The sequence below is a fragment of the Alteromonas sp. KUL17 genome (genome assembly GCF_006538305.1).
Taxonomy (GTDB): Bacteria; Pseudomonadota; Gammaproteobacteria; order Enterobacterales; family Alteromonadaceae; genus Alteromonas; species Alteromonas macleodii.
Genome location: NZ_BJKJ01000005.1, coordinates 57,672 through 237,167 on the forward strand (window position 1 = coordinate 57,672; position 179,496 = coordinate 237,167).

A 179,496-nucleotide genomic window follows, 5' to 3' on the forward strand; every position below is an offset into this window, starting at 1 on the left:
ACAGAAAACGAACAAATAAAAACAATACGATAGCGTTAATATTAGCATTATTCCCGCTTGGCATTGGCTTCACAATATATGGTATTAATAAAACATCACCAGAATTACTTAATCACCTATCTGAGCGTGAAAACCAATTATTAGAAGTACAACGTTGGGCCGAAGTCCCAGGTAATTGCGTGGCTAGACATGAAACACATGAGTACTTTGACTGTACTATTGGTAGTGTCGATGTTGAGCCAACAATATTGGTTTATGGCGACTCTCATGCACAAATGCATGTTTGGGCTTTACATGAAAAACTTTTGCAACAAGGTACGTCAGCCAGATACCTTACCAAAGGAGGATGCCCTCCGCTATTTGGCGCAGTATTAGAGCAAACAAGCTTGAACCGTGAGGCATGTCTGGAACTTCAAAACAGGTTCAAAAGTGTCTTAGATACATCGCCATTAATTAATACCGCAATTATAAGTGCAAGATGGTCGGTATACGCCGATCAGAAGCTGTTGCAAGATAATGAAAAAAATAACTACAGTGACATTGAGACACAGCTCAGACTTGTTATCAAATATCTTGAGGTCTCTATTGATAAGATAATCATTATGGATAGTTTACCCGAAGCAGCTGCTCCAGCACCAGAACTCATAGTTCGTAACTTACGCGTTGGTAAAGAGTTAAAAAACTTCATTAACCAAGCCTCAAATTTCGAGCTTTTGAGTTCTTTACAAAATGACAAAGTCGAAATCGTTAATTTAGAAAATATACTGTGTCAAAAAAATGGTGTGTGTCCGTTTTTTTTGAATAAGAGTCAAGTGCTATTTGATTCTAACCATTTAACGGTTGAGGCTTCAAAATACGTGTTAGAAAGAAGCTTGTTTTATGGTGCTTCTACCAACTAAATAATCAACGAAAGCGCTCGCATTAAGTTATATTTGCGCAAAAGGAAATTAAATATTGGCAATTTATTATCATTCAGACTTCAGTAAAAAACATGGGCAACGCAACTTTGGCGATGACATTAACCCCTACATTCTTAGAAGATTCTTACCAAAATCAGTTATTGAATCAGAAGATACTTGCGTCGTTGGTATTGGCACATTACTAAACAACGGCCTTCTTGATGAACTTAAGCCCTATAAAAAAGCCATTATATTTTGTTCAGGAGTAGGTTACGGAGAACATGAGCAGTTGATAGGAAACGAAAAACTCATTTTTGCTGGTGTACGTGGTCTCAAATCATGTGAAGCGTTATCACTGCCAAAGGAGTTTGCAAAAACGGATGCTGCCATACTTTTAGCTGATAAGAAAACTAATACTAAAAAGAAATATAAACATACGTTTATACCCCACATCAATACAGATTGGTCTAGCGGCAAGATGATAAAACGAGCTTGCGACGATTTAGGCATCAAATATATTGCCCCTAATGCAGATCTAGAAGAGTTTCTCGATACGATAGACAGATCAGAGAAAGTTATAACTGAAGCAATGCATGGCGCTATTGTTGCCGACACTTTGCGCGTTCCATGGATTCCAGTAAAAATTCACAATGCGCTTGGTTTTAAATGGGAAGATTGGACTAGCTCGATGGAAATTGATTACTCTCCTAATAAATTGACACAGGTATATGATCCAACAACCAGTTCACTATCAAAAATAAAGTCGCGCATCAAACTTTCACTTTTCAAGAGAAAGCTCAAAACATTAGTTGATGGAGTCACCTATCTGAGTTCAGAGCAAGTTTTCGAGCAAAAGCTCGGAGATGTCCTAAAGCTAACTGAGTCAGACCACTTTAAGATCAAATAGTATGAGCCAAAACCTAATTACCTTCGTCATTCCAGTAAGGCATTACCTCAACGCAAAAAATTGGGACCAAATTAAAAATAATTTGTCTCAGACGATAAGATCTATTCAAAACCAGAGAAGCGATAACTGGGATTGTGTAATCGTTGCAAATAGAGGTTCCGACTTGCCAGCAATGCCAAAAGGATTTGAAGCTATATTGGTAGACTTTCCACCCAACCCTTTTTACGAGAAGGATAAACACGATATAGAAAAAGTTCATGATTACGTCAGATTGGATAAAGGTCGACGCATACTCACGGGTATGAAGGCAAGGCCAAATTCAGAGTATTTAATGGTTGTTGATGATGATGACTTTTTAAACTCGTCTCTAGTAGAGTACGTTGAAAAAATAAAGGAGAAAACGGGTGGTACATTAATAAAGGCTATGTTTGGCCAGAAAATAAAAACCTCCTGTATAAATGCTACTTCTTCGACCAATTGTGCGGAACTTCTTTAATCGTTAAAAATGAGTTATATAAAGCTGATTCTGTTTGTATTGACCATGACATCGATATCATCAAGGAAAGGTTTGGAAGTCATTTAATGGTAAAGACTTGGTTAAAGAACTCAAAATGTAGTTTAAAGCCTCTTCCTTTTTTTGGCGCGTTGTATCGGATTGGGAATATTAATGCGCATAGCCAGTCACAGGGTATTTTTAACATGTTTATGCGTCCTCATCTTAAAAGACGAGAATATTGGCAGTTTTTTTTGTCACTTCTGAATGTCAAACCCTGTACTGAAAAAATTAAAAGCGACTTTTCACTTTTCTAACAGCACATCTTTCAATCTAGGTTTATAAGTTTGAATATAGTTAAACGATCTTTATATATATCAAGTGCATCGGAAGTAATAAATAAGATAATTAGCTTTGTATCTGTAGTTGTTTATGCTCGCTTACTTACACCAACAGAGCTAGGTGTATTTGCAATCGCATCTTCAATTATGGTGTTTGCACTTGAAATAAAGTTATTAGGAACAGCATCATACTTGATTAGAGAGACAAAAATTGATGAAAACCGTGTTAGAAGTTCGCTCGGTCTTGCGATAACAATTTCTTGGTCTCTTTCATTTCTACTCATTGTCTTATCCAAATGGCTATCCACTTACTACGAATTGCCGGAACTTAGTACTTTAATATCACTTCTTGCGATAAATTTTTTGTTTTCACCTTTTACAAGTACAATTATTGCTTTGCTATCGAGGGAATTTGCTTTCGAAAAAATCGTATTGATAACACTGCCAAGCAATGCCATAGGCTTCTTGATTACAGTATTTTGTATAGAATTGGGTTATAGCTATTTCTCTTTGGCAATTGGTCAAACAAGTACAGCCTTCATAAGCTTCGTTATAGCGCTATTTGTCAAACCCTCTTTGATGAAATTGATTCCAAGGTTTTCAGGTTTTAGTTCAATTGCCAAAGTTGGTTTTTACACTTCATTTATTAACCTCTTTGGCAGATTAGAATCTGTTTTTGCGGACCTTTTTTTTGGCAAAACTAACGGCCCATTATTCGTGGCGGTTTTCTCAAGAGCATTAGGATTTCATACCTTTGTAAGGGACACTCTGGTCAGCGGTATATCAGGTGTAGTGCTGCCACATTTTTCAAAAAGCTATCGAGAGGGTAAGTCGCCCAAACGAACTTACATTAACTCTAATGTAATGATCACTGGGTTTATCCTCCCCCCTATGATTTGCGCTACGATTTTATCCGAACCCCTTATATTAATTATGTTTGGCGAGCAATGGCTTGAATCTGTTGTTTACGCACAAATTCTCGGCGTGTGGATTAGTGTCAAATCACTATCATTCTTGGTTAATCCAGCCTTAATCATTTTAAAGAAAGAAAAAGTACTTTTTTGGGTAAGAGCCGGCGCTATGCTTTCCCTTTTTATCCTGATAGCAATTTTAAACGATTTAGAGAATGTCAACATTGCTACAGCTTTCGTTAGTTCAGCGGTAATAGAGTTTTTAATGCTTTATACACTTGTAAAGCGAAACATTGGCATCGGTCCTTGGTTTTGTATTAGAAGCATTAGAAAATCTTTATGGCTGGCTATTTGGTGCTCATCTGCGTGCTACTTAACATTCTTCATTTTTAATAGATACGTCAATAATGTGACCTTAATCATATTTGAAGCTTTGGTGTTAGTACCGACTTGGATTTATGCTCTGAATCTACTTTCTCATCCATTGAAAAAGCATCTGCCATCAATACCAAGCATTATCAAGAGAGTTTAAAGGAGCTATACATACATGGTTAATTTTTTCGTAAGTATAGTGATGCCTGTTTATAATAGGGAAAAGTTTTTAGCGCTTGCTATCGAAAGCATTAAACAACAAACACTTACAAACTGGGAACTTATAGTTGTTGATGACGGTTCATCTGACAATTCAGTCCAAACTGCAGAAAACTTACTAGCAGATATAAGTCAAAATACAGAAGTAATTAAACAAGAAAATAAAGGCCCTGGCGCGGCGAGACAGGCAGGCGTTGAAAAAGCTACAGGTCATTATATAGCATTTTACGATAGTGATGATGAGTGGCTTCCAAATCACTTATCAATATTAGTGAGTTACCTCAACACTTATCCCCAGATCGACTGGGTGTATTCGGCATTAACTCGCTTGGACTATGAGACGCGCAATACAATTGCTGACAATTCTTTTTTTGAACACCAGAAACCCAAGCCGTTTCTATCACTGAATACTCGTAAACATGACCTTCTCCATATTTTCGATGATATTAGAACTGCATGCTACTCAATAGAATTTGGAATTGAAGCGTGTTTCCAGTGTAGTGTTATCAAGAAAGATGTGTTTAACTCATTAAAAAATTTCACCTCATCGTATCGGTGAAGACAGAATGTTTATAACAGCCGCGATAAAAAAAGAATTCCAACTAGCTTATGTAAACAAAGTTACTGTTCGATATTACATTCACGACTCAAATATTTCTGATACACATCCCACGGCCGACATAACAGAGAGAGTTTCCAAAAATCTCCAGCTAATAGAATCCTATATCGACACAGCAAAGGCAATTACAAACCTTACAAGAAAAGAACGCTCAATACTAAATGAAAAAATTGCTGATGAACTATTTTGGGGGATAGGTTATAGCATATTTTGGAACAAAGGTTTTAAAGAAGAAGCATTTACCTATTTTTTTAAAGCCCTAAGGTATTACAAACAGAACCTTTCTTACTACAAAACGATTTTCGTTTGCGCAGTTAAGTGGCTACTAAGAATAAAAAAATGAAAAAAATCAATATCCTTTTCGTCCATAGTAGTAGTTCGTTAGCCGGTGGCGAACGAGTTAGTGAATCTCTTTTCAAGGGTTTACAACAACAAGAACGATTTGGCTTGTACCTGCTTCACGCTCCTGAAAATATAGAGTTTAGTGCTTTATCAAAGCGCTACGGAGTAACAACACATGCCTTTGAGTTCAATGATTTAGTAGTCAATAACATCTTAAAGACATTTTCTTCAACTTTAAAGCTTATGTCATTTTTTAAGAAAAATAATATTGATGTGATCCATACGGTAGACCCCGTCGCATACAGGGCTACAGCGATAGCTGCTTATATTTGTAACGTCAAAATTTTATTTCATCATCACTTTCCCTATTCAGAAGATGCATTGCGGTGGTTTTTCAAGCACTTAAAAAAACCCGAGTGTCACGTTTTTTGTTGCGAGTCTATATCGAGACCTAGTAGGACTGGTCTGGAAAATTTCTATAATAATATTCCTATTGAGATTATTCATAATAGTATTGATGTAAATCAGTTTACTTTCACACCAAAAACATTGAATGGAACTCTTCACATTGGCATTGTTGGCAATTTTCAAGAAAGAAAAGGCCATGAGGATTTTATTGAGATTGCGAAAGCATTAGTTGTCAAAGGACATAACTGTGTTTTTGATATCTTTGGTAAAGAGGAGACTGGTTCAGGACGAGAAAAGGTATTGAGAGACAGAATCTCTAATGCAGGGTTAACTGAACATTTTGTTTTTCATGGTTTTGTCGATAACCCAGCCGAAGCTTTAGAAGCTTTGCATTTTCTTGTTTGCACATCAAAAAAAGAAGCATTTCCGATGAATATCCTAGAAGCTATGGCAAAAGGAGTATCAATAGTAAGTACCGATGTAGACGGCATTCCCGAATCAGTAGAGGATAATAAAACAGGACTACTCAATGCCGTTGGCGACGTTGAAAAAGCGGTGAGTAATATTGTGCGTTTAATAGACGAAACTGAACTTCGTGATCGGTTACTGGTTAATGCTCGGCGCAGTGTTGAAGAAAACTTCACACTCGATGTTTTCGTAAACAAGTTCATTACTCAGTACGATAAACTTTTGACGGGTAATGAATAATGCTTTTCAATTCATTCGAATTCATTTTCCTATTTTTGCCGATTACCGTTTTAACGTATTATGTATTGGCTAAACGACTATCAGTTGAAATCGCGCTCGTCTTTCTGCTATTCGCTTCGCTGTATTTTTATGGATATTGGAACCCTGTTTACCTAGTCCTTATCGTCGCATCCATCATTGTTAACTTTTTTTTGGGTCGAAGAATTGGCATCGCTAGCACTACGCGCAAGAAGACTTGGTTAGTTGCGGGCGTCGTATTAAATCTCGGACTTCTCGGCTATTACAAGTACTTCAATTTTTTCATCAGTAACGTTAATGCGGTATTAGATGTTGGTTGGAATACAGAAAAAATCATCCTGCCACTGGCTATTTCGTTTTTTACTTTTCAGCAAATCTCTTATTTGGTCGACGCATACAACGACAAGTGTAAAGAATACAACTTTTTACACTATTCATTATTCGTGTGCTTCTTTCCTCAACTCATCGCCGGGCCAATTGTTCACCACAAAGAGATGTTGCCGCAGTTTTTTCAAAAAGAAAATCTGTCACCAAAGCTGATTAATTTTGCGGTTGGCATTAGTATCTTTGCATTAGGCTTTTTTAAAAAAACGGTTATCGCCGACAGTTTATCGGTGTATGTGAGCCCTACATTCGACACTCAAGACAGCGTTGACCTAATCCAAGCTTGGGGCGCTTCGTTAGCGTATACCTTCCAGTTGTATTTCGATTTCTCCGGCTACTCAGATATGGCCATAGGCTGTGCCAGACTGTTTGGCATTACACTACCCGTTAATTTTTTCTCGCCTTACAAGTCTACCTCTATCGTAGAGTTTTGGCGGCGCTGGCACATCACACTGTCCCGTTTTCTCCGCGACTATTTATATATTGCACTAGGGGGCAATAAAAACGGCTCATTCCAACGCTATAGAAACTTATTTTTAACCATGCTCCTGGGTGGACTTTGGCACGGGGCCGGCTGGACCTTTGTTATTTGGGGAATGCTACATGGTTTCTATTTGGTAATAAATCATGCCTGGAGATGGGTTTTAAAAGCGTTAAACTGGGCACCTAAGTCGCGGGGGTATTTTGCTTTTAGCTGGTTAATTACTTTTGTCGCAGTGGTATTCTCATGGGTTTATTTTCGTGCGCCCTCACTGCAACGAGCAAATGACATCGTACTTGCTATGTTAGGCAAAAATGGTGCAACAATTCCCTCTGGAATTGCTTACAGGTTAGGTAAGATAAGACATGTATTGAACGAGTTGGGCATTGGAGTTGGTGAAGGCAGCGGCAGTTTACTGATGGGTAATACAATTTGGGTGATTTTAGCGGCGTTTATTGCAATCGTACTGCCAAATTCAGCACAAATGTTTAGCAAGCAAAATGGTGTTCTGTTTGAAAAACCTGGTGCGTTCCCAATGCAAAACCCTGCTCTTAACGCTGTGTGGAAACCCTCGCTTTCGTGGAGTATTGGCACAGCATGTTTATTGGCTACCGGAATTCTGACATTGGGTCAGATTTCCGAGTTTCTCTATTTTCAGTTTTAACTACTATGACTATTCATCGCTATGTAACCCTGGTCGCGTTTTTTACACTCATACTGCTGGTAAGTGTTGCAACAATTAATTACTTCATAAACCCCTATCTTGTTTTTACTAGTCCAAGAATAGAGGGTATTAACGCGATTAAAGCAGATATCAGCAACTACATACGGCAGGCAAAAACCTACCATCCACTTAACCAAAAAATAGACACTCTGTTAGTCGGTAATTCTCGCATTGAGATGGGGTTTAACCCAACACATCGCTGCTTGAGTTCAGCAACTTACAATTTGGGAATACCTGGCGCATCGGTAGAAATGCAAGTGGCTTTTGCACTTAATGTGCTGCGACAAAATGACAAAGTAGAACGAGTTATAATGAGCCTGGATTTCACTGACTTCATTCAAGAAAAAGGCCGGTCGCCACGCTCCAATTTTAGTTATGGCGGGCAGGACAGCTTGCTATTTTTTATTGATGGGCAACCCAACCCAGATTACTGGTTTCATCAGTTAAAAGACAAATACATGGCCTTACTCTCACTCGATGTAACTACCAGTAGTATTAAAACTCTGCTTTTGCAGCGAGACTCTTCTGCAAATAGAACTGAACAAGGATTTAACCCAGCGTTAGAGCTTGCGAACAGTACACAAGTAGAAGGTCCACACAGAATCTTCGAACATACAAAAAGTATGCTTAAAGATATCTTACACAACAAAGCATACGAGCCTGTTTCTTTTGAGGCTAATGTCAACTTCAGAGCATTACAGGCCATCATCGACTACACAAAAGCTAACTCAATTAAGTTAACATTGTTTGTTAACCCTTTACATGACTCCTTTTATCAGATAATCGATGAGGCTGAGCTTAACGATGATCTAACTATGTGGAAAACAGATATCAACGCGTTTGTTGCTAAAAATCAACTGGGCGAGCATTTTTATGACTTTGGCAAAATTGAAGGGATAACCGATGAACCCTACCCTACTGCAAAGCAAGTTGAGCCTCTATCATGGTTTTGGGAACCGGCACACTACAATGAAAAATTAGGTGATAAACTCATCCGTTCGATGACTCCGAGATCTTGCAGTGCACTGTAAGCAGCAGCATGATAACCGATAACCTTGTTTAACTGTTTCCGCGAGCGTTTGCTTTGCGGCTTATTCAGCCAGCCTCCATTAAACTGGTCTACATACTCATTTACCACATAGGCCATACTCTTTGACAAAATGCTAGCGTTGTAGTCGAAATCATCATTTTTACTGGCTGAATAGACCGCCAAACGCATTAGTTCGGCCTGCGCCCACCAAACAGGATCTGGAACAATAAGCTTACCGTCGTAATCGCTTCTCGCAGCAAGGCTCCCTACTTGGTCGTTCCAACCTGTTTTCATTGCATAAGTATAAAGGCGATCTGCTACGACTCTAAAATGGCTATCCAAGCCTTAATCCGCGCCTAGATGAAGTAAATAAGCCCTGTTCTTGCATTAGACTGTCTTCAATAAACTGTGCAATAGATTCTATATCTTGCCACACACTCGGGCTTGTCGTTGCATCATGCAAGATCAGTACTGCCTCGAATAAATGCATAAGGGGATTGAGTGACCAAGTATTGTTGATAGCAGGGTTTGACTCAGCCTGCTGCGTCGCTCTGGCAAGCGTTGAACCTATCGAAACCTCGTCAAGCATCCAAGTTTTAAGAGCGGCATCTAAATAGTACTTGTCTTGCGAAACTCTATAAGCATGTGCCATCGCAAAAATAGCGAATGACGTGCTGTACGGTTTAGGTCCGGCCCTTTCACCGGCTTTAGTTCGCGATATACTTGAATGCCAAAATATCTTAGTATCGTTGTACATGGAATCAAGCATTACATCGGCACTCGCCACCATTGCCTGCAAATAACGCCGCTCTTGAGTTATATCGTATCCCTTTGCAAACAAGTAAACTTGCCTGGCTTGGCTGTACAACTCAATAGAGCCGGTAGGCACAACTTGCCATTCGGCATCGAATGTTTGAACCATGTAGTTGTTGTTTTTATCTGCCCAATCGACTCTGGGATCTATTAATTGGAACATCTGCACTTTGGCTAATTCAGGTCTAAGCATTAGACCTTTTTGTTTGCTTGCAGCGTCACACCCAAATAATATAAAGCTGAGCAAGCATAGTATTATAGGTACGAGCAATCTTTGTATCATTTTATTGTTCTAAGCCAGCTTGTGGGCAAATGCTGTAAAACCAATCTTTTTAGCCTAACCAGATGATAATGCTTACTAACAAAGAGGAGTAAGGCAAACAACAAAGTGTACACCAATCCAAACAAAACTAGCTCTATGGCCGATTGAAAGTATTGCCAAAGAGTGACTTGCTCGTTCGGAAACGGCTCACCTGCTAGTAACCAGGCAGGCGCAATAGCGGCACCACTAAACCCTGCTATCACAACGCAATGTAACGCTACAGGCATTAACAATCGCCAATAGCCAGCATATAGCCAAACAAGCAATATCAGCGCCATTGCCAGCCCCGTAATTGACCGCGCCCAAGCCAATTGAATTAAACCATATTCGTGGTTAACCGACCACGCAAGTGCCAGGGCAACTGTGGCAAGAGATAACAAATCGAATGTAAACAAAAGCTGTACCTTGCCCATCGCAATTAAGGCGGCGTCCAGTACCTGAACAATGCACCAGTAAAAGAACAGAATAGACAGCACGGGTAAAAGTTCAGCTGCAAGGCGCCAGCTCTCGCCAAGTAACACATACACAATTGGCTTTGCGTAAAACGCTAGGGCAGTAAGTAAGGGAATGCTGATAGCAAACACTACTAATAACGAAAACGCGACATTATTAAGCAGCTCTGCTTGGTTATCTCTGTCATTTTTAAACACTGTTAGTAGCGGCTCAATAGCCGGGTTTAACAAGTAATGGGCTGGCATCATGGCTAAATCGCGGGCCATATGGTAATTACCCAACATGCTAACATTAAACCATTTGGCTACAACAAAGGTGTCTATTTGTGAGCGCGCATAACCTAGCAAATGCTTTCCTAGCATCCACTGAGAAAACACCCACTGTTTTTTTATGTGTTTAAGGGTAAAGTGTGGCGTGCCTTTTAACACAACAAACGACAACACAAAACCAAATAGTGCAACTAACAAATCGGTAGCCAGAAATGCCCAGTAGTTACCTAAAAGAATCGCAAGTGAAATTAAAACTGGCAAGGCTAACAGCCTTTCCAACAATGAGAGCCAAAATAATGGTTTAAAACGCAACTGCCGTTTTAACAGCATGAATTTATGGCTTTTTAATGCGTGTAGTGGAAGAATAGCTGCACTCATCCTAATGGCGTCAGTTAAATGAACAGCATCAAAAAAGCCTGCTATAAACGGCGCGCTTATAACAATACCGAGTGCAATAGCTACTTTTAGCAACAAGTTTAGCGACCATGCCGTATGTAAATCCAAATGTGTAACGGTACTTTTTTGTATGATGTATTGCTCACTTGCTGCATGAGAAAGAATATCAAACAAGTACAAAGTCATGCTTACAATAGCAACAAAGCCAAAGTCTTCTGGTGCTAGAATACGCGCAACAACAAAGGTGCTGATTAAGCCGAGCGTTTTACCCAGCAGCTTAGCCGCAACCGAAAAAAATGCACTGTTGACTACGCGATTGGCATTAGACATTGACCTGACTCTCCCGCCTGGCCAGTGACGTTGCAGGCCCCATTGCACCAAACAGCATAAAGAAGAACCACATTCCTGTTCGAGCCGAGTCGGTTGGGTCACCGAATATGCCAAACGCGAATTGGCCTGCTAAAAAAGCAGTAAACATCGCGCATGGTAAACTTAGCAGTTGTTCAGATTTGTAAAACCCAATAAATGCTGCAGTGATAAGTGCAAAAATCAACAAGGATCCAACGACACCAAACTGATAAGCAAAACTTAGATAAAGATTTTTAATATGCCATGCTAAATGCTCAAAATCATAATAGTAAAACCAGAAATCGAGTCCTTCAGAGAAATTTCCATTACGCAGTAATTCCTGCCCATATGTGTTTAGTAAAGAGATAGACTCAATGCTAAGTGGAGCACTCCCCGTTGTTGTTTTAATGGTGAGTGCTGCGGGCAAAGAATATAAGCCATCCTTAGTTGCTGTTAATCCAACAATAAATCTGCGGCTTTCGCTCTCTACTGTGATAGGTAATGCTCTTCTCTCGATATTCCCACAACCATGCGCCCAAAACTCGAAAATAATCATATTTCGACGGCATAAACCTACCTCAATATTTACTTCTTCATTCGCCTGATAAGATATTTCTAACAGATAAGCACCTTGCGAATCGGCTTCTAAGCGTTGAGTAAGCATTAAATCTGAACCGGGAACAATCTTTAGTATGCTCTTATCTTTATCAATGGCAAAAGTACCTATTTTTTCGAGCTTAGCAGCGCCCGAGAGGGCATAGTTTGCAGGCATGCTTCCCAAACCATGACCAAAGAATATGTTTAATCCATTCCAGTTTCCACTTTCAATTATACTTTGCCAGTGTGACAACCGAGTATCTAAGTCACGCTCGCTAGTTTCTGCTCGAATATTTATTCTTGCGCCGGAAAATGCGGCAGCCAGAAGTATACTTACAAGCACGAGCACTATGGTTTGTGTTCCAATTCTTCCAACATGCACTGAACGTTTTAACGCTAAATAAAAAAACAAACAAAAGCAACTACACACCCACCGATAGCGCTATGAACATTTGAACTAGACACATTTCCCGCATCAACCCATTGACTATTTTCGAGGCTGTCAATGTTTATGAAAAAGAAAAAAACAGCCCAATTCCTACAATTGCTACTCTCACGACCAGAGGCACTTTTCGATTGCTACCCATGAAAATAGATAGCGAATACATTAGGCCAGCAGATAGCTCCGCATAGTAACCTGCATACTGATGAAGCGTGTAAACAGAGTAAAACAAAAGAGAAAAAGCAATGGCATTCCCAATTGCGAACATCAACAAGGAATTCGTTGCGCTGGTGTAACCTTTGGCTTGCTGCTCAAGCTGCGCTTTTTCTCGAAACCTCTGTATAAAACACATCAAGCATAATATTGTGATGGCAATAAAGCTTGCACCATAAGTCGCACGCGTAAACCCCATTAAAACGCCATACATAACGCCTACCACAGCAGCTAACGCGATAAACCTTAGCCAGTAGCGTTTGAAGAAAAAACAAGCCCCGACAGTAAGAGGAAGTAGAAACAAATACATACCATCAATACTCTCTCCTCCTGTGTGCATACCGCTTATGATACCTGTTGTGCGATAAGCTGAGCTCAAGTTGAAAAAAGTATTAACTTTGGTGTAAATATCTGTGGTAGAGAAAAGTGTTACAAGTACCTGCTTCTCCCACATTATTACTACGAATAGTGTTAAGCCTCCCACTATACTTGCCAAGAATAAGTGCTTATATGCTTCTTTTTCTGACTCAACTCGTTGTTGATTGAAAATCCACGACAAAAGAAGCGCCCAAAGTAGCCCCTTAAAAATGATAAAACCGTTCAAGGGCGTAACATAGAAGTTAGCGTAAACTGGCGAAAAAACATTAAACCAAGAAGTGTCGAAAGACGTTGCAAAGCAAAAAACAACCAACACAGTTGCAATATAAAACTGTTTGGAAACCTTGTACTTGGGTTTTAGCTGAAAGAGAAAGAATGCACCTGTTACCGCGACAAATATGTCTAGCTCGTCAACAATATATCGACCGGTCCATGGCGCAAGATTAATAGCTAGCGTGATAAAAAGAAGCACGTAAAGCCATAAAAATGGCATAAACCGTAATGCAACTAAGTAGCTCACAATAGCGACCACTAAAACAATACTATATGCAGGAAAAGTAAAAACGCCTGCCGTAACAAAAATGAGTAGCAATATCGAAAAGGCGGAAGAAAACACGCTTGTTGAAAAGGTGGAACTAGCTGTCATATTACATAAAACTCCATCTAGTCAGCGTCTAGCAAAAGCTAAGATCATAACTACTGCCCAACTATTTTTTCTAATACGCTACTAATATTTTCCAAGTCAGCATCGTCGATACCGAGTACCCACATTCGTCCACCTCTGTGCTGATTACCAAGTTTGTTCTTTAACTGATGAATCTTCGCTTTTATAGTACTGACATAGTTTTTGCCATCAATTCGATACCACCTAACCACACTCAATCTTTCCCCCTGAGTGGAAACAATATGGTAAACAGTAAATGTAAGGTTTTTCACTTCAATCTGCTCTGCACCTTCAAGCGAAAAGCGTTCCGGGTCAAATAACCTATGCAGGTCACTTACCAGTTCGTTGTCTTTTTCACTAAACCAAGCAGTGTACGCTTTTACGTTGCAATCGAAACCTTGAATATAAGCTTCTTCAAGCGCATCCGGTTTAACAATGATGGGCTCCCAACTTATTCTTGAGCAAATCTCATCATTCATACTAGAAGGCAAAGTAGAGCTTGGCAGGTTCATCGGGGTATCTTCACTTAAAATAGCGTTTTGCCATACAAAAGAGAAGACAATCGCAATGACAGAGACAGCAATTGTGAAAATATTCACATTCCTCGGCACGCCGTCCTTTTCTGCGACAACTCCCTCTTCAATTTGTTGCCTCAACAACTCTCCAATACCCAACAAACACAAAATTACAAACGCAAAGAAGAACCAACCATAAATAAGGTGGTCGGCCCCTGCGGCGTGTTCCATGTCGGTCCAATACGCGATAAGAATAGTGCCATACACACGTATAATATTAGCTAATATGGGGAAAATTAGGGAAATAATGACAAATGCAGCTCTGCGCTTCACTGAAACCAAATTCAGGTAAGCATACAAACTACCTATAACAAAACTAGCAATGAAGAAGCTTACGCCAGAACAGGCCTCGGCTACCAAAAAACGTCCTTGCGGTATTTCTATATACAAGCCACTTCTAAAAAGCGGCACTCCCGTTAAGCGCAATAGCGCTACAGAACCATCAGCCGCAATTTCCTGAAGATAGGGAATAAGTTGCTCGCCCACAGGAATACTAAACAGCATGAATACTAGCGGGAATAGAATTGTTTTAGCTGCTGCCGAACCAATTATTAGCCAAATAAGTGCCGGAAGAAGAGTAAAAGTTGCAGCGTGGAGAAACAATTGAATATCTCCAGCAACTCCAATAACGTAAAGCAACAATGCAGGAATTATAACGATAAGCGCTAGCGAACTTGTTTGTATGGGTTTACTTACTAACTCGAAGCGCTTTAAGTAAATAAGGTAAAAAGCACCCGGTACAATAAAAAAGCCATGATTAAAGATCTCGTTTCCGTACCAAATTTCAACTACGGTAGTAAGCCCCTGCCAGCAAAATACTAACCACAAACCAAACAAAGCAAGGCTTGAAATATAAAACAGTTTATTATTGGCAAAAGAAAAACACGCTAAGCTTTGCTTCATCTCATCTTGCGTTTCGTCATCGTTCATCTGCAATTCCCTGCCCTTTTATTCTTATAAATTTTAAAGGCTTACTTTATGTCGTAAGCATCGCACATGCTTACCCAATTGAAGTCTTTAAGCAGTTTATCTACCTTCCCTTCCATTTTTGACAGATTGATATAGTGACGAACCTTAGATTTCCAGGGCGCGGCTGAAAACTTCGGTTGCTCTGCATCTATTTCCCAAGGATGAAAATAGAAGCTGTATGGAGCACTTTCAGATTGCATGAACTCAGTGATACGGCGTTTAGATAACCAATAAGGATAAAGGCGGAAATAGCCACCACCACCAATTCCAATGTTAGTTCCTTTCTTGCGAACTGTTGGAATCGGAATCTCTATCAGGCCATTGTCACGCTCGTACTTGAAGCGCGGCCATTCTGGAACACCATAGATATCGTGGTTGATTGGATAAGTACTAGACGAATAAACGAAGCCAAGATCTTTTAAAATATCATAAGCCCATGTGTTCGAATCGTTAATAGAAAAACTCGGCGCTCTATAGCCTTTTAAACCCACACCGCCTATATCTTCAAGAATATCTTTACTTTGCTTAATATCATCGTAAAGCTCTTGCTCGGTCATTGTGGTTGCGCGTTGATGCGCTAATCCATGACTCGCCAGCTCATGACCTTCGCTTACTATTCTCTTTATTACATCTGGACAGCGCTGCGCCACCCAGCCAAGAGTAAAAAATGTCGATTTAACATTATTAGCAGCAAACAAATCTATTAGGCGGTTAGTGTTGTCGCCAACACGAAGACTAATACTATCCCAATCTTTCTTATCAACTACTCCTTCGAAGGCAGAAACTTGAAAATAGTCTTCCACATCTACTGTCATAGCATTAAGACGATTATCTAATTTCATAATTATCGTCCTTTGCCAAACAGTACAATTTCAACAGTACGGATAAGTATCAAAATATCTAACAGCAAACTTTGGTGTTTTACGTAATAAAGATCGAACTTAAGCTTTTCCATAGAGTCTTCTACGCTGGCGCCATAAGGGTAATTGAGCTGCGCCCAGCCAGCTAAACCTGGTTTAACGTTATGACGCTGATTGTAATACGGCACTTCGCGTACAAGCTGCTCAACAAACTGCGGTCTCTCTGGACGAGGCCCGATAAACGCCATTTCACCTTTAAACACATTTAAAAGCTGTGGTAATTCGTCAACACGGTATTTTCTAATGAAGTGGCCAATGCGGGTTACACGATCATCATTTTTGCTCGCCCACTTAGCTCCATCTTTCTCCGCGTCAGGTCGCATACTTCTAAATTTAATGATCTTGAAAAGCTTACCGTTCAATCCAACCCGTTCTTGTTTGTAAAAGACCGACACGCCCGTTCTTCTGCCGTCATCTAGATAAATTATTAATGCTGTTGTAAGCATTATTGGCCAGACAAAGAGAAATATGAAAAATGCTAATATCGCATTAAGCGTATAGTCTAACGCATCTCGTAAGTAGTTCTGGCTTTGAAAACCGTTTGAGTAAATAACCCAGCTAGGGTACATCAAATTTACTACAATTTGTCCCGTTTCTCGCTCCATAAAATCTAAAAGCTCGGTAACTTCAATTCCTCTCAGCCTGCAGTCAAAAAGTACTTCTACGGGTAAAGTGCCTCTTCTTTGATCACAAGCAATAACGATTTCTTCAATTTCATTATCTACAATGAATTGCTGAAAACTCTCGTCTATTTTAAGATGAATAATCTTCTCTTTTCGAATTCCGTCTTCGCGATTGTCTCCAGGAATTGGGATGAACCCGATAAGCTCAAAACCAATTCTATCTACATCTCTGCGCATACGCTTTTCAATGATTGAAGCTCTTTCCCCTGCTCCCAGTACCAAAATGCGAACTTTTCCAAGGCCCAGTAGGCCTAACCTATTTGTGAAATACCTAAAAACGACTAGAGTAATAATTATTGAGCATACCGAGGCAGGTAAGAAATAAGAGTCCATGACTAAATCGTCGAAAAAAGCACGGCTCAATACTTCTACTAGAAAATAGCTAAGACCCACGCTTACAAAAATTCGGCGAATAATTCCGCGAAAAGTTTCCCGCAATTTGGCTTCATATAAGCCGACTGACAATGAACAAAGCAATATAGAAACAGTGAGCATTCCCACGTTGATTACGAGTTTTTCAACGGAAACGTTAGGCGACATTCCGATCTGCGTGAGAATAAAATGAGAAATATAGCCCATGTAAGCTATGAGCAACGCTTCTGTAATTACTAGTATATTTGAGCGTTTATTCTGATTGCGCTTGTTTACTGCCACCCCTGGCCCCCTAAAACTGCGGCGTTTTTCCCATCATAAAGGGATTTATTCCAATAGACTACAATTGATGTTGGCATTATAGTGACATTTCCCGTAGGGTAAACGACAAAAGTCATATATTAACCATAATGAGTGTAGGATGATCTCTTATGTTCCGCTTTAGAACGCTAATGACATGCTGTGCCCCCATTTTATTTTTTGGTCTTAATGGTTGTAGTAATACAACGGCATTGCCCGAGGCAACCACACGACCTTCTCTAACTACCGACGTAAATGATTACCAGTACCTGATAGGTCCGGGTGATTCGTTAACTATTTTTGTGTGGCGTAACCCAGAAGTGTCGGGCAATTTCATTGTTCGACCCGATGGCAAGGTTACTACCTCATTGGTTGAAGACATTGATGTAGCAGGTCGCACGCCTACGATGCTTGCCAGAGAGATTGAAGAGCAACTTTCTACTTACATAAACAACCCAAGAGTTACAGTAAGCGTGAATAACTTCACAGGTCCTTTGAGTGAACAGGTACGCGTTATTGGTGAAGCCACAAACCCCAGCGCGGTAAGTTATTCTGAGCACATGACACTGCTTGACTTAATGATAGCCGTTGGCGGGCTTACTGAGTTTGCAGATGGAAACAATGCAAAGCTCGTGAGGGTTGTGAACGGTAAGCAAAAGACCTTCGAAATTAATATAGATGATCTGATTAGAGATGGCGATATCTCAGAAAACGTTGATATGTTGCCTGGTGATATCGTGATTATCCCAGAAGCTTGGTTCTAGTTATTAAGCAGTAAACGGAACAAATAATAAAATGCAGGACTTACAGCAAACGCTAACCCAAATTCTTGACTATGTGAAAGGAGTTTGGATTAAAAAGCGTTACGTAATTATTTTTTCTTGGCTCATATGCCCAATTGGCTTTTTATATGTTGCCAGTCTTCCCGATGTTTATTCTTCGAAAGCGCAGGTATTCGTGGACACTCGCTCGGTATTACAGCCGTTACTTCGCGGGCTAGCGATACAGACGAATCCTGATCAAGAGATACAGATGATGGCTAAAACCTTACTTAGCAGAAGTAATGTAGAGAAAATAGCCAGAGAGAGCGACCTTGATATCACAACGAATACAGAAGATGAATTTGAATCTCTTGTAACATCACTTTCGAAAGAAATAGCGCTATCTTCGACTGGACGAGATAACATTTATAACATTTCGTTTTCCAATAAAGAGCCCACCGTAGCTCAGAGGGTGGTTCAAGAAACCTTAGATTTATTCGTTGAGGGTTCTTTAGGTAACAATCGAAAAGATACCGACACTGCAGGTCGCTTTTTAGACGAACAAATTGCCGAATATGAGTCACGCCTTTCTGAAGCTGAGCAGCGCTTAGCTAATTTTAAACGCCAATACAATGATATATTGCCACTCGCCGGCTCCTACTATTCAAGCCTACAGAGCCTGAACAACGAGCTTGAAGCGACTCGCCTGCAAATAAAACAAACACAACAGCAGGCAGAAACGCTCAAGAAACAAATTAGCGGTGTAAAACGCAACGACAGCTTCGGCGTAACCAACCAAGACGAACCGGTGCTTCGTACTCGCTATGATGAACGGATACGTGCTCTAGAGGAAGAACTCGACAGACTTACGCTGCGCTTCACGGATTTGCATCCCGATGTAGTTGAAACTAAGGCACTGCTAGAAAGTTTAGAAGGTTATAGGGACAAAGAGATAGAGGCGTTTCTTAACGCTGACGAGGGCGATAACAGTCAACCACTGTCAGAACTTAACCGAGAAATTAAACTAGAAGCAAGCCGTTTAGAAAGTCAAATAGCTTCGTTTCAAGTTAAAGAATCAGATTTATTGCGGAAGATTGCTGAACTAGAAAGCAAGGTAGACTTAATTCCTCAAATTGAAGCAGAGTCCTCTTCTTTGAACCGTGAATACGGTGTGACCAAACAGAAATACGAAGAATTGCTTTCTCGCCGTGAATCAGCTGATTTATCTCGAAGAGCTGATGTATCAGCAGAAGACCTTCAATTTAGAATAATAGAGCCTCCGTTATTGCCTAAACGCCCATCAGGCCCTAATCGCCTTATTTTTTATACCGCGGTGCTCGTAATAGGATTTGGCTCTGGAATTGCTATCGCATTTCTAATTAGCCAACTTAATCCAATCTTAATACGACCTAAGCAGTTGCTCAATGTGTCAGATTATCCAATTTGGGGCACAGTTACCCATTTAAACATTGAGCAAATTAACAAAACTAACAGAACTCGACTTATCGTGTTTTTATTCTCGAGCGGCACTATTTTGGCAATGTATGGCGCATTAGTTGCGGCTGAAATTATGAATATAGATTTATTTGGAGGGCTTCTTTAATGAAAAATACAATTGAGAAAGCACTTCAAAAACAAAAAGAAGCGAAAGCAGCAAGTCAAAATAATTCGTCTACAGAAAAGCTTGAAGACGCTAATCATTCAAACGTGCCTGAAGAGTCGAAGGTATCAATTGACAAACCTGCACCCGCGGAGCTTCCTGCTGAAAAAATTGTTGCTGATGAAAAGGAATTTATCAATAAGAAATCTCCACTCGACGAATTTGTTATTGATTTTGCCCGCCTCGATAAGAATGGGCATATTTCGCTTAACGGTGAGAGAAAACAAATTAATGAAGAGTACCGAGAAATAAAGCGTAAGCTTTTAGCAAATGCTTTTGGTTCATTAGCGAAAACCCTTCACAACCCGAACATTATTATGGTTACCAGTAGTCGCCCTTCTGAAGGGAAGACATTCACTGCAACCAACCTGGCAATGAGTATCGCATCAGAGCAGGATAAAACCGTACTGCTAGTGGATGCTGATGTACTTAAGCCTAACGTATTAAATACTTTAGGGTTAGAGCGTCGTAAAGGGCTGATGGAATACTTGACCGGGGACGTTGACGATATTTCAGATGTGCTGTACCCAACCAACATCGATAAGCTGAAAATTATTCCTGCAGGAAAGTCGCACCATTTATCTACCGAATTGCTAGCAAGTCAAAAAATGCATGACACTGTGAATGAATTTGCTAACAGATACCCAGATCGAATAGTTATTTTTGATACGCCTCCTCTCATTGGTATAAACGAGAGTGCTATTCTCGCTAATTTTGCAGGACAAGCGGTTGTTGTCGTTGAAGAGGGCAAAGCAAAAATAGGCGATATTAAAATGTCTGTGGAGCGATTGAACCCAGAAATGGCCATAGGATTTGTAGTGAACAAGTCTGTACATAACGACACCGATGGAAGCGGATATTATGGGTATTATTACTCAGAGCGCAGCGAATAGGCGCGATACAATGCCTAAAAGTAGAATAATAAAGCTGACACTTGTTGCCGCAGCCGTTGCAACCAGTCTACCGGCTTTTGCAAAGCTTAACGTTAATGCTATTGCCACAGCTGAAACAATCTATCAAAGTGTCGATACTGAGGAAAATGGCAACCGTTCACTAACAACAGTGACTGTGGCGCCAAAAGTAAACGCAACTTATCAAACAAGAACATTTCAAGGGTTGTGGTCTGGTACCTACACCCATCTTGAGCGCGATAACGACGATGCGAGCCAGCGCCAAGATTACGCAGAGTACAGCTATTCAGCGCAATGGGTACCTTTTGAAAATCTACTGTCCTTTCAAGCGGCTGGGGCTTTGAATTACCAAAACACTAATTCAGCAAACTTTTTGATAAGTGACTTTATTGCAAACTCCGACAGTTTGGCAAAAACTCGCTCGAATCGACTATCTTCTACGCTCACTTTAGATCAAGGTGACTGGGTAAGAGGACAAGGCACAGCCTCATACTCAGATACAGCATCGGAGCGCTCATTGACTAACAACAATGCGCTTGACAATGACAGTTATCAACTCTCAGGTACTTTACTCAACGGCGATGAAGCCAAGTATTTCATCTGGTCAGTTACAGGTACTTATCAGAATACTGAGAGAGGTCAAGCAAGTGCAGGCGACTTTGAGTCGAGAACCGCTAATGGTTATATAGACACTCGAATTTATGGCAACTGGGCCATTCGTTTAACTTCAAGGCACGAAGCCAACCAGATCTCTGACAGAAATGACACGGGTAGTTTAGTCAGAGAGTTTAATTCATATGGCGCGGGCTTGACCTATCGACAAGCTGAAAATCGTTATATCTCAATTACGGCAAATAAAAGTGATTCCGATATAGAGGATGACGACGGTGAAACATTCGTAGGTGTTGATATGCAATGGGCTTTGAGTACCCGTACTCGCATTGCGGCTACATACGGGCGTCGTTTTTATGGTGAATCGGCATCAGCGAATATTAGCTACAATTCCAAATACTTACGAACCTCGTTCAGCTATTCGGAAGACGTTACAAACACTTCTCGCTTGTTAGCTGATCCAGAGAACTTAGGCGTATTTATTTGCCCAGCTTCATCGACATCCATTGCTGACTGTTTTCAGCCCAATAGCTTAAGTTATACACCCTCCGCGGGAGAGCAATTGGTGCAGCTTACTTCTCAAAATCTAGAGTTTGACGACAACATCATTCTGCGAAAAAGTGCAAATTTTCAAGCAGGTTATGACTTTTCTAGAATTACCCTCGCTTTTTCTTGGAGATATGCCGAAGATGATTACTTAGACGAAGATAGACTAAGACGCACCTACTCATTCGGTACAAACGTAGCCTATAAAATTGGTAGCTATACCAACATAACTAGCAGTATTAACTACGCCAATATCACGGGTCAGGGTTCAGAAGACGTATTTAGAGGCGAAAGCGACAACTGGAATGCATCCATAGGTTTAGAAAGAGAGTTCGGTCGCCGTTTAAAAGCAAGTATTGATGCTAGGTACCTTAAGCAAGAGGGAGATTTGAATACAGGCATATCTCAGTTTGGTAACAACTATACTGACAGACGCTTAAGCGCCTCTATTACCTACACCTATGACTAATTCACTGAATTTTTTCAATATACTGGCTGCAGTTTGTAGGCAGTACTAGTAACCTAAACTCCAAAAAAGCGCCCGATTTTACGTTAGTAAAATGGCGCTTTTTTTGTTTATCAAATGATGGTGGCTACAAAGAAAGTATGACTCTTTATTATCATCACTCTTTCTTATCATCACTCTTAAGTCGGACATACGTTTTGAACTTCTTTTTCATAAGTTTATCGACGTATTGCGTCATTTTCACTTTTTGTGAAATGGCGTCATCTAAAGCATCAACCAATTCAGCTAACATATCTAAGTAGTATTTGGTGTCGCGAATAACATTGCCTTTAGGTGTCATGATAGTTTGGCTTTCAGGGTGGTCAGCAAAGCCCATATGCTCCGTCACTTCCGCGCCCGTTTTATCAGGCTCGAACATCTCTGCTTTTACTTCTTCAATTACTTCGTTTACCGCATCCGCGTCAAAGTTCTCTAGTTCTTCTAAAAAGCCATAAAGCATTACCCTGTCCATTAGGGTATTAATTTTACGAGGAATACCGCGAGAGAACATGTGAATGCGTTCTAACGCTTCGTCATTAAACAGTGCAGACCCGTTCCATCCCGCGTGGTGCAATCGGTACTCAATGTATTCTTTGCACTCTTCCAATGAAAGCGGAGCGAGATGGCAAGACGCCACAATACGTTGCCTAAATTGCTCCATATTCGGTGCGCGTAGAATAGGCTGCAGTTCTTCTTGCCCCAGCAAAAAGCTTTGAATCAACGGTTTGCCGTTCAGCTGAAAGTTACTCAGCATTCTTAGTTCTTCAATGGTCTCTAACGGAAGGTTTTGCGCTTCATCAACCAATAGTAAGGCGCGGCGACCTGCTTTGTTTAGATCGTATAAGAAAATTTCAAGCGCTTTTAAAATATCGGCTTTTGAGCGACCTTCCGTGGGGATATCAAATTTAGACGCAACCATTTTTACCAGTTCGTCTGGCGACAGCTTTGGCGTAACTATTTGAGCTGCCGCAATGTCGTCTTCAATTTCTTCAAGCAAGCTGTTTGCTACGGTAGTTTTCCCGGTTCCAATTCCGCCGGTAATAACAATGAACCCTTCAGCTTGAGAAAGTCCATACTGTAGATAAGACATGGCGCGTTTGTGCCATTTACTTGCGAAGAAAAATTCTGGATCTGGGGTTAACTGAAACGGTTTCGAGTTAAGTCCATAATAACTTTCGTACATGCAATTTACCGTTTTTCCATTAAAAATGTGCGTTCGAAAACATGAGTGCGAACACGTGAATTCGAAACAGCGCGCTTATTCTCGTATATTATGGTAACCAACATCGCGCGATTATCGAAGTAATATATTCACGCCGAGTCCTAAGGGCTGGTTGATCTATGTTGTACAGCAAAGGTCAACAAGCACTAGTTAATTCTGCTAATATAAAGCTACGAGAAATTTCTGTACATTGAATTACATTGGCACAAAGTATACCAGCCAACGCAGGCAATACCCACCAGGGAAGTACAAAAGCTACGTGGTATCTCTACTTAGTTGAAAATAAGCTTGGCCAACTCTACACAGGAATTACCACTAACCCCAAGCGCCGCATAGCGCAACACCGAGGAGAGTTAAAAGGGGGCGCCAAGGCCTTAAAAGGTAAGGCACCACTGACCTTTAAAGCCATATTCGAAATGACTGACAAGTCACATGCCTCAAAGCTTGAATATGAGGTAAAGAGAATGAGCCGCCCTCAAAAAAACGGGATTATTCGTAAAGGGCAACTCAATGAGCTAATGTGTATGAAAACCCAATTTGAAGATTAAGACATTGGGTTGCGTTAGGTTCGTTATCCAGAAAAGAGTATTCCCCTACCCGCCTAAAACACCGTTAATGATCATGGCGTTTCCTATGCTAAGTGTAAACCCAAGTGCAGCTACACCAACGTTATGCTGTTGGTCGACTTCCTGCCGGAAATTCATGCCAAATAAAATAATTTTTTTGCTCGCTAGTACCAAAATATGTAGTGCGATTGCTAAGCCAACACTAACAATCAGCCAACCTGTTATATTGCTCACGTAGCCTGATGGGTTATAAATGAGTAAATTCTTCGCAGCCGACACAATCATAGCAGTTCCAAGTAAATTACCAGTGTGCTCGATAGCGAGTGCTAACTGCCCCTTCTCTAGCGCCCCTTGAAATGAGTCGTTTTGATTATCTCTTGCATATCTAAACTCTAAAATGCGCGTCATAACAAGCAACATGGTCAGAACTACGGTAAAGCCGGTCACAATAGCAATGATTGCGTTTATGTCGCTGCCATCAACCCACACCATAATATTGCGTAAAACAATTGCGCTTGCCACCAAACTAGCCGCATCAACCAGCGCCACGCTCACACTCCTTTCGGCAATCATCGCGTGAGTATCAACTTTATTAAGTACTAGTTTATCGTGAGCGAAGCGCCCGAACTTCACCAATATAATGCCCACAATGCCGAAAGTTACCATTCCAATCGCCGCTTCTTTATAACCCACGCCAATATGACGGCCAACAACCGAGCTCAATACTATGCACAACGACAGCATGCCTCCCGCAATGCTTATCCCAAATGCGAAGTTATCTTTAACACCTAGTTCTTCTGTTACCGAGTATTTCCTAAATGCGCCTGTCAGCCACTTCATAATCATTAGCAGTACTAACGCAATTGCGACATCCATAGCGAGATATATCAGCAGTTCTTGCGTTAGAGGTACTAGTTTTACTAAGGCTTCCACGTTATCTTTGCTCCTTGAACACACAAAGTTCTTCTGATTAGTTTTTGATGTAGTTTCGAAAAATCAGTGATGGCTAATTGAATAGCGTTCATCTAATACAAACTTGTACAACGATGACATCGAACTTGTTCAGATTTATTTTAGTTTGGGCTAAATGACCTGTAGATCACACCCTGGGTTAGCAGGCACTTAACCACATTGAATGCAGAGCTGCACGTTAGCGCACTTAGCAGACCTTGTTTTGAGTACTTGCAATGGCAATTGTGAGTATTCAACCGTAAAACACGAGTGATATCTCATAAGACGCGAGCATTATGCCAACAGACAACGAAAATAGCATGACAAACGTAGAACTTGCCGAAAAATTTTGGCAGCAGTTGTTAACAGCGCCAGCAATTAGCGAAAGTGACAAAGCCGTAATTGAGGCTCATTGTGAAACACTAATGCTCTCCTTCACGCGTTCCTCTTTCTTGGCTGAAACATTGATTCAAAACCCTTCATTTGTTTCTCGCATCGTTGAGCATTATCAACCCCTTGAGAAAAGTGAAACGCTTCAATCTCTTGGCAATACCATGTCATCTGACTATCTCGCAAACCTAGACAATGAATTGCACACCGTTGCTAGCGAAGATGACTTACTGCAAGTGTTGAGGGAATTTAGAAATAAAGAGATGGCGCGGATTACTTTCCTCGACGTTTTGAACAAGCAACCCATCGAAATATCACTTATGCAGGTTTCAGCATTAGCTGATGTACTTATTAACGGTGCGTACCACTGGCTTTATCAACATTTAGCTGCGCGCTATGGAAAACCGCAAAGCCAGAACCAAGACATGCACATGTATATCTTGGGTATGGGGAAATTAGGAGGAAAGGAACTCAACTTTTCTTCTGATATCGATTTAATTTTTACGTACCCGGAAAAAGGCGAAACCCAAGGTGGTCGAAAAAGCGTAGAGCATCAGCAGTTTTTTACCAAACTTGCGCAAAAACTTATTCAAGCATTGAACAAAGTGACTAATGACGGTCAAGTCTACCGCGTTGACATGCGTTTACGCCCCTTCGGCGATTCTGGCCCCCTTGTGATGCATTTCGCGGCACTTGAAGATTATTATCAAGACCAAGGTCGACACTGGGAGCGCTTTGCCATGGTAAAAGCGCGGGTGATTAACGATGATAATTCGCAAGATGTGAAATGGTTAAAGAGTATTTTGCACCCGTTTACCTTCCGTCGTTACTTAGACTTCACCACATTAGATGCCCTTCGTAACATGAAAAAGCTGATCGCCACAGAAATACGCAGACGCAGACTGAGTAACAATATAAAACTCGGCGCAGGTGGCATTCGTGAAGTGGAGTTTTTTGCCCAAAGTTTTCAGTTGATTCACGGAGGACGAGAGCCAGCATTACAAAGTAAGTCGTTACTTCACACGTTAGACGCATTAACTGAACTCGATATAGTCGAACGCGATGTAACGCAACAGCTAAAAAGTGACTATCTATTCCTAAGAAAAGTAGAACACACGCTTCAACAAGCACAAGATCGCCAGACCCAGACTCTTCCTGAGTTACCTTGGCTACAAGCTGCGCTTATTGAAGTCATGGGTTTTGATTCTTACAGTGAATTTTTAGTGCATTTAGATACTGTAATGGCGCGTATTCATGCCCATTTCAACGAGTTAGTAGAAGAGTCTCATGACACGCACTCAGAAGAAGACCAGCTTTTCACTGCCTGCCAAGATGCGTGGCGTCTTGCATTGCAAGAGGATGAGTTTACTGAAACCTTTGGCGAATACCTGTCTGCCAGCGATATTAAAGGCATATATTCTATTCTTGTCGCCTTCAAGGATAAGCAACGCAATTATCGCATAGGCCAAAAAGGTGAAGACACGTTAAATAAATTGCTTCCCGAAATTTTGTATGTGCTCATCAACCAACATCCAAACTACATCCCACAAGTACTCGACCGTTTACTTGGTGTTATAGAAGCGATTACTGGCCGAACCACTTACCTTGACTTACTACTTGAAAATCCGGATGTATTAAAACAGTTAGTAAGGCTATGTGAACGAAGCGACTGGATAGCTCAAGAAATTAAGCGCTTTCCATTACTATTAGACGAACTACTCACGCCGTTATACCTAGGTCAGCAAAATACCGATATCCATACCAGCAAAAAGGAATATCAGTTGGAACTGCGTGAAATCATGCTTCGTATTGAACAAGACGATGTTGAAATGCTTATGGATGGATGGAGGCAGTTCAAACTTTGCCAACAGCTTCGCATAGCCGCCAGCGACATCAGTGAATCACTACCTATAAACAACGTGAGCGATAAGCTTACGGTGCTAGCTGAAGTGATATTGGAGAACGTAGTAGATGCTGCCTGGATGCAAATGCAACAGCGCTATGGCGTTCCAGCACACCTAGAGGGAACTGACAAAGGATTTGCCGTGATCGGCTATGGAAAACTAGGCGGGTATGAATTAGGTTACGGCTCAGACTTAGATTTAGTGTTTTTGCACAATGCCCCTCGCGGCATAAGTACAGACGGTAAGAAGTCTATTGAAGCACAACAGTTTTACATTAAGTTGGCGCAGCGCATCATGCATCTTCTCAATACGAAAACGTTGTTTGGACAATTATACGAAACCGACTTGCGTCTACGCCCTTCTGGCAATGCGGGATTGTTATGTTGCCATATCGATGGTTTCGAAAAATACCAGACGGAAGAAGCATGGACTTGGGAACATCAAGCGCTGGTTCGTGCAAGAGCCATTTGCGGAGACCCACGCCTTTTGAATGACTTCACGCAGGTAAGAAATTCCATACTAACTCGCTCTAGAAACGCTAAAACGTTGGCTGACGATGTGTGCAAAATGCGTTTAAAAATGCGGGAGCACTTGCTTTCAAAGGACAACGACAAGGTAGACTTAAAGCAGTGTGTAGGCGGTATTACCGATATTGAGTTCATGGCTCAATATCTTGTACTCGCTAATGCAAAGTCACAGGCTGCCATGACAGAATATCCTGACAATCTTCGCATTTTTGACGCCGCAGCCAAGAGCAACATTATTGATGTCACCACTGCGCATAAACTGCAAAAGGCGTATTTAAAGCTGCGAGAGCAATACCACCATTTAACGTTAGCAGATACCAAGTACGCAGATCAGAGCGAAGAACTAGATGCCATACGAGAGCAAGTAACCATTCACTGGAATACACTATTTGGCACGTGTAGCGGCTAGGCGGTGAAGCTTAACCTCTAACCAAACGACAGTTGGTGGTGAGAAATTCTGTTTCTTGGGCAGTCACCACCAGCGAGCGTTGCTCTGCACATAAATATGCTTTTACTTGCCCTTCAAAACTACTGTCTATGGCACTGGCAATTTTAGCAAGCGATCCTGCAACCGTGTTGTCCAATTGAAACTGGTGCTTAATAACAAAGTCTTGCTCCAGGTTCCATATCACCTGCATGCCTTCAGCTTGAGCGTATTGCGAAATAGCTTCGCGCAGTGTGTTCCCTTCTTGGAACGTGCGGTATTTGTGTTCGCCGGTCCAATTCTTTGCAACCGGACGTGTTTGGCTAGACATTTGTGCAAGCTTGTTGTCTAAATTAGGATCAACGCCCGCAATATCCAGAACAAAATCTCCCTGCTCATCTTCTGCTGGGTCAGTAGCAGACATACGGAAGTCTCGATAGAACTCACTTAACCCACGTGATACAGACTTTTCTTCCGCTTGCCCTTGCGGAACAGGCTCTTGGTCCTGTGTTTGAAGCATGTAAATGAGTACGCCAGCAATGATCACAAGCACTGCTGCTATGCCAATTTGCTTTGCCCAAAACGATGAACTTGAATAACTTGTCTGTCCCATACCTTACCAATGTGTAGCCACTTTTAATCGAAAATCAGCTTATGCTATGTGTATGAACTTAAGCATAATTCTTCTATTTTAGTCTACCTTTGAACGGAAAGCCTATTATTCTATTTATCTAATTTTCATCGCTAGGTGTTTATTCATACACAGCTATAGTGATTTATACAGCGATTCAGGGTTACTTTCCGGTCTGGTTTTAAATCGCTTGTGCATCCACAAATAGCTTTCTGGCTGTTCTTTAACCGCAGCGTCTACATGTTGATTCAGTAATGTTAGTGCTTCAGCGTCTTCCATATCGCCTAACTGAGAAAGCGGTGGATAGATTTTAATTTTGTAACCGCGTTTGGTGTATTGCGACGTGATGATCATTGGCTCAGAGTGACTACGTCGAATAAACATAAGCGTTGCTGTAGTTGTCGCAGTATCTTTCACCCCACCAAATGGCACAAAGATACTTTGTTTTGGACCATAATCCTGGTCGGGCAAATACAAACAAAGTTCTTTATCGTCAAGTGCAGCAAGTAAGGCTTTTGCGTTGCGCTTATCAATCATGTATTTGTTCGAGCGGTTTCGCCCATGATACTGAAGGTAATCAACGAGAGGGTTGTTGTGTTTGCGATAAAACGCGATGCTTGGACGGAAGAAGCCAATACCTCTACAGGCAAATTCCAGATTCATATTGTGAAGTGCCATACCAAAGACACCTTTGCCATTTGCAAGGGCCGCTTCAACATGCTCAGTGCCTTCAATCTCAATGGCTCGTTTTACGCGCCAGCTAGGCCACCACCATCCCATAGCAGTTTCAAATAGTGCCATGCCCGTACGCCGCACATTTTCTCTGTAAAGCGCCTCTACTTCACTGGCGGAAAGTGTAGGGTTCCAGAGCGTCAAGTTACGCTTTGCGACTTTTGCCCGTTTAGGAACAATCAATGCGATAAGTTTACCGGTACCGCCACCGATAGCGCGTATCACGGGTAAAGGCAACCATGTAATCGTATAAAGAACGAAAACACCTAACCATACAGGCCAAAACTTAGGGCCTAAAAATGCTAGTTTAAATTTAGGAGCTTTAATTGCCGCCGCCAATGTCTGTATCCTTTGAACCGAAGTGGGCGGCATTGTAGCAGAAGGTTTTTGGTGGGGCTAATTGAGACAGACAGCCCACAGTACCCTTGCGATAAATAGAAGCGCTTAAGCAGGGAGAGCCCATACTTGCTTTCTCTGCTTAAGAAACATATTGCTTGTTATCAATACAAACTGAAATCAGGTCACTAATATTCTTTATCGATTTGCTTCAACTTTTTCTCAAACGATTCATATTGTTCTTTTGAGTCATAGTCAAAATGGTATTGATTGTGAAAGCCGAACTGCAACTTCACATTAACGTCTTCAATGTAAAGCGTATAGCCATCGTGATCTGTAAACGCAGTGATCCCATTAAGCTTATACTGTTCATCTTCTTTCGCGCCATGCTGGCGGATCTTGTCGAAAACCTGAAGTAAGAACTTGCTGTCTAATTCGTTTTTCATTGTAAATCCATTGTTGAGAATTTATCTATTTTTACACAATCAAACGATTTTTGGATTTATCTAGGGCCTATATTTAAAACGACTATGCGAGTTAATAACTACAACCTAAAAGTTGTAGCGAAAACCTAAATTTACAATATGCGCAGAAAAATCATCTTTGCCACCAAAGTAGGTGTATTCCACGCGTACCATCGACTGTAAGCCTAAGTAGTAATCAAAGCCTAGCCCAGCTAATCCTGCGATAATTGTGTCATCGTATCCACACACAGCGGCTTCTGGGCCACAGGTATTGCTATCTATCGACGCGTGCTCGATGTCAACGCTTGCCACGCCTAATTTATAATACAGCTCACCTTTCTGGCTACTCGCTTTACCTAGTAACGCCAAATAAGGGCCTTTAGATGAGATTGATTGTTCGTCGTTATCTGTATCAATAAAAGAGATATAGCCACCTTCTACATACCACTGACGGTGAAATTGATAGCCTAAAGCAGCTGAATAGCTAATATCAGACTCATTATCTATTTCAGTATCTATGTTGCCAAAGCCAATGTTTGCCACTGCGTATCCGTTGGCTGATGCTAGTCCAGAAAAACCCAAGCTTGTTATAGCTGAACTTCCAATAAGGAACTTAGCGAAAAATGATGAAAGACGGCGCATTTTAATTACTTCTCCATGTTAAAGAGCGCTCACTATAAAAGACAATGCCTCTGATTAAAACGAACAAACAGAGTTTAGATGAATACAGTTAACTGATAGCTGCACGAAAAAGCGGTTTTATACCAGTCCACATAGATAATTTCCCACACAGCGAGAGGTAAAATGTTCGTAATCGCGGCGTGTTAACGCCGGTATAGTGGTTCTACATCAAGGTGACACAACAACCAGAGCGTTTTTTGACCATTAAATATCAGCAATGTTAATCCCTTGCATCACACTTTCGTATAAAAAAGACGCAGATAGTTTATATAACCACATGATTATTTGATAATTTTTACAAAATTTGATCTTTTTTAAATTAGGTGTAGTATTAACTTAAACAACTGGTCAGATGAGCGGATGAGTTATTATGAGTATCAGAACTAGCTTAAAGAAAGTATTACCCCCAATTTCAATCACAGAGCAAGAAGCCTTAGATGCAGGCGACGTGTGGATTGAATCTTCTATTTATCAGGGTAAGCCTGACATGCAGGCGCTACGCGATATCCCTCAGGCAAAACTGAGCGCAGAAGAACAAGCATTCATGGACGGTCCAGTAACCGAGTTGCTGAACATGATCGATGATTTTGAACTAGGCAACGGCAAGCACATTCCTCAGGACGTTTTAGACTTCCTAGGTAAGAACCGCTTCTTCTCTATGATCATTCCAAAGAAATTTGGTGGTCTTGAGTTCAGCCCGTATGCAAACTCTACAATCGTTGCCACTATCGCAGCGAAAAGCGGTGCAATTGCAGTAACCGTAATGGTTCCTAACTCATTAGGTCCAGGCGAGCTTCTTATGCACTACGGTACGACCGAGCAGCAAGATTACTGGCTACCTCGTCTAGCAGACGGTCGCGATATTCCGTGCTTCGCGCTTACCAGCCCTGAAGCAGGTTCTGACGCAGGTGCTATTCCTGACGCGGCGATCGTGACTAAAGGCGAATTCAACGGTGAAGAAGTGCTTGGTTTACGCGTAAGCTGGGACAAGCGCTACATTACACTTGCACCAATTGCGACCGTACTAGGTCTTGCGTTTAAAGTATTCGATCCAGACCAACTACTTGGCGACAAACTAGAGCTTGGCATTACCTGTGCCCTTCTACCTAAGTCTCACCCAGGTGTTGAACTTGGTAACCGTCACGACCCAATGGGTGTACGCTTCTACAACGGTACTACTCGTGGTCAAGATGTGTTCATTCCTATGGACTTCATCATTGGTGGTCAAAAGAACATTGGTCGTGGTTGGCAGATGCTAGTTAGCTGTCTAGGTGCAGGTCGTGGTATTTCACTTCCAGCAATGGGCGTAGCAACTGCACAATCAGCATTTAAAGGCACGGTTGAGTATTCATTCGTACGTGAGCAGTTTGGTCTTCCAATTGGTCGCTTTGAAGGTATTCAAGAGAAAATGGCAGACATCGCGGGTAAGACGTTCTTACTTGAAGCGATGCGTGTGTTAACAACTGAAGGTCTAGGTCTAGGTGTTAAGCCATCAGTAGTTACCGCTATTGCTAAGTACCACATGACTGAACTAGGTCGTGATGTGATGAACTCTGCTATGGACATCCAAGCAGGTAAAGCGATTCAACGCGGTCCTCAGAATACGTTAGCGGGCGGCTATGCTGCGCTTCCTATCGCGATTACGGTAGAAGGTGCAAACATTCTTACCCGTAACCTGATGATTTTTGGTCAAGGTGCAATGCGTTGTCACCCTTACCTTAAAGACATGGTTGACCTAATCCACAGCAACGAAAATTCTGCGGATGCAGAGTTCAACAAAGTGCTTCGTAAAACAGTTGGCTTCAGCGTTAAAAATGCATTCCGCAGCCTAGGTAAAGGATACCTTCCTTTCCTACGCGAGAGCGAGTCTGCACTACCAGAAGTTCGCAAGTACGAGAAGCGTGTTAACAGCATCTCTGCAAAACTAGCACCACTTGCTGACTTGTCACTTGCGGTACTAGGCGGTGACCTTAAGAAAGCTGAGCTTTTATCAGCACGTCTAGGTGACGTAATGAGCTACCTATACGGTGCAATGGCGGCAATTCGTTTCTACGAGCAGCGCATTGAAGACAGAAAACTTGCGCTACCGTATTTCGAATACGCGATGCAGTGGTCTTTACAACAAGCGGATCAGGCAATTGTTAACTTTATCAACAATTTCCCGAACACGGCGACACGTGGCTTAATGCGTCTTCTTACCAACACCTACACCAACAGTGTTGCGGGTATCAGCGATGACCTAGTGCGTGAGCTTTCTATTGCGTCTATGCAAGACAACAGCGTGAAAGAGCAGCTTACTCACCTTGTTCGCGTTACGCCGGGAGACGGCAATGACATTAACGAGCAAGCGTTTAAAGCGAAGCACGCGGTAGCGCACCTTCTTGGCAAAGTGCAAAAAGCACTTCGCAAAGAGCCTGTAGTGCCGTTCATTTCTTTTGAACATGCACTTAACAAGCTTCAAGAAAAAGGCGTAGTAACGGCTGATGAAGCCGCTAAGCTTCACGACTACAACGAAAAGCGCAAGCTAGCAGTTCGTGTAGACGAATACACGTTCGATATGGAACTTGTTCCAGCGTCTCAAACGCTTAAAGCGATTGATGGCGGTCAAAACGCTGCGTAAACTGTCATAATTGCAGTAACTTGATTAACAAAGCCCCATCCTTGAGATGGGGCTTTTTATTTGCCCGTTAAATTACCTTTCTATTGTTTCGTTCGTACTCTACCCTTAGCTTATCGTGGTTTTCTTAAACAAGGATTTGTAAAGTGAAAACGATGCGCTTTATTGGCATTCAAACCGTTTCAACATTTTTTATTCTCTTTATCTCGTCGCTGCTATTCAATTCAAACGCCAGTGCCCAGCACGATGATACTAACTTCGTCATTGGAGAACTAACTCATCCTCGAGTAAGTAGCTTCTATAAACCCCTAATAGCACGTGCGTACCAAGATATCGGCATTGAGGTTACATTCGAAAAAGTGGGTGGGGAAAGAGGCTTACGGCTGTTGAATGAAGGAATGACAGATGCAGATATTATTCGCTATGACGTAGTGTCTCAGCCTGACAATAACATTGTAATTGTTCCTCCAGCACTGTCTCATGGCGCATCATTTCTATTGTGTATACGAGGAGCTGAGTGCAATAAAAGCATAATTCAACAACCAGATAAGGCAATAGCCGTTACTACCCGATTTTTCTTCAATATACACGCCAAACCTGGCGAGTTAAATGCCAACATCTTTGAATTTGATGACTTTCACCACGTCATAAATTTACTGCTCAACGGGCGATTTGACTACGCTATTTTACCGAGTGACTATTCTGAAGAAGCCATTTTCGAACAATCTGGAATTGAGTATATACCTCTAGTGGAACACGAATTGGTACACGTTATTCATAAGAAACATAGCCATTTAATTGACCAACTTTCTGCAGCAATCGCCAAGCAGCTTCAGCTACTCAAAGCCGCGGAGAGTGAATAAATAAAAAACGCCCGCATCAATTGCGGGCGTTAGTTGAACAATAACTAGTACCTTCGCACCAGATATTTGCTCGTTAGTCGAACATATATTTAAGCGACAGCACTGTAGTACGGCCGTTCAATGGACGTGCTCTGATGTAACTACCAACCTCTGCTGAACCTTCTTCTGACTCAGTGATGATAAATTCATCAGTGGCGTTATTCACATTAAGCGACACAGAAAATTGGTCGTTCACCCAATAAGTGGCAAACAAGTTTACAAGGTTATAACCCTCTTGTTTAAGGTCGTTATTGTCCTGAACATAGTACTCTGTCGAGCCTTGTAGTGAAGCACCAACAGACCATGTATCTGTAACGTACTCAGGGGTAATAGTCCAAATCCAATCTGCTTGGCGGCGTGGAGTATTTCCTTCAAGTGCAGGATTGTTTACGTCTTTACTGATTTCAGCGTCTGTCCACGTTAAGTTACCGGATAGCACGAAATTATCAGTTGCTGTCCAGCGGCCTTCAAGCTCTAAACCTGTTGCTTCATATTCGCGCATAAAGGTTAATCCGCTGGTTACCTCTGCTTGCGTATCTTCAGTAACAGTATCAAACAAGGTTGCGTTAACCATGAGGTCTTTCGTACCGTATTTGTAACCTACCTCGAATTGCTTCGTTGTATCGTAACCCGATGTTGTGCTTGTTAAGCTGCCGTCTGTATTCAATGTACCGCCAATCTGCAGTAAACGATCGGCAATAGCACGGCCACCTTTTGAGTAACGGGCAAAGAATGTCTGACTGGCGCTTAGCAGGTACGAGCCACCGATTGAATAAGACGTATTATTCGCACTGTAATCAACAATTTGAGAAGACGCACCGGCGCGATTTAAGTTGATAACACCACCGCTAATGAAGCCGCTGTTGATTGCTGAAGCATCTTCAATTTGCTCAATAGTTCCGTTACCGTTTAGGTCGAAGTCAGCATTTCCGCCGCAGCATGAGCTGATGAGTTCACCTGAAGCTTCGGTCGTGTCATGACGTACCGATGCATCAATAAGAATGTTATCTGACAATTCAAAACCAACGTTCATGTACGGCGCTTTTGTTACATAATTTAAGTCCCACTCCCACGAAAGGAAGCTTGGTGACAATAAACCGTTTGAAACAAGTTCCACGCCATCGCCATCTGTAATTGTTAGAAGCTGTGAATTGTCACCGTCTAGAGTTTGAATAAATGTCTGCCAGCTTGACCAGCTTGTGGCGATATCCTGGTTTGAGTAGTAATAACCTACTGTGAGGTCGATACCGTTATCAAATTCTTTACGCAAGCTGAAATCGTTGATCATGTTACCCAAATCGTTGATTCGAGTGTCGAACTGAAGGTTTGTAAATACTTGTCCTGTGTACACTTCACCAGCGCCAGGTCCGTTCGCGAGCACAACACTTGTGCTGTCGCAATTCAGCGCATTTCCGTCACCGTCAGTAGCGCCGGCACAAAGTGCAGAAGCGAAATTCGATACATCGCCAGGGCCCGCTGGAAATCCATCAGTAAATGGAGCAATAAAACCACCTGAGATATCTGAAATACGGAACTTGTTTAATAAGAACAAGTTTTCGGCCACTTCGAGGTCAACTTCAACGCCAAATGAGTTTACTTTTGATTCGATGCCATCGCGGACGTCGCGATTCTCTGGGTTACCATAGCTGTCAAAAGTAGAAATGTTTGTGTTGTAAGCTGAGTTTAATGCCTGTGAGCTGGCATCGTAACCAGGTACCGGGCCATATTCACCATCGCCTTTCACCAATACCGGAGAAGGAAGATATGTTGATACTTTGTCATCAAGGTTTTTATAGAAGAAACGGATGTGACCGTTATCTAGCATCTTAGTGATATTGAACTTAACCTGACCGCCTTGGTCGCCATTGTATCCCGTTTCTCGCGGGCCCTCTCCACCACGGGCAAAGCCAGCGATGTGGTAGTAAAGGTCGTCGCTAATTTCACCGCCATAGCGAAAATCTAAACGAAACTCTTCGTAATCGACGCCAAATGACGTTCCAATGGCACCGCCACCTACTTCGCCCGTGTTACTGATCAAGTTAATAACACCGCCTGGCGAGTTACTTGCGAATGTTGACGCTGAACCACCGCGTACTGCTTCCACATTCGCTACTGACCAGTCGTAGCGTAAAAAGTTATCGGCATTGCCAAAGTTAATATCACCATATTCTAAAACAGGTAAACCGTCTTCATGGATTTGCAAGAATTTAGAACCACCCGTCGCAAGTGGAATACCGCGAATAGTAATATTTGCGTTACCGCCTCCGCCTGAAGACTCGGCACGAATACCGGGTAACGCTCGAAATACCTCAGCGGTAGAACGAGGAGCTAGTTTAAGAATATCGTCTTCATCGAATGCACTTACAGAAACACTTGCTTCTTGCATCGTTGCACCACTCGGTGCAGCGGTAACCACAATCTGTTCAAATTTTCCTTTCGGCTTTGCGTCAGCATTAGCTGTTGCTGATTCCTGTGCGATAACCGCTCCTGAAAAAGCGGCGCAAATCGATAGGGTCAAAGCGTTGAGCGTGTGATTTTTGTTCATTTTTTCTCCGGCAATGTGTTGAATTTGTTAAATCCAAGGTAGCCTCTGTCCCTTTAACGTAGGGTGGCGGCAACACAGTTTAAACTTAATCGATTAAGAATTTATAACAAAGAAACAACATTGTAAACATCCTGTGAAGATTTTTTAATCTTGCACTGCGCTTTATTTAACTTTTATATACTAAAGTTTTAGCTATATTCAATGCTTTGCACCACAGATAAGAAGTGAGAATAATATCAATTAAGAGAGCTGCACTTTCCAGTATTTAAAACGAACTGCGAAAAGCATAGACAGACTATAAGCGGGTTGCTTTAGTCGAATTTTAAAATGACCCAGTCATATGTATTATATTTAGCCTATACTACAATCATTTAGTGCACTTAAGTTTGTACGCTTCGCTCTATTCTGTACGACTAAATTTGCTTTTGAAGTAACGCATTAAATTTGAATCACAATGTAATTAAGGCTTTATCCGGTTGAACACGTATCAAGAATCGATATCACAAACTGAAATAGAAAGAGACACCACCGACATGCTAATTGGCAATAGCTTTGTCGGCTTCTTGATGACGATATTTGCCTTTTCTGGCCTGGTATTTTTCTTTGAAAGCGACTCCCCTTCAACATTTGCAAACAAACTACAGATTTGGGGAGTAATGGTGTGCGTCTCACTTCTGAGGCTAATTGATGCATTATATTGGCGCACTAATTTGGCAGGAAAAGCTTATAACCCGCGCCCTGCTTTGATTCGGTTTTCGACCGGGCTTTATGTTACGGGTTGTATTTGGGCGCTTTATTCAGTGCTTTTCTATTCATCCATGGCATCTGTCGAACTAGCAGCGACTATGGTTGTACTCGCCGCGATGTCCGGCGGAGCTGGTACCGTCCTGTCTCCGAACATAAAACTCGTCGGGTTCTACTCTACTGCTCTTCTTGTACCTATGTCGTTATGTGCGTTAATTGATGCTAGCGGGAAATTTTTTATTTTAGGTGTGCTTGGCTTGGTTTTCTGGTTTGGCATTTTCGCCAGTGCTTTTCGCTACCATCGCTTTTTCATCAGTACGTTACACCTTAAAGCTAAGAATAATAGTTTGATGGAACAGATGTGTATTGAGCGTAGTGAAACAGTTAAAGTAAACAAACTACTCATAGCTTCAAACGAAAAGCTCGATGCATCTAACGCCAACCTTGAAGCGGAAGTGGAAAGAAGAACGGCGGATTTATATCGGTTGTCTAACAGAGATCCACTGACAAATTTGCTTAATCGCAATGGCTTTCTCAAGCATCTCAACAATTTGATAGATACTACACGTGCCCTTGATAACTCGCTCGCCCTTCTATTTATCGACTTAGACGGATTCAAGCAAGTTAACGACAGTTTAGGACATAAAGTCGGCGATATTGTCCTTGCCGAAATTGCCAACAGACTTCGTAACTATACGGAAGAAAATCACCTGGGAAGATGGGGAGGAGACGAATTCGTCGCCGTAATTCCTTATGCTAATGTTGATACCGCAAAGGCCGTAGCACACGCTATGCGCAGTGGCGTCACTATTCCCATTATTGCGAACGACAATCAGGTAACGTTAGACGCCACTATCGGCATCGCTATGTTCCCCGTCCATGGCGACAGCGCTGTTGATTTAATTCAGCAGGCCGACCTGACTATGTATGATCAAAAGCGTAAGCAAAGAGGCTCTATTGGCGTATTTAACGAAACGTTGCACAACGAAATAAAGCGAGAGCAGCGCCTTTGTGAACGCTTAAGATTAGCCATTGAAAATAGTGAGTTTACTGTTTTTTATCAACCTATCATTGACGTCACGACAAACTCCTTGTCGTCAGTAGAAGCGCTTTTACGGTGGAACTGCGACGGAGAAAACATCTCTCCTGCGGTGTTTATCCCCCTTGCAGAGCGCAGCGGGCTAATGCCTGAAATAGGTGCGTGGGTATTAAATAGAGCGCTTATCGACCTTTCACATTGGCAGTTCAAACCCGGCCTCGCAATGTCAATAAATGTATCAGTCGCGCAGTTGCTCGATGACAGCTTCTTTAAAGTTTTAGACAATGCCCTCAGCACAACTAAAATTTCGCCAGAACGCCTCTATCTAGAAATAACTGAAAGCGTATTCGCTATTGATAAAGATCTAGTGACTAAGCGAGTGAGCGAACTCGTAGCCCGTGATGTCAAAATATCAATTGATGACTTTGGTACAGGTTATTCATCTTTAAACCGTCTTCAATCTATGCCTTTCAATTTTATTAAAATTGACCGCTCTTTTATACAGAATAGCTCTGAAGAGAGTGATACCATAATAAGAGCAACACTTTTAATGGCTAAAGAGTTTGGCTGTAAAACCATTGCAGAGGGCATCGAAACTGAGCAGCAAAGGCAACACTTGTCCCAGCTTGGAACCGACTATTTGCAAGGCTTTTACTTCGCTAGACCAATGAACGCCAACGACCTTATTTCTTGGTATAACGAAAACTACTAATAACCATGGCTCAACTTTATTTTTATTACTCTGCAATGAACGCAGGGAAGTCTACATCACTCCTCCAATCAGCTTATAACTACCGTGAACGCGGTATGCATTCCGTGATTTATACCGCAGCGCTAGATGATCGGTACGGCGTTGGGAAAGTCACTTCTCGTATCGGCTTACAAGCAGATGCCAAGCTATACGCAAAAGGCGATGATTTGTTTGCCTCAATAAGCAAAGATTGCGAAGCGTTAAAGCCCGACTGCATTTTTATTGACGAAGCACAGTTTTTAACAAAGGCACAAGTAAAGCAGCTAGTAGACGTAGTTGATGAACTTGATGTGCCGGTACTAGCCTACGGCCTGCGTACCGACTTTTTAGGTGAAACCTTTGAAGGCAGTCACTATTTGTTGGCTTGGGCAGATAAACTATCTGAACTAAAAACCGTTTGCCATTGCGGCAAAAAAGCAAGTTTCGTGGTGCGTTTAGACGAAAATGGCAATGCAGTAAAAAATGGTGATCAAGTACAAATTGGCGGCAACGACACCTATGAATCAATGTGTCGCAAGCACTTTAAAGAACTGGTTTGGGACTAAATCCCAACGTCAAGTAACCTAACTAAAATAAGCGGTCACTGAACCTCATATCTGTTGCGGGCTATAGCATTTATTGTCCGCTTCTCATTCTCTCAAAAATTTGCCGCTCCTCCTTCTGCTCTTTGCCAGAGCTCAATCGGCGCTATCCAAACTTTCTCGGTACTAGCTAGAGGTAGCAAGAAAAATCATTAAGCATTCTTGCTAGCCAAATAATAGGCGTTTATGACCTGTATTTGAAAATACCTTTCTTAAACAATTAAGAACACATTTGCGATGAGTAGAACAACTACCATTGTTAAAACGTTGTAAACAGTAAAACCTTTGTTTAACACACTCAGCAAGGTATGACTCATGAAGCACACCAGTACGTTTAAACCTGCGTTAATCGCTATTTCAATTACCGCCGCCCTTAACAGCGGTTCAGTAGTAGCACAAGACACACCAGACGACGAACAAGTAGAAATTATTCAAGTTTCGGGTATTCGAGGCTCTTTAATGCGCGCCCAAGCGGTGAAAATGGACAACGATTCCATTGTTGAGGCCATTTCCGCAGAAGACATCGGTAAGCTTCCAGACTCTTCAATCGCAGAATCACTTGCCCGCTTGCCGGGCCTATCAGGTGAGCGCGTAGGCGGACGAACGTCGGGCATTTCGGTACGTGGCTTCAAAGGAGACTTTACCGGCACCTCGCTGAACGGACGAGAGCTTATCGGTATTGGCGATAACCGTGGCGTAGAGTACGACTTATACCCTGCTGAAATCATGACAGGTGCCACAATTTACAAAACCTCTGACGCGTCGCTTATTGTCCAAGGTATTGGAGGTACAGTAGACTTGCAAACAGTACGCCCTCTAGCAGCCCAGGAAACCCTTACCGTCACTGGGGTCTACGAACTTGGTGGCAACGATTCAGATAATCCAGAGTTCGACAATAGCGGCAACCGTTTTGCCCTTTCCTTTGTAGAAAAGTTTGCAGATGACACGGTAGGTCTCGCACTTGCCATTGCATCAACGGAGTCCCCCAGAAACGAGAGAAAATACGGTGTTTGGGGATATGGTGAGAATGACGATGGTCAGGTGCTTCCGTTTGGTTTAGACACTCAGGCCATTAGCCGCGTTCTAGAACGCGACACGATTTCAGCCATTCTTCAATGGCGTCCCACCGATAGACTAGACATTGTTTTTGATGCGCTAGATATTGATTATTCCGACTCAGGTGTGATTCGCGGTTTCATCGAACCCTTCGCTGCGGCAAATGTAAGCGGTACAGGCATTAACAACTCGGGCACGCAAGTTAACGCGAATCCAGTACTGCGTACAGACCCCGCGCAAAAAGATGGCGAGCTTCAAACCTTCGGTTTAAATATCAAATACGACATAACCGATGAGTGGTCTCTTACTTTAGACGTGGCAGACAGTGAGTCGAACAAACGTGACTTGCGTGGTGAATCATACGCTGGTTTAGCGCGTTCGGGGGCGCTCGGCGAAGGGCAATTAGGTTCACGTCAATTCGAAATGAGCACTGATGGTATTTACTTTACCGGCAGTAGCGGCCTTGATGCATTCTCTGATCCCACCATGTTACAGCTTGCGGGTCCTCAAGTTTGGGGGGCGGTATGGCTAACATTGCCGATCAGTTTACCACCGATATTTTACAGGCAAATGGTCAACCTTACAGCTATTTCAACGCCCAAGATGGCTTCCTGAACTTTGCTGATTTTGAAGAAGAGCTGACCACAATACGTTTTGAGGCAGTTGGTTATATAGATTGGGGAATCTTCAACACTTTTACGGCTGGCGTAAACTATAGCGACCGATACAAAGCAAAAGATAACAAAGGTTTCTTCGCAACTGCATCATCTTATCCATTTTCTGAAGCGATTCCTGAGCAGTATCTGTACAACGGCTTAGCTGACTTAACCTGGGCTGGCATGGGTTACGTTGTAGCCTACGACGGCTTTGCCCCTTACAAAGATGGTGAATATACGCTTAATGATGCAGGGCTTCTAGAGCCTGATCGTTTAGGTGATACCTACACCATTGATGAAGAAGTAACTACATTATACGCCCAGCTAGACTTTGAGACTGAAGTTCAAGGTTTCAATGTAAAAGGTAACGTGGGTGCACAATATGTACAAACGGACCAAAGCTCAACAGGTTTCATTGGTATTGTAGGCCCGAACTTTGCCGTGTGTGACGACGATGGCAACCAAGTGGTTGATGCGGACTGTATTATTACCGATGGCGATGATTACTCTCACTTCCTACCTAGCCTGAACGTAAGTGTCGAACTTAATGAGAATCGCTACCTGCGCTTGGCGGCATCGAAAACCATTAGTCGAGCGCGTATCGACAAAGAAAGCATCGGGCTTTGTTAAGTTTGATCAAAATATTGAGCTGATTGCCTCAGAGAATTCTGAGGCGGCGGTGAGAGAGTTCGGGTCGCCTTGGTCTAAATTTACGGGTAACCCAACCCTTCGTCCGTTAGAAGCCAACAACTTTGACATTTCATTTGAAAACTACTTCGATGAAGAAGGTTATGTCTCAATTGCGCTTTTCTATAAAGATTTGGTTAATTGGACCCGCGACGGCAACCAGCTTATTGATTTCACGAATGACGTGACCAATGACGGTGCTAACTACTTCATCCCTGGATACCATGACAGGATCGTGGACGTTGCTGGTAACTACGGCCCGCAAGACACGCCTTACGAAGTGGGCGATTTAGTAACTCCGCCAGACCAAGGCTTCTATTCATTCTTCGAAGATGGCCTAAAAGGTGAAATGAAAGGGGTTGAGCTAACGGCCAATGTTCCTTTAAGAATGCTCACTGACTCTCTGGATGGATTTGGTATTGCCGCTTCTGCAACAATCCTAGATGCGGAGCTTGAAGATGGAACAGCCATTCCAGGCCAATCAGACAATATGTACAGCATTACAGCGTACTATGAGATGAACGGCTTTGAGATTAGGGTTGCGGCAACCGATCGTTCTGAGTTCCTCACATATCAGCGTGGAGGTTCAAACAAAATTGAGCCAGCAACTCGTAACGCCGTTACCCAAGTCGATGCTCAAATTAGCTACGATTTTGCAGATAGCGGAATTGAGTACTTGGAAGGGCTAAGAGTATCGTTACAAGGCGTCAACCTGACTGATGAGAAAGAAGAAACCATTGATGATGCGGGCATTGTTACGCTCCGCCGCGAGTTTGGTCCTTCTTATATGCTAAACCTCAACTATTCGTTCTATTAAAAGGGACCATCCCTTTTGAACGTACGGAAATAATGGCACGCATCTTTAGATAGTGGATACGTGCCTTGCATTACTGCCATGTAAAGTGTGGCAGTAATGCGCAACTCTGATACTGTTTAATTTCACCCTTCTTTTATTGCAGAGCCTTTAATGACAACACCACACCGAATTGTTATTGCGGGAGGCTGCACAGCAGGTTGGATGGCTGCCAACCTTTTAGCTCACCGCTGGGCTAATCAAGCTGTGACCATCACACTCATAGAATCAGAAGACATTGGCACAATAGGCGTAGGCGAAGGCTCGACACCTACTCTCAAGCGTTTCTTCCAAACTCTTGATATTCCCGAGTATGATTGGATGGAAGAGTGCCAAGCAACGAATAAAGTCAATATCAAGTTCACGGGCTGGAATGGCAATAATTCACACAGCTACTCTCACACCTTTATTAGCCAGCTAGATATTTTTAGTGAACGGGCATTTCACGTTAACGCCTTAACCAGAAGACAGGGCCTCGATGTTGAAACTCGACCTGATAAGTTTCTTATGGCGGGGTATTTGGCAAAGAAAAACCTTGCTCCTCTTCCCTCACATAATTTTCCATTCGATATAGAATACGGCTACCACTTTGACTCTCTAAAACTTGGACGATTCTTACGCGAGCGCGCTAAATCAAAAGGCGTATATCACGTTGTTGGTAATATTGAATCGGTGCATACCTCACCATCTGGCGACATTTCACATCTCGTCTGTCAAGACGGACAAAAACTTGATGGAGACCTATTCATAGATTGCACGGTTTTCTCAGGGCTCCTTCTACAAAAGACGCTAGGCGTACCGTTTAGGGACTTTAGTGACAACCTATTCAATGACTCGGCCGTTGTGTTGCCTACCCCTTCATGCGCTAATTTACCGGTTGAAACCGAATCGGTTGCCATGTAGCGGTTGGCGTTGGCAGATACCGCTTCGTAACCGCACGGGAAACGGATATGTGTATAGTCAGCAGTACCAAGAGAAAGACGCTGCAGAATGTGAATTGCGACGCGCATTGGGGATGGAAAATACCGATGTTGAAGCAAAGCACTTGTCTATGCGTGTAGGTCAATGTGAAAGGCATTGGGAGAAGAATTGTCTTGCACTGGGCTTGTCGCAAGGGTTTATTGAACCTTTAGAAGCAACGGCACTACACCTAGTTCAAACGAGCATCGAGCTTTTCGCGGACAACTATTCTTTCAACGAAACAAGTGCTCAACAGAGACAGGCGTTTAATCAGGAAGTTTCAGAGCGCTTTGAACGCGTCCGAGATTATATCGTGTGTCATTACAAGCTAAACGGGCGCAACGACAGTGACTATTGGAGAGACAACAGAGCTAATATGAAGCTGTCCGAATCACTGCTTAGTTTACTTGATGTGTGGTACAGAAAAGGGGATATCGTTGAGGAAATAAAGCGGCAAGGTATTGGTCGACATTTCAGCACTACGTCATGGCACTGTTTGTTGTCTGGCTATGGTGTATACCCGCCACCGGCACTCAATCAGCCCGCTTCTTTGAAGGAAAGCGGCGATCTTTTTGAAGAAAAGAAACTTGCCGCATTTTTTAATCGCTGCTCGTTAAACTTTGATAAGCAATCTACCTTATTTAACGCGGGCTGAACCTCTTGGCTCAGCCTATACTGTCTCGCCGACTTGCAATTCAAAAGGCAGCGTACTCTTTGCTGTTACTTGATTAAGCAGTGCTTTTGTTGCTTCTACGCCTTTGCCACTGCTGGATTGGCAAACTGTAGTAAGACGCGGGCGCGCACGCTCGGCTTCCCCAATACCATCAAACCCTGTAATTTTCAGCTCTTCCGGTACCTTAATATTCATATCCAAGGCTAAGTGAAGTAGCTCAAGGGCTATAATGTCACTCATACACAAAACCACATTAGGTCTTGGAGAGCTGGTCAGTACTTCTTTGGCAGCCTGTCTTGCAAAGTGTCTGTCACTTTCTGGAAGGTGCCAAATGCGCTCATTGCTTACCGTGATGTTCTTTTCTTCAGCGGCCCTTAAATAACCATCAAGTCGACGGTGAGCAATTGAGCTGTCTACGTCAATCAACGGACTATCGTAAATACGACATGTAGAAGGCGAGTCAATCAGGCGAAGCCCAAAGATTGCCACATTATCACCTTCATTTAACGCATGAGACGCAACGCGATAGGCCGCCTCTTCGTTATCAATATTAATAGATGGCTTGTCTTCGATATCAAAGTCAACGGTGACCACAGGTTTTGGCGACACTGCCAACTCCGCTACCAAGTTGCTGTTGCGCGGTTGTCCGTAACAGATAAAACCATCAACAAAATCTACAACATCAAGAATGCTGTCAGAGTCACCCGCGTAAAGTAACAAATGCTTGCCATTTTCCTGAAGCGCAGAAGAAACACCTTTAATAAAAGTACTCGCGACGGGGTCACTCACCATATATGAAATGCTGTCGGCTAATACTAAAGCCACAATATTTGATGTGCCCTTTCTGAGGATCTGTGCTGCTTTATTGGGGCCGCTGTAACCAATCTTTTTGCACTGCGCTAAAATCTCTTCGCGCTTCGCTTTTGATAATTGGTCTGGGCGGTTAAATGCATTTGAAATAGTTGCCGTTGAAACGCCCAACTGTTCAGCAACGTCTTTTAGGGTAAGTTTTGTTTTATTCATTATTTTTAGCTCTTTTCACGAAACTAACTACCCAGATTTAAAAACAAAAAAGGGTAGCAAGCGTGCGCTCTGACTACCCTCTGACTATATCATTAACTTAAACGTTTAACGCGTGAAATTTAGCGCTAATTCGATGAGTTGTGTAACAAATTGCTCAATGGCTTAATTTTTAGAGATTTTCGCTCTTAGCGCGTACCAAAGATTTTGTCTCCAGCATCCCCCAATCCCGGTAAGATATAGCCTTTCTCATTCAATCTATCATCGATTGCGGCGGTAAAGATATCAACATCAGGGTGTGCTTCAACAACGGCTTTAATGCCTTCAGGCGCAGCAACAAGGAATAGTCCCATTATTCTTCGACAGCCTTTCTTTTTCAGAAGGTCGATTGTTGCAATCAACGTACCGCCTGTTGCCAGCATGGGGTCAACAATCAGTGCGGTACGTTCATCTATGTTTTTTACTACCTTGTCAAAATAGGCAACTGGCTGAAGTGTATCTTCATCACGGTACAAACCGACTACACTAATCTTCGCATTTGGAATAAGTTCCAGTACGCCTTCAAGCATACCTAAGCCAGCACGAAGAATAGGGACAACAGTAATTTTCTTACCTTTAATTTGTCTTACTTCTACCTCATCTCCCGACCAACTTTTAATCGTCGCTCTTTCCGTAGGCAGTGTTCGCGTTGCTTCATAAGTCAGAAGGTTCCCTACTTCAGAGGCAAGCTCGCGAAAGTCTTTGCTGCTAATTTTAGCGTATCGCATAAGCCCTAGTTTGTGCGCAATAAGCGGGTGGGTAATTTCGTGAACGGCCATGTAAGACTCCTTGTAATCGATTTAGCTATATTTTAACCCAGAAGTATTTTAGTTAAAGCGATTAGTCGTAAAAATATGTTTATTCAATGCTTTAAAACGCCACATCAACGCTAGACAGAGTGGATAAATGCTATAACCTAGTGCGTAGGCTATAGCCACAGTTCGTGGCGCAATTCACGATCATGAATGTATAGCGCTCGCTATGAATTGTCTTAGTTACGCGCTAATGAGATCGATTGAGAAAGTTTCAGGAAGTTCAATTTTCTCATAACAGCCGAGTCAAACTTACTATTCAAACCATGTTTATCTATGTCAAAAGGAATTGTTTATGCATTCTTACGCTAAACGTTTTCGCTATTTTACTGTAATCGCACTGAGTTTCTGTGCCCATAATGCCTTTGCACAATGGGAGCAAATCACTCCTGAAAATGAGGTGGTGGTATCAGTACCTGGCGGCGGTGAAAAAACCGTTTACCCATCATGTTCTCTTCCTGCTTTACCGGGACCAGAGGGGTTAGCACCCAACCCATTCTCGTTTTATTTCGAACAAGGAGAAAGTGATAACCTACTTATCTACTTTAATGGTGGCGGCGCCTGCTGGGACAGTGCCACTTGCTTAGCGTCAATGCAGCTTGAGTTTGACGACAACCCGATGTCGCGAGCCGCTTATAACCCATCAGCCGTAATCGAAAATACGCCATTTATTTCAGGCGGAATATTTGAAGATACACAAGAGAACCCTTTTCAAACTTGGTCAAAAGTTTTCATTCCCTACTGTACTGGCGACCTACACTTAGGCTCAAAAGACACGCAGTACGTTGACGAGCTTGGTATCGTTACAGGTCTACCTGGTGCCGAAGTTACTTTAAAGCACCGTGGTCACGACAACGCGCTAGTTGTTATGCAGTGGATTAAAGAAAAACTGAACAACGATGATTTATCACCAAACAAAGTGCTACTCAGTGGAAGCAGTGCGGGCGGTTATGGTGCAACGTTCAACTTCCCCTACTTCCAATCGCTGTTTGGTCGCACAAAGGTTGCCCTCTTCGCTGATGCGTCGCTTGGTGTTATATCCCGAGGCTTTACGCAAACAGTCCTAAACTATCAAGGGCCATGGGGGATAGAAGATACACTACCACGTAATTTCCAATCACTGATTGGCAATTTTAACCATCTAACGCTCAACAAGCAGGTGATGCTGCGATTAGCTTATCAGTACCCTTGGAACCGTTTTGCGCAATATTCAACAGGAACCGACATTGTTCAAATTCAGTTTTCTAAAATCTCTGATCAGGTCTCTAGAGGTAATTTAGACCCAACAACATGGGGTGTAACAGAATCTGATTTAGGCTACATACTTGGCTGGCAGCTTCAGGCTAATGCGTCACTTCATGCGCTGTCAGCTTTCACATGGAATTATCAATTTTACCTTGGTGAAGGCACCTGTCACATGGTGCTAAACGATTTTTGTGAAGATAATGCCTTCCCAGTATCCTCACCTAGCCCATTTTATAATGAGCAGAGTGCGCGGGGTATTTCCTTTAACGAATGGCTACACACGTTTGCTACGTCGCGCCGCTTTAGAGAAAATAGCGCGGCATACTATCACTAGGATACGTAGTGCGAACTTGTATTAAAAAGTAATCAATAACATGGCAAGTCCAACCCAGCAGTGGTTGGATTAGCCATATTTATACCTGCGGTAACACGCCGCGATTACGAACATTTTAAGTCTCGCTGAGTGGGTAATTATCTATGAGGACTGGTATTACAACTAGGATTTGTCGTTCCTTGCTGTGCATTTATGCAGCAACAAATTAACACGCCCTACTACCCTACTTGTAAAGTAGCGCCATCAGGCATAGTTACTTCAATTTTCATGTTCCCGCCAACCGCAGCTAAATATGCAGCCGCACGTTGAAGTGAAACGTCCTGAATACGTTTTGATTCCAACTTACTTACACCAGAAGCTGTGACCGATAACGCCATTGCTACTACTTCCTGTTTAACTCTGTGCTGCTTTCTGATGTCACCTAGTGTGATTTCTTTCATTGTCTTTTACCGAGAATTACGGGCATTAAAAAAGCCCAGATGGTGATACCTTCTGGGCTTTTGCAAAACGTTCTACCTGCAGTGCCCAGAAGCCAATACTTGCCCCTGAACACCGACGGTCAGGTGCAATCAGTAATTAAAATTATAAAAATAACCAGTTGAAACGTTTTGCATGATAATTCTCTTTTCACAATGTGCTTGTACAAACGACCCTGTGCCGCGACTAAGCTAAATGTTGAGGCTTCGGTGCTTTTCAAAAACTCAGCAGCGGCCTTCTGTCACTTATCCTTAACCATACCATGTAGATAAGCAATAGCAATGACTTTCCAAAAAGGAAAGTGCCGAAAGCCAGCTATAAGCGCTTTATTAGGCAAGAAGTGCCTTTAAAAGGCTACGCTATCACCCACCACCGCTTTCTTCAGTGATGCTAGAAAATTGGGGACCTGGTCGTTTCCTTCTTCAGGAGACCAGCTTGCAAAGCCTTTATCACCGGTGACTTCGTAAGGACCCTGTTTAACTTCCATGAAAACTACTGGGCTATGACACACCGTTGCGTGCCAGGTATTAGGAGGAATCTCAATTCCGCTGGTCTCTCCACAAGCCGTTAGCGTTACTCTGTTTTCAACGTCGCCATCGTCGCTGAAAAATAGAATGTCCAACTCGCCCTCTACCACCATGAAGAACTCCCACTTATGAGACTGTACATGTCGATGAGGCCGCACGTAGGAGTCAGGCATCATTGCAATAAACAAACGCTGTACCATGTCGGTATAAGATTTATGTACGTTCAAATTAGCCCGTCGGCGAGGACTTTCCTCAGCCGACTGTTTAAGCGTTTCAAACAACGCTTTATCAAAATACTGAATATTGTCCAACGTCGTTTCCTGATTAATGCTTAGGTATTTTATTAAACCCTATCGCTTTTTCCTTCGAGTGCGCAAGCATCAAAAGTAATCATTTATTTTTCTTCATCCTACGGCTTTGTTCTTGACGCTTCTCTTCTCGTTTTTCTTTCCGATCTTTCTTATCCGGCGTTAACGAGCCTGTTTTGAATTTTGCTTTACGCTTGGCTTTCGCTTCAGCTTTCTTCGCCGCCTCAAGTGCCATTTCTTCTTTTTCGACTTCCAGCATTTCTGGTGTCTCAAGGGTTATTCGCCCCAACTTACCCGACTGCAGTTCTTTAAGCAGGATCTCGCATATTTTATGAAGATTTACGCGACCACCCGCTTGAATTGCTCCACGCGTTTTGGCGGCGGCTTCCAGAAACTCTATTTCAGTATCTGGCAACTCGTCCAGCTTATAGCGCTCCTTCATTACTTCTGGATACGCTTTAATAAGGTAATCTGCCGCAAAAAAACCGACATCGTCGTATTCCATGGCGGTGTTTTTAACAGCACCTGATGAAGCTAACCGGTAAATAGAATGTGGGTTTTCAAGCTTAGGCCACAGTACTCCCGGTGTATCAAACAAGATAATACCGCTGCCTAAATTTATGCGCTGCTGGCTTTTCGTTACAGCTGGCTCGTTGCCTGTTTTAGCAATGATTCGGTCGGCCAAAATATTTATTAGCGTTGATTTGCCAACGTTAGGTATACCTGTGATCATAGCTTTAATTGCTTTAGGCTGACCTTCTTTATACGAACAAATGCTTTTAACCAGCTGCATAATTTGCTTGCTGTTGCCCGGGTTATCGCTAGAGGTCGTAATCGTCTTCACGCCGCGCTCTTTCTCTAAGCTCTCCTGCCAGCGCGCAGTAATTTCTGGGTCTGCCAAATCATACTTATTAAGAATTTTAATACAGGGCTTATCGCCGCGTATTTTTGCAATTTCGGGGTTTTCACTGGAATATGGAATACGCGCGTCAAGCACCTCAATAAGAATGTCTACTTGATTAAGCGACTCTTTAATTTCTTTCAGGGCTTTGTGCATATGCCCAGGGAACCATTGTAATGCCATGGTTAATTCCTATCGTAATCGAGTTGAGGGGCTGAACTTAACGGGTTAATTCATAAGCGCAGATATTCACAGCGCTGGCTAAGTTTAACGAGTCAATCTTACCACTTCCCGCAATGGTATACGCCGTTGCGTTTAGCTTTGATAGTGCGTCAGCAGGCACGCCTCGTGCTTCGTTGCCAAACAGATAACACTGGTAATCACCAAAGGTGTTAGAGGTGATATTGTCACCATTCATATCCAAGAAAGCGAAACGTTCGAACCGCTCGCTTAGGCTCTCAAGCGCCACGTTTAATTCCATGTTTACATGGAAAATAGCCCCCATACTTGAGCGTACAACTTTCGAGTTGTATGGATCTACGCTATTTGGGCTTAGTAATAATGTAAAATCACCAAACCACGCTAGCGTTCTTAGTATGGTGCCTAAGTTGCCAGGGTCTTGAACTTCATACAAATAGATGTACTTTTCGGTACTGGATTTGTTTGCTGAAATGCTGGTTTGTGACCGCTCTGAATATAACGCGGAGTTAGGAAGTGGAACGCGAGCAATAATACCTTGAGGTGACTTAGTATCGCTGAGTTGCTGCATTTGTTGAGACGATACCGTTTCTACCTTCATTTTAGAGGCTGAAAAATCAAGTCTTTCTTTCACCCACGCCTCATAATCAGCTGTCACATAGAGGGTGATATCACCTAATGTACTGCTGTCATGCTGAGCAACATAAATTAACTCTAAAACTAAGTGCTCTCCTTCCACCAAATAGAATCCGAACTGCGTTCTAAATTTCTTTTGATGAAGCTTTTTAACGTCACTTAGTTTCATTTGCACTGCCCTTTTTATAACTTTCGGCGCAAGTGTAAGGTATGAAACCCAAAACGCAAAGCGGCAACGCTTAATAGTGCAGTAAAAAAGGCGTCATATAATTACCAATAGGAGAAGGAATTACCTATCTTTTTTGAACAACAGTAATACTCTCGGGGCTGTTTAGTACCGCTTTAGAGAGGCTTAAAGCATAACCAGGCCCTTCATTTTTTAGGATATGGGAAGGTAAATAAAACGTTTTAGCAGACTCAGCACCATACATTGCCGCGTCTATTCGCCACCAACGCCCATCAAACCAAAACTCATTCCATGCATGCCCAATCGCTTCTACAGTGCTGCCGTCGTCAACTATTATCGTACCAACGACGACTCTGGCTGGGATAGCCAGCGCTCGTGCTAATGCGGCAGAAAGTACCGCGTACTCAGTGCAATCTCCGCTTCTAGATTTCGCAACCGTCGATGCAAAAGAGAAGCTGTGAATATAAGAAGGCTCAGTAATATAGTTTGCAATGAATGCTTCAATCTTCGCGCCTACCTCAGCAGAGTAACTCTCTACTTTTGTTTCTTGAACGCTAGCGTCTATGCCGTCATCCTCTGCTTTTAAACCTTTACCATAATCAGACAAGAAAGCGTCGGTTACTGCTTTAACCGACGCTTCTTCATAGTCAATTACAAACGTATTAGCAAGATATTGAGAGTGTGGGGATTGGGCATCTACCACGGCCATCACATTCTCACTTATCGAAAGCCTTAATACACCATTGTGGTGACCTGCTACTTCTATGCCACGCCACTGGCCTAAAACCGAACTCACTAAGTCGGGGTCGTAAACCTTTACATCAAGCAATATCTCATTACCAAGGGGCAACGATACATTTTCGCTTAACGTTAGAGGAATTACTGCGAACTTAGGCGAGCTTTGCGCATAAACAGTGTTGGAAGCGAAAAGGCTAAGCAATATTGTGATAATAGCGACTTTTTTTCTGACTATTGTATGTTTCATAAGTTATCGAAAGCCGAGTTACAACTCTGTTGGCTTACCAGACACATACATGGGGGAAATGTGGAAATCCATAGGCCCCATTTTCATTTCAGCGTTTTGCATGATAAACGCCTCATCCACTGTATAGTTGACTTTAAAACCTATAACGTCCGCAGTCAGTTTTAGTAAGCCATTTTCAGTGCCATTTTTTTGCAACTCTGTAGCTGTCGCCTGGGTGGGGTCTGTGTCAGCATTCCACATATAATAGGTATCCGACGTTTTATCTGATGCCGCAAGTTTTTGCGTTTCAAGATAGGCGCCAAAGTTTGAAATAAACTCTCCGGTGAAAGCGAGTTCAGAAGAAATTGCCTTCCCTTGAATTTCACCTTCTAACACCCATTTATCGTCTGGCATAGAAACGCCCATCGCAGAACTTAATTCACTATTTTCTACTGCATACTGATAAGCGTTAATTAGCGTACCATCAGCCCGGCTCCAAGAGCGAACGCGAACATCAGTGGAGGCTACCGTGTTTTCGTCGACGGGTAATATTAACGACGTTGTCTCAACAATCTCCACATCGCCGTCGGCATCTTTTATAAACTTTTCCGACACTACTCCCACTAATTCGCCGTGCATTTTCATACCATTAATAGCGTGAAAGAAAGGCTGCGGGTTTGAGGATTTGTCTACGGCATTCACAAAAGAGGCAAACACGTCTTTAAATGTTTCTCGGTAGCCGACTTCATTGTGTAAACACACTTGAAGGCCATTTGCTGTTTCAGCAGACATCCCCTTGAGCAGGCCCGACACGCGCTGTTCAGGCTCACCAAGGTTGTACAGCAAGTTATAGGCGAAAACCGGTATATCACCCATCGTTGACATATCTAAACTAAAATTAAACTGGCTATCGAGCACTTTCTCCTGCGCTTTTGAAATATTGGATACTGCATATTTCATCATGTTCACAAGGGAATTTGCTAAGCCGTCATAGTCTTGAAAAGCCCAGCATTCGACGGGAGACTCTGACCCAATATCAACGGTAAAATACCAATAGTCATCAATTGGTTTAGCATCAGACCACGTACCAATAGCGGTTGCGTTGATAGGAAACGCCGGTAGCGACACTCGGGTGCGAGGCAAGTCCCTCGCCTCTTTCTTCAATGATGTATTAAACCACTCAGGTAGCTGTTCGCTTGTTACATAATCTTTAGCGCTCAAAGGTGAAGCAACAAGACCTGACATTAAGCCGCATACAAGCAAAGAACGTTTCATCATTTTTAATTCCTTTTAACTTTAAGGTTTTTATTTATTAGTTCAGTTTATTCTTCAGCGACAACATAAATTTCACCGTCGTAAATACCTTGGACGGTAAGCTTCTGGCTTGCCAGTGCCTGAAGGTAATCAATATGCGCTTGTTCCACTTTCTGTCCAGGAACAATAAGCGGAATACCAGGCGGATACGGCGTAATTAAACCTGCTGCAGTGCGTCCAACGCTGCTTTGCCATGGAATGGCTTCCCTAGGGCTGAAAAACGCTTTTGACGGAAGGTCGTCTAAATGAATTGGCGGAATGTCTGCCGGTAACGGACTCTTGCTCTTGCGCTTGCTTAGGTTAACGGCGCCATCATCAAGACGTTTTAACGCGTTGTATAGCCTTACAATTTTAGAGCGCATTCCACCTAGCGTAAGCAGTACTAGAATAGTGCTATGAGTGAACTTCTCTATTTCTAAACCGACTTCGTCCATTAAGAAACGATGTATTTCTTGATTAGAGTAATCTAGCGCAGATACGTCAATTAAGATTTTAAGCGGGTCGTGCCCAATGTTATCGCTTTCAAAGTGAGAAAACATATTCGCAAAGTCACTAGGCGAAAGTATTTTAAGTCGCTTGAACTTGGCCATTTGCGATTTGAGTTCGGCAACATTGCTTAGAAGCTCATTAAGGATTTTGTAGCCTTCCATTTCCAGCTGCTGACGACATACATCAAGCGAGGCAATGAGTTGATACTTGGGCGAGGTACTGGTGTGAATTGCAAACACTTCTTTAAAGAAGTCTTTATCGAAATCCGGATCGTTTACATGAATAAAGGATGCTTGCGAGAACGCCGACACCACTTTGTGCGCAGAGTGAGTAATATAGTCTGCCCCAGCGGCGATAGCAGAGTAGTCACGTAATGCAGGGTGGAACAAGGAATACGCAAACCATGCTTCGTCAATGAACACTTTAATGCCGTGCTCATGGGCTAAATTTACCACCTGCTTAAGGTCGGTCAATAACCCATCATAGGTGCAGCCCGTCAAAACGATAAGTTTAGCGTCAGTATTTTCTTCAATAAGCTGCTTAATTTGCGCCATTCTAGGCGGTGAGAAAATACCGTATTCAGGGTTAAATACACTGTCTAAATACACCGGCATGGCTCGCGCCTGAATAATGCCGTAGTGCACTGACTTGTGGCAGTTTCTGTCGGCAATAACTTTGTCGCCCTCACGCAACAGAGTCTGCAAAATAATTTTGTTTGATGTCGAAGAGCCGTTTGTGACGAAATAGGAATGACGAACTTCAAATGTATTCGCAACAGCGGCTTGCGCTTTACCAATAGCGTGAGTGCCATCTGATAGTGAGCCCAGCGAGTCTACGCTTACCGATAAGTCACTAACAAACACGTTACGGCCAAAGAAACGATAAAAATCACTGATATAGGGTGAATTTCTAAAGCTTGCGCCACCACTGTGGCCTGGCGTATGCCACGAGTCGTTAGACTCCACTACATAGTCTTTGTATTCAGTCCAAAACGGCGTTTCATTTCTGTCATCAAAGTCATTGATGATATAACCCAAAATGGACTCTGGGTCTGAAATAATGTCGTTACGATAGAAGAACGATTCAATGCCATTGGCTTGGTTTACAATATCCAACCCTTTTACTGCATCGCCTAAGACATACACGGGGAGTTCAGGGCGAATGCGTTTAATGGCGTCGATAACTCTGGCGTTATTATCAATAACAGCGTTGCGTGCAGACGACTTTTCGCCTGTGGTTTTCTCGTTCGCGCTTTGTGAACTAGCGCTTTCGGCTGCGGGGCTTGTATTTTCATTAAGTACGCCATTTAATGGCACAACGTCTGTCAGCTCTTTAACCTTCGCCACCACATCCCAGCTAAATACCACAGCCTGAATGTCACCGTCTTCACGAACAAATTGTAGTGCCTTTGCAACGGAGTTCGCTTCAAGCAGGCTTATTTCAACGTCACTTCGGTCAAAGTAAGTGATGGTGTTGCCTATACTCGAGGTGATTTGTTCCAATAAATCAACAGCATCTTCTATAACAAGAATTTTTAAATGAGGGCGCATTAACCAACCATGTAATTAATAATGAGCATTTAGCGCTAGGCTAAAACTCATAAAACTAAGAATCAATAAACTAAGAATCTATAAACAAAAACAGTAAAACTAAAAATAGTGTAACTCTGAATTTCACTGGTGTCGTGTAAACTCTTGCTATGTCGTAATAAAAGTGCGTAAACGAATTGGACGAGGGCTAAATCACGCATGCACACACCTTCCCTTCAGAACCAATTCCCACACGCTTATCTCTCAAAATCAACGGAGCACACGAAGAACCTACGAGAATTTCTACACTACGCGAAAAATGTGCTCCCTTCTATTGCATCTGCAAAGAAAAACGCCTGGCCAATACATCATGACCACTGCTTTATGCGAGTAATTTTAGACAATATTGTCGGCTGTGTGTGGTATGAGGTCATTCCCTCGCCGGCCTATAAAAACCTGACCGACGAGCAAGCCAGCGCAGCATTAAACCTGGCTAGACAGATAGCCACTGAGAGTGTCTCGCTTCACGCACTCAACCAACGCTCGAAACAATGGCGCAATAAGCAGCTAAAGTTGGAGTTTTAGTATGACGAAACGAACAACCATTAACGACGCAATTTTAATAGAGGATGGCCAAGACCTAGAGCGAATTGTGAAAGACAAACGTGCGCAACGGCGGACTAATAACGCGAAAGCGCGACGCAGGCAACGTCGATATAAAAAGAAGCTTATTGCAGAACTTCCGCGAATTATTACCGATATTCATAGCACATATCCCGAAGATGAAGCCTAAAGCACTATCATAAAAGAAATCAATTACCTACAATCACTGCTAGAAAGTTGCGCTTAACAGAGCGTAACGTAAATTAATTCCTCCCCAGAAAGTGACAGGACATACCATGGCGTTTAATTTAGCTATTAATAACGATATTGCAGTAATCACCTTTGACGACGGAAAAGTTAACGCCGTAGGCTTTGATCTTATTCAGCAGTTCAACGATGCCTTAGATGAAGCAGAGCAAAACGCAAAAGCGGTTGTATTACACGGCGGTGAAGGCAAGTTTTGCGGAGGGTTTGATTTATCAGTAATGAAAGCCGACGACAAAGCAAAACAACACGAGTTGGTATCAAAAGGCGCGGAGTTAATCGTACGTCTTTATAGCTTCCCACTACCTGTTGTCGTTGCTGCTGAAGGTCACAGCATTGCAATGGGCGCTATTATGCTTTTAGCTGCCGACTTGCGTGTTGGTAAAGACGCAGATACTAAGTATGGGCTTAATGAAACTGCCATTGGTATGGTGCTGCCGCCTTTCGGTATGGAGCTAGCAAAAGCCAGACTAGCGAATACGTCTCAAACTGAAGCATTGCTTTTTTCACGTATTTACCAAGGTAAAGAAGCAGTGAAAGCGGGCTTTATCGACGCTGCGGTGCCTCAAGAGCAGGTTTTAGCAACGGCCATGGGTTATGCAGAAAAGTTGAAGATGTTGCCTAGACAGTCTTTTGCTGAGTCTAAGCTTCAAATGCGTAAAGAGACAATAGCCAAGATGCAAGCCTAGGCCCTAGTTTGTAATAACGCGTTGAGACTTGTTACTTCAACGCGTTGTTTAGAAGTGATTACTTTACAGGGCCAGAACGGCGCTCTATCTCTTCTTTAAGTGCGCTTCTAAGGCCTAGCTCAAAACTTAATTCCGCAAGCACAAATAGTGGTCCTATCGCCAGCCCCATTATGTCGTCGACAAACGCAGGCTTTTTACCCTCATAGTGATGACCAATAAATTGAAGCACCCAACCACCAATAAAAATACCAAGTGAGATAGCAAGCCATGTTCCCACTTCATTCTGTGCGATGGGTTGAGCGAAATAGACCATAGCCCCCGTGATAAGCGTCATCACTATGCCAAGTTTTATATCTAACTTAATGTAGAACGCATTACCTATTGCCCAAACAAAGAGCGCTGGGCTTATGATCATATCTCCAAAAATTGGCGTGCTCACTAGAAACGCAGGCTTACTTAGTAGACAGAAAACCGAGAAAACAATTAGCGGAATACCGACGTAATGGGTGTATATGTTTCTTTGATCTCTGTGGTACTTAGCGTACTCACTCAAGTGCTGTTCTAAATTTTTCATACTGCGTCACCCATAAGTTATATCAAGGTGTTAGTTTACTCCCTTCTTTCGCTTACGAACTGTCGTTTTGACGACAAAGTGGAGGTATAGTGGTGCTCTTCGTGCTATTTGAGCTCAACGATTAAAGATGAACTTAGTTGGCTATCGCGAATCATAGTGAAATTGATTAAAAACAATTGGAGTTTTCATGACTTACAGGAAGTACCTTTGGGCTTTGACAGGTTCTGCGCTTCTTTCTTTAACAGCGTGCAGCTCGGTCTCCTCTCTCTATTCAAATGAAAGTGACGGTAGTGAAAAGCATACCGAAGGCAAACCACTTACGTTAGCGGACAGTCATTGGCAGGTTGAAAGTATAGACCGAGCAGGAATTATCGATTTCAGCCATGTTACGCTTAACGTAAATTCAAACGGCGACACAAGCAGAATCAGCGGTAGTACAGGTTGTAATCAGTTTACTGGAGCGCTTAATGTAGAAGAAGCCGAAACAGTATTTAGTGATGAAAATTCAACTGAACCCTTTTCCACTGATAAGCTCATTCTCACCAAGAAGGCATGTGCGCCCGCACTGATGAATCAAGAACAACGCTTTATCGATATGCTAGCCGCATCGAAAAGTTATTCGATTGTGGAAAACTCTTGGCTGGTGCTTTATGACGGTAATGGTAACGAAATCATTAGAGCGATTGTAGCGCAGTCCTCACAGTCGGCGGCCAATAGAGCAGCAAGCTCAACAAACCTTAATACTGACACGGTGTTGTCTGAACAAACTTCATTGCAAAAACAAGATGTTGTTAGCTCAAACAGCCAAGAGTCGACCAAAACGTATACATGTGAAACGCCTAATGCCAATCTCGCTACATTACGTGTAAATACGCTGGGGCCTGACACATTGGCTTTATCATTAAACAACACCCATCACATTGTGCAGTTATCACGTTCAGCATCGGGGGCAAAATACACCAACAACAAGAACGTAGTGTTTTGGAATAAAGGGGATGTTGCTACCCTATCGATCAACTCAGGTTATTACCATTGTAGTTTAAGCACCTAAAGCGAAATCGACGCTTACTTGTCTGTTTTAGGCTTAGTCTCTACCTTAATATTTACCTCACATGATGAAAGGGCCTAAGCTGCCCTTTTAACTTCTCTTTTCAACAGCATCAAATTGCGAAGAGCAATTGCTTTTAGCCCCGCATGGTTAACCCTTACCTCCAACTCAATTAGTTTCAGTTAAACATTTTCGCACCTTTAATTGGTCAATCAAAAAGGAATTAAGCATGGGGATAGCTAATTCTTTATATATTTAATGTTTACACTTTTACTATTTAAAATCATTTACTTACCAGCAAGCTTCGCAGGTCACTCCTAGCTATTTCGCTTCTGTAACAATGCTCACAAGTTGAAACAATAGTTAGAACACTATACAATTTATTTTTATTGAACAACCAATTAAAATAAAAGCATCAGTAAAAAGACGTGCGACATTACGTCCTAAAACCTTCAATAATGCGTCATTGGCGCAGTAGGTAATGATGTTTTTTACAGGGTGACTTTTACTAAGCGAAAGTGTTCTATTCGAGCAAGATAGCACTTCAATAAAGAAAATAGTTTCAACACTATTCATCATTTTGAAACTATTTCTACGTATTAGGTATTTGTAATAGAAGTTAATTCGCAGTACCCGCAAATTGGCGAAAGTTTTAGTCCTTTTAAAAGTAGGAGTTTATGCATGTCATTACCGACTTATCAGAATTTCATTCACGGCAAGCCGATGGCAAACAAAAGCAAAGAAACCTTTGCTGTAACCAACCCCGCAACCGGTGAGGTAATTTACCACGTAGAAGTGGCTGATGAGTTTATTCAACAAGAAGCAATTAAAAGCGCTAAAGAAGGTTTTTCAGTGTGGTCAGCAATGATGCCAATTGAAAGAACCCGCATTCTTAATAAAGCGGTTGCATTGCTTCGTGAGCGTAATGACGAACTCGCTAAACTTGAAGTACTCGATACCGGTAAGCCTATTCAAGAAGCCGACTGTGTTGATATTGAAACTGGCGCTGATGTCATTGAGTACTATGCCGGCCTAGCTCCTACTCAACTAGGTACCCAGCAACCTGTGGGTGGCGATTTCTTCTACACGCGCAAAGAAGCGCTAGGTATCTGTGCCGGTATTGGCGCATGGAACTACCCTATTCAAATCGCTTGCTGGAAATCAGGCCCTGCCCTTGCCGCAGGTAATGCGTTTATATTTAAGCCGTCAGAAGAAACCCCAATGGGTGCGCTTAAACTGGCTGAAATTCTCACCGAAGCTGGCGTACCTGACGGCGTATTTAATGTGGTGCAAGGCGCAGCACAAGTAGGTCAGTGGCTTACAAACAGCCCTGACATAGAGAAAGTATCGTTTACCGGTGAGGTAGGCACAGGTAAAAAAGTGATGCAAAGCGCCGCTGCGTCGAACTTAAAAGACGTGACAATGGAGCTTGGCGGGAAGTCACCGCTTGTGGTATTCGAAGATGCCGACATTAGCCAAGCTATCAGCGCCGCTATGCTTGGTAATTTCTACACCCAAGGTGAAATCTGCACTAACTGTACCCGTGTTTACGTTCAACGTTCTGTGTATCAAGCCTTTATTGATGAGCTAAAAACCCGTACCGAAAACAATATTGTTATGGGCGACCCGCTTGACCCTAACGTAAACCTGGGCGCACTTATTTCTAAAAAGCACCAAGAACTGGTACTTGGCTATATTGCCAAAGGAAAAGAAGAAGGCGCAACGCTGTTAACCGGTGGTAACGCTGCTTCTCCAGCTTCTGCACCAAATGGCTATTTTGTTGAGCCAACAATTTTCACAGACTGCACTGACGATATGACTATCGTTAAAGAAGAGATCTTCGGGCCAGTAATGAGCGTTTTGGTTTTCGATGATGAAGACGAAGTGATCGCACGGGCGAATGACACTGAGCTAGGTTTAGCCGCCGGTGTATTTAGTAAGGATATCCAGCGCGCGCACCGCGTTATCCATCAGCTTCAAGCCGGTATTTGCTGGATAAATGCATATGGTAACTCTCCGGCTGAAATGCCTGTAGGCGGCTACAAACAGTCTGGCATTGGACGTGAAAACGGCGTTGAAACGCTTAATAGCTACACACAAACCAAGTCGGTTTATGTAGGTATGAGCCAAATTGAGAGCCCGTTTTAAGCCGCGGTAGGAGTACATATGCAGACATTTGATTACATTATTGTTGGAGCAGGTTCTGCTGGCTGTGTGCTAGCGAACCGCTTATCAGAAAACCCAAAGCACAAGGTGTTGCTATTGGAAACCGGTGGCTCAGATAAAAGCATTTTCATCAAGATGCCAACGGCGCTGTCTATTCCTATGAATACCGACAAATACGCGTGGCAATTCAACACTGAAAAAGAGCCCTATTTAAACAACCGTGAAATGCACTGCCCTCGCGGTAAAGTGTTGGGCGGCTCGTCATCCATTAACGGAATGGTATACGTACGTGGCCACGCTAAAGACTTTGATGAATGGGAAGCTCACGGCGCAGAGGGCTGGAATTATCAGGCGTGCCTACCCTATTTCCAAAAAGCTGAAACCTGGTACAAAGGTAACGACGCTTACCGAGGTGGCAATGGTGAACTCGGCGTTAACAACGGTAACGAAATGAAGAACCCGCTCTATACGGCCTTCATTAAAGCCGGCGAACAGGCGGGCTACGACATCACTAGCGATTACAATGGCAAGCAGCAAGAAGGCTTCGGCCCTATGCATATGACCGTGAAAGACGGCGTACGCAGTTCGGCAAGCCGTGAATATCTTGACCCGGTAAAATCGCGTAAGAATTTAACCATAGTGACTGGCGCGCTGGTTACTAAAGTTGTGCTGGAAGATAAAACCGCAAAAGGCGTTGAATATGTAGTTAACGGCAAAACCGAAACTGCCGCCACATCTAACGAAGTGATTTTAAGTGCCGGCTCTATTGGCTCGCCACACATACTGCAACTTTCTGGAATTGGCGACAAAGAGATTCTTGAAAAAGCAGGTGTCGATGTTAAGCACCACCTGCCGGGTGTAGGTCAAAACCTGCAAGATCATTTGGAATTTTATTTCCAGTACAAGTGCAAACAGCCAATTACGTTAAATCGCAAACTGGGCTTAATTTCAAAAGGGTTGATCGGCGCTCGCTGGTTGCTAAACCGTTCTGGGTTAGGCGCTACGAATCACTTTGAATCTTGCGCGTTCATTCGCTCGAAAGCAGATGTGGAGTGGCCTGACATTCAGTACCACTTCTTGCCTGCCGCTATTCGATACGACGGAAAGTCAGCGTTTGATGGCGATGGTTTTCAAGTGCACGTAGGTCACAACAAACCTAAAAGTAGAGGTAGCGTAACCCTTCAGTCGGCTAACCCGACGGTTCCACCTAAAATTTTGTTTAACTATTTGCAGCATCCAGATGATATCGAAGGGTTTAGAGCATGCGTAAGACTTACACGAGAAATCATCGCACAGTCAGCATTCGACGACTTCAGAGACGGCGAAATTCAGCCTGGCGAGCACATTCAAACGGATGAAGAAATAGACGCTTTTGTGCGTGAAGCCGTTGAGAGCGCTTACCATCCATCATGCTCTTGCAAAATGGGGGAAGATGAGATGGCAGTGGTAGATTCTCAAACCAATGTTCATGGCATTGAAGGATTGCGAGTGGTGGATTCTTCTATCTTCCCTACAATTCCAAACGGAAACCTAAATGCGCCAACCATCATGGTGGCGGAAAAGGCGGCAGACATCATTCTGGGTAAACCCGCTTTGCCACCACAAAATGTGCCCGTGGATATTCACCCGCATTGGCAAACAGAGCAACGCTAAATTTTTAGACTATCTCGCACCAGTGTGCTTGTTGTTAAAACAAGCGCACCTTCCACAGTGCCTACATGCCGCCTTTAATATAAGGCTTTAATGTGTAGTTGGGTGGGCTGTTTAATAACGAAAAAAGGAAAAAACATGTTTCATTTTTATCAATATTGGGAGGGTGATAATGACAGTATGGCTTAGTGCAGGCATTATTTTCACTCTACTTTCTGTAGCCTATATTTTGTTTAAATGGGGCAACATGAAAGTGGTCGGCGTAACGCCAGTTAGAACCTTTACCTTTATTGCCATTCTCTTTACCTCAGGTTTGGACGTGGGCCTTATTATGTTCCCGCTCACTGAATTTGCTGGTTATGCTGACATAAGCGCAAGTCCTGAATATGCCTTCACCAATCCGCTCGCCATTGAGTTTGGGTTTTGGGGATTCTTAATTTGGGGATTCTACTTTCTTACTTGTTTTTATTTCTGCGTAATCGAACCGAAAGTAAAGTTCTTCGAGCTTCCCGTTGTTAAGTTCGTAAACAACGTTGTAATCATCGGAACCTGTGCTTTCACGGCGTTTCTATTACTGTCTAACCTTCCGTGGTATTTACCGTCGATAGGCGACGGAGAATCTGTCGTGCCTGCGTTCTACCTGATTGTGTTTGCAGCCATTGCTTTTGCCGTATATTCGAGCACTAGCATTAAATACGTGCGTATTTTAAGCTTAACAACCACATGGGTATTCATCGCCCTCATTGTTGGCATGTGGGCGGCAGCATTTGTATTTGGCGAAAGTGAGATAACGGCTTATTTTACCAACCTAGGTCTTATTGGTGGGTACTTTGCGAACATCGATAACTTCGTATTGCCCATTAATGAGTATCACGAGTTCTATCTATTCTGGTGGTTCAGCTGGAGTATCATGATTGGTCAGTTTACGTCTCGTTTCGTGGGCGGTCTTAAAACTTATCAAGTCATGTTGGCTATGATGGTCATTCCATCTATTCCCATTGCGGCTTGGTTTTCAGTACTGTACCACTATCACAGTGCAGGTATTCCTACTGAGGGGATAACCAATTTAGCCATGGTGTGTGTGGGTGTCGTCTTTGTGATCAACTCACTTGATTCACTGATTAGACTTTATACAGATAATCTAAACATGACCGTTGAACGCATCGGTAAAGGCAATTACATTGCTCTCAATATCGTGGCGCTTTCGCTACTCACGCTGCTGTTCAAACTAGACTTCTTGCAAATTCAGTGGGTGGGTGCGTTAGTTATCGCTATCTTCTTTAGCTGCTTTGCTTTCATTCTAAGTCAGAAGTTTAAATCGGTGACGGCCATCAAAACATCGCCGAAAGAAAACAAAATCGACTTTACCAAGATAGAAAATCTCAACTAATTAAATCAATCACTACTTACCTCATTAACATTGGCCCACTTTGAGCCAATGGGGGTAAGTGTTGCCCGAAACCGGCGTAAAAGCGCATTAACTAGGAAGCGGGCCAAATAAAACAACGATAAAAACAGGTGTTTAACAATGAAAAAATTGAATTCTTTTTTTACATCCACGCATATTTTCACAGTGGCTATTGTCGCAGCGTTATATTCTTCAGCTTCATTCGCTGATTGGAGCGCCAATATCTCTGCGGTTTCAGATTATACCTTCAACGGCGTTAGCCAAACGCAAAACGACCCTGCACTACAAGGCGGTGTTGATAAAGCATTTGATAACGGCACTTATGCAGGCACGTGGGCATCTAATGTAGATTTTGGTGGCGATACAAATCTTGAATGGGATTTTTACGTGGGTCGTTACCAAATGCTAACCGAAACGGTGAGTTTGGACTACGGCATCGCTTATTATTCTTATCACGGTGGCGATGATTCAAGTGATGGCAATTACCCAGAGGTGTATACCAAGTTTGGTTATGCCAGTGACTACGGTAGCTCAGAACTAAACTTCTGGTACACGTGGGATTACTTTGGAACCGGCGCAAAACACGCTATCGCAATGGTAGCTCATACCTTTGAACTCGCACCCAACCATCATTTACGTGCAAGCTTTGACGTATCTAACTCACTAGACAGTGACAAGTGGCTGTGGAATGGTGATGACACCTCTTTCTACCACTACCGTTTGGCTTACCAAACGAGTTATGAAGGGTTCGATTTCGAAATTGCTGCTGAAAACACAAATCTTGATTTTGATACCGCCGATGAGCGCATTGTGTTTGGTGTATCAAAAACCTTCAGCTTCTAAACGTTGAATTGGAAAGTGGTTCTTCAGAACAAGAACCACTTTTCTTAGCAAATGCTATGCGTGCTCGCACTATGCTGCTTCAACTGTACTCGGTCAATTTAACTTAGCGATACGACGGTTAAAAAGTCCACGCAACAAAACGACTCAATTTACTTCCCTGTCCCATATCAATCACTTTACACTGCGCAGCACCGTAATAATCAATACTGGTTTTAATTGGTTTCAAATGGGCACTCTTCGACACCAAGCAGGTGAACCATTCTACATTGTCTTTTACAGAGACACTCTCTTTAACCATGCGCTGAATAAAGGCAAGTTCACCGCCTTCGCACCACAGTTCATTCGCTTGGCCCGCAAAATTTAAGTTTGCGTCCTTACCTTGGTAAGAAGCATTTTGACCTTTTAGCTTAGATGTACGACGCCCAAAACCTTGATCCCGATTATCAGTGAACTTTGCACCACTTCGTTTCTTTTTGTTACGGGTTAAATTAGATGTCTTCCTTTGCGTGCCAGACAGTGCATCTTGCGCAGACTTATGAAACGGAGGATTGCACATAGTAAACGTAAATCGTTCATTTGCTTCAATCACGCCGTTGAAAATACTTGCTCTATTCAATTGTTCACGCACTTGGAACTTATGGGCTAACACACTATTTTTACTAGCAATAGCTTTAGCACTTTTTACTGCGACGTCGTCAACATCACTCCCTACGAACGACCAGTCATAGGATGTAACGCCGATAATAGGATAGATAGCATTTGCGCCCACGCCTATATCAAGCCCACGAACGTTTTGATCTTTCCCCTGTTGACTCTGCTCACCATGCGCACTGCTGCTCGTTGATTTTAATAAATCAGCAATACCGTGGATATAATCTGCTCTCCCAGGTACAGGGGGGCATAAGTAGCCATCAGGAATATCCCAATATTCAAGGCGGTAGTAGTGATGAAGTAAGGCCGCATTAAGCACCTTCACCGCTTTTGGGCTGGTGAAATCTATACTGGTATTGCCGCTTTTAGCACGAACGAGAAAAGACTTGAGCGCTGGGTATGTCTGGCACAGCGTATCCATAGGATAGCCGTTCTTGTGAAGATTTTTTGGGTGCATGAAGCGCTACTTTTTGTGTGAAACTAAGAACTGGGATTGCACGTTTTCATCGAGCAACTGGGCACCGCTACCTTGGGCTGCCACTTTATCGTCGGTATTGTAAAGCCTACAGCGGTCTAATGACAAACACCCACAGCCAATACAGCCTTCTAACGACGTCTTCAAACTGGTCAGCGCCGCAATTTTTGCTTCGATATGCTGATTAAACACCGTGCTTAATTTTGCCCAATCAGCTTGTGTTGGCGTTCTGTTGTCTGGAAGTGTAGACAACAGACTCTTTATCTCAGCAAGGGAATACCCCATATTTTGCGCAATCAAAATAAAGGAAACTCTGCGAATGACTGAGCGAGGAAATGCTCTATTTCCGCCATTTGTGCGCACAGAAGGAATTAGTCCTTCGTTGGCATAATAGCGAATTAATGAAACAGCATTGCCAGTACGTTTAGCAATAAAGCCAATGCTTACCATAGGTTCTGGTGCCATAACGCCCCTTTTCCAATTTCGAAATAACGGTAAAAAACGCTTGATCTAAAGTTAGCTTTAGATATTAAGCTGTTTTTCGTTGATTATCTACACAAGGAAAAACACATGACAACTGCATACTTAGAGCACGCGAATATCACCGTTGAAAACCCAGATGAGCTAGCCAGCTTACTTTGTACGCTATTTGGTTGGAAAGTACGGTGGAGCGGCGGCGCCAAAAATGACGGCTACACGGTGCACGTAGGAAACGATAAAGACTACCTAGCCCTTTACAGACCTAAAATTATCAATGATATAGAAAGCGATTATAAAACCCTCGCCAATATCAACCACATCGGTATTGTTGTGCCTAATTTAGACGAAACAGAGCAGCGGGTTCTGGCACTAAATTTCAATACTTTTAGCCATGGCGATTATGAACCAGGTAGACGCTTTTATTTCATGGCTCAGCAAAACATAGAGATTGAAGTCGTTTCATATAACTAGGGCTATCAAATGATACGCCTAGCTGAACTTTCAAATTTAGTGTTAGATTAACGTTACCCCACTCGTGCGCGTTTTACTTTGTATTGTTGTTTGCTAAGTTTGTTTACTAAAAATGAACGCGCACTGTGGTCATTTTAATAATAGACAGGAAACATGGATGAGAAAGTTACTAGCGGTAAGTTTAGGTTTAGTAATGTTATCCCTATCGGCAAACGCATGGGCGAATAACATTCTTAGTATGAAACAGCGAAGCGAGCTGATTGACAAGATCACCGTTGAACGCTTCAATTCTGTGCTGCCCCAAATTATGGAGCGTGAAGGCATCGACATGTGGGTGTTAATGTCCCGGGAATACAATGAAGATCCCGTTTTAAAAACCATGTTACCTTCTACTTGGATTTCCGCACGACGTCATACCATGTTAGTCATTTATAACCCCGGCAATGGTCAACCGCTAGAACGTTTGGCCGTTGCAAGATATGCGGTAGGGTCACTATTTAAAAAAGCGTGGGATAAGGAAGCACAACCCGACCAGTGGAAGGCATTGAAGCACGTTATCGAAGCCCGGAATCCCGCTAAAATTGCCATTAATACGTCTGATTCATTTGCGCTCGCTGATGGCATGACCTCTACCGAACACGATAAATTTATGGCCGTACTTCCTGAAGCGCTGAAAAGCCGCGTTGTAAGTGGCGAAAGACTCTCAATCGGTTGGCTGGAAACGCGCAGTGACCTTGAAATGCAATATTATCCGGTACTTACTCAAATTGGTCATTCACTGATAGCAACGGCATTTTCAAATGAAGTTATAACCCCTAACGTGACAACTACAGACGATGTGGTGTGGTGGCTGCGTGATCAAACGCGCGCTTTAGGGCTGACCAACTGGTTTCATCCTACTGTCTCAATTCAACGTAAAGACAGTGAAGTCTTCGACCAAATTACCGCGTTTAGCAAGCGTCCTGGTGAAAACATCATTCGGCCGGGCGATCTCATTCATGTCGATTTCGGCATTACTTACCTTCGACTTAATACTGATCAACAGCAGCATGCTTACGTGTTAAAGCCTGGTGAAAAAGACGCGCCAGCTTCACTTAAGGAAGCACTTAAATCTGGAAACCAGTTGCAGGACATTCTGACCGGTAATTTTAAAGTAGGCAGAACAGGTAACACTATTTTGAGTATGTCGCGACAGCAGGCTATCGAACAAGGCATTACGCCCGCTATTTACACCCACCCGCTTGGTTTTCATGGGCACGCGGCAGGTCCAACGATAGGAATGTGGGATGCACAGGAAGGAGTACCAGTTCAAGGTGACTATCCAGTGTTTGCACAGACGGCTTATTCGATAGAACTCAATGCAGCAAGCTTTATTAAAGAGTGGAACAAAGAAATTAGAATTATGCTGGAAGAAGATGCATTTTTTGACGGTCAGTCAGTAACCTATTTAGATGGCAGGCAAACTGAGTTTCATTTGATTCATTCAGATGAAAACCAATAACTATAGGTGGAGCGTTGCGCCTATTTTAAGGCCTAAACGAAATGAAAAAACTGAACGGTGCGGCTAAAGGTTGGTCGATGCGAGAAGACTTACGTAGAATTAAATCAAGCGAAGCGTAAAGTGTCAGGCCTTTCGCCCTTTCAAGCGAAAGGCCATGAAACTGTACTAAATATTAGCAGTAGGTTGCTATCCTAAAACGCAGTCTTATTCAGCAGCAGTGCGAACAACTACGTTCTCTGCGCTGTATTCACGCACAAAGTCAGACATTTCTTTGTGGTTACAAATAATGTTCTCACCTTCCAAACCAAACTTCGCTAATGCCGCTTCTTTACCTACTGAAAGTGCTTCTAAGCAAGCTTGTGACGCAACATCTTGGTTTTTAGCAACAAGTGCTACAGTTTTCGCGTTTTCAGTCGCCTTGTTGTTTTTGTACATGTAAGCAAAAGTGCGAAGTGATTCGCCGTTGCAACGTACAGATGCACTGAACTCTTCTGCGTTAAAACCTTTTGAACGGATAAGACGCAATGCTGGACCAAAACCATCTTCAGCAGCAGTTAAACATGCTTGTGTTTCGATGTTGTCGTTAATTGGCTTTAGTACGACATCTTTTGCGAAAGATTGAGTGGCAGCAACAGATAATGTTAGAGCAATAGCGAAAGTAGACAGTTTCATTTTTGAATTCCTATTTTGTAACTAAATTAGATATCACCTAAGTGATGAATACATTATGAACAATACTTTCAAAAAATAAAGCATTTTTCGTAATTTAATTACATAAACAGCAAAATAAACAGACAGATCACGACAAAACTGAAAGTTATTTACAAAAACAAACATATTTTATATAAAATTTTACATATGAGTCTTTTTAGTTACAGAATGACTTCAGAAGGAATATAAAAAAGCGCGCATGAAATTGCTTTCAGCGCGCTTCGTTTTGTCAATAATAAGAAATCAAGTTGAGTAGCAGAGTAATCTTAAAAGTGTAAACCTATAAAATGAGGTCATGCATCCAATTTAGTGAAGGCAACTGCTGCTCTGGTTGGTAAAAGAGTCGATTTAGTCTACCCAATAAATTAACGGAACGACTGGGATCGTGTGCTTTAACCCTGTGCTCGCTTTCAGTAAGCATGAACTCCCATGGCTGAAGATTGAGTTCGTCTACTTCTTCCTGCCTAACTCCCAGTGATTGCAATGTTGACAAAATTCGCTCCGTTTTACTTTCGGCAATAGGAATAATTTCATTGCCGTATAAATCATCGAGCGGCGCATTGATAGCTTCTAACGTGTGATTTATTGCTGCCCACACTTCATCGTGGTCAAACGCCCAGCCTCGCGGAGCATAGTACCCCTCTATTTCCCACTCAAACTCTGCGTTGCTTACAGCAATAGAGCTTTCTGCTTCAGGAGAATAAGCTAGATCGGGTTTAGCGCCAATGTTGTAGGCGTCTACACTCATGGCGACGCAAATGATCAAATCACCACAATGTTGCTTGTTTGTGTAAAGAGCTTCAAATGCTGCCCGCTTAACCCCCATCCAACCGTGTACTCTTGAGGGTTGTTCAACAAAGTGTCTTACATCATCGGGTAAGTCTTCGCCATAGGCATTGATGAGCAAAGGAAGCGGATTTTGATCTGGCGCTTCATCTGGCATCCACACTTCGTATTCTTGTCGGTTGTCAGCTTTTCCGCGACTTTTAATTCCGAACGACAAATTCACAGGGCGGCAAATACTTCTATCTTCATCCACTTTGTGAAAATACTCAGAACGCATACGTTTAATAAATGGCGCGTCTAGCCCAGCCAACGCTGCCGTTGGGTAGCGATAGCCTATTTCACTATGCTCAACCATATGTAACGTGGGAATAGCCTGTGTCAGCTTATTCTTCAAACCCGACAACGCATGAACTTTAGGCAGTACAATGCTTCTCTCTGGCTCTATGGTAAGCCGACTTCCATCTTCGGTTACGAACTTTGGCGTTTTATGAAATTCATACCCCTTAAACCCCAAGGTATCTACAGCGGCGTTTCGATATTGAGAAAGCTCATTGAAAAGCGCTGTATGATTGCGAATATGCTTAAATAACGGTCTTGATGCGGTCATCTTCTCTCCATTTACGCTACTTCTATTAGAGCTAATTACACTTAGCGTTCTATGCGGCCAAATAATTACTTACCGTCTCATCTTTCTGACTGTTCTCACACAATACATCTATATGTGAAATTTACGCTCAACTGTGTGTAACGTATCTGTAACCCTCTTTTTGAGCTGTTTACCTTTAATCTCGCTTAGTTTTGATTTAAAAAGCGGTGCCAAATTTGTGCGCCAGCATCATCGTACCGTTTTACTAGATTACGATAGCGCTCACGCATTGCTACATCTGCAAGTGGCGATGGCAATAAGGGGTCAAACACCAAGTGGTATAACGCCCTGTCTCCTATCACATAAGATTCTTTGGTTGCTTCTTCAAGGGGTAAAGACGTTAATCGAGCAAGAGATTCCTCTATTTCGATGCATCCGTCTTTATAAAGTGCCCCTAGGTTTAGGTGGCTCCATAATCCCATCGCCCTGCTGTGTGATTTAGTGTCAAAGTCGCTGGCACTAAACACGAGCGCCTTTCTCGATAGACCAAGTGTGTAAAGTTTGTCTCTTACTTCGCCTGCTCCGCCTGAGAAATTGTTCGGTCTGAGGTAAACGTCGTTTGTCAGCTTTCTCATCCCCAAAAGCTTCAGCGCTCGTTCATTATTTCTGAGCTGCTTTTTATCACTTTTAGGAAGCGTGCTGGTTTGAGCGACAACCCAATCGTTTTGCCAGGGTACAAGCCCATCCTCATCCTCTCGCCACTGATGAATTTCCTTTGCAAAACGAATGCCTTTGTCGCCCAGCTTGTAAAAACCGCGTTCAACCAAGGTAATAAGCTGTGCAGACTGTAAACGCGTGAGCGTTACCCGAATGTTATTTTCAGAAATACCAAATAGCGCCCCTACGCGAACAGCTGCGCTGGCATTCATTTGAATATTGTCACGGGAGCCCAATAGCTTTAGCAGTAGCTTTCTTGCATTGGGCTTTTTCTGTTTTTCTAATTGCAAACTCTATTTACTTCTTTGTCTCAGATAGGACGTAATTTTAATTAAAATATAAGTTGGCTTAAGGCCAAACATATACGCATTCATCATTATATAAACACGCGCCGCGCACAAACATTACATGAAATACCAATTTACAACCATTAATGTAATGTTTTAAGGTAGTACTTGGAGATAGTGCTTTAACGTAGCCCTTTAAAGTAAAAGCCCAGTTCAAAGGTACACCTTGTATATTCACCAAGTGGAAATGCCATGACTTCATCAAATCGATTTGTTACGCACGTTGTAGAAAACCAACCCACCATTTCCACGCCCTACAATTTGTGGCGTGATGACACCTTACTGCGCGTATTAGTCGATCAGCATTTGCCATCATCCCACCAGCATGACGAAGGGTTATTAGGCCAGTATGGTCAAATCGCGGGGGATGCACTTATGGCTCACGGAGAGCTTGCTAATAAGAATAAGCCAACTCTCCACACATTCGATCGCTATGGCCGCCGCATTGACGATGTTGAGTTTCATCCCAGCTATCACGCGCTTATGGAAAGTGCGATGCAGCACAATGTACACAACTATTCGTGGAAGCATGAAGGCATTGAAGGCGCACACACCTTCAGGGCAGCGCTAATGTATATGCATTATCAGGCTGAGTCTGGCACGTCTTGCCCGCTGACTATGACCCACGCAGCTATTCCGGCCATGCGGTATGGAAAGCAGCTGCCACCCGTATACCTAGAGAAAACCATTAATGGTGTTTATGATCCTCGTTCCCTGCCAGCTAGTCAGAAACATGGACTGACTATTGGTATGGGGATGACTGAGAAACAAGGCGGGTCGGATGTTAGGCGTAATACCACTACAGCGGTGAAACAGGCTGATGGAAGTTACCATATCGTAGGGCATAAATTCTTTTTCTCAGCCCCCATGTGCGACGCTCATCTTATACTTGCGCAAGCGAAAGGCGGACTAAGCTGTTTTTTACTACCAAGGTTGTTGGAAAATGGTGCACTCAATAACGTGCGAATTCAGCGTTTGAAAGACAAGCTGGGTGACTGGAGCAATGCATCGTCTGAAGTTGAATTTCAGGAAGCCACGGCATATTTGATTGGCGAAGAAGGCCGTGGTGTGCCGGTGATCATAGATATGGTGTCGCTTACGCGGTTAGACTGTATGATTGGCTCATCAGCACTTATGCGACAATCACTGATTCACGCCTTACACCACGTAAGTCATCGCGACGCATTCGGCAAGACCTTAGTCAATCAGCCTTTAATGCAAAATGTGTTGGCAGACCTCACCATTGAATGTGCGGCTGCTACTGCACTCACTATGCGCGTTGCCAAAGCGGTTGATAGTGCATCGAGCAATAATCATGAAGCTGCACTGGCAAGGCTGGCCACCGCCATTGGAAAATACTGGGTTTGTAAACGCACGCCTATGTTTGTTAACGAAGCTCAAGAGTGTTTAGGCGGTATTGGTTACGTTGAAGAGAACCCCATGCCACGATACTATCGCCAAGCGCCTCTGAACTCTATTTGGGAAGGAAGCGGAAACGTACAATGTTTAGATGTACTGCGCGCACTCGCCAAAGAGCCCAATGTTAAAGAGGCTTTGTTTAGTGAGCTTAAAACACAAGCAGGCAAAAACAAGCACTATGATATTCATCTTAGTAAGCTATTTGACGAGCTATCAAACACGCAGAATATGGAAACGCGCAGCCGATATTTAACAGAACAAATGGCGCTAGCGCTACAAGCATGTTCACTTCTTGCTACGTCACTTAATAACGACAACGCCCTTATCGACATCGCCCACACCTTCTGTGAATCAAGGCTTGGCAATGCATGTGGTTTTGCCTTAGGTACATTGCCCGACACCACACCGTTTGAAAAAATTATTGCCTTTGGGCAGGTATCTGTTGAGTAGATGTGCCGCGCTTGATCTTTCAGTTTCTCAGTGAGACATCTGTTCAGTAATGTAACTCGCAAAGTAAAGTAATGCGCAAAAAGCCGACTCTCGACTCATCAGGAACCTCTTTGAACTGATAAACAGATCGCTACTAAGAAAAAAAGCTCTAATCTGTACACAAGATTGAGCTAAATTTCATTTCTAAACCTAAATATTTAGGCCCAAAAGCCGCTAGCCCTCTTTCAGTTTTAAACTCTTTTGGGGCAGGTAAAACGACAATAGCCACATTGCTACCTATCGTTAAATGTGGGTTTGTAACAGGCTCATTTATGTCTAAGTCTAAACAACAAATTAAATCTGGAATGGTGACATCTACCTCACCATTTAAATAGCTTACAAGGTTTTCGTTTTTTACCGCCACCTTGTATCTGTTGTCTTTAAATTCGCCAGTACCATTAACTAAAAACTCACCTATGGTAAACCCGCCCTTGGTGCTAAAGGAAAAGTCGGAAACTTTTCCTTTAAATCTAACTACACCATGACCATGCTTGGCGATCTCTTCAGCTAGATCTAGCTCATCTTCTTTGGCTTTTCTAAAGGCTTTACCTATTACTAATGCCTTGCTTATTGTCCCTTTGATGACCGCATGTTTTACTTCGCTGATAGTTAAGGCATGGTCGATAGCCGCAATGTCGTTTCTGCTAACCATAGAAAGTGCACGGACAATATGCTCTGCTCGTTCATCGTTTTTAATATTTTCACAGATAAAGCACTCGCCAAATTCGTTGGCGGTGATAATGGGGGAAGCATTTAAATCGTTAAAATAGTACGTTGAATGAGTAATTTCTGGAACTGCTCGACCAGCTGGATCTGCGTCAATAATATAACCGTCATGCATAGCTGCGAGATAGAAGGATATGGCGGTGTTTGAACCGCCTAGTTCACAGCAAATAGTGCCAAAATACTTATCACCCGTGTATGACTGCAAACGTTTAAAAGCCGTATCAATTGCAGGCTCTTTATTTTTAGGTAGGCCTTGATAGCGTTCCTCTTCCTCTACACTCATGGGAGAAAGTGCCCCCAGCATGTAGGGTGTGCATACTTTTGCGTTAAGAGGCGCATCATCAATACTCACCATTTTAAATGTCTTGCCTGCTGCAATAGCTCGGTCAATATAGTCAAAACCTTCTTCTAACTCTCCCCCCCCGCCAGTGCCTAAAATCGCACATCCATACAAAATATCTTCAATATCTTCGCGAGTTAACTCCCTTACTTGCATTGTGTTTCCTGTTCGTCTTTTTAAAAAAATGCTTAAGACAAATAATAAAAAGTTGCCTCAATAAAAGTGTTGTTAAAAAGGCTCTTTAAAAGAATAAAATTTTGATTGTGATAGCCTTTTATGTACGATTAATTTTAATGTAGCCATAGAAGTTATTTGTTAGCGCTTTTGCTTGAAAGCTTGATAAGTAAAAAATAGATAAGGCCAGAGACTAATACAGAATCGCATACTTCAATTGTCGTGATAGTGAATACTTGATAATTAACCAGCAGCGATGTAATGAGCCCTGAAAGCCAGGCTAACATTGCTTTGATATTCACTTTACCCTTAGCATTTATGTCGCTGGCTTGGTAAGTTTTTAGGTTGCGTAAAATAAAAAAGTCGACTACGTAAATGGCGACAACGGGCGTAAACACTATGGATAAGCTAAACAGAAAGTCAGTGAAATTATCAAGCAAGTTGAAAGAGGCAACGACAGTTCCTAGTATACCCAAAACAATAATAAGTTTGTCTTTTCTCAAATTAGTTCTGATTGCATTTGCACCCAACGCAGCACTGTATAAGTTAATCACATTGGTAATGAAACTGGCGCTTATAAGCAGAAAAAAAGCAGCAGAGCCTAGACCGAGTGTTATCATGATCGCTAATATGTCGTTACTTGCTACGGCGGTACCGATAAAACCTGATACGCTATACACAAAACTGCTGATACCAAGAAATGGCAGAAAAGAAGCCGTTATGGCGTCCTTTGAACTACGAGCAAATCTCGAAAAGTCTGGCATTAACACTACACTGACAATAAAGCTGCCAACTACTATAGAAACTGACTCTCCAAAACGTAAGCCAGTGAAGTCTGTCGCTACTGTGCTTCCTGATAAAGTATATGTCATGCCTTGATACAGCAAGTATAATAGTACCAGTATCATGATAGGAACTAGGAATAAGGAGGCTTTTTCAATTAAGGTAAACCCTAAAATGGTTGATGAAGTAATAACTAAGCCAATCACTAATTCAATTGACCAAAGCGGAGGGGAGTAATTAAACAGTTGACAAGCTAACTGTTGGAGAGAAGTGCTAAATAAATCTAGATTTACTCCATACCAGCCAAGTAAAGAGAATATAAACAATAAACTGATGAAGTTAGCACCATGCTCACCAAACACATATTTTAAAGTAACACATGATGTATAGCGGTTTTTTCTCCTACAATACCAGCCAATGCCCCCATCAAAGATAATATCAAGCCACCAATAAGAAACGCATAAAAGCTTAGAGTAAAACCAAGAGCATTGCCGACTTCGACCCCCGTAATTAGCCCTGGTACTGAGAATGCTAAGCTACCGTTAATTAGCCCGATACTCAATCCACCCACTGTTGCAGACTCTGGTACTTTACAGGTTGTATAGTCTTCAAATGAGTTTTTCGAGTGTTCTTTTGAATCAGCCATGTTTGCTCTTTTAAAAGGGCTCCGTTAGGAGCCTAGTAGTTTAAATACCTAACGTCTTAGAAACTGAACTTAGCTTCAACTCCTACCATTCTTGGCCTATTAGGCTGTCTAGCAAATTCTGTAACACCGTCACCGAAAAAGAAAATATCTTCAATAGCTCGTTCATCGGTTAGATTTTTAGCAAACAACTGTACTGTCCACCGCTCAGAAATTAGCGAAAAATTTGCATTAACAAAAGCGTATGTGGATGATTCTAAATCAGGAGACTCGATATCAAAATACTTAGGGCCTTCTACAATCACTTCTCCACGTGAATTCAGTGACCAATTTTTTGTTAATTCGATATTATGATTTAGCGTAAACGCATAATTATAGGCAGACACCCAAACTTGAGGCTTACCTTCTAACTCAGGCCGATCAGAAAACTTCTCAATGTCTGAATCTATAACGCCTGCGCTAAATTGCATATCTAAGTTATCAGTTAACGCTAGTGACATTTCCAATTCAATACCTTGAGTCATTACTTCATCGATTGCTAAATTCTCTAATGTGAAGGTATCGACATTAAACTGGGTAATTTGTGCATTTGATTGCTTGATGGCAAACAATGCACCGTTTAATTTTAACTTCTCGTCTAACCAAGATGATTTACCCCCTAGTTCGTAGCTATCAGATGTTTCTTTATCAAAAGCTCTGTCAATACCTTCTGCAGGTTCGTTAAAACCACCACTTCTGAAACCTTTTGAGTAACCGGTGTAAATAAGAAAGTTATTTTGTACCTGGTAGGCTATAGTAATTTTAGGCTGCCACTGAGAAAAGTCTTTTTCAGCGAATGTGTCTGCTTCAAAATTAGGGTCGAATGATTTCCTAGTATCGTGGTCGAAACGTAGCGCCGCCGTCAGTTCTAAATTGCTGGTAAAGTCATAGCTTACATGACCTGCAACCGCCCAAGCTTCACTACTATTTTTGTCTGCAATAGTCAGATAAATTAAATCTTCAGTAAAGTCATTTCCGTTTAATGGAAAATCCCCAATTAAATCATCATAAAAGTTAATCGTGTTGTTTCGTTTTTTATCTTGATAAAAAGTAGAGAAAGCCCAGCGTATCTGCTGATCATTAAATGAAGTCAATCTTGCCTCGAGTGTTATAGATTCAACGTCAAAAAAGCCTTCTGTGCCAAATGGTGCTCGTAAAACAAGGCCGTCGCCATCTTCTTCATATGTCGGATCAGCAGAATAATCGCCATCGTAAAAATGTTCATTTTCTGACTCACTATAAGCTGCAATAACTTTAATAGTGGCAACATCAAATTCATGGCCTAAACTAGCGCTAAGCTCTAAAACATCACGCTGATCATTATTACGGATGTTTTGCGATGTCTTTACACTAAAGTCTTCAAAAGAGTCTTCAGTAACGCCCTGATAATAGGCGAAGCCACCATCGCTATTTGAAACTTTAGCGTTGAGGTCAATCGTTGTATCTTCAAAAACTACAAAATGTAACTTACCAAAAGCACCTGACTCATCAATGTAGTCAGCTTCTTCACCAAGGAAAGTATTATCAATTAAACCATCTGTTGATTTACTATAACCACCGGCGCGAAAGTAGGCAGTATCTTCATCGTTCAATGAACCTGAAAAAACACCATTTAATTCATAAGTATTACCTTCAGCCACAGTTCCTTTAATACTGCCTTCCAACTCTTCATATGGTTTTTTAGTTGTAACAATGATAGCGCCACCAACAGCACCACGCCCATACAGCGCCCCCTGTGCGCCACGCATAACCTCTATACGTTCAATATCAACTAGACCTTGGTTTATAAATTCAAGATCAGAAGCGGTTATACCATCAACAACAAAGGTAAGTGGCGGGTCGCCCACTTGCGGAGTGATTAAACCGCGGATTGTTATGCGTGCTAGGCCTGGTCTAAAGTTGTCTAATGCGCTTAAATTTGGCGTTAAGTTCGCGACATCACGAAAAGATTTTATTCGAGCATTTTCTATATCTTCACTACCAAAAACAGTTACGGAATCTGGAACCGACTGAATTGTTTCAACACGACCACGCGCAGAGACTACAATTTTTTCAACATCATCCGTATCAGTAGCATTAGCTTCGTTTGACTGCACTGACATAGAGAATGGCAAGGCTACCGCGGTTGCTAGTAAACCTGCTATTGAGTTTTTATTCATTATAATCTCCGCTGTAACTCTTTTGGGTTGCTGTTTCTGAATGCTATTTTTTGATTGCCCTTTATTGTGTGTGAAATGTTCGAAATAATATTTTGTAATCGGTTATCTAGCGGGTGATTATTTTTTGAATTGTCACAGAAGGCGACAATTTATATAGCTTAGTGGGAAATAATGTTCGAGAATACTGACAGAGAGATTAATTTACTTAAGCTGTTCAATGAAAAAATCGTTAAAAATAGATAGTTACAATAAGAAAATCTTGGCAACGTTACACCTCGAGGCTGACCTGACAAATGTTGAATTAGCTGAAAAAGTAAATTTGTCGCCAAGTGCTTGCTTCCAAAGAGTAAAATCTCTGAAAGAAGCTGGCTACTTTCGCACTTTTCATGCAGATGTTAATTTGGAGCAAATTTGTGAACATGTGTTGGCATATATAGAGTTCATACTAGAAGATAATAGTGCACCTAGTTGCAGGAGGTTTATTTCGGCTGTTGATGAAATACCTGAAATTATGGACTGTATGAAGCTAACTGGCGATGTTGATTATATCTCTCTATGTTGTTTTCCTGATATTAGCGCTTTAAACAAAGTTTGCGATCATTTATCTGATGATGAAACACTTGGCATTAAGCGAATTCAAACAAGGATCGTACTTGAACGCAGTAAATTCTTCTTGGGCTACCCTCTTGAAAGCTTGAAATGGTACGAGGAACATAATCAAGAAGAATAACTTAATAATTAAATTTCCGCTTTTGGTACAAAAATTAGCAAAACAGTAAGTTAAGCAACCTAAAAAGGGTTAACCGAATACCCTTTTTGTGCCAGGCGCGCGTGGGCTGTCATGGCTGACAAATCCATTTTCACTCCGTCTATCAACGCATTTTTTTCAACGCCATGGGCAGCGGCAGACTGCCCACACACTATTACGTCTACACCTTTCTCCATCAACGCTACAAGTAGCGTTTCGTTTCCATTAGGTAAGCCCTTACGCTCTTTAAAGTTTGCAGTTTTAAGCACTTCTTCTGTGGCAGAGCCGTGAACGACAAGCGCAAGCGAAAGATTTTCCTGCTTAACGCCGTTGGCTACGTGCATATTGATAAACCGTGCCAGCGACTCAAACTTGCGGTTTACCTCACCAGGGCTTGCCGCTTTGGCTACGTCAAACGCAATCTTGAATGTCTGATTTTCAGGAAAGCTTACGCCCTCAACATCAGCATGCTTGCCGAAAGTGTCAAACACAGGGCCATAATCAAAATCTGATTTAGCTGAAACTTGCCCGGCTACTAAGAGTGCTGCTGCAAACCCCAGTGACGCGCTGCCAATCCTTTTTGTGATGCTCATTGCTAATTCCTCGAACTTTAACGCGCAGGTAGCGCTGTTTTATACACTTCAAATGTCATGTCGCTAACATCACTACCCGCATCTTGTATTTTGCTATTGGTATAGTAAAGCGCATTGTTGTAGATACTAAAGGTATCAGCCCAATTCACCACATCACCTTTCACAAGGGTGCGAAGGTCTAGACTTGGCGTAAGGTACTGTACTTCTTGCTTTTCCAGGTCAGCTAAATAAACATTACCTTGATGAAAAATCATGCCATCTGGTGCGCCTGTCGTCGCTACTTTTCGCACTTTTTCTGCCAACACGTCGTTTGACGATTTCTCGATGTCAGATGTGTTGATGGCATACAGCGAATAACCAGACAATGCGTGAAAATATAGTGTGTCGTTTAACGAATCTAGCGCGATCCCGTCAGACTGAACAGGCATAGTAAAGGGTTTGCCCTGAATACTTAACGCATCGACTTCAGCTTTAGTGGTTTTATGGTTATCTAAAATACGATAGCTGGTATTGTCATCAAGGTTATATACCACTAAACCCGCGTGAGCCGAGTCGGTCATATATATGCGATTCGTTTTTTCGTCTACTCGCAAGTCATTAACGTACGAATCAGGATGGTAAGCATCTTCGCTAAGTATCAAGGTTCCTTCTATCTCGTTTGAGGCTAAGTCAACGACAAACAAGCGAGGTGCATCCACTACACCTTTAAACTTAGGATTTCGGGTGTCCAATACATACAGCTTATCCTTGTGCGCAACCACTGACTGCACCGCTAAAAAGCAGTCTTTTCTTACTTCGCTTTGTGCCACACATTCATTTGTTTGGCTATTAGGGTAAGCGACAAATTCTCCAGTGTCGGTAACCTGAGCTACGGAAAAGCGAACGCCGTCACGCCAGTTAGGCGCATTCACAAATACGCGACCATCATTACTTACCGTAACACCGGTAATTTGCGTGCCCTTTATGTCGCCCACTAATTCAACATTCGCGTCTGGTGAATGTTGCGCGATTGCATTTACAGAAAAAAGTGCGGCGACACTGGTGGCAAGTACCCCTTGTTTTATACGCTTTGTATTCATATCCCTTTACCTTTAATTAGTGGCTTCGCTTGTCAGCACACACCACAAAGCGATGCGCATTAACAAAACTGAATGGAATAAAGCATACGGTCTTATTGTGAATGTGGAACACCTTTTAGTGGCTTATCTATGCAGGCTGACGAAAATCAAGCGGTGAAACTTGCTTTACCACTTATGAGATCCAAAACACGCTATGCTCTCGTTTAAGTTAAGAGCTAACAAACTTTACTGAAAATTATGCACAGCAGTATGATGAAAAAACGTGAAACTGGTTTAACGCAAAAGGCAAAGCATTTGAAAACATTGCTACTTTTAACAGCATGCATGGTCGTGCTTGCCGCATGCAGTAGCAGTAAGCCTCAGGTAAATATGGATGAAACACAAAACTTTGCCGATATTAAAACGTTCTATATTCAGCCTCCTCTAAACCCAATCAACGCAACGCTGGCCAATCATCTTTCCTCGGCCATTACCCAGCGCCTCATTGAGAAAGGCCTCACCCCATCTTCAAAGGAGGACGCCGATATCGCGGTGGGATACCTACCTTCCACCACCACTAAAGAGGATGGCACCACCTTGAATCTAGGGCTGGGCACCGGAAGTTACGGTCGCTCTGGCGGCATTTCATTGGGCAGCATTTTTAGCATTCCGGTTGGAGAGCAAACCACGCTTCAACAAGGGCTTCAAATTGACATTGTTAAAGACGGTACATTTGTTTACAGCGCGTCGGGAGCGATAGAGCTGGAGTCGAAAGACAGTATCAGCATTCAAAATAAACTTGATGAACTCGTCATCAAGCTCCTTGAGCAATATCCGTCTAACAGATAGCTCACACCTGTGTCAGCAATAAGAACCGACTTCTTCGCTAGGGACTCGCAAGAGCCCCTACTCCATAAAAACTCTTCATAACGATGAACTTGGCGCTGATTTTGCGTATGAATGCCTATATTAGGTCCCCCACTTTTATGCCCCACGCTATGAAGTGAGCTACACAGAGTCAGAAATGGATACCACATACAGCCACTTGTCATCTTCACCTTCACTATTCAATTACTTGGGCGACACAGCAAATGCCCAAAGCGCACTTCAAGATGTTGTAGAAAAATCCAAGCAGGCTAATGCTCTCGGTGATGCGTTCAGTGCGTTTAATGGTGAACTACAGGGCAATCAAATTGACACATATCTTAAAAAAATAGAAAGCGGCGAGGCCTCACTCAACGGCAACACAATTGCAAACTACCTCGATTTTAATCGGCAAAAGCTTGCCTCGAGATTAAGTGATTTAGCGGCAAAACTTGGTATTTCAGACGATACAAAGCTAACGATGAGTAAAGGCGAGCTGGTGATTGAAAGCAGTCAGGGCGAGCAAGAGCTTGGTAAAACCACGTTGCGCCTACAACAGTACCTAGAAAAGGACACCAACCTTACGTCACTTATTCAACAAACATCTCGTCTGTCTCAGTTCAAAGAATGGGGAGATGCCACGTCATTTGCATCAACACTACAAGAGAAAGGCACTGACGAAGCGACTATCCAGTCATTTTTAAAAGAAGCCCGAACGTCAGTGACGTCTGACAATACGCTGATATTCAATAAAAACGGGTTCGGCTTTTCTTCCGATGGTAAAACTGATGCGCTAATTGATGCATTTGATAAGCAGTAAGGGCAATCTTACAAAGTGAATAAGTCACTATTCATTACCTCCCTCTTACACGAGAGCAGATAAGTACGGAATATCACAAATTAAGAATCACTTTTTCTGTGCGAAATTAGAGGAAGTCGACACGAAATAACGCTATGCTTGGCTGCATGATGAAGTGCAGATTGACATAATGGCAGCGCAACAGCCGCTTACCGTTCAGCAAAACCTTACCATTAGGTTATTGCGCGTATTACGATACAACAAAGCACGTATTGAGCGTGCACTTACGCTCATGCCTGAAAAGCACAGGCCGCTTTTTCATGTGCTTCCCTTTCTTGTACATGTTAACCACGAAGCCCTTCCAGGATATGTGGCCCCACTCACTTCGGGTGAAACCGTTCCATTTGGTATCAACAATTACTCGTTTAGACCTGATGTAGAACAAGCTTTGCAGCGCTGTTTTCCTGCACAGAGTCACTTGTTTTCAGACATTAAGCAAATTTGGCCAAGACAGCGGGCGGTTGATGCACTGGTTTTAATGGGTAGCGTGGGGACTATTGCTCAGGCTGACGACTCAGACTTTGATTTTTGGGTGTGTATTGACGGTAAACGTTTTTCGACGACTGAGCTGACTTTACTTCAACAAAAGCTAACAGCCATTGAAAAATGGGTGGATAACACCTTTGGTATTGAAGTGCATTTCTTTTTATCTGAGATAGATAAAGTTAAGCAAAACGATTTTGGCGTCGCTGAAGGTGAAAGCGCGGGCTCGGCGCAAGCCCTGTTTCTAAAAGCTGAGTTTTACAACACCAATATAGTAGTAGCAGGCAAAGCGCCGTTTTGGTGGCTTACTCCAGAGAAAACAACAAAGAAGCAGTATCAGGCTATTTACAATAGTTTGGAAAAAGGCGGCTCACCAGACGTAGACTGGTTCATGGACTTGGGTCACCTAGAGCGACTAGACGCAAGCGAACTTTTTGGCGCCGCCATCTGGCAATTAGGCAAAGCCATGGACTCGCCATTCAAATCCGTATTAAAAATGGCAAAGCTTGAAGTATACCTTGCCAATATCTCTCACGGACAACCTCTGTGCAACCTTTTGAAAAAGCATGTACACCGCGGTGCTGAAGCTCCAGGGCATGTTGCAGATATCGACCCCTACGCACTCATGTTTGACGAACTCATCGCTCACTACAAAGCCAATGGTCAGGCGGAAGATATTGCTGTATTGCAGCAGTGTTTATATTTGAAATGTGGGTGTACATTGAGCCACCCGCTTGTAGAAGGTGAGCAAGCGAATTTCAAACGTAAAATTATGGCCTCGTATGCAAAACAGTGGGGGTGGAGCCGCAAACTACTTGCCCACTTGGATAACCAACAAGATTGGACATTCAATGAACGTGTACAGCTGAGCCGTCGAATTCACCGCTTTTTATTAAAGTGTTATCGCCGCATCTCCAAAGAGATTAGTCACCATCAACAGGTGATGGATCAAAAAGACATGACCGTTCTGGGTCGCCGATTAAGTACCTATTACGCTAAAAAGCCGGATAAAATTGAGTTTTTGCGACGCGCTTTTGACGAAAGCCTTTACTGTGAAAAGATTACCATTGCTATGCGTCAGCTCAAAAATGGTGATGAAGTATGGTCAGCTTATGCTGGTGATTTACTGAGTAAATCGGGCATTATCGACGATTCGCAAAAAGTTACTCAAGCGGCTAGCGCCATTGCACTGATGGTCTGGCTTGTGTCGAGCAAAATAATAGATACAAACAGTAAGGTTTATCTCGATTACAATTACGGTGAAGTGAGCGAACTAGACTTGAACGATTTGCTTAAGCATTTGTGCAAGTATTTTCCTCCAGTCAAAGTGTCGTCACTACCGCGTAATGACTTGCTGGCGCCAGAACGCATAACCGCATGTTTTGCCATTGTGAACTTCCCCACCCTACGCCAAAAAGCCACGGTAGAGAATGTATCCATTCTTTATACGACGTCTTGGGGTGAAACCTTTTTGAGACACGGCAGCGACGTGCTGGATACGCTGTGGTACGACTTACAAGAAGTAACCCCAAAGCCGCCGTGCTATGTAATGGTGCCACGTGGAAATCAACAAGCACGAATACTCGGCGAGTTCTTAGAAGCTAACGAGCTTAATTTCACCGTTTTATACTGATACGTCCAACGTAACGCTTTCAAAGAAGCGCCAAGCGTAGTACTTCATCTCACACTATCTCTCCGTTTAAAAAATATGCAGAAAAAGCTTGCGCTTTAGAATTACAAGTGTAATCTAAAAACATGGACTACAAATGTAATCAAAATAACAGACGTCGTAATTATGAGTAAAATGTCAGACAAACCCGAAATTTCAAACGCTGAATTTGAAGTACTGGACGTACTGTGGGACGACCATCCTGCCACGTCGAACGAGGTTATTGCGCGACTTAATGACAAAAAAGACTGGCACCAAAAAACCGTCAAAACCTTGTTAGGCCGCTTGGTAAAAAAGAAGTGTTAGGGTTTGAAAAGCAGCAGCGCCAGTATCTTTATTATCCACTGATTGCTAAAGAAGACTATACAAAGAAAGAAACTACAAGTTTTGTTAGCCGACTGTTTAAAGGCAAGATCGCCCCTATGGTCGCCGGTTTTGCAAATCAAAACTCGTTATCTAAACAAGATGTGGACGAGCTCAAAGCCCTTATCAAGAAATGGGAAGAAAACAATGATTGATTGGATTATTGCTCAGCAGGGTATTTTGTCGCTAGCGCTTGTTTTACTCATAGTGTGCGAACACTTTTTCACTAATAAAATTGGGGCTTCGCTTACCTATAAGCTATGGGCGCTGATACCAGCTTGCCTCATAGTCAACAACCTTCCAATGTCGCTGGTTAACATTCCATCGAATAGCTTTGCTCGCTATGTGGTTGGCGTTAAGCCCACATTAGACACCGTTGAGTTCGAAACCTGGTTTACTGTATGGGCAATTGGCGTAAGCGCAATTACAGCCTATGTCTTAGCGCATCATCTTAAAATATGGGCTTCGATAGGAAAGCGCCACGCTATCCACACCAATGCCTACTATTCCAGCAAAGCTACCACACCTATGCTATTTGGTTTTATCTTGCCAAAGGTGCTTATTCCCTTCTCATTTAAAAGTGCATTTTCGATTCAACAACAAGCACTGGTATTAGAGCACGAGAATGTGCATCGCAAACATTACGATCACCTGTGGAACGCGTTAGCGCTGGTTATCGCTATTGTATTTTGGTTCAACCCACTAGTTTGGCTTGCGCTAAAACCCTTCAGAATTAATCAAGAACTGGCTTGTGATCACGCAGTACTGAAAGACAAGACAGACAACGAAAAACTTACCTATGCAAAAGCACTCGTGCAGTGTGCCGAGCATGGTTCAGACGCCCTGCACTTTACACGCGGGCTTTACCCAACCTTTGGAGAAAAAAGGACTATGATCAAACGTTTAAACGCGATAAAGCAACCTATGCGTAACAATAAGGTACTGGCTGCAGGCGTACTTTCAATTGCCGCCATGCTCACCATCAACACGGCTTTAGCCAATGCGCCAGTAGCAGAGACCAAATCTGAAGCTAAGATTAACCAGGCATCGCCGGTTAAACGCGTTCCACCAAGCTATCCAGAAAAAGCAGCACAGCAAAATGTTGAAGGTTTCGTTGCACTCTCCTTCGATATTACTGAAACGGGCGCTACAGATAATGTAAAAGTAGTAAAATCAGTGCCTGCTGGCGTGTTTGATAAAAGCGCAAAAGTTGCCCTGAAACAATGGGAATACAAGCCTCGTATTCAAGGTGGCAAAGGCGTGAGGCAGACCGGCCTTCTGGTGCAGCTAGACTATCAACTCGGAGCCTCTCTTGATACGGCGAGTGTTGAAAAGAATGCTTCCCCTGATGTAGAGCGTATAATCGTTCCACCCAAACAGAGCAAGTAAGCCCCAAAATTATCAGAGTACTAAAAGGAGCGTATCGCTCCTTTTAGTGTTTTGTCTAATTGACTTAGTTCCTGCCTGCTGCACACTACCACTCGATCACCCAAGTCTCTTATAAAATGTAAAGTGCCTTTACAATTTCTATAGAGAATTTACGACCTCACTACGTTAGAATGTGAGCATTCACACACCTGAAAACTTCTAATTTATGGAAGGTTCAAATAGTCGATAGCGCAATTGCTACGGTTATTTTCAATCATGTTACTCCAGATAGGCTTTCGCTGCTGGTGTACAAAAAGGAAATCTATAATGAATCGTATCGTTTTAGCACCTACAGTGCTTGCCCTTACTTTTTTACTACTTGTGCTAATGCCAATATTGATCAGCTTAAAGGTCTGTTAGGCGGTAAGAAAGCGGAATCGACAGTAACTTCCAGTAGCCTAACTGAAATGGCAACCAGCGCAGCATCTAATATCGACTTGGCTAGCTTAGTGAGTTCAGTTGCAGGTAACCTTAACGTGTCTGAAAACCAATCAGAAGGTGGCATAGCGTCAATTATGAACTATGTACAAGGCAACCTTTCAGGCGCTGATTACGCCCAGTTGGCAAGCAGCATTCCAGGTATTGATAGCCTGCTTGAAGATGTTCCCTCTCTTAGTGGTAACTCAGCAGCAAGCTCAAGTTCTTCACTATCAGGCTTACTCAACAAGGCCTCTGAGTACAGCTCTACACTTAAATCGGTAAACGACTTAAAGCAACAATTTGAAGCGCTAGGCCTTTCAACCGATATGATTGCCAGCTTTGTCACTCAAATCAGCTCGTATTTAAATGTAAATGCAGATGAAGAAACACAGGCGTTGTTTAAATCTGGCCTAGGTAATTTGCTAACCGCTCTGTAACCTGTCTAAGGCGTATTAATTCTCTTCTACAATCCAAATTAATACGCTTTAACTTTTTTGCAGGGGCTTTTAGCTTGGTGAAATAGCAACTCCTGTTTATCTTTTTACATTCAAATACACAGCCTAATCGCCTATGCAAAATGCAATGTCTCGGTTTTCTACGAAGCCCAAATGGTTTCGACTATCCACTTATCTTGTTCTCATCTACCTTACTTACGCGCTTCTTATCGGCGTAGTTACGCCTGCGGTGTTAAAGGCAAAGTTACCCAACATAGTAAAAGAAAACATTGGAAGAGATGCTGCTGTTGAAGATATTGCAATCAACCCTTTCTTGCTAAAGATAGAAGTGACTAATTTTGTTATCTATCCAAATATACACTCTTCAAATGAAAGCGAAGATAACGTCGTAATCCAGAACCAAGAAAATCATTTTTTTAGCGTAGGCAATGTTTCGCTGGACGTTGGATTCTGGCAATCACTTTTCACCTTCACTCCTGCCGTTGAATCGCTAACCATAGACGAACCTTTTGTTTCAATTGCACGTTTAAGCGAAAGTGAAGACACACAAATCTTCAACTTCTCTGACATTCTCACCCACATAGAAAAGCGCAATACGAATGTCCCCACCGAGCCTGAAGATGCTAGCGAAGGACAAATTCCCCGAATTACGTTACGTGACTTTGCGCTTAACGAAGGGCGAGTGGTTATTGAAGACAAGGTGACCAACACCCTGCTTGATTACCCAGAACTGAGCGTTGACTTGCAAGATTTGGATACTCACGCTTTGATCAGTTCAAGTGGTGTTGGCAACAAAGACGCTAACCCTAAAAGCGATAAAAGTGAGAGTGCTCAATCAAAAGGTAAGTTAGCGTTCAACCAATATCAATTTAACTTGCTCACCGCAGAGAAAGGTAACATCGCCATTGATGGCGAGTTTCAGCTATCTCCGTTAAAAGTTACGACAGACATAGCGATAAACGATGTAGCGCTTACGCCGCTTTGGTCACTTTCGAAAGATTTGATAGAAGCAGATTTAGTAGACGGCAAGGTTAACTTAAGCTTACATGCTGAAGTTTTTGAACAAGATACAGCCTTCCAGTTTATTCTAGAGCGTGGCGAATTTGCTGTTAACAACCTTGTGTTTAACGCTGGTTCTTCGCCTGCCACAACAGGCACCGCCAAGAGTTCGCAAGAGATCATTGTCATACCCGCGTTTGCCATACACGATATAAACGTAAACGCATTAGAACAGCAAGTTAGTATTGCTGAAGTTGCTTTTGACAACGTTCGAGTGTCGGGCCTATTTGACAAGTCAGGGCTTGATTTACAGCGTCTGTTTACCCCAAAAAGCTCAGCAGCAGATGCTACATCAGCTAACGCTAACCCCAGCGCAGCGCAAGAAGGAAATAGCGCAGCGCATACAAGTAATAGCACAGCGCAAAAGGGAAATAGTGAAACAGAAGATGAGGATGTTTCCAACGTAGCAACCGACAGCACAAATGAACTAGCACATGAGACCTCGTGGTATGTTGAGCTTCACCAATTTGCATTTAATGACGGTAGCATTGATCTTTTAGAGCGTAGCGTAAGTGACGGGACCTACTACCGCATCAGCAACCTCAATATTAAAAGCGGAAAAGTCACTACTGACTTCTCTAAACCTATTTCCTACACCACCAGTTTACATGTCTCTGCCGACCCACAGACGTTTAGCGACACATCCAAAGGTGCACTAAGCAGTAGCGGCAGCGTAGTTATTTCAGAACAAACTGTGCAGGGTAAAGCAGCGATTGAGCAACTGGTGCTAAGTCAGTTCCAGCAGTACGTTTCTCCCCACGCAAATGTGACCCTTGAAGATGGGCTATTTAATTTAAACGTTGAGTTTGATGGGGCATTTATGAACGCCGCTGATAAAGAAAATATCGACTCACTAAACGTTAAGGCGAGCACTAGTATTAATAATTTAAGCGTACTGGATGACGCCAGCTCTCCCCTACTACAGTGGCAGTCCTTAAATGTAGACAACATCGAATTTGACCACGCATCGAACCAGCTAAGCGTAGACAACATTCACCTACAAGCGCCATTTGCACGACTTATTATTGATGAAGCTAAACAGACCAATGTGAGTAAGCTGATTGTCGCTTCATCAGACAAGTCCGCTAACAGTGAAAGTGCCAGCGAAACTGGCAGCGCAACCACGTTGAAAGCATCAAACGCAAACGTGCCTGCGGTCACTAGAGCTGAGCCTTCACAAGCCAACGAATTGGCCATTGCCGTTAACACCATATCAATAGAAAACGGCAAAGCGTATTTTGCTGACCATTCACTAACGCCCAAATTTGCGTCTGCTATAGAAAGTTTAAATGGCAAAGTATTGGGAATTGACTCTCGCTCAACTTCCCCTGCCAATGTGGATATCACCGGAAAGATAGACAACTATGCTCCGGTCAAACTAGCAGGCACTATTCACCCATTAAAAGATGATATAGACCTTGATTTAGATTTTTCAGTCAAAGGCGCCGAACTGACTTCAGTTAACCCCTACTCAGGCACCTACATGGGCTACTACATTGACAAAGGCTTGCTGTCATTGGCTGTGCAATACAAACTAAACGGTAAGGCACTGGAAGGTAAAAATCATGTTGTTATTGACCAATTAACGTTGGGCAAGAAGTCGAACTCTGATCAGGCATTAAGCCTACCGCTTGGCCTTGCTATTGCGTTATTAGAAGACAGAAACGGCGTTATCGATTTGGGTTTGGATGTGTCTGGCGATATCGATAGTCCGGACTTCAGTTTCGGCTCCATTATCCTCAATGCTATTGGCAATATTATTACCAAAGCTGTTATTGCACCCTTTTCGCTACTTGCGAACCTGGTTGGCAGTGACGACGAACTCGACAACGTTGAGTTTGGGTTTGGAGAGCATTCGCTAAATGCGGACGCTCAAGAAAAACTGAATACCCTTGCCAAAGCCCTTAAAAAACGTCCAGGGCTTAGGGTTAATATCGAAGGTACAGTCAACGCCATGTCTGATGCAAGTGCCCTAGCGCAACGTCAGTTGAACACTACACTTTTAACAAGAAGCGGCTATGCTGATGCATCTGCTACTTCCGGCAACGCTAGTACTAACGAAAAATCTCTTGCTGGCGGTGAAAATGAAAGTTCCAACACCCTTGGTAGCGTACAGCGCGACTCAATAAGTGGCAGTAGTATCCCACTGGAAGGCCCGTTAGCCGATGCGCTTTTATCCTACTATGTTGAGGTGTTTACACCTGACCTTAATCAAGAATATGACAACATGGTGGCGCAGCTTTACCCTGAACTCGCAAATTCAGACAATGAACAGAGCCAAAAGAGTGCTGATAACAATAAGGAAGTCATTAACGAAGAAAGTGTAAACCGAGCATTAAGCATTGCCCGATACAACAAACTACGTAACAACATTGATATCCCTGAAAGTGACTTAATCCTTCTGGCTGACGCGCGCAGTAAAGCGGTGAAAGGTTATTTGGCAAATGAAGCTGAAGTTGAAGCGAATCGCCTATTTTTGCTAAATACTCAGCACGACTTACATACCGAATTTAGCGGTGTGGAGTTAACGTTAGAGGCGAAATAATGAATAGTGCAATATTTTTCTTTTTCTTAGTGATTTCTTCAAATTTGGATATTGAATACAAAAGCTGGCAAATACAAGAAACAGGGGCAAACGTTACTATCCATGCACTGATGGATGTAGACTGTCCCTATTGTTCGAGACAAAGAGTAGTGTTGAATAAATTAGCCATGAATAAAGAGGTTAATTGGGTGCTGTGGTTTATTCCAAGTTCAGATAAAGAAGAGAATACACATAAACTGATGGCTAACCTTTACTGTATTGGTGAATTATATGGTACAGAACACTATTTCAAACTGAGTGAAAAGCTGCTCTCAACACCAAATCATTTGCTTGAAAACTCGAACTATACACATACTCTCTTGTTCTCTTCACCGCCAATAGAGCGATTAGAAGTTGAGGCATGTTTATCAAAAAAGCATGCAGATAAATATTTCAAACGTGCGCAGCATTTAGTTGAAACTTTTAAATTGAAAGGAACACCTGGCTTGCTTATACAGCCCTCAAATGATGCCTCGAGCTTCATGCTTCAGGGGTATACTAATTACAAAACGCTTCTAGAAAAAATAAAAAAAGCCTCTAATTAAAGAGGCTTCTTACTTAGGTAATCTATTCATTAACTATATGAATAGAAAGTACTTGAAATGCTATTTTTTAACTCTAGCCTCTATTACTTTCTTCGCTTCTTTTCTTCTTTGCTCAGCACGCTCTTGCTTAATAGCGATGAGCTTCGCTTTGCTTTCTTTAAGGACCTTGTGCTGCGCCTCCCGTTTCTCATAAACGGTATCAGCACTATTTTCACTGGCAAATACAAAAGTTGACGTACTGACAATAATTGATAGGCCAACCATTGAACGTGTTAATATTTTCATATTCAATTCCTTATTGAGCAATTGATGGTTGAAGATCTTGATAAAAGTAACTCGTTACAACAATATCGATTTCTTTTTGAACTCCGTTAACCATTCTACAATTATCAATTTCGTACCAGAAGTCAGTATAAAAAGACTGAAGTGAGAATAGATGTAAATTTCCAGACCGTGAACTGAACGAGGCTTTACCGAATTCATCAGTGATGACTGTTTCCCCAGTCTGACCGACATAATATTCAGCATTCATAGATGGTTGGCCTAAAGGGTCATAAGCAGTGAGGTTTATTAGGCACATATTTGAGGAGTTAAACTCAATAACCTTTGGCACATCTACTTGGTTCAACGTTCCCCAATAATTTCCACTAGATGAAGATACGTTGATTTCACTTAATGGAGCGCTGAACGATACTGAACCGCTGCTGTCAGTAGTATCAGAAAACGTAGCGTCAGAACTGGAATAGCTTGTGAGCGTAACAACTTCATTCGCTACTGGTAAATTACCTCCATCATAGACGTAAATTTCGACAGTGCCTTGTGCTTCACCTATGTCATATATATGTGGAGATTGATTAATTATATTGGTGTATAGATACTGAGTGAAAGTACTGAAGTCTTGACTCTGGACTATCAAGCTTCCTTGGCCGACAGGAACACTGATTGGGCCATAGTTGTCCTCCCCGTCTAAGACTTCGACTAAATCATCTAAATAAACCCCACCATTTTCACTCATAGAATAAGTATAATAATTAAGGGCATAATTAACTCCTGCCGGCAAAGAATACACATCTCCCTCTATTGAAGACCAAATTGTTGGCAGCCTGATATCAAAGGTGCACAGGGTTAACTCGGAATCCGAATCTAGTATGCATCCCCTTTCAACACTGATGTCATTAGCGGCAAAGGCTCCAAACTCGCCGTAATAGTAACTATCCAAGTATGTTTCAGATGCCCACATAACTCCATCTACTTCAAAGTTTACTAACAATTCACCTGTGGAGTAATAGTCGTCACTAGTAGCACATTGAGATAAGTCAAAAGCCATGCTGTACTGCCCGTCCTGATCAGTCACAGTCGATAGCTGCAGACCACAGTCCCAGTTGTAATACCAAACAGTAAGACCTTCAGCAGGTAAACCATCGACCCCGTAGACAACCCCAGATAAGTCATAGTTTAGCGACGATGTAACCGTTAACCAACGAGTTGCTACACTGGTATTACCCAGAGGATCAGAAGCTTCTAAACGAATTTCACAGTACTCAGCAGGATAAAAAAGAGTATCCGGCGCATTAAATTCATTTTGAAAGTTTGTTCCTGAAGTGCCAAATTGCGGATTTACGCTCAAAGAGCCTCCCGATGAGTTGCCGAAATAGCCACAATATGTACTCCACGACAGGCTAACATCTCCTCCCTCAGGGTCTGTGACTGTCACAGACAACGGTACACTTGAGCCCATTTGAATGAGATTATCGGTTATTTCAAACTCTGTGATTGCCGGAGGAAGGTTAATATTGTTTAAGTCAACTGGTAATAAACCATCGCCGTCTTCTTCGTAATCAAGAGGCCAGCAAGTTCCTGTCAAGTTCCCAAACAAACAGCTTCCGTTTTCATCTGGCGTATCAAAACTCGTTGCCAAACTACTATCTGTAACTAAAGAGTAGGTACCGTCATTATCGCTACGCAAATAGAATTTGCTACCGCCGATATAACCGTAAACTTTAATAGATTCAGGAGAGGTATCTGTAGACATTTTCACGGTGAACGAGTCGAAAGAGCCATCGCCGTCACTACATGAACGAGTAGGTGAAGTACCGCTATAAGTCGCACCTTCTGCATTCCAATCAATAGCATCAATCGGCAAATTGGTTAACTCATCTCGCATTTCAAAACGCATGCAAGCGTGAGTTTCTATAGGTCTGTCATAGTTCCACCAGCTGAAGTGGTTAACCTTACCGCAGATTAGAAGCATACCGTTTCTTTCTTCAACCGTTCCTTGCCCTTCTTCTCTCCAAACGCCCAAGTCTTCATCGTAGTACCACAATGGAACAACGTCACCGTCTGAGAGAGAAGATGTGGCTTTCATACAGACTTCTGCATCATCTGAAAGAGTTGTAATTTCATTGCCTTCTTGGTCAAACAAATTGAATTCCATCATGCCAAATGACTCAAGAATAACTGGCTCGTCGGTATTCGGGTCTGCGCCTTCTGGTAGTGCCAACAAATCGCCGCCTGGCATTGACAATAAGTCTTCGGTTTCTGGATCCAGATAAGTTACCGTTCCTGTTACTTGTGTTACGCCAGTTGGAAGAGATGTGAGAGGAATTTCTAACGAGCCAACTGGGTTCCCGTTTTTAACAATTTCAACACCACCACTTTGCGTCACATCTTCACTTTCTTCAATAGTGTCAGAAACTTGCTGTAAGCTAACTACAATTCTGTAATTAAATTGACCAGGAACAAAAGGCACTTTGGCGTTACCAGTTGCAAACCCTTGTGCTTTTACGTTAATTGGGAAGAACTGACGAGAACCGTCTGAAGACAGCGTACTGGCCTGGATATTTCCAGAGAAGTCTCCGCTTAGTGAAGTGAAGACCGTATCCCCACCATTGCCTAATTCAACTTGTGCATTTGCAATAGCAGAGCCCCCACCGTTCACAATACCCTCTATTAAAATACAGTCATTGTTCGCGTCTACAGGGCATATATCCTCACCGTCACAAACTCCATCGCCATCACTGTCATTCAGGGGATCAAGTGGACAGACATCAACATCACCGCAAATGCCATCGTTGTCTACATCGTTGTCGAAATCCAGCGGGCATCTGTCCACATCGCCACAAATTTCGTCGTTATCTATATCATTATTTGGATCAAGCGGACATAAATCATCTGTATCAAAAATACCATCCCCGTCGCTATCCTGGGGTTGCGATTCGATAAACTGCATCACACTTAAACTAACAGCGAATCGCGCCCGTGTTCGAGGAAACTCAATCCGCACATTTTGTGAGGTATCGGTGAGCGCAAAATAGGGCAAATTATCAGAAGTTAATCCAGTAGCATTTACCACTGGATAGGAAGATGAAGTCACTACGAGCCGCAGCTCGACGTATTCATCTAAATCGTCAGGTAACGAAATGGTATTTTCTGTGTAGTAAATTCGATTGGAACGATCGTAACGTCTGTCGCCCTGGTCAATTTGTGCCCCTACTACAACTTCCCAAGAACCTGTGGCTTCCTGAGCCTTCACTGGCGATACATTTAACGCCAACAGAAATATTAATATAAAAAGTGAATATATAAATTGTTCAGAAGTGAACTGCTTACTTCCATTGTAATTGCAATTAAACCTTACCATGTCCTATCTCCAATTAATTGGACATCGAGCCAAACGACACTTCCTGTTGTTCAATGCCAGGTAAGAATGAATGATTGAGTTATTTATAAAGTCGGCGAATGCCTAGTAGTGATATAAGAAGCAATAGTGATAGCGTTGGGGGAGCGCTTACTTCTTGAGCAATTTTTTCGATCTTTATTTGAGTTACATTTAGCGTATCTAACAGATCTAAATCCACTGATTCAATCTGAAAGCCAAACAAAACGCTTTTCCCAGCGGCTTCAGTAATATCAACTGTCGTACCTGAGACCAAATCCCAATAAGAGACTCTATCGTCTGTTTCGAAATATGCAGAAGCTAGTGAATCATTACCCGTAAGTTCCGAATCAAACTCAACCGTCAAGAATAGCTTTTCCGGTCCGCTTACTGCCATTAAGCCTAGTGTTCGAAACAAGCCTACATACCATGCTTCGTCATCTAAGTCAGGAAAGTAGTTAGTCGTTAATGTAAAGCTACTCGCGCTATAACTTAGCAGTTCTGACGGCATAGAGCTGCCAACGACTCCAAAAATATCAACAGTTACATTTTCAGAAAAGTCGTCATAGGTATAATCTCCTTCCCAATCAGCAATATCGTCAGTACTCAATTCATAAATGATAGATGCACTGGCGTTAAAACTGACAGAAAAGAGAAACAGAAGGGTTAAAAAAGTTTTACTGCGGAAATTAAAATTTGTTGTGTTAGCTTTTATAGTCATCAAAAATCCCTCTAAAGCTTAGCCCAACACCATGTTGAGCTGTCTCTAGTAAGCATTTTTCGAACCTAAATTTATATAAACATAAGCCTATGTTTTTAAGTCTATTTTTTAATTGGGCAATTTCAACACTTAACATTTGTAAAAAATTGTGACAGTTTTTTAGAGGGTAAAGAGTATGAGAAAGAATCAATTAAACCCTTTTTGACTATGGAAGCAAGCCCGTAAAATAGCCCGCTCCCATAAATGATGACCTCCCCGAATATCTGCAAAATTAACAACAAGACTTCGCTACTTCTTCAAGTGCGGCGCGCAAGTGGCGGAAACGTTTGAGGCATTAAAGATTTCAATCCAGTAACCGTCAGGGTCTTTAATAAACGCAATGCCTTTCATAGAGCCATCATTAAGTCCTTTCTGAAAAGGAACGTCTAGTAATGCAAATCGTGCACATGCAGCTTCAGCATCAGGCACATGAAAACCAATATGCCCAAAACCTTTTGGCTCTGTATTTCCGTTATGATAATCAACCGTTTCTGGTGTATCGCCCCAATTGTGGGTTAGCTCCAACATGGCCGGGCGACCAAAAGTTTGCTGAGTACGTTCGTCTACATCGTCAGAAATATCAGAAAAATCATCACCTGCCGCCAAAAAATAAAGGCTGAACTTCATTTCTTCAAAATCTAGACGCTTAATTAGCGTCATTCCCATAACTCGCGTATAGAAATCTAGCGAACGCTTGGGGTCGGCAATGCGCAGCATAGTTTGGTTGAACACAAAACCTTGTGTCGCGGCATCTTTCTCTTCATACAGGCCTTCGGCCTTATCGAAATGTCGGCTCATAATAGTCGTCCTTAGCGATATAGATAATTAAGGCAAGGCAATCTTGCTTTGCCTAAAAACGAGTGCATAGAAGTGAGGGGTAATTTTCTTTTCCCAACAGCACTTAGTCTATCCTCTTACGCGCTTTACCTCAGATGCGTTTTATACAACGTCTATTTTTACAGCGCTTTTATTTTTTAGGGAGCTTTCCCCAAACCGAACCTGCATCACTTTTTTTCACTGGCGACACTTTAGTATTGGTGTTTTTGCCAGCCGCTTCTTTTTGTTTGCTAGCGCCTTTATTAAATGAGCTTGGCTTAGTACCAGAAGTGCTTGGGCTATCTGATTTTTTAGGCGAAGTTTGTCGCGTGGACTCCGGTCGATATTTTTTCACCATACCTTGCAACAAATTGCGAACCACTTGATCGCCAGCGGGTTTAAAGTTGCGATGGTCTGGCTTTCTAAAAAACGCCGACAGTTCACCTTTACTTATTCTAAAGTCTGCTAATTTAAGCACCGCTATCATATCGTCATCTTTATAACTCATCGCAATACGGATTTTGCGCAGCACTTCGTTATTGCTTAATCGCTCTTTTGGCCCCAGTTCTTGAGGCATTTGCCCTTCTTGACGCCCACGGTTTTTAATAATCAATCCATCTAAAAACAGCGCAATAATCTTATCGCGACACGGTAGATAACCCTCTTCGCCTTCCCGCTTCATCACAGCATGTAAATAATCAATTTCCATGTCGTAGTTCACTAATTTAAAAATACTTATGGCGGCGGTATCGTTTATCGCTAATGCATAACGAAGGCGACGTAGAACATCGTTGTGGATCATGAAAATGGGCCTGAAAAGTGGAGTAGCCAATAATTGGTATGGATTAAAGTGTAGCGCAACGTGCGCTTTCGCATATTTTACACTACTTGGCCATTTGCATCTATCGCGGGCTGTCGGGTGCGTAATTTCTACCAACACATAGTGAAACCAAATTAACGTACTTGGCGTAACGACATTGTACATCTGGTTTCGCTCATTTCATCGGCGTGCCGAAATTGAGCTCATTGGTAGAAGGATACTTCCATGGCAACATTAAATCTCAACGGGAAAGACGTTAGTCTTCCCGATGATCCACGAACGACTTTGTTAGATTTTCTCCACCAGCATTTATCACTTTTTGGCACCAAAAAAGGTTGTGACCACGGACAATGTGGTGCTTGTACCGTTATCGCTGACGGCAAGCGTATTAATGCATGCTTAGTGTTTGCATTCCAGTTAGAAGGCGCTGAAGTCACAACTATTGAAGGCATCGGTGAAGGTGAGAGTCTTCATCCGCTGCAAAAAGCTTTTATCGAGCGTGACGCGTTTCAGTGTGGCTATTGCACATCTGGTCAAATATGTTCAGGCGTATCCCTACTTAGGGAAATGAAAAATGAAGACCCTAGCGCAGTTACTTATAGTCAAACTCGTCACAGTAAAGCTTCATTGAAAGAAGATATCAGCGAACGCATGAGCGGTAACCTATGCCGCTGCGGCGCCTACCCTAATATTGTGGATGCTATAACCGATGTCATTGCTTTGGAGAGACAATAATGCAGCCATTCACTCTTCATCATTATAACGGCGAAAAGCCGTTGAGTAGCCTGCCCCTGGACACAAGATCACGTTTTTTGGCCGGAGGTACAAACCTAATAGATTTAATGAAACTACAGGTAGAAACGCCTAAAACATTAGTAAGTCTTGCGAAATGGGATAAAGCTAACACTATCAGCGAAGATGACAATTACTATTATATTGGCGCCATGGTGACTAATTCTGACTTAGCGAAGTTCGCTCACACGCAGCCCAATGTGTCTTTACTTGCGCAAGCTTTATTAAGCGGTGCAACAGTTCAACTTAGAAATAGGGCAACCACTGCAGGCAATTTGCTACAACGCACCCGCTGTTATTACTTTTACGACACCACAAAAGCCTGTAATAAACGAGAGCCAGGCACTGGCTGCAGCGCATATGACAGCATGAATAGAATTCATGCCATATTTGGCACCAGCGAGAGCTGTATTGCCACACACCCTTCCGACATGGCCGTAGCCATGATTGCGCTTAACGCACAAGTACATACACAGCAACCTGATGGCAACACGCGTCAAATCGCGCTACGAGATTTCTACCGTGAGCCAGGCGACACGCCGCACATAGAAACCCAATTAGACGAAGATGAACTCATTACCCATGTCAGCATAAAGAAAAAAGCAAACGGTACTCAGTACTATCACAAAGTACGCGACCGTTCTTCCTATGCGTTTGCACTCGTTTCTGTTGCGGCTGGTTTGAAAATTGAAGATGGTCGTTTTAAAGACCTTTCTCTCGCCTTTGGTGGTGTGGGCACCAAGCCTTGGTATCCGCAAAAAGCAATCAGTGTTCTTGAAGGCGCGGAACCAACCCAAGAAGTCATATCGCAAGCCGCGGAAGCTGAGTTATCCGAAGCAAAAACGTTTGGCAGTAATGACTTTAAACCAGAACTATTGCGCAGGACGTTAACAAAAGTGCTTTTAGAGTTAGCAGAACATCAGGTAAAGCACCCAGGACATGAAGGAGCTTTATATGACAACGCATAATGCCAAAACTGTAGGGACGCCAGTTAATCGAGTTGATGGTTCAGCAAAGGTGTCAGGTCAAGCAAGGTACGCTGCGGAGCATATGAGCGATCGCACTCCTTTGATAGGCTGGGTTGTATCAAGTGATACTGCCGTAGGTAAAATCACATCCCTTAATACAGAGCAAGCGGAACAGGCCGATGGCGTACATGCAGTTATCACGTATAAAAATGCAGGTACTCTTAAGCCATTTAGCAAGCCTGCGGATGAAAGCAGGTTTACTCAAAGTCGCGCCGTACTTAACGAACCTCACATTCGTCATTTCGGTGCGCCGGTCGCTCTAGTTATTGCTGATACGTTGGAGCAAGCGCGCTATGCCGCAAGTCTAGTAAGCTTCACCATAGACGGTGAAATACCAGATTCGCTGACAGAATTCGATGATGCAACACAAAAGCCAGCGTCGCTAGATGGTGGGTTTGAGGCAGATGCATCTAGCGGTGATAAACCGCAGCAAAGTGATATTCAAGCAAGCATTAACGAAACTTATACTACACCAAGCCAAATCTCTGCCGCTATGGAGCCTCATGCCACGGTTGCCGACTTTAAAGATGGAAAGCTTGAGGTCTATTGTAGCGTTCAGATTATAGCGACGGCTGTTGAGGCGCTTGCGATTACGCTTGAAATGGACGCAGCAGACATCGTAGTGCAGAGCCCCTTTGTAGGTGGCGGGTTTGGCTCTAAGCTAGGTCTTCATTATGATGCAACGCTCGCTTGTATAGGAGCAAGGTATTTAGAGCGGGCTGTAAAAGTGGTGTTAAGCAGGCGACAGGTCTTTTATAACACCCCGCATAGAGGGCACAGCATACAGAAAATTAGCCTTACTTCTGGTGATGATCATGCACTGTTAAGCGTACAGCACAAAAGCGCTATGCCAAAAGCCAAGGGCTATGAGTTTGCCGAAGCAACAGGTGCCGGCGCACGGGTTACCTATAAATCTCAGTTCATTGAAAGTACCCATAGGGTCAAAGACGCAGACCTGCCGCTTATCGACTCTACCCGTTCTCCTGGAGACGCCATTGGCTCCCTTGCTTTTGAATCGGCCATTGATGAACTTGCCCACGAAGCTGGTGTCGACCCGCTTACGTTTCGCATAAAAAACCTGCCGGTAGTTCACCCTATGAAAGGCACGCGGTTTACCACCCACAACTTAGGTGAGTGCCTTCGTCAAGGCGCGCAAAACTTCAAGTGGCAGCATAAAACACAGCCCACACCGGGAAAACAAATCGGCCATGGCGTAGCGAGTGCTATGCGTATGAATGTGCTGGTGGAAAGTTCAGCTGAAGTGGAATTGAGTGCTACCGGTGAGGTAACGGTTCGCACTGATATGACAGATATTGGTACAGGCACCTACACAATTCTCACACAAATTGCCGCCGATACTTTAAATACGTCGGTAGACAATGTCACAGTAAAACTTGGTGATAGCCGCTACCCTGCTTCATGTGGTTCAGGTGGCTCATTTGGCGCAGCAAGCTCTGGTTCGGCGGTTAAAAAAGCCTGTGAAGCGCTTATTGCGAATATTAAAAGCTCACTTCCCCCAGCCCTTAGCCAAGCTGAAGTACAAATTTTAGATGGGCAGATAAAGTTAGTCTCGATTGCACAAGGTGATGATGATGAAGTAAGTCGTCCGGTATTACTCGCCAACTTTATGTCCGACAGCGAATTCCCCATATCAGCAACCGGTAGCGTATCCGAAGATGACACCAGCGATGATGAGCAGTATTCATGTGGCGCTCATTTCGCGGAAGTAGAGGTAGATGAATACACGGGTGAAGTTAGGCTACTTCGCCAATACGGTATGTTCAGCGCGGGGCAAATCTTGAATATGAAAACAGCTGCATCTCAAATAAAAGGGGGAATGGTATGGGGTGCTGGCTACGCACGTACTGAAGGGATCCATCACCATAGAGAGACGGCAAGCTTTGTAAATCCAGATTTTGGTGAATATCATGTGGCAGTCAATCGGGACATTGCCGAAGTTAGCCTGGATTTCTTACAAGAGGCAGATTATGCCGCATCGCCAGTGGGCGCAAAAGGTATTGGTGAACTAGGCATTACTGGAGCAGGCGCCGCCATCGCTAACGCAATTTATGATGCATGCAAAGTGAGAGTACGAGACTTCCCCATTACCATGGATAAAATAATCGCTGGTAAAAACTAAGCAAAAAAAGCGGCCTAACAAGGCCGCTTCACATTTTACTATTTCAAATGGCTATCAAAAAAGTCTACCGTTCGACGCCACGCTAGTTCAGCATCTTTGGGACTATAACGACTTGTTGAATCGTTGTGAAAACCATGCTGCGCTTTAGCGTAAATAAAGGCCTCGTACTCAGCAGCATTTTTTTCTAATACTACTTTATAGTCCTCCCATGTAGCATTCACTCGCTTATCGTTTTCAGCAAAGTGAATCAATAAAGGGCCTTTTACTTGATCGACTAAGGGCTGTTTCGCTGGGGTCCCGTAGAAAGGAACGGCAGCGTCCAACATATCAGGTATGCTGGCTGCTAGAAAATTAGCAATATACCCACCAAAGCAAAAACCTACTACACCAAGCTTGCCTGTGGTTTTTTCGTGATCTTTTAACCACAGTGCTGCCGCTACCATATCTTGTTCTATCTTGCCTTTATCAAGGCTCTTTTGCATAGCACGACCATCGTCATCATTTCCCGGGTAGCCACCTAACGGAAACAGCGCGTCAGGTGCAAACGCTACATAGCCTTGCATAGCGAGCCTTCTGGCTACGTCTTTTATATAAGGGTTAAGCCCGCGATTTTCGTGTACCACTATAACGCAAGGCGCAACGCCAGATTCCGGTAGCCTAGTGGGCTGCACTAAATAACCGCCGCCTTCACCATGGCCTTTGGGCGAGGAAAAAACTTCGTAAGTCGCTTTAATTGCAGGGTCGTTAAACGAAACCTGTTCTGCTTTGGCATAGTCAGGGATCAGTGCGCCACCAATAGCGCTCACGGTCAAACCTGCAACTGAAAGCGAAGCAAGCCTGGTTAAAAACGTTCGACGGTCTATGTCCCCGTGGGCGTATTCATCGTACCAATCAAACGCTTCTTGAGGGATACTAAGTGATGCTTCTTGCGATAATTTTTGCGGTTTTGGGGTGTTGTTTCGCTTCATCTGTTTTAACCCTAATGTGGTAGCACAAACCCCGTGCTCCGAAAATTGTCGATAACATCTACTCTACGTGGGATAACTAAGAAAGCAAAGCGCAATTCATTTTTAAAACAATAACTATCTACGTCACATAGACTCAGTACCTTGTAACCACCAAGACGCAGCAACTTGAAGTGGCGAGGGGTCGTTAGTTTCAGAGATCCAAACAACGAGGGCGTGTTTTTTGGCTTTTATATGAGTATTATTGGGCGAAGGCAGAGTAGCCACATATTGCTGAGCATTAGCATTGTCGCCGTTGCTACTCAATAACGCGTTTTCATAATCGATTACTATAAAATCGTGAGTGAGTTTACGCCCGGTGTTCTCCCCCCGCGTAACTGAGGTTTCTATACCAAAACCGAGTAACGCACCGTGAACAACTAACGTATTCGATGTACTTCTGTTGATATTGTTGAAGGACACATCAATGATGTCGTTTTGAACCGAAGCATGAAGTACTCCAGACAGAGGGGCGACTCGGTTAGGTAACGACTGCCCCCGAAACCATCCATTCCAAGCACGACCATTTAAAGCAAAACCTGGCGTGGCAATGGTGTTTGCTTTGCCTACACGCTTGTAGTCTCGCTGCCGTTTACTAAAAGTACTATCAGCAAATGGATCTTTCCAGCCTAGATAATCCCAGTAGTCCACGTGAAAATTAATGGGAACCAGCTCTGTCCATAATTTATCGCTCTCTACAAAGCCTGAAATCCATTTTTCCGCAGGCGGACAGCTGCTGCAACCTTGGGATGTATAAAGTTCCAAGACGGTGGTTTGATTGGGCGTACTGGTAAGTATAAAAGGCGTGTTTGTTTCTTCGTTAATTGCTACGTCTGTCGCTACATTTGCTGCTAGCAGCGGCGTAGATGACAGCGTAGTTAATAGCGCTGATTCTGACGCTAGTGCATGTGCTGAACCTGACACTTTGCTTTCGTTAGAATGCAGAGTAAGGGCAGCTTTAACTATGGGGTTCGTTGTGGCTTGACTTGAAGCATTATCAAGGTCGCTATTTGTAGATGTTGAAACCTTCGGTTTTTCCGGTTGCGCATTGATACGCCAGTCATAATCAATGAACCGCAGTTTATAATTCTTAGGAATAGGTTCGACTAGATACTGGTTAATGTATTGAGGTAAGTCCTTTGCTTTTCCTGAAGCGACAAAGTCTTCAGTATAAAAATCGAGGATTTCCGAAACGTACACGCGCTTGCGTTTGTCATCAAAGTAAAAGTGTTTCTTGCTCCCAAAGAACTCACGGGTGGCTTGTTCGAGGGTGTCGTCTAAGGTTTCTGCATAAAACGGCGTTTGCGGTAGCCTTGGGCAATCTTTTACCATGCAGTTAAGCGCAAAGTGGGCTCTGGGCTCGTTAAGCGGTCTAATTACATCGTTTTCAAAATCATATAAATTTGTGACTTTACCGCCAATCACCACATCGCGAAACTTGAAAAAAGCTGCTCGTGAAAAGAAACTGGTAAAGCCATCTGGAATACCTTTTTCTATAACCCCGTACATGGCTAACGCATTATAGCTATTGATGTAATAGGCCATAACGGATTGTGGTGAGTCAAACAATTCAGGCGTGACGTCAGGACTAGCAAAGCTAATAAAATTAATGACGTTTTCAAGGGGCACTATATCTTTAGATAACCCTTTGAAATCGGTTCGTCCCTGCTCATCTACATAGTGTTGGAGTACATATTCCCAGTCTTGCGATGCTTTTCGATAGGCTTGCTTAAGCTGCGCTATTTCTAATGGTTTAGCGCTGTTAATATTTAACCCGCCCTCAGACGCTTGGCTACTGTTGGCAGTAGGTAAAATATACAGCAGCAACATGGACAAGATAATGGTTAACATACGCTCAGATTGAGCAAATCGACGAGACTTCATGATCGTTTCCTTACACGCTTTTGGCTGGATGGTGGCGCTTGTCACTTGCAGTAAGCGCTTTTGCTGACAGGGAACTAGGTGTTGTTATATCCGAGATTTGGCGAATAGGGATAATATTGTTTTGTTTGTAGCGCTCTCCCAATGGCTGGTACTGCTTTACCTGCCCGCGGTGGTCGGTATATGTAAGGGGTTTTAATATATGCTCATCGCGCTCGGCATTGTGCTTGCACATGGAAACAGGGCCATCTGCGGTCATTACCATAAATGAACACGCATCAATTCTGTCTTGCTGAAGGGCGTTGGCATCCATAAAATTCTGAACAAAAAATGACAGTTTGTGCACACGTCCTTTGCTTTTGAAAAGGCTGCTACGCATTTCAAACAGCTTCAATGAGGTCGCTTTTGCCAACTTCCAAATCCACTTTGGCCTAGCAAGCAATGCTTTACTGTAATCCCATATAATCTGTGTCGTGCCGTGTTGCCGGGTTGTTTGTATGTGCTTAAAGTCTTCAATAAATTGCGCAAACAATTGGGCGTCATCAACGACAGAGTAGACCTGCTTACCAACCACTAATGTTGGCATGTAGCTGTGACAGTCGCTATGACCAATACGTACTTTCTCCCACGGCAGCACTTTGCTAATTGTTTTTTCAATAGCAGCTTTCACGGTTATGGGGTCAATTACATCAGCTCTTGCTCCCCATTCCCCTCGGCCTGTTTCTGCCTGTAGCTGAAACGAGGCGAAACTTACGGCGTCTGCATGCTGCACAAAAAAATCCACCAGCATGGGAAGCGCTTTGAAATTGTCGGTGTGCACGGTGGTGTTAAAAATAATCATAAGCCCCAAGCCTTTGGCCCGTTCTATGTATTCTTCGCGGATAGCATTTAGCGATGCTTCATCAGGGAAACCTTTACGTTCTTGGGTGGTATCAACGTGAAAAGCGACATCGTTTAAGCCAACTTTAGCTAAAGATGCAAGCAGGTCACGGGAGGCAGCAATACCGTTGGTAAACAGTGCAGTGTGTAAGCCGAGCTTATTGGCATATTCGACAATTTCAATTAGCTCGCTGCGCTTTCTTAACGTAGGGTCACCACCGGTTATTTGTACACTGGTACCAGGACCATAGTGACGAAGGACATTGTCTAATCGCTTAAACACTTCTTGAATGGGAATGTCGCGAACCGCTTGCGAATGCTCAGATAAATAGCATAAGGTGCAATCAAGATTACACTTTTGCGTGATTTCAACAGCAACACAACCTATGGTGTGCGTGCGGCCCAGCAACTGATTTGGGGTGAAATGTTCACCCATGCGTTTTTGGGTATGAAGAAGTTGTTGATTTCTAGTGATACCAGGGGAGCACGCCATGTCAATGCGCCTTTTTCGAACTACACAGTATCAACAAAGACCTATTACACATAAAAATACTTTCACGGCGTGCCGTTTTTTTGCACTAGTTTTATTGTCATGCAACGCACTCGCTTCTTCTGATACAACTGAAAACCAATCGCTATTCACAACAACGTCGACTTTGTTCGAAGAAGTAAAAAGCCGTGTTTTTTCAGATCCCTATTCGGTGCTACCGCAATATGAAGTGTCGCGGAAACACTTCGATGCTGACGGTAAAAATCTGCTGCTAAGTCACGCTAAAAGAACCCTTTCTTCCAACGCAAATTTTATAGAATTAGGTACCAAGCATAAGCTACTTCAAGCTAATGGTATTTGCTTCGCTGGCACATGGAAAATTAATCACAGCAGCCCTTACTCCGGGCTTTTTCAAGCACGCACAAACGTGCCGGTTATCGTAAGAGCGTCAGTCAGCTTAAGCGGTACAAAGCAGCGAGATAAGCGTGCTTTTGGTATGGCAATCAAGCTTTTCCCCAATACCCAAAGTACGGTTACTGAAAACATATTTTTAATGCACTCGCTGGGTGGCACTAAAACCCAGCACGTGGCCAACTTACCTATGACCAACGAGCCCGCACTGGGCGAATTGCCGCCTTTCAGTCAATTGCTAACCGCTTATCGCTTGGAGAGCGATCTTGAAGAAGCAGATCAAGCGTTTAGCGGAAAAAATGCGAATGCGCGTTTCAGACCTGTTTCACATTTGGCAGAAGTACTGCTTCCCAACGACGAAAAAGCGAATAACGTGAGGCAAGGTCCTTACTGGCTAAAAGCGTCGTTGAAACCTGATACACCGCTAGTGAATAAAGATGACTTTAGGGATGAGTTGTCGTTGCAGCATTACCCAAATAAGACGCTATCTTGGGTTTTATCTGCTGCCAATTTCAACGATGCAGGGATAGATAAAGCCGAATGGCAAGAGATAGGTGAAATGACATTGACTGAATCTGTGGTCTCTCTAACCTGCGACACGAGTCTTCACTTTAATCACCCTGCAATCAAATGACGCTAAGCAATTCCGTTTAAACGGGTAAACCTCGCGTTAGAGTGTTTTTACTGCCTATTGAGATTACCGTATAGTGTAAGGTGTATTCATTATTTCGTTTTAAGTGTTGTTTCATGCCCGCGTCTTTTAGCAAAAACAGTCGCAAATACAGCCGCAGTATTCACTTGTGGCTGTCGCTGGTTATTTTTATTCCTGTGATCATTGTTATTGCGAGCGGTTTATTATTGCAGGTTAAAAAAGAATTCGACTGGATCCAACCACCAACACAAAAAGTGCAGAATACCCAAACCAACGGGCCTACGATTTCCTTCGACGACGTGCTACACGCTGTAAAACAAGTGCCTGAGGTTAGTTTAAACAGCTGGGACGATATAGACCGGTTAGACGTGCGCCCCACAAAAGGCATCATTAAAGTGCGAGGGAGGAACCATTGGGAAGTTCAACTGAATGCACAAAATGGTGATGTACTTCAGGTTGCGTACCGACGCACAGACACCATTGAAGCTATTCATGACGGTAGCTGGTTCTTTGAGGGCGCTAAGCTATGGCTGTTTTTGCCCGCTGCCCTATTGCTTTTTGTGCTGTGGGTAACGGGCCTTGTCATGCTGTACACCACCATGAAAAGTAAATATCGAAAGAACAAATTTCGTCAGCCCTTAAACAACTCATAACAGGTAATTAATGGCTAGCTGCACGCTGTCGCCTTGAGCAAATGCCGCTTTGTCATCAGCACTGGTGTAATACTGTTGATTGGTAACATTGCTCCAGCTAGCTTGAAGTTGAACCCGCTCGTTTAACTGCCAATCAGCGCCCATGTCCAGCGTGAATACCTCATCAAGAGCTCGTTCTCCGTCAGCAATATCCCTCTTACTTGCACGATAGGCAAATACCGTAAAAAACCGCACAGCTTGCCATTGAACGCCTAAATCAAGCCTCTGACTGTTTGCAGGTATATCTGCAATGCTATTACCCAAATCGTCTTCACCGCTAATCCACATTCCGCTAAGTCGAGCGTCTAATGCGTCATTGTGCGATTGCCAACTAAGTTGATAGCTCACCCCCTCTATCGTTGCACTGTCTAAATTAGAATATTGAAGCACATCTTCAGCAACCATAATGCGTTCAATATAGTTATCAATTTTCTGATTAAACACCTCTATCGAGCCTTGCAGTTGCTCACTGCTGTAAGCAACACTGGCTTGCATATTTAACGCTTGCTCTGTTTCAAGTTTGAGGCTGCCCAACACAGTACCGTGAGGCGTTTCGCCAGCAAAGAAACGTTCAGTTAAAGACGGATTTCGAAACGCGCTAGACACATACATACCAGCCGCCCAATGCTGAGAAAGCTGATAATTTGCGCCTAAATACCCGCTTAGATTAGTGTTAGTTTGAGCAGTGCTAGATTGGAATGTATTGGCATCTGAATCATCAGACTGGCGCTGCCAGTCAACCCGTGCGCCAAGGGCGAGCGACAAGCTTTGCCACTGTCGTGAGGCATCAGCAACCGCTGCGGTAGTAATCTCGCTTGCATCGAGAGTACGCACTTCATAGGCAAGCTCTGCTTCAAATGCATTTGTTATGAAACTGGGCGATGTGGTGTCAGGTAACGCGCTTTCCACTGGTGTTAATGTGAATTCTCTCTCATCTGCCACTACGCCGTCTCGACCAGTAACTTGCAGCTGCCAGTTCAAATCCCAGTCTTTCAGCTGCGTATCTGTGCTTATGTTAACCCCATAGTCAAACGCCTTGTTTTCGCTGTCGTTGATGCGGCTTTCTGGTCGCAACACCGAGGTGTCTAGGCTAGATTTATGCCACCAGACATTTCCAGTAAATAGGTGACTTTCAAACGCTATTTTGCCAAGCCAGTGCGTGTTGTCTGGGTAGGTGGTTATTCTACTTTCTGGGAAGTCACTGCTCGACTTACCAATGTCGTTATTATCAGAATAAAGCGTCCACGCCTCTTTTATGACGCTATCTACCGGCCTGTGTCTAACAAATAGCCCTGATTGTTCGAATTGATCAAACAGCGAGCCCCCATTCGCATCTTCTCCATTGTCGGCGCTTCGGTATGAAATGTTCCAGTCTGTTTCGCTCTCTTCAGTTAGGCTGTTGCTATTGTCTTCACGGCGTGTGCTGCCAGCATAGCTCAGCGCCTTCATTTGTTGATTACTGCTGTAGCCAACCTGTAGGTGAGGCTTTTGAATTTCCCCAAAATGCAAGTTCACCGCGCCACCTATCGCTCCCGAGCCTAGGTAAGTGGAAGCGGCGCCCGGTAACACAGATACTGTTGAAATAAAGTCAGGTGGAATAAAGCCTATGCTAGACCCTGCCCGCCTGTCGCTCACAATCGGTACGCCGTCTAGCAGGGTTTGAATTCGCCACCGCGAATACCCTCGGATACTGATGCTTTGTATTTGCCCGCCCTGCCCATTTAACGACACAGAAGGAGATCGAAGTAAGACATCATTGGTATGTAACGGCGCTACTAGGCCACTTTTATCAAACTCATATTGCGGAAAAATGCGCGAAAGCGTCTCGTCGTAATAGGGTCGTGCAGCCGTTACTGTGTAGCGCTCTACCTCGTTGAGCGGTGCACCTTGGGCAACGCTAAAAGATGATGTAAGCAGTAAAGGTAGTGCAGCAATAGATACCGATAAACCAGACGAGGATTTAGAAGACACTGAAAAACTTGAATCTAGCAAAAAAGAAAACAATGATGATCTCACTACGCGATACATACCTGTGAAAATAAGTGTGCACCGAAAAAGTTGGCAAAGAAAATGAAAAACGCGGCAGTAAAACTACCGCCGCGTACTAAGCAAAATGATGCTTAATTACCGCTATTTAGCGATTACAGGAAGACCCGTAGTCCAGGGTCCACCAGCATCAATCACCGCTTGTTGAAGTGATGGTACAGCACGCTGCTGCAATGTACCGATTCGCTTCACTACATCATCTAGACCATCGTTGGCGTAACCGAGCTGGTCTTTATGCTGCTGCGTTGGTCCGTAAGAAGACCCTAATGCAGAACGGGCATAGCCCAATCGGCTCAACACATTTGCAGGCTTAATACCCATCTTATCGCGAGATGAAAGGCCAAATAGAACTTTGTTTACCCCGTTAATTTCATCTTGAATAGCAGCGTATTGCGCTTCAAGACTGTTCACATCACTTGGCGTGCGATCAATCGCGGTACGCAAAAGGCCCATGGTTTCTTTTAATTGCTTCAGTACAGTCGTCGATGATAATGCACGTTTTTGCGCATCGTTCACCGCATTACCATATGCTTCAATTTCAGCATGCGTAGCACCTTTCAGCGCGCCGTCGTAGATAGATTCCAATACAAATGACGCTGGCTCAGAAAGCGCTGTTACCGTGGAGCCTTCTCGCTTAAATAACGTCGCGGTATAGCTGCCTGGTAGCGCCATGAGTCCATTGTTCTTGCTGTCTTTGTCGGTAAGCGGAATAGTGAGTGAATATTTCATATCCCAGGTAATACGGTGTAAGCCTTTCTTTGTGTTACCTTCTACACGCTTCACTAAGTCACCATCACTGTCGCGTACTTCGACATACACAGCGGGGTCAGTTTCTTGGTTTTCAGCTTCAACCGCTTCCCAGCTTGGATACTTAGGGTACTTTTTGTTTTCTATAAGTTTCTTTTCTGCTTCTTGGCGTTTTTCTTTTGCCGTTAGCAAACTGTCTTTCAAATAGTAGGTGAAAGTTGCACCGTGCTCGGGATTCTCGGCAACAAAGCGATCGTCACCATCAGAGTCTGTGTGATTATCATCTAACTGGAACCACTTAACCGGTCGACTTGGCGCAAACAAAATGGCGTCTTTTTGCATCGACTTCTCGGTTAATGAGCGCAGCGGCGCATAATCATCAAGTATGTAAATACCGCGACCAAACGTACCTGCGACTAGGTCATTCTCACGACGTTGAATTTTCACATCGCGGGTTGAGATGGTCGGCATACCGCCGTCTAACTCTACCCAGTCTTTACCACCATCTACCGAGAAAAACACACCGAATTCAGTACCAATAAACAATAAGTCCTTATTTACGTGGTCCTGTACAATACGCCACACTAAGTGTTTTTCAGGTAAATCATCAGCTAATGAAGTCCAGCTTTTCCCTAAGTTAGTCGACTTGATTAAATAAGGTTTGTAATCACCATATTTGTGATTATCAAGGGCAACATATACCGTATTGGGATCAAACAAGTCAGCGCGAATATCATTCACGTACGAATTGGCTGGAATCCCCTTAATGTCATCTAGCTCAATCTTTTTCCAAGATTTACCACCATTAGTGGTCACTTGAATAATACCGTCGTCGGTACCTGCCCACAGAATATTTTCATCTACCGGGCTCTCAGCAAAGTTGGCAATGGTATGAAACTCTGTCATGGCATACAGGTCCCAGCCGGCTTCTACTGACCACGTGCGCCCCATAAGTGGCGAATGCATGCGATTGCCGTTTTTAGTGAGATCGCCCGACACTGCCGTCCAGCTGTCACCGCGATCATCACTTCGCCAAACCCGCTGTGAGGCAAAGTAGATACGCGCAGGATCATGTGCAGATACATTAATCGGCGCATCCCAGTTAAACCGCTCTGCAGGGTCGCCTGGTAGTGGCTGAGGCTTAACATACACCCCTTCTCGGGTAGTCGTATCGACACGCACCAAATTTCCTTGCTGCCACTGCGAATACATAATGTCAGGGTTACCAGGCTCTACCGCTGGGCCGTGCCCATCACCGCCCAAGGTTAAGAACCAATCTTTGTTCTTTATCCCCTCTTCACGCATAGTGCGCGAAGGACCGCCTTGGGTGGAATTATCCTGTGCGCCAGCGTAGATCTTATAAAATGGTTTAGAGTCATCTGGCGCTACTTTATAGAACTGGGTTAATGGAAGGTTCGCCATAAAGCGCCAATTCGCCATTCTGTCGTGAGACATATAAATACCACCATCGGATCCCATCAATACGAAATCTGGGTCGGTAGGATGGAACGCCATGGCGTGGTCGTCTACGTGCTTGCGTTTAGTGTTGATGGGCGTCCACGTTTTGCCGCCGTCATCCGACACTTTGCTGTAGTTACTGGCAATATAAACACGGTCAAATTGATGTTGGTCAGCGAATATTTCCTGATAGTAGTGAGGACCTGTGCCACCGCCTACTTCATCTGACATTTTAGTCCAGCTAGCACCTTGGTCGGCTGAACGGTAGAAGCCACCACCGCGATTATCGGTTTCAATGGTGGCATAAATCACATCTGGGTTCATGGGTGATATAGCCATACCAATTTTACCCATATTGCCTTGTGGTAAACCTGTTTTAAGTTCAGTCCAGGTTTCGCCTCCGTCGCTGGAAGTATGGATACCTGCGCCTTCGTTCGTTCCCACATAGGCGCCAATTGAACGCTGACGCGCCCACGTTGCAGCATAAAGTTTGTCTGGGTTACGCGGGTCAATAAGTAGTGATGTTACCCCGGTCCATTCGTCAGCTGGCTTAAGCACTTGCTTCCACGTTTCACCGCCATCGGTCGTCTTATAAAGCCCACGCTCGCCGCCGCCACTCCACAATGGCCCTTGGGCAGATACCCATACAATATCTGGATTTGTAGGGTGAATAATAATGTCAGAAACGTGCTCTGACTTCTTCAGACCCATATTCTTCCAGGTTTGACCGCCATCTAGCGATTTATATACACCGTCGCCAAAGCTAATGTGACGGCCACCATTATTTTCGCCCGTTCCCACCCAAATAATATTTGAGTTGCTTGGCGCAATGGTCACGTCGCCAATGGAGTAAACTGGCTGGTCGTCGAAAATTGGCGTCCAGGTCGTACCCGCGTTGGTAGTTTTCCACACGCCACCCGAACCCACCGCGGTGTACCATGTTGAGGGATTGTTCTGATCGACTGCGATATCAGCGATACGCCCAGACATGTACGCAGGCCCAATGTTTCTCAGCTCCATGGCTTTGAATGTTGAACTGCTGAAGACTTCATTCTTGTCGTTTTTGTCTGCAAAGGCGGGGGTGCACGCAAGTGCAACTGATACAGCAACTGCCGCTTTAAGAAGCTTTTTCATTATTGTTATCCAGTGTGTTTGATAGGGCTCAAAACCCTTTTTTAATTTGTAGTACTATCACTCTATAGCATTACTAATAAATGCTTAAAGTTACAATGTAACATACGACCAACTGCCCATTACAAAAGTTGAAAATATTGTGCACCGACTTAACATTACTTAATATCTTGATGGTCATTAGTCAGTGCATTTTTCAAAAAGTAGTTTTGCCCTACCGACTCAATCTGTACATTTATTCAACAAGTCGTATATTATCCAATCTGGAACTTTGTTTTACTATTCAGGGCGTCAGCCTAAGAATATTAAATACTGATACTGATTCACAGGATTCAAATAGACACGAAAAAGCTTAAAGGCTCGAAGGGAATACATAAAAATAATATGCGGATTGGACATCTAACAATTTTACTCGTCGTTGCCAGCGTTCTACTTAGTGCCTGCACACCTTCACAACCTACAAACAAAATTCTGATCAGTGGTCCTTTTGAACCAGTCAATAACGATCCGGCAAGTACCGGCTACATGTTTACACGAATGCAAATTCTGGAAACTCTCATAGACGTGGATAACCAAGGTCAGCTTCTCCCAGGACTTGCTAGCTCATGGTCAAATGATGAGGACTTTACTGTTTGGACATTTAATTTACGTCCTGATGTGTATTTTCATGACGGCACATTAATGACCGCCGACGCCGTCTACAAAAGCCTTTCGGTCGCGTTTGGTAAACCAACGCCATTTTCAAAAGATATGATCGCCAACATGGAGGTGGTATCAGAATATTCTATCAAGTTCACCTTGAACCAAAGTTACCGTCCTTTCCCTTCCCTGTTAAGTAATTATACAACTGCGATCGTGGCACCTGCTACCTTCGGCAAGTTCAATCGAATTAAAACCTTAATAGGTACAGGCCCCTATCAGATTACGCACTTTGAACCACCCCACAATATTACAACCACACGCTTCGACAATTATTGGGGCGAGCCCGCTGTTATTGAAAACGTTGAGTACGTAACGGGTCACCGCTCTGAAACGCGGGCGCTTATGGTACGAACGGGGCAAGCAGATATTGTGTACAACCTCGACCCTGCCGCGGTTAGCATGTTGCGCACTGACTCTAACGTAAACGTGTTTAGCGACAGGATCCCTCGCACCACTTTAGTTAAGTTAAATAGCGGCCATCCTATCCTCTCAGATGTAAAAGTAAGGCAGGCACTGAGTTTAGCGATTGACAGAAAAGGCATTGCATCTGGCGTAATGCGTATATCGAATATCTCTGCTGATCAGCTATTTGGCCCAAATATTCGAGACTGGCATATTCGTTCTACTACAGATAATGCTACCAATACTATTTCAATGAGTGACGCTGACAATAATCCAACAATTAAAAATAGCGTTGAAAACGGCGACTTATTATTAAATAGGAAAAAAGCGGCACAGCTGCTAACCGACGCGGGATGGTTAGTGGGTGAGGATGGCGTGCGCTACAAAGATGGCTCACCTTTAACGCTTGATATGATTACCTATGCCAATCGGCCAGAACTCATTACCATTGCCACGGCAATTCAAGATCAGTGGGCTAGCATTGGAGTGAAGCTCTCTGTCCATATGGAAAATGTAAGTGCCATTCCTTCAGGGCATGCTGATGGTACATTACAAACTGCACTTATGGCGCGTAACTTTGCTAACATCCCAGACCCTCTCGGTATAATGCTGGCTGACTTTTCTTCAAAAGAAGGCGGCGATTGGGGGCCAATGAACTGGCAAAATGAAAAAGTGTTTAGCGATTTAAAGACCTTGAGTCACACTACGGATGAACACGCTTACAAATCGTTGATATCATCAATTATGCAAGAAGTTCAGCAAGACGTTCCTCTTATCCCCGTTATGTACTATGTGCAGCAAACGGCGACTTCTAGCCGACTAAGAAACTTCAGCTTCGACCCTTACGAGCGTTCTTTTCGCGTATCTCAAATGAGAATAGCCCCATAATAATGAGAAAAATCCTACTTCAACGGCTGCTTCAAGCTGTACTGATGGCGTGGAGTGTAGGCACACTCACATTTATTATAACCCGTTCACTACCTGGAGATATGGCTTACAAAATAGCGGCTGGCCGCTACGGTGACGATGCGGTAAGCACAAGTGCCGCTAACGCCGTAGCAGAAGAACTTGGTCTGCACAGAAGCGCTTTCGAACAGTACGTCAGCTGGATGACTGATTTAGCCTCTCTGGATTTAGGCAATAGCTTGGTCACGGGTGCCCCCATTGTTGTTGAGCTACAAAATCAGCTTTCTTACACCCTTGTTCTCGCTGGACTCGCTATTCTGGTATCCGCATTAATTGCGTTTCCTCTGGGAATTTATAGCGGCATCAGAAGCGCTCGAAAAAGTGAAAATACTCCTAAGAGCCGTGCTTCTCTTTTTGATAAAACAGCATTAGTATTTTCCACGTTCGTGCGCTCTCAACCGGTCTTTTGCTTGGGGCTAATTCTCATCTTTATTTTTGCACTAGAGCTCAACTGGCTACCGGTTGCGGGCTCTTCAGGCTTTGTCTATACCATATTACCTGTAATGACCTTAGGGTTAAGCCTGGCGGCTATATCAAACCGCGTAATTCGCAATAGTACTGTTAATGCGGTTCAATCGGGTTACTTCCATTTCGCCAAGATAAAAGGGTTAAGCGCTCTAGAAGCGTTCAGGTGCCATGCGCTACCTAACATTGTAATACCTGCTCTAGCCTTCATGGGCATACAACTTATCGGGTTAATTGAAGGCGTAATTATGATTGAAAGCCTTTTTGCTTGGCCCGGCATAGGACACGGACTTTCCCATGCTGTCTTTGCCCGCGACATCACTATGTTACAAGGCACAGCGTTGCTGATGGGCATGTTATTCGTATTGGTCAACACACTAGTCGATTTAAGTCAGTATGCACTCGACCCAAGGGTGAGGGAAAATCGAGGACATAGCCAATGAAGACACCCGCCTTACCTGTTGAAAAAGTGATTGGCTTTTCACTATTGATGCTGCTCTTATTACTTGCGTTGGGCGAGCCTGTTCTATTGGGAACAAACGGTAATCAACAAAATTTAAAGCAAGTGCTCGAAGCCCCAAGTGCGCAACATTGGTTAGGTACAGATCAGTTCGGACGCGACATGTTAGCCAGAATCTCAGAGGGTCTGCGCATATCACTTTCTCTCGCTGCACTGTGTGTACTAAGTTCATCAATCATTGGCGTGCTAACGGGCGTAATTGCAGCGTGGTGTAGAGGCTGGGTAGATACGACGTTGAATTTCATTGCCAATACGATATTGGCGCTCCCCGGACTGGTACTTATTCTTCTTTTCGCGGCGCTAGTACCGGGCTCTTTCATTATGCTGTATTTAGCCATTTCCTTAGTACTGGCCGTCGAGTACTTCAGGCTGGTACGTGCTATCACTCTACCAGTAGTGACAGGCCCTGCACTGGAAAACTCTGCGCTATTGGGTTTTCCAAAACGCTATTTATTTAATAAGCATATATGGCCCGCCATTCGACAAGACGTGTTATCACTTACTGCTTTTGGTGCCTCCTCCTCAATTATCGCCATGGCATCGGTGGGCTTCGTTTATGTTGGTTTAAAACCACCCAGCCCTGAGCTTGGGCTGATGATAGTTGAGCTTTTTCCATACTATCACGAAGCACCTTGGCTGCTCGCACAACCTATTTCCACCCTATTCGTTCTCGTACTGGGCTTTCACTTACTTTCTGCGAAGAGTGACAAAACACCTCGTTTAAATAAGTTCATTTTTGACAGCAGCAGTAGACTATCAAAGAGTGATGCATTGGAGCGCAAACTGTGAGCCAATACATTGCTATTGAACACTTATCAATTTACGCGCAAGACACCATTATTGTAGAGGATCTATCCCTTAACCTTGAACAAGGCGAGACACTGACTATATTGGGTGAAACCGGGGCAGGTAAAAGTCTGCTAGCGCAAGCAATTATGGGCGACTTACCACCTGCACTGAAGGTTACGGGAAATGTTCTGGTAAACGGTGTAGATATGCTTCGTGCCAACCGACGTGAATGTGAAAAATTGTGGGGGCGAGACATTGTTATGCTGCCGCAAGAGCCATGGCATTCTCTAAGCCCAATGATGAAAATTCGCCAGCAAGTCGCCGAAGTTTTTCGGTTTACATTGGGTAACGGTGCTCGCGAAGCACAAAAGAGTGCGAAGACACAGCTAGACAACCTGGCTCTTAAAGACGACAGTGATAAGGTCCCTTCTCAACTTTCTGGTGGAATGGCACAGCGTGTTGCTTTTGCCTGTGCATCAGTGACTAATGCACCTTTATTTCTAGCCGACGAACCCACAAAAGGGCTAGATGCCGGACGCAAACATCACATTATTGAGCAACTAAAGCAAAAAGCTAACGACGGTACGCTACTTACCATTACGCACGATGTTTCAGTGGCAGAGGCACTGGGTGGTAAATGTATGGTGCTTAAAAACGGGAAACTGGTTGAAACAGGTGATACCCGCAAGATACTGTCCTCCCCGTCTTCAAACTATACCAAAACCCTTATTGCGTCGGCTCCGCAACACTGGACGGCTACCACAAAAAAACGCATAGGTTTGCACCGCTGGTATCGGTGAATGACCTCACAATTATGAGAGGTAACCGTACACTATTTACTGGCCTTAGTTTTTCTTTAGGGGAAGGCGAAATTGTCGGGCTTTGTGGTGATAGCGGCAGTGGAAAAACGTCTCTAGGTGATGCTCTACTTGGGCTTCTACCCTATCAAGGCAATATTGCGTTTCATACGCTTTTACACCGTTATCAAACCCTAAAGCTATATCAAGATCCCCCCAGTTCATTTGCCGATCACACTACGCTTAAATCATTGATTGATGACGTAATAAAGCTTCACAAGGTGTCTAAAAAGCGTGCCGATTTACTTTCATCTCAACTAGGCCTTAACCAGCGATTGTTTGAGCGCAGCGCCTCTGAGGTAAGTGGAGGTGAGCTTCAACGCATTGCATTGCTGCGCGCGCTGCTACTAAAGCCCAAGCTACTTATAGCTGACGAGCCAACATCTAGGCTCGACCCCATTACAAGTAAGGCAATTACTCACTTACTTGTCGATCAATGCAGAGAAGAAAATTGTACGGTGCTCTTTATCAGCCACGATAGAACACAGCTAGAAAAAGTCTGTGACCGCGTCATTGACCTTCAGAGTCTCACAACATCAAAAGCCGTTATATAACGGCTTTTGGAAGACAAGATTCAGGGCACTTTCGTGTGTTTATACGCAAACCGTAGCCGCGAATGAACTAAAAAGTCACGATTTCATCATCAATAAGATGACCAACAGCCTGACTCTGCTCAGCATCGACAAAGGCGCTATCAATCGCGCCAAAGCGCGCCGTAGTAACCTTTCTATAATTCGGGTGTGTATAAATATAAGTTTGCTCTGACTGAAGCGCCTCTATCACGCGCTCAGCTAGCACAGAGGCATCGATTCCCGACTCTACTGCTTTAGTGGCCGCTTGAGCTCCTGCTTTAAGCTTTTCTTTATCAATGCGTTTCTCAGCGGCTACTGCGTATTTTTGCTGCCTATTTCTATACGACTCGTGAATGCGGGTTTTCACGAATGCTGGACACAATACAGAAGTATGGATTCCAAAAGGTTTCAGTTCTGGTACCCAGCTTTCCGTCATAGAGACAACCGCAGCCTTTGATGCGCAATAGGCCGCCGCATATGGCATGCCCATCATTCCTGCCATCGACGCCACGTTTAGCAACCAACCTCCTTCGCCGTGCTCTTTAATAGCTGGCACGCATGCTTGTGCGCCATAGAGTACGCCCATAACGTTGACGTCCATTACCCAGCGCCAGGTCTCATGCTCCGAATCTTCGACTTTCCCCGGCGTACCGCCAACGCCAGCATTATTGATGACCATATGAACCTTGCCAAACTTCTCTTTGGCGTTAGCTACAATATCTTCCCACTGAGCGTAATCGGTAACATCAAGGGCGCAAGTCAATACATCGAAACCTTTCTCTCGTAAGTCGTTACCCGACTCGGTTAACGCAGCATTATCAATATCGCCCATGACGATATTCATACCCTGCCTTGCCAATGCCTCTGCCAGCGCTAACCCTATGCCGCCAGCGGCACCAGAAATAATAGCGGTCTTACCCGTAAATTCGTTAGACATCTTACTCTCCTGTTATTGTTCTTGCGCCGCGGGCCCTTTGGGAAAGCCATTTCAAAAAGGAATTAGAAATCGACTATCTCACTCAGCTAGCGCTTATTGACAACCTAGATTAGGGGTAACAGGATGGGGAAAATACTTTATTTGGCTAATTTGAATAGCTTCATGAAATTAATAAGTCAGGTTAAACGTACAGGCGGAGCAAATAAAAAAGGGCAGTGACTAACCCTACCCTTTGCTTGAATAAATTATCTCTTACCCGTGGTTAGTTCGTTTACTTCGCCGGCATAACATAAACCTCGCGAACGCAGGCTGACTCTTCTGCGCTTAGGGCAAACAATACCGATTTTGCGATATCCGCTGGCTGAAGCTTGTCTTCCTTAGGTTCATCGAAAAATGGCGTATTCACCATACCAGGGCAAATAGTGGTACAGCGGCCGCCCCACTCGCGCATTTCTTCGGCGAGGTTCTGACCGAAACCATAAGCAAACCACTTACTTGCCCCATATACAGAGCCTTTGAGAGCTATTCGACCGGCGACCGAAGACGTAATAATGAAGTGGCCTTGCGTATCGCGCAGGTACGGCAATCCGGCTTTTGCAGTATAAAGCAGTCCATTTACGTTTGCGCCCAGCATGCCATCCCAGTCATCTACGTCCCCCTTTTCAATGCCGGCGGCTTTCGCGCCGCGCCCCGCATTGGCGAAAATGCCGTCAATGCGACCGAAATGTTTGCTCACCTTTTTAAATGCCGTATCGACGTTTTTAAAGTCACTAACGTCCGCTTTTACAGCGAACGCAACATCATTGCCAAGCTCTTCAACCAAGGCACGCAGTTTGTCCTCACTTCTCGCTAAGAGGGCAACGTTAAAACCGTTATTTACCAGTTGCTTTGCCGTTTCTTCGCCAATGCCGCTGGAAGCCCCCGTTATCGCGATAACCTTTTTATCTGTAGCTGAGGTGGACATACACTTCCTCCTTTTTACTGGGCAACCAATTCACTAATTTTGCTTACGAAAGCTGGAATATCATCTGGGTTTCTACTAGTGACTAGTTTTGAGTGGGTCACCACTTCTTCATCAACCCAGGTCGCACCAGCATTTTTGAGATCTGTTTGGATACTAGGAAACGAAGTGAGTGTTGCACCTTTCGCTAACCCAGACTCCACCAGCAACCATGGACCATGACAGATAGCACCTATAGCTTTAATACTTGCCGCGCTGTTTGCACTTTTGATGAAGGCAACAGCATCTTCATTAGTACGCAGTATATCGGGATTGATTTGACCGCCGGGTAGCACAAGGGCATCGTAATCTTCAGGGTTTACAGACGTAACTTGTTTATCAACGTTAACTTCTTTTCCCCAGTTGTCTTCGTCCCATGCTTTGATCGTGGACTGATCATCAATAGATAGCACATCAACTTCAGCACCTTGCTCAATAAACTTGTCTCTTGGTTGAATCAACTCGCTTTGCTCAAAACCATTGGTTGCCAAAATAGCGATTTTTTTGCCTTTAAGGCTTTGGGTATTGCTCATAGTGTTCTCTCCTTCTGAAAGACGAAATGTAAAGCTAGTAAAAACAGGGGTCGCCACACGACAGGAATAACTGTCCGCCTACCACCATTAGCAAATCACATCAGGTGAACGCGTTAGTTTGTGCATGTCATAACCTTGCTCTTACTATTTAGCTAGGATGCTGTTGAAGGTGCAAATTACAAACCATCCAAACCAACAAACGTAAGTCATTGATTTAATTACAATAAATAAAAAACCAACATTTTCATCAACTTTGATAGCCACGCACATATTCAGATTTTGTGAACGATTTACAGAGCTTGTTTCTCGCTTCTTTTTTTAAGGTGATGTAAGCCGACAGCGAAATTTTCATGTATCAAGCTTTAAGAGTTTTATTGTTTAGGCAAGGCATGAGGACACATGAGCAAGGAACGTTTTAACCACGCTAAATCTGCATTTGAGCTTTCTTTGAAAAGTTGGTGGAGTATTACAAAGCGCATTTTCACTAGCCTGCAAAAAGACAATATTCCTCTTATCTCCGCTGGCGTTGCCTTTTACTGCTTGCTGGCTATCTTCCCCTTACTAGGAGCAACCATTGCCTTGTATGGGCTTGTTGTATCACCCGACGAACTACAAAGTCATATGGCATTGCTGGTAAATGTAGTACCGAATGACAGTCGTTACATCATTGAAGAGCAACTTAAAAATTTAACCGAGAAGTCGGATACTGCATTAGGCTGGAGTTTTTTATTTACTCTGCTCTTATCACTGTGGAGCAGCAGCAAAGGCGCTAACGCTCTGATAAAGGCATGCAACATTACCTATAGCGAGGCGGAAGGAAGAGGCTTTTTTAAAGGTATCCTGGCACGCATCACCTGTACCATATTTATGATCCTTACTGTAATTGTGTCCCTTGCCTGCATCACTATTTTACCCGAAGCAATAAGCTGGATGACGTCAAATGCCCTTAGTACCGAGCAAGCCATGTGGGTGACTTGGCCGGTGATGCTGGCCCTATTTAATATTGCGCTCTCTGCCTTATATCGTTATGCGCCTCACCGAAGAGAAGCCCAGTGGCGCTGGGTGACGCCGGGTTCAGTTTTTGCCACGTTATTATGGGTGGTAGCCTCATATGGCTTTTCGATATACCTCAATGAATTTGGAAGTTACAACAAAACCTACGGATCCGTTGGGGGAATTATTATCTTGCTCATGTGGTTGTATTTAACCGCGTATATCATTCTAATTGGTGCAGAGGTGAACTCGTCGATAGAGCTCCAAACTACTGCAGACAGTACGGTGGGTGAAGACAGACCCATGGGCGAAAGAAATGCATTTGTGGCAGATCATACACCGGATGATTTAAGGCACTAATGCTTAAACTATCTGAGGCGCATGCACTATCTAGCAGCGCCTTCCTCACCATCAATTTTTAGCATCTTTACGAGCATTTCTTTTCATTTTACCTATATCAGAATTTGCCTCATATTCGCGCCGCGAAATTATCTTCTCTTTCCTCTGATGTAAGGCATTACCTTGGACAACACCTTAATTCCGCCAGCCAAAGCGCGAATCTCTGTTCCCGTTATTGCGCTGGGTATGTACGCAGTTGCGTCTGGCTATTTGATGAGTCTGATCCCACTAATGCTCAGCCATTACAACCTAGACACGGCTATCGCCAGTTGGCTGGCTAGCAGCTTTTACGCTGGACTACTATTGGGTGCCCTTAGTATTGAACCGCTGGTCACCCGCGTTGGTTACAAGCACGGTTTTGCACTGTGTTTAGGCATCCTTGTACTTACTATCGCAGTAATGCCTTTGTTTGCTCACACCGCGGTTTGGCTTGTGGCTCGGTTAGTGGCTGGCGTTGCTGTAGCAGGTGTATTTGTTATCGTAGAGTCGTGGCTTTTACACGGCGACGAAGCCGATAGAGCCAAACGTTTAGGCCTATACATGGGCGCACTTTACGGGGGAAGTTCTTTAGGTCAGTTAGGTATTGGCGCTATTGGCGTAGGCGGCATGCTTCCTTTTGCTGCCATTTTCACCATGTTGATTTTAGCCATTGGCGTACTTTTGTTTGCAAAGAGCGAACAGCCTGAAGCTTCCCACAGTACGCCACTGTCGCTAAAGCAAATATCAAAACTAAATCATGCCGCAATTATTGGTTGCATAGTGTCAGGCTTAACCCTAGGTGCCATTTACGGCTTAATGCCTCTTGAACTATTAAACCGGGGCATTGCTCATGACGATTTGGGTAGCTTAATGGCCTTAATTATTTTAGGCGCTATGGCAGTTCAACCTTTAATTCCTGCGCTATCCAAGTACTTAGGCCGCACGTTACTCATGGCGCTATTTTGTTTACTAGGTGTCGCCGCCATAACATTAACCGCAGCGGTTAGCGGTATATACGCTTTGGGAACAGGTCTGTTTTTATTAGGTATGGCAATATTTGCCCTATACCCAGTGGCAATAAATCTGGCCTGCGACAAACTCGATGCTAGCTTCATTGTATGCGCCACACAGGTCATGCTTTTCAGCTACAGCGTGGGTTCAGTAGTAGGCCCACTCATTGCCGATAACTTTTTAGTAGGCCCTCAAGGATTGATGGGCTACTTATTTGCGTGCTTACTTGCTACCAGTATTTATATGTTGATAGCCAGTGTTAAAACGAAAGGTCGTGCTATGGCAGGCGAGTAACACACTCGCCTTGTCCATCTTACTGCCCCTATTCTGGGGCAGATTCAAAATACGACACCTTATCGCTTCCCTTTCGCGACACTTTCAGCCGCTTTTTACCGCTTACTGTTTCAAGAGAAAGTCGGTTTGGATAACCTTCCACACCAAATTCTCCGTCACCAAGGTAAACAAGCTCCCCACTTTCGATATAACTCCACAGCAACAGCCTTCCTTGGTAGAAAAAGCTGGTTGTTCTGCTTGCTGATTTCGATGGTTTCTCCAAAGCCTGCGAGATATTTACCTTCAAAGTCATTTAACAGTTCAAGGGGAACCTGTTGCTTTACCACGGGCAAGCTTTTCTTCCAGTCGAGCTTTTCCACGACCGTTGCAATAACTGTCTCAATAACCGGAATTCGAGCAGGGTTGCCGCCGTTACCGAATATAGCGATACCTCTACCGTCGCGCATTGTGCCCATGATTTGCCCTCCTGTTCCCGTGTTTGAACCACCATGAGAGAACCACTCTAGGTTGCCTTTTGCCTCAAAACGCATCCAGCCAAGCCCCCAACCACCTACAACATCAAGGGTTTCAATTTGAGTAGTATTGCGCGCCACTGCTTGCGAGATTACCTTTGTATCATCGCCATTTAGTGCTCTTTGCATTTCGATAATCAATGTTGCCATATCAAGGGCATTACTCCACATTCCCGAAGGCGCAATTTGCGGGCAAATTGGATATCCAGATTGGATCACGCTCAAATCGTCGTGATGAACGCTTGCCACATTTTGCAAAAATAGCGGGCTGTCAGGTTGATACATTGTGGTGTTAACCATGTTAAGCGGCTTAAATAGCATTTCTTCTGCTAATTCAGGCAATGTCTTTCCAGTTAGATCTTCCAGCGCAATTTGCACAATAACGTAGCCACCGCCGCTATACGACCAACTTTCACCAGGCTTAAATGCTAAGCTAATGGGCGAGTCATAACGAGGCACGTTTACTCCGTTTAGGCTATCGATAGCCGTTGGCACAGCATCTCCTTTATAAAAGTCAGCAAACCCACTTTGTGTGGTGCCCGCAGTGTGGCTGAGCAACCGACGAAAAGTAATTTCCTCTGGGTTGGGAAACTGCTCTTTTTGCAGTGTCCAGCGGGTGAGATACTTAGCTACAGAGTCGTCTAAACTAAGCTTGCCTTGCTCTTCGAGCATTGCCGCTAGTAGCGCGGTAACCGGCTTGGAAATAGAAGCGGTAGAAAAGGCCGTTGACTGGTTAACGGAATCACCTGAACCGAACACCTTTTCCCCAGCTGTGGCGGAATAGACAACATTGAAGTCGTCGATTACCGCGACGCTTACGCCACTTAATTTGTATTCTTTTAAGAGCTCGTTGAGTTCAGCTTGAGACAACAGTTGGTTGTCATTTGCGTGGGCTATTTCAAGTGGCGCATACCACAAAAGTAAAAGGATAAAGGCTACTAGTTTATTAATGGGTGTCATACATTACTCTCCGTATAAATTTCAGCCAAATGTAGCGTCAATTATTCGGTTTACGGCGACCTATTTCCTGAACTGCATCAGGCATTCCCCAAGTGCATTATTTCGACTTCATTAACAGTTAAAAACTGTGTACTGTGTTAACAATAACAACAAACAACACGCCCTAACTTCCCGTGCAAAAACTCAATTGGTTCTACTTAATGCTTATGACAATGCTCATTTGGGGCGTTGTACTTTTGCACGAACAGCCCACCCATTCACTGATATTTCCTTCTCAGGTCAGCATCCTCTATTCTGGGCAAGAGCAAGTACCAGCGGAGAACGATCCTCGATGGCAGGCTCACTCCCAGTCGGACATCGAACTGTCTAATGAAGTAAGGTGGCTCAAGTTCACACTTGCGTTCAACGCAACATCAAATGGTTCGCAAGATGTACAACAAACCGAGAGTGCGCCTAAAGGCTTGTTTGTTTCTATACTTGGCGCGTTTTCTGTTTATTTGAACGGCTATCACATTGGTGATAACGGCATGCCTGCAACAGCCGATAGCAAAGAATTGCCAGGAGAAATAGACAGTATATTCATTCTACCTTCACAGCACCTGAATTCTGGTGATAACACGGTGATGGTAAGGCTGAGCAGCGAGTTTCGTCCAGATACCGCTCAAAGTAGTGGATTTTGGGTATTTGCAGACGACTTCGAAACTCTTGCCGCCATTAATGAGTGGCGTATCCGATTGCCATTAATGATGCTAAGTGGCTTGGTTCTTGTCGCCATGTATTCATTTGTGGTGTACTTTTCATCGCTCAAAGAGCCTGCATACCTGTGGTTTAGCTGCCTATGCACCATGCTGATTCTATTAATCTTGGCCGAGTCATGGCGAGGTCTATTCGGTTACAGCTACCAGTGGCACATCCTTAGAATGGAAATCGTCCTTGGATTAACCCTTGTTATCAGCCTGGTGCTACCGCTCTTTTTCCTGTCTTTCTTCCGCTATTCAAAAACTTGGTTTATCAGTACCTTGCTTGTGTTGGTTATGGCTAGTTGTGGGGTACTGTTATATTTCGATGGTTACGATTACCGCAGCTTTTTGTTGTTCAGTGTGTCTTTGCTCATTAGCTTTATTATTGGTGTGGCCAGTATTTATAAACGGAAGAAGTACGCGTGGTTAATGACCATGGGAATAGTGGTATTTGTTTCACCCGTTCTCATAAACCGGTTTTCGTTTATGGACCAATATTTCTTTGTTTCGTTTAGTGGCTTAGCGCTTTTATTACTACTCGTGCTAAGCCAAACCCATGCTGAGAGACAGCGTGCACTTACGCAGTCAACGCTTACCACTCAGCGTCTGCAGCTTGAGCTTATAAAGAAACAGCTACAGCCTCACTTTATTCTTAATACCCTAACCGCAATTGAAGAGTGGATTGAAATCGCCCCTAAAGAAGCCATTGGGTTTATTCAGGCGTTAGCATCGGAGTTTCGCCAAATGGCCAGCTTAAGCGATAGAGCCTTAATTGCTTTACAGCAGGAAGTCGCCCTTTGTGAAAGTCACCTTAAAATTATGGGATACCGCTTCGACGCCCACTTTTCACTGCAAAAGCCGGAGATGTCAGAAAACAAAGGGCAGCAGCTTCTTCCTCCCGGAGTATTACTCACCCTCATAGAAAATGCGTTTAGCCACAACAGATACGGCTCGGGAGAGTATCAATTTCGTCTTAGCTTTTCTGAACAACAAAAGGATGAAGCACAGGGTGTGTCTGTAGAGAATGCCAAGCATGATAAGAATAAAAGACCTTCAACTACCTTGCTGTTTAAAGCTCAGCTTACTCAACACTATTCTTACCAGACATCAGCATTAGAGAATAAAGAAGGAACCGGTGTTGGCACCAAGTACATTAAAGCCCGGCTTACAGAAGCGTTTGGTAATGACTGGAAGCTAGTGGAATTTATCGAAGACAATTATTGGGTAACTAAGCTCACATTTCCAACATCGCTCGTTTCGGGTGGGCAAAGTAACGCGCACGCCGAGCAGACCGAACAAATCACCTTACAAACGCTATGATGAATATTACCCTAGTAGAAGATGAACCCATGGTTGCCAAACGACTTGCTCGTTTTATCGATCAGTGTACCGACGATAAAACCACTATTCATCGCTTTTCTAACCTCGATGATGCAGAAGAGCATTTGTCTAACCGTGACACAGACCTGCTTTTTCTAGATTTGAATTTGCATGGAAAAGACGGTTTTTCATTAATTCATCAACAGCTTGCCGCCCCTTATCACACCGTGGTGGTTTCAGCGAATACCGACAGGGCTTTAGAAGCGTTTGAGCTTGGCGTACTCGATTTTATTGGTAAGCCATTTACTCAAGAAAGAATAAGTAAAGCGATAGGACGCTTTTCTCTGCATCAATTTAAGGGCCAATGTCAGCGGTTGTCATATCGCAAAAACAATGTGCTCTGCTTTCTTCAAGTTGATGATATTCAATTCATTCAAGCCGCAGGGCACTACAGTGAAATAACCACTAAAGACAATCAAACCATATTGCATGACAAGCACTTAGACAGGTTAATGCAAATTCTACCTCAAAGATTTATGCGAGTTCATCGCTCTTATGCGTTACCTCTTGATGAAGTTAAGCATATCGAACAACACTCAGGTGCGAAGTACATCGCACACCTGCACTCTGGCGCGAGTGTTCCAGTAGGAAGAACTAAATTCAGTACGCTGGTTGATGCTCTGGGCAGCTAAGACTTCTAAGCTGTGCGTAAACGTTGAATATCTTTTTGAGGCGGCATGCCAAACAATCGGCTGTATTCTCGGCTAAATTGAGATGCACTTTCATAGCCAACCAATGAGCTTGCTTGTGTTGCGTCCAAACCGTTCATCAGCATTTGATCCCTTGCTTCTTGTAATCTTAGTGTCTTTTGATATTGCAAAGGGCTGGTACCAGTAAGTGCTCGAAAGCGCTGCCTGAAAGTAGAGGCACTCATGTGGGCTTGATCCGCCAATGCGTCCATTCCCACTGACTGAGTAAAATTCTGTTTTAACCACGTCACCACTTTTAAAATATGTGCATTTGGCGCGCCTGACGACACAAGGTGGCGAAGGTGCAATCCGTGAGGTCCATCAAGTAAACGAATAACAATTTCTTTTTCAACCAATGGGTAAAGGCTATCCAAAAACTTTCCCTGGGCACACATTTTAATAAGGCGACCTAGAGCGTCGTACAAGCCCTCATCCACATCTTGTGTCGATATTGGTTGATATCGAATATCTCTTGGCGGTTTTGACAGATTAAGCTCGGCGCAAACTAGCAGAATGAGGGTATAGTCTAACTTCAGAACCAGCGCTACAAAGGGGTTGTGCCTCGTCGCTTCTGACACATGAGAAATTACCGGCAAATCAAAGGTAGTTAGCATAGATTGGCCAGCAGTTGACTCATGGAGCTGGTCTTCATAAGAAAGGAGCTTTGCCCCTTGCAAAACGACCGCTAGGCTAAGCGTATAAATACAGTGTAAAGGCTCTGTCGGCGCATTTCTTACGTGAAGGGTAAGGCCTGAAATCGGCGTTTCGTGGTCTCCCTCTTTTCGACTGTACTCCAGCACCATTTCACTTAACGCTTTTTTCGCATCACTGATTGGAAAAAACACCATTCGATCTCCCACAAGCATTACTTCGAAAAGAAAAGGATTAAACAATAATTACGCCCTTCGGCTGTATGCCTTGGGCGCAAGTTGTCATCACTTATTCTTAGTTATTAACCTACATGTTCTTTGAAGAAAGGTACAATTTGCGCCATGGCCAGTCCAACAGGTTCACTTTTATCATAAAGGTCGTAATGCGACCAATCTTCTAATTCAACCAATTGGCGATCTTTAGATGCCACTGCGCGCCCGTAAATTTCCATGCCGTCACGGTAGGCACCAAATGCCCCAACCTTCTGACCAATAACTGCCATTACGGGTTGCGTCATAAGGGTCTCTACAAAAGAAAATGCGTCCCACGCCAGTGTCTTTTGCGCATGTGAAAACAACATTCTTGTAGCACCACCCGGCTGTTGGCCTCGCGGGGTTTTGTAGTATTCAGTTGCTTCATAAACATCGCGTTCCGTCATTCCATTGTCTTTGGCTTCAACGAGACTTGCAGGGAGCAGTTCATTTACTTGTCGCTCACCGCCTCGGGCCTCTGCCGTTCGCTGTGCAGCCATCCCCTCTAACGCACCAATGGGGTTATACATGCTAAAGCCTTCTCGAAAGAGTCGACCAATGTTGACTGGTGTGATCCCCACTACGGCTTTGATTCGCTTTTCAGTTAAAGCAGCATTAAAAACATAGCCACCACCACCGCATACACCGATGCCTGCAATTTTTTCCGCGTCAACGTAAGGCAAGGTAACCGCATAATCAATGACTCGACTCACATCCTCTACCCGTTGGGTGGGATCTTCCACAAAGCGAGGTTCACCTCCAGACTCCCCTTGAAAACTCGCGTCAAACGCAATGACTACATAGCCTGCTTCTGCAAGTGCCTTCCCATAAGTAGCGCTTGATGTCTGCTCTTTACAACTACCAAATGGATGTACACTAATGACTGTCGGGTATTGTTTAGCCTCGTCAAAATTGGGTGGCGTTAGAATAAGGGCTGAAATATCCCATGCCATGTCTGAGTTTCTAAAACTGACCTTTTTCATTTTATGCTCCTTATCTCAAGCATTGTTTGCGCCGTCATCGCAAATGCAATGTCGGCAACAGAAGTTGTTTAGGAATAACTGCTTATAGCGTGCGATTAAAGAAGGTTTCTAACGCACTCATTGCGTTTGTAATTTCTGCTTCGCCGTCGTACAAATCCATGTGGTTTGCACCTTCGATGACATGCATGGTTTTATCCGATGTTGCAGCACGCGCCATCAAGTCGTCACTCATCCATTTGCTTCCTGCATTGCTTCCAACCACCGTCAACAAAGGTTGGGTAAGGAAAGCTTCTGCCTTAAAAAAGGCGTCATAACTAATAAGCTGCGTTAAACTTCTCGCAGTACCAAATCCTGGCGCTGTGCAGTACGCTGCGCGATCGGTATGGTAGTATTCCCACGCTTGGCGAAGTTCTTCATTCGGAGCATTTTCTTCTTTTAAAGGCGCCATTGGCATAGTCGCTGTATCGTTACCGCTGGCATCAGAGGTTCTAGACGCAGAGCCCGCTTCTAAGTAAGGTAATGCCTCACTGTCTTTTACATTGTTGTCCCAACCATTTCTGAACATTTGGCCAATGTTGACCATGCTTACTGTGCCCACCGCTTTAATGCGTCTATCGTTGATGGCAGCGTTTGCGGTATAGCCAGCGCCCGCACAAATACCCATTGCGCCAATACGTTCATTGTCGACGTAATCTAAGGTTGTCAGATAATCAATTGCTGCACTTACATCCTCTGTTCTAACATGAGGGTTTTCCAGTTGGCGTGGTTCGCCACCACTCTCGCCCTGATACGATGCGTCATACGCAAGAGCGATATAGCCTTTTTCTGCTAGTTTTTTTGCGTAGGTTCCAGCAGTTTGCTCTTTAACGCCACCGCCCGGATGTGAAACCACAATGGCTGGGTAAGTTTTAGTTGAATCAAAATTCTCTGGAAAATTTATCAGACCAGACATAGTAATATTTAAACCGTTGGTATTTGGAAATGATACTTTGTTCATGATGTCTACTCGTCGTTAGGTGAAAATGATGTTCTTGCCTGCTTAACGATTACCTCGTCAAACCATGAATTAAGTATAGGTGTTGGGAGATAGCGAACCTTGCCTAAAACGACGCATTAGTTGCCTGAACCGGTTACTTTGGAATTTAGCAATACAAGGCTTGTTACCTTCCACCTTAAAAAACGCAGCCAATTCAACGAATAGTCTGATTAAATTAACAACGACACAATTCATCACAAACTTGCCCCATTGTTTCGCCCATGAACGCCCTATTTGTTTTTTTAAATAGAAGCTACCGTTCGTTAACTCAGTGCCACTACCATGCTATTTTCCAAAACACCCAAACGGGATTATTTAACACCTTCCAATACTCACAAACCTTGGTTTAGGGAACGGCAACATGTAACTCAGCCGCGTAATCACAGGTTGCTTATCCTTACTTCCTTCCTCTGTTTTTTGCTTGGCATAGTAGTTAGCCCGCTAAGTCGCGCTGAGTCTGGCGAATTGATGCTGCAAAGCGTAGACGGTGAGTCTTCCCCCGCTCTTTTGCATTCAACTGACGTGGATTTACAGGTGAATGGCATGATTGCGCACGTTACCTACTCTCAAAAATTCACTAACACCAGTAATGAATGGAAGCATGCCGTTTACACCTTTCCGCTTAATGAAAACGCGGCGATTAACAGTATGGAAATGCGTATAGGAGACAGAATAATCCGGGGTCAAATTAAGCCGAAGGCAGAAGCGAAAGAAGCATTTGAAGCGGCCAAAAAAGCGGGAAAGAAAGCCAGTTTAACAGAGCAACAACGCCCAAATTTATTCACCCAGCAGGTCGCGAATATAGCGCCAGGTGAGGAAATAACGGTGACACTTCAGTATGTACAACAGGTAGACTACCGCGATGGAAAATTTACTTTTCACTTGCCTACTACGCTCACTCCTCGCTATTCGCCCGGCATTCCGCTAAATCAGTTTAACGAGAATATAGAGGCTGAAATATCAGGTACAGGTTGGGGAGAACCCACAGATCAGGTACCCGATGCCAGAGCTATCACGCCTTATATGAGAGAAGGCAATGAAGGCCCGCAACTTACGTTCAACGCAACACTAAATACTGGTTTAACGCTTAGTAGCGTCACTAGCAGAAATCACCGTGTGAATTGGTCAGAATCCACAGGTAATTATCTTGTCACCTTTAATCAAAGCAATATCAAAATGAACCGAGACATTTGGCTAGAGTGGCAGCCTTCGCCCTCTAGTGCACCACAAGCAGCTATTTTCACTGAGTCGAAAGATCAGCATGACTACGCCCTTGTCATGCTAATGCCACCACAAGTTAAGAGCCAAGATTTACAGGATTTTGATCGCGACATCACCTTCGTTATCGACACGTCAGGCTCTATGGGAGGTCGCCCGATTGTCGACGCAAAAGAGAGTTTACAATTAGCGATAGACCGCTTGAGTGAGAAAGACCGATTTAACGTTGTAGCATTTAACAATGACACCACGCGTTTGTTTGAAACCTCTGTAGAGGGAACAACACGAAACAAGCAATATGCGAGGGACTTTGTAAAGCACCTTAATGCAGGTGGCGGCACTGAAATGGCGCCAGCGCTTAATGCCGCACTTAAGCGCACGACAACTAAAGATTTTATAAAACAAGTTGTCTTTATTACCGATGGTGCGGTAGGCAATGAAGCTGCATTGTTCTCGCAAATAAAGAACGAACTGGGTGATGCGCGCCTTTTTACAGTAGGCATAGGCAGCGCGCCTAATAGCTACTTTATGACCCGAGCCGCTCAATTTGGTCGCGGAAGCTATGTTTTTGTTAGCAATACTGCAGATATTAAACAGCAAATGGATAGCTTGCTTTATAAATTAGAAAGCCCTGTGTTGAGTGATTTAAGCCTCACTCTTCCGGCTGGCTATGCACAGTCAGCAGAGATTTACCCTTCTAAAATCCCTGATTTATACGCGGGTGTTCCTTTGCTTTTGAATGTGAAACTGCCTCATAACGCCGATACAAGCGGAAAAATAACCCTTCAAGGCACACTAGTAGACAAGCAGGGCACCGCTCGCGAGTGGACCCGTTCGGTAGCAATATCGCCAACGTCGACAGGTTCTACTCAACACCTTGGCGTAGCGACTGCGTGGGCAAGAAAGAAAGTGGCGGCGTTAATGGATGAAAAAGCGTTAGGGCGAAATGTAGATGAAGTAAAACAAGACATTCTTGCTGTAGCCCTGCCCCATAAACTTATAACAGAGTTCACCAGCTTCGTTGCTATTGAAGAAAAAATAGCAAATACACAGTGCATACCGTCTTCCACCGAAAACGTAAGAAACCTAATGCCACAGGGAACGCAATTCAGACAAATCAGTTACCCCCAAACCGCAGCGGGTGTATCTGAACATGTCGTATTAGGCATGATTGCCATACTTTTATTGTCGCTTTTTCACAGCATCGCCTTTTTGCGAAACAAGGGGGACGAGGTTAGCACCTTAAGCTCATTTCTTTATTTTTTGACTGAACATTGCTTGGACAAACAATGATTAAATACTCTTTTACCATCATCTTAGTCTTGATCGCCACAGCCAGTTTTGGCAAAGCTGGCTGGATATTATTGAAAGCTGAACTGGCGCAATATTTAATTCAATCTTCGTGGGAAGAAACGCTAGCCACTGGCGCTAACCAGAAGCCTTGGCGTTGGTCTGATACTTGGCCAGTGGGCAAGCTGGTTCATGCAAAAAGCGAGACGCAGCTGTATGTACTAGAAGGCGCACAGGGGAACGCCCTTGCATTTGGCCCTGGACACCACACCGACTCGCCCCCACTCGGACAGGGTGGTAGTGTGATTGGCGGGCATAGAGATACTCACTTCACGTTCTTAAAGAAGGTGAGAGCCAGAGATATTATGCAATTACAGTTGCCGAACTCACAGTGGGTAACCTATCGGGTTGTATCGAAGACGATAGTCGATGCTGCCTCGGCAATGAAAGTAGATGTAAATGGGCAGCAGCTCTATTTAGTTACCTGCTACCCATTTAATGCGGTATCAACACAAAGTAATTTACGCCTTGTTGTTGAGCTGGTCGAAACTGAAAGCCAGCGAACCTAAATAGGTTCGCCCACAATTAATTAGCCGCTTGTTTCGGCGAAAATAAAGGACCAATGCGAACAACCTATCGCGTTTAACCTGTTTTCTAGCGAGTAACAGATTCAATGTGCAGCGAAGAAAACGTGCCGTTCCAGATTTGCTCACCTAAGGTGACATTTTCAAAGCTAATATCGTCGGCATTTTCTAGGATAAGAATTTCTTCTGCTTCCTTAATTTTAATGTCTTTGAATTTAACGTTATGAACAGGGGCTGCGTCCGGAGCGTGAATTTCCAAAACCGTTCCTACATTTTCTACCGTTAAATCTTCAATAATAATGTCGGTATAGGTAGCCGGAAAATTACCATGTAAATTACTGGGGTAGTTTAGCTGGAACCAGAATAAGTGCTTAAACGAAGCCACTTTACTGCCTCTAATTCGAACCATTTCTACGCGCCCGCCTCTGTCTAAGTTGCTTTTAAAACGATATGCTGAGTCTCCCTCATGCAAGACATTGTTCTCGAAAAATACGCGCTTAATGCCGCCAGACATTTCCGAACCAAGACCAATGCCGTCTTCCCCGCCTAAATCATTGTTTCGTGCAACAATGTCTGTGCTAGGTATACCTATATTTCGACCGTCTGCGTCTCTGCCAGACTTAATAACGATACCGTCATCACCGGTTCTAAAATGATTATCTTCAGCAAGCACAAACTGGCTCGACTCAATATCTAACCCGTCGTTGTTGTACAGGTGACTTTCTACCTTCACTCGTCTTACCGTAGCATGAGACGTATAAACCAGATGATTAACCCAAAACGGGGAATTCAGGGCCGTATAATCTTCAAGCAGCACACGCTTGGCGTGGAAAAACTGAATAAGCGGAGGGCGTAAGTAATGCCCTTCGCCGAACTGACGCTTCTCTACCGGAATGCCATCAAACCCCATTTTACGAAGCGCATGCATATCTGTATTTTGTTTCTCATACCAGCCAATGAACGCCGATTGGGCATTTCCGTCGATAGTACCTTTACCTGTAATGGCCACATCTTCCACATTTAGCGCATAAATTAGCGGTGAATAGGTAAATACCTCAGTACCCTCCCAACGGGTTTTAACCACGGGCAAGTAGTGCGAAGGGTCGCCGGAAAACAGCAGAGTAGCGCCCTCCTCTAGGTGCAAGTTCACTTTGCTTTTAAGACGAATAGGACCGTCTACTTGCCATGTACCTTTGGGCACAACAACAATCCCGCCGCCGCTGGCAGAAGCCTTATCAATTACGCTTTGAATTGGCGCTCGCGCTGCGCTCAGTGAAGTATCACTCACATCAATCACAAATTTTTCGTTTGGAATATTCGGCAGCTGGATCTGATTTACAATTTGCTCAGCAATTTTCCAGTCTTCGTCAGTAGATGCCGACGCACAGGAACAAGTTAGAAGGGTCACAATAAACGCCACCCATCCCACAGCCCGGCGGTGTGTGAAACGGCTGGGGTAGCTACTCATAGAACGGTCAACATCAGGTATAAAGCGCAGCATAAAAGCTCCATTATTTAAGTCGTAACTTATTACGTTTAAGAAACAAAATATTCACATCACGACAATAATGTCACCGGTGGCATTACTAATCAAAATAATGTTACTGTCCGCTTAACCACGGCACGATTTTTATCTTTCGGATTAGTTTACTTTGCGCTTAAGTGCGGCTTTTTCGCTTTCACTTAAAAAAGCAATTGCCAGCGCATTCTCTTGCGCTTGTTTAATATGAGAAGGCATAAGACCAGCTTGCTTAGCTGCAACGGAGAATTCGTGATCTAGCTCTACACCTTGAACTGCCGGGTCGTCGGTATTCAGACAGGCGAGTATGCCGTGTTCCAAAAAGGTTATTAACGGGTGCTCAGTTAATGATGTGACCGTGTTCGTCAATACGTTGCTGGTTAAACAGCTTTCAATACCAATACGGTTGTCGCGCAAATAGTCCATTAGCTTAGCATCATTAACAGCATTAACGCCGTGTCCTATACGCACAGCACCTAAGTCGTTAATGGCTTGCCAAATACTCTGCGGGCCTACTGCTTCACCTGCATGAATTGTGATAGGCAGCCCTTCGCGGCGCACTTTTGTAAAGTGCTCTATGAACATGTTGCCAGGAAAGCCTTTTTCATCACCCGCCAAATCAATTGCAGTTATATGCGCTTTACAGGCCAAGATTGAATCTAGCTCATGCTGACATACTTTTGCGCCATAAGAACGCGACAAAATACCGATGAGATTAACTTTAACATCGTGATTTTTAGCTGCGCTTTTTACACCGTCTATCACGGCCTCAACCACACCTTGAGTTGGTAGCCCGTGACTTTCACCCATAAAATAAGGACTAAAACGCAGCTCTGTGTAGTCAATACCCTGCTTAGCTGCATCTTCTACATTCTCTATCGCCACCCGTTTGCAGGCGTCGAGACTGCCTAACACCTTAACGCCCCAAGTAAGCTTATCTAAAAATGACACCAAATCGGGGGCGATTTCCATTACTTGAACATGCGGTCGCAAGCCCTCTAACGAATAAGCAGGCAAACAAATGTTAAATTGCTGACCAAGCTCCAGAATGGTTTGCAGACGCACATTGCCATCTAAATGACGATGTAAATCAAGTAATGGAAAGTTTTTATTTATCATGAAAATACGATGAGTTAAGGCGTAAGCCCTACTATACCACTTGGCGCTGTAAACCTCGCATTCTTGCAGAAAATAACTTTTTTATAGCGGGACAAAACAGTACTTTTTTTGAAACAAAATTTGTTTTAAGTTCGCTCTTGGCATCTAACTTCACTCTATCGATGCTTTTCTTGATTACTTTTCATAACTTTCAGTAGCAACGAGCCAGTTGTTCGTTGGCGTGCGCCTTGTCACACAGGCTAAATACCACCAAAGAGCAACAGGCCTCTTCGTTATCACCCAAAAACACTAACAGGAGCACAGTCATGTGCGGAAAATGTATAGAAGGCTGCTATTTAGCAGGCTGGCGTAATGGCGTGTATTCATTCGAACATATGCAAGAAGAACCCGATTTTATGGGGAAAGATGTAAAGGCAGCCCATGGCTTGGTGGAAGCGGTATGCTCATTAGGTTCTTCGCTCAATGAGCTCCACGCACTTGGATTAGCGGACTCGCCAATGATAGCTTGGGCAGGATGGATTTATTCGAGAAACGAATTGCACGCCCAAATCGATTTAACACGGCATGACGACGTTCTCAAATATCAGAGGGCCTTACGTCATTCAAAAGAAAGTAAATGGGCTGAGATTAATGCCCTCTACCCGAACATTGCGAAGTTTTTAGATAACCTAACGCTTGAAGACATTGCTAATACCCTCGATGAAGCGCTTCTCGATGAAATTGAGACATGCCTTCTTGCTCTTCATGGTAACGGGTATTACACCTTTGAATTCGTAGAGTCTATGTTCGCTGCTGAAGGGCTATTCCCCATTATTGAGCTTACTGATACTGCAAAGCCGTCACTGTTTGTTGACCATGCGCTTGAAATATTCTTACTAACCGAACATCTTTTACACTTTCGCACATTGTCTTGGGCGCTTCGTGTGGCGTTAACTGTTGACTTAACGTGCGATTTCGACAGCTTTCATATGGCGTGGCGTCGATACACCGCTAACCGCGTTTTAAACGCGCTTCTAATAAATCGCAATTTGAAAGGTGTGTACGCGTTAGCAAGTACACTTGAACTCAATACCGTTCACGCCATATGTCAGCGGAACGTAGCGAATAAACACTTACTTACTCAGCTATTAAGCGTCGTAAACAACTGTAAAGGCGACACTTATATTGAACCTAAACGTCTAGCCGCGCACATCACTTCATTGATCTCAGTGTAAATGCACACTCCTTACAGTTTGAGATAGGGTGACTTGCTGAATGGTTAAGTACAGCTCGTTATGACAGTCAAATACGTGCGAATCTAACTTAATCATTAAAAGACGCGATGAAATGCAGTGCTCGATATCATAAAGTTCTTTTGGCATGCCTTACCAAGAACAACGCCTTGGTAAGGCTATTCGCATTACATTTCTTTTTAAGGGTTTTCGCAACCGCTAAAACTAAGTCTGCCGACGGGCGAACTTTGAAGTCTGGGTTAACATAGCTAAACAAAACCTGCCCTTTTTTATTGAGCATGAAGATGCTGGGTGCTGGTAAAACACTATTACCACTTTCATCTTTTGTTAAGTTAATGCCATAGGTTTTGTACTTTAACTTAGTCACAGTATCTAAATAGAATCCAACGCCGAACTCACGAATAGTGTCTAGTTTGTCGTCGGATAAAAGCGTAACCAAGAATTCTGTTTCAAGCTTTTGCTCTTGCAAGCGCTCTGGTGATTCAGGTGAAATGGCCAAAATCTGATAGCCCATATCCACCAAGTCTTTTTCAATATCTTTAAGCTGGGCAAGCTGCTCATTACAATACGGGCACCACCCGCCGCGATAAAAAAGTACAATGCTGGGCTTTTGCATGGTAAGCGCTTGTAAGCTTACCGGCGAGCCATCTGCCATTTTAAGCGTTGTTTTAGGCGCCACTTGACCATTAAGCAACGGCGTTATTGAATCTGCATCTTCTGCAATAGTGCCGCGCTCCAAAGCATACGCATTTGATGCGCCTGCTATACAGCCGAACATTAACATCGCCATAGCCACTAGTCTCTTCATCACCCCTCTCCGTTTTCATTTTTGTTTGTTTAGTTTTTGGTTATCCGCGCTTTGCGCGATGTCCAATATGACCGAGAAGCTTCACTAGAAATTTCGCGCTCCAATAAATAAACCGACAAATACTTGTATTGGGCGCTACTCACCTACAGCGAAATTTGCTTTTTACTGCTACTATAGCGCCAAAACTTGCTATGCCATTTTTTTACATAGCACACGGGGTTAACTTCAAGCCTCCTAAGAACAAAGCAGGAACACCATGGCTCTTAAAGCGACCATTTTTAAAGCTGACATATCCATAACGGATATGGATCGCAATTACTATAACGACCACAACCTTACTATTGCCCGTCACCCTTCTGAAAATGACGAACGAATGATGCTGCGCGTGGTTGCGTTTATTGTTAATGCTCATGAACGCCTACAGTTTACCAAAGGGCTGTCTGACGATGACGTTCCAGATTTATGGCAAAAGAGTTTTAGCGATGAAATAGAACTGTGGATTGAGTTAGGCCAACCCTCTGAACAGCGCATCAAAAAGGGCTGCAATCAAAGCCAACAAATGATGATTTATTCCTACGCCGACAACAGCTTCGACGCGTGGTGGAAGAAAGAACATAACAAGCTACAAACCAAAAAGAACTTATCAGTTTTTACTTTACCAGAGTCGCTTGCCGCTACTTTGGCCAATGCTGTTCATCGCTCTATGCAAATACAGGTTACTATTCAAGATGGGCAAATGTGGCTAACCATTGAAGGTGCAGATGTCACCGAGAGCGTTGAAGTGTCAATAGAGAAGCAGTTGTAATGAAAAAACTCTCTGCCGTTCAACTCAAACAGCAAGCACTGGTCTTTAGTGTAGCCGATAGCCTTGAAGCACAAGCGCTTGAAGAGTTAAATGGTATGCAACAGTGTTGGTTTGACGTTCAGTATCACCAATTCCCCGGCTCGTTACTGCTTCGCTTTCAATTCGAAAATGAAGAAGCGGTGTCAAACGCTGAACCTGAGCTAAAGAAGTGGCAGCGAAAATTAAGCGCAGCGCTACTTAAAAAGGGCGTTGTGTTGAAGGATATGCGCCGGCACCTCGTGTTTACCACACAAGGCCCAGAAGCGTAGCCTTGTCCAAATTCGCTGTACAATATCTCAGCATTCTGTATGCCGTTTTGCCAGGTAAATGTTTGGTTATAAACCTTTCATTTTTCCTCATAAAGTCTACTTACACTTTATCAGGTATGTAGGCTAGACTGGTCTCGTCGAATATTCAGCTTGCCGAATATGACAATAAAACGGCAGGCATTTTGAACGTTTACAATGGATATTTGAACACACCATGTTGACCGGCTTTGAAACAAGCCACTATCCCAGCAAAAGGAGCTTCACAATGAAAACTAAAGCAATGGCGTTAGCACTGTTACTGTCTTTAATGGGCTGTACTGAGTCTAGCGAAGAGACGAAAAGCGAAGTAAAAAAAGAGATGGAAAAAGCGGGCGAAGCGACAGCTGACGCCTATGACAGTGCAAAAGAAAGTGCTGCAGATTCTTGGGATAAAACCAAAGACGCGAGCTCTGAAGCTTACGAAGAAGGTAAAGAAATGGCTTCTGATGCCTTTGATGACGGCAAAGAGATGGCTTCAGACGCATACGAAGATGGCAAGAAAATGGCCTCTGACGCATACGACGATGGCAAGAAAATGGCCTCTGACGCATACGACGCAACAGCTGAGAAAGCAGGCGAATTTAAAGACGCCGCAGCGAAAAAAGCTTATGAAGCTTGCGTAAAAATGAAAGAGCAAATGGGCGGCGACGTTAGCGAGTGCGACGATTAAATTAATCTTCCAACGAAAAGCAAATTTGAAAGCGAACCTTCGGGTTCGCTTTTTTATTGGTATCTAACCAAACAAAAGTGAGTCGTTCACGCTATTCACACCCAGCTAAAATAACAGCGTCTGGTGTAATAGTTAAAGGCGCGACCCGCAGCAACGTGTTAATACCTAAAATGTTGTTCCCTTTGGGAAGCACGGCCACTTCCACTGGCCCCACTTCGCACGTATTTCCTATACGAACCGAGTTTAATTGATACTGAGATATTGTAACGATCTTTCCGTTTGCCATTCTGGCAGCAGAGGTTCTGGTGGCAAGAAGCTTTTGATTTCTTGTTAGCGCGTCGAACGTAGCTTGATTGAGGGTTAACAAGCTTGAACCCGTATCTAATAGAAACGAAGCCTTAATATTCGATTCTAGGGTCGCTTCTAGATACAGTGTTCCGCCTTTGCTTTGTGAAAGAGGGATATTTTGCTCTATTGCTGACACGGCAGATGTGCATGCTAACCAAAAAGTTAGCAGAAAAAATAAGGAAATTTTAGATTTTACACTCACCGCACATACACCCTTTGTCGACTCTTTACATAGGTGTTGATTGACAGCAAGATAAAGACCAAAGGATAAATGATTGATTTTACCGAAACTCTACAATACCAGACGGTGCCACAGCACCATAATAGTGCACAAAACCATTTATTCCGCACCAAGGTTAAACACTCCGTTTTCAACGGAGTAGCTTCTCTTTCAATCGTTCTCCATTCTCTTGATTACTCAAATTCTTTATATCCAATTAGGTGATAGTTATCACCTATCACCAATCGTCATTGCTTAGAACTTTTTCGCTCATACAATGTAGAAAGGTAAGTATGTCAACGAGAGGACACGACATGAAATTACGCTATGTATTGGGTTCATTAATTACGGCTGTTTCACTTGGTTTTTCTGCAAACGCAGCGCAAGCTATGACATCATCAACTGATGAAACGGTTGATGTACAAGTAGTTGATTATTCAGGAAAGCCGCCATTTAAACGCAAGATCGTAAGCTTATCGGTTAACGATGTAGCGCAATTGGAATCAGTAGGGCAAGAAGCTATTGAATACGTAGAAGTGAAAGAAGTCATCATGCGCGGTAAGCCACCGTATCGAAGAGTGACAACCATGATGCCTGTGTATGACGTTGCCCAACTTGAAATGCTAGAAGAGCAAACTGACACGCAAAAACGCGGTACTCGCCCGCCGTTCAAACGCCACTAACAGCGTTTTCTACTACCAACAAATTGCACCAAAGCGATTCACTTTTGCCTGAGCGAGTCGCTTTTTTATTGTGCATACTTGTTTACGCTATTTTCTATTTCGATGTATATAACACGCCCTAGTTAGCGCGTTTTTATTTTTAATAACCCGTCACTAACGATAGAGTAGTAAAAAAGCAGAAAAACGAGATTATAAATGCAGCCTCACGACCATTCTCCGCTCAGTGATTTTATTGAGTACCCTGAAGAGCAAATGCTTTCCCGAAGCGAAGATTTTTTGAAAACCATGCAGCGCCGCCACAGTATTCGTCACTTTAGTGACAAGCACGTTGATAAAGCGGTAATTGAAAACTGTATTTTGACTGCTGGCACTGCACCTAGTGGAGCGAATCATCAGCCTTGGCATTTCGCCGCCATTCAGTCGCCCGAAGTAAAACAACAAATACGCGAACAGGCTGAAGCGCATGAGCGCGGTTTTTATAATGGGCGTGCGGGGCAACAGTGGCTAGATGACCTAAAGCCGTTAGGCACTGACGCAAGTAAACCCTATCTGGAAACCGCGCCTTGGCTTATTGCCGTATTCAGTCAAAAGTTTGGAGAGACAGAAACGGGCGAAAAAAGCCAAAACTACTATGTGCACGAATCGGTGGGTATCGCAGTGGGTATGCTTATTACTTCACTCCACAACGCAGGTTTGGCAACCTTGACCCACACACCAAAGCCAATGAACTTTTTAACCGAAGTCTGTCAACGGCCTGATAACGAGCGTGCTTATATGCTTATTATTGCAGGCTATCCGGCGGATAACGCCACAATTCCTGCACACGCCATGCAAAAAAACGTCGCTTAGCGAAATTGCGAGCTTTCTTTAAATTTAAAAAGCGCTATTGGCCTGGGCGCATGAAGTAAACTAAGTATTTAAAACGGCATAACTAATAAAAGCTTTGTCATAGACATGAGATACGCAGCACTTATAATGCGCCCTCGTTATTAAGGGCTGCGACCTTTTCTTTACGAATTTCGGTCAACCACGTTTAACAGTCCCTCGGAGCTCGTATCCTCATGTCATCGCGTCACGCATTTTCTCCACAGCTTCCTTTTTTACTGTTAAGTCTATTAACTGGCCTAACATCGTCGTTTGTTACGCCACTGATGAGCTATTTCCTCATTGATGAGATCAACGTTGAGCCTATTTATATAAGTATTTATATGGTGTCCGTTACGCTATCAGGGTTGGTGATCAGTCAGTACCTCGGGCACTTGGCAGACAAAGGTTTTAACGCAAATCGCCTTTACGGGCTAACCATGATTTGCGTGGGCATTGCCATGGTCGCCTTTATCTTTAGCAAGCAGTTTTGGCACGTGTTCCTTGCTGGCGTCTTGTTTATGTCGGTGGGCGCTGGAGCCGTGTCTCAAATGTTGACCGTTTCGGGATTATGGGCAAAAAACCAAGACATTGACTTAGCTGCATTTAACTCAAAAGTTCGCGCTGCCATTTCTCTCGCTTGGGTAGTAGGTCCGCCACTGGCATTTACGCTGGTTGCCAATTTTGGCTTCGCAGCGTCCTTCTCGGTGGCCATTGCATGCGTGATTGTTGCAACGCTTTTTGTGGTGAACGTTGTGCCGCCTCAAAAAGCCAATCAACAGTCACTCAATACAACGCTTAAAGGCTCGCTATCACTGCCGTTTTGGCTTGTGGGGTTAGCCATACTTGCCGGAATGGCGGGCAATGTCATGTATTTATCATCCATGCCTTTGTACGTAATGAATGAACTGAGGTTACCGGAAAATTTGCCTGGGCTAATGATGGGTGTTGTGGCCGCACTCGAAATACCTACGATGTTGCTAGCAGCCAAATTAGCCCGACGGTTCCCTCCTGCGGGTATCATGGCAGTGGCGTTTATTTTCGGCTGTTGCTTTTACGTTGGCGTGTACTTTTCTCAGTCAAGTTGGGAGCTATTGACCCTTCAAATATTGAACGCGCTCTTCTACGGTTTATATGCTGGTATTGGATTGACCTTGCTGCAACAACAAGCGCCCGACTTAACTGGATTCACTTCTGCGTTTTATTCAAACGCCACTCGGGTGGGTATGATGCTAGGCACCATTGGCGCAGGCACCGTGGCTCAATTCTTTAGCTTCAGAGATGCCACTATTGGGTCGTTGTGCATTGCCATATTTGGCTTAAACGTGATGTTAGTGTTCATGTACGTAAAGCACAGGGCAGGCCGCTAGAAGCCTGCCTTTTTTACGCGTACTTTCTTTGTGCGCTTGTACGCCCAGCCTATTTTAATTGTAGCTCCATCTGCACATCACATCTCGCGTAAGGCGATGACGCCCCCTTAATATGCTTAAACCCTATCTTTTCGTACAAACGTATTGCGGGCTTAAGTACCGAATTGCTCTCTAAATAAAGCCGCTTTAACCCCATCAGTTTCGCTCTTTCGACAATACGTTTACCTAACAGCAGCCCTACCCCTTTGCCTTGAGCTTTGGGAGACACCGCCATTTTGGCAAGTTCAAACGTATCGTTAGCTTGTTTAATAAGTGCACAGCAGCCTATGGGTTCGCCCTTATCTAACGCAATCAATATCACACCCGACTGATTCAAAATGTAGCCTTCAGGGTCGTCGAGCGCTTTAAAGTCGGGCTCTTCGAGCTCCCAATATTTGTTTATCCATTCAACATTGAGCGATTTAAATGCCTCGCGATACTTTGGCGCATAATCGACTACCTTAATATCAGGCGAATCACCGTCCACTCTCGCACTTATGGGGCGATATCGAAGATGCCTTTCAACTACGCTCACCGCTTCCCATAAATCGATACCCGTTTCATCTTTTAGCTCGCGCATGGCAGCGTCTATGGCATCGCACTGCTTTTCCATTTGGGGCACCATCGCTTTCGCTTTATCGTTTAGCGCCACCAGCGTAACCCGCGAATCGTCGCTCGATTTATAACTTTCAATTAGGTCGCGTGCTTTCATTTCTTTTACGATTTTACTCACCGACACGTGAGAATGATTTATCTCTTTAGCGATATTCACGACAGAATCAGCACCTTTTGACGCGAGCACGTAAAATACTGGAAACCACTTTGGCTCTATCGCAAATCCAAATTTCGCATAAGTATTTTCTGCATCCTTTGACACCTGCGCGGCTAGCTGACGTAAGGCAGTACCTAATGCAATATGCCCCAATTCATTAAATGACTTCATTTCACAAAACTCCGTAACCAGTTACGGATATAATTAATCGTAATTGGAGACAAGTCAAACAGATTATTATTCGATCATCAAAAAACGGGGATGTGGTTCACTTCGCCTGGCACCGGCTACACCAATAAAGACGTCGCCCGTTATACGTTTGGCGTTTTATTGGAGTGGCGCAGACTCTGCAAGGCTGCTCTTCCCTGTCGAACACCATAAATCGCGTACCTTCAAAGTTAACGCCTTTTGCTTCAAGCACTTCGCGCAGTTCTGTGTACACGGTATAGCCACCGGTTTCATAGCTGCGTTTGCATATTGCTAAGGTGTGATGTGCCAAACTGCGTAGCTGCTCATCGTCTAACTGAGAAGGTTTAAGTGAGGGGTGAACACCTGCTGCAAACAATATTTCGCTGCGAAGATAGTTGCCCAGACCTGCCATAAAGCGTTGGTCCAGATATAAACCGCTTAGTGCACGGTTGCAAAACACTTTTGAACGTAAACGTTCTAATACCGACTCTTCTGTCACCGAATTGTTGAGTACATCGGGTCCAACTCTTTGTAAAAAAGGGTGTTCATGAATAGTCTGTGTTGGCCAAATGCTAATGTCAGATGCGCTATACAAAATAGCACTGTGAGTTTCAGTGTGAAGCCCCACCCTTAGTTGGCGGGTAGTGTCCGGCATTTCGTAGCGTTTACAGGTATGCCACACGCCATAGAGTTGATTGTGTGAATACATAGAGAGCCCATTGCTAAAATGGGTAATTAACGCCTTCCCGCGGGTTTCCATGCGCAGCACTTTTTCGCCTTCTAACTGCTTAGCGTAGGGTTTAAGTTGAGCTAATCCAAACTCTACTTTTTCTAGGGGGATATCTTTTATCACCGCTTCAACTTTATCTGCAGCGCGACGAATCTCTGGGCCTTCAGGCATGTTGTCTCAAATACCTTTTATCTCGGTTACTGTTTACTGGTTACTTCGCAGCATTTTAAGCGTATTTCAGCTTCTTTGCAGCTGACTGATAGCGAATACATAAAAGGCCTGTAGCCTTTGGTGTACTTTAAACCGAAGTTTGTACATCAAAGATCAACAGACCCTATTATTAATCGAAGTTTAGCTGAAAATGCCGTATTTAAACGTTCTTCTGATTAGCCCTTGTTTGGCACAATCAGGTATTTTTCACCGGTCTTTTTAGCGTTATAAAGCGCTACATTCTCAGGCTGTAGTGCCTCCTCAAGACTCAGTTCTTTGGTGTAAGACGACGCAAAGGTAGTGTTAATTTCCGTCGCCACTTTTTGATATAGCTCGCCTACACGCTTCTTATCAAGCTTGCCTAAGAAACGCATTAATAGCCAACCACCAATGCTCCACGTCATGCCGTAAGCGCGATTCAAAATAGTAGGCGAGAAATCTAAGCCGCCGTAGATATACACTTGTTTATTGCTGTCAGAGCCGTAAGTGTTGAAGCCTTTTGCGTCTTTACTGCCCGACGCTTCCATCATAGTGAGGATATCGCTAACTATCTCACCGCCGCCAATGGCGTCAAACGCTAGTGTTGCGCCCGTGCTGTCGATGGCTTGATAAAGTTCGGCTTTAAAATTCTCGCTACTTGAGTCGAGCACAATTTTCGCGCCAATACCTTTAAGTAGGTCTACCTGCTCTTGGCTACGTACAATATTAACTAGCTCTACGCCTTCCTCTAAACAAATTTTATTTAGCATTTGCCCAAGGTTTGATGCCGCTGCGGTGTGCACTAGCGCTTTGTGGCCTTCCATACGCATGGTTTCAACCATACCTAGCGCGGTCAGTGGGTTAACGAATGACGACGCTGCTTGTTGTGGCGTTGTGCTTTCTAGGTGAGGCAAGCATGCCTGCATAGGCACACAGGCATACTCGGTGTACGCTGCGCCAGTAAGAATAGATACTGTTTTGCCCATTAAAGCTTGTGCCTCTGGGCTATCACCCGCCTTTACAACCGTACCTGCACCTTCGTTTCCGATAGGCAGAGCCTGATCTAAACGCGACTTAATACGATTTAACAAAGGCTTATGCACCGGCGCAACCAACGAACTTTTATCTGTATCGAAGGTCGCTTTATCTAGACTTGCTGGACCAAACATAGGCCACATGTCTGACGGGTTAATAGGAGATGCTTCCATACGCACAATCACTTCGTGCGGCTTCGGCTCTGGAACATCAACCTCTTTTAACGATACCTGAAGTTCACCTTCTGAGGTAATTAGCGTAAACAGTTGTTTTGATTTATTCATGTAATTATTTCGCCCTGAAAATTAAACGCTGAATGTATTGCTAAGCTAACACGCCGCAACTATCAGCAATATTTATATTTCGAATACATATGCGTTTCGATGGTTTATACACCCGATAATTTAGATGAGTTACACTGCAAAGCGTATATCGACCTGTAATAGCGAATAAAAAATGAAAAGACATTATATCTACCTCTTTCTAGGACTAATCGGAATAAGCGATGTGTCGTTTGGTAAAGCTGCACCTTTGGTCTCAATTCCTACCCACGACGCGTTTTTTAATTCTATAAAAGCGCTCTGCGGTAAAGCGTTTCAAGGGAGGGTGAGTAAAGATAATGTAGGTAATACCTTCGGTGATGCAGAACTTGTTATGCACATACGAAAGTGCACAGACTCAGAAATTCAGATACCTTTTCATGTGGGTGACGACGCGTCCCGCACCTGGATATTAACAAAGACTGGCGCTGGCCTTTTGTTAAAACACGACCACAGAAATAAAGACGGCAGTTTCCATTCATCTACCATGTACGGCGGGCACACGGTAGATGAAGGGTACGCCCAAGTTCAGTCATTCCCCGCAGACGCCTACTCAAAAGCATTATTTATAGAATCTGGGGTAGCAGCATCCACCCATAACGAGTGGCAAATAATGATTTACCCGAACCGCTTTAGCTATCGATTGATTCGCCCTGCGCGCGAAGTACAGGTTGATTTCGATATAGATAACACAGTCTCTGTTCCCAGAACGCCATGGGGCTACAAAGATTGACTGAGGCTGAAACTGGACTCAGGTATCGTTGCGCTTATTACCACAACGCCATATAACAAGTTTTAAATTGCCTGCTATATTTTGTTCCAACATACGACTAGATAGAAATAGTTAGATTTAAATCATTAACTACATGGATAAAAAGAATGTCTTCTACCCCTAATGTTTTGCAACAGCTTTTTGGTTTCTCAGCGTTTCGCGAGGGGCAAAAAGAGGCGGTGGATTCTCTACTTAGTGGGCATTCAACGTTAGCGATTTTTCCCACTGGCTCGGGCAAATCATTGTGCTATCAGTTTGTTGCTACGCAATTGCCACACTTGACCTTGGTTGTGTCACCACTGTTAGCACTGATGAAAGATCAGCTGGAGTTTCTTCATAGCAAAGGCATTGCAGCAGCCAGTATCGACTCTACGCTAACGCCCGAGCAGAACAAGCAAGTGATGAACGACGTGCGGTCAGGCCAGTGTAAAATTCTGATGGTGTCGGTGGAGCGCTTTAAGAACGAACGCTTTCGGCAGTTCATTGAGTCTGTTCAAGTAAGTATGCTAGTTGTCGATGAAGCACACTGTATCTCTGAGTGGGGCCACAACTTTCGCCCTGACTACTTAAAACTCCCCGCGTATCAGAAAGAGCTTAATATTCCGTTAGTACTTCTGCTCACAGCTACTGCCACTAAAAAAGTAAAAGAAGATATGGCAGCGCGCTTTGATATTGCGCCAGCTAATATTATCCAAACAGGGTTTTATCGACCCAACTTGAATTTGCATGTTCGTCCTGTACATGAACCATATAAAAACCAAGCCTTACTTGAAGAAATTCAAAAACAGCAAGGCGCGGGTATTGTTTATGTCACGCTGCAAAATAGCGCAGAAGAAGTAGCCCGGTTCTTACAGCAACAAGGGTTTGCTGCAAAGGCTTATCACGCTGGTCTCGACAGTGATGTAAGACAAGATATCCAGCAAGATTTTATGCACAATAAGCTTCAAGTTGTTGTGGCTACCATTGCATTTGGCATGGGCATTGATAAGTCGGATATTCGCTTTGTTGTTCATTACGACTTACCAAAGTCTATTGAAAACTACAGCCAAGAAATTGGCCGGGGTGGACGAGACGGTAAAGCCGCAAACTGCACGGTTTTAGCTAACCTTGACGGGCTAGTCACCATAGAGAACTTCGTTTATGGCGATACACCAGATAAAAGCGCCATTCAACGCGTAATAGATGATATCAGCGCACAGGCCCCCGCTCACATAAGTTCAGCGGCGCAAAATGATTCACCTACCAACGGCGAAAACAATGTTTACCAGTGGGAAACGCAAATAAATAGCTTATCGAGTGCCAGCAACATACGACAGCTTCCGCTTAAAACCCTCCTGGTACAGCTCGAACTCGCCAACGTTATTCGCCCTTTGTATGCCTATTTTGCTGAATATAAATTTCGTTTTATTTCAGAGAAAACCACCATACTTGGCCTTTTCTCAGAAGAACGGGCTCGCTTCCTAGACGCCGTATTCACTCATTCAAATATGAAAAAGGTGTGGGGCATTATAGATTTCGACAGTATTTATCAGCATTACGGCGCAGAGCGTGCCAGGGTGGTGGCCGCACTAGAGTATTTACATGAACACAATCATATTGAGCTTGCCTCACGCTTAATAACTGACGTATACCGCGTTGACTACGAAAAACTGCAAGCTGCCGATTTGGCAGAAAGGTTGGCTCGCTATTTCGCTGAAAACGAGCGCAAAGAAATAGAACGTATCGCCGCGCTGGTAGGCTTCTTCGAACTTAATACTTGCTTAAGCTATAACTTATCGGCGTATTTTGACGATTCCCAAGCGCCCAATGAATGCGGGCACTGCAGTGTATGTCAGGGAAATGTGGCTAAGCTCAGCTATTCAAACCCAATTCCCACACCGAACCCAGACCAAGTATCAGAGGCCATAGCAGCACTAAAAGCACATTTGAGCGGAAAATTTGATGGCCCAATCACATCATCTATTTGCTGTCGTTTTCTAACTGGCATGACCATGCCTTTGTTCACTCGATTTAAAGTGAGACAAGTAAAGGGCTTTGGTTCTTGTGAAAACTGCCGATACGCTGATGTGAAAGCAATGGTAGATGCTATAAATCAGTGAACGTAGCAAATACCCTAAATCTAATTTATAGTGTTGAGTGAATCACAATTAGCAAGTGGTAAAGGAAAATATGACGCTAATTCAGGGACAAGAACATACTCCTAAGGGATCGCTAGTTGTAGTTGGCACTGGAATCAGTGTTGCGGGTCAAATGACGATAGCGACCAAAAGCCACATCGAAAATTCTGACATTGTGTACATGGGGATTATGAACAAAATTGGTGAACACGTGGTCACCAATATTAATCCTAACAGTGTGTCTTTAGACGACCTTTATCAAGAAGGGAAATCTCGCGCTGTCACCTATGACCAAATGGCCGACCGCATCGTACAGTCAGTTGTTGAAGGTAAGAAAGTATGCGTGGCTTTTTATGGTCACCCTGGCGTATTTGTGACGCCTTCTCATGAAGCTATTCGCAGAGTGCGAGAACTTGGCCTTGATGCGCAAATGCTCCCCGGCGTGTCTGCAGAAGACTGCTTAATTGCGGATTTGGGAATAGATCCCTCTCGCTTTGGCTGTCAATCTTATGAAGCAACTCAATTTTTGTTTCGCGATTACCGCATTGACCCTCACATGACGCAAATCATCTGGCAAATAGGTTTAGCCGGAGAAGCAACGCTAAGCGTGTTAGATGCTAATCACAGTGGTTCTGGGCTTGCCATGCTTGCTGACATTCTGGCCGAGCACTACCCAGAAGATCACGCGCTGATTATTTACGAGGCAGCCACCCTGCCCCTTTGCGGGCCCAAAATACAAAAAGTGTTGCTTCGCGAATTACAGTTCGCCAAGCCAACATTAATTTCGACCCTAGTTGTACCCTCAATTGGCATGCCAGCATACCGTCAGGATCGTTTGGCGAAGCTAGGTTTAACTGAGCAGCAAGTTATTGACTTTAGATCTCCAAAAGTAAACTAAAAGGAAAAAACGACATGGCAAAGAAAACAATTGTAGATTTCTTGGTTGAGCTAGACAGCAACAGCAAACTAATGGATGCGTATAAAAAGGACCCTGTGGGCACTGCAGAAAAGTACGGTTTATCTGGTGAAGATCTTCAGCTAATTAAAGACCAAGACTGGGACGAAGTAGCCAAACGCTTTGATGATACAAGCAAGGCTACCCGCGTAATTAGCTACTAGTCGTAATCTTTTTAAGCTAGCTGAAGTAGAAAGTGAAGCGCCGTTTGAAATGCATCTTCGCTATCGTTTGTTTTACGATGGCGCTTCCTACTTTTGCGTTTTTAAAAGAACCACTTAACACCACATCATCAGTCACTACGCTAGACGAACTGAAACAGCGTATTCAAAACAACGATGAGTCTGTAGAAACCACATTCACCGAGCTAGGCTACTTCTTCGACGCCCATCCGAACGCTTTTCAGCAAGCCCGTTTATTCAATCTAAGAGCTTATAAGCACATTCTTGAGCAAGACCTTGTCGCCGGATACGAAACTCTGTTGGAAGCCCGCAAGCTTGCAAAAAAAGGCGGCAACACCATGGCGCTGGCAGAGTCTTTTCGCTTAGAAGGGCTAATTTTGGACTTGTCAGGTGAGCATGCTCGTGCACTCGAAGCGCTCAACAAATCCCTTGCTGCTTTCATTGAAGTAAATAGCGATAACGCCTTGCTTGTATATAGCGCTATGGGCAATGTGTACATGTCGCTGCAAAACTACGAAATGATGTTGCAGCTAGGTCAAAACTTCCTCGCCGCAGCCCAGCGTTTAAATGATAAAGAAAACAAAGCCATTGCTTACTTTTTCCAAGGTTACGCGCAAACAGAACTGGGGGACTATCAAGACGCTAAAATAAGCCTTCTGCTGGCAGAAGAATTGTTCAAAGAGGTGCACTACCCCTTTATTGGCATTGTTCATACCAAAATGGCTGAGCTACATATCGCCCAAGGCAATTTAACTGAAGCGCTAACCATGTTGAACCGCGCTGCGGAATCAGACCGCAAAGTTGGTTTTAAATACAACGAAGGGTCTAGACTACTGCGATTGGTCGACATCTATATTAAACGCAATCAAATAGACTTGGCTATTAGCGAACTTGAAGGTGGATTAAAAAAAGACGCCATAAAGAACGACAAGTCAGTGGTGCTAAGCATGTTGGAAAAGCTCATTTCACTACTTGAATCAACCAACAGTTTTGAAGCCGCATTAGAATATTCAAAGCTATACACTAAAACTTATGAAGAGAGTTTTAATGAACAGCAGTCAAGATTGTTAGCCCTTAACCGCGTGCGGCTTTCTATTTCCGAAAAGGAAGAAACTATCAAGCTTCTAGAGAAAGACAACCAGCTAAAAGAGCAGCGTAACCTCATACAGAAAAAGCAAAACACGTTTCAGCTGTATTTCATCGGTTTCGTGATCCTTTCATTGGGCTTAGTGGTTGGCCTATGGCTTAGAACTCGCCAACAGCGTAAGGCGCTCGATGCACTTACTCAAGACCTTCAGAAAGCAACAAAAGCAAAATCTGACTTTCTTGCACGCATGAGTCACGAAATTCGCACGCCGCTTAACGCCATTATTGGCCTGACCAAGCTTTCGCAGCGGGCTGCAGAAGATAAAGATCAACAAACGAACCTTATTCAGATAGAAGGCGCGTCGCAAACCCTACTAAGTATAATTAACGACATACTCGACTTCTCGAAAATAGAAGCGGGCAAGCTTGATATTGAATCGACGCAATTCAATTTAGACGCGCTAGTAAACCAAACCATTAGACTGCATTTAGGGCGCGCTGAGGAAAAGCACATAGAGCTTATTCAGCATATATCACGTGACGTACCGTTAAACCTCATCGGCGACCCGTTACGCATACAGCAAATTCTAAGCAATTTAGTTAGTAACGCTCTTAAGTTTACCGAGGACGGACTGATTTCGGTAAGCGTTAGATGCACGCATAATGTAGAAGACATTCAGCTTGAATTTGAAGTTAAAGACACAGGGATTGGGCTAAACAGCACGCAAAAGGCATTGCTATTTCAACCATTTAACCAAGGTGATGAGTCTATATCTCGTCGATACGGCGGCACCGGCCTAGGCTTAGCAATATGTAAGCAGTTAGTCACATTAATGGGCGGAGAGATTTGGGTTGAGAGCCAGCTTGGAAAAGGCGCAAGTTTTCATTTTACCGTAACCGTTAAACAGGATGCTTCCCAACAAATTGTATCGCCGTCTAAGCAACTTTCGTTACTTAAGGTGCTTATTGCTGATGACATTGGCGTGTCGCGCGACGCTATTATCGAGTCGCTATCGGTAGCTAACATTAAAGCAGATGTTGCGACCGGCGGTAAAGAAGCCGTAGCCAAAATGCGTGCTGCTGTGGGAAACAGTGCGCCTTACGACGTACTTATTTTAGATTGGAATATGCCTGACATTGATGGATTGGAAGTTGCAGCCATCATGAAGCAGGAGTTTTCAATTAAGCCACCGAAGGTGATAATGCTGTATGCATTCGAGTCGCCTCATATGCGAGAGCAGGCTAACCAACTAGGTATTCGAACCTTCATTAAAAAGCCTTTTAGCACCAGTGAGCTTGTAGATAAGCTACAAGAGCTTTGCTTAAACGTGAACACAAGAACCCTACCAGCAGATGCTGCGCCTGTGCCTAATCTGCGAGGAACGAAGATCCTTTTCGCAGAAGACAATACGCTGAATCAAAAAGTAACCCTTGGCCTGTTAAACGACACCCACGCTACTATTGAAATGGTTAGTAACGGCTTTGAAGCCATAAAAGCCTTACGTGAAGATAACAGCTACGACGTGGTATTGATGGATATCCAAATGCCCGTTATGGACGGGTTAACAGCAGCTAGAAAAATCAGAGATGAGCTGAAATTAACTTTGCCGATTATTGCCATGACGGCTCACGCCATGCAGCAAGACATCGACAAGAGCCTGGCGGCGGGCATGGACGGCCACATCAACAAACCGGTTGACCCAAACCGCTTCTTTGACGTGCTTGTTGAAGTGCTAAATAAAGGAAAGTCGACGGCGACCACTGAAGTAACTGGCGGGCCATCGGCAAACACAATACCGCTGAGCTTTATAGATAAATCTCAAGCCATGCAAGCAATGTTAAATGACGAGACTTTGTATAAAGAGTTACTTAATGACTTTGCAGCACTTAACAAAGAGCTAGATAACCTTCGAAAAGCCATTGATGAAAAAGACTATGCTTCTATTGTTCGTATAGCGCATATCTGCATAACTGCCCTTCGGTACATTGGCGCTTACGCCTTAGCTGAGCTAGCTGCAACGATTGAGCTAACGATAAAACGTAATGAGCATGGAAGCGTAGCTGGTTTTAGCGATCAGTTAGAAGCACTTTACACAGCATTGGTAGAGATGAATGCGAAAGTTGAGGGAATGGTGAAGTAAAGCCTTTCAGGCTGGGAGAAGATAAATTAAGAAAAACAATGCCCGCACACTAAATGCAGGCACAATTAAATAAACTGAAAATAAACGTTGAGCTAACCGCTCCCGATTATTACTCGTCTGACTCTTGCGACGCATATTCATTTTTCATAAGCCACGCGTACGCCGTTGTAAAAGCGGTTTCCTGAAACTGTTTTAAACCCGTGTCAGAAAATGGCACTGCAAGCGGATTTTTACGTAGTGATTCTTTAATATCCGTTGGGCTAAATACTACAACTTGAAGCCCTTCAATCAATTCAATGGCAGCCTCTAACTTGAAGCCAATTGCACTACCTGCAAATTTACCTTTGCTTTGGCGCTGACGAATTATCACTGCATCAATTTTGTAGTCTTCTACAAGTTTAGCGAAGGTGCTTTGGAAGTTCTTTAGCCCCTTCGCACTGGTATCGGCAAGCGTTAAACGGCGCGTACGGCAATCTGGCAAATGAAACAATCCGTCAGCCAGCGACACCAAACTAACAATTGCTTCATTACCTTTTAAATCTACACCACAGACTTTCATATTTATTCCTAATTACGTTTGTCCGGCATTATAACGCGTTTCACAGTATTTGAGTCATTCAGTCGGTAAGCTTCAACCTATTAACAGATGTTTTAGCTTAGTACCGACTGAATTGTGTCTTTTGACAAGGGCTTCACGAAATGCTGATCGAAGCCTGCCGCTTGGGAGTCCTCTACATATTTCTCTGAGCCCCACCCGCTTTGAGAATAAAACTTAACATTCTCTGATTCAGGTAAGGCTTTCAGCATTTTAACCAGCTCATAACCGTCAATATCTGGCATGCCGATATCAAGAAATACGAAGTTAGGTTTAAACGCCTTGAATTCAGCGACAGCCTCTTTAGGAGAAGTAATACCTAAGGCAGTCACTCCCATAGACTCTGCTAATAAACAGTATGCATCGATAAGATCGGCATTGTCGTCAACGAACATAACTTTGGTTTGGCTTTGAATAGTTGGCTCAACTTCCTGATTGTCAGACTGCTCATAAGCCATTTTAGAAATGGGAAGTCTAACTTCAAAGGTACTTCCCCGGCCTAATCCTTCACTCATCACCGACACATCACCGTGATGCAGCATTACAAGTTTACTCACCAACGTAAGCCCTATTCCCAAACCGCCTTTAGTGTGTGTCGAGTGCGCCTCAATTTGGGTGAACATATTAAATACGTCTTTAAGCCTGTCTTCAGGTATCCCCATGCCGTTATCTTTAACAGCAACGACAACCATGACACCTTCCTCTCTGATATCTACAGTTATCCTTCCCTGCTCACTCGTATATTTAGCAGCGTTGTGAATAATGTTTGAGAATATCTGACTTAAACGCGCTTTATCGCCATAAACCGTCACATCTTTTTCAAGATAATTTACGGTTATATTATGCTTTTTCGCTTTTACCTGCTGATCAACAATTTCAAGGGAATCTGACAGCACGTCTTGAATACTCAGTTTTTCAAACTCAAGCTTGACCTTACCTCGCGTAATACGCGATACATCCATCAAATCGTTGATAAGTTTTGACATGTATTCCGCTTGGCGATTAATAATAGCCGTCACTCTTCTACGCGTTTTATCATCGTCAACCGTTTCTAAAATACTTGCGCCAGACATAATAGGTCCAAGCGGATTTCGCAATTCGTGAGCTAACGTGGCAAGAAATTCGTTTCTGTAATTATCTTGTTTTTCAAGCTCTTGAATACTGATATGCATGCGTTCTTGCACATCAAGTGCATAAACAAGAAACATCCTGTTCAGGCGATTGGCAGTATCAACATCCGCCTTATCAAAACTCGTTGAGCGCCCTTTTATAGTGCGGGTATGAATAGTGAACGAAGCTCTGGGTTTAAGTCGCTGAGCTTTTGGTGCATCTTCAGACTTCTCATCTTCAGCGCCAATCCACTTTTGGACGCGATGGGTTTCCTTCCTGAACCAGGCGGTAAAGTATTGCTTCTTTTCAAACAGAGGAATAATCATTATGCCAGCAATACCGTACTGTCGTGCTTCTGGGTAATCGTCATAAAGCGCGTCGTTGGTATATGGGAATCCACCCTGGCTGCTTGCTTTGGAAAAGATTTCCTTGATGAGTTCTATCGGTAGAGTAGAACCGAGGGTAATGGTCTCGTACTGAGAATAATAAACAAACCCTGAACTATTAAGCGCTTCCAAAAATGCTTTTTCACCACTTTTAACTACACGACTGATAGGATTTGCTGGACCTATTCTGTCTAGCATGGCATCAACTGCTTCGTCAGTTGCATACTTCTTATGCTTTGCAATTTCCTCTTCTTTCGCCAATAAATGCCAGCTAAATAGCTGACTCAGGTTTTCGCACTGAAGCCTAACATCTTGTGGAATATAAATAGGCTTGCGATGGTGGCAAGAAATTAGCCCGTAAAGCTCGCCGTCCGTTACTAAAGAGATCGAAAATGAAGCCCGCAAACCTTGGTTTCTAATGTATTGAAGATGAATAGGTGAAAAGGTTCGCAGCAGCGAGCGAGTGAGATCCAGTGGTTCTCTGCCTGATTCTTCAATCGATGGAACTAGCCTTGCAGGAGGTAACTCAGTATCAGGAGTTAGTCTTACCCAGTTAGTTTTGTAAAGCGCTCTAGCCTGTGCAGGAATATCTGACGCAGGAAAGTACAAGTCTTGATATGAGTCCATATCATCGGCTTTAGCTTCTGCGATAACTTTCCCTGAGTAGTCATCATTGAATTTGTAGAGTACTACCCTGTCCATATTTGTGAGATACCGAATGGTCGAGACCATTTCTTGAGCCATCTCTCTTAGTGACGTCATTTCTTTAAAGCGCGGAGCAATAGACATAGCATAGAGTTTGATAAATTGCTCTGCGCTATAGGTATCTCTGAATTCAGTTGCGGGCTCTAGCTCAACAACATAGTTGTGACCAGAATCATAAACCACCGCCAAATAATCTATCGCCGCTCCTTCCTCTAACATCGAGGCTTTTAAGTGAAGCTTAATAGGCAGCCTAATTTTGGTTTTTGTAACCCTATCAAACGTCTCTTCAAGAAATGCCCTTTCATTCGTGTCTGATGAGAGTATTTCTAAAAAGTGTTTACCAATGAGCGGCTCAGTGAACACTGACTCGCAGTTGTCACTGACAATCGAAATCTTCAAGTCCTTGTAATTAAAAGCAATAAGAAAACCATAACTTTGTATACTTTCGGGAATATGTATTGGCTCGTCTTCGCAACGTTCAAAGTTAATGTTTTTGGGGGGCTGTGACATGAGGATCCTGAGGTTCGAATAGGTTAACTTATACTTTCGTCTAAAGAACAACGTATCACATCGCTCAACGGGTTGATACTAAACTCCTCCATTGTTTGCGCATGGCGTAAAGGTACTTGCAGATACACCTAAAACCATTTGCGAAACCGTCTTGTTCTTGCAACACATTTATCCTTTGGGGTGTAAAAATGTGGCCCAACTTAGAAAAAACGTCATTTAAAAGAAAAAGGCTTTAAAAAGTCACTCAAGAACAAGACTCGACAAAGTTATCGAAGCTTGAGAGCACACATTATCGTCACTTATCGATGTGCATTCATGTGCCCTCAAAGCCTATGTTTCAGCTTCATTCTGCTTACATAGCGTCTAGTTTAGTGAATTGAGCTTTATCAGCCTTCCGCCTTCTTTATCTTCAAGCACATAGATATTGCCCTTACTGTCTTGCTCAACCTCGCGTACTCGCTTGCCCCATTCATAGCGCTCTGCTTCTTCCACCTTCCAGTTGCCTTCATCGTCTTTATTAAATGCAACTCGAACCAGCGCTTTTGAAGACAAACCGCCTATAAAACCATTTCCCTTCCAGTCACTAAACTTATCGCCTTTGTAAATGATAAAACCGGCAGGACTAATGGCAGGCACCCATGCCAATTCAGGCGACTTAAAGATGGGGTAGTCTTCGTGGTTAGGAATTTTCACGCCTGAGTAATGGTCGCCCTGCGACACTGCTGGATAACCATAGTTGCGACCTCGTTCAATAATATTAAGTTCGTCGCCATGGCGCGGCCCCATTTCATGAGCCCATAAATTACCTTTCTCATCAAAATCGATGCCTAGCGGATTGCGGTGACCTAATGTCCAGATTTGTTCTGTTACATCGCCTTGACCGTAAAACGGATTATCTTCAGGTACGCTACCGTCGTCGTTTAAGCGCAGCACCTTACCTAAGTTCATCGCCATGTTTTGTGCTGGCGTGAATTTCTGGCGCTCACCCGAGGTGATAAATAAATGGCCATCAGGTGAAAACGCCATGCGGTGAGAGTAATGCCCATTCCCCGTCACCTTCGGCGACTGACGCCAAATTAGCTCTCTATCAGTCAGCTTCGCGCCACTATCAGATAAGGTAAGCGTGGCTCGTTCTATCACCGCACCGCTGAACGCATCGTCTTTTTCATCTCGTTCAATGTACGAAATATAAATAGTGTTATTCGACGCAAAGTCAGGGTGAATAATGACATCACCTAAACCGCCTTGCCCGCGCGCAGTAACACTTGGAACATTACTAACAGCAAAACGCTTCTGCTGGTTTTCATCAAGCAGCCATAGAGTGCCAGCTTTTTCCGTTACCAAGCTGTGCCCGTCTGGCAAGAATGTCATGGCCCAGGGGTTATCGAAGGACGCCTGAACATTACCCGTTACAGTAGTGCCCTTACTGCCCTTCATTTCAATTTGTTCAGATGTGTTCGACTGAGCAAAGGTAAAAAAAGAGGTGGCAAAAAAAGTAACCAATAGTGCGGCTTTCCGACTCTTGCTGGTTTTGTGCGTGCTTGTTGTTTGCATTAAGTTCTAGCCTTTTTGAGGGTTTGCGTACTGCTGGTTGCACGTTAAGACGTTAATTGCACGTAAACGGGCGGCGCAAATGGTTTCAGTTAGCATTGGTTACGTAGATTTAATTAAACAGGTTTATATTATCGACTTGGTTTCGCTATTCGTGTTTTTGAGTTGTGCTCGCTTTTCCTAAACTTTCTTTAATGCAGCGACACTTTACTAAAATACCGCCTATGTTATTTTCCAAGAAGTTTTAGCAACGAAGATAAGGAGGTGATCATATGTCTAGAGTTAAGGTATTTGAACAGGCAGCTATGAGTGAGGGTCGTTCTAGCTAACCCCTTTTACGCAATTGCTCTATAAGGCTGCCTAGTCAGCCCAGCTCGGAAAGCCGCATCACGTTGCTGATTGCGGCTTTTTTACTGCCTTGACTTCAAGCCCTTGCTATGAGCCTTATCCCATTGTGAGCATTTTTAAAAACAGTTAACCAACTCTTAGCTTGTCCGATATTATTATTCACTCAAACCGTCTTTCTCATTTTCAATTAGATATCTTCAATATCCGAGATGAGCTGTTTCAAGTACCGTTTTTAACAACTCCACATCAAAAGGTGATGTTTTTAGCAGTAAACGTAAACGCACTGGCTTCAAATAAAAAGAGCCAGTACGCAGTCTATATGTCTTTCAATAATGTGCACTAATTTAATAGGTTAGGGTTCTAAGGGCATGTCAAAGTCGCTGTGTTTATACTCGCCCCAAAAACATCAGTGACTGTAAGAGTTGGCGCATTACTGCTTAGTGGGATAATAAGCTTGTCACCTTCTACAGAGAAAACTAAAGACTCACTATTAAGAGTAACATCAGCAACCTGCTTAACGGTATCGGCTGTTAGCGTTATCGTTACGGTGTTTCCTTCACCATTGCTATCTTTCACACAGCTTGCACTAGGAGTTCCGGTGAGCTTATCTGCAATTAGTACGGGAAAATGTACAGCGTTTGTCTGTTCTGCCAGCTGGTAATTGACTTGAAACAGGCCTTTATCAGGCGTAAAGCTTGCGTGGGTTAACTCAAAACAAGACGTGTCTTTAGAAGAGGTTACTTTTGATACACTGTGCCCAGCTAATGTGTCCATGTACAAAATAGCTTGGTTTTCATTGAGCTCTATGTTTTTAGTGTGGCTCATACACAATGAACTTTTACCTGAGCCATTCAGAATAAAGTGTGTGCCATTACGACTGAATTTGGAAGTAAGCACAATTTGTGCATTGCCTTTTTCAACTTCTTTCTGAATCTTCTCAATGCGTGCAGTCATTGCTTTCATATTTTCAACGGTAAGTGCGTTTGGATTACGCAAAAGCTTGTTAATTTCCTCTTCTGTTGGGTAGAGGGCACGCCTTGCAGTCCAAAGTGATGGATCCCCACCTTTAACCACGCTGAGTCTTAACCATGTTTTGTCCAAAAAAGGAACGAACTTTGCTGGCTTGCCGTTAGTTTTATCAATTCCTTTTATTAATCCACTATTACTCACCGATACGTCATCAGGGATAAACGGGCTAAGCGAATCAGAATCGGGAACATCTGTTGTCGCTTTAACGACAGCAGTAGGTAGTGCCATCACAATATCAGTAACGACTCCGGGTCCATTCGTGGCAGAACCGTTTTTAAAATTACTGAAATAATCCCAACAGGTGCCAATTCGGCACGCTTCCTGTTTGACTATGACTAACTCACTGTCTTTAAGTGGGAGAACTCTTGAATTAGAGTAAGTCTTATACTTTTTACTACCTGCGACGAAATCTAAATCTATGTCAATTACCAAGTCATTTTCATTTGTCCGGATAAGGGTTTGCGCTATTTCTTTCGCTATTTTTATCTCGCCAAGAGTGACAGGATCAGCCAAAGCTAAGGCAGAAGCCGAGCCAGCGATGAACTCGAGCATAGCGGCATTATTTTCATTCTCTTCCAAGTCATACTCATAAACCTTCAGATTCATAGTGAGTAAGTCGCTCTCCATTTTTTTGGGCCCATATAGCGCTTTATTGAGAAGAGGAGCTCGTGTTGCATCAGCAATATTATTGTAGGGTCCTAATATTTTAGTAATTGTATCTTGGGTTGTACCGGTAACTGCCTCGGTGAACTCAACAACAATAAGAACTTCATTTATTCCCCCCCAGTCTTTTAGATATCGTAGGTAGGTATCCGTTAGATAAATAGCGAATACATCATCACCAGATGAAACTCCACTTTTATCAGTTTTAAAGACGGTATTTTTGTCATTAATAAGTTGCTTAGACTGTACTAGAGGAGAGGTTAACCTGTCGCCATCTCCGACTTTATGTACTGATATCGTTCCCAAAGGAGCCGCACATGCCGTTAGCATTACTATCAAGAATGCAATAAGTGACTGTTTTTTCATTTTCCTTGCCTTTATTGTATTTATTCACACGTTACTAGTGGTTTTAAACTCTCTACTTCTGTATTTAATGGATTCATTGCCAACTCTCCATCTTCAGAGATATTGAGTCGCTCAGCGATAAACTTTCCTAGATCTCTATAAGCGTTGTAGATAGACACAGTCATCTCTGCTGATGTTCTTATGGTGCTGTGGTTGGGAAACACCCCAGAGTGATTAGCTTCACAGTCTTTATACTGTTTTAAGTAATTTTTCTCGATGAACTTTGATACCGAACAAGGGTATGCTTCTTTATCGTCGCAATTTAAAGCTAGGCGTTTTGGCACAATGCCAGTTTTGATGAGCCAGAGTCTGATGAAGTTGTTTTTCTCATCCTTATCAATAAAGCCGGGAGTAAACCCAGTAATAGTGCCATAATAAATATTTCCCATGGCATTCAGTGGGTTAGCTATTGCACTTAAAACCGGTTTACCATTTACGTCTAATAGTAGAATTGGATTATGTTCTTCGTTAAAGAGAGTCATATTCAAGTTATGTTCTTCGAGAAGCATGCTTGCAAGATTTTTCAACTCCAACCACTCTCCCTTATCATCTTCACTCGCGTCCACCATAATAATGTTTTTCACGCCACGACGAATCAACGCATAAGCCCCTGTATGCTCAACATGTGCACCGTCGCTCAAATATATACTGCTAGCCTGCCTAGGTGATTCGATTTTTGGAAAGCAATAAAATGGAATTGGAAGTAACGTTCGCCAATGACTCGTGGGTGAATCAGGGTGGTAATTATCTATTTTCTCACCCAAGTTCAAATTGGCCAAATGTAAAGCTCCAGCCCCAATAGATGATGCGAACATACTGTATTGGCTATCCATAGCTGCCCCCGAAAGCTGTACAACGTCGGACAATGTGAGGTTTGAATATGGCTTATCAACAAAACCATTTCTGTCTGAACCATAGGACACTGGAGTGAATTCAAATACTCTATCCGTTTTGGTCTTAGGCGTATCAAAACCACATACGTTTCTATTCAAGTTTGACGCAGTATTTAAGATCCAAAACGGCATTTTGCTGCAGGAATTACTTTTTCGATTGTAAACAAAACATTTTTCCGTACTTTCTTTGTAAGCTTTCTGTAGTTCCTCAAAAGTAATGTCTTCTGCAGAATAGTTGTCCATCCAAAGAAAAGCCTGGCTATTCTGATATACCTTTGTGTCTACGCGTCCGCTTGTAAGAACTTTAGGATGTAAGCCAAATGCTCGCTCTATACCAAAGTTGTATGCGCTTTTAACGGGTGAAACCTGCACATTCCAATCGAATATCGTATTGGCAACATGATGAACAGGCAGGCTCACTATATGAGCAGACAGAATACCCGCGTACTCCATGATTTGAATGGTATTCACTTTTAACCCGTTGATAATACCGCTACTACCATCTTGGTAGTAATTGAGTAGGTCAGACTGCTGAGCTATCTGATTTTGAAAGCGATATTGAGACGTCGAGCGGTCAGAGTACCCCTTGCAAGTGTTATAAAAGTGATTCTCTGTATTTTTGTAGAGAGGAAAGCCATCTTTTTCAGAGGCGGGGTAGCAATCATTGAAGAATAGAGAACTATCCACTTTTGGTTCAAATAATTCCTTCTCTAGAGATATTCGTTGAGAATGATATAAGGAACTTACATACCAATAAGCAGCATATCCTCCACCTGAAACAGTTGAAAGGTAGTCAACCTTGGGTAAAATTCCTACTTCATTTAGCCCAGACAGCACACCCACACTAAAACTTGCGGAACGCATTCCTCCACCGGAAAGGCTGACCCCTAAATTTGGTGAGGTATGCTTAAATTCATTGGCAAAAATCTCTTGCTTTTTTTCCTGATTAATATCGGATATTTTCATTCCGACATGTGAGACATCTTCTTTGGGTGAGATAGAACAGCCTGACAAACAAAGAAAGAAGAACAGAAAACAATAAAACTTTATTTCAACAGTCCCTTTGATCATAAAAGTATTCCAAAAATATATAAGTCACTTTATATAGCTGGCAATTTGTTCTCGCAAACTTCAGAGTTCCAAAAGCATCCAATTCACGTTATACAAAACACACTGCCGTCGTTTAAAAAGCAGATGTCTTAAAGAAGAGACAGCAAGTTCAAAAGGCAGTGGTAGACTATATAACGTAACGCCCAATACAAAAGTACATTTTTTAACCAAAAAACCAGAAGAATTATTCACCATCGCTTATCACCAACAGCCAAAAGGCGCAACGCTACCGCTGCCTGACGCCAAGCAAGGCCCTTTTTCTAAGCGACATTACAAACAAACTGAGTGCGAACGTAGCTAATGCAGATGGCTCTGGAACAGTACCAATATTCTGTTGAGTTGGGTTCTCGTCAATATTGAGATGCAATGTTGCTTTGCTCAGAAGAAAGTCGCCTTCTAGTGCACTCATAGAGTAGTTCAACGTACCATTCGCACTCATATCACCTAGAAGATTATTAAGAAACAAATAGGAAGAAGTATCTCTGCTCCAGTCTCTATCTTCTATTTTTTCATATGAATTGACTTGTTCGTATGCGCCATCCGAGCTGTATCTTGTCCTTGTGGTGTAGGTTCCACCAAAAAAGGGGTTACTGTTGCGAGTAAGAGCGGTGTATGTCCCTGGACCGCCAACTTTTTCATAGCTTCTATCATCCCGCGAGTAGCTAGTACTATAAATAGAACCTGACGCATCGCCTGTTGTAGACTGGCTGGCATTGTCTGTGGTTGCTATGGCAGTGAATCGTTCTTTTTCAGAGCTTCGCTCAGTGACTGAATAGTTATTGAATGTTCGCCTTACATAATCAGAACCGAAGAAAGGGTCCACCCAATACCAGCTGCCCCAACCTGTGCGATTCTCAACAAAGCTATCTTGCTGAAACCCAGCGTCATTGCCGTCATCAGAAAACTCGAATCGAATGAAAGCGCTATTGATTTCAAACGGTGAATTGAACAGCGAACTATCAAGTAATGACGTTAAATCAAAAGAACTGCTAACTGACGAGCCGTTACCAATGTAACTTCCCGAAATACTATTGTCTTCAAAGGTAAGTAGCCCAGCAGATGCAAATTGAGCAAACCCCGAGAACAGTAAAGAGGCACCGAGTAGTTTTCTGCATTTCATTGTTTTAGTCCTTTACACAAATTGTCACCAAGCAGTGTAAAAAACAACCTATAAGCTAGGCATCACCCAAATAGGTGAAATTTACTTTTTCATGCTATTTAAGTGGTGAGATAGAATATCTCTCCATCGATGGTAAATAAGAAAATGACCATAGTCCTTCGTCGCTTCTAATTTTCCATTGGGCAGTGTGGCGGCGAGTTTTCTTGCAAGCTCAATGTTTACATGACAATCTTCTTCACCGTGCCACAAGTTAACGGGCATAGAAATGTTACTGACCGAAAAATGCCATGATTCAGAAAACAGTAATTGTTCTTCAGTAAATGCCTTTGGACCCTGCTTAAAGGCCTGAGATAAGGCCAATTGAAAGTTATCAAGTAATTCGGGTTCGCAAAGTGCTTGCTGATCGGTTTTACATAATTTTGCGTGAATATGATCTAAGTATTGCTCAGGCTTTTTCACTAGCCCCTTGGCCATCAAGGTAGTGAGTTTAAAGACGGCGCTGGGTAGCTGAGTTGCTAGTTTCACAAATAACTTGTTAGCAGGTGATACACCATACATTAAGTTAATATTGTCAAATGGCGTCACACCGCTCACACACGTTACCGCCGATAATTTTTCAGACAACTCGTGTGCGCACGCCAGCGCATAGGGGCCACCACCACAAAAGCCGATGACAGAAAACATGTCTAAACCCAAATGATCAGCTAACTGTTCGATGTCAGCTGGCCAATCCAAAATTTTACGGGCAGGAAGTGGGTCAGATAAACCAAAGCCTGGCCTATCGGCCACTATTACCCTTACACCCAAGTCTTTAGCGATGCTATTGTTAGGGTGGCTTTGCAAACGCGACCCAGTGGAGGGATGAAACACAAATACAGGGACGCCTTTTAAGTCTCCAAACTCGGCATATCCAAGCTGACGCCCGTCAAAAAGTACTAACCGCTGATGCAATTCGCTTCGCTTGTATTCATCTAAATTGCCTGCTGTGCTGCCGCTAGCCTGTTTCGGAGTCTCTAACATGAGTGGACTCGTAAGCACTAGTCTGACTAAATCTGCTTGCCTGCTTGTCGCTGTCTTTGAAAAAATAGATTTCAATTGGGTACGCAGAGTATTAAGACTTACATGTCTAGTTTTCGAAATATCCCCAAGAGAAGCACCGGATACTATCTCATTTACAAGCTTCACTTCTGCAGATGTTAAGCCAAATATTGCCCGCATATTCTCCGCGTCTACTTTTGGAAGCGTATCTGCACAAGCCACCATCAGTAGGAATCGGTTTGATGCTTCATGCTCTCGACTAAGCAATACAGACATTGAAGATGCACCATGTTCGTCTGCTATTCGAATACTCATGGCCGAACAGCGCGTCTGCCCACTGCTCATGTCGTTAATGGCGTTTTGTAACTCCCTCTGCGCTTTGAAGCTTTTCAATCGTAGTTCGTCTTCAGCGCTATAGAGATGTGAACTCTTCAGTAAAAGAGACGCTCCCGAGGTATTGCTGTCTACAAGCCTTAAGTTTGCATCAACAATAAACGTAGGAACAAAAAAGCGCTCAAGCAGGGCTTGGTGCGTCATTTTTTGCTGAGTAGTCGCATCTACGCTATCTGCAATTTGAATAGCTCTGTCTAGGTGAGAAAGAATAGAGAAAAGTGAATTTTTGTCGCTTTCGTCAAAAGACTTAAGCTGAGTTACGGAGCCGCTTTGATTTACTCTCGAAAAAGAGTGCAGAACTGACTTTTCAACATCGCCAAGCTCATTAACTAAGCTGGACAACAGTTCCGGCCACTTCGTGGGCTCAAGGGCAGCGTCATAAATAAGTCCTACTAGATTGTCATCCATTACAGAGCCTTTGAAATCCATCTATTTTTTTATACTAGCACCATGATTAAAAAATAACCACGACGCTTTGACAAGGCTGAATAACTATGACAGCTTACACTCATTGTGTATGTCACTGATTTTTCTGTAACGCGATAAAATTAAAAGAAAACAAAAAGAATAAGGAAATTCAAATGTATCAAAAGCTTGTCTGTGTTTTTATCTGCGCCTTACTTGCTTTTAGCCTTAGCTTTCACGTAAACGCCAAAGTACGTGGCGAGGCCGTAGTTACAACAATAAAGTCAGAAGTTTTGAATGAGTCGCGAGAACTGCTTATTCACTTACCTAATAACTATTCCCGCTACAAAGACACCACCTACCCAGTTTTATATTTGCTAGATGGACAGCGTAATTTTGCCCATACCGTAGGCACGCTTGATCTGCTCAATCAGTCTGGAATGGCGCAGGAAATGATTGTTATCGGTATTACCAACACCGAGCGCACGCGAGACTTCACACCTACCTATGATGAAAGCTACAACCAGTGGGGAATATCTGGTGGTGCCGACAACTTTTTAGACTTTCTAGAAAAAGAGCTAAAGCCATACGTAAAGGCAAACTATCGCACTAATAACTACGCGATTGTTTCTGGGCATTCATTAAGCGCACTTTTTACCTTATACGCACTGCAAGAGCGGCCTGAACTGTTTCAAGGTTACTTCGCATTTAGCCCAAGTTTGTGGTGGCACGACGAAGTGATATTTCCAGAGGCAAAAGCGTTCTTTGCGTCAGATAGCGACCTTAACAAATATCTATACATAAATATGGGTAACGAAGATGGAAACATGCTAAGCGCATACGAACGTTACGTTGAACTGCTAAATAGCAGCGAACGAAAAGGGTTTATCTTTGACACGGAGCTAGACACATCTGAAAGCCACAATACGACTGCGCTTGCAGGTATGAGCTTGGCGCTTCAAAAGCAGCTAAATTCGTTACGCCCAACAGGTGCGATAATACAAGAAGGTATTCCTGCGGTAGAGCAATACTATAAAGACCTTTCTGCAAAATACGCTTTTGGAGCAAAGCCAGAATATAAAGCCGTAAACCACGCGGGTTATGCGGCGTTAAACAAACAAGACTTTGACTCTGCCATTGCAATTTTTAAGAAAAATATAGCTCGCTTCCCTAATAAGTCTGACGCCTACGACAGCCTGGCAGACGGTTATGAAGCTAACGGCGATTTAGCCATGGCACTTGAAATGCGAGAGAAAGCGTTAGCAATGAGCTATGAAGAAAATGTTGAAAATGGGGCTTTTAAAACACGGCTGGCTAACTTACGACAGAAAATTGCCGAAGGTACAGGTGACTAACTATTGAGCGCCTGATTTAGCATATTGCTAGCATTGAGCGAATATTAATAGAAACGTACACTGGACGTTCATAGTAATGGAATACACATAATGAAAACAAACATCACCTTCGCCTCTTTAGCGCTTTCGCTTTGTTTAGCTTCGTTATCAGGCTGTGCAGAGCCTGAAACCCTGCCCGCTTCTCCCTCTTCGCCTTCCTTCCAAGCCGAAGAATCAAAAGAAGCCAACCTTTTGAAAACTGGGCTAACTGAACGCATTCGAATTGAAGGGCAAGAGGTTGATTACCAATATTTGGAGCAAAGACAGGCGCACTACAAAGTGCCTGGTGTGTCTGTCGCGTTTATGAGAAATGGACAACTTGCTTGGACCATGCAAAGCGGCGTTAAAGATTTAACCACTGAATTGGCTGTTGATGAAAACACGGTGTTTCAAGCAGGAAGTATTTCTAAACCTGCATTTGCAGCAGTATTGATGAAATATCGCGAAGATAACCCGCTAGATTTAGACGCAGATGTTAATACCTTACTCACCAGCTGGCAGTTACCTGAACATGAATGGTCAGGGCAAGACGTTGTTTCTTTACGCAGGTTGTTAAGCCACACGGCGGGTACCACTGTACATGGCTTTCCTGGTTACGCGGCGGGCGAACCAGTACCTAACTTGCAGCAAGTGCTAGAAGGTGTAGCCCCTTCCAATACAGACGCGGTTGTTGTTGATCTTCAACCAGGTACACAAATGCGCTATTCAGGTGGCGGCACTACGCTCGCTCAACTTACCTTACAGGACTTAGCTAACGAGCCTCTGCCATCTATGTCGCAACGGCTTTTATTTAAACCTTTAGGCATGACACGTTCTGGCTTCGAACAGCCCATATCGACCAACTTATCAAATAATATGGCTACGCCGTACGACGGTGACGGCTCGCCAATTAAAGGTGGCGCGCATACCTACGCCACGCTTGCAGCAGCAGGCATGTGGAGCACGCCCTCAGACATGTTGAAACTAGCAAGCGGCGTTCGTAGCGCGTACTTAGGGCAGAAAAACGACTGGATATCGCAAGCCACCGCGCAGGTGATGTTAACCAACAATACGCCGAGTATTCAGCCGCCCAATGTTGGTATCGGCTTTTTTATCAACATGAGTGAAGATGGAGACATTCTTGGTTTTGGCCACGGAGGCGCAGATGCTGGATTTATGTCGCAGCTTTATATTGAGCTAGATACCGGCAACGGCTACGCCATTATGACTAACGGCAACAACGGTAGGCAGTTGATAACTGAACTAGAAATACGCTTAAAAGAAGCGTTGGATGTTGGCTACTCCGAAGCTGAAACTAGGAAGTTAGTACCCATAAGCCAAAAGGAGCTAAGTAAATATATTGGAACCTATGTGGTGACCAACCCCGTGAATGTTGATGTAGTGCTAGAAAAAACAGCCGATGGCTTTGTGCTTAACGCGTTACCCTATGTTGAAAACGAAGAATATTTTCATGAAGGGGGCGGACAATTTTTTGCGAAGAATGGGAGTAGCATTCATTTTGAGGTGGATGAAGAGAACGGGCTGGTTAAAGAACTTGTTATGGATGAGAGGATTCGGGGTGTTAGGGAAGAATAGATTGTAGGGTGTGAGCTGATACATGCCCCTAATCCTTTTTGTTCCAGTTACCACCCTTAGTATATTCTAAGCTAGACGGCTGCTATTTACGTAAAGCAGCCCTCCAATTAAAAGCAGGTGAAATTCCTGCAATTCGCTTTAAGCAGTCTACAGACTACCAACCCTATAGGCGAAATACTCAGGTTAGTTCTGAGCTTATACAAATTAAGGTGTCCTTCTCAGCCCCGCCCGTTTTCCCAAAAACTAGCTTCTTATGTCGTCTGCTGAATCAAAGCTGCAGCATGTTTAATGGCTTTTCGAATTCTATGATAGGTACCACAGCGGCAGATATTGTCGCTCATAGCTTCATCAATGTCACGATCGTTGGGATTGGGATTAGACTCCAATAGTTTGACGGCGGTTAAAATTTGCCCAGCCTGACAAAACCCACACTGAGCGACATCTTCGTTTATCCATGCTTCTTGCACCGGATGCAGAATATCATCGACCGCAAGCCCTTCAATAGTGGTTAGCGATGCACCTTCCACTTCTTCCATCGGAACAATGCATGGGCGGGCTAGCTCACCGTCTTTAAAGATAGTGCAAGCGCCACACACGCCAACACCGCAACCATATTTTGGGCCAGTAATACCAAGTCGATCACGCAAGAGATACAGAAGCTCATCATCGTTTTCAGCGTCGATAGAAACCGGGTTATTGTTAACATTAAATGTAATTTGTGGCATAAATTAACCCTCTGGATAGAAGTCACGAAGTGGAAAACGACGTGGTGCGATACCCGTCGCCCTGGCAAATGCGTTGGCTATCGCCGCTGCCGCCGCAGGCACTACCAACTCGCCTGCACCTCCCGGTGTTTCTCCGTTAGGCGGCATAAAGTGCACTTCAATTTTTGGTGGCGTGTTGCGCATTCGAGCAATCTCAAAATCGCCATAACTGCTCTCGCGTATTGCGCCATTGTCGAGGTGTAAACTGGTGCGAATCATATAGGTAATGGCATCGGTTGCCGCACCGATAACTTGCGCCTCTAGGCCGGTTGGATTCAATACTCGGTTCACATCCAGCGCAACAACAATCTTAGTGACTTTACATTCTTTCTCCGGATTTTTGAACGTTTGTAATTCAACAAGCACTGCGGCTCGAGACTTATACTCTTTATGTAACCCGAGGCCCTGGGCACGTCCTTTTTTCATTCTCCTTCCCCACTTGCCCTCTCGAGAAACTTTCCGCAGGACAGCTTTGGAGCGCTCATCATCAAGCATTTGTAATCTGAACTGGCATTCGTCCTCGTTCATTGCGCGTGCCAATTCGTCAACAACTATCTCGTTTGCGACGGCAGCTGTGCCGGAGTAGATGCCGCGCCAAGAGGAGGTTGGCACAACGAATTTTTTTTCGTTTAGCAGCAAGGAAGTTGCACCAAACTTATATTGCACTAGTTGCGTTGAGTGCCAGACTGTCTGGCTGAAAGCAGCGGGAGCTAATTCTCCTCCCAATGCAGTAATACCGTCGCCAAAGCCATGTTCGAGGTCCAATTCAGCGGTCGCAGCGCGATGGTCAAACGACAACACTTTTTTGCCTATTAAAAAACCTCTAGTGTAAGTCGCTTTTACGTTGTGCAAGCTGAGCGGTCGTGCGCGGCCAAACTTTGTGTCGTCCTGTCGGGTAAACATAAGTTTGATGGGGCGGTTTACAATTTGTGAAATACGCGCGCCTTCAACTGCTGCATCAAAAAATAAGCGACGGCCAAATGAGCCGCCGCTCTGAATTACATTCACCTCAACGTCAGTGGGTAAGACTCCAAGTTCACGCGCAATTTTGGCTTGTGCTGCAAGTGGCGTCTTGGCGCCAGTCCATACCCTGATCTTTGAGCCGGTTGCATCAGCAACTGCTGTCATGGTTTCCATAGGGGCATGCGCCAAATAAGGAAAGATGAACTCGCCGCCAACCGAATCGGTAGCCAGAGGAATTTTAGGTAAGGTTGGCAGGTTTATCGCACGTAACTGCTCAATGACCTCGGCGTCAGATAGATGTTCGGCAGCACCCTCACTCCATGTAATATTAAGTGCATCACGCGCCCGAAATGCTTCGCCAAAGGAACGCGCAACAACGGCCACGCCAGAGGAATTTGCATCAACATCCAACGGAACTTCTTTGATGGCAAGGACGCCGGGCAGGCCTATTGCCTCAGAATCGTCATACGTGATCACGCAACCACCTAAGCTGGGTGGCCTAGCGACCACAGTGGGCATCGCGTCTGGTATGTCGAGATCCATCGCGAAATCTAGTTTGCCGGTAACAATATCGCGCGCGTCAGCCCGCTTTTGCGGCGTACCAATAATTTTGTATTGTGACGGATCTTTAGGCTTTGCCAGTCGAGCTGCATCGTTGCGTCCCTCAACACCTGCGGTGAGCTCAGAGTAAGCAATGCGGCTGCCATCGTTATCAATTGCAAAGCCATTTTCTGTACTAATTTCGTTCACAGAAATCCCGAAATGCACTGCGGCTGACAATTTTATCTTATGTAATAGCGCTGCCGCGACCTTGCGCAACGGATCCCAAAGAGAGGTTACTGCGTGAGAGCCCCCTGTAATTTGACCAGTCGCTCGTCTGATTTCTGCCGGAGATAAAGTCGCATCAATGGAGGACATTTCAACGTCCAGCTCTTCGGCAAGAATCATCATTGCAGCAGTTAATATACCTTGCCCTACTTCCATTCTTGGAAGCTCAAAACGGACACGGTTATCACTCGTTATCTTAATTAAATAATCGTAGTAGAAAGGGTCACCGGAGATAAGCAAAAGATCTGTTAAATCCAGTTCATCTGCAAGTTCCGGTATTCCTAACAACCGGGCGTTGGCATCCTGAGTACGTATAGCTCCGCTAGTTATATGTAACGCAACGGCAAAACTCGACCCCTTAAGCATGTAACCAATAAACTTTCTTCGTCCGGTGTTTTCTAACTCGACAATGTGTTCGTCATCACTAACGGATTGATCATGTTTCTGTGAGGAGGTAGTCGTCTCTATTTGTTCTGCATGGTTGCTTTTTGTCATAATTTCTCCGTTTCAGATCAAGACCTTCAATCGTTAACTTAAGCTTAAGAAAATTCGTTTATTTAACGTAGGTATTTGCAGATTGCTAAACAAATGTTAATAAGATGCTAACACTGCGTACACTTTATTAAGCATTAATAATAATTAATACTAAAGTAGGGGGATCCCCCTATTGTAATAGCGACTTTACTCACTGCGAACGCGATTTTCTTTACCAAATCAACAATATAGAAATCTGAGACCAGGACCGAAGTTTAAGGAAATTTTCTAAATATCCGCTCCTTGTCTAAAGCGGTCCCCCAAGATTCAACAGAAGGAGAATCACTCCGCTCTAAAAGTAACCGTTTAAGTCCTAGAGCTTGGAAAACAAAAAAGGCGAACCATCCGGTTCGCCTTCCAAATCAATCAAGCTCTATAAGCAACGCCGCTAAAAGAACCTACTCCTCAACATAGCTCTCAATGCTAGGGCAAGAGCAGATCAGGTTACGGTCGCCGTAAACGTCATCAATACGGTTAACCGTTGGCCAGAACTTGTTTCTGTGTACTTCTGGTGCTGGGTACGCCGCTAGCATGCGGTCGTAGCTGCGGTTCCAGTCGCTGTCACAGATGTCAGCTAGCGTGTGCGGTGCGTTGTGTAGCGGGTTGTTAGTCGCATCCCACTCACCGCTTTCTACTTTCGCAATTTCTTGGCGAATACTAACCATAGCGTTAATGAAACGGTCTAGTTCGTACTTCGCTTCCGACTCGGTTGGCTCAATCATAAGCGTACCCGCTACTGGGAAGCTCATGGTTGGCGCGTGGAAACCGTAGTCGTTCAGGCGCTTCGCAATGTCTAGCTCGGTTACACCGCTTGCTTCTTTAAGCGGGCGAAGGTCAATAATACATTCGTGCGCTACGCGGCCGTTGTTGCCTTTGTAAAGCACTGGGAAGTGCCCTTCTAGCTTCTTCGCCACATAGTTAGCGTTAAGAATAGCGACTTCAGTTGCACGGCGAAGGCCTGCGCTACCCATCATTTTGATGTACATGTAGCTAATAGGCAGAATTGATGCACTGCCCCATGGTGCTGCCGATACCGCACCACAGTCTTTGCCTGCCGTTTCTACGTTAACAACCGTGTGGTTTGGTAGGAAAGGCGCAAGGTGCGACTTAACACCAATTGGTCCCATACCTGGGCCACCGCCACCGTGTGGAATACAGAAGGTTTTGTGTAGGTTAAGGTGCGACACGTCTGAACCAATGAAGCCAGGTGACGTAATGCCCACCTGCGCGTTCATGTTCGCGCCGTCCATGTAAACCTGACCGCCGTATTGGTGAACAATGTCACAAATCTCGCGTACGGTTTCTTCATATACACCGTGAGTTGACGGGTATGTGATCATGGCGCACGATAGGTTATCGCCCACTTCTTCCGCTTTTTTGCGAAGGTCGTTAAGGTCTACGTTACCTTTGCTATCACACGCTACAACTACCACTTTAAGGCTAACCATTTGCGCAGACGCAGGGTTAGTACCGTGGGCAGAGCTTGGAATTAGACACACGTTTCTGTGACCTTCGCCACGGCTTTCATGGTAACGCTGAATAGCCAATAGGCCTGCGTATTCACCTTGAGCACCTGAGTTAGGCTGCATTGAAAGCGCGTCGTAACCTGTTACGTTAATTAACCACTCGCTAAGCTCGGCAATCATTTCTTGATAGCCCGCTGCTTGGTCTAGTGGTGCAAACGGGTGAAGCTGACCGAATTCAGCCCATGTTACAGGGATCATTTCAGCCGTTGCGTTTAGTTTCATGGTGCACGAGCCCAATGAAATCATTGAGTGGTTAAGCGCCAAGTCTTTGTTTTCAAGGCTCTTGATGTAACGAAGCATCTCTGTTTCAGAGTGATACTTGTTAAACACTTCGTGGGTTAGGAAGTCGCTAGTACGTACTAAACCTTCAGGAATAGATTTTACGTCTTGCGTGGTTACTTCTGCATCCAGACCTTCCACTGATAAGCCGTGTTCTTCACCAAGCAGTACGTCGAATAGCGCAACAATGTCTTCACGTGTGGTAGTTTCGTCTAGCGACACACCTACCGCACCTTCAAGGTCAGCACGTAAGTTCATGCCTTTTGCATAGGCTTTCTCTAGTACGTCTTCTTTGTTGCTTACCATTACGGTTAGCGTGTCGAAGTACGTGCTGTGCTTAAGAGCTACACCTTTTTGGTTCAAACCAGTAGCAAGAATGTCGGCGAAGCGGTGAATGCGCTCAGCAATAGTTTTAAGGCCTTGAGGGCCGTGGTACACCGCGTAGAAGCTTGCCATGTTGGCTAACAGCACCTGCGCTGTACAAATGTTCGAGTTCGCTTTTTCGCGGCGAATGTGTTGTTCACGAGTTTGTAGCGCCATACGAAGTGCTGGGCGACCACGGGTGTCTTTACTTACACCAATAATACGGCCAGGTAATGAACGCTTGTAGCTGTCGCGTGTAGCAAAGAATGCCGCATGTGGGCCACCATAACCCATAGGTACACCAAAGCGCTGTGCACTACCAAGTGCAACGTCTGCACCTAGCTCGCCAGGAGACTTAAGCATTACCAAGCTCATAAGGTCAGCGGCTACTGCCACAATACCTTTTTTCGCTTGTACTGCAGCAATGATGTCGCTGATGTCTTTCACTTCACCGGTAGAGGTTGGGTATTGAAGTAGCGCACCGAATACGTCGTGTTCTGCTGCTTCTTCTGCCGCACCTTTGATGATTTCAAAACCGAACATTTCAGCGCGAGTTTCTACCACGTCAACCGTTTGCGGGTGAACGTCGTTTGCAATGAAGAACGCATTCGCTTTTTTGTTCTTAGATACGCGCTTAGCAAGGCCCATGGCTTCTGCTGCCGCTGTACCTTCATCAAGTAATGACGCCGATGCTAGCTCTAGGCCAGTTAGGTCAATGGTCACTTGTTGGAAGTTAAGAATGGCTTCCAAACGACCTTGGGCAATTTCTGGCTGGTAAGGCGTGTACGCTGTGTACCAACCTGGATTTTCTAGCACGTTGCGAAGAATAACGTTTGGTACGTGGGTATCGTAGTAACCCATACCAATGAAAGAACGGTTAATTTTGTTCTTTTGCGCAACGGCTTTAAGTTCACTTAATGCTTCAACTTCTGTCGCCCCTTCACCACATTTTAGTGGCTCTGGTAGCGCAATACCTGCCGGTACAGTTTGCTCAATTAAATCGTCTAGTGAGCTTGCACCAATAGCAGACAGCATTTCTTCAATTTCGCCTTTACCCGGGCCAATGTGACGGCGGATAAATGTATCTTTTTGCTCTAGTTGAGCCAATGTAGGGGAAGTATTCGACATAACGTTGTTAAGCACTCGTAATGGTTGCCGCAAGGGCGCGTTAAATCTTTAAGTTAAAAAGGGGCTGAATTATCTTCATGCCCCTTTTCAAATTATGGTTCTTTTAAAACTGCGTAACGAATTACTCTTCGTCGATGCTGTTTTCGTAGCCTTCAGCGTCTAGCAGACCTTCTACTTCTGCCGCATCGTCAGCTTTAATTTTGAATAGCCAACCGTCGCCGTATGGGTCAGAGTTAACTAGTTCTGGTGAATCTTCTAGGTCTTCGTTAATTGCTACAATTTCACCTGAAATTGGCGCGTAAACGTCAGACGCTGCTTTTACCGATTCAGCAACACATACGTCGTCGCCAGTGCTTACTGCGTCGCCAACATCTGGCAAATCAACGAAAACCATGTCGCCAAGTAAGCCTTGTGCGTGCTCAGAAATACCTACAGTGAAAACACCGTCACCTTCAGGGCGAACCCATTCGTGCGTAGCGGCATAGCGTAAATCAGTTGGGATGTTGCTCATAATCGTTCCTGTTATTCTCTGTTAACTTATAAAACACTTTTTCCATTGCGAACAAAGGAGGGCTTAACCACTTTTACTGTAACCCACTTTTTGCGCATTTCCACTTCTACTGTTTCACCAACATCACTTGGTACTCGTGCCATCGCAATTGAGTGACCTAGTGTTGGAGAGAACGTACCTGAAGTGATAACGCCTTCGCCGCTTTCTGTTTTCACTTTAAGACCGTGACGCAGCACGCCTTTTTCAGTCATCACCAAGCCTACTAGCTTGTCGGTACCCGCTTCGCGCTGCGCTTCTAGTGCTTTGCGCCCTACGAAGTCACGATCAGCCGGTTCCCATGTAATTGTCCAGCCCATGTTGGCGGCTAGTGGCGATACGGTTTCATCCATATCTTGTCCGTACAGGTTCATGCCTGCTTCAAGGCGAAGTGTGTCGCGAGCCCCTAGGCCGCATGGCTTAACACCCGCGTCTAGCAGTGCTTGCCAGAAGCTTTCTGCTTGCTCCGCTGGCACCATAATTTCGTAGCCAGCTTCACCGGTATAGCCTGTGGTAGCAATGAACAAGTCTTCTGCTTGTACACCAAAGAATGGCTTCATGCCCGCTACCGCTTCTTTTTGCGCTGCGCTGAACAGGTTAGCGGCTTTTTCTTTTGCGTTAGGGCCTTGTACGGCAATCATGGCAAATTCAGGGCGCTCGGTGATGGTTACGTCAAAGCCTTCTGCTTTGCTCATTAACCAGTTCATGTCTTTTTCGCGCGTTGCTGAGTTAACCACTAAACGATAGTTAGTTTCGTCGAAGTGATAAACGATAAGGTCGTCTACAACACCGCCTTCTTCGTTAAGCATGCCGCTGTATAGCGCTTTGCCTTTGTCTTTTAATTTTGCCACGTCGTTGGCTAAAAGATACTGAAGATACGCTTTGGCTTGCGCGCCTTTTACGTCAACAATGGTCATGTGAGACACATCAAACATACCGGCGTCTTGACGCACAGCGTGATGCTCTTCAATTTGTGAACCATAGTTAATTGGCATATCCCAGCCGAAGAAATCGACCATTTTCGCACCCGCTTCTAGGTGCTTTGCGTGTAAGGCGGTGGTATTAGACATTCCACTTACTCTTTTTAATTTGAAAGGTAGAAAACGAAATTGAGTATAGTGAGCTAACGTTTATGCAACAAATTGGAATTTCTTATCAATACATTTATATTTATAATGTATTGGTTAAACTACATTAAGATTGCAAATCAACATGAAGCAGCTTTCCCTTGATACCTTACGTACCTTTGTTAGCGTTATAGAGCTTGGTGGCTATGCAAAGGCAGGCGACTTTTTGGGTCGCTCTCAACCTGCTATTAGTTTACAAATCAAAAAGCTTGAATCGCAGCTAGACCGAAAGTTGTTCACCAAGGTAGGTCAGCGTCACGTACCTAGCGCCGATGGCAACTGGCTTTATCCAAAAGCGAAAGAACTGCTAGAGCTTAACGACAACATCTTTCGAAGCCTTACTCCTGCGCCACTTAGCGGTAGATTACGCTTGGGCATTCCCAACGAATTTGCCTCTACCCTACTGCCGGGCTTAATTGGTGAGTTTTCGAAGCGTTACCCAGATGTATCGTTAGAAGTAACGTCGGCGCTAAGTCGCGATCTACTTCACCCGTCTCAACGAGATCACTTCGATTTAATTCTGGCACTGGTAAACCCTGGCGAGCAAACCGAAGGTGAAGTGGTAATAGAAGACGATGTGGTATGGGTAGGTGATACCGCTCACCCATTAGTGGGGAATAACATTCCGCTAGTGCTAGCGCCGGATGGCTGTATGTACAGAAGCCGAGTAATTGAACAGCTTAAGCAGCAAACCTTTGCTTGGAAGATTAGCTACACCAACGCCGATTTAGGCGGACTTGTTGCTGCTATCCAACAAGGCCTTGGCGTGACTGCATTGGCGAAGTCGAGCTTACCGGCAAATTTAGCCGTGTTAAACCACCCGCATTTACCTAAGTTGGGAAAGGTCAATATTTGCCTATTTAACCAAGACACCCAACACCCAGTTATCAGCAAAACCCTCGCAGAATTCTTCAAAGTACGCCTAACCCAGTAAAAAAGGGGTCAGAGTCTGAGGTATCCCCACAGATAATATAACGATATCAGTGAGATAAAAAAAGATAGGAACATTCATGACGTTTGGTGATCAGATCAATCGCCAAACTTCACTGAGGCCAAACAGCCATGAATGCTCTATCTATTGTGAACAAAGTCGTTACGCTTGTCAGCTACAATATGCATAAAACTCGTCTAAGTGCGGTCACGGCGTGCGTCAAAACTCTACTTAATGGAAGCGCTGCAACTGTAACCAGCATAGGTCGAGGAATTAATACTAAAGACTTTGAAAAACATCGGATTAAACGTGCTGACCGCTTGCTCTCAAACCCGCATTTAG

General features: G+C 43.7%; 142 protein-coding genes and 5 pseudogenes (1 of these 147 cut by a window edge). 74 read left to right on the top strand and 73 right to left on the bottom strand.

Annotated elements, in window-relative coordinates:
- The 9 genes from KUL49_RS06475 to KUL49_RS06515 all read left to right on the top strand — a co-directional run.
- Positions 1–899: the 3' portion of an acyltransferase family protein gene (locus tag KUL49_RS06475; protein ID WP_131136721.1), read on the top strand. Its footprint begins 1,033 nt before the window's first position; only the last 899 of its 1,932 coding nucleotides appear in the window; its start codon lies off the left edge, out of view; its stop codon occupies positions 897–899.
- Positions 900–954: 55 nt separating this feature from the next.
- Positions 955–1,806: a polysaccharide pyruvyl transferase family protein gene (locus tag KUL49_RS06480; protein ID WP_165477885.1), complete on the top strand. Its 852-nt coding sequence runs from the start codon at positions 955–957 to the stop codon at positions 1,804–1,806.
- A 1-nt stretch (position 1,807) separates the two neighbouring features.
- Positions 1,808–2,302 carry a glycosyltransferase family A protein gene (locus KUL49_RS06485; protein WP_131136724.1) on the top strand — a complete coding sequence of 165 codons (495 nt, stop codon included), beginning with the start codon at positions 1,808–1,810 and terminating at the stop codon, positions 2,300–2,302.
- Between the two features lie 344 nt (positions 2,303–2,646).
- Positions 2,647–4,083, top strand: a complete 1,437-nt coding sequence (locus KUL49_RS06490; protein ID WP_165477886.1) for an oligosaccharide flippase family protein — start codon at positions 2,647–2,649, stop codon at positions 4,081–4,083.
- A 15-nt stretch (positions 4,084–4,098) separates the two neighbouring features.
- Positions 4,099–4,701, top strand: coding sequence for a glycosyltransferase family A protein (locus KUL49_RS06495; RefSeq protein ID WP_131136727.1), 603 nt, complete (start codon positions 4,099–4,101; stop codon positions 4,699–4,701).
- 7 nt (positions 4,702–4,708) lie between these two features.
- Complete coding sequence (locus KUL49_RS06500; protein ID WP_131136728.1) at positions 4,709–5,104, top strand: hypothetical protein; 396 nt, start codon at positions 4,709–4,711, stop codon at positions 5,102–5,104.
- Positions 5,101–6,219, top strand: coding sequence for a glycosyltransferase (locus tag KUL49_RS06505; RefSeq protein ID WP_131136730.1), 1,119 nt, complete (start codon positions 5,101–5,103; stop codon positions 6,217–6,219). The genes KUL49_RS06500 and KUL49_RS06505 overlap by 4 nt, the downstream gene beginning before the upstream one ends.
- The gene (locus KUL49_RS06510) at positions 6,219–7,766 is read left to right on the top strand and encodes an MBOAT family protein (RefSeq protein WP_131136732.1); all 1,548 of its coding nucleotides are present in this window, start codon (positions 6,219–6,221) and stop codon (positions 7,764–7,766) included. The genes KUL49_RS06505 and KUL49_RS06510 overlap by 1 nt, the downstream gene beginning before the upstream one ends.
- Before the next feature lie 5 nt (positions 7,767–7,771).
- Positions 7,772–8,857: a hypothetical protein gene (locus tag KUL49_RS06515; protein WP_131136734.1), complete on the top strand. Its 1,086-nt coding sequence runs from the start codon at positions 7,772–7,774 to the stop codon at positions 8,855–8,857.
- On the opposite strand, the gene KUL49_RS06520 is transcribed toward KUL49_RS06515, so the two are convergent.
- From KUL49_RS06520 to KUL49_RS06555, 8 genes are all read right to left on the bottom strand, one after another.
- Positions 8,791–9,198 carry an AGE family epimerase/isomerase gene (locus KUL49_RS06520; protein WP_131136736.1) on the bottom strand — a complete coding sequence of 136 codons (408 nt, stop codon included), beginning with the start codon at positions 9,196–9,198 and terminating at the stop codon, positions 8,791–8,793. The two genes, KUL49_RS06515 and KUL49_RS06520, sit on opposite strands and share 67 nt — an antisense overlap.
- A complete protein-coding gene (locus KUL49_RS06525) occupies positions 9,191–9,862 on the bottom strand; it encodes an AGE family epimerase/isomerase (RefSeq protein ID WP_165477887.1) in 672 nt (223 codons plus the stop codon). Before KUL49_RS06525 ends, KUL49_RS06520 begins: the two co-directional genes overlap by 8 nt.
- An 86-nt stretch (positions 9,863–9,948) precedes the next feature.
- Positions 9,949–11,439, bottom strand: a complete 1,491-nt coding sequence (locus tag KUL49_RS06530) for an oligosaccharide flippase family protein (RefSeq protein WP_131136739.1) — start codon at positions 11,437–11,439, stop codon at positions 9,949–9,951.
- Positions 11,432–12,466: a hypothetical protein gene (locus KUL49_RS06535; protein WP_131136741.1), complete on the bottom strand. Its 1,035-nt coding sequence runs from the start codon at positions 12,464–12,466 to the stop codon at positions 11,432–11,434. The genes KUL49_RS06530 and KUL49_RS06535 overlap by 8 nt, the downstream gene beginning before the upstream one ends.
- Before the next feature lie 97 nt (positions 12,467–12,563).
- Complete coding sequence (locus tag KUL49_RS06540) at positions 12,564–13,733, bottom strand: hypothetical protein (RefSeq protein WP_131136742.1); 1,170 nt, start codon at positions 13,731–13,733, stop codon at positions 12,564–12,566.
- Between the two features lie 50 nt (positions 13,734–13,783).
- Entirely contained in the window at positions 13,784–15,256 is a 1,473-nt protein-coding gene (gene xrtA, locus KUL49_RS06545; protein WP_131136744.1) for an exosortase A, read from the bottom strand.
- A 41-nt stretch (positions 15,257–15,297) separates the two neighbouring features.
- A complete protein-coding gene (locus tag KUL49_RS06550; protein WP_131136746.1) occupies positions 15,298–16,137 on the bottom strand; it encodes an XrtA system polysaccharide deacetylase in 840 nt (279 codons plus the stop codon).
- 2 nt (positions 16,138–16,139) lie between these two features.
- The gene (locus KUL49_RS06555; protein ID WP_131136748.1) at positions 16,140–17,552 is read right to left on the bottom strand and encodes a TIGR03013 family XrtA/PEP-CTERM system glycosyltransferase; all 1,413 of its coding nucleotides are present in this window, start codon (positions 17,550–17,552) and stop codon (positions 16,140–16,142) included.
- A gap of 149 nt (positions 17,553–17,701) precedes the next feature.
- Between KUL49_RS06555 and KUL49_RS06560 the strand changes: the two genes are divergently transcribed.
- From KUL49_RS06560 to KUL49_RS06575, 4 genes are read left to right on the top strand one after another with little or no spacing between them, the layout of a single operon-like run.
- Positions 17,702–18,334, top strand: coding sequence for an XrtA/PEP-CTERM system exopolysaccharide export protein (locus KUL49_RS06560; protein ID WP_131136749.1), 633 nt, complete (start codon positions 17,702–17,704; stop codon positions 18,332–18,334).
- A gap of 31 nt (positions 18,335–18,365) precedes the next feature.
- Positions 18,366–19,934, top strand: coding sequence for an XrtA system polysaccharide chain length determinant (locus tag KUL49_RS06565; protein WP_131136751.1), 1,569 nt, complete (start codon positions 18,366–18,368; stop codon positions 19,932–19,934).
- Entirely contained in the window at positions 19,934–20,884 is a 951-nt protein-coding gene (locus tag KUL49_RS06570) for an XrtA-associated tyrosine autokinase (protein WP_131136753.1), read from the top strand. Before KUL49_RS06565 ends, KUL49_RS06570 begins: the two co-directional genes overlap by 1 nt.
- Positions 20,853–22,529, top strand: coding sequence for a TIGR03016 family PEP-CTERM system-associated outer membrane protein (locus KUL49_RS06575; protein WP_131136755.1), 1,677 nt, complete (start codon positions 20,853–20,855; stop codon positions 22,527–22,529). The genes KUL49_RS06570 and KUL49_RS06575 overlap by 32 nt, the downstream gene beginning before the upstream one ends.
- Positions 22,530–22,683: 154 nt before the next feature.
- Here the strand turns inward: KUL49_RS06575 and KUL49_RS06580 are convergent, their stop codons facing one another.
- Positions 22,684–23,748 (bottom strand): XrtA/PEP-CTERM system-associated ATPase, encoded by a 1,065-nt coding sequence (locus KUL49_RS06580; protein ID WP_131136757.1) that lies wholly within the window; start codon positions 23,746–23,748, stop codon positions 22,684–22,686.
- 239 nt (positions 23,749–23,987) lie between these two features.
- On the opposite strand from KUL49_RS06580, the gene KUL49_RS06585 reads away from it, so the two are divergent.
- A complete protein-coding gene (locus KUL49_RS06585; protein ID WP_014977101.1) occupies positions 23,988–24,335 on the top strand; it encodes a GIY-YIG nuclease family protein in 348 nt (115 codons plus the stop codon).
- Positions 24,336–24,380: 45 nt separating this feature from the next.
- Here the strand turns inward: KUL49_RS06585 and KUL49_RS06590 are convergent, their stop codons facing one another.
- The gene (locus KUL49_RS06590; protein ID WP_131136758.1) at positions 24,381–25,286 is read right to left on the bottom strand and encodes a DUF350 domain-containing protein; all 906 of its coding nucleotides are present in this window, start codon (positions 25,284–25,286) and stop codon (positions 24,381–24,383) included.
- A gap of 314 nt (positions 25,287–25,600) precedes the next feature.
- Here KUL49_RS06590 and glnE point away from each other — a divergent pair, with 314 nt between their 5' ends.
- Complete coding sequence (gene glnE / locus KUL49_RS06595) at positions 25,601–28,534, top strand: bifunctional [glutamate--ammonia ligase]-adenylyl-L-tyrosine phosphorylase/[glutamate--ammonia-ligase] adenylyltransferase (protein WP_131136759.1); 2,934 nt, start codon at positions 25,601–25,603, stop codon at positions 28,532–28,534.
- 10 nt (positions 28,535–28,544) lie between these two features.
- Here the strand turns inward: glnE and KUL49_RS06600 are convergent, their stop codons facing one another.
- From KUL49_RS06600 to KUL49_RS06615, 4 genes are all read right to left on the bottom strand, one after another.
- On the bottom strand, positions 28,545–29,162 hold the full coding sequence (locus KUL49_RS06600; RefSeq protein WP_131136761.1) for a TcpQ domain-containing protein: 618 nt from the start codon (positions 29,160–29,162) through the stop codon (positions 28,545–28,547).
- A 153-nt stretch (positions 29,163–29,315) separates the two neighbouring features.
- A complete protein-coding gene (gene lpxL / locus KUL49_RS06605) occupies positions 29,316–30,251 on the bottom strand; it encodes an LpxL/LpxP family Kdo(2)-lipid IV(A) lauroyl/palmitoleoyl acyltransferase (RefSeq protein WP_131136763.1) in 936 nt (311 codons plus the stop codon).
- 185 nt (positions 30,252–30,436) lie between these two features.
- Positions 30,437–30,694, bottom strand: a complete 258-nt coding sequence (locus tag KUL49_RS06610) for a DUF3081 domain-containing protein (RefSeq protein ID WP_014950255.1) — start codon at positions 30,692–30,694, stop codon at positions 30,437–30,439.
- Positions 30,695–30,799: 105 nt separating this feature from the next.
- Positions 30,800–31,354 (bottom strand): outer membrane protein, encoded by a 555-nt coding sequence (locus KUL49_RS06615; protein WP_131136765.1) that lies wholly within the window; start codon positions 31,352–31,354, stop codon positions 30,800–30,802.
- Between the two features lie 409 nt (positions 31,355–31,763).
- Here KUL49_RS06615 and KUL49_RS06620 point away from each other — a divergent pair, with 409 nt between their 5' ends.
- Together KUL49_RS06620 and KUL49_RS06625 are read left to right on the top strand one after the other, a co-directional pair.
- Positions 31,764–34,013: an acyl-CoA dehydrogenase gene (locus KUL49_RS06620; RefSeq protein WP_131136767.1), complete on the top strand. Its 2,250-nt coding sequence runs from the start codon at positions 31,764–31,766 to the stop codon at positions 34,011–34,013.
- Between the two features lie 152 nt (positions 34,014–34,165).
- On the top strand, positions 34,166–34,873 hold the full coding sequence (locus KUL49_RS06625) for a hypothetical protein (protein WP_242633764.1): 708 nt from the start codon (positions 34,166–34,168) through the stop codon (positions 34,871–34,873).
- 73 nt (positions 34,874–34,946) lie between these two features.
- Here the strand turns inward: KUL49_RS06625 and KUL49_RS06630 are convergent, their stop codons facing one another.
- Positions 34,947–37,457, bottom strand: a complete 2,511-nt coding sequence (locus tag KUL49_RS06630) for a TonB-dependent receptor (protein WP_131136772.1) — start codon at positions 37,455–37,457, stop codon at positions 34,947–34,949.
- A 476-nt stretch (positions 37,458–37,933) separates the two neighbouring features.
- Between KUL49_RS06630 and KUL49_RS06635 the strand changes: the two genes are divergently transcribed.
- The 4 genes and pseudogenes from KUL49_RS06635 (at position 37,934) to KUL49_RS06650 (ending at position 45,439) form a co-directional block, all read left to right on the top strand.
- Positions 37,934–39,952: a bifunctional diguanylate cyclase/phosphodiesterase gene (locus tag KUL49_RS06635; RefSeq protein ID WP_131136774.1), complete on the top strand. Its 2,019-nt coding sequence runs from the start codon at positions 37,934–37,936 to the stop codon at positions 39,950–39,952.
- 5 nt (positions 39,953–39,957) lie between these two features.
- A complete protein-coding gene (locus KUL49_RS06640; RefSeq protein ID WP_014950261.1) occupies positions 39,958–40,536 on the top strand; it encodes a thymidine kinase in 579 nt (192 codons plus the stop codon).
- A gap of 351 nt (positions 40,537–40,887) precedes the next feature.
- Positions 40,888–43,788: pseudogene (locus tag KUL49_RS06645) on the top strand (TonB-dependent receptor).
- Positions 43,789–43,938: 150 nt separating this feature from the next.
- Positions 43,939–45,439 (top strand): annotated as a pseudogene (locus KUL49_RS06650) (tryptophan halogenase family protein).
- A gap of 15 nt (positions 45,440–45,454) precedes the next feature.
- Here the strand turns inward: KUL49_RS06650 and KUL49_RS06655 are convergent.
- Both KUL49_RS06655 and upp read right to left on the bottom strand, forming a co-directional pair.
- Entirely contained in the window at positions 45,455–46,480 is a 1,026-nt protein-coding gene (locus tag KUL49_RS06655; RefSeq protein WP_014950264.1) for a LacI family DNA-binding transcriptional regulator, read from the bottom strand.
- 185 nt (positions 46,481–46,665) lie between these two features.
- Positions 46,666–47,295, bottom strand: a complete 630-nt coding sequence (upp, locus tag KUL49_RS06660) for a uracil phosphoribosyltransferase (RefSeq protein ID WP_014950265.1) — start codon at positions 47,293–47,295, stop codon at positions 46,666–46,668.
- A 328-nt stretch (positions 47,296–47,623) separates the two neighbouring features.
- Between upp and KUL49_RS06665 the strand changes: the two genes are divergently transcribed.
- On the top strand, positions 47,624–48,907 hold the full coding sequence (locus tag KUL49_RS06665) for a pectin acetylesterase-family hydrolase (RefSeq protein ID WP_131136776.1): 1,284 nt from the start codon (positions 47,624–47,626) through the stop codon (positions 48,905–48,907).
- 218 nt (positions 48,908–49,125) lie between these two features.
- Here the strand turns inward: KUL49_RS06665 and KUL49_RS06670 are convergent, their stop codons facing one another.
- The 7 genes from KUL49_RS06670 to KUL49_RS06700 form a co-directional block, all read right to left on the bottom strand.
- Positions 49,126–49,347 (bottom strand): XRE family transcriptional regulator, encoded by a 222-nt coding sequence (locus KUL49_RS06670; protein ID WP_014950268.1) that lies wholly within the window; start codon positions 49,345–49,347, stop codon positions 49,126–49,128.
- A 383-nt stretch (positions 49,348–49,730) separates the two neighbouring features.
- On the bottom strand, positions 49,731–50,222 hold the full coding sequence (locus KUL49_RS06675; RefSeq protein ID WP_131136778.1) for a WbuC family cupin fold metalloprotein: 492 nt from the start codon (positions 50,220–50,222) through the stop codon (positions 49,731–49,733).
- Between the two features lie 79 nt (positions 50,223–50,301).
- The gene (gene ylqF, locus KUL49_RS06680; RefSeq protein ID WP_131136780.1) at positions 50,302–51,303 is read right to left on the bottom strand and encodes a ribosome biogenesis GTPase YlqF; all 1,002 of its coding nucleotides are present in this window, start codon (positions 51,301–51,303) and stop codon (positions 50,302–50,304) included.
- 37 nt (positions 51,304–51,340) lie between these two features.
- Positions 51,341–52,123 carry an RNA methyltransferase gene (locus tag KUL49_RS06685; RefSeq protein ID WP_131136782.1) on the bottom strand — a complete coding sequence of 261 codons (783 nt, stop codon included), beginning with the start codon at positions 52,121–52,123 and terminating at the stop codon, positions 51,341–51,343.
- A gap of 124 nt (positions 52,124–52,247) precedes the next feature.
- Positions 52,248–53,126, bottom strand: a complete 879-nt coding sequence (locus KUL49_RS06690; RefSeq protein ID WP_131136784.1) for a transglutaminase domain-containing protein — start codon at positions 53,124–53,126, stop codon at positions 52,248–52,250.
- 18 nt (positions 53,127–53,144) lie between these two features.
- Positions 53,145–54,383 carry a hypothetical protein gene (locus tag KUL49_RS06695; protein WP_131136786.1) on the bottom strand — a complete coding sequence of 413 codons (1,239 nt, stop codon included), beginning with the start codon at positions 54,381–54,383 and terminating at the stop codon, positions 53,145–53,147.
- 44 nt (positions 54,384–54,427) lie between these two features.
- Positions 54,428–56,458: an aminotransferase class I/II-fold pyridoxal phosphate-dependent enzyme gene (locus KUL49_RS06700; protein WP_131136788.1), complete on the bottom strand. Its 2,031-nt coding sequence runs from the start codon at positions 56,456–56,458 to the stop codon at positions 54,428–54,430.
- Positions 56,459–56,821: 363 nt separating this feature from the next.
- Here KUL49_RS06700 and KUL49_RS21100 point away from each other — a divergent pair, with 363 nt between their 5' ends.
- From KUL49_RS21100 to KUL49_RS06715, 3 genes are all read left to right on the top strand, one after another.
- The gene (locus KUL49_RS21100) at positions 56,822–57,022 is read left to right on the top strand and encodes a hypothetical protein (protein WP_242633747.1); all 201 of its coding nucleotides are present in this window, start codon (positions 56,822–56,824) and stop codon (positions 57,020–57,022) included.
- A gap of 1 nt (position 57,023) precedes the next feature.
- Positions 57,024–57,230, top strand: coding sequence for a hypothetical protein (locus KUL49_RS06710; RefSeq protein ID WP_131136790.1), 207 nt, complete (start codon positions 57,024–57,026; stop codon positions 57,228–57,230).
- Between the two features lie 106 nt (positions 57,231–57,336).
- On the top strand, positions 57,337–57,993 hold the full coding sequence (locus tag KUL49_RS06715; RefSeq protein WP_131136791.1) for a crotonase/enoyl-CoA hydratase family protein: 657 nt from the start codon (positions 57,337–57,339) through the stop codon (positions 57,991–57,993).
- 58 nt (positions 57,994–58,051) lie between these two features.
- On the opposite strand, the gene KUL49_RS06720 is transcribed toward KUL49_RS06715, so the two are convergent.
- The gene (locus KUL49_RS06720; protein ID WP_131136792.1) at positions 58,052–58,567 is read right to left on the bottom strand and encodes a DUF962 domain-containing protein; all 516 of its coding nucleotides are present in this window, start codon (positions 58,565–58,567) and stop codon (positions 58,052–58,054) included.
- Between the two features lie 187 nt (positions 58,568–58,754).
- On the opposite strand from KUL49_RS06720, the gene KUL49_RS06725 reads away from it, so the two are divergent.
- The 5 genes from KUL49_RS06725 to KUL49_RS06745 all read left to right on the top strand — a co-directional run bounded on the left by KUL49_RS06725 (position 58,755) and on the right by KUL49_RS06745 (position 65,682).
- Complete coding sequence (locus tag KUL49_RS06725; RefSeq protein ID WP_131136793.1) at positions 58,755–59,618, top strand: META domain-containing protein; 864 nt, start codon at positions 58,755–58,757, stop codon at positions 59,616–59,618.
- 678 nt (positions 59,619–60,296) lie between these two features.
- Complete coding sequence (gene betB / locus KUL49_RS06730) at positions 60,297–61,763, top strand: betaine-aldehyde dehydrogenase (RefSeq protein WP_131136794.1); 1,467 nt, start codon at positions 60,297–60,299, stop codon at positions 61,761–61,763.
- An 18-nt stretch (positions 61,764–61,781) separates the two neighbouring features.
- Positions 61,782–63,434 carry a choline dehydrogenase gene (gene betA / locus KUL49_RS06735; RefSeq protein WP_131136795.1) on the top strand — a complete coding sequence of 551 codons (1,653 nt, stop codon included), beginning with the start codon at positions 61,782–61,784 and terminating at the stop codon, positions 63,432–63,434.
- A 169-nt stretch (positions 63,435–63,603) separates the two neighbouring features.
- Positions 63,604–64,821 carry a choline transporter gene (locus KUL49_RS06740; RefSeq protein WP_014950283.1) on the top strand — a complete coding sequence of 406 codons (1,218 nt, stop codon included), beginning with the start codon at positions 63,604–63,606 and terminating at the stop codon, positions 64,819–64,821.
- Positions 64,822–64,959: 138 nt separating this feature from the next.
- The gene (locus KUL49_RS06745) at positions 64,960–65,682 is read left to right on the top strand and encodes a TorF family putative porin (protein WP_014979915.1); all 723 of its coding nucleotides are present in this window, start codon (positions 64,960–64,962) and stop codon (positions 65,680–65,682) included.
- A 118-nt stretch (positions 65,683–65,800) separates the two neighbouring features.
- Here KUL49_RS06745 and rlmF read toward each other — a convergent pair whose 3' ends face one another.
- Both rlmF and soxR read right to left on the bottom strand, forming a co-directional pair.
- Positions 65,801–66,790, bottom strand: coding sequence for a 23S rRNA (adenine(1618)-N(6))-methyltransferase RlmF (gene rlmF / locus KUL49_RS06750; RefSeq protein WP_131136796.1), 990 nt, complete (start codon positions 66,788–66,790; stop codon positions 65,801–65,803).
- A 6-nt stretch (positions 66,791–66,796) separates the two neighbouring features.
- Positions 66,797–67,273, bottom strand: a complete 477-nt coding sequence (soxR, locus tag KUL49_RS06755) for a redox-sensitive transcriptional activator SoxR (RefSeq protein ID WP_014977126.1) — start codon at positions 67,271–67,273, stop codon at positions 66,797–66,799.
- Between the two features lie 105 nt (positions 67,274–67,378).
- On the opposite strand from soxR, the gene KUL49_RS06760 reads away from it, so the two are divergent.
- Together KUL49_RS06760 and KUL49_RS06765 are read left to right on the top strand one after the other, a co-directional pair.
- Complete coding sequence (locus KUL49_RS06760) at positions 67,379–67,759, top strand: VOC family protein (protein WP_131136797.1); 381 nt, start codon at positions 67,379–67,381, stop codon at positions 67,757–67,759.
- A 157-nt stretch (positions 67,760–67,916) separates the two neighbouring features.
- On the top strand, positions 67,917–69,260 hold the full coding sequence (locus KUL49_RS06765; protein WP_131136798.1) for a M24 family metallopeptidase: 1,344 nt from the start codon (positions 67,917–67,919) through the stop codon (positions 69,258–69,260).
- Positions 69,261–69,464: 204 nt separating this feature from the next.
- On the opposite strand, the gene KUL49_RS06770 is transcribed toward KUL49_RS06765, so the two are convergent.
- The 3 genes from KUL49_RS06770 to KUL49_RS06780 form a co-directional block, all read right to left on the bottom strand.
- The gene (locus KUL49_RS06770) at positions 69,465–69,932 is read right to left on the bottom strand and encodes a DUF3718 domain-containing protein (RefSeq protein WP_131136799.1); all 468 of its coding nucleotides are present in this window, start codon (positions 69,930–69,932) and stop codon (positions 69,465–69,467) included.
- Positions 69,933–70,251: 319 nt separating this feature from the next.
- A complete protein-coding gene (locus KUL49_RS06775; protein ID WP_131136800.1) occupies positions 70,252–71,364 on the bottom strand; it encodes a hypothetical protein in 1,113 nt (370 codons plus the stop codon).
- A 185-nt stretch (positions 71,365–71,549) separates the two neighbouring features.
- A complete protein-coding gene (locus KUL49_RS06780; protein ID WP_131136801.1) occupies positions 71,550–72,350 on the bottom strand; it encodes a PaaX family transcriptional regulator in 801 nt (266 codons plus the stop codon).
- Positions 72,351–72,599: 249 nt separating this feature from the next.
- Here KUL49_RS06780 and KUL49_RS06785 point away from each other — a divergent pair, with 249 nt between their 5' ends.
- On the top strand, positions 72,600–74,276 hold the full coding sequence (locus KUL49_RS06785; RefSeq protein WP_131136802.1) for an acyl-CoA dehydrogenase family protein: 1,677 nt from the start codon (positions 72,600–72,602) through the stop codon (positions 74,274–74,276).
- Between the two features lie 148 nt (positions 74,277–74,424).
- Here the strand turns inward: KUL49_RS06785 and KUL49_RS06790 are convergent, their stop codons facing one another.
- The 4 genes from KUL49_RS06790 to KUL49_RS06800 form a co-directional block, all read right to left on the bottom strand.
- A complete protein-coding gene (locus tag KUL49_RS06790) occupies positions 74,425–75,537 on the bottom strand; it encodes a DUF917 domain-containing protein (protein ID WP_131136803.1) in 1,113 nt (370 codons plus the stop codon).
- Between the two features lie 152 nt (positions 75,538–75,689).
- Entirely contained in the window at positions 75,690–76,700 is a 1,011-nt protein-coding gene (locus tag KUL49_RS06795; RefSeq protein ID WP_242633748.1) for a cytosine permease, read from the bottom strand.
- Positions 76,701–76,705: 5 nt separating this feature from the next.
- Complete coding sequence (locus KUL49_RS21105) at positions 76,706–76,984, bottom strand: hypothetical protein (RefSeq protein ID WP_242633749.1); 279 nt, start codon at positions 76,982–76,984, stop codon at positions 76,706–76,708.
- A 56-nt stretch (positions 76,985–77,040) separates the two neighbouring features.
- On the bottom strand, positions 77,041–79,179 hold the full coding sequence (locus tag KUL49_RS06800) for a TonB-dependent receptor (protein ID WP_242633750.1): 2,139 nt from the start codon (positions 79,177–79,179) through the stop codon (positions 77,041–77,043).
- A gap of 217 nt (positions 79,180–79,396) precedes the next feature.
- Between KUL49_RS06800 and KUL49_RS06805 the strand changes: the two genes are divergently transcribed.
- Positions 79,397–79,909 carry an Lrp/AsnC family transcriptional regulator gene (locus tag KUL49_RS06805; protein ID WP_131136804.1) on the top strand — a complete coding sequence of 171 codons (513 nt, stop codon included), beginning with the start codon at positions 79,397–79,399 and terminating at the stop codon, positions 79,907–79,909.
- A gap of 59 nt (positions 79,910–79,968) precedes the next feature.
- Here KUL49_RS06805 and KUL49_RS06810 read toward each other — a convergent pair whose 3' ends face one another.
- Together KUL49_RS06810 and KUL49_RS06815 are read right to left on the bottom strand one after the other, a co-directional pair.
- The gene (locus KUL49_RS06810; RefSeq protein ID WP_131136805.1) at positions 79,969–80,520 is read right to left on the bottom strand and encodes a DsrE family protein; all 552 of its coding nucleotides are present in this window, start codon (positions 80,518–80,520) and stop codon (positions 79,969–79,971) included.
- A 17-nt stretch (positions 80,521–80,537) separates the two neighbouring features.
- On the bottom strand, positions 80,538–81,599 hold the full coding sequence (locus tag KUL49_RS06815) for an L-dopachrome tautomerase-related protein (protein ID WP_131136806.1): 1,062 nt from the start codon (positions 81,597–81,599) through the stop codon (positions 80,538–80,540).
- Positions 81,600–81,851: 252 nt separating this feature from the next.
- Between KUL49_RS06815 and KUL49_RS06820 the strand changes: the two genes are divergently transcribed.
- The 8 genes and pseudogenes from KUL49_RS06820 to KUL49_RS06855 all read left to right on the top strand — a co-directional run bounded on the left by KUL49_RS06820 (position 81,852) and on the right by KUL49_RS06855 (position 92,307).
- A complete protein-coding gene (locus KUL49_RS06820) occupies positions 81,852–82,427 on the top strand; it encodes a DUF4136 domain-containing protein (RefSeq protein ID WP_131136864.1) in 576 nt (191 codons plus the stop codon).
- Between the two features lie 175 nt (positions 82,428–82,602).
- The gene (locus tag KUL49_RS06825; RefSeq protein ID WP_131136807.1) at positions 82,603–83,262 is read left to right on the top strand and encodes a hypothetical protein; all 660 of its coding nucleotides are present in this window, start codon (positions 82,603–82,605) and stop codon (positions 83,260–83,262) included.
- Between the two features lie 169 nt (positions 83,263–83,431).
- The gene (locus KUL49_RS06830; protein WP_131136808.1) at positions 83,432–85,417 is read left to right on the top strand and encodes a class I adenylate cyclase; all 1,986 of its coding nucleotides are present in this window, start codon (positions 83,432–83,434) and stop codon (positions 85,415–85,417) included.
- Between the two features lie 171 nt (positions 85,418–85,588).
- A pseudogene (locus tag KUL49_RS06835) lies at positions 85,589–85,971 on the top strand (BlaI/MecI/CopY family transcriptional regulator).
- Complete coding sequence (locus tag KUL49_RS06840; RefSeq protein ID WP_131136809.1) at positions 85,964–87,205, top strand: TonB family protein; 1,242 nt, start codon at positions 85,964–85,966, stop codon at positions 87,203–87,205. Before KUL49_RS06835 ends, KUL49_RS06840 begins: the two are co-directional and overlap by 8 nt.
- A gap of 284 nt (positions 87,206–87,489) precedes the next feature.
- Positions 87,490–88,101 (top strand): DUF2780 domain-containing protein, encoded by a 612-nt coding sequence (locus tag KUL49_RS06845; RefSeq protein WP_242633752.1) that lies wholly within the window; start codon positions 87,490–87,492, stop codon positions 88,099–88,101.
- 145 nt (positions 88,102–88,246) lie between these two features.
- Positions 88,247–91,723 carry a DUF748 domain-containing protein gene (locus KUL49_RS06850; protein WP_242633753.1) on the top strand — a complete coding sequence of 1,159 codons (3,477 nt, stop codon included), beginning with the start codon at positions 88,247–88,249 and terminating at the stop codon, positions 91,721–91,723.
- Positions 91,723–92,307, top strand: a complete 585-nt coding sequence (locus KUL49_RS06855) for a thioredoxin domain-containing protein (protein ID WP_131136811.1) — start codon at positions 91,723–91,725, stop codon at positions 92,305–92,307. Before KUL49_RS06850 ends, KUL49_RS06855 begins: the two co-directional genes overlap by 1 nt.
- Before the next feature lie 60 nt (positions 92,308–92,367).
- On the opposite strand, the gene KUL49_RS06860 is transcribed toward KUL49_RS06855, so the two are convergent.
- The 5 genes from KUL49_RS06860 to KUL49_RS06880 all read right to left on the bottom strand — a co-directional run bounded on the left by KUL49_RS06860 (position 92,368) and on the right by KUL49_RS06880 (position 98,523).
- Entirely contained in the window at positions 92,368–92,592 is a 225-nt protein-coding gene (locus tag KUL49_RS06860; protein WP_131136812.1) for a hypothetical protein, read from the bottom strand.
- 10 nt (positions 92,593–92,602) lie between these two features.
- Positions 92,603–95,947 carry a hypothetical protein gene (locus tag KUL49_RS06865; protein WP_131136813.1) on the bottom strand — a complete coding sequence of 1,115 codons (3,345 nt, stop codon included), beginning with the start codon at positions 95,945–95,947 and terminating at the stop codon, positions 92,603–92,605.
- A 79-nt stretch (positions 95,948–96,026) separates the two neighbouring features.
- Complete coding sequence (locus tag KUL49_RS06870; RefSeq protein WP_131136814.1) at positions 96,027–96,683, bottom strand: hypothetical protein; 657 nt, start codon at positions 96,681–96,683, stop codon at positions 96,027–96,029.
- A gap of 288 nt (positions 96,684–96,971) precedes the next feature.
- Positions 96,972–97,520: a lactoylglutathione lyase gene (gene gloA / locus KUL49_RS06875; protein ID WP_131136815.1), complete on the bottom strand. Its 549-nt coding sequence runs from the start codon at positions 97,518–97,520 to the stop codon at positions 96,972–96,974.
- Between the two features lie 169 nt (positions 97,521–97,689).
- Positions 97,690–98,523, bottom strand: a complete 834-nt coding sequence (locus KUL49_RS06880; protein WP_242633754.1) for a DUF1456 family protein — start codon at positions 98,521–98,523, stop codon at positions 97,690–97,692.
- Between the two features lie 60 nt (positions 98,524–98,583).
- Between KUL49_RS06880 and KUL49_RS06885 the strand changes: the two genes are divergently transcribed.
- The 3 genes from KUL49_RS06885 to KUL49_RS06895 are packed head-to-tail and all read left to right on the top strand — an operon-like array spanning position 98,584 to position 102,318.
- Positions 98,584–99,093, top strand: coding sequence for a (2Fe-2S)-binding protein (locus KUL49_RS06885; protein WP_014950302.1), 510 nt, complete (start codon positions 98,584–98,586; stop codon positions 99,091–99,093).
- Positions 99,093–100,118 (top strand): xanthine dehydrogenase family protein subunit M, encoded by a 1,026-nt coding sequence (locus KUL49_RS06890; RefSeq protein WP_131136816.1) that lies wholly within the window; start codon positions 99,093–99,095, stop codon positions 100,116–100,118. The genes KUL49_RS06885 and KUL49_RS06890 overlap by 1 nt, the downstream gene beginning before the upstream one ends.
- A complete protein-coding gene (locus KUL49_RS06895) occupies positions 100,105–102,318 on the top strand; it encodes a xanthine dehydrogenase family protein molybdopterin-binding subunit (protein ID WP_131136817.1) in 2,214 nt (737 codons plus the stop codon). The genes KUL49_RS06890 and KUL49_RS06895 overlap by 14 nt, the downstream gene beginning before the upstream one ends.
- A gap of 38 nt (positions 102,319–102,356) precedes the next feature.
- On the opposite strand, the gene KUL49_RS06900 is transcribed toward KUL49_RS06895, so the two are convergent.
- From KUL49_RS06900 to KUL49_RS06910, 3 genes are all read right to left on the bottom strand, one after another.
- On the bottom strand, positions 102,357–103,286 hold the full coding sequence (locus KUL49_RS06900; protein ID WP_131136818.1) for a dienelactone hydrolase family protein: 930 nt from the start codon (positions 103,284–103,286) through the stop codon (positions 102,357–102,359).
- A 123-nt stretch (positions 103,287–103,409) separates the two neighbouring features.
- A complete protein-coding gene (locus KUL49_RS06905) occupies positions 103,410–105,206 on the bottom strand; it encodes a DUF1223 domain-containing protein (RefSeq protein ID WP_131136819.1) in 1,797 nt (598 codons plus the stop codon).
- Between the two features lie 10 nt (positions 105,207–105,216).
- Positions 105,217–106,575: a radical SAM protein gene (locus KUL49_RS06910; RefSeq protein ID WP_131136820.1), complete on the bottom strand. Its 1,359-nt coding sequence runs from the start codon at positions 106,573–106,575 to the stop codon at positions 105,217–105,219.
- Between KUL49_RS06910 and KUL49_RS06915 the strand changes: the two genes are divergently transcribed.
- Positions 106,574–107,617, top strand: a complete 1,044-nt coding sequence (locus KUL49_RS06915) for a hypothetical protein (RefSeq protein ID WP_131136821.1) — start codon at positions 106,574–106,576, stop codon at positions 107,615–107,617. The genes KUL49_RS06910 and KUL49_RS06915 overlap by 2 nt on opposite strands.
- Before the next feature lie 113 nt (positions 107,618–107,730).
- A complete protein-coding gene (locus tag KUL49_RS06920) occupies positions 107,731–108,288 on the top strand; it encodes a PepSY domain-containing protein (protein ID WP_131136822.1) in 558 nt (185 codons plus the stop codon).
- Here the strand turns inward: KUL49_RS06920 and KUL49_RS06925 are convergent.
- Both KUL49_RS06925 and KUL49_RS06930 read right to left on the bottom strand, forming a co-directional pair.
- Positions 108,283–110,298 carry a TonB-dependent receptor gene (locus KUL49_RS06925; protein ID WP_242633755.1) on the bottom strand — a complete coding sequence of 672 codons (2,016 nt, stop codon included), beginning with the start codon at positions 110,296–110,298 and terminating at the stop codon, positions 108,283–108,285. The genes KUL49_RS06920 and KUL49_RS06925 overlap by 6 nt on opposite strands.
- Before the next feature lie 159 nt (positions 110,299–110,457).
- Complete coding sequence (locus KUL49_RS06930) at positions 110,458–113,712, bottom strand: glycosyl hydrolase (RefSeq protein ID WP_131136823.1); 3,255 nt, start codon at positions 113,710–113,712, stop codon at positions 110,458–110,460.
- Between the two features lie 522 nt (positions 113,713–114,234).
- Between KUL49_RS06930 and KUL49_RS06935 the strand changes: the two genes are divergently transcribed.
- Genes KUL49_RS06935 through KUL49_RS21115 form a run of 5 tightly spaced genes read left to right on the top strand, consistent with a single transcriptional unit; the run spans position 114,235 to position 118,964 of the window.
- Complete coding sequence (locus tag KUL49_RS06935; RefSeq protein WP_242633756.1) at positions 114,235–115,701, top strand: ABC transporter substrate-binding protein; 1,467 nt, start codon at positions 114,235–114,237, stop codon at positions 115,699–115,701.
- A 2-nt stretch (positions 115,702–115,703) separates the two neighbouring features.
- The gene (locus KUL49_RS06940; protein WP_131136825.1) at positions 115,704–116,687 is read left to right on the top strand and encodes an ABC transporter permease; all 984 of its coding nucleotides are present in this window, start codon (positions 115,704–115,706) and stop codon (positions 116,685–116,687) included.
- Positions 116,684–117,553 carry an ABC transporter permease gene (locus KUL49_RS06945; protein WP_131136826.1) on the top strand — a complete coding sequence of 290 codons (870 nt, stop codon included), beginning with the start codon at positions 116,684–116,686 and terminating at the stop codon, positions 117,551–117,553. Before KUL49_RS06940 ends, KUL49_RS06945 begins: the two co-directional genes overlap by 4 nt.
- On the top strand, positions 117,550–118,353 hold the full coding sequence (locus KUL49_RS21110) for an ATP-binding cassette domain-containing protein (protein WP_242633757.1): 804 nt from the start codon (positions 117,550–117,552) through the stop codon (positions 118,351–118,353). Before KUL49_RS06945 ends, KUL49_RS21110 begins: the two co-directional genes overlap by 4 nt.
- Positions 118,354–118,367: 14 nt before the next feature.
- On the top strand, positions 118,368–118,964 hold the full coding sequence (locus tag KUL49_RS21115; RefSeq protein WP_242633758.1) for an ATP-binding cassette domain-containing protein: 597 nt from the start codon (positions 118,368–118,370) through the stop codon (positions 118,962–118,964).
- Between the two features lie 67 nt (positions 118,965–119,031).
- Here KUL49_RS21115 and KUL49_RS06955 read toward each other — a convergent pair whose 3' ends face one another.
- From KUL49_RS06955 to KUL49_RS06965, 3 genes are all read right to left on the bottom strand, one after another.
- On the bottom strand, positions 119,032–119,919 hold the full coding sequence (locus KUL49_RS06955; RefSeq protein ID WP_131136827.1) for an SDR family NAD(P)-dependent oxidoreductase: 888 nt from the start codon (positions 119,917–119,919) through the stop codon (positions 119,032–119,034).
- A gap of 271 nt (positions 119,920–120,190) precedes the next feature.
- Positions 120,191–120,883: an SDR family oxidoreductase gene (locus KUL49_RS06960; protein ID WP_131136828.1), complete on the bottom strand. Its 693-nt coding sequence runs from the start codon at positions 120,881–120,883 to the stop codon at positions 120,191–120,193.
- Positions 120,884–120,897: 14 nt separating this feature from the next.
- Positions 120,898–121,452, bottom strand: coding sequence for a type 1 glutamine amidotransferase domain-containing protein (locus KUL49_RS06965; protein ID WP_131136829.1), 555 nt, complete (start codon positions 121,450–121,452; stop codon positions 120,898–120,900).
- A 399-nt stretch (positions 121,453–121,851) separates the two neighbouring features.
- Here KUL49_RS06965 and KUL49_RS06970 point away from each other — a divergent pair, with 399 nt between their 5' ends.
- On the top strand, positions 121,852–122,805 hold the full coding sequence (locus KUL49_RS06970; RefSeq protein ID WP_014999173.1) for a YihY/virulence factor BrkB family protein: 954 nt from the start codon (positions 121,852–121,854) through the stop codon (positions 122,803–122,805).
- 162 nt (positions 122,806–122,967) lie between these two features.
- Positions 122,968–124,128: an MFS transporter gene (locus KUL49_RS06975; protein ID WP_131136830.1), complete on the top strand. Its 1,161-nt coding sequence runs from the start codon at positions 122,968–122,970 to the stop codon at positions 124,126–124,128.
- 28 nt (positions 124,129–124,156) lie between these two features.
- Here KUL49_RS06975 and KUL49_RS21120 read toward each other — a convergent pair whose 3' ends face one another.
- On the bottom strand, positions 124,157–124,330 hold the full coding sequence (locus tag KUL49_RS21120; RefSeq protein ID WP_242633765.1) for a hypothetical protein: 174 nt from the start codon (positions 124,328–124,330) through the stop codon (positions 124,157–124,159).
- Positions 124,284–125,600, bottom strand: coding sequence for a serine hydrolase (locus KUL49_RS06980; protein ID WP_242633759.1), 1,317 nt, complete (start codon positions 125,598–125,600; stop codon positions 124,284–124,286). Before KUL49_RS06980 ends, KUL49_RS21120 begins: the two co-directional genes overlap by 47 nt.
- Positions 125,601–125,800: 200 nt before the next feature.
- Between KUL49_RS06980 and KUL49_RS06985 the strand changes: the two genes are divergently transcribed.
- Both KUL49_RS06985 and KUL49_RS06990 read left to right on the top strand, forming a co-directional pair.
- Entirely contained in the window at positions 125,801–127,660 is a 1,860-nt protein-coding gene (locus KUL49_RS06985; RefSeq protein WP_131136831.1) for a sensor histidine kinase, read from the top strand.
- Entirely contained in the window at positions 127,657–128,352 is a 696-nt protein-coding gene (locus KUL49_RS06990; RefSeq protein ID WP_242633760.1) for a LytTR family DNA-binding domain-containing protein, read from the top strand. Before KUL49_RS06985 ends, KUL49_RS06990 begins: the two co-directional genes overlap by 4 nt.
- A 5-nt stretch (positions 128,353–128,357) precedes the next feature.
- Here KUL49_RS06990 and KUL49_RS06995 read toward each other — a convergent pair whose 3' ends face one another.
- The 3 genes from KUL49_RS06995 to KUL49_RS07005 form a co-directional block, all read right to left on the bottom strand.
- Positions 128,358–129,257, bottom strand: a complete 900-nt coding sequence (locus KUL49_RS06995) for an AraC family transcriptional regulator (RefSeq protein WP_165477888.1) — start codon at positions 129,255–129,257, stop codon at positions 128,358–128,360.
- Between the two features lie 104 nt (positions 129,258–129,361).
- Positions 129,362–130,294 (bottom strand): alpha/beta hydrolase, encoded by a 933-nt coding sequence (locus tag KUL49_RS07000; RefSeq protein WP_131136833.1) that lies wholly within the window; start codon positions 130,292–130,294, stop codon positions 129,362–129,364.
- Between the two features lie 82 nt (positions 130,295–130,376).
- On the bottom strand, positions 130,377–131,291 hold the full coding sequence (locus KUL49_RS07005; RefSeq protein WP_131136834.1) for an alpha/beta hydrolase: 915 nt from the start codon (positions 131,289–131,291) through the stop codon (positions 130,377–130,379).
- Between the two features lie 507 nt (positions 131,292–131,798).
- Between KUL49_RS07005 and KUL49_RS07010 the strand changes: the two genes are divergently transcribed.
- Together KUL49_RS07010 and KUL49_RS07015 are read left to right on the top strand one after the other, a co-directional pair.
- Positions 131,799–133,841 carry a marine proteobacterial sortase target protein gene (locus tag KUL49_RS07010; protein WP_242633761.1) on the top strand — a complete coding sequence of 681 codons (2,043 nt, stop codon included), beginning with the start codon at positions 131,799–131,801 and terminating at the stop codon, positions 133,839–133,841.
- Positions 133,838–134,407 (top strand): class GN sortase, encoded by a 570-nt coding sequence (locus KUL49_RS07015; protein ID WP_061095641.1) that lies wholly within the window; start codon positions 133,838–133,840, stop codon positions 134,405–134,407. Before KUL49_RS07010 ends, KUL49_RS07015 begins: the two co-directional genes overlap by 4 nt.
- A gap of 85 nt (positions 134,408–134,492) precedes the next feature.
- On the opposite strand, the gene KUL49_RS07020 is transcribed toward KUL49_RS07015, so the two are convergent.
- Together KUL49_RS07020 and add are read right to left on the bottom strand one after the other, a co-directional pair.
- On the bottom strand, positions 134,493–135,923 hold the full coding sequence (locus KUL49_RS07020) for a glycoside hydrolase family 28 protein (protein WP_131136835.1): 1,431 nt from the start codon (positions 135,921–135,923) through the stop codon (positions 134,493–134,495).
- A gap of 141 nt (positions 135,924–136,064) precedes the next feature.
- A complete protein-coding gene (gene add / locus KUL49_RS07025) occupies positions 136,065–137,060 on the bottom strand; it encodes an adenosine deaminase (protein ID WP_131136836.1) in 996 nt (331 codons plus the stop codon).
- Between the two features lie 305 nt (positions 137,061–137,365).
- Here add and KUL49_RS07030 point away from each other — a divergent pair, with 305 nt between their 5' ends.
- Positions 137,366–138,274, top strand: a complete 909-nt coding sequence (locus KUL49_RS07030) for a hypothetical protein (protein ID WP_131136837.1) — start codon at positions 137,366–137,368, stop codon at positions 138,272–138,274.
- A gap of 127 nt (positions 138,275–138,401) precedes the next feature.
- On the opposite strand, the gene KUL49_RS07035 is transcribed toward KUL49_RS07030, so the two are convergent.
- The gene (locus tag KUL49_RS07035; RefSeq protein WP_242633762.1) at positions 138,402–139,100 is read right to left on the bottom strand and encodes a peroxiredoxin-like family protein; all 699 of its coding nucleotides are present in this window, start codon (positions 139,098–139,100) and stop codon (positions 138,402–138,404) included.
- Between the two features lie 256 nt (positions 139,101–139,356).
- On the opposite strand from KUL49_RS07035, the gene KUL49_RS07040 reads away from it, so the two are divergent.
- The 3 genes from KUL49_RS07040 (at position 139,357) to KUL49_RS07050 (ending at position 140,922) form a co-directional block, all read left to right on the top strand.
- Positions 139,357–139,905, top strand: coding sequence for a YaeQ family protein (locus tag KUL49_RS07040; RefSeq protein WP_039232321.1), 549 nt, complete (start codon positions 139,357–139,359; stop codon positions 139,903–139,905).
- The gene (locus KUL49_RS07045; RefSeq protein ID WP_061095647.1) at positions 139,905–140,213 is read left to right on the top strand and encodes a hypothetical protein; all 309 of its coding nucleotides are present in this window, start codon (positions 139,905–139,907) and stop codon (positions 140,211–140,213) included. Before KUL49_RS07040 ends, KUL49_RS07045 begins: the two co-directional genes overlap by 1 nt.
- Before the next feature lie 265 nt (positions 140,214–140,478).
- Complete coding sequence (locus KUL49_RS07050) at positions 140,479–140,922, top strand: hypothetical protein (protein WP_131136838.1); 444 nt, start codon at positions 140,479–140,481, stop codon at positions 140,920–140,922.
- Between the two features lie 91 nt (positions 140,923–141,013).
- Here the strand turns inward: KUL49_RS07050 and KUL49_RS07055 are convergent, their stop codons facing one another.
- Positions 141,014–141,472, bottom strand: coding sequence for a retropepsin-like aspartic protease (locus KUL49_RS07055; protein ID WP_131136839.1), 459 nt, complete (start codon positions 141,470–141,472; stop codon positions 141,014–141,016).
- Positions 141,473–141,804: 332 nt separating this feature from the next.
- On the opposite strand from KUL49_RS07055, the gene KUL49_RS07060 reads away from it, so the two are divergent.
- The 3 genes and pseudogenes from KUL49_RS07060 (at position 141,805) to KUL49_RS07070 (ending at position 144,407) form a co-directional block, all read left to right on the top strand.
- Positions 141,805–142,173, top strand: a complete 369-nt coding sequence (locus KUL49_RS07060; RefSeq protein WP_014977175.1) for a hypothetical protein — start codon at positions 141,805–141,807, stop codon at positions 142,171–142,173.
- Positions 142,174–142,368: 195 nt separating this feature from the next.
- Positions 142,369–143,044: pseudogene (locus tag KUL49_RS07065) on the top strand (nitroreductase family protein).
- Between the two features lie 190 nt (positions 143,045–143,234).
- A complete protein-coding gene (locus KUL49_RS07070) occupies positions 143,235–144,407 on the top strand; it encodes a sugar efflux transporter (protein ID WP_131136841.1) in 1,173 nt (390 codons plus the stop codon).
- Positions 144,408–144,456: 49 nt separating this feature from the next.
- On the opposite strand, the gene KUL49_RS07075 is transcribed toward KUL49_RS07070, so the two are convergent.
- The 3 genes from KUL49_RS07075 to KUL49_RS07085 form a co-directional block, all read right to left on the bottom strand.
- Positions 144,457–145,389, bottom strand: coding sequence for a helix-turn-helix domain-containing GNAT family N-acetyltransferase (locus KUL49_RS07075; RefSeq protein WP_131136842.1), 933 nt, complete (start codon positions 145,387–145,389; stop codon positions 144,457–144,459).
- A gap of 97 nt (positions 145,390–145,486) precedes the next feature.
- Positions 145,487–146,308 carry an endonuclease VIII gene (gene nei, locus KUL49_RS07080; protein ID WP_131136843.1) on the bottom strand — a complete coding sequence of 274 codons (822 nt, stop codon included), beginning with the start codon at positions 146,306–146,308 and terminating at the stop codon, positions 145,487–145,489.
- Positions 146,309–146,523: 215 nt separating this feature from the next.
- Entirely contained in the window at positions 146,524–147,645 is a 1,122-nt protein-coding gene (locus KUL49_RS07085; RefSeq protein ID WP_131136844.1) for a zinc-binding dehydrogenase, read from the bottom strand.
- 172 nt (positions 147,646–147,817) lie between these two features.
- Here KUL49_RS07085 and KUL49_RS07090 point away from each other — a divergent pair, with 172 nt between their 5' ends.
- The 5 genes from KUL49_RS07090 (at position 147,818) to KUL49_RS07110 (ending at position 154,934) form a co-directional block, all read left to right on the top strand.
- The gene (locus KUL49_RS07090) at positions 147,818–148,414 is read left to right on the top strand and encodes a hypothetical protein (protein ID WP_131136845.1); all 597 of its coding nucleotides are present in this window, start codon (positions 147,818–147,820) and stop codon (positions 148,412–148,414) included.
- A gap of 146 nt (positions 148,415–148,560) precedes the next feature.
- Positions 148,561–150,552: an ATP-dependent DNA helicase RecQ gene (locus tag KUL49_RS07095; RefSeq protein WP_131136846.1), complete on the top strand. Its 1,992-nt coding sequence runs from the start codon at positions 148,561–148,563 to the stop codon at positions 150,550–150,552.
- A 70-nt stretch (positions 150,553–150,622) separates the two neighbouring features.
- Positions 150,623–151,468 (top strand): SAM-dependent methyltransferase, encoded by an 846-nt coding sequence (locus KUL49_RS07100; RefSeq protein WP_131136847.1) that lies wholly within the window; start codon positions 150,623–150,625, stop codon positions 151,466–151,468.
- A gap of 14 nt (positions 151,469–151,482) precedes the next feature.
- Complete coding sequence (locus KUL49_RS07105; protein WP_014977183.1) at positions 151,483–151,689, top strand: hypothetical protein; 207 nt, start codon at positions 151,483–151,485, stop codon at positions 151,687–151,689.
- Between the two features lie 77 nt (positions 151,690–151,766).
- Positions 151,767–154,934 (top strand): response regulator, encoded by a 3,168-nt coding sequence (locus KUL49_RS07110; RefSeq protein WP_131136868.1) that lies wholly within the window; start codon positions 151,767–151,769, stop codon positions 154,932–154,934.
- Between the two features lie 109 nt (positions 154,935–155,043).
- Here the strand turns inward: KUL49_RS07110 and KUL49_RS07115 are convergent, their stop codons facing one another.
- The 7 genes from KUL49_RS07115 to KUL49_RS07145 all read right to left on the bottom strand — a co-directional run bounded on the left by KUL49_RS07115 (position 155,044) and on the right by KUL49_RS07145 (position 167,198).
- Entirely contained in the window at positions 155,044–155,493 is a 450-nt protein-coding gene (locus tag KUL49_RS07115; protein ID WP_131136848.1) for a DUF3010 family protein, read from the bottom strand.
- A 92-nt stretch (positions 155,494–155,585) separates the two neighbouring features.
- Positions 155,586–158,240 (bottom strand): ATP-binding protein, encoded by a 2,655-nt coding sequence (locus KUL49_RS07120; protein WP_131136849.1) that lies wholly within the window; start codon positions 158,238–158,240, stop codon positions 155,586–155,588.
- Positions 158,241–158,603: 363 nt separating this feature from the next.
- Entirely contained in the window at positions 158,604–159,794 is a 1,191-nt protein-coding gene (locus tag KUL49_RS07125; protein WP_131136850.1) for a PQQ-dependent sugar dehydrogenase, read from the bottom strand.
- Between the two features lie 705 nt (positions 159,795–160,499).
- Positions 160,500–162,197 (bottom strand): hypothetical protein, encoded by a 1,698-nt coding sequence (locus tag KUL49_RS07130; RefSeq protein WP_131136851.1) that lies wholly within the window; start codon positions 162,195–162,197, stop codon positions 160,500–160,502.
- Between the two features lie 20 nt (positions 162,198–162,217).
- On the bottom strand, positions 162,218–164,200 hold the full coding sequence (locus tag KUL49_RS07135; RefSeq protein WP_131136852.1) for a patatin-like phospholipase family protein: 1,983 nt from the start codon (positions 164,198–164,200) through the stop codon (positions 162,218–162,220).
- A 265-nt stretch (positions 164,201–164,465) separates the two neighbouring features.
- Entirely contained in the window at positions 164,466–165,359 is an 894-nt protein-coding gene (locus tag KUL49_RS07140; RefSeq protein WP_131136853.1) for a PEP-CTERM sorting domain-containing protein, read from the bottom strand.
- Positions 165,360–165,440: 81 nt separating this feature from the next.
- On the bottom strand, positions 165,441–167,198 hold the full coding sequence (locus KUL49_RS07145; RefSeq protein ID WP_165477889.1) for an alpha/beta fold hydrolase: 1,758 nt from the start codon (positions 167,196–167,198) through the stop codon (positions 165,441–165,443).
- A gap of 173 nt (positions 167,199–167,371) precedes the next feature.
- On the opposite strand from KUL49_RS07145, the gene KUL49_RS07150 reads away from it, so the two are divergent.
- Together KUL49_RS07150 and KUL49_RS07155 are read left to right on the top strand one after the other, a co-directional pair.
- Positions 167,372–168,550, top strand: a complete 1,179-nt coding sequence (locus KUL49_RS07150; RefSeq protein ID WP_131136855.1) for an alpha/beta hydrolase-fold protein — start codon at positions 167,372–167,374, stop codon at positions 168,548–168,550.
- Between the two features lie 90 nt (positions 168,551–168,640).
- Positions 168,641–170,164 (top strand): serine hydrolase, encoded by a 1,524-nt coding sequence (locus KUL49_RS07155; RefSeq protein WP_131136856.1) that lies wholly within the window; start codon positions 168,641–168,643, stop codon positions 170,162–170,164.
- A 251-nt stretch (positions 170,165–170,415) separates the two neighbouring features.
- Here the strand turns inward: KUL49_RS07155 and KUL49_RS07160 are convergent, their stop codons facing one another.
- The 5 genes from KUL49_RS07160 to gcvT all read right to left on the bottom strand — a co-directional run bounded on the left by KUL49_RS07160 (position 170,416) and on the right by gcvT (position 178,166).
- Positions 170,416–170,889: a (2Fe-2S)-binding protein gene (locus tag KUL49_RS07160; protein ID WP_131136857.1), complete on the bottom strand. Its 474-nt coding sequence runs from the start codon at positions 170,887–170,889 to the stop codon at positions 170,416–170,418.
- 3 nt (positions 170,890–170,892) lie between these two features.
- A complete protein-coding gene (locus KUL49_RS07165; RefSeq protein WP_131136858.1) occupies positions 170,893–173,214 on the bottom strand; it encodes a molybdopterin cofactor-binding domain-containing protein in 2,322 nt (773 codons plus the stop codon).
- Between the two features lie 437 nt (positions 173,215–173,651).
- Positions 173,652–176,549, bottom strand: a complete 2,898-nt coding sequence (gene gcvP, locus KUL49_RS07170; RefSeq protein ID WP_131136859.1) for an aminomethyl-transferring glycine dehydrogenase — start codon at positions 176,547–176,549, stop codon at positions 173,652–173,654.
- A gap of 121 nt (positions 176,550–176,670) precedes the next feature.
- Complete coding sequence (gene gcvH / locus KUL49_RS07175; RefSeq protein WP_014950360.1) at positions 176,671–177,060, bottom strand: glycine cleavage system protein GcvH; 390 nt, start codon at positions 177,058–177,060, stop codon at positions 176,671–176,673.
- A gap of 26 nt (positions 177,061–177,086) precedes the next feature.
- Positions 177,087–178,166 (bottom strand): glycine cleavage system aminomethyltransferase GcvT, encoded by a 1,080-nt coding sequence (gene gcvT / locus KUL49_RS07180; RefSeq protein WP_076012846.1) that lies wholly within the window; start codon positions 178,164–178,166, stop codon positions 177,087–177,089.
- A gap of 142 nt (positions 178,167–178,308) precedes the next feature.
- Here gcvT and KUL49_RS07185 point away from each other — a divergent pair, with 142 nt between their 5' ends.
- Complete coding sequence (locus KUL49_RS07185) at positions 178,309–179,157, top strand: LysR family transcriptional regulator (RefSeq protein WP_131136860.1); 849 nt, start codon at positions 178,309–178,311, stop codon at positions 179,155–179,157.
- A 128-nt stretch (positions 179,158–179,285) separates the two neighbouring features.
- Positions 179,286–179,496, top strand: a pseudogene (locus KUL49_RS20910) (transposase); the annotation flags it as partial.

Bases quoted from the DNA above. Each gene is read 5' to 3' on its own strand.
- KUL49_RS06955 (WP_131136827.1), bottom strand. From the start codon at position 119,919: ATGTCTAACGAATTTACGGGTAAGACCGCTATTATTTCTGGTGCCGCT.
- KUL49_RS06895 (WP_131136817.1), top strand. From the start codon at position 100,105: ATGACAACGCATAATGCCAAAACTGTAGGGACGCCAGTTAATCGAGTT.
- KUL49_RS07020 (WP_131136835.1), bottom strand. From the start codon at position 135,923: ATGCTGCGCTTTATACCTGATGTTGACCGTTCTATGAGTAGCTACCCC.
- KUL49_RS06870 (WP_131136814.1), bottom strand. From the start codon at position 96,683: ATGACTATAAAAGCTAACACAACAAATTTTAATTTCCGCAGTAAAACT.
- KUL49_RS06990 (WP_242633760.1), top strand. From the start codon at position 127,657: ATGATGAATATTACCCTAGTAGAAGATGAACCCATGGTTGCCAAACGA.
- xrtA (WP_131136744.1), bottom strand. From the start codon at position 15,256: ATGAACGATGACGAAACGCAAGATGAGATGAAGCAAAGCTTAGCGTGT.
- KUL49_RS06575 (WP_131136755.1), top strand. From the start codon at position 20,853: ATGGGTATTATTACTCAGAGCGCAGCGAATAGGCGCGATACAATGCCT.
- gcvP (WP_131136859.1), bottom strand. From the start codon at position 176,549: ATGTCGAATACTTCCCCTACATTGGCTCAACTAGAGCAAAAAGATACA.
- KUL49_RS06965 (WP_131136829.1), bottom strand. From the start codon at position 121,452: ATGAGCAATACCCAAAGCCTTAAAGGCAAAAAAATCGCTATTTTGGCA.
- KUL49_RS07035 (WP_242633762.1), bottom strand. From the start codon at position 139,100: ATGAAGAGACTAGTGGCTATGGCGATGTTAATGTTCGGCTGTATAGCA.
- KUL49_RS21100 (WP_242633747.1), top strand. From the start codon at position 56,822: ATGCGAGTAATTTTAGACAATATTGTCGGCTGTGTGTGGTATGAGGTC.
- KUL49_RS06560 (WP_131136749.1), top strand. From the start codon at position 17,702: ATGTTCCGCTTTAGAACGCTAATGACATGCTGTGCCCCCATTTTATTT.
- gcvT (WP_076012846.1), bottom strand. From the start codon at position 178,166: ATGTCTAATACCACCGCCTTACACGCAAAGCACCTAGAAGCGGGTGCG.
- KUL49_RS06830 (WP_131136808.1), top strand. From the start codon at position 83,432: ATGGCAGCGCAACAGCCGCTTACCGTTCAGCAAAACCTTACCATTAGG.
- KUL49_RS06905 (WP_131136819.1), bottom strand. From the start codon at position 105,206: ATGAAGTCTCGTCGATTTGCTCAATCTGAGCGTATGTTAACCATTATC.
- KUL49_RS06510 (WP_131136732.1), top strand. From the start codon at position 6,219: ATGCTTTTCAATTCATTCGAATTCATTTTCCTATTTTTGCCGATTACC.
- KUL49_RS07010 (WP_242633761.1), top strand. From the start codon at position 131,799: ATGCTGCAAAGCGTAGACGGTGAGTCTTCCCCCGCTCTTTTGCATTCA.
- KUL49_RS06770 (WP_131136799.1), bottom strand. From the start codon at position 69,932: ATGAAACTGTCTACTTTCGCTATTGCTCTAACATTATCTGTTGCTGCC.
- KUL49_RS06930 (WP_131136823.1), bottom strand. From the start codon at position 113,712: ATGAAAAAGCTTCTTAAAGCGGCAGTTGCTGTATCAGTTGCACTTGCG.
- KUL49_RS06790 (WP_131136803.1), bottom strand. From the start codon at position 75,537: ATGCAAGTAAGGGAGTTAACTCGCGAAGATATTGAAGATATTTTGTAT.
- glnE (WP_131136759.1), top strand. From the start codon at position 25,601: ATGCCAACAGACAACGAAAATAGCATGACAAACGTAGAACTTGCCGAA.
- KUL49_RS06540 (WP_131136742.1), bottom strand. From the start codon at position 13,733: ATGACAGCTAGTTCCACCTTTTCAACAAGCGTGTTTTCTTCCGCCTTT.
- betB (WP_131136794.1), top strand. From the start codon at position 60,297: ATGTCATTACCGACTTATCAGAATTTCATTCACGGCAAGCCGATGGCA.
- KUL49_RS07140 (WP_131136853.1), bottom strand. From the start codon at position 165,359: ATGAAATGCAGAAAACTACTCGGTGCCTCTTTACTGTTCTCGGGGTTT.
- KUL49_RS06670 (WP_014950268.1), bottom strand. From the start codon at position 49,347: ATGAAAGAAATCACACTAGGTGACATCAGAAAGCAGCACAGAGTTAAA.
- KUL49_RS06610 (WP_014950255.1), bottom strand. From the start codon at position 30,694: ATGAAAAACGAATTAGACAGCAAGTTCTTACTTCAGGTTTTCGACAAG.
- KUL49_RS06715 (WP_131136791.1), top strand. From the start codon at position 57,337: ATGGCGTTTAATTTAGCTATTAATAACGATATTGCAGTAATCACCTTT.
- KUL49_RS06765 (WP_131136798.1), top strand. From the start codon at position 67,917: ATGAGAAAGTTACTAGCGGTAAGTTTAGGTTTAGTAATGTTATCCCTA.
- KUL49_RS06515 (WP_131136734.1), top strand. From the start codon at position 7,772: ATGACTATTCATCGCTATGTAACCCTGGTCGCGTTTTTTACACTCATA.
- KUL49_RS07085 (WP_131136844.1), bottom strand. From the start codon at position 147,645: ATGAATAAATCAAAACAACTGTTTACGCTAATTACCTCAGAAGGTGAA.
- KUL49_RS06615 (WP_131136765.1), bottom strand. From the start codon at position 31,354: ATGCGCCGTCTTTCATCATTTTTCGCTAAGTTCCTTATTGGAAGTTCA.
- KUL49_RS06690 (WP_131136784.1), bottom strand. From the start codon at position 53,126: ATGAAACATACAATAGTCAGAAAAAAAGTCGCTATTATCACAATATTG.
- KUL49_RS07160 (WP_131136857.1), bottom strand. From the start codon at position 170,889: ATGCCACAAATTACATTTAATGTTAACAATAACCCGGTTTCTATCGAC.
- KUL49_RS06655 (WP_014950264.1), bottom strand. From the start codon at position 46,480: ATGAATAAAACAAAACTTACCCTAAAAGACGTTGCTGAACAGTTGGGC.
- KUL49_RS06995 (WP_165477888.1), bottom strand. From the start codon at position 129,257: ATGGTGTTTTTTCCAATCAGTGATGCGAAAAAAGCGTTAAGTGAAATG.
- KUL49_RS06700 (WP_131136788.1), bottom strand. From the start codon at position 56,458: ATGCGCCCTCATTTAAAAATTCTTGTTATAGAAGATGCTGTTGATTTA.
- KUL49_RS06775 (WP_131136800.1), bottom strand. From the start codon at position 71,364: ATGACCGCATCAAGACCGTTATTTAAGCATATTCGCAATCATACAGCG.
- KUL49_RS06720 (WP_131136792.1), bottom strand. From the start codon at position 58,567: ATGAAAAATTTAGAACAGCACTTGAGTGAGTACGCTAAGTACCACAGA.
- KUL49_RS07045 (WP_061095647.1), top strand. From the start codon at position 139,905: ATGAAAAAACTCTCTGCCGTTCAACTCAAACAGCAAGCACTGGTCTTT.
- upp (WP_014950265.1), bottom strand. From the start codon at position 47,295: ATGGCCGTTCACGAAATTACCCACCCGCTTATTGCGCACAAACTAGGG.
- KUL49_RS06565 (WP_131136751.1), top strand. From the start codon at position 18,366: ATGCAGGACTTACAGCAAACGCTAACCCAAATTCTTGACTATGTGAAA.
- KUL49_RS06865 (WP_131136813.1), bottom strand. From the start codon at position 95,947: ATGGTAAGGTTTAATTGCAATTACAATGGAAGTAAGCAGTTCACTTCT.
- KUL49_RS07110 (WP_131136868.1), top strand. From the start codon at position 151,767: ATGGCGCTTCCTACTTTTGCGTTTTTAAAAGAACCACTTAACACCACA.
- KUL49_RS21115 (WP_242633758.1), top strand. From the start codon at position 118,368: ATGAGAGGTAACCGTACACTATTTACTGGCCTTAGTTTTTCTTTAGGG.
- KUL49_RS06695 (WP_131136786.1), bottom strand. From the start codon at position 54,383: ATGATGAAACGTTCTTTGCTTGTATGCGGCTTAATGTCAGGTCTTGTT.
- KUL49_RS06665 (WP_131136776.1), top strand. From the start codon at position 47,624: ATGCATTCTTACGCTAAACGTTTTCGCTATTTTACTGTAATCGCACTG.
- KUL49_RS06850 (WP_242633753.1), top strand. From the start codon at position 88,247: ATGTCTCGGTTTTCTACGAAGCCCAAATGGTTTCGACTATCCACTTAT.
- KUL49_RS07015 (WP_061095641.1), top strand. From the start codon at position 133,838: ATGATTAAATACTCTTTTACCATCATCTTAGTCTTGATCGCCACAGCC.
- gcvH (WP_014950360.1), bottom strand. From the start codon at position 177,060: ATGAGCAACATCCCAACTGATTTACGCTATGCCGCTACGCACGAATGG.
- KUL49_RS06485 (WP_131136724.1), top strand. From the start codon at position 1,808: ATGAGCCAAAACCTAATTACCTTCGTCATTCCAGTAAGGCATTACCTC.
- KUL49_RS06745 (WP_014979915.1), top strand. From the start codon at position 64,960: ATGAAAAAATTGAATTCTTTTTTTACATCCACGCATATTTTCACAGTG.
- KUL49_RS07040 (WP_039232321.1), top strand. From the start codon at position 139,357: ATGGCTCTTAAAGCGACCATTTTTAAAGCTGACATATCCATAACGGAT.
- KUL49_RS06500 (WP_131136728.1), top strand. From the start codon at position 4,709: ATGTTTATAACAGCCGCGATAAAAAAAGAATTCCAACTAGCTTATGTA.
- KUL49_RS06710 (WP_131136790.1), top strand. From the start codon at position 57,024: ATGACGAAACGAACAACCATTAACGACGCAATTTTAATAGAGGATGGC.
- nei (WP_131136843.1), bottom strand. From the start codon at position 146,308: ATGCCTGAAGGCCCAGAGATTCGTCGCGCTGCAGATAAAGTTGAAGCG.
- KUL49_RS06985 (WP_131136831.1), top strand. From the start codon at position 125,801: ATGCTTATGACAATGCTCATTTGGGGCGTTGTACTTTTGCACGAACAG.
- KUL49_RS06860 (WP_131136812.1), bottom strand. From the start codon at position 92,592: ATGAAAATATTAACACGTTCAATGGTTGGCCTATCAATTATTGTCAGT.
- KUL49_RS07095 (WP_131136846.1), top strand. From the start codon at position 148,561: ATGTCTTCTACCCCTAATGTTTTGCAACAGCTTTTTGGTTTCTCAGCG.
- KUL49_RS06890 (WP_131136816.1), top strand. From the start codon at position 99,093: ATGCAGCCATTCACTCTTCATCATTATAACGGCGAAAAGCCGTTGAGT.
- KUL49_RS07090 (WP_131136845.1), top strand. From the start codon at position 147,818: ATGAAAAGACATTATATCTACCTCTTTCTAGGACTAATCGGAATAAGC.
- KUL49_RS21105 (WP_242633749.1), bottom strand. From the start codon at position 76,984: ATGGCTGATTCAAAAGAACACTCGAAAAACTCATTTGAAGACTATACA.
- KUL49_RS06725 (WP_131136793.1), top strand. From the start codon at position 58,755: ATGACTTACAGGAAGTACCTTTGGGCTTTGACAGGTTCTGCGCTTCTT.
- KUL49_RS07105 (WP_014977183.1), top strand. From the start codon at position 151,483: ATGGCAAAGAAAACAATTGTAGATTTCTTGGTTGAGCTAGACAGCAAC.
- KUL49_RS06970 (WP_014999173.1), top strand. From the start codon at position 121,852: ATGAGCAAGGAACGTTTTAACCACGCTAAATCTGCATTTGAGCTTTCT.
- KUL49_RS07115 (WP_131136848.1), bottom strand. From the start codon at position 155,493: ATGAAAGTCTGTGGTGTAGATTTAAAAGGTAATGAAGCAATTGTTAGT.
- ylqF (WP_131136780.1), bottom strand. From the start codon at position 51,303: ATGGCATTACAATGGTTCCCTGGGCATATGCACAAAGCCCTGAAAGAA.
- KUL49_RS06760 (WP_131136797.1), top strand. From the start codon at position 67,379: ATGACAACTGCATACTTAGAGCACGCGAATATCACCGTTGAAAACCCA.
- KUL49_RS06525 (WP_165477887.1), bottom strand. From the start codon at position 9,862: ATGCTTAGACCTGAATTAGCCAAAGTGCAGATGTTCCAATTAATAGAT.
- KUL49_RS06570 (WP_131136753.1), top strand. From the start codon at position 19,934: ATGAAAAATACAATTGAGAAAGCACTTCAAAAACAAAAAGAAGCGAAA.
- KUL49_RS06805 (WP_131136804.1), top strand. From the start codon at position 79,397: ATGAAAAAATCGTTAAAAATAGATAGTTACAATAAGAAAATCTTGGCA.
- gloA (WP_131136815.1), bottom strand. From the start codon at position 97,520: ATGAGCCGACATTTCGATAAGGCCGAAGGCCTGTATGAAGAGAAAGAT.
- KUL49_RS06880 (WP_242633754.1), bottom strand. From the start codon at position 98,523: ATGTACAATGTCGTTACGCCAAGTACGTTAATTTGGTTTCACTATGTG.
- KUL49_RS06945 (WP_131136826.1), top strand. From the start codon at position 116,684: ATGAAGACACCCGCCTTACCTGTTGAAAAAGTGATTGGCTTTTCACTA.
- KUL49_RS07125 (WP_131136850.1), bottom strand. From the start codon at position 159,794: ATGCAAACAACAAGCACGCACAAAACCAGCAAGAGTCGGAAAGCCGCA.
- KUL49_RS07030 (WP_131136837.1), top strand. From the start codon at position 137,366: ATGTGCGGAAAATGTATAGAAGGCTGCTATTTAGCAGGCTGGCGTAAT.
- KUL49_RS06885 (WP_014950302.1), top strand. From the start codon at position 98,584: ATGGCAACATTAAATCTCAACGGGAAAGACGTTAGTCTTCCCGATGAT.
- KUL49_RS07060 (WP_014977175.1), top strand. From the start codon at position 141,805: ATGAAATTACGCTATGTATTGGGTTCATTAATTACGGCTGTTTCACTT.
- KUL49_RS07155 (WP_131136856.1), top strand. From the start codon at position 168,641: ATGAAAACAAACATCACCTTCGCCTCTTTAGCGCTTTCGCTTTGTTTA.
- rlmF (WP_131136796.1), bottom strand. From the start codon at position 66,790: ATGCACCCAAAAAATCTTCACAAGAACGGCTATCCTATGGATACGCTG.
- KUL49_RS07150 (WP_131136855.1), top strand. From the start codon at position 167,372: ATGTATCAAAAGCTTGTCTGTGTTTTTATCTGCGCCTTACTTGCTTTT.
- KUL49_RS06820 (WP_131136864.1), top strand. From the start codon at position 81,852: ATGAAAAAACGTGAAACTGGTTTAACGCAAAAGGCAAAGCATTTGAAA.
- KUL49_RS06935 (WP_242633756.1), top strand. From the start codon at position 114,235: ATGTTTACACGAATGCAAATTCTGGAAACTCTCATAGACGTGGATAAC.
- KUL49_RS06620 (WP_131136767.1), top strand. From the start codon at position 31,764: ATGAGTATCAGAACTAGCTTAAAGAAAGTATTACCCCCAATTTCAATC.
- KUL49_RS07100 (WP_131136847.1), top strand. From the start codon at position 150,623: ATGACGCTAATTCAGGGACAAGAACATACTCCTAAGGGATCGCTAGTT.
- KUL49_RS07070 (WP_131136841.1), top strand. From the start codon at position 143,235: ATGTCATCGCGTCACGCATTTTCTCCACAGCTTCCTTTTTTACTGTTA.
- KUL49_RS07050 (WP_131136838.1), top strand. From the start codon at position 140,479: ATGAAAACTAAAGCAATGGCGTTAGCACTGTTACTGTCTTTAATGGGC.
- KUL49_RS07075 (WP_131136842.1), bottom strand. From the start codon at position 145,389: ATGAAGTCATTTAATGAATTGGGGCATATTGCATTAGGTACTGCCTTA.
- KUL49_RS06625 (WP_242633764.1), top strand. From the start codon at position 34,166: ATGCGCTTTATTGGCATTCAAACCGTTTCAACATTTTTTATTCTCTTT.
- KUL49_RS06810 (WP_131136805.1), bottom strand. From the start codon at position 80,520: ATGAGCATCACAAAAAGGATTGGCAGCGCGTCACTGGGGTTTGCAGCA.
- KUL49_RS06550 (WP_131136746.1), bottom strand. From the start codon at position 16,137: ATGAAATTAGATAATCGTCTTAATGCTATGACAGTAGATGTGGAAGAC.
- KUL49_RS06600 (WP_131136761.1), bottom strand. From the start codon at position 29,162: ATGGGACAGACAAGTTATTCAAGTTCATCGTTTTGGGCAAAGCAAATT.
- add (WP_131136836.1), bottom strand. From the start codon at position 137,060: ATGATAAATAAAAACTTTCCATTACTTGATTTACATCGTCATTTAGAT.
- betA (WP_131136795.1), top strand. From the start codon at position 61,782: ATGCAGACATTTGATTACATTATTGTTGGAGCAGGTTCTGCTGGCTGT.
- KUL49_RS06580 (WP_131136757.1), bottom strand. From the start codon at position 23,748: ATGTACGAAAGTTATTATGGACTTAACTCGAAACCGTTTCAGTTAACC.
- KUL49_RS07120 (WP_131136849.1), bottom strand. From the start codon at position 158,240: ATGTCACAGCCCCCCAAAAACATTAACTTTGAACGTTGCGAAGACGAG.
- KUL49_RS06685 (WP_131136782.1), bottom strand. From the start codon at position 52,123: ATGAAACTAAGTGACGTTAAAAAGCTTCATCAAAAGAAATTTAGAACG.
- KUL49_RS07005 (WP_131136834.1), bottom strand. From the start codon at position 131,291: ATGAACAAAGTATCATTTCCAAATACCAACGGTTTAAATATTACTATG.
- KUL49_RS06980 (WP_242633759.1), bottom strand. From the start codon at position 125,600: ATGACACCCATTAATAAACTAGTAGCCTTTATCCTTTTACTTTTGTGG.
- KUL49_RS06840 (WP_131136809.1), top strand. From the start codon at position 85,964: ATGATTGATTGGATTATTGCTCAGCAGGGTATTTTGTCGCTAGCGCTT.
- KUL49_RS07185 (WP_131136860.1), top strand. From the start codon at position 178,309: ATGAAGCAGCTTTCCCTTGATACCTTACGTACCTTTGTTAGCGTTATA.
- KUL49_RS06825 (WP_131136807.1), top strand. From the start codon at position 82,603: ATGGATACCACATACAGCCACTTGTCATCTTCACCTTCACTATTCAAT.
- KUL49_RS06495 (WP_131136727.1), top strand. From the start codon at position 4,099: ATGGTTAATTTTTTCGTAAGTATAGTGATGCCTGTTTATAATAGGGAA.
- KUL49_RS06640 (WP_014950261.1), top strand. From the start codon at position 39,958: ATGGCTCAACTTTATTTTTATTACTCTGCAATGAACGCAGGGAAGTCT.
- KUL49_RS07130 (WP_131136851.1), bottom strand. From the start codon at position 162,197: ATGAAAAAACAGTCACTTATTGCATTCTTGATAGTAATGCTAACGGCA.
- KUL49_RS06505 (WP_131136730.1), top strand. From the start codon at position 5,101: ATGAAAAAAATCAATATCCTTTTCGTCCATAGTAGTAGTTCGTTAGCC.
- soxR (WP_014977126.1), bottom strand. From the start codon at position 67,273: ATGGCACCAGAACCTATGGTAAGCATTGGCTTTATTGCTAAACGTACT.
- KUL49_RS06740 (WP_014950283.1), top strand. From the start codon at position 63,604: ATGACAGTATGGCTTAGTGCAGGCATTATTTTCACTCTACTTTCTGTA.
- KUL49_RS06800 (WP_242633750.1), bottom strand. From the start codon at position 79,179: ATGAATAAAAACTCAATAGCAGGTTTACTAGCAACCGCGGTAGCCTTG.
- KUL49_RS06940 (WP_131136825.1), top strand. From the start codon at position 115,704: ATGAGAAAAATCCTACTTCAACGGCTGCTTCAAGCTGTACTGATGGCG.
- KUL49_RS06920 (WP_131136822.1), top strand. From the start codon at position 107,731: ATGCCCGCGTCTTTTAGCAAAAACAGTCGCAAATACAGCCGCAGTATT.
- KUL49_RS06630 (WP_131136772.1), bottom strand. From the start codon at position 37,457: ATGAACAAAAATCACACGCTCAACGCTTTGACCCTATCGATTTGCGCC.
- KUL49_RS06910 (WP_131136820.1), bottom strand. From the start codon at position 106,575: ATGGCGTGCTCCCCTGGTATCACTAGAAATCAACAACTTCTTCATACC.
- KUL49_RS07165 (WP_131136858.1), bottom strand. From the start codon at position 173,214: ATGACAAAAAGCAACCATGCAGAACAAATAGAGACGACTACCTCCTCA.
- KUL49_RS06855 (WP_131136811.1), top strand. From the start codon at position 91,723: ATGAATAGTGCAATATTTTTCTTTTTCTTAGTGATTTCTTCAAATTTG.
- KUL49_RS06915 (WP_131136821.1), top strand. From the start codon at position 106,574: ATGTCAATGCGCCTTTTTCGAACTACACAGTATCAACAAAGACCTATT.
- KUL49_RS06900 (WP_131136818.1), bottom strand. From the start codon at position 103,286: ATGAAGCGAAACAACACCCCAAAACCGCAAAAATTATCGCAAGAAGCA.
- KUL49_RS07000 (WP_131136833.1), bottom strand. From the start codon at position 130,294: ATGAAAAAGGTCAGTTTTAGAAACTCAGACATGGCATGGGATATTTCA.
- KUL49_RS06530 (WP_131136739.1), bottom strand. From the start codon at position 11,439: ATGTCTAATGCCAATCGCGTAGTCAACAGTGCATTTTTTTCGGTTGCG.
- KUL49_RS07135 (WP_131136852.1), bottom strand. From the start codon at position 164,200: ATGATCAAAGGGACTGTTGAAATAAAGTTTTATTGTTTTCTGTTCTTC.
- KUL49_RS06960 (WP_131136828.1), bottom strand. From the start codon at position 120,883: ATGTCCACCTCAGCTACAGATAAAAAGGTTATCGCGATAACGGGGGCT.
- KUL49_RS06785 (WP_131136802.1), top strand. From the start codon at position 72,600: ATGACTTCATCAAATCGATTTGTTACGCACGTTGTAGAAAACCAACCC.
- KUL49_RS06815 (WP_131136806.1), bottom strand. From the start codon at position 81,599: ATGAATACAAAGCGTATAAAACAAGGGGTACTTGCCACCAGTGTCGCC.
- KUL49_RS07145 (WP_165477889.1), bottom strand. From the start codon at position 167,198: ATGGATGACAATCTAGTAGGACTTATTTATGACGCTGCCCTTGAGCCC.